Origin of the sequence: Pseudomonas piscis (genome assembly GCF_009380155.1) — a bacterium.
GTDB lineage: Bacteria > Pseudomonadota > Gammaproteobacteria > Pseudomonadales > Pseudomonadaceae > Aquipseudomonas > Aquipseudomonas piscis.
The window spans coordinates 441643-668254 of sequence record NZ_WHUV01000002.1; the positions used below are offsets into that span (position 1 = coordinate 441643).

The following is a 226612-nucleotide window of genomic DNA, read 5'->3' on the forward strand; positions in this document are numbered from 1 at the left end:
AGGGGAATCACCCAGAGCCGCTGCAAGCCCATGACATGGTCGATGCGCAAGCCGCCGGCATGGGCGAAGTTGGCCCGCAGCATCTCGATGAAGGCACGAAAGCCATTGCGTTGCAGGCCTTCGGGGGAGAAGGCCGAGATCCCCCAGCCCTGGCCCTGGCGGTTGAGGATGTCCGGCGGCGCGCCCACGGTCAGCTCGGCCAGCAACTGATCCTGGCGGCTCCAGGCCTGGCTGCCGCCACCGTCGGCGCCCACCGCCAGGTCGGCGATCAGGCCGATGCCCATGCCGCTGCTACGGGCCGCGCTTTGCACGCGCTCCAGGTTGCGTGCGATCAGCCATTGGCAGAACGCATGGAAGTCGATTTCCTCGGCTTGCTCCTCGGCCAGGCGTGCCAGTTCCGGGCTGGCCGGGTCGCGCCAGTACTGCGGCCAATGACGCCAGTCCGGATCTTCGCCACGGGCCACCCGCAAGGCTTGGATCGCTTCGAAGCGACAGTGGTTTTCCAGGGCCTCGCCGGCAGCCTGGCGATAGCTGGCGAAGTCCTGGTGCAGCGGGTGCTCGCCATGGCGGAAGCCCTGGTACAGCTCGCGTAGCACCTGCTGCTTGGCCTGGGCCGCTGCCGGCCAGTCGATCAGCGGTTGTTGCTCCAGCGCCTGCAACTGCGGGCCCAGGCCACAGGCCTCGATGGCGGTACGCCAGGCCCGTTCGCCGAGGATCGCCCCCGGGGCGGCGTACAGGCTGTTGAGGAACAACCGGCTGGAGGGCGAGTAGGGGCTGTAGCGCTGCGGATCGCAGCTGAACATCGCATGCAGCGGGCTGATGGCCAGGGCATCGGCGCCACGTTCGGCGGCCTGGCGGGCCAGCTCCTCCAGGGCCTGGGTATCGCCGAAACCGCCATCGCCGCTGCGGCGCAGGGCGTACAACTGCACCCCCAGGCCCCAGGCCCGCGGTGGTTGGTCGGCCACTGCGTCGGCCACGCTGTAGCAACGTTCGGGGGCCACGGCGAGGATGAAGCGTTCGTCCTCGATATCCACGCTGTGGTAGCCCACGGGCAGTTCCCCGGGCAACCGGCTTTCGTCATCCAGCTGCAATTGCCGGCTGCTGCCGTCTTCCAGCTGCACCCGGCACTGGGTCTGCGCCGGGAAATAACGGGCCAGGTCCAGGCCCTGGCCGACATCGGCAGTCAACAGTGGCGGCAGGTGCCGGCCCTGCTGCCGTTGTTGCAGTTGCTGCAGGCTGCGTTCGATCTCCTGGTCGTTGCCGGCCGGGTGGCCCAATCCGGCCAGCACCGCCCGCAGGACCCGGGGCTCGACCTTCTGCGGCCGGCCGTTGGCGTCGATCCAGTCCACCGCCAGGCCGGCGCGGCTGGCGAGTATTTCCAGTTGCGCATCGCTCATTAACGCTCTCCATCCGGGACTGTCGCAGGCTGCAGTTGCACCAGTGCGCTGAAGGCCGGCAACCAGCCCTGGCGCCAATGCTCCAGGGTACCTGGCGGGTGCTGGAACCATGGCTGGGCATCGGCCCCGGGCTGCAGTTCGACCCGGTGCGCGCTGAGGTTGAGGTCGATGCGCAGCAGGCTGCCATCGCCCAGGCGCCAGCGGGCGGTGAGGGCGCCCTCGGCCAGCACCTCGGCGCCCAGGGCACGGGACCCGGGCAGGCGCGACACCAGCTCGCGGTGGCGGATCCGCAGCAGTTCGCGGTACAGCGCCCGGGTGGCCTCGGCCTGCTCGCCGTCATGGCCCGGACGCGAGGCCTGGAAGGTCGACTGGGCATTGGGATCGGGAATGCGCTGGCGTTCTGAGGCATCGGCGAAGGCGCTGAAGGCGGCGAATTCGTCGCGCCGGCCCTGGCGCACGGCTTCGGCCAGCTCGCCCTGGTGGCTGGTGAAGAACAGGAAAGGCTCCTGCGCCGCCACTTCATCGCCCATGAACAGCAGCGGGATCATCGGTGCCAGCAGCAACAGCACCGTGGCCGCGTGCAAGGCTTGGGGTGGGGCCAGCTGGTTGAGGCGTTCGCCGAACGCGCGGTTGCCGATCTGGTCGTGGTTCTGCAAGAACAGCACGAAGGCACTGGGCGGCAAGTGGGCGCTGGGTTCGCCGCGCCGCCGCCCATGGCGGTCCAGGTGGCCCTGGAAGGCGAAGCCCTGGCCCAGGCAGCGCGCCAGCTGCTGGGTCGGCTGTTCGGCGAAGTCAGCGTAGTAAGCCTCTGTTTCCCCGGTGAGCAACACGTGCAGGGCGTTATGGCCGTCGTCGTTCCACTGGGCATCGAAGCCGTGCTGCAACAGGCTGGCCTGGTTCGCCTCGTTCTCCAGGTTGAGCCAAACCTGGCGGTCGCCAGGAACAGCCTCGCGCACCCGCTGGGCCAGCTCCTTCAGGAAACCCGGATCGTCGATGGCATGCACCGCATCCAGGCGCAGGCCGTCGAAACGGTAGTCCAGCAGCCACATCAAGGCGTTGTCGATGAAGAAGTCGCGCACCGGCCGGCGACGGAAGTCGATGGCGGCACCCCAGGGGGTCTGCCGGTCCTCGCGAAAGAATGCTCTGGCGTAGCGCTGCAAATAGTTGCCGTCGGGGCCGAAGTGGTTGTAGACCACGTCCAGGATCACCGCAAGACCCAGGCCGTGGGCCGCGTCCACCAGGGCCTTGAGTTGCTCGGGCGTGCCATAGGAGGCTTGCGGGGCATAAGGCAAGACGCCGTCGTAGCCCCAGTTGCGTTCACCGGGGAACTGCGCCAGGGGCATCAGTTCGATGGCCGTCACCCCCAGTTCCACCAGCGCCGGCAGCACCTGCTGTACTCCCTGGTAGCCGCCCAGCAAGCCCACGTGCAACTCGTAGATCACCGCTTCGGCCCAGGGCCGTCCGGCCCACTGTGGGTGCTGCCAGGCATAGGCCTGGGGATCGACCACCAGGCTGGGGCCATGCACGCCGCCGTCCTGGGCCCGGGACGCCGGGTCCGGCACTTGCAGTCGGTCGTCGATATTGAACCGGTAGCGGCTGCCCACCGGGCAGCGCACCTGGATCATGAACCAGCCTTCGGGCTGGGGCAGCATGGGCACGGACTGGCCGTTGCCCAGTTCCACGCTGACATGGTGCGCATCCGGGGCCCAGAGCGCGAAGCGGGTCCGTTCGGCGTCGAGCAGCACTGCGCCGTGGCGCAGACTGGATGGCGTGCTTGCGGGCATTGGTCAGGGCTCCCTTACCTGGCGGTGTAGCCCAAGGCCTGGGTCACCAGTTGCTCGTAGAGTTCGGCATAGGGTTCCACCGCCTGGCACCAGTTGAAGGGCGCGGCCATGGCCCGGCAGCGCATGGCATGCAGCAGCGCGGGCCGGGCGAACACCTGGAAGGCGCGCTGCAAGGCGGCCTGGTAGCTGGCCACGCTGGACTCGTCGAACAAGAAGCCGGTGACACCGTCGTCGATGGTGTCCGCCAGGCCGCCGGTGTTGCGCGCCACCGGCAGCGAGCCGAAGCGCTGGGCATACATCTGGCTCAGGCCGCAGGGCTCGTAGCGCGAGGGCATGAGCAGGAAGTCGCTGCCGGCGAACATGCGCCGGGCATCGGTCTCGTTGAAGCCGATGTGCACGCCGACGCGGCCGGGGAAGCGCCGGGCCAGCTCGCGCATGGCTTGTTCTTCCTCCGGTTCGCCGCGGCCGATGATGGCGATCTGGCCGCCCGCGTCGACGATGAACTCGGCCACCGCTTCGGTCAGGTCCAGGCCTTTCTGGTAGACCAGCCGCGATACCACGGCGAACAACGGTCCGGCGCTTGGCTCCAGGCCGAACAGCTGGCGTACGTGGGCGGCGTTGACGGCCTTGCCATCCCAGTCGCCGATGCCGAAGGGGCAGAACAGGTGCGGGTCGGTGGCGGCGTCCCAGCTTTCGTCGATACCGTTGGGAATGCCGCTGAGCAGGCCTTGCTGGGTCTTGCTGGCCAGGAAGCCGTCGAGCCCGCAGCCGAAGTCCGGGGTAGTGATCTCCCGGGCGTAGGTGGCGCTCACCGTGGTGATGTGGCTGGCATAGGCCATGCCCGCCTTGAGGAACGACAGCTTGCCGTAGAACTCCATGCCTTCTTGTTGCAGGGCGTGCTCGGGGATGCCCAGTTCCGGGCAGCAGGCCAGGCTGACCACGCCCTGGTAGGCCAGGTTGTGGATGGTGAACAACGTCGGGGTGCGTTGGCCGCGCCAGTGCATGTAGGCCGGTGCCAGGCCGGCGGGCCAGTCGTGGGCATGCACCAGGTCCGGGCACCAGTGGATCTGCGCCAGGTTGGCGGCGATATCGGCGGCGGCCAGGCCCAGGCGGGCGAAGCGAATATGGTTGTCCGGCCAGTCGCGGCCGTTGTTGGCGCCATAGGGCGTGCCTTCGCGCTCATAGAGCTCGGGGCAGATCAGCACGTAGATCACCAGGCCGTCGGGCATGTCCATGCGACCGATCTTGCAGGCCGGCAGCGCGGCATGGCCGCCCAGTTCGCCGATGACGTGGATTGGGTTCTCGCTGTGCAGGACCTGCGGATAGCCGGGGATCAGCACCCGTACGTCGTGCAGATGGGCCATGGCCCGGGGCAGGGCGGCGGAGACGTCGCCCAGGCCGCCGGTCTTGACCAGGTCGGTGAGCTCCGAGGTGACGAACAGCACCCGCTTGCGGTTGGGGTTCTGGTGGGCCAGCGGCAGTATCGTCTTGCTCCCGGGGAGCGGGACCAGGGAATGGCTGCGTCCACCGGCCTGCTGCGGAATGGGTTCTCCCTGGGTATCCAATACGGCGCTGATCATATGTCTCTCCCGTGTCGTCGATCTGTTTTGGCGTATTGCACGCCGTGCCGGCCGGTTCCTGTGGCCGGGCACGAACGCATCGCACTTCGATCAGCCCGTGCTGCCCGAGTGCTGAAGCAGAATGGATGGAGGAGTCGCTGCAAGGAATGCACCAGCGGCAGCGGCCCTACCTTTACCCTGACCCTGGGCCGGAACGAAAAGTTTCGACTTTTTTCCTGCCGCTGTGACTGCCTGGTCACGATGCGAGAGCCAGTCTAGGACAGAAGCCTTGGCGGTGCCGGACGGGGTTCGCGTTTCGCCGTGGCGCCAGGCAGGACATGGGGTTGCAGCCGACGAAAGGTCGCCCGCGCAGGGTCTGGGGATGCCCGAAATGGGTGCGTCGAGCGCCAGGCGGTCCGTGATGGGGCATTGGGATCTTCGGGGCTGGCCCGGGTCGCGCGATGGCGGCCGCTGCACTCCCTATGCTGCCTGCGGCAGCGGCTACACGAAGCAGTCTGCGACCTCGCAACCTTTAGCCGCTGCTGAGACCGTGAAGCTGCGACAAGGTCCGCAAAGCCTTCGGCGGCCAGCCGGGAATCTACTGTGGAGCCTGGGGATCAGCCGATCCAGCCCAGGGTCAGCCAGGCCAGCACCGCATAACGCGCGCCCTTGGCCAGGCTGACGATCAGCAGGAAGCGCTTGAGCGGCTCGCCCATCACCCCGGCCACCAGGGTCAGTGGGTCGCCGATCAGCGGCAGCCAGCTCAGCAGTAGCGACCAATGCCCGTAGCGCTGGTAATGCACCCGGGCCCGTTGCAGGTGACGCGGGCCGACGGGGAACCAGCGGCGGTCCTTGTAGTGCTCCAGGCGCTGCCCCAGCCACCAGTTGACCAACGAGCCGAGGACATTGCCCAGGGTCGCCACCAGCCACAGGCCCAGCACCGACCATTGGCCGTTGAGCAGCAGGCCTGCCAGCAGCGCTTCGGACTGCAGCGGTAGCAGGGTGGCGGCGCCGAAGGCCGCCAGGAACAAGCCGAAATAGACGCCGATCAACGGGCCGGGTAGTCCGCGACCACCACGTCCCGACCTTCCTTGGTCAGGCCGATGACCTGGTAGGCGTCGGCGCCCATGCCGTCCATTTCCATGCCCGGCGATCCCATGGGCATGCCGGGAGCGGCGATGCCCAGCAGGTCATCGCGCTTGCGCAAGGCCAGGATCTGCTCGGCCGGCACATGACCTTCGACGAACTTGCCGTCGAGCACCGCGGTATGGCAAGAGGCCAGGCGCGGGGCCACGCCCAGGCGCTGCTTGACGCTGCTCATGTCGTTCTCGACATGGTCATGGACCTTGAAACCATTGGCTTGCAAATGCTCGATCCACTTTTTGCAGCAGCCGCAGTTGGCGTCGCGGTGCACATCGATGTCGATGGGGGCGGCGGCCTGGGCCAGGGAAGTGAATAGCAGGGCGGACAGGGCCGCCAGACGCAGGGTGGATTTCATCGGGAGTCTCGTGTGGATCGAAGGTGGCGCCCTGGGGGCTGCGCGAATCGCCGTGCATTTTGCGTTTTTTGCAGCGCCAGGAGCGAGGCTTGTGTATCAAGGTTATACAAGACACAGGCGGGCAATCGGGGTCAGAACCACAGGCGGACACCCAGTACCAGGCGTGCCTCGCTGCGTTTGTCGCCTTCGGCGCGGGCGTAATCGGCACTGCTGCCGTAGCTGCGGTTCCAGGTCACGCCCAGGTAGGGGGCGAACTGGCGATCCAGTTCATAGCGCAGGCGCAGCCCGACTTCGGTTTGCGCCAGGCCCGATCCCAGGCCCCGTTCCGGATCGTTGCGGCCATAGAGGTTGACCTCCATCGTGGGCTGCAGGATCAGGCGGTTGCTCAACAAGATGTCGTAGTCGCCCTTGAGGCGCAGGGCCGTTTGTCCGCCTTCGCCGAGGTAGGCGGTGACCTGGCTTTCGAAGTTGTACAAGGCCATGCCCTGCAGGCCGATGGCGGCCCAGGTCTGGGGCGAGGCGGGTTTGAAATCCTGGCGCACACCGCCGACCAGGTCCCACCAAGGGCCGATGGCATGGCCCCAGAGCGCCTCGAGCTCGATTTTCTCGCTGCGACCGTCGTTGCGTTCGCCTTCGCTGCGCAGCCACAGGCGATCGATATCGCCACCGATCCAGGCATTCATTTCCCAGGCCAGGGTACTGCCGCGGTCGGCATCCTGGTATTCCAGCTGGTTGATCAGCCAGAGCGAATTGATCGCCTGGTCATGGACACCATGGCCTGACACCTCGGGAAAGGCTGCGCGTCGATCGGCTTCGGTAGGCGTCGGGATCGGCGTCCGGCTGCGTTCCCGGGCTGGGGTAGGGGCCAGGTCGTGGGCGCCGTGATCCATGGTGGACATCGCGCCGGGCGCCATGCCGGGCATGCTCCGGTGGTCCATGCCGACAGGGTCGGGCGTGGCATTGGCGGCGCTGGCCACCAGGCCCAGGCCGAGCAGCAAGCCGGGTAACGGCGCAGCAGGCTGGCGCTTCATGACGGACTTCCTTCCTGGTCGATGCGTACTTCGCGGAACATGCCCATCTCCATGTGGTACAGCAGGTGGCAGTGATAGGCCCAGCGGCCCAGGGCATCGGCGGTGACCCGATAACTGCGGCGGGTGCCGGGGGGCATGTCGATGGTGTGCTTGCGCACCTGGAAGCGTCCCTGTTCGTCCTCCAGGTCGCTCCATACGCCGTGCAGGTGGATGGGGTGGGTCATCATGGTGTCGTTGACCAGGACAATCCGCACTCGCTCGCCATAGGCCAGGCGCAAGGGCTGGGCGTCGCTGAACTTGATGCCATCGAAGGACCAGGCGAACTTCTCCATGTGTCCGGTCAGGTGCAACTCGATGGTGCGGCTGGGCTCGCGGCCGTCGGGATCCTCGAAGGTGCTGCGCAAGTCGGCGTAGGTCAGCACCCGTCGGCCGTTGTCGCGCAGGCCGATCCCGGGGTCGGCGAGTTTTGGCGTCGGGTTCATGGTCTGCATGTCCACCAGCGGGTTGCCGCGCTCCGACGCCGGGTGGCGTTGCATCGGCGCCATCTCGCTGGCCTGGCTGTGGTCCATGCCCTGCATGTCGCCATGGTCCATGGCGGCCATCGGCTCGTGTCCCATTCCCGGCATGTCCCCCATGCCCGCGGGTGCCATGGCGCCGTGGCTCATGCCCATGTCGGCCATGCTCAGCAGTGGACGCGGATCCAGGGGCGGTACTACGGCGCCCAGGCCGTGGCTCACCGCCAGGGTGCCACGGGCATAGCCGGTACGATCCATGGACTGGGCGAAGACGGTGTAGGCCGGCTCGCGGCCGGGTTCCACCAGCACGTCGTAGGTCTCGGCCACGGCGATGCGCAATTCGTCGACGCTGACCGGGCGCACCTGTTGGCCATCGGCGGCGACCACCGTCATCTGCAATCCCGGGATGCGCACATCGAAGTAGCTCATGGCCGAGGCGTTGATCAGCCGCAGGCGCAGCCGTTCACCGGGCTTGAACAGCCCGGTCCAGTTGCTGCCCGGGGTCTGGCCGTTGAGCAGGTAGCTGTAGCTGGCGGCGCTGATGTCGGCCAGGTCGGTGGGGCTCATGTTCATTTCGGCCCACATCTTGCGATCAGCCAGGGTCGCGGCCCAGCCATCGCGGCCGACATCGTCGATGAAGTCGCCCACGGTGCGCTTGTGGTAATTGAAGTAGCCGGACTGCTTTTTCAGGATCTGCATCAGGCGCTGTGGTGCAAGGTCGCTCCAGTCGCTGAGCAGCAGCACATGCTCGCGATCGTACTGGAACGACTCCGGCTCCCGGGGATCGATCACCAACGGGCCATAGACCCCGGCCTGCTCCTGCAGTCCGGAATGGCTGTGGTACCAGTAGGTGCCGTGCTGGCGGACCTGGAAGCGGTACTCGTAGACGCTACCCGGGGCGATGCCGGCGAAACTCAGGCCGGGCACGCCGTCCATGTTGGCCGGCAGGAGGATGCCGTGCCAGTGGATCGAGGTGTCTTCCTCCAGGCGGTTGTTCACGCGGATGCTCACTGTATCGCCTTCGCGCCAGCGCAGCAGCGGGCCGGGCACGCCGCCATTGATGGTCATCGCAGTGCGCGGGGTACCGCTGAAGTTCACCGGCGTCTGGCCGATGTGCAGGTCGAACTGTCGACCGCGTATTTCCTGGGGCAGGCCAGGGTTGGCCCGGGGCCAGGCGGGGGAGTGCCAGAGGCCGCTGCCGGCCAGTGCGCCGGCGACGCCCAGGCCTTTGATCAAGCTGCGTCGTGTTGGATTGCCAAGCATGCCGAGTGAGTCCTATCAGTCCTGGGATTCAGGTTCAGGCAGAGACTAATCGGCGCTGGCTGTCAGCCAACTGAGGTTCAGGTTACAGATTTGTCAGCGTGGCTGATGGGGTATCGGGCCCGACCGTCGACGGTATCCGGGCCCAGGCGCTTGATCAGACAGGCGCTGCTTCGAGGAGGCGCTTGAGGTTGTCCAGGGCCTGCTCGCAACAGCGCTCCATGCGCGAGCGCAAGCCGCCGAGATTGAGGTCGGTGGAGTATTGCAGGCTGTGCTTGAGCAGGGTGCCGCCGCCCTGTTTGCGCAACTGGTAGTGGACGATGCCATCCAGGGGCGCAGAGCTGAACACGATCTTGAATTCCCTGGGCAGCACTGCGCACAGGACCCGGCAGCTCAGGTGTACCTGCAAGCCCAGCAGGTTGATGGTTTCGCTGAATCTGTGGCCGGCCGGCAGCGAGCCGCCCAGGCCGGTATCGGCACGCAGGGACCCGGGATGCCATTCGTGCCAGCGGTCAGGTTGGGAAAGGTAGTAGTAGACCGTATCGATGCTGGCGGCGATGTACCGCTGCTGGCTGATGTATTCGCCCGTCAGGTGGGGCTGGCGCTGGCCCATGATGCATGCACCTCCTTGTGGCCGGAGCTGCAAATATAGTCGCACTCCCGCGCTGGGGCGGGAGTGCGCTCGACCATTCAGCGGACTTTGAAGCGGCCCATCAGGGCACTGACCCGCTGGTTGGCCTGGACCAGGCTCTGGGTGTTGTGTTCACTGGCCTGGCCGCTTTGCAGCAGTTCCTCGACCATATGTCGGATGCTCACCATGCTGCGGTTGATTTCCTCGGTGACCGCGCTCTGTTGCTCGGCGGCGGTGGCGATCTGGGTGCTCAGGCTGTTGATCTGGCTGACCGAGCCGGCCATTTCATCCAGGCCCGAGTTGACCCGGGCAGTGGCATCGGCCGCCGACTGGCAGCTGGCCTGGGTGTTTTCCATGGCGCTGACCGAGGAGCTGACCCCCTGGGTCAGGCGAGTGAGCATCTCGTTGATTTCCGAGGTACTGGCCTGGGTACGGGCGGCCAAGGCGCGTACTTCGTCGGCCACCACGGCAAAGCCGCGCCCCTGCTCCCCGGCCCGGGCCGCCTCGATGGCGGCGTTGAGCGCCAGCAGGTTGGTCTGTCCGGCGATGGCGCCGATCACCCCGAGGATCTCGGTGATGCGCTGGGCATCTTGCTGCATGGCCTCGACCTTGTGGGTGGCGCTGGCCACTTCGTCGATCAGGGCGATCACGCTGCCGGACGCTTCGCCCACCACCACCCGCGAACGCTCGGCATGCTCGTTGGCGCGCTGGGTGAATGCCGCGGTTTCGGCGGCATTGGCCGCCACGCTGTCAGCGGTGGAGCTCATCTGGGTGATGGCGGTGACGGTCTGGTCGGTTTCCGAGGCGTGCCGGGCGAGGATCTGTCCGCTTTGCTCGCTGGTGCGTTGCAGTTGTTGCAGGCTGCCGGCCATGGCCTCGGTGGCCTGGGTCACCTCGCCGATCATGTCCTGCAGATAGATGATGAAGCGGTTGACCGAGTGGCCGATGGCCCCCAGCTCATCCTCGGCGCGGATGGTGATGCGCCGGGTCAGGTCGGCGTCGCCGGTGGCCAGGGTGTCGATGTTGGCCTTGAGGGCCTTCATGCGCTGCACCAACTGGCCGATGGCATAGACCTGCAGCAACACCAGCAGGATCACCATGGGCAGTTGCAGCAGGCCCAGGGTGCTCAGCACGTCGTCGCGCTGGGCGGTGATCAGGCGGTTGGGCAGGGCGCTGGCGAGGAACCAGGGGGTGCCCTCGATAGGCTGCATGAAGAAGGTGCTCGGTTCCCCGGCGTTGTCGAACTCCAGGCGCTGCAGGCCGCTGCCGCGATTGCCCAGGGCCTGCTGTACCTGGGCGACGAAGGCCGAACTGCTGGCCAGTTCGGCGATGTTCTTCAGGACGATGGGGCCGTTGATCCGCGAACTGTTGCTGATGATCTTGCCGTCGGCCTCGACGATCAGCATCTGCGCGCCCAGGGCCTTTTCCTGGGCGGCCACCAGGTCATTGAAGAAGCCCAGGGTCACGTCGATGGTGGCCACGCCATAGGGCACGCCGTCGCGGCTGATGGCCATGGCGCAGTTGGTGCGCGGTTCGGCGCTGGCATCGTCCTTGTAGGCGGCGGCCCAGGCGCATTGGCCCGGGGCGGTCCGCATGCCGCCCTTGTACCAGGGCTGGTCGTAGTAGTTGGGCGCTGCGTCGCTGTTCCAGAAGGTATTGACCTTGAGCTGGCCTGAGGCATCGCGGTGCCAGAAAGTGCTGTGCTTGGCGCGCCCGGGAGTGCGCTGGCCGGGCAGGGGCCAGATGCCGCCGCCGAAGACCTTCTGCTCTCCATACTGGTCCACCAGTCCCGGCAGGACCCGGTCGATGCTGTCGCTGTCGAGCAGGGCGACGGTCTGGGTAATGCTGCGTTGCTGGGCCTGGACCTTGTTCAGCTCACCCTGGATGCGTTGCGCCACTTCGGCGATGCGGTCCAGGGCGACCTGTTCTTCGGTCTGGCGCAACTTGGGAGCTACCAGTTGGCCGATACCCAGCACCGTGAGTACCAGCATCACGGCTATGAACAGGACCAGAAAGAGCGTGTAGCGGGCTTGAATCGTGCGCAAAGCGGGCATGGGACCTGTCCTTAACGAGCGTTTCTTATTCTTTGGGAGAGCTGCGCCTTATGCAGGGCATTAAGAACGTATCGGCGCCGGGCGCGCGCTCTTTAGGACGTTCGTCCAGAAAAAACGATTTTGTCTGCAAGGAGTTTGCCGAAGTGCCAGTGACGTCGGCAGCGGTAACCGGCAAGGCCCGCAAAAATGCTCCGAGAGTAGCCTTGAATATTGGCCAGGCCCTTTAAATTAGCGGCTTTCGGCGGATTTGTCGGAAATGTATAAAAAATGTAAATTTCCGAAATAATTCATTGGCGCGAATTGTTTCGGCGTTGATACTTGCCCCATTCAGATGTTTCACCATGGCTTGCGACCTGTTTCAAAGGTCTGCCCGGAGCTTTACGAAGTTTCCATGAAGGCAGGACAGGAGGATCGACAAGCCGGACTACAGGAGTTGCAGTATGGCAATCGGATACGTTGGCGGCTGGAGCAGCAAGGCAGGCCTGTTGCAGGGAGGCGGCGACGTCAAGAAGACCCCGCAGAGCGCCAAGGTGCGCCAGATCCTGACCATGGTGGGGCAGAACGCTACCGTGCTCGACGTGCGCAAGATGGATCAGTTGAAGCTGCACAAGCAGATCAAGGGCTTCGATCCGACGAATGTCACCATCAAGTCCTTGGGCGGCATGAGCACCTTCCTCAAGAACAACGGCTTGATCTCCGATGTCACTGCGCTGAACCTGCTCAATGCCGGTGACAAGTTCGACCGTTTCGGCATTCCGAAGAACCCCGAGGAATCTTTCAACGCCCTGGAATACTTCGCGATGAAGATCGACGATATCCAGAGCAACAACCTCAAGGGCAACAAGTACGCCAACTACCTGATTCCCGAGTACAAGAAGGCCATCTACGTCCTGCAGAGCCTGCAGAACTACGGCAAGGGCAACGGCACCACGGTGCCCAACAAAGACGGCGCCACCTCCGCCAAGGCCTGAGCCGGGCTTCGAAAAAAGGGCCGGGGCGCTTTACCAGCGACCCCGGCCTTGTCGTTTCAGCGATCCAGCAGGGCCAGTACCTCTTCGCTGTAGCGAGTGCCGGCGGTGGCTTGCGGGCTGAAGATGCGGTCCAGCGACGCCAGGTCGTCGGCGCTCAAGCGTATGTCCAGGGCTGCTACGTTCTCCTCCAGATAGCGCCGCTGCTTGGTGCCGGGGATGGGTATCAAGTATTCGCCCTGGGCCAGGACCCAGGCCAGGGCCAGTTGCCCAGCGCTGACCTCCTTCTGTATTGCCAGCTGCTGCACCTGTTCCACCAGGCGCAGGTTGCGCTGGAAGTTCTCTCCCTGGAAACGCGGGTTGAAACGCCGGTAATCATCGGCGGCGAAGTCGTCCGGGCTCTTCAAGGCGCCGGTGAGAAACCCCCGGCCCAGCGGGCTGTAGGGAACGAAAGCGATGCCCAGGCGCTGGCAGATGGCAAGGCAGCCGTTTTCCTCGGGGTCGCGGCTCCACAATGAGTATTCGCTTTGCAGGGCGCTGATGGGGTGGACCTTGTGCGCCCGTTCCAGGGTCGCCGCCGAGGCTTCGCTCAAGCCCAGGTAGCGCACCTTGCCGGCCTTGACCAGTTCGGCCATGGCGCCGACGGTTTCCTCGATCGGCACCTGTGGGTCGACCCGGTGCTGGTAGTAGAGGTCCAGGGTATCCACGCCCAGGCGCCGCAGGCTGCCATCGATGGCGGCGCGCACATACTCCGGACGACCATCGACACCACGGGCCGAGGCATTGGCGGGGTCACGGACAATGCCGAACTTGCTGGCCAGCACCACTTGTTCGCGCTTGCCGCGAATGGCCTGGCCGATCAGTTCTTCATTGCTGTGGGGGCCGTACATGTCGGCGGTGTCCAGCAGGGTCACGCCCAAGTCCAGCGCCCGGTGCAGGGTGGCGATGGATTCCCGGGAATCGCTGCCGGTGGTGTAGAAATCGCTCATGCCCATGCAGCCCAGGCCAATGGCGGAAACCTGCGGGCCGTTGTGGCCCAGTTGTCGAGTGTGCATCGCTGGCTACTCCAGTAGTAGTGGGGAGGCGCTCATTGTGCTACTCGACAAAACAGCGATAAACCGGCTAAAAACGCTATCACTATTAAGATATTCCAAATAATCAAGAGCGCTTTCCATGGACCGTTTCAACGCCATGCGCGTGTTCACCCGGATCGTCGAGCTTGGCGGTTTTGCCCGGGCAGCCGACAGCCTGCAACTGCCCAGGGCCTCGGTGACCATCCTGATCAAGCAGTTGGAGGCGCACCTGGGGGTGCAATTGCTGCATCGCACCACCCGCCAGGTCAGCCCGACCTTGGACGGAGCCGCTTATTACCAGCGTTGCATACGTCTGCTGGCAGATCTGGAGGAGGCCGAGGCGGCCTTTTCCCTGGGGCGGCACAATCCCCGGGGCACCTTGCGCGTCGACATGCCGGCCGGTATCGGCCACCTGATCGTGATGCCGGCGTTGCCGGAGTTCTCTGCGCGCTATCCCTTGCTCGAACTGGAGATCGGTCTCAATGACCGCCCGGTGGACCTGATTCGCGAGGGCGTGGACTGTGCCTTGCGTGGCGGTCCGCTACTGGACGAGAGCCTGGTGGCGCGCCCTCTGGCGCAGCTGGCCCAGGTGACTTGCGCCAGCCCCGGCTATTTGCGCGAGCATGGTGTTCCAACCTCCGTGGCGCAGTTGCAGGGACATCGGATGGTGGAGTACTTCTCTGCAGTTTCCGGCAAGCGCTATGGCCTGGAGTTCCTGGTGGACGGTGAGCTGCATGAGGTCAATTTGCCCAAGCAGGTCTCTGTCAACAGTGCCGATGGCTACCTGGCGGCCTGTGAAGCGGGCTACGGCTTGATCCAGACCCCGTACTACCATGCCGCCCGACAACTGCAGGCCGGTGTCTTGCAAGAGGTGCTGGCGGAACATGCGCCACCGCCCTTGCCGTTGACAGCGTTGTATCCGCCCCAGCGCCACCTTTCGACTCGCATACGGGTGTTCGTCGACTGGCTGGTGGATCTGTTCGCCCGGCAGGACGAACTCATCCGTGGTCGCAATCAAGGCCGGGCCTGGGCAGCAAAACGCCCGCGACAGGGCGGGCGTGGCTAGTGGGCGGTACGTGGTGGCCGGTGGACTGGCCAGATGGCTCGGCGCTGACAGTCGCTTAGCGGTGGTAGTAGTAGCCCGGGCCGCCGTCATGGTAACGGTGATGCCAGCCGTCGTGGGGCATGATGATGCAGCCTGACAGGGTCAGCATGGCCAGCAGGGGAATCAACAGGGTGATTCGACGGAACATTTATCAATCCTCAAGGACTCGGGGAACACGACAGGGCAACTAGGAAGAAAAAACTCCTTTGCGCCTGTAACATGTGACCCCGATTCGCCGCGCACATCCCCGAATCCGGGTATGTGCTTGGCATCGGCCTCGATACACGGCGGATACAATTTCAGCTTCAGGATTCCCGCAATGACTCAATCACAACGTTTGAAATATTCGATTCTGATTTCCCTGGCGGTCCTGGGAATCATGCTTGGCCTTTCCTACCTGCAGAACAGCGGCGTCATCGATGAAAAGACCTTCCAGTACATCGCCATCGCCGTGGCGGTCATCGTCGTGGTGCTCAACGGCGTGATGCGGCGCAAGGTCAAGCCCTGAGCCCGTGGACGGCCTCAGGCCAGGCCGTCCAGTACCGCTGCAGCCTGTTGATGCAGGCTGTAGCTCTTGTCTGCATTGAGGGTGATGACTCCTTCGCTGCACAAGCGCTTCAACACTTCGCGCACGCTGAGGAACGATAACGGGATATCCAGCTCCAGCAGTTGGCTGTGGATGCCCCGTACCCCCAGGGAGCGGTCGCTCTGGGCCGCTACCAGCAAGGCGTCGATGACCTTCAGGCGAATCAGGCTGGTACGCAGGCCGAAGCTCTTGAGCATCTGCTTGATCCGGTCGTTGCTGTTGCGCTCGACTTGCTTGCCGAAGACGCTGGCGCCGGCGTCGAGGGAGGGCGTTCTGTTCACGATATTGCCGTCCGTTGGCAGTTGCTGGTTGTACATGCAGAAACTCCTTAATCAGAGCCTGATCAGGAAAAGAATGATGGGTGCTCTAGTAACTAGACGAACGAGCACGACAAATCATGAGTCTCTGGATGTAGAAAATTTGTCGGTATCAAGTCGCTGACATGTGATGGCCCCAGCTGGCGGGCTCTGCGCCGGTTAATTTTTTTTCATCGATTTCGTCTGTATGGGCAGGCAGGCGCCGGTTCCCTCGTGCGCGGCCGGATACCCAGGCTGGTGATCTTGCCAATTTCATGCAGCTCTCCAGTCCTGGTTCTGTGTTTTCGTATCAGGAGTCGGCGTGATCATTTCCAGGCAGTTATCGAACGTTTGCCTTGCAGCCCTGTTTCTGAGTTTCAGCTGCGGCGCCCAGGCGCTGGCCCAGCCGGAGCAGACCCGTGCCGAAATTCGCCGCACCAGCTTCGGCGTACCGCATATCCGTGCAACCGATGAGCGGGGCCTGGGCTATGGCATCGGTTATGCCTACGCCCAGGACAACCTGTGCCTGCTGGCCAATGAAGTACTGACGGTCAACGGCCAGCGCTCACGCTACTTCGGTCCCGAGGGTCAGACCCTGGAGCAGCGGGACAACCTGGGCAGCGACGTGTTTTTCAGTTGGTTGAACACCCCCCAGGCGGTGGAGGCATTCTGGCAGGCGCAACCGGTGGCGATGCGCGAGCGCATGCAGGGGTATGTCGAGGGCTACAATCGCCAGCTGGCGGAGCGCCAGGCCCAGGGGCTGCCCGAACAATGCAATGGCCAGTGGGTGCGCCCGCTGACCACCGCGGACCTGGTGAAGCTGACCCGGCGCTTGCTGGTCGAAGGTGGCGCCGGCCAGTTCGCCGAAGCCCTGGCTGGCGCTACGCCGCCGGGGAGCGTGGCGCAGGCCGGGTTGTCGGCGCAGGCCTGGCAGCTGGCGGCCGCGCGCCAGCAACGCTTTGCCCTGGACCGGGGCAGCAATGCAGTGGCCATCGGCAGCGAACGTTCGTTCAACGGTCGCGGCATGTTGCTGGCCAACCCGCACTTCCCCTGGATTGGCGGCATGCGCTTCTACCAGATGCACTTGACCATTCCCGGCCAACTGGACGTGATGGGAGCAGCCTTGCCTGGCTTGCCGCTGATCAATATCGGCTTCAACCAGCACCTGGCCTGGACCCACACGGTCGATACCTCCAAGCACTTCACCCTGTATCGCTTGCAGCTGGACCCGAAGGACCCGACCCGCTACCTGCTCGATGGTCGTTCGCTGCCCCTGGAGCGCCAGGTGGTGACGGTGCAGGGCAAGGGCGCGGACGGTCAGTTGCATGAGCACTCGCGCACCTTGTACAGCTCGGTATTCGGCCCGGTGGTGCAGTGGCCGGGCGAGCTGGACTGGGATCGCCAGCATGCCTACAGCCTGCGCGATGCCAACCTGGGCAATACCCGGGTGCTGGCCCAGTGGGCGGCGATGAACCAGGCCACCAGCGTCTCCGGCCTACAGGATAGCGTGCATCACTGGCAGGGCATTCCCTGGGTCAATACCCTGGCGGTGGATGACCAGGGCCGGGCGTTGTACATGAACCAATCGGTGGTGCCCAACGTCACCCAGGCCAAGCTGGCGCAATGCAGCGATCCACGGGCGGGCACCCAGGTCATCGTCCTCGACGGCTCGCGCCAGGCCTGCGCCTGGGACATCGACCCGGCAGCGGCCCAGCCGGGTATCTTCGCCGCCGGCCAATTGCCGCAACTGGCGCGCAACGACTATCTGCAGCACTCCAACGACTCGGCCTGGATGGTCAACCCGGCCAAGCCGCTGGAAGGCTTTTCGCCGGTCATCAGCCAGCAGGATGTGCCTCTGAAAATGCGCGCGCGCTTTGCTCTGGATCGCTTGAGTCGACTGCACCAGGCCCAGCCCAGCGACTTGCAGCATCTGGTCAGCGACGACCAGGTGTACCTGGCAGGCCAAGTGATGCCGGATCTTTTGCAGTTCTGCGCAGGGGAGTTGGGTGCGGATGCCCAGCGCCTGGATGCGCTGTGTCGCAGCTTGAAGACCTGGGATCGCAGCGCGGGCCTGCAGGCCGGCCTGGGATTCGTGCATTTCCAGGACATCATGCAGGCCATGTTGCAGAAGCCTGATGCCTGGCGCGTGGCGTTCGACTCCAAGGACCCGCAGCACACTCCGCGCGGGCTGGCCATTGGTCGCCCGGCGGTGGCCGAGGCGCTACGCCAGGCGATGCTGGCTTCGGCGCAGCAGGTGCAGGAGGCCGGGCTGGCCGAGGATATCCGCTGGGGCGATATCCAGCAGGTCAGCCAGGGTGGCCAGCCGACCCCGGTGCCCGGCGGGCCGGAGAGCCTGGGGATCTACAACGCCATGCAAAGCGTGCCCGGTGAAGCTGGCAAGCGCGAGGTGGTCAGTGGCACCAGTTACTTGAATATCGTCAGTTTCGATGAGCAGGGACCACGGGCCAGGGGATTGCTGGCGTTTTCCCTGTCCAGCGATCCGGCCTCGGCGCATTTTCGCGACCAGACCGAGGCCTTCGCCCGCAATCAGTGGAGTGAACTGCCCTTTACCGAGGCGCAGATCCGCGCCGATGGCCAGTACCAGGTGCAGGTGATCGAGGAGGCGCGCAAGGAGCCGGTGGCCTTGGCCCATCGCTGAGATCAAGCGCGGAAACATTGAAGGCCGCCCCGGCAACGGGGCGGCCTTCAGCTTTTTGGCGGGGACTGCGGCAGCGAGTTGATCACTGGGTTGCCGTCACGGTTGCGGGTCAGGTACACCGGCAGGACCTTGGGCAGCGAGGTCAGCAGGCTCTTGATCTGGCGCGTGTCGTAGATGCCACCGACGCGGATCTGGCCGGTGTGGCTGTCGGCCACCTGCACGGGTATCTCCAGGTAGCGGTTGATCAGCGGCAGGGCTTCGGTGAGGGACAGGTTGTCCAGCACCAGCTTGCCGCTGCGCCAGGCCAGGGAGCTGTCGTTGCTGTAGGTCTGGCTGATCTGCGGCTCGTAGTCGCCACCCTTGTAGCGTGCCTGCATGCCTGGCTCCAGGCGGAAGCCTTCGCCGGGCAGGGCGGTGTTGCTGCTGACCAGGACCGATCCCTGGAGCAGGGTGACCCGCACCTGGTCTTCGTACATCCACACGTTGAACTGAGTGCCCGTGACCTTGACCTGGCCGTTGGCGGCCTTGACCACGAAGGGGTGGCTGCTGTCATGGCTGACCTTGAAGAAGGCCTCGCCCTTTTTCAGGGTCACCCGGCGCTGGTCCTTGTAGTTGCTGTAGACCAGGCTGCTGCCCAGGTTCAGCTCGACCTGGCTGCCATCGGCCAGGGTCACGCTGCGCAGGCTGTCGCCGGCTTCGAAGCGCTCGTAGGACGATGGCAGCCAACCCAGCTCCCAGCCGCTGTAGGCGGCCAGGGGCAGGGCGCATAGAGCAATGGCCGCCGCCGCGCCATAGCGCTGCCAGGTTCGCCGTGGGGCACGCTGGAATGGGACTGGTGCAAGGGTGGTGGGTGGCAACTGGTCGGCCACCTCCCAGATTTCGCGCATGGCTTCGTATTCGAAGGCATGCAAGGGGTCGGCGTCATGCCATTGCTGGAAAGCCAGGCGCTCGGCATCGCTGCAGTCCGGCTCATGCAGGCGCATGCACCATTGGGCGGCAGCTTGGGTGATGGCGTCGTATTCGGCTTCCGAGAGGATCTGTTCGCTCATTGACTCTTCCTGATTTCGCGCATTCTACCCTCCAGGGCGAGCCTTGTAGAACAGTCGTCATGGCGATTGAGCATCAAAGTGAACTTATTTTCATCCATCGCACCCTAAAAACACGTTGTGTATCGAAAGTTTCTACAAATGGAGATGGAACATGCTGAAGCACACTTTTGCCGCACTGTTTGCCTGCGCCACCCTGTTCGGCGCCTCTGCCGCACTGGCCGATCACCCGCAGGCGGGCTGGATCACCATCGAGAAAGCCATTGAAACGGCGAAGACCAAGGCTGGCTACGTGGCTATCTACAAGATCGAGGCGGACAACGACGGTTACTGGGAAGGCGAAGGTCGCAAGTCCGATGGCAGCGTCTACGAGTTCCGCATCGACGGCACCTCCGGCAACATCCTGCGCGACCAGAAAGACTGATGTCCGGCTCGGGAGGCAACCTTGCCTCCCATCCTTCCTTGGCGCTGCTGGTGGGCCCGTGAGGCTGCACACCGAGCCAGTGGCGGATTTCTTGCTACGGCTGCCGGGCCCCGCGCAGCCTGCGGCGTCGACTGCATGTCGTCGATCTCGCGCCGTCCCATATAGCCCGTAGTGATCCGTGCGCGGCTGCCCAAGGCATCCCGATCCGCGGTTGACAGGCCCGGGCGCTGCCGTTGTTTAATCGCCAGGTCATGCGCTGTAGCCCCCTCCAATAACTACACTGGAGCTTCAGATGTCTGCATCGTCCCTGGTTGCCGAACCCCCTCGCGAATACCTGTCCCTGCCAGCCCTGGTGGAGTTGCTGGAGACCATTCTCCTGCGTCATGGATGCAGTGCCGAAGTGGCCCGCAGCTTGGCCGAGAACTGCGCCCAGGCCGAGCGCGATGGGGCCCAGAGCCATGGCGTGTTCCGTATTCCCGGCTACCTCTCGACCCTGGACAGCGGCTGGGTCGATGGCAAGGCCGTGCCGGTGGTGGAAGACGTGGCCCCGGCGTTCGTCCGGGTCGATGCCGCCAACGGTTTCGCCCAACCGGCCCTGGCCGCCGGCCGTGAGTTGCTGGTGCGCAAGGCCCGTCACGCCGGAATCGCGTTGTTGGCGATTCGCAACTCCCATCACTTCGCCGCGCTCTGGCCGGATGTCGAGCCCTTTGCCGAAGAAGGGCTGGTGGCCCTGAGCGTGGTCAACAGCATGACCTGCGTGGTGCCCCATGGCGCCGATCGGCCACTGTTCGGCACCAATCCGATCGCTTTTGCCGCGCCCCAGGCCCAGGGGCATCCCATCGTCTTCGACCTGGCCACCAGTACCATCGCCCACGGCGATGTGCAGATCGCCGCTGCCAAGGGCGAGCGCCTGCCGCCGGGAATCGGTGTCGACAGCCTGGGGCAGCCGACCCAGGATCCCAGGGCGATCCTCGAGGGCGGGGCCCTGTTGCCTTTTGGCGGCCATAAGGGTTCGGCGCTGTCGATGATGGTGGAACTGCTCTGTGCCGGGTTGACCGGTGGCAACTTCTCGTTCGAGTTCGATTGGTCCCGCCACCCGGGAGCCAAGACTCCCCGGACCGGCCAGTTGTTGATCGTCATCGATCCGGGCAAGGGCGCCGGCCAGGGTTTTGCCGAGCGCAGCCAGGAACTGGTGCGGCAGATGCACGCGGTGGGTCTCAAGCGCCTGCCGGGGGATCGTCGTCATTGGCAACGCGAACGGTCCGGGGAAAAGGGTATCGCCATTGCCTGCCAGCAGTTGGAGCAGCTACGGGAGCTGGCGCGCAAGCAGTGAAGCGGGGGGAGGTGTAGGCCAGGCAGCCGGGGCCTGGCCTAGAGGGAGGCTGCGCTCAGGAACGCCGGCCCAGCAACAGGCCGACCACCAGGCCGACGCCGGCGGAGATGGCTACGGTCTGCCATGGATGGCCGCCGATGTATTGCTCGGTGGCGTCGACCACCGGCTTGCTGCGCTCGCGTACATTGCTCACCGAATCCAATGCCTGCTTGAGCTTCTGGCTCACCTGGCGGCGCAGGCTCTCGCCTTCTTCGCCTACCAGGGCGGCGCTGCCCTTGAGCAGTTTTTCCGATTCCTCGATCAGCGCCTGCAGCTCGCTGAATGCCTGGTCCTTGATTTGATCGTTGTCCGCTTGCGCGGCGGTTTTACGAGCCATGAAGTGGTTCCTTGTCGATGTGGCCTAGTGGTGCAGTGTGCCATGGGCGCCCTCGCAGAGCGCCTGTAGTTCTCTGCCGCTCGCGACCTTGAGGCGGTGGCGGGGAGACGGGGCTGGCAAGCAATGGAGTCTGGCGCCGGGGCAAAAGTTGCAGCTGTTTTACCCATCGGCGACCTTCGCGGGTAAAACCGCCAGCCCCTACAGTGTAAGATGTCGCCTATTTTACGCAGCAGGAATTTCCCATGAGCTTCAACCTGGCTAACAAGACCCTGGCCGAGCGCGCCGCCATCGAGGACGAGAAGTCCCGCCTGTTCGAGCTGTGGCAGAGCAACCTGGGCAAGGCCAAGAGCGAGGCCGCACGGCTGTTCGGCGAGCGCAGCAAGCGCAAGGGCAAGTGGGCGGAGTGGGTCCGCGCCGAGCTCGACGGCATGTCGCCGCCGGAGTACTCCAACATGGTGCGCAGTGAAGTCAATCGCCTGATGGCGGCAAGCAAGTAACGGCAAAACTCTCGACGATCGCCTCGCGGACTTTAACCAGCAACGGGTCGATCTGCGGCGCGGTGCGCCAGCCCAGCTCGATGGGATAGCGCGGTAGCGCCAGGGGGCAGGGCAGCAACTGCAGGCCGGTGAACTCGGCGATGCGTCGGGCGGCATGGGCCGGGATGGTGGCCACCGCCTGGCTGCCCTTGAGCAGGAACGGCAACGCGGCAAAATGCGTGGTCGAGGCGCATACCTGGCGGCTCAAGCCCAGGTTCGCCAGCCCCTCGTCGGTGATGCCGATGAACCCTTGCGACGACACCAGCAGGTGTTCGCGTTCGACGAACTCCTGGATATCGATCCGTTGCTGCCCGGGAGCCAGGCTCGCCGGATCTGCCAGGCATAGATAGTCACCTTCCCCCAGTACCTGGCGGCTAAGCATGCGCTGGGCGAACCCGCCGGCGCTGATGGCCAGGTCGACGCTGCGCTGCAATAACGCCTCGGCGACCACCTGGCTGTGGGTCTGGCGAAAGATCAGCCGCAGCTTGGGCGCGCGCCGGGCCACGGCCTCGATCAACTGCCGGCCATAGGCGATCTCGAAGTCGTCGGACAACCCCACGGTGACCGCCCGGCCCTGATAGTCGGCGCTGTCTGGCGCGACCATGGCCAGGCTCTGCCGGCATTTGTTCAAGGCCTCGCTGACCACCGGCTTCAACTGGTTGGCCTTGAGAGTCGGGGCCAGGCCGCGCCCGGTTCGTACGAACAGCTGGTCGCCATACAACTCGCGCAGCCGCCGCAGGGCGGCGCTCATGGCCGACTGGGTAACCCCCAGGCGCAGGGCGGCGCGGCTGGCGCTGGATTCGTCATGCAGCGCTTCGAAGGCCTTGAGCAAGTTGAGATCGACATCGGCGATATTCATATGGTTCATATCATTAAGCATTGAATTGGGGTTTATCGATGATCGGCGGCGGCAGGAGAATGCGCAACACTTGATCGTCGAAGGAGTCATCCCATGCCCAGATCCATAGTCGCTGCCCTGCAAATCGGCGCCTTGCCAGGTGGCAAGGCCGAAACCCTGGAACAGATCCTGTCCTACGAGGACGCCATCATCGACGCCGGTGCCCAACTGGTGGTGATGCCCGAAGCCCTGCTCGGGGGTTATCCCAAGGGCGAGGGCTTCGGCACCCAATTAGGCTACCGCCTGTCCGAGGGGCGAGAGGCCTTTGCCCGCTACTTCGCCAATGCCATCGATGTACCGGGGGTGGAGACCGAGGCCCTGGCCGGTCTCTCGGCCCGCACCGGTGCCAACCTGGTGCTGGGGGTGATCGAGCGCAGCGGTAGCAGCCTGTATTGCACCGCGCTGTACTTCGACCCCCAGCAAGGCTTGGTGGGCAAGCATCGCAAGTTGATGCCCACCGGCACCGAGCGGCTGATCTGGGGCAAGGGCGACGGTTCCACCTTGCCGGTGCTGGACACCCAGGTCGGGCGGGTCGGCGCGGTGATCTGCTGGGAAAACATGATGCCTCTGCTACGTACCGCCATGTATGCCCAGGGCATCGAGGTCTGGTGCGCACCGACGGTGGATGAGCGCGAGATGTGGCAGGTGAGCATGCGTCACGTGGCCCACGAAGGTCGGTGTTTCGTGGTCAGCGCCTGCCAGGTGCAGGCCTCGCCCGAGGAGCTGGGCCTGCAGATCGCCAACTGGCCGGCGCAACGGCCGTTGATCGCCGGCGGCAGCGTCATCGTCGGTCCCATGGGCGATGTGCTGGCCGGCCCGCTGGTGGGGCGTGCCGGGTTGATTTGCGCACAGATCGATACCGACGACCTGGTGAAGGCTCGCTATGACTACGATGTGGTGGGTCATTATGCGCGCCCGGACGTGTTCGAGCTGACAGTGGACCAGCGTCCGCGCCCTGGCGTGCGCTTTACCTGACGGAGGCTTGCGGGCCGAGGCGGCGCCACTCTTCGCGGGTGATTTCCCAGATGTCCAGGGCAAAACGGCCGCTGACGAACTCACCGGCCTCGGAGCGTACCAGGCGCATCCCGCCACGCTCGGAAATCCGTCGCGACCCCTGGTTGGGGGCGGCCTTGGGCACCCGCATCAGCGGCTGTTCCAGGACTTCGAACCAGTAGTGGTCCACCGCTTGGCAGGCCTCGCTCATGTAGCCGTGGCCCTGCCATTGCGGAGCCAGCCAGAAGCCACGGTTGTTATCGGGCTCGCGCATCAGGCTGATGCTGCCGATCATTTGCCCAGGTTCCTCGCGCAGGCGAATGGTCCAGTGCCATTCCTCGCCCCGTGCCGTGGCCGGCAAGGCCATGTCACGGACAAAGCTCAAGGCGCCATCGGCCGGGTAGGGCCAGGGCACGTTGGCATTGAGGTAGCGCACGACTTCCCACTGCGGGAAGAGGTTCTGGATGGCGCCGGCGTCTGCCAGCTCCAGGGGCCGCAGCAGCAAGCGCGGGGTGGTGAGCGGCGGTACGTGGCCGGTCATGGTCATGGCTCCTTGTGGGTTTTGCCGAGCACCAGGTGTTCGCTGAGGAAGTCGACGAAGACTCGCAATTTTGGCAGCAGCTGTCGACTGCCAGGCCAGAGGATCGAGAACTTGCCGCGCTCGCCCTGGTAGTCGTCCAGCACCGATACCAGGCTGCCGTCGGCCAGGGCTCCGGCGACCACGAATTCCGGCACGTAGGCGATGCCCAGGCCCTGGGTCGCGGCATGGATCAACGCTTCGAGGTTGTTGCTGGTCAAGGCCTTGCCCAGCACCAATGGCGGCGCGCCTTCGGGCAAGCGCAGGCGCCAGACCTGCATCTGGGTGCCGGCGGGGAACCTGTAGCGCAGGCAGGCGTGCTGTTCCAGGTCTTGCGGAGCCTGCGGCACGCCGCGTTGGGCGAAGTACTCCGGAGCGCCGACCAGCACGAAACCGAACGGTCCGAGGCTGCGCGAGCGCAATTGCGAATCCGCCAGCTCGCCACTGCGGATCACCGCGTCGAGGCCTTCGGCGATCACGTCGACCATCCGGTCGTTGAAATCCAGGTCCAATTCGATGTCCGGGTAGCGCGCGGAGAACTCCGGGAGGATCGGCAGCAGCATGCGATAACCGATGGCCGGCAGGCTGACCCGCAGCCGCCCACGGGGTTTGTCACTGATCCGCGCGAGCTCGGCTTCGGCTTCCTGTACCTCGTCGACGATGCGTTGGCCGCGCTCATAGAACAGCGTGCCTTCGTCGGTCAGGCTGATCCGCCGGGTGCTGCGGTTCAGCAGGCGCACGCCGAGCCGTTGTTCCAGGCGCGCCAGGGCCTTGCCCACCGCCGAGGCGGAGAGCCCCAGGCGTTCGCCGGCGGCTACCAGGCTGCCGCTCTGCACCACGCAGACAAACACTTGCAAGCCGTTCAGGTTATCCATGGCGACCTCGATTAGAGCCTTTTTGTCCGTAAATACCGGAATACTGCCCTGTTTTTCGCCTATTGCGGCATGCCTACCATGAGTTTTTTGATGACCCTGGTTGCCAGGAGGTAGAGGTGCCCGTGAATCCTGAACTTGAATTGACCCTGGGCTCGCCGGCCCGCAGTGGCGAACGCGCAGCCCAAGGTGTGCTTGCCGCGGTGTGCCTGGCGGCCTTGATGCTGCCCTTGACCTTTGTCGGAGTGGCAGTGGCGACCCCGGCCATCGGCCGTGAGCTGGGTGGCAGCACGCTGGAACTGAGCTGGACCACCAACGCCTTCATGCTCAGCTTTGGCAGCGTGCTGATGGCTGCCGGTACCCTGGCCGACGAATTCGGTCGCAAGCGTCTGTTCAGCCTTGGCGTGGCGTTGTTCGCCCTGACTTCCCTGGCCCTGGTGTTCGCCCCGTCGTTGTTGTGGCTCAACCTGCTGCGCGGCGTGCAGGGGCTGGCCGGCGCAGCAGCCCTGGCCGGCGGTTCGGCGGCCCTGGCCCAGGCGTTCGATGGCCCGGGCCGGACCCGTGCCTTCAGTTTGCTGGGCACTACCTTCGGAGTCGGCCTGGCCTTCGGGCCGATCCTGGCCGGGGTGTTGATCGAGCATGCCGGCTGGCGCGGGATCTTCGTTTCCGGCGCCCTGATTGGGGTCCTGTCCCTGGGTTTTGGCGTGCCGCGAATGGTCGAGTCTCGCGATCCCGAGGCCAGGGGCGTGGATTGGCCCGGCACCTTGAGCTTCACCCTGGCCCTGGTGCTGCTGACCTGGGGCATCCTGCAAGCCCCGCAAAGCGGGTGGGACAGCCCGCTGGTCCTGGCGTTGCTGGCGGGGTCGGGGCTGGCGCTGTGGGTGTTCGTGGCCGTGGAGCGTCGGGCGGCGCGGCCGATGCTCGACTTGTCGCTGTTTCGCTACCCGCGTTTCGTCGGGGTCCAGGTACTGCCCATCGCAACCTGCTACTGCTACGTGGTGCTGCTGATCCTGCTGCCGATCCGCTTTATCGGCGTGGAAGGCTACAGCGAGATCGAGGCTGGGCTGCTGATGATCGCCTTGTCCGCGCCGATGCTGGTGGTGCCCTTCGCCGCGGGCTGGCTGAACCGTTGGTTCAGCGCCGGCAAGCTGGCGAGCCTGGGCCTGGTGGTGGCTGCTGGCGGGCTGTTCTGGCTCAGTTGCGGCAGCGTCGGGCAGCCCCCCCTGGAACGGGCCTGGCCGTTGCTGGTGATCGGTCTGGGCACCGGGCTGCCCTGGGGCCTGATGGATGGGTTGTCGGTGAGCGTGGTACCCAAGGAGCGGGCGGGCATGGCCAGCGGCATCTTCAGCACCACGCGAGTGGCGGGTGAGGGCATTGCCCTGGCCCTGGTGGTGGCTTTGCTGGCCGGCCTGTTGCAGCACGCCCTGGGCCAGGTGCAGGTCCGGGGCGATACCGCGTTGCTGGCGGCTCGGCAACTGGCCGGAGGCGACCTGGCGGCCAGCGCGGCCGCCTTGCCAGAGGTCGCCAGCGAACGCTTGCTGGCCTTGTATACCGGGGCTTTCAGCCAGTTACTGCAGGTGCTGGTGGTGATCACCTTGCTGTCGGCACTGGTGGTGCGAGTGGCGCTGCATGAGCCGCGCCGCACGCCGGGTCAGCGGAACTCGAAGAACTCGTAGTGCAGGTTGGCCTCGGGAATCCGGCATTCGTGCATCAGCTCGCGGACCCTCCCCAACAAGCCCTTGGGCCCGCAGAAACTGACCTGGATCTGCCCCGGATCGGTTTCCGCCGCCGCGCGCTTGAGGGTCTGGGCCAGGGGCTCGACGCCGCCGCTGTTGGCGACGAAACCGACACCGCGGGCCTGGGCCATGCCCTGCAAGGCATCGACACTGGGGAAGGCCCGGGAGGGGTTGTAGCAATACACCAGGGTCGCCCGGTCGAGCTGGCCGGCGGCCTGGTCCTGCAGCCAGGCAATGAACGGCGAGATGCCGACGCCGCCGCCGATCCAGATTTCCCGGGCGGCCTGTAGCGGGCGCTTGAAGCGACCGTAAGGGGCGTAGATATCGGCCAGCATGCCGACCTTGACCTGCTTGTGCAGCCGCTGGGTGTAGTCGCCCAGGGCGCGGATCACGAACTCGATGCGCCCATCATGGGCCTGGGCGCTAGCGATGGTGAACGGGTGGGGTTCGCGCAAGCCCTTTTCCTGCATTGCCAGGAAGGCGAACTGTCCGGCCTTGAAGGGAAAGCCGCGGCCCTGGGGGATCAGCTCCAGATGCAACGAGTTGCGCTCGATGCGCACGGCGGTTACCTGGTATTCGCCGGCCTTGGCCAGGAACGGGTAGAGCAGCAGCTTGTACAGCGCCCCCAGGACGCCGAGCACGCACAGCAGGCCGAGCCAGATGCCTGACGGGTTGTCCAGGGCGATGGGCGACTTGAAGCTCAGCCAGTGCAGGATCACCACCAGGAACAGCGGCCCGGACAGCTTGTGCCACCAGCGCCATTGGCTGTAGGGAATGTTGCGGTTCAAGGCCAGGAGGACGATCAGCCCCAGGGCCACGTAACTCAACTGGCGCACCAGGCGCGTCCAGTATTTGGACAGCTCGAGGATCGGCACGCTGTCCCATTCATCCAGGTTGGCCTTGAACACCAGGTGGTAGCTGGCGAACGCCAGGGCCCAGATGCCCAGCCATTTGTGGGTCTCGTACACGCGGTCCAGGCCGCCGAACAAGCGCTCGGTCCAGCGCCAGCGGCTCGATAGCAGGCAGGACAGGGCCATGTAGGCCAGGGCGGCGCTGCCCAGCACCAGGCTCAGGGTGGCGGACGTCAGCCAGGTCTGGCTGGGGATTTCCATCAGCAGGGTGAAGGTGGTGATCAGCAGGACGCCGACGATCGTATGCCAGGTTCTCAAGGGTGCAGGACTCCGGTGAGCAAATGCCGTCAGGACGAAAGCATCGCCGCGACGGTACGGCGGGTAACGACGATGCAAGGAACGATGTGCTGTGCTGCGACTAAAGTTGAATATGACAGGATTGTTCTCGCAACAGCGTGCGATTCTAGCCTGTGGCGCTGATTTTATGCTGATCTGTATCAGGGGCTTCAGTATTTTAATTGTTGAAAATGATCGACTATCAATCGCATTTTCATTCATTCGCGTAACGGACTGTGCTGCGCGGGCCACAAAGTGCGTCTAGCAGACCTTGGCCCCGCAGCCGTATCGGGGCCCGTGACGACGAGCCAGACCATGCAAGCGCTGTTGAACCAGATTCTCGATGAAGTCCGCCCCCTGATCGGCCAAGGCCGGGTCGCCAGCTACATTCCGGCCCTGGCGGATGTGCCGGCCAACCAACTGGGGATCGCCGTCTATGGCAACGATGGCCAGGTGTTCAGTGCCGGTGACGCCGACACGGCGTTTTCGGTGCAGAGCATTTCCAAGGTCTTCAGCCTGGTGCAGGCCATCGGTCATTCCGGCGAGGCGATCTGGGAGCGGTTGGGGCACGAGCCTTCCGGGCAGCCGTTCAACTCCCTGGTGCAGCTGGAATTCGAGCGTGGCCGCCCGCGCAACCCCTTCATCAACGCTGGCGCCCTGGTGATCTGCGATATCAACCAGTCGCGCTTTGCCGCGCCGGCCTTGTCCATGCGTGATTTCGTCCGGCGCTTGTCCGGCAATCCCCAGGTGCTGGTGGACGGCCGGGTGGCGGAGTCGGAGTACCAGCACCGCGCGCGCAACGCGGCCATGGCCTACCTGATGCAATCCTTCGGCAACTTCCACAACGATGTGGAGGCGGTGCTGCGCAGCTACTTCAGCCATTGCGCCTTGCGCATGAGTTGCGTCGACCTGGCCCGGGCCTTCTGCTTCCTGGCCAACGATGGTTTTTGCAAGCACAGCGGCGAGCAGATCCTGAGTCGCCGGCAGACCCAGCAGGTCAACTCGATCATGGCCACCAGCGGCTTGTACGACGAGGCCGGCAACTTTGCCTATCGGGTCGGCTTGCCGGGCAAGAGCGGGGTGGGTGGCGGGATTGTCGCAGTGGTGCCGGGGCAGTTCACGGTGTGCGTGTGGTCGCCGGAACTCAATGCTGCCGGCAACTCGCTGGTGGGCATGGCCGCCCTGGAATTGCTCAGCCAGCGTATTGGCTGGTCGGTGTTCTAGCTGGGCCTACCAGCTGCCTGCAGGGCTCGCCAGGCTGATCTGCCCGCGCTCGATGAAGCGCTGGGTACCGAACAGCCCGCCGGCCAGCTTGCCGCGCAGCACGTAGGGCAAGTTGTCCAGGCTCTGGGTCTGGCTCAGGCCCAGGGTCTGGCGCAATACCGAGAAGGCCGAGACGCTCACCGGTATCACCAGGATATCCTCGGCGTAGCGGCCGATATGCCCTTGCTGGTCGCTGACCCCGGAGGCCAGTGGCCGGCCGTTGACCTCCAGGTCCAGGGCCACGCCGTTGTAGTCGATGGGGGTCTCGTTGGGGTTCTGCAAGCGCAGCTTGATGGCGAAGCGCATCTCCAGTTCCTGGCTCGGCAGCGGCTCGATGCCGACCACGTTGATCGCCAGCGGATCGCGCTGGGGCAACAGGGCGCAGGCGCCGAGGCTGAGCAGGATCAGGGACAGGGCGATGAGTTTGCGCATGGGCTACCTACTGGCGATGGGAGTGAATGACCACGGCGTCGCTATGGGGCTTGCGCTCGACGCTCTGGTTATTGTCGAGCATGCCACAAGGCCCCTGGGGGCCTTGCTTGACGCACGCAGGATAGACGCCGTTGCGCCTCAGGAGTTCGCCTTGGCGTCCCGATCCGGGTCCTGCATGACCTTGAGGGTCGCGGCTTCAGGGTCGAATTCGTCTTCTTCCAGCTCCAGGAATTCTTCGGGCAGGAAGATATTGAGGAATATCGCGCAGAAGGCGCCGACGGTGATCGGCGATTCGAAGATGTTGTGCAAGGCCTTGGGCAGTTCACGCAGCACTTCGGGCACCGCCGCCACGCCCAGGCCCATGCCTAGGGAAATCGCCACGATCAGCACGTTGCGCCGGTGCAGGCCGGCCTCGGCGAGGATCTTGATCCCGGCCACCGCCACGGTGCCGAACATGATCAGGGTCGCGCCGCCCAGCACTGGCTTGGGCATCAATTGCAGCACCGCGCCGATGACCGGGAACAGCCCCAGCAGCACCAGCAGCCCGGCGATGAAGTAGGCCACGTAGCGACTGGCGACGCCGGTGAGTTGGATCACGCCGTTGTTCTGGGCGAAGGTCACCATCGGCAGGCTGTTGAACACCGCCGCCACCGCCGAGTTGAAACCATCGGCCAGCAGGCCGGACTTGATGCGCTTGATGTACAGCGGGCCCTTGACCGGCTGCTGGGAAATCATCGAGTTGGCCGTGAGGTCGCCGGCGGCTTCCAGTGGCGAGATCAGGAAGATCACTGCCAGGGGGATGAAGGCGATCAGGTCGAAGGAGAAACCGTACTTGAACGGCACCGGAATACTCACCAGGGGCACTTCGGGCATGGCAGCCATGTCCACCCGGCCCAGCATCCAGGCCACCAGGAAGCCCAGGGTCAGGCCGATGACGATGGAGCCCAGGCGCAACATCGGATTGTTGAAGCGGTTCAACACCACGATGGTCAGCAGCACCAGCGCCGCCAGGCCCAGGTTGCTGGCGGCGCCCAGGTCGCTGGCGCCATAGCCGCCGGCCATGTCGGTGACCGCCACCTTGATCAGCGACAGGCCCATCAGGGTGATGATGGTGCCGGTGACCACTGGGGTGATCAGTTTGCGCAGCTTGCCGATGAACTGGCTGAGGAACATCTCGATGAAGGCGGCGACGAAGCAGATGCCGAAGATGGTCGAGAGAATCTCGTTGGTGTCGCCACCCCGGCCCTTGACCATGAAACCGGCGCTGAGCAGCACGCTGATGAACGAGAAACTGGTGCCTTGCACGCACAGCAGGCCCGAACCGATGGGGCCCAGGCGCCGGGCCTGGACGAAGGTGCCCAGGCCCGAGACGAACAGCGCCATGCTGATCAGGTACGGCAATTCGCTTTCAAGGCCCAGCACGCCGCCGAAGATCAGGGTCGGGCTGATGATGCCGACGAAGCTGGCCAGCACGTGCTGCAGGGCGGCGAAGATCGCCGCGCTGAAGTGTGGCCGATCGTTGAGGCCATAGATCAGGTCGGACTTGTAGCGGGGAGGGGAGTGTTCGGATGCGCTCATGAAGGAAGGCCTGCCAGTGGCACGTGGATACAACGGGGGCACGCGCCGGAAAGTGGACGGGACTTGGGCCCAAGAGCTGCCATCAGCAGGCATCCAGGGACCCGGTCGGAAAAAATGGAGGCGCAGGATGCCAGAAAGGGGCGGCTGCCAGAAGGGCAGGCGGGTATAAAAAACCAACTTCCAAGGGATACGAAAGATACTGTTTCTCATTTGCCTTTATGGAATAATCCGCGTCCCCCGATCTACGGACCGCCCCTCGATGCTGCCGATACCCAGCCTGCTGCGCAGCTTTCAAGAGCACTACGACGACCTGCTGAAGTTTCTCACCCGGCGCATGAACGACCGCCAGCGGGCGGCGGATGTGGCCCAGGACACCTACCTTAAACTGCTCAAGGTCGAGCAGCAGGCGCTGGAGGTCCAGAACGACCGCGGCTTCATTTTTCGCGTGGCCGGCAACCTGGCCATCGATACCCTGCGTCGCGAACAACGCCTGGCCGCCAACCTGGTTGAAGCCCCCGAGCATGGCGAGGCGGTGGACCCGGCTCCGGCCCCCGAGGCGGTACTGCTGGCCAAGGAGCGCCTGGAGGTGCTCGACCAGGCCCTGCGCCAGCTGTCCGACAATGCGCGCCAGGCCCTGCTGCTCAATCGCCTGGAGGGCCTGACCCAGGCCCAGATCGCTGTGCGGCTGGGCGTTTCCGAAAGCATGGTGGCAAAATACATCGGCCAGGCCCTGCGCCATTGCCGCGACTGGCTGCAACAGCACCATGAATGATCCCCACCTGCTTGCCGACGCCGCCATGACCGATGCTCCCGAAAACCTCGACGACACCGCCATCGACTGGCTGGTGCTGCTGCACTCCGGCCAGGCCACCGCGGCCCAGCGCATGGCGTTCCAGCAGTGGCGCCAGCGCAGCCCGGCCCACATCCGGGCGGCGGATGAGGCTCAACGGCTGTGGGGTGACCTGGGCCAGACCCAGGCTGCGCAGCAGCACTCGCAGGCTGCTCGCCCGGCAGCCAGGGTCCATCGCTGGTGGCCGGCGCTGGCCGCTTCACTGTTGCTGGCCCTGGGTAGCGTGATTGGCTGGCAGCAATGGCCGGCCTGGACCTCGGACTACCACACCGGCGTGGGCCAGCAACAACACTTGACCCTGGCCGATGGCTCGCGGGTGATCCTCAACAGCGCCAGCGCCTTGTCGGTGGCTTATTCGGCGGACGAGCGGCGGGTGGTCCTGGAGCAGGGCGAGGCGCTGTTCGAACCAGTGGCCGATGGGCAGCGACCGTTCGTGGTCCAGGTTCGTGGCCAGCGTCTGCAGGGTGCGGGTGGAACGTTCAGCGTGCGTCGTGATGGTGACCAGCTGACGGTGGTGGTGCGCGAGGGCCAGGTGCAATTCACCGGCGATCATGCCCCGGTGCTGCTGCAGGCCGACCAGCGTCTGCAGTACCAGGCCGGCCAGCCGCTCCTGGCCCAACAGAAGGTGGACGCCGCCAGCCTGACCGCCTGGCAGCGCGGCAAGCTGATTTTCAACGGCCGGCCGCTGGGCGAGGTGATCGGCGAACTGGAGCGCTACCAGCATGGGCGCATCCTGGTTTCCGACCGGCAATTGGCGGACCTGGCCATCAGCGGCGTGTTCGACCTCAACGATCCCCAGGGTTCGCTGCGCACCTTGCAGCAACGCTATCCCTTGCAGATCACCTACTTGCCATGGCTGGCACTGCTGCACTGAAATTTTTTTGCAGCGGGTGCTGCAAGTTCCTTTCCGGCCAATCGTCGTAGTGAGACTGAGAAGGCAATCATTCTCATTGACGTCATTTCAACGGGTTGGGAAGGAACACGTGAAAGCTATGTTCAAGCTGTCGATACTCGGGCGCGGTCAACACCTGGTGCGCCGCACATTACTGGCCCAGGCCGTACTCGCCGGGGCCCTGGGCCCGCTGCTGGCCCAGGCGCAACAGCCACTGCCCGCCAGCCAGGCTGGTGCAGCCCAGGAGCGCCGTGTGTCTTTGCAGTTGCCGGCCCAGCCCCTGGACCAGGCCCTGACCCGTTTCGCCGACCAGGCCGACCTGCGCTTGCTTTACACCACCAGTGATGTGGCGGGCCTGCAGGCACCGGCCCTCGCCGGTGAAATCACCATCGCCCAGGCCCTGCAAGCCCTGCTGGCCGGCAGTGGCATGAGCTGGTCGTTCAGCGATGGGCGCACGGTCATCCTGCGTCGTGCCGAGCCTGCGGCGAGCAGCCTCAATCTCAAGCCGACCCAGGTCACCGTGGCGTCGCGTACCAGCACCGCGATCAGCGAGATCCCCGGCACCGTCTGGGTGGTGGAACAGAGCCAGTTGCGCGAGCAGTTGGAAACCGGAGTCAGCCTCAAGGAAGCCATCGGCAAGCTGGTGCCGGGCCTGGACCTGGCGCCGGAAGGCCGTACCAACTATGGCCAGAACATGCGTGGGCGCAACGTGCTGGTGATGATCGACGGGGTCAGCCAGAACAGCTCCCGGGGCTTGTCGCGCCAGTTCGACAGCATCTCGCCGTTCAACGTCGAACGTGTGGAAGTGCTGTCCGGGGCCAGCGCGATCTATGGCGGCGGCGCCACCGGCGGCATCATCAATATAGTCACCAAGAAGGGCGAGCCGGGTCCGGCGCGTTTCGAGACCCAGATCGGTGCCAGCAGCGGCTTCAACAACAGCGACGACTTGACCACCCGTATCGCCCAGTCGGTGAGCGGCGGCAACGAAGCCATCAGCGGTCGCCTGGCCGTGGCCGGCGAGCAGAACCAGGCGTTCTACGATGGCGCCGGCAAGCAGATCTTCATCGACAATACCCAGACCGACCTGCAGTACAACCGCACCATCGACCTGATGGGCAGCCTGGCCATGAACTTCAACGAGGAGCAGAGCCTGGGCCTCTTGGCCCAGTATTACGACTCGGGCAACCACGGCAGCACCGGGATCTACTTTCCCAACCTCAAGAACCAGGCCCCCTCGAACCTGGAAGACGCCAAGTTGCGTGGCGGCTACTCCACCGACCTGGAACCGCGCACCCGGCGCCTGTTGCTCAATGCCAACTATCACCACGCCGACGTGCTGGGCCAGGATTTCTACCTGCAGGCCTCGTACCGCAAGGAAAACGACAACTTCTATCCGTTTCCCTACTACAACACCGGCAAGCCGACCGGTTCCAAGGGCGTGTACTTCGCCGCCTCGCAGCAGAACTTCGAGGTCAGCAGCCTCAAGGCGCTGTTGGCCAAGGAGTTCGACACCGTCAAGCTGACCTATGGCGTGGACCTGGATCGCGAGCGCTTCAACGCCGAGCAGAGCACGTTCGATCAGCGGGTGTCGTCAGAGAGTGGTGGCCTGGACCTGGTGACCCAGAGCAAGGCCGCGCGCTATCCCAGCTATCGGGTCGATGGCCTGTCCGCCTATACCCAGCTGGATTGGCACGCCACGGACAACCTGACGGTCTCCGGTGGTTATCGGCGCCAGCAGATGGACGTGGATGTCGGGCGGTTCAAGAACGTGCCGGGGGGCAACAACGATTACCAGGTCAACCTGTTCAACCTGGGCACCATCTATGACTTCAAGGACGGCCATCAGGTCTGGGTCAACTACGGCGAGGGCTTCGATCTGCCGGACCCGGCCAAGTTCTACGGCAAGCCGGGGCTGAGCGTCGACGACAACCCCCTGGCCGGGATCAAGAGTCGCCAGGTGGAAACCGGCTGGCGTTTCTCCGATAGCGATTGGGATGCCCAGGCGGCGCTGTACTACATCTGGTCGGACAAGGTCATCACCACCGACAACGCGACCCTGACCATCGACGTCAAGGACCAGAAGAGCCGCGACTATGGCTTCGAAAGCGCCCTGACCCGGCATTTCGAGAGCGGCTGGGAGGCGGGTGGCACCCTGCACCTGGTGCGTTCCGAGGAGGAGGGCAAGAACGGCGGCTGGATCAAGCGTGATGCGCGCTACGCCTCGCTGTCCAAGTCCACGGCCTTCATCGGTTGGAAGGGCGATAGTCAAAGCGTGCGCCTGCAGGGCAACCATGCCTTCACCCTCAAGGACGATGCCGACCACACCATCGACGGCTACACCACCTTCGACCTGCTGGGCAGCCAGGACACCGGCTTCGGCACCTTCAGCGGGGGTATCCAGAACCTGCTGAACAAGCAGTACAGCACGGTCTGGGGCCAGCGCGCGAAGCTGTTCTATTCGCCGACGTATGGGCCCGAGTACCTCTATGACTACCAGGGTCGCGGCCGCACCTACACCCTGAGCTGGACCATGGCCTATTGATTCACCGCTGAGCCGGTAGCCGTTGCCGAGGTGGCGCAGCGGTCGCAGCAACTCGATCCGCTTGCCTCATCGGTGCCCGTTGCGCGGGCATGCGCAGCCGTCGGCGGCCACACGCAGCTGTTGTAGCCGTTGCCGAACGTGCGAGGCTGCGACCGGCTGCGGAGCACCCGCAGGGTCCGTGTCTGCTGACAGTTTCTGTCAGGAGGCTCTGCTATCCTGCGGCGGATTTTTTCCGGGAGTCCAGCCAAGGTGTCGCGAGCCAGTCGATTACTCACTCTGTTGCAGATGCTGCGGGGCAAAAGCCGTCCGGTCACGGCCGCGACCCTGGCGGCGCAGCTGGAGGTGTCCGAGCGCACCCTGTATCGCGACATCGCCGAGCTCACTGCCCTGGGCGCGCCCATCTACGGTGAGGCCGGGGTCGGTTATGTATTGCGCAGCGGGCTGTTCCTGCCACCGTTGATGCTCAATGCCGACGAGACCGAGGCCGTGGTGCTCGGCCTGCGCTACGTCGACCAGCGCGGCGACGAGGAACTGAGCAAGGCCGCCGCCGATGCCATGGCCAAGATTGCCGCAGTGCTGGCGCCGGCGGCCCAGGACGCCTTGCGCAACCCGACGCTGCTACCGGGGCCGGCCGGTTATGGCTTCCCTGACAATCCGGTGTCGCTGAACGTGTACCGCCAGGCGATCCGGCATCAGGCCAAGCTGCTGATCGACTATGCCGACGTCAACCGCACGCCCAGCCAGCGCCTGATCTGGCCCCTGGCGTTGGGGTTCCTCAACGAGGCGCGAGTGATCGTCGCCTGGTGCGAACTGCGTGGGGACTACCGGACCTTTCGTACGGACCGGGTCGCCGCTGCGCAGGAGCAGAGCGAGGCCTATCCGGGCCGGCGCAGCGACTGGCTACGGACTTGGCGCAAGCGTATGCAGAGCGATGAAGGCCAGCGTTTCACTCCTGACAAGAAATGACGCAAGGGGCTCTTAACATGCCGGCCTCGTCCACATGCAAGGAGCTTGCGCCATGTCAGTCATCAATCGATCCGAGCACCGGCACCATCCTGGAGGCGGGCCGCTGGCCCCGGCGATCGAGGCCTTCTTGGCCGCCACCCACAGCGGTGACCGCTCGCAGATAACCTCGATCTTCGCTCCCCAGGCCCAGGTCTTCGATGAGCGCGAGCACCGGGTCGGGCCGGGCGAGATCGCCCGCTGGATGGCGGACAACCCTGGCCGCCTGCGGGTAATCGGGGTCCAGCAACGTACCGGCAAGATACTGCTGGACAGCCTTCTGTGTGGCGATTTTGCCGGTGGTCCGCGGTCGCTGCGCCATGTCTTTCGCCTGGATGACCAAGGGCGGATCGCCCGGCTGGACATTTCCCGCTGAGACAGCTGGCGTATTTCCCTTGGGCGTCCGGCAGCGGATACGCGAGACGATGGGCGGTGGCATACTGCGGCCTTTTGCCGGGAGGCCGTGGCCCCATGTCGTTCGACTCACCCTTGAGTGCCTACCAACATGCCCTGGAGCAGCAAGGGTTCGTCGCCGATGAGGCCCAGGCCCGAGCGGTGCAGGCCTTGCAGCGCTGCCATGGGGCCTTGCACCAGGGCCGCGGGACGGTCGCCGGCGTCTACCTCTGGGGGGCGGTGGGGCGCGGCAAGACCTGGCTGATGGACCAGTTCTACCAGAGCTTGAAGGTGCCCGCGCGACGCCAGCACTTCCACCACTTCATGGGCTGGGTACACCAGCGCTCCTTCCAGCTGACCGGTATCGCCGATCCGTTGCAGGCCCTGGCCCGAGAGCTCGCGGACGAGGTACGGGTGTTGTGCTTCGACGAATTGTTCGTCAACGACATCGGTGACGCGATCATCCTCGGCCGCCTGTTCCAGGTGATGTTCGAACAGGGCGTGGTGATGGTCTGCACTTCCAACCAGCCGCCCGAGCAACTTTATGCCGATGGGTTCAATCGCGAGCGTTTCCTGCCGGCCATCGATGCCATCAACCGACACATGCAGGTGGTGGCGGTCGACGGTGCCCAGGACCATCGCCTGCATCCGGGTACCGGTACCCAGCGTTACTGGGTGACTGCCGAAGGCCAGGCCAGCGTCCTGGAACCCTTGTTCGAGCGCTTGTGTGCCGGGCAGCCGGCATCCGCGGAGCCGGTGCTGCTGGGCTATCGACCGGTGACGGTGGTCCAGGCTGCCGAGGCGGTGATCTGGTGCCGCTTCGCCGACTTGTGCGAGCAGCCGTTCTCGGCCATGGATTTCATGGCCTTGTGCGACCGCTACCGTGCCATCCTGCTTGGCGAGGTGCCTTGCCTGAGTGCCCGGCAACGCCCGGGGCGCATTGCCCGGGGCACCGAGGATGGTGCCGAGCGGGTGGTGGCGGGAGATCGCGAGTTGCCGCAATTGTCGGTCCACGACGATGCGGTCCGGCGTTTCATCGCCCTGGTGGACGAGTGCTACGACCGCAAGGTGCCGCTGTACCTGGAGGCGCAAGTACCGATGGAGCAGCTGTACACCGAGGGTTACCTGGAGTTCGCCTTCCGCCGGACCTTGAGCCGCCTGCAGGAGATGCAATTGCAGCGTTTCGGCCAGCCCTGAAGGGAAGTTCTTCCGAGTGTGGTTCATCCCGGTCATTGGCTAGGATCTTTCTGCCATAAGTGGGTGAAAAATCTTCGTTTGGTCAAATCCGCCAGCCTACAATCGGAGCTGCCCGAGCCTTGAGCGCTCGTTCCGACACATTGATCGAGGATGAACATGGACGTTGCCGATGTCGTGGTGTTGCAAGCCAGTTACAGCAACCCGGTGCATGCCGAAGCCATAGGCGTGTTGCTCAGTCATTACGCAGCAGACGTCATGGGCGGTGGCCAGAGCCTCTCGGCGGACCAGCTCCAGCGGTTGCCGGAGGAGCTGGCCAAGCGACCCCAGGCGTTCAGCGTGCTGGCCTTCGCTGGCGGACAGCCAGTGGGCCTGGTGAACTGTTTCGAAGGTTTCTCCACCTTTGCCTGCCGGCCCCTGGTGAATGTCCACGATGTGGTGGTGCTCGACGGTTTTCGTGGCCAGGGCCTGAGCAAGCGCCTGTTGCAGAAGGTCGAGGACATCGCTCGCCAGCGCGGCTGCTGCAAGATCACCCTGGAGGTGCTGGAAGGCAATGCCAGGGCCCAGGCGGCGTACCGGGCCTGCGGTTTTGCCGATGCGATGCTCGATCCCGCCCATGGCCGCATGCTGTTCTGGAGCAAGGCCTTGTAATGCCCCGCGCTACCCCCGCGACCCGCCAGCCTGGCACGGATACGCCCTGGAGCATCTTCCTGGTGTTCCTGCGCCTGGGGCTGACGTCCTTCGGCGGGCCGGTGGCGCACCTGGGCTACTTTCGCGAGGAGTTCGTCCAGCGCCGACGCTGGCTGGGGGAGGCGGCCTACGCCGAGCTGGTCGCGCTGTGCCAGTTCTTGCCGGGCCCCGCCAGCAGTCAGGTGGGAGTCGCCCTGGGCTTGTCTCGGGCTGGAGTCCCAGGCGCCCTTGGGGCTTGGGCCGGCTTCACCTTGCCCTCGGCGTTGGTCCTGGCTTTGTTGGCCATGGGGCTTGGGGGCGGGGTTGCTCCCGGTGCCTTGAAGGGCTTGCAACTGGTGGCGGTGGCCGTGGTGGCCCAAGCCCTCTGGAGCATGGCTTGGAGTCTGTGGCGAGGGCCGTTGCGGTTTGCCATCGGGTTGTTGACGGCGCTCTGGGTGCTGCGCTGGCCGGGGCTGGAGACTCAGTTGCTGGCCATGTCGATAGCCGCGCTGGCAGGTAGCCTGTTGATCAACACCGCTGGCGTTCCGCTAGTCGAGGCGCCGATGGCTCCGGTCAGTCGGCGAATGGGGGCCTTGTGCCTGGGCCTGGCATTAGTGTTGCTGCTGCTCCTGCCGGGCATGGCATTGCTCTGGCCGAATCGCCTGCTGCAGCTGTTCGATGCTTTCTACCGGGTCGGCGCCCTGGTGTTCGGCGGTGGCCATGTGGTGCTGCCGCTGCTGCAAGCCCAGGTCGTGGAGCCGGGCTGGATCGGCAACTCACTGTTCCTGGCCGGTTATGCCAGTGCCCAGGCGGTGCCGGGGCCGTTGTTCAGCGTGGCCGCCTTTTTCGGCGCGGCCATCGATGGCTGGAGCGGGGCGCTGGTATGCCTGCTGGCGATCTTCCTCCCGGGTTTGCTGCTGGTGATCGGGGTCGTGCCATTCTGGCAAGCCCTGCGTCATCGCCAGGCGATCCAGGCCGCCCTGGCCGGGATCAACGCCGCGGTGGTGGGTTTGCTGGCGGCGGCCCTGTACCAGCCCTTGTGGACGTCCACGGTCCGCGGACCCCTGGAGTTGCTGGCGGTAGCCTTGGTGTTTCTGCTGTTGCGCAGCGGCCGGGTACCGCCCTGGGCCCTGGTGGTGCTGGGAGCGCTGATCGGCGGCTGGGGGCTGTAGCGTCTAGAGGTCGTGTTGCGCGGGATCGAGCTTGGGAAACACCAGGCGGAACTCGGTCTGGCCATCGATGACGCTGCTGACTTCGGCGTGGCCGTCATGCAGGTTCATGATCGAACGCACGATCGCCAATCCCAGGCCAGTGCCGCCTTCGGCGCGGGTACGGCTGCTGTCGATCCGGTAGAAGCGCTCGAACAGATGTGGCAGGTGACAGGCCGCGATGCCCGGACCGGGGTTGCTCACCGTGAGGCTCACCGCCTGCAACTGTTGTTCGACCCGCAGCTGGATACGGCCCTTGGCCGGGCTGTGGCGAATGGCATTGGACAGCAGGTTGGAAATGGCCCGCTGGATCATCAGCCGATCCCCCAAGACCCAGGCATCGCCGCTCTGTTGCAGTTCCAGTTGCTTGTCCTCGGCGCTCAGGGCGAACAGCTCCATGACTTTGCATGCTTCCACCCGCAGGGAAATCCGCGCGAAGCGAGCCTGGGAAGCCGGTTGGCTGACCTGGGCCAGGAGCAGCATGTCGGCGACCATCCGCGTGACGCGCTCCAGTTCTTCGATGCTGGCCTCCAGCACAGCCTTGTATTCTTCCGGCGGACGCTCTCGGGACAGGGTCACCTGAGCCTTGCCCATCAGGTTGCTGATGGGTGAACGCAGCTCATGGGCCAGGTCATCGGAAAATTGCGACAGGCGCTGCACGCCACCATCCAGGCGCTGCAGCATGACATTGATCCCCTGGCCCAGCTCCGCCAGTTCCCGGGGCAGCCGCTCCAGATTCAGGCGGTGGGTCAGGTCCTGGGTGCTGACCTTGGCCGCCACCCGGCTGAACTGCTGCAGGGGCAGCAGCCCTCGCTGCACCAACCACCAGGCGCCAATGCCGATCAGTCCCAGCAGCAGCGGCAGGGCAATCACCGTGGAGCGCAGGTAGGCACTGAGCAGCGCCTGGTCGTTACTGCGGTCCAGGCTCAGCACGACTCGCACCTGCTCGCCGTTGCGCATGGGCATCGGTTGCGAGGCACTGAGCAACTGGCTGCCGCTGTTGTCGTTCCAGTCCAGGTAGGTGCTGCCTTTGGTTTCCTTGAGGGCGCGGGGTAAAGGTTGCTGACCGCCGCCGACATCCAGCAGCGGTGGCGCCAGCGGATCGCTGGCCAGCACCGACAGGCGCAGGTTGTCGTGGCCCATTACCAGGTCCAGCAGGGAATGGGGGCGGGCCGCCAGGTCGCTGCTCTTGAGGTCGCTGATCAGGCTGTGCTGGATCTGCTCCAGCTTGCTCTGCAGGCTCTTGCGGGCCAGGGTGTCCAGCTCGTGACTCAGGGACAGGTAGGCCAGGGTGGCCAGCAGCAGGACCAGGGCCGCGCCCATCAGGCTGACGGTCAGGCCCAGGCGCATGGACAGGCTGCCGTTGCCGGGCGATGCAGGAGCAGTGGTCATTGGCGCACTTCCAGCACGTAGCCGACACCGCGCAGGGTATGGATCAGCTTGAGTTCGCTGGCATCGTCGATCTTGGCCCGCAAGCGGCTGATGGAAACTTCCACCACGTTGGTATCGCAATCGAAGTTCATATCCCAGACCAGGGAAATGATTTGCGTGCGGGTCAGAACTTCACCGGAGTGCCGCATCAATACATGCAGCAGGGTGAACTCCTTGGTGGTCAGGTCGATACGGCGTTCGCCGCGATATGCCCGATGGCGTCGCGGGTCAAGTTGCAGGTCGGCAACTTGCAAGACTTCTGGCTGAGCCACCGGTTCACTGCGCCGCATCAAGGTACGGACCCGGGCCAGTAATTCGGGAAATTGAAATGGCTTGACCAGATAATCATCGGCGCCAAGATCCAGGCCCCTGACTTTGTCTTCCAGGCGGCCACGGGCGCTCAGCATCATGACTCGCGCCGGATATTGCCGGTGCATATGTTGCAATACTTGCCAACCATCTTTGCCTGGCAGGTTTACATCCAGGATTACCAACTCGTAGGGCTGTTGTTCAATCAGATGCAGGCCATCCACGCCATTGTCGGCGCGGTCAACGATATATCCACTCTCGGTAAGCCCCTGATGCAAGTAGTCGGCGGTTTTCGACTCGTCCTCGATCACCAGAATACGCATGGCCTGTTGTCCTCTTTAAATAACCGGATGTTGTTCAATGGAGCGATGGTGAAGCCTGAAGTAGCTACAGGGTCAATCGATCAAGCCAGCTAATTCAAGGAATTAGCTGGTTGTCGACGGCCGGTAGAACATTCCGCGCAGGCAGCATGGTAGGGCTTGCAGGGCAAGGGGCGATCGAGGTGCTGTTGGCTCGTTTGTTGTTTCAATTCTTTTCTTCGATACGGAAGTCTTTGGGCTCAGGGCAGGGATGTTAAGCGAGTACATTCGGGCGATGTGCCATATGACAGCTTTGTAATGCCTCGGTAATTAGCTTGAAAACATGAATCGCAATTACTGATAAACCAAAAAAAGGCGCCCAGAGGGCGCCGAAATGTCCAGCTCTGGTTGAGGAACATTTATCCAGAGTGGTTGCACAGAGATTGGATCAGGCGCCCGGCTGCTGGCTTACTTGTTTTTCTTGTTTGGCATCCGAGGCGGAATATGACGGTGCAGATTGCTGTTTGTCGCTCTTGGCGGTATTGGCGTTCTGGTTTCCGTGAATCTGTTGCTGATTGACGCGGAAGTTCTCGTAGAACTGTTGTACGCGCTCCGAACCGCCTTCGGCGAAGGCTGCGCTGGAGCCGGCGAGAATCAGGCCGCTGAGTACAAGAGTTGAAAGTTTCATGCTGGTTTTCCTGCTTAAGAGTGTTCGGCTACTTGCTTCGTCCCTGTATGGCAAGTGACGGGAGGAAGTTAAACCGAATTCTATTAAGTGAGGGTTAACGCCAGCCTGAGGCGAAAATTACATTTTCGACATGATGTTGCGACGGCCATCTCTGGCGACTGCGGGAAATGGCAGGCGACCAGGGGAAAGAGGGGGATGCGTGCCCCTAGTAGGTGCAGGCAGGGGCGAAGCAAGAAGCGATGCGCTCCCGGGAGCCGTTGGGGCTCCCGGGCAGGCGATCATTTTTGCACGACGGAGGTTTCCACCGGCGCCTTGGGTTTCATCAGGCTGAAGTCGATCAGCGGCTTGCTCTGGCGCGAATAAGGGTCGCCGATCAGCAGCGGGCGAGGCTTGAAGCTGTCGCTGACCAGGCTGCGGCTGTGATCCAGTTGGTCGAAGCTCAGGCCTGCCAGGTCGGCCCAGGTATGCACCAGTTGCGAGCTCATGAAGGGCCGGCTGAGGTCGGAGGCGAAGTTCCAGTCGTGGCTCTCTCGCCATTTGGGTGAAGCCCAGGCGATGAACGGAATGGTGTACATCGGCGCGGTGGGCTTGCCCTCGTTGCGCCCCAGGGTGTCATGGCCGGCGGAGTCGAAGACATCTTCACCGTGGTCGGACAGGTACAGCAAGAAACCATTGGGGTCGGCCTTGGCGTAGTCCTTGATCAGGCTGGAAACCACGAAATCGTTGTACAGCACGGCGTTGTCGTAGCTGTTGTAGGTGGCCACCTGGTCGTCGTGCACGCCGGCCGGTACTCCCGTTCGGTCGGTGAACTTGTCGAAGCTCGGCGGGTAGCGGTACTGGTAGCTCATATGGGTGCCCAGCAAGTGCACCACGATGAACTTGCGCGGCGCGCTGTCGGCCAGGGCCTTGGAGAAGGGCTCGAGCACGTCGCCATCGTACTGGCGGGCGTTCTGGTTGCGATTGTTGTTCAGGTACACCTGCTCGTCCGCCTGCTCGGAAAAGGTGGTGAGCATGGTGTTGCGCTTGGTCATGGTCTGCTGGTTGGTGATCCAGTAGGTCTTGTAGCCGGCCTGTTTCATCACGCTGACCAGGGACGGGGTCTTGAGGTACAGGTCGGGGTTTTCTTCGTCGGCGAAGGTCAGCACCTGCTGCAGGGCCTCGATGGTATAGGGGCGCGGGGTGATGACGTTGTTGAACACCGCCAGCTGGTCCCTGAGCTTGTCCAGCTCCGGAGTGGTCTGGCGTGGATAGCCGTAGAGGCTCATGCGCTGGCGGTTGGTGGATTCACCGATTACCAGCACCAGGGTCGCTGGCTGGTTGGCCATGCTGTCCTTGAGATTGGTCAGGGGCGGGATCTTGCTGACGCTGTCGAGCATGCCTTGCATACCGTCCAATTGCTCTCGATAGCGGCGGTAGGCGACCACCATCTGCCATGGCACTGCCGGCTCGATGCGGGTCTCGAACTTTTCCAGGCCCTCGGCCAAGGTATCGGTACGCGAGACTTGCTTGACCAGCGGATATCCGACGATGGCCACCAGGATCGCTGTCGCGGCTACCAGGCGCTGGAGGCGGGGCAGGTAAACCGGGCGCAGGCGGGTCCACAGGAAGATGGCGAAAGCTGTGTGGGCCAGGAACGCCAGTAGCATCCACCAGGCAAAATACTGGGTCAGGTATTCGCCGGCTTCCGAGGGGTTGGACTCGAACATGATGAAAATGACGCTCTGGGAGAACTCCTGCTGGTAGACGAAGAAGTAGCCCAGGCTGGCCATGGAGCAGGCCCAGAGCACGATGCCGATCACAGCGGCCAGCAACCGGGTTTGCCTGGGAAATAGCAACATCGGCGCCAGCCAGACGGCACTCATAAGGAAGGCCTGACGGAAACCTGCGAACCCCGAGGTATCGGTCAACTGGATCAGCAGCTGGGTGATGCCCGAGAAATACCAGAAGAACAGGAACAGCCAGAGCAGGCCCATCCAGTCGAAACCTTTCGCAGACGTGTTGCCGCGTTTGAACAATGCCATTCGGCGCTCCCCAGGAAACCGTGATCATCGGGCGCCGGTCCGGCGCCAATGAAGACCGCCTTCTGTAACAAGGCGGCCACAATGGCCGGGAGTATCAATAGGCAAGTGTGAAAAGTTCGTCGGCAGAACGTTGGCATTTCGTGCCTGGGTTCCGGGGCCGGGATGCCCGTCAACAAGGACTGGGGAAGGGGCCGCTGGCAGCGGGCGCAGCGTTGGGCTGCGCTCTAGAGGGGGATTCAGTTCGCCCGGGAAAGAGGCGCGAAGGCTAGCGGTTGCAGGTCCTGGTTCTGTAGCAGCAGGCGCATTTGCGCGAGCTCTTTTTGCAACTGGTCGCGCTCATCTTTGAGCTGCTGCAGTTCGTCACGACGAATGGTGACGTACAAGGTTTGTGCAGGTCGTGCCGGTAGTACTGTGCCCATTGCTTCACCTCGCAAATGGCGGGTCTTGACTATGCTTCGCGATTCCCATTGCTTGCACAAAGCGCTATCACAGGCGGCACGATTGCAGTGGGTCCGCACCGTGCTGTCTCGCCTGACGGGGCAATTTTATTTATTTTTCGGGCCAATGGAACTTTTTTATTTTTGATGGTCACTGTGCCTTCGCGGCGCTGGGCGTCGTAATCCACCCATGTTTTGCGAAACTTCGCTGCAGGTGCTGCTGACTAATCTCCCATGGGCCCCGTTCAGGGGGCGATAGGGCGCTGCAGATCGTGGTCCTGCGACGCCAGGAGGGGCAGCCGGTGACGGAAACTCGTCCGCCTAGGCAAAGATTGCGCTGTCTTGAGGCGCCTTGCCTTGTATAGTTGCGCACCTTGAAGTTTCACCTGGCCCGTTGGGCTATATATTTTTGATCTGGATTTTGGCAGTAGGAGCATCAGCACATGCAACTGGGGATTATCGGACTGGGCCGCATGGGCGGCAATATTGCACGGCGCCTGATGCTCAATGGGCACGAGACCGTAGTCTTTGACCGCAACACCGACTTCGTCAGCACCCTGGCCGCCGAGGGCGCCAAGGGCGTCGCCGACCTGCCGGCCCTGGTGGCTGGCCTGCAACAGCCGCGTGCGGTATGGGTCATGCTGCCCGCCGGCGCGCCCACCGAAGAGACCATCGACACCCTGAGCCAGTTGCTGGAGCCGGGCGACGTGATCATCGATGGCGGTAACACCTACTACAAGGATGACATCCGCCGCGCCCGGGACCTGGCACAGAAGGGCCTCAAGTACATCGATGTCGGCACGTCCGGCGGTGTCTGGGGCCTGGAGCGAGGCTATTGCATGATGATCGGTGGCGACGCCGATGAAGTGCTGCGCCTTGACCCGCTGTTCGCCGCCCTGGCTCCGGGCATGGGGTCGATCCCCCGCACCAAGGACCGTGTCGCCAGCGACGACCGCGCCGAGCGCGGCTATATCCACGCTGGTCCCGCCGGTGCCGGGCACTTCGTCAAGATGATCCACAATGGTATCGAGTACGGCATGATGCAGGCCTTCGCCGAAGGCTTCGACATCCTCAAGACCAAGAGCTCGGAAAGCCTGCCGGAAGACCAGCGCTTTGACCTGAATGTCGCCGATATCGCCGAAGTCTGGCGGCGCGGCAGTGTGGTCTCGTCCTGGTTGCTGGACCTGACCGCCGACGCCCTGGCCAGCGATCCCAAGCTGGACGGTTTCTCCGGTTCGGTGGCCGACAGCGGTGAAGGCCGTTGGACCATCGAGGCGGCCATGGAGCAGGCGGTGCCGGTTCCGGTGCTGTCCAACTCGCTGTTCTCCCGTTATCGCTCGCGTGGCCAGGGTACTTATGGCGACAAGATCCTCTCGGCCATGCGCTTCGGCTTTGGCGGCCATGTGGAGACCGGGAAGAAATGACCGAGCGAAGGAAGTCCAAGGCATTGCCGGCCCCGGCGACCACGCTGTTCCTGTTCGGCGCCCGTGGCGACCTGGTCAAGCGGCTGCTGATGCCGGCGCTTTACAACCTCAGTCGCGATGGTTTGCTGGACGAGGGGCTGCGGATCGTCGGTGTCGATCACAATGCGGTGAGCGACAGTGAGTTCGCCACTTTGCTGGAAGACTTCCTTCGCGACGAAGTACTCAAGAAACAAGGGCAGGGGGCCAGCGTCGATGCCGACGTCTGGGCGCGCCTGACCCGTGGCATCAGCTATGTCCAGGGGGATTTCCTGGACGATGCCACCTATGTCGAGCTGGCGGCGCGAATCGCCGCCAGCGGCACCGGCAACGCAGTGTTCTACCTGGCCACCGCACCGCGCTTCTTCAGTGAGGTGGTGCAGCGCCTGGGCGCCGCGGGGCTGCTGCAAGAGCAGCCTGGGGCGTTTCGCCGAGTGGTGATCGAGAAGCCCTTCGGTTCCGATCTGCAGACCGCGGAGGCCCTTAATGCCTGCCTGCTCAAGGTCATGGGTGAGAAGCAGATCTACCGCATCGACCATTACCTGGGCAAGGAAACCGTACAGAACATCCTGGTCAGCCGTTTCTCCAACAGCCTGTTCGAGGCGTTCTGGAACAATCATTACATCGACCACGTGCAGATCACCGCGGCGGAAACCGTCGGGGTGGAAACCCGTGGCAGCTTTTACGAAAACACCGGCGCCCTGCGGGACATGGTGCCCAACCACCTGTTCCAGCTGCTGGCGATGGTGGCCATGGAGCCGCCGGCGGCCTTCGGTGCCGATGCGGTGCGCGGCGAGAAGGCCAAGGTGGTGGGTGCCATCCGTCCCTGGACGCTGGACGAGGCCCGGGCCAACTCGGTGCGCGGCCAGTACAGCGCCGGCAAGCTGGACGGCAAGAGCCTGGCGGGATACCGCGAGGAAACCAACGTGGCGCCCGGCAGCACCACCGAGACCTATGTCGCGCTCAAGGTGATGATCGACAACTGGCGCTGGGTCGGGGTGCCGTTCTACCTGCGTACCGGCAAGCGCATGAGCGTGCGCGACACCGAGATCGTCATCTGCTTCAAGCCGGCGCCTTATGCGCAGTTTCGCGACACCGAGGTGGAGCGCCTGATGCCGACCTACCTGCGGATCCAGATCCAGCCCGACGAAGGTGTGTGGTTCGACCTGCTGGCGAAGAAACCCGGGCCGACCCTGGACATGGCGCGCATCGAGTCCGGGTTCGCCTACAAGGATTTTTTCGAGATGCAGCCGTCCACCGGCTACGAGACGCTGATCTACGACTGCCTGATCGGCGACCAGACGCTCTTCCAGCGTGCGGACAACATCGAGAATGGCTGGCGTGCGGTACAACCATTCCTCGACGCCTGGAAGCAGGATGCGACCCTGCAACAATATCCGGCCGGCACCGATGGGCCGGATGCGGGTGATCAATTGCTGGTCCGCGATGGCCGGGTCTGGCGTCCCCTGGGATGAGCGGCTCGAACGCCTACCCCGTCGACTTTGTGCTGAGCGACATGGATGGCACGCTGTTGCGTCCGGACCACAGTCTCAGCCCGCGAACCAGTGCCGCCGTGCGTGCCCTGCATGACGCCGGTATCGGTTTCAGCCTGGCCAGCGGGCGTCCGCCACGGGCCATGCGGCAGCAACTCGAAGAACTCGGGGTGGAGCTGCCCAGCGCCGGATTCAACGGCGGCAGCATTGTCCATCCCGATGGACGCTACCTGGCTCGCCACCATGTCCCGGTAGCGGCGGTCGTTGCGGCGCTGCTGCTGTTCGCTCCCTATCCCCAGGTCGAGACCTGGGTCTTCGCCGACAACCAGTGGCTGGTGCGTGATCCTGACGGACCCTTGCTGCCGTTGGAGCAGCAGGCCCTGGGTTATGCGCCGCAGGTGGTGGACAGCTTCGAGGAGTACCTGCATTGCGTCGACAAGGTCGTGGCGGCCAGTAGCGACGCTCGCTTGCTGATGGAGCTGGAGGCGCGCCTGCAACAGCAGACTGCGGGGCAGGCCCAGGTCTCGCGGTCGCAACCGCGGTTCCTGGATGTCACCGCCGTGCAGGCGGACAAGGGCCAGGCCTTGACGACGCTCGCCGAATACCTCGGTGTGCCCCTTGCGCGCACTGCGGCCCTGGGTGATGGCGGCAACGATCCGGCGATGTTCCAACGCGCCGGGTTGTCGATCGCCATGGGCCAGGCCGAAGAGCAGGTCAAGCGCCTGGCCGATGTGGTCACCGGCACCAACCTGGAGGATGGCGCCGCCCAGGCGATCGAGCGCTATATCCTGCTGCGCTGAGCCTGCAACCGCTGCCAGGGGCCCTGGCAGCGTCGTCAATCTCTCTTTATAGCCAGTAGCTGACTGCGTACCAGCCCAGCACGCCCATCACCAGGGTGTAGGGCAGGGCCATCCATACCATGCGGCCATAGGACAGGCGCACCAGCGGCGCGATGGCCGAGGTCAGCAGGAACAGGAACGCCGCCTGGCCGTTGGGCGTGGCGACGCTGGGCAGGTTGGTGCCGGTGTTGATGGCGATGGCCAGGGTCTCGAAGTGTTCGCGACTCATCTGCCCGTTCAGGAAGGCTTGCTTGACCTCGGTGATGTAGATGGTGGCCACGAATACGTTGTCGCTGATGGCCGACAGCAGGCCATTGGCGATGAACAGCATGCCCGGTTGGCGATCCGCCGGCAGCGCCAGCACCCACTGGATCAGCGGCGTGAACAGCTGTTGCTGGTGGATCACCGCCACCACGGCGAAGAACACCACCAGCAGGGCGGTGAAGGGCATGGCATCCTTGAACGCGTTGCCCAGGCGGTGTTCGTCGGTGATACCGGTGAAGGCGGTGATCAGCACGATCACCAACAGGCCGATCAGCCCAACCTCGGCCACATGCAGCGCCAGGCCAACGATCAGTATCAGGGCCGCCAAGCCTTGCACCAGCAGGGCCGCGCGTTGGCGGACCGTGCGTTGGGCATCGTCCTCGGCGGCGTAGTTGGCCAGGATCTGGCGGACATTGTCCGGCAGCAGGGTGCCGTAGCCGAACCAGCGCAGCTTCTCCAGCAGCACGCAAGTCGCCAGCCCCGCCACCAGTACCGGCAGGGATACCGGTGCGACCTGGCGGAAGAAATCAGCGAAATGCCAACCCATCTCATGGCCGATCAGCAGGTTCTGCGGCTCGCCCACCAGGGTGCAGACGCCGCCCAGGGCGGTGCCCACCGCGCCGTGCATCAGCAAGCTGCGCAGGAAGGCGCGAAATTGCTCCAGGTCATCATGGTGCAGCGCCGGCAGTTGCCGGTCGTCACCATAGCCGCTGTCCTGGCGCGGGTCGTTGCCCGATGCCACCCGGTGGTACACCGAATAGAAGCCTACCGCGGCGCTGATGATCACAGCGGTGACGGTCAGGGCATCGAGAAAGGCCGAGAGAAAGGCCGACAAGAAGCAGAACAGCAACCCCAGCAGCGCTTTGGAGCGCACCCCCAGCAGCAGTCTAGAGAACAGGAACAGCAACAACTCCTTCATGAAATAGATGCCGGCGACCATGAACATCAACAGCAGGATCACCGGGAAGTTGTGCACCAGTTCGTCGTACAACGCCTGGGGCGTGGCCATGCCCAGCAACATCGCCTGCACCAGCAGCAGACCGCCGGGCATCAGGGGATAACACTTGAGGGCCATGGCCAGGGTGAAGATGAACTCGATCACCAGGCACCAGCCGGCGGCGGCCGGGCTGACCCAGAAGAACAGCAATGGGTTGAGCAGCAGGAACGCGACGATGCTTGCCTTGTACCAGCGGGGTGAGTGGCCGAGAAAATTGTGGGCGAACGCCTGGGCCATTGAACCGGACATTGGCTGCTCCTTGTAGTGAGAAGCGCGCAACTTGCCGCAAGCGAGAAGAAGAATCAAGAAACGATGAAATCTTTTGCCACAATCTTTGGGGCCTGAGTGCTTGCACCGTCCCCAGGTGAGGTTGGCGGCAAATAACCATTGACCTGCCATTTTCTCCTGTTCTAGGGTCGCGCCAGGCTGTTGCATAACTAATGCGGCAGTGTTTCACAGGTGTTGCAGTTCCATGTCATCACCTCGAAGTTCATCTGCTCGATATTCAAGGGGGCACGGCCAGGTACCGGTATTCGGCCTTGCAGGGAAAGCAGGCAAATAAAGGGAATTACCATGAAGGCAATACGCAAACTTGCAATGAAGCTCTGCGTGGGCGGTGCATTGTTGGCTTCTGTCAGCCTGGCAGGCGCTTCGCAACTGGTTCCGGCACTGGGGTTGGCCAATGAACAATTCGCCAAGTCACCCGGCCCCTACAATGTGGCGACCAACGCGGTCCTGAGTGACTGCCGTGGTTTGCTGGGAGTGCTGGCGAAGATCCTGTTGCTGGACAACAGCCTTCAATGCAACCAGTCATTTCCCTACGGGTTCTCCAATCCCATTTCCACCAGCGTCTATTACCCGGCCAATATAAAGAGCCTGGATAAGTTGCCGGTAGTCAACTTCGTCGGTGGCATTCTTTCCAACCAGGGGCAATACACCGAACTGTTGAGGCTGTGGGCCAGCTACGGTTTCATCGTGGTGGTGTCTTCGGACTTCATCAATACCGCGCCGAGCATGCATGTCCTGGGGGCGGTGGAGTTGAGCAAGCTCAACCAGGACCCGACCTCGCCGCTATTTGGCAAGGTCGACCTGGCGCGGACCATAGTGGCCGGGCATTCGGCAGGTGGTGGGGCGTCGATTCTTTCCTCGAGCCTCATGCCCGACACCTTGAAGGCCATTGACCCGCAACTCCAGTACATAGGTTCGCTGCCGATCGAACCCGGGCCCATCGGCCTGGGCTCTACGGTCCGTACGCCAACGCTGGTGCTCACCGGCGCCGCGGATGTGGTGGTACCGGCCTGGGCCTGGCCGCGGCTGTGGCAGGGCGGTTTGATCAAGGCGGTGCCGGGGTGGAGCGCCACTGCCCATAACGCCACGCACTTCAGTCCGGTGCGAAGTCTCAAGGAAAACGAGTTTGCCGGTATCACCACCGCCTGGATTCTGTACCTGGCCAAGAACGATCCTGCGGCCAAGGAGTACTTCGTCGGCGAGGACTACAAGCTCGCGCGGGATCCGCAGTTCATTCGCCTGGCCTTCAATCCATTACGGGTCCAGCGCAACGAGGTAGCTGACGAGCTGCAGTAGCCTACGCAGCTTGAATATATGAAAGACCCCGGGAGCAAGCATGGGTTGCTCCCGGTTTTCATGGGCTTCGAGCTTGATCAAGGAGTGCCGCTGCTGGCACTTTGCAAGCTCGGGAGTTTTATTCATCAAAGATTCTTCCAAGGCCGTTCATATATAAGCTAGTGGGACTTTAATGCTGGCGCATAAGTCGGCCAATGATTGGAAATTGCACTCACTGCAATGTCAGTGTCACTGCATTGTTATTAGAAATGAATACCTTGCAGGCAGCGTTATATATCGCGTTGCAATCACAAGGACTCATTGACCCATGCCCAATATTTCACGCAGGAAGCTCTTGCAAGCCGCCGCCATCGGCTCGTTCTTTTCATCCTTGCCGCTCTCCATTCGCCAGGCCCTGGCAATACCGGCGAACAACCGCACAGGGACGATCAAGGATGTCGAGCATGTAGTCATCCTGATGCAGGAAAACCGTTCCTTCGACCATTACTTCGGTACTTTCCCCGGCGTACGCGGTTTCAGCGACCGTTTCACCATCCCGTTGTCCGGCCAGCGTGAAGTCTGGGAACAGCAGGGCAAGGGCCGGGTGGTCATGCCCTATCACCTGGACAGTTCCCGAGGCAACGCCCAGCGGGTCAGCGGCACGCCCCATACCTGGAGCGATGCCCACTCGGCCTGGAGCGACGGCCGCATGAATGCCTGGCCGACCTACAAGACCAACACCTCCATGGGCTACTACAGCGAGCAGGAGCTGCCATTCCAGTTCGCCCTGGCCAGTACCTTCACCCTGTGCGATGCCTACCACTGCGCTGTGCATGCCGGCACCAACCCCAACCGACTGTTCCTCTGGACCGGCACCAACGGGCCGACTGGCGGGCAAGTGGCTGCCGTGGTCAATGAGTGGGATGGGCCGGGGCCGGTGAATGTCGGTTACACCTGGAAGACCTACCCCGAACGCCTGGAAGAGCAGGGCGTCAGTTGGAAGGTCTACCAGCATCTGCCGGACAACTTCGGCGACAACCCGTTGGCAGGCTTTCGCCAGTACCGGGCCGCCAGCGTACAGGTGGGCAACCCGGCCCAGCCCCCTAGCGGTTTCAACGCCTTCGTTCCCTATACCGACGCGCTCAATGCTGTGGCACCGCTGTACAAGGGCAATGGCAATACCCTGCCGGCCAGCACTGGCAGCAACCTAGAGGCCATCATCGGCGGCTTTCGCAGCGACGTGCAGGCCGGCAAGTTGCCCCAGGTCAGCTGGATCGTGGCCCCGGCAGCCTATTCCGAGCACCCGGGGCCGTCGAGTCCGGTCCAGGGCGGTTGGTTCACCCAGGAGATCCTGCAGGCCTTGACCAGCAATCCCGAGGTCTGGAGCAAGACCGTGCTGCTGGTGACCTATGACGAAAACGATGGGTTCTTCGATCATGTGCCTTCGCCCTCGGCACCTTCCCAGCGCAAGGACGGCAGTTTCGCCGGCAAGTCGACCCTGGCGTTCGACAGCGAGCTGTTCAAGCATCCGGCTCCGGCAGGTTCGACCCAGCAGCCGCGACCGGACGGTGGGGTCTACGGACCCGGGCCGCGGGTACCGATGCTGGTGCTCTCGCCCTGGAGCCGGGGTGGCTGGGTCAATTCCCAGGTGTTCGACCACACTTCGGTGCTGCAATTTCTGGAAAAACGCTTCGGCGTCCGTGAGCCGAATGTCAGTGCCTGGCGCCGCGCGGTATGCGGCGACTTGACCTCGGCGTTCAACTTCGTCGATCCCAACCACGAGCCGTTGCCTGCGCTGCAAACCACCACTCGGCAGGCTGCCGACAGCCTGCGTCAACGCCAGGAAAAACTGTTGCCGGTGCCGGTACCCTCGACCAGCAAGCAGTTGGTGCCGCAGCAGAAGCGCCTGGCGCGTCCCTCGCGGGCCTTGCCATATCGCTTGCACGTCGATAGCCAGGTCGACCACAAGGCCCGGACTTTGTCCCTGAGTCTGCAGAACACCGGCACCCAGGGGGCCGTCCTGCATGTCTACGACGGCCTGCACCTGGGGGATATTCCCCGCCGCTATACGCTGGAGGCCGGCAAGGCGTTGCAGGACAGCTGGACAGTGGTCGAGCGCTACCAGCTCTGGGTTCTGGGCCCGAACGGTTTCCATCGCAGTTTCCACGGCCAGGTGCAACAGCGTCAGCCGGAACTATTGGTGACATCCAGCCAGCACCAGTTGCAACTGACCTTGAGCAACCCGGGTGGGCAGGCGGCGACGGTCAGCATCGATCGTTGCCCTTACACCCAGCAGGGCCCCTGGACGTTGTCGATCCCGGCGGGGGGCGAGGTACGCCAGGTGTTTCCCTGCGAGTCCAGCGGTGGTTGGTACGACCTGACCTTGCACAGTGACGGCGGCTGGTTGCGCAGGGTTGCCGGGCGCCTGGAAACCGGCGAGCACAGCATCAGCGATCCACTGATGGGACGGCCATGAGCGAGGTCCAGGGAAAAATAACCGGAATGGCTGGAAACAGCAGTTCGTGGAACACCGGAATGGTTTGCACGAGATGCTTGTTAGAACAGCCAGGGCAACTAATGTCGCAACAGGGACAGTTGCCGGGAGGGTCAAGCATAAAGCTTGCTTAGTTGCGGGCTTAAAACAGCGGATCACCCGTTCGGGTGATCCGTTAACAGCATCGCTTACTTGGGCATGGCCCAGGATTGCAGTGCATATCCTTCCTGGCTCAATTCGGCACGCGCCTGGTTGAGCAGGGTTTCCAGCTGGGCTGGATCGGAGTAGGCGCTGCAGGGGATCTGCGCATGGCCGATACGGGTGCTGGTACGGTCGATGACGGTCAGGCTCAACTCGCCGTTACCGTCCTGTGGAGCCCAGGCCACGCATTGGAAAGGCTTGAATGCGCGGTCGGCGATCAAAAGTGCTTCGTTGATACGGAGCGGGGCGTTCATGGGGTCTTCTCTCTATGTGCCCAATCAAATGATGTGCCGTCGGTTGGGCTTACCGTTCGGCTGGTTATTTGTACTGATGCACCGAGGTAGGGGACGGGTCACACTGAAAAACAAGTTTTTACATCTTTCGTGTGCAAGCCCCGGGGCAGAGCCCTTAGTTGCGGGGGTTTTAAAAAATAACTGCGACAATCGGTCGCTCAAGTGGCCATCTCAAGTGGCACTTTAGTTCCTTTGGCAATCAGCGCTATAAGCAATCGATACATCCGTGCGTCAAGTTCTTGCTAATGTTACTGCCAGGTTTGCCAAACCACTGTTTCTAATAACTTTTCCTCACTGTGGCGGCAAGGAACAGTCATGCTCGAAGCTCCTGTGCAGCGTCGCTTGCTGGTGGTCGACCCCTGTGATGATTGCCACCGTTTGTTGCCTGGGTTGCGCACCATCGGCTGGGATGTCGACAGCTGTGACCTGGAGTCAGCCCGTGAGCGCTCCTGCGATGTCGGCCTGCTGCGCCTGCAGCCTTTCCATCTGGAGCGTCCGGAAGCGGTCAAGGACCTGATCAGTCGCAGTGGCACCGAGTGGATTGCGGTGCTGAGCCAAGAGGTCCTGCGCCTGCAAAAGGTCGGGGACTTCGTCTGCGAATGGTTCTTCGATTTCCACACCCTGCCGTTCGATGTGTCCCGGGTCCAGGTGACCCTGGGGCGGGCGTTCGGCATGGCCCGCTTGCGCGGCCAGGGCTCGGTCCACGTGGATCAGCCCGAACACGAGCTGTTGGGTGACAGCCGCACGATTCGCGATCTGCGCAAACTGCTCGGCAAGCTGGCGCCCACTGAATCCCCGGTATTGATCCGCGGGGAGAGCGGTACCGGCAAGGAGTTGGTGGCCCGCACCCTGCATCGCCAGTCCCAGCGCCATGACAAGCCGTTCGTCGCCATCAACTGCGGGGCCATTCCCGAGCACCTGATCCAGTCCGAGCTGTTCGGTCATGAAAAGGGCGCCTTCACCGGAGCCCACCAGCGCAAGGTCGGGCGTATCGAGGCGGCCAATGGCGGCACGTTGTTTCTCGATGAAATCGGTGACCTGCCCTTGGAGCTACAAGCCAACCTGCTGCGTTTTTTGCAGGAAAAACACATCGAACGGGTCGGTGGCAGCCAGCCGATTCCGGTGGATGTGCGAGTTTTGGCCGCTACCCACGTGGACCTCGAGCAGGCCATTACCAGCGGGCGGTTTCGCGAGGACCTGTACTACCGGCTCAATGTACTGCAGGTGATCACCGCACCCTTGCGCGAGCGCCACGGTGACTTGGGCATGCTGGCCAGCCACTTTGCGCATTTCTACAGTCAGGAAACCGGTCGCCGGCCCCGCAGCTTCAGCGAGGACGCCCTGGTGGCCATGGGCAAGCATGACTGGCCGGGCAATGTCCGCGAGTTGGCCAACCGGGTACGGCGTGGCCTGGTACTGGCCGAAGGTCGGCAGATTCAGGCCAGCGACCTGGGGCTGCATGGCTTGCCGGACCAGGATGCGCCCATGGGCACTCTCGAAGACTACAAGCACCGTGCCGAACGCCAGGCTCTGTGCGATGTGCTGAACCGCCACAGTGACAACCTCAGTGTCGCGGCCAGGGTGCTGGGGATCTCGCGCCCGACCTTCTACCGTTTGCTGCACAAGCACCAGATCCGCTAGGGCGGAAAAAACCAAGGCCCGCAGCGATTGGGGAATCGCTGCGGGCCTTGGTCCTTGGAGCGGCTTAGAAGTAGTAGGGGAATTTCAGGCTGAAAGTGAAGTCCGGTGCGTCCTGGGTCATGCCCAGCGATAGGTTGGGCACGATGGTCAGGTGTTCGGTGGCGGCGATGGTCATGCCGACGTTGAAGTATGCGGCGTTGGCGTCGCTGGACTGCACCGATTGCCAGTCCTGGTTCTTGTACTTGATCTTGCTCTTGCGCTGGATCTGGTCGGAAACCGAGAAGGCCATACTCATCTTCTCGTTCAGGGCGAAGGCTACGCCGGCGCCGACCTGGAAACTGTCGCCCAGCTTGACCTTCCCTGGGGACTTCTCGGCAGGGTTGGGGCTGATGTCGCTGAACGAGTCTTCCATGTTGTAGGTGTAGGACAGGCTGCCGAACAGCACCGCGGGGTCGAAGGTCTTGACCAGGGAAATCCCCGGGGTGATGGCCCAGACGCCGTTGCCGGTCGGCAGGCTTTCCGGTACAGACAGGTTGCTGTTGTCCTCTTTTTTAACAAACTTGATGCCGAAAGGGTCCTTGCCGGTAGGGGCCTTGACCCGCAGGCTGACCACGGCATCGGGCAGGCTGTCGGACTCGTCGAGGAATTTATAGGCGACCCCGACGTTGACATCACCCAGGGTCGGATTGCGAGTGACCGTATCTTCCGAGATGCTCTGCCCCGAGCCACCGTTGGCACCGGCAGACGAATAGGTGGATTCACGGTAGATCACCGGGGCGTTGATATCGAATTGCCAGCGATTATCCAGGTTGTAGCGGGCGGTCAGGTCCATGGTCCAGGTATCGGATTTGATCCGGTCCAGGTTGATGCTGCCCAGGAAGATCGAATCCAGGGCCAGGAAGCCATTGAGGGTTAACTGGCGGGTGTCGTAGCGGGCGTAGGTCAAGCCGGTCTCGAAGCTGAACTTGCCGCCGCCGAAGAAGCCGCTGGCCTCGTCGTAGAGGTTGGTCACACTCTGGGCTGGAGTCGAATCATCCTTGAGCGACTGTCCATAACTGGCCCCACCAGCTGCACCTCCAGAGGCCGCTCCGGCCCCCGTGCCAGCGACCTGGGGGTTGCCCTTGAGGTCAGAAGGCGACTTGGCCAGGCGCTTGGGCGGCGGAGCAGCAGGCTGGTCCTCGACCTGCCGGACCCGCTGTTCGAGCACTGCCAGGGCTTTCTGCTGCACTTCATAGCGCTGCTTCAACTCCAGGAGCTCCCGTTTCAGGGTCTCTACGTCCGACTCAGGCGCTGCTTGCAGCGCCATCGGCAAGAGGGTACTCAAACAAACTGCCGCGCGCAGTGAAACCGATCGATACATGAAATAAACCGTCCCTTGTAAACCCCAATGGTCGAGAGCAGCGTAGTTCAGAATTTCAAATTGCGTAGTCCGTTCAGCGTGGTCAGATTGCAGTCCAGCGCGCCGGTGCTGGGACCGTTGTTTTGTAGGACAACATTGAGTTGCGTGAGGTTGTTCACCAGGTTGCTGTTGCCCAGCAGCCGGGTGTTCTGCAGGACGTTACCCTGGGCCACTTGCTGCAGGCTGCTGCCCTGGTTGGCGCCGGCCTGGATGGCCATCTGGATACCACCACCGAGCGCCGTGACGGAAACACTACCAGCGGCGTTGCTGCTGGTAATGGTCTGGCCATTGAGCAGGGCCTGGCCAGGGTTGTTGACCTGGACCGGCGCCTGATTGGCCTCGCTGACGTTGATGCTGACATTGTTGTAGGCGCTGTTGCCGTCGCCTGCGGCGCGGACCACTTGCGTGACTCCCTGGCCCGTACCCAGCCCGGCGCCACCTATCACATTGCCGGTACCCTGGGCTGGCGTGGTGCCGTTGCCAGTCTGGTTGACGGTGGTGACGTAGAACTGTGGCTGGACGGTGGACTGCTGGACCTGCAGGGTGGTGCTGGCGCCGATCAGATCGCCACTGGCGTTGCGCCAGGTACTGCTCATGACGATGCCGAAGCTGATTATGCGCCCGGGCATTACATAACGGCCGCGCAGTTGCGAGAGTTCCTGGTCCTGCACTTCGATGGGCTTGAAACCCGCATGGGCCGGAAGAGCTGCTGCCAGGCAGGCCGCGGCCAGCCAGTGTGAAGTCTTCATCTGCTGCTCCCGGAGCATCCTGCCCCTTTCTAGTTGTCTGGGCTTCTAGAAGAAGTCGCTCTGGATGAAACCGAAATCCATCAACTCCGCATCTTTGACCGGATAGAAGGCATCGAGCTTGTTTTTCGCGGTCAACGGGGCAGGTGGGTCGAGCAAAGCGTTGGTCTTGTCATAACCGGGGCCGATGATGGCGAAGACGATGCCATTCCAGCCCTTCACGAAATCGTCACGGGTGTAGCGCTTGTGGCCCAGGACCGGGTCGCCGATGTACACCCAGTCTTTCTGGGCGCGCTGCAGCACCACGAAGTGCTTGTAGCCGCGGATCTCCATCAGCACGATCACCGGGATGCTCACGGAGTCGAGCTTGTCGGGCGGGATCCGGTAGCCGCGGGCGCGCATGCCGATGCTTTCGGCGTAGCGCTTCATATCGAGCATCGAGAAACCCTGGGTCTGGACCAGCTTCTGGTCCGAAGTCGTCAACATGCCCTTGATCACATGCTCTTCGTCGACATCCAACCAGTAGGCCTGGCGCAGAATGGTCGCGAGGGAGGCTGCGCCGCAGCTGAAATCGGTCTTCTGCTCGACAAGATCGGCGAACTTGCGTTCGCGCACGCTCTGCACTTTCTTGAACAGCAAACCGCCATCGGGGAGTCCGGCAAAGGCCATTTGTGCAGCATGTACCGGGCCACAAAGGCTCAGCGCCAGGATAAGGATTGCAGTACGCATGATCGTTACGCCTGTTGAGACTGTGGAAAAGCCCCGTTTCCGGGGCTTTCGTTACGATCGCGACTACATGCAGGCTTTGCAGCCGGCGGCGATGGACAGCGAGTTGCTTTGTTGGTTGCCCACGCCGGCCGACACGTTGGCACCACCATTGCCCGAGAAGCCGTTCATCGAGCCAGTCATGCTGGCGTTGTTGACCACTGGGTTTTTCCAGCCGTCTTTGGTCAGCACTTGCTGGGTCCAGTAGCCGGCCAGTTCGACAGTGCCTTGTTCTTTGAAGGTGAATTTCTGATCGTCGTTGCCGTGGCCTTTGTTGCCATAGCCATGGCCATTGCCATGATCGTCGTCGCCTTCGATCTTGCCGCTGCCGGTGCCTTTGTAGGTGCCGGAGGCTACGAAGCCGCCACTGAGGGTGTCTTTCTTGTAGGCCTGGACGCCTTTGTTTTCCACGACCAGGTTGGTCGAGGACTGGTTGGCCGAGGTGGCGGCGGTCGCTACGCGGCCTCCGGATACGGCGATCGCCAGGTTGTTTTTCTGTTGGTTGAAGTCGCCGGCGGTGACGTTCATGCCCAGGTTGCCGGAGCCGTTGTTGCCCGAGTTGTTGAGCACGGCATTGTTTTGGGTGGAAGAGTTTTTCACATAGTTGTTGTTGTTCAGCTGGGTGGCGCTGGAGACAGCCACTGCGCTACCGAAGATGAAGCGTTCATCGGCGGTGGCCAGGGCGGCGGCGTTGTCTTGTTGGTTGCCATCGCCGGCGGCGACGTTGGCGCCCATGTTGCCGTTGGAGCCGTTAAGCGAACCTTCGATCTTGGCGTTGTTGTTGGTGCCCTGGTTTTTCACCACGTTGGTATTGCTGTCTTGCACATCGATGACTGCGGCACCGGCCCCGGCGGTGATTTGCAGCAGAGTGTTGAGATCCGGACCTTGGTTGTGGTGGCCATTGTCATGACCATGGTGACCGTTGTTGTTCCCACCTGCCTGGGCAGCCATTGCCATGACGGCGGCCAGTGCGAAAACCAGTGGTTTGAGAGCCATTGTTGGTTTCATGGTGTTTCTCCGGTGCTTATTAGTTGGTTAAGTGTTGGTACTTTCCAATCGCACTACGAAGGGTCAGTCTGCGACCCGGATGCTCAGGGTGTTAGCCATCTGGTTCCCCACCCCGGCACTCTGGTTCACCTGGACGACTCCCCGGCTGCCGGTGAAGGCCTGGTCGCTGGTAACGACCTGGCGGCTGCCTTGATGGGTATCAGGTGCTCCTGAGTTCGGTAACAGCGCGACGTTCTGCTGCGAGAGCGCGCTGTCGTCCATGCCCTGCGGATTGGCGCTGATGCTGATCCGCAGGGCGTTGGCCATCTGGTTGTTGGCGCCGGACGACTGGTTCACGCCCAGTGCGCCGTTGCCGTTGCTGAAGGAGTTGCCGCCGATGGTGCTGCTGGCGTTGACCGAGCGGTCGGCGGGCGTGGTGATCTTCTGGTTCACGTTGGTGCTGGCACTGGCATTGGTGCCAATGGCGATGGCCCGCACGTTGGTCTGCTGTTGCTGGTCGCCGGCGGCCTGGTTGATGTTCAGGTTGCCTTTGTAGCCTGCGCCGGAGTTGCTGATGATGGCGGTGTCCTGGACTTGGCTGGCGTTGTCGGCCATGGCCGAGGTGCAGCCCAGCAGGGCCAGCAGGATCAGTGAAAGCTTCATCTCACCGGCCTCCTATGTTGTTCAGCGGCGCCATGGCAGAGCCCATGGAGCGGTTGATCGAATTGGAGATCGAAGCCCCGGAGCCTCCGCCATGGCCCGCGCCCATGCCAGGCAGGCCGTTGGGGTTGGTGACTATGTTCAGGCCCGACACACCGTTGCCACTGGGCATCACCGCACCGCGCACCAATGCGCCGCTGCTGATGCCGGCGAAATCGTTATCGCTGATTTCACCATTGGTCATGCCGGTGACGACCCCTGAAGGGTTGGCATTGACGGTGGTGGGATTGTTGTCCAGGTTGCGTGCGCGGCCGATTGGCGTTGCGTACATCTGCCGCTCGAGGATGATTTCGCCATTGCCTGCCGCCATGGCGGGAAGGTTGGGCACCGCGCTGATGGCGCAACCGATCAGCAACAGGCGGGTGAAACTTTTATGCAGAGTCCCCACGGCGGCATTCCTTCTTCTCAGTGCTGGCCCTAGTCAGCGTTGAGAGGGATAGAGCAGGAGCCGTGCCGCTTTTTATTTGTTTCGCATAATCAACAACTTGGAGAATTGGCCCAATGCTGGCGCGTGCAGCTGTTTCAAATCTGAGACAGGGTAGGGCCAAGGCCAATGGCCATAACCGGGCCAACGCTCTGGAATGCGGGTTGCCAAGGGGGTGTATCGCGGGCTTAACAGATTTGCCCGGAAGCGGCACCGCCCCCGGAAAATAGTGCTCCGCTCAATGCAGGAGTGTTTCAGAAATGGACACTGACCAGCTCAGACCAGCAATTGTTGCCGGACCAGCTCGAAGGCCTGGTGGTGGCGCATCGACCAATCGCCGCCGATGATCCTGTAGGTTTGCTGGTGTTGCTCCAGCCAGTGCTGCGTGGCCTGGAAGAACGCCTGGCGCTCTTCTAGTTCCGGTTGGCAGCGCAGGCCGTCGGCGCTCCATGGAACCTGCTCTGGTGACAAGAGCAGGTGCAGGTCGTAGTGCCGGGCCAGCAGCTGTTCTTCGAGCCAGGGCGGGCAATCGTCGAACAGTGCTCGGCTCCAGAGGATGTTGCTCAACAGGTGGGTATCGAGGATCAGCAATTCGGGTTGTTGTGCCCGCGCCTGGTCCTCCCAGGCCAGTTGCCCACGGGCGATCCGGGGAATGTCCGCCAGGCAGGTATCACGGCGCTCCTGCTCCATGAAATGGCGCACGTATTCCCCGACTAGCAGGCCGCCGAAATGGGCTTGCAGCTCGGCCGCCAGCCAACTCTTGCCGCTGGATTCCGGGCCGGTCAGAACCAGCACCTTCATGGCTGTAGCGCCGGATCGGCGCGCCAGGTCCGCCAGCCCTGGATGGCCAGCAAGGTGAACAGGGCATATAGCGCGGCTGTGAGATACAGCTGCTTGTAGATGAACAGGCCGACGAAGATCACGTCCACGGCGATCCACAACGGCCAGCACTGCACGCGTTTCTGTGCCATCCACCATTGCGCCACCAGGCTGAAGGCAGTCAGGGCCGCGTCCAGCCAGGGCTGTGCGGCGTCGGTCCAGTGGGCCATGGCCGCCCCCAGCACCAGGCTGCCGACCGCGCCCAGGGCCAGGCCCTGGAGCAGGGCAGGGAACTGTAGCTGGCTGACCGGGCGTCCCTGGTGCTGGTCGCCGCCGCGGGTCCATTGCCACCAGCCATAGAGCTGCAATGCGGCGTAGACCACCTGCAGCAGCATGTCGGAATAGAGCTTGACCTCGAAGAAGATCCAGCTGTAGAGCAGCACCATCACCAGGCCGATGGGCCAGCACCAGGGGTTCTGCCTGACTGTCAGCCAGACGGCGATGACGCCGAGCGCAGCGGCAAACAGTTCAAGCCCGGACATGGTGGTTCCTTGGGAAGTGGAAGAGGGGGCGGATTGTACCCAGACTGGCCACCGGCGTCAGGTGTTGGCCGAATCCACCGGCGGCATGCGCAGCGGTGGATTCGGGTTGCCTGGCGAGTCAGACGCGGAACTGTCGCAAGAGGCCGTTGAGCTGTTCGGAGAGCTCCCTGAGATGCCGGCTGGCGGCGCTGGAGTGCTGGGCCGCCAAGGCCGTTCCCTGGGACAGGCCGGCGGCCTGGCCGACGTTATGGTTGATGTCTTCGACCACATGGGCCTGTTGCAGCGTAGCGCTGGCGATCGAGGCGTTCAGCTCGTTGAGCGTGTGCAGGACCTGGCCGATGGCATTGAGGCTCGAGCCCGCCAGGCCGGCTTGTTCGATGGTCGCCTGGGAGGCTCGGCTGCTATCGCCGATGACCCGAACCGCGGCTTCGGAGTGGCTCTGCAGGCGCTCGATCATGCCCTGGATTTCCGCGGTGGACTGCTGGGTGCGCTGGGCCAGCAGGCGCACCTCGTCGGCTACCACGGCGAAACCGCGGCCTTGCTCGCCGGCGCGGGCGGCCTCGATGGCGGCGTTCAAGGCCAGGAGGTTGGTCTGTTCGGCAATGGAGCGAATCACCTCCAGCACCGTGCCGATCTGGGTACTCTCGGCCGCCAGGGTTCGGATCACTTCCACCGCCTGGTCGATGGTCCCTGACAATTGGTCGATCTGTTGCAGGCTACTGTCGATGTTCACCTGGCCCTGCTGGGCCTGGACCTCGGCTTCACGGACCCCCTCGGCGGCATGCTCGGCACTGCGCGCCACATCCTGGACGCCAGTGGTCACCTGGCTGATGGCGGCCGCCACTTGTTCCATCTGCTGCGATTGCTGCTGGCTGCGCTCCTGGGCTTGCGAGGCATTGCTGCCCAGCTCGCTGGAAGCTTGTTCCAGGGCGGCGGCGCTGGACTGCAACTGAGTCACCACGCCACGCAACTTGGCGGTGAAACCATTGAAATGCCGGGCCAGTTCGGTCACTTCGTCCTGGCCATGGGTGTCGAGGCTGCGGGTCAGGTCGCTTTCGCCGCTGGCGATATTGGCCATGGCATGCACGGTCTCTCGCAATGGGCTGACGATGCTGCGCACGATCAGCACCACCAGGGCGCCCATCAGCAGGGCGATCACCAGGCCCACGTAGGACGCCCGCAGCACCTGGGCCTGGAACTCCTGTTGCAGGTCATCGATGTACACCCCCGAGCCGATGATCCAGCCCCAGGGCTGGAACAGCTGGATGTAGGAGGTCTTCTGTACCGGTTCCTGGGCACCAGGCTTGGGCCAGCGGTAGTCGACCATGCCGGCGCCCTTGGCCTTGGCCAGGGTCACCATCTCGTTGAACACCTCGAAGCCATCCGGATCCTTGATCGAGGCCAGGTTCTGTCCATCGAGCTTGGGATTGGCTGGGTGCATGATCATCACGGGCGTCAGGTCGTTGATCCAGAAGTAGTCGTTCTGGTTGTAGCGCAATCCGCGAATCGTCTGTAGCGCCTGCTGTTGCGCCTGTTGGCGAGTCAGGCTGCCAGCGGCTTCCAGACCCTGGTAGTAATCGAGCACGCCAGCGGCAGTCTGCACCACATGCTGGGTTTTCTGCGCCTTGGCCTGGTACAGGTCGCCATGAATCTGCTGGAGCATCATCACGCCCAAGGCCACCAGGGTCAGTAGCGCCACGACCAGGATCAGCCACAGGCGCTGACTGATTGACATCTTTCGCAAGCTTTTCATCATCCGGTCACTCCAGGTTCTTGTTCTTGTCATGAACGACTAAGAGCATCCAAGCACGCCTGTCCGGGAGCGCCTACCCTACGGAAGTCCAATAACACCACGACGCTTTTTGCGCCTGTCTGCTAGGATTTCGGCGTCTTCGCGCAAAACCTGAACAATTCTGGTTTTTTCACATAATTTTCATGGGCTTGTGTTGATCTTTGACATGTCGGGTTCCCGGCCAATTTCGATGCAGTGAACATTTATAAAGAGGCATGCCACGAGCATCGCTTCATGGGGGATCGATGGACCTTTGGACCGCCTTTCAGGCATTGCTACTCGGGATTGTCGAGGGCTTGACCGAGTTCCTGCCCATCAGCAGCACCGGACACCAGATCATCGTGGCCGACTTGCTCGACTTTGGCGGCGAGCGGGCGATGGCTTTCAATATCATCATCCAGTTGGGGGCGATCCTGGCGGTTGTCTGGGAATTCCGGGGCAAGATCCTGGATGTAGTGATTGGCCTGCCGACCCAGCCCAAGGCTCGGCGCTTCACCGCCAACCTGCTGATTGCCTTCCTGCCGGCGGTGGTGCTGGGGGTGGTTTTCGCCGACCTGATCCACGCCTACCTGTTCAACCCTGTCACCGTGGCCACGGCCCTGGTGGTTGGCGGCATCATCATGCTGTGGGCCGAACGCCGCGAGCATCAGGTGCATGCCAACAACGTTGATGACATCACCTGGAAGGATGCCCTCAAGGTGGGATTCACCCAGTGCCTGGCGATGATCCCGGGAACTTCGCGCTCCGGCTCGACCATCATCGGGGGCTTGCTGTTCGGACTGTCGCGCAAGACCGCCACCGAGTTCTCGTTCTTCCTGGCCATGCCGACCATGGTCGGGGCCGCGGTGTACTCCGGCTACAAATACCGGCATCTGTTCCAGCCCGATGACTTGCCAGTGTTCGCCATCGGTTTCGTCACCGCCTTCATCTTCGCCATGATCGCGGTCAAGGGCCTGTTGAAGTTCATCGCCAACCACAGCTATGACGCCTTCGCCTGGTACCGCATCGCCTTCGGCTTGTTGATCCTGGCGACCTGGCAGTTCGGCTGGATCGACTGGGCGGCGGCCAAGGCGTGAGGGCTTCCCGATCCGAGCAACGCCAGGGCAGCCCCGGACGGATCCAGCATCCCCGAGCCAAGCTGCTGGCGTTCATCCTGCTGTGCGCCTTGCCGTTGTATGGGGCGCTATCGCTATGGTGGCGCGACGGCTCGGTCATTGCACTGGCAGCCTATGGTGCGGTCAGCCTGCTGACGTTCCTGGCGTATTGGCATGACAAACGCCGGGCCCGGGAGCAGGGCCAGCGCACGCCGGAGAACATCCTGCATGCCATGGAGTTGGCCGGTGGCTGGCCTGGGGCGCTGTTGGCCCAGCAATTGCTGCGACACAAGACCCGCAAGCTGTCCTACCAGGCGCTGTTCTGGCTGATCGTCGCCTTGCACCAGGTGTTCTGGATCGACCGGTTGTTCTTGCAGGGCGGCTGGTCGAGGCTGCTCTAGAGCAACAGCCCGACCTGGGTCCGCTTGGGCAACTTGGCCACCACTAGTTGGTGGGAACGTTGCAGCAACTGCTGCAGTTCGGCTGCGGCCAGGGGGTAGGGGGCCTGCATGATGATCCAGTGGGCCCGGGCCAGGTACGGCGCCGGCGCTATGCCTGGGCGATCCACATGGCCCAGGAACAGCTCCGGGTCGACCTTGAAGGCCAGTGAGTCGCCCCGCAGGTTCTGCATGGCGAACATCTTGTTGCCGGCAACGGAGAACACCCGCACGCCGCCCCACTTGTAGTCTTCCCGCGCACCTGGCAGGTCCAGGCAGAAACTCGCCACTTGCTCTTCGGTCATTCGGGTGTTGGCTTTCACAGCGATCGTTCTCCGCATTCTTCGAAGGCTTCATGCAGGTGCTCGATCCAGGCCCGGACGGCCGGCAGCACACCGCGCCGGTGAGGATAGACCGCTTGCAGCCAGCCACCAGGCAGCGACCACTGTGGTAGCAACTGCACCAGTTGACCGCTGGCCAGTTCTTCCTCGCAATACAGCATCGGCAGCACGGTGCAGCCCAGGCCGGCCAAGGCGCAGGCCCGGCGTACGATGAAGTCGTCGATGCCCAGCCGGGCCTCCAGGGCTAGTTCGCAGGTGTTGCCTTGCTGGTCCAGCAGGCGCAGGTGCACCAGGCGATCGGCTTCCAGGGCGCCTAGGATCGGCAGGCGGCGCAGGTCCTCGGGTTGCTCCACCGGGTGTTCGTGCAGGAACGCGGGCGAGGCCACCATCGCCGTCTGCGCCGGACGCAGGCGACGGGTCACCAGCAAGGGGTCCTCATCACCTTGTTCCCGCACCCGCAGGGCCACATCGATGCCTTCGTTGACCAGGTCGACGCGTCGATTGACCAGCAACATCTCCAATTGCACCTGGGGGTACTTTTGCAGGAAGCCGCTCACCAGGGGCGTCAGCAGTTCATGGGCCAGGCCCACGGGGCTAGAGACCCGCAACCGCCCACGAGGTTCGCTGGCCATGCTGGCCACGGCTTCATCGGCCATCTCCGCCTCCAGCAACATCGCCTGGCAATGCCGCAGGTAGCGCTCGCCCACCGTGGTCAGCTTCAGTTGCCGGGTGGTGCGCTGCAGCAAGCGCGCGCCCAGGCGCTCCTCCAGCTCGGCGATCCGCCGCGACAGACGTGACTTGGGAATGCCCAGGAGGCGGCCGGCCGCGGTGAAACCGCCGGCCTCCACCACCTTGGCGAAATAGTAGAGATCGTTGAGGTCTTGCACTGGATTGGCCTTATTGTCCTGCTGGTGGGACTAACTATCGCATTTATGCTGACTAATCATCCATTGGTTTCATGGGTAGGATTGCCAACATTCGATCGCCAAGCGGCGGTCCTCACTTGGAGAATCCAGATGAAACTGTTGCATATCGATTCCAGCATTCTTGGCGATAACTCGGCTTCCCGTCAGCTCAGCCACAGCGTGGTAGAGGCCTGGAAGGCCGCCGAGCCGCAAGCGGTGGTGACCTACCGTGACCTGGCCGCCGATGCCATCAGCCACTTCTCCGCCGCCACCCTGGTGGCCGCCGGCACCGTCGCCGAACTGCGTGATGCGGCCCAGGAGCACGAAGCCCGGCTCAGTGCCCAGACACTGGAAGAGTTCCTGGCTGCCGACACGCTGGTGGTCGCGGCGCCCATGTACAACTTCACCATCCCCAGCCAGCTCAAGGCCTGGTTCGACCGCATCGCCATATCCGGCAAGACCTTCCGTTACACCGAGGCCGGCCCGCAAGGCTTGTGCGGCGACAAGAAGGTGATCGTGGTGTCTACCTCCGGCGGCCTGCATGTCGGCATGCCTACCGGTGTCGGACACGAGGACTACCTGAAGGTGATGTTCGGTTTCATGGGCATTACCGATATCGAGTTCGTCCGTGCCCATGGCCTGGGTTATGGCGAAGAGGTGCGCAGCAAGGCCATGGCCGACGCCCAGACGCATATTCGCGGGCCGCTCTTCGCTGCCGCGTAAGGCTTGTGTAAAGACGCTTTCACGCGCCAGCAGGGCCACTAGACTCTGTATTCTGGTCATCGTTTCAGATGATCAGGGTACGGAGTTTTTTTATTGGTTTTTCCAGGTTTTCTGGCTCGGGTTATGCAGGTTGAAGAGAGCTTCTTCTTTAGCGCGCGGTTCCGATTCCAGGACGAATCCTCTCCAGAGCCTTGGCGGCAAGGGATGGCACGAGCAACCGGCATTCTCGATCCTGCGACGAAGGTGGGTGTGTGATGAGCGGTCGTTGTGCAATGTTACTGATCTGCCTGTTCAGCGGCATGGTTTCGGTGCAGGCGGCTCCCCATCAGCATTGGAGCGTCGGCTTTCATGAGCTGAGCTTTCTCGATCCACTGGACCAGCAGCCAATGCGTGCCATCGCTTTCTACCCGTCCACTGGTATCGAGCACTCCAGCCAGTTGGAGGGTTACCGGATCGGTGCCTCTCGCGATGCCAAGATCGCCATCGGCCGCTTCCCGATGCTGATGCTGTCCCATGGCAACACCGGAACGCCCCTGGCCCTGCACGATCTGGCTACATCCCTGGCGCGCAAGGGGTTCGTGGTGGTGGCGGTGATTCATCCGGGAGACAACTCCAGGGACCACAGCCGCCTGGGTACCCTGAGCAATCTCTATGGTCGGCCGATCCAGATTTCCGAGGCCATCACCGCGACCCTGGCCGATCCGATGCTGGCCCCATTCGTCAATGCCGAGCAGGTAGGGGTGATCGGCTATTCGGCCGGCGGCGAGACGGCGCTGATCCTGTCCGGCGCCACTCCAGACCTGGATCGCCTGCGGCGTTATTGCCAGGAGCGTCCGGATGACCGGGATGCCTGCAATACCCAGGGTGAGCTGATCGTCGATCGCGACGACCTGCAGCCGGTAGCCGATCCCCGGGTTCATGCCTTGCTGTTGATGGCGCCGTTGAGCCTCAAGTTCGGTCGCCAGACCTTGTCCGGGGTGCATGTGCCGGTGCTGCTGTACAGCGGCGACGGCGATCAACTGGTCGCCCTGGACAAGAACGCCGCGGCCCTGGCGCGCAAACTGCCGGTGGCGCCGGACTTCAAGTTGCTGGCCGGGGCCGGGCACTTCGTGTTCATGGCGCCGTGTACCGCCGAGCAGCAGGCGGCCATGCCGTTGCTGTGCACCGACGCCGACGGCGTGGATCGGGTCGACATCCACCGCAACTTGATTTCCGAGGCGGGCAGGTTCTTCGCCCAGACCTTGGGCAAGCCGAACCGGGCTGGCATGCAGACTGCCGACCAGTGATTCAGGCCGCAGCTCGGTGCTTGAGCAGCAGGGTCAGGCCCAGGCCGGTGACGGACAGCAGGGCGGCGCAGAAAAAGATCCATGCATAGCCAAGGTTCAGCGCCACCGCGCCCATCAAGGGCCCGGCGACCGCCAGCGCGAGGTCGAAGAACACCGCGTAGGCGCTCAAGCCGGCGCCCCGGCTGCTGCTGGGTACCTGCTTGATGGCTTCCACTCCCAGGGCCGGATACACCAGCGACAGGCCGAAGCCGGTAAGGCCGGCCCCCACCAGTGCCCAGGCGGGTGAGGGGGCGAGCCAGAGCAGGCCGAGCCCTAAGGTTTCGACGCTCATGCAGGCGATTGCCGAACGAAAGCCGCCAAAGCGGCTGATGCTGGAAATGAACAACAGGCGCGAGCAGATGAAACAGACGCCGAACACCGTCAGGCAGTAGGCCGCGCCATCCCAGCCCAGGCTCAGGTAGAACAGGGTGATGAAGGTGGTCAGGGTGCCATAGCCGATAGAGGCCAGGCTCAGGCTCACGCCGAAGGGCGCGATTCGCCCGAACACCGCCCAGAACGGCAGGCGCTCACCCCGCACCACCGGTACCGATGGTTTGCTGCGGATCAACAACAAGGCCAGCAAGGCCAGGGCTGAAAGCGCCACGCCCAGGCTGGCGAAACCGTATTGCTGGACCATCACTACTCCCAGCGGCGCGCCAATGGCAATGGCACCGTAGGAAGCGATGCCGTTCCAGGAGATCGACCGCGCTGTGTGCTCCGCGCCGACCTGGCCCATGCACCAGCTGATGGTGCCGACCCCGATCAGGCCCTGGGCCACCCCCAGCAGCAGGCGGCCGCCCAATAGCACCGCCAGGCTTAGCCAGGGCAGTTCTTGCAGCCACACTGAAACCAGGGTCAGCACGCCGCTCAGCAAGATGCCCAGCAAACCGTAGACGATCGAGCGCTTGGTGCCGACGGTATCGGACATGCGTCCGGCCATGGGGCGGCTGAGCAGGGTAGCCAGGTACTGGGAGCCGATGGTCAGGCCGGCGATCACGGCACTGAATCCCAACTGTTCGTGGACGTAACCTGGCAGTACGGCAATTGGCAAGCCGATGCAGAGAAAGGCGATGAAGGTATAGAAGACGATGGAAACGATCTGCAGGGTGATCGCCATGGAGCTTTGCGCGGATGTCTGGGGCTCGGGCATGAAGGCTCGTTCGCGGGCGGCGGTTAGAGGGCCGCATCATCGCGTGCCGCGAAATTAAAAGAAAGCAGGCTAACTATTTATTCCCATCCGGTCCTTTCAAGAGGGCAATGAGGTGAACCAAAAAGCCCCGTCACGCTGGACGGGGCCTTGTCTTGCTACTTACCGGTTGCCGCTGTCTTAGAACAGCAGGCCCTGGCTACGCAGGTAGTCGTCGTAGGTGCCACTGAAGTCGGTCACGCCGTTCGGGCTCAGCTCGATGATGCGAGTGGCCAGGGACGATACGAACTCGCGGTCGTGGCTGACGAAGATCAGCGTGCCCGGGTAGTTTTCCAGCGCCAGGTTCAGCGCTTCGATGGATTCCATGTCCAGGTGGTTGGTCGGTTCGTCCATCAGCAGTACGTTGGGCTTCTGGCAGGCCAGCTTGCCGAACAGCATGCGGCCCTGTTCACCACCGGAAAGCACCTTGACCGACTTCTGGATTTCGTCGGAAGAGAACAGCATGCGACCCAGGGCAGCCCGGATGTTCTGCTCGCCGCTGGTCCACTGGCCCATCCATTCGAACAGGGTTTCGTCGGCTTCGAAGTCGTGGGCGTGGTCCTGGGCGTAGTAGCCAGTCTCGGCGCTGTCGGTCCACTTCACGTTGCCCGAATCCGGGGCGAGCTCACCGACCAGAGTACGCAGCAGGGTGGTCTTGCCGATGCCGTTGGGGCCGATGATGGCCACGCGCTCGCCGGCTTCCACGGTGAAGCTGAAGTCCTTGAACAACTGCTTGTCTTCGAAGCCCTTGGATACCTTCTCCAGGGTCACCGCCTGGCGGTGCAGCTTCTTGTTCTGGTCGAAGCGGATGAACGGGCTGACCCGGCTCGACGGCTTGACTTCCTCCAGCTGGATCTTGTCGATCTGCTTGGCGCGGCTGGTGGCCTGCTTGGCCTTGGAGGCGTTGGCCGAGAAGCGGCTGACGAAGGTCTGCAGCTCGGCGATCTGCGCTTTCTTCTTGGCGTTGTCGGACAGCAGGCGCTCGCGAGCCTGGGTCGAGGCGGTCATGTACTCGTCGTAGTTGCCCGGGAACAGGCGCAGCTCGCCGTAGTCCAGGTCGGCCATGTGGGTGCACACGCTGTTCAGGAAGTGCCGGTCGTGGGAAATGATGATCATGGTGCTGTTACGCGCCGTGAGGATGTTTTCCAGCCAGCGGATGGTGTTGATGTCCAGGTGGTTGGTCGGTTCGTCCAGCAGCAGGACTTCCGGATCCGAGAACAGCGCCTGGGCCAGCAATACCCGGAGCTTCCAACCTGGAGCCACTTCCGTCATGGGGCCGAAATGCTGTTCCAGGGGGATACCCAGGCCCAGCAGCAGTTCGCCGGCGCGGGACTCGGCGGTGTAGCCGTCCATCTCGGCGAACTCGGTTTCCAGCTCGGCCACGGCCATGCCGTCTTCTTCGGTCATTTCCGGCAGCGAGTAGATGCGATCGCGCTCGGCCTTGACCCGCCACAACTCCTCGTGGCCCATGATCACGGTGTCGATCACGGTGAATTCTTCATAGGCGAACTGATCCTGGCGCAGCTTGCCCAGGCGTACGTTCGGCTCGAGCATGACCTGGCCACTGGAGGGCTCCAGGTCGCCGCCGAGGATTTTCATGAAGGTCGACTTGCCGCAACCGTTGGCGCCGATCAGGCCGTAGCGATTGCCGTTGTTGAACTTGACCGAGACGTTCTCGAACAGCGGCTTGGCGCCGAACTGCATGGTGATATTGGCGGTGGAGATCAAAGTGCTTACCTATCAGTAACTTATGCAGCTGGATTTTCGCCTGATACCGATTTGATACCAATCTTGAGCTTTCCAGCTCGCTCCAGTCGGAGCTTGAGTTGAGCCAACGGGCATACGTCGACAGCAGCATTTGCACGCTGTGACCCAGCTGTTGGGCGATAAATGCGGGGTTGAGGCCAGACATTGAGCATATTGTCGCATAGGTGTGACGACAGTTGTATGGGGGCCTCCTTTTAATCCCCAGCTCATTCAGCACGGGCACCCACTGTTTATGCAGGTCCGAAGTCTGCTTCACGTAGCCATTCGCGGTACTCGGCGGCGAGGCGTTCCCTCGCTTCGATCTTGTCCTCGGTGCGCTCGATCTCGGTTTCACCCAGGCGCTCGTTGACGTAGTGAATGTCGTCGTACAGCCCCAGGCGAACGTCGGTGGAGAAGCCAAGCTGGCTCAAACATTTGCCGAGCGCATCGGTGAGGGACTTCTTCGGTGCGTCAAAGTCGGTGCTGATTGTTCCGAATTTGTTTTGAGTGATGAAAGGCGTGTGTCCGTAGTGAGTGATCGTCTTGCGCTCACCATCGCTCCCCAGGTACCACAGAGCGACCTTTAAGGTGTGAACCTGGGCAACCATTCCTGACCTGCCTCCGTATCGAGAAAGTCGTCTTCCGGGATGAGCTTGCGTAGAGCTGACATGGTCGTATCCAGAGTGGCGGGATATGTCCATGGAGTCGAGCGCATGGAGTTTCTATACCGCCTGCTCGACAGGCTTGATACCTGGTTTACCGCGAGACTGGTTGGTACGTTCGCCGCGAGCTGGTGGCACCGCGACGACCTGGTAGACCGAAAGGCCTGGGCCATCTTCATTTTCTCGGGTGCTATATGCGCCCATTACCTGACTGGTCTGGTGAGCGCTTATTCGGGAGTGGTCGAGCCACGCAGCGTTGCCAGCATCGGTTTTCTGCTCGGCACCTTCGGCGGCTCGTTGATCGTTGCCATTACTCGGGCAATCAACGCTGCTGACCTTTGGGCGTTCATTCGTTCGAAGTTCGGGGGAGGTGGCACATGATCCTGGAGCACGTTGCAACCTGGTCGGCTGGACTGATTGCGCTATGGGCGACCTGGTGCTGCTTGAGCGGAAAGGTCCGCGACGGGGTGCTGGGGAAGTTGATCTACGCGACTATCGCGCTGAGCGGGTACACGCCTCAGCCGGCCGGGCAATGACACGCTGTTGTACGGGGCCTATACCTCGTTTTCCAAGCAGCCGGCGGTGTCTCGCAACAACCTGCTGACCCGCACCGTCAACCTGGCGTTGCGGTCTGAGCCAACTCGCTACCTGACAACGGTGGTGTAACCCATGGCCAAGTTCTCACTGATCCAGAATCCGACCTTCAAGGCCGACGTGATGGGCCCGCAACTGGGCGGCCAGCCGGTGAAGGTCGGATTCGCATTCAAGTACCTGGACAGGGCTGGCCTGGCCGAGCTCTACGCCGAGTGGGGTGAGCGCCACAAGGCGTTGGTCGTGAAGGCTGATGACATGGACCTGTTGACTTTCACCGCTGCCCAGATCGATCTGCAGGTAGACCAGGTCAAGGCTGTGGTGGCTGACTGGGATTTCAAGGAAGAGTTCAACGACCAGAATATCCGCGTTCTGGTCTCCTCGATTCTCTCGGTGCCCAGCGCTGTGCTGGCGACGTACTCCGAGGCCTTCAATCAAGCCCGCCTGGGAAACTCCTAAGCGCCGCACGCGCCCTCTATCAGCAAGGGCCATCTACGGAAGAGCTCAAGGCCTTTGGCTTCCTGGTGGGTGATCTGACCGGCCAGGACATTGAGGTCTGACCGGGCGTTTGGCCAGCCTTCCTTGTCTTCGAGGCGATGAGCACTCAGTGGCGGGTGGGTGCATGTGGCGCAGCGGGCCTGGACTACGGAGCGCTGCCGAGTGTCATCCGAATGTATGGCGTGCCGGCCAGCTCCCGGCAAAGCATTTTCAGTAACATCCGGCAGATGGAGGCTGAAGCCCTGGCCGTCATGGCTGAACACACAAGTAAAAGCTGATCCCCTGAGGCATTGGTGCCTTCGTCGTGTGATGGTAGAGTCTCGCCAAATCACGATGAGGGATCAGCATGAGAGTTTTGATTGGGGCCCTGGCTATAGCTTTTTTGGCTGGGTGCGCATCACCACCGCCGTTGAACTTTTCCGTTCAGGGGCTGCAAATGTCGACCAATAAGATTGATGCGGACTTGAGGTCCATGTCCGTGTCCTTTGCTAGCCCTAATGAGGCTCGTGGAGAAATCCCTTCAAATGGAGAGGAGGTCCCCAGGCTCTGGGAAAATGCTTTGCGTGAAGGCGTTGATAGAGTCTCGGTTTTCAATGATGACTCCTCCCAAAAGGTGAACATTTTTGTGAAGATCACGGAATTGGATATTGCTGGGGGAGGCGTCACCATGACGTCGAAGGCGAGAGCTACCTACCAGATTGTAAATAGAAAGTCGGGCAAAGTTGTCTATGAGCGAGACGTCGCTAGCATTGGCTCAGTTCCTGGAACGTATGCTTTTTCGGGAGCGACGCGGATTAAAGAGTCAATCAACAGGGCTGTTCAAGAGAACATCCGAGTTTTCTTAGAGGCAATAAGTATTACGAAGATCGATGCTTGAGCGTTGCTGTAGGGGCCTGGCTTGAGATTGGCATGAGACCAGTCTGAGGTTCATGAGTATTTATTACATATTGCGCCTGAACGCTCTCTTGTTAAAAAACCCGCCTTGAGCGGGTTTTTCATTGCCTAAGGAAATGAAACTGAGACTAGGGCATCCCACAGAAAACAGAGACTTCAATGAGTACTATCTTCGCTTCGATTGACATTGAGGTTGAGTCGTCCCGGGTCGTCAAGGCTGCTGATGACCTCGACAAGCTGGTGGATTCGGCGGTCGATGCCGAAAAAGCGATTGATGGCCTCGGCAAGTTCGGTGAAGGCCTGGCCAACACCGGCAAGAGAATCAGCCAAGCGGAGATTGAGGCCGCCCAGGGCATCGACAAGGCCACCAGTGCGAAAGAACGCCAGGTCGATGCTAGCCGGAAGTCCGGGGCAAGTGCTGCCAGCGAAATCGCCATCATCAGCCAGCTCGAAGGCGATTACCGGCAACATCGACTGCATGGAGAAGCTGGTTCAGGCAGAGGGACTGCTTGAGCGTGCCCGCACGGCCTGGTCACCATCGAGCAGCAGGAGGCCTACCAGGAACGTCTCGGCAAATCCTTCGACAAGATCGAGAAGGCCGAGGCGAAGGAGGCTGCGCAGAAGCAGCGCCTAATCGATATCGAGAACCGGCAGATCGAAGCACTCAAGCGCACAGTAATAGCATCGACCCTCTGAATGTGAAGCTGGCCAAGCTGGAGGCGCAGGAGAAGGAAGCGCATGAAGCTTTCCGTCTTGGCGCAATCAACGTGGAACGCTACAGCGAGGCTCTGGCCAAGATCGGTAAGGATCGGGTCGGCATCGCTGCTACAGAGGGCGCGTTCGACAAGCTGAAGCTCGGCACCCGCCAGGCTCAAGAAAACGTCATGCAGTTGAGCAATGCCCTGCAGTCGGGGGATTGGGGGAGCGGCGTTCGTGCTGTTGCCCAGCTTGGCGCCGAAGCTGGTGCCTCGGCTAAGAGTTTAGCCGCGGCCCTGTTGCCGGCAGGCCCGCACAGCCCTGGTGCTTGCCGAGCTGTTCAAGCGCGTTGACGAACGAGCGGGAGATCTGGCAGCAGATGCGGATCAAAGCCGGAGCAGGGGAGTGACGTGCGAGCAGGCATATGACAGTTTGGAAAAATAGGGCACGCTCATTTAGCGGGATGTATCTGGCGTGATTTCTAGAGTCATGTTACTACTTGTTCCTGTTTATGGTCTTTGCGCTGTTGATTGGTATTCGCTGCGAAAGACCATATATGGGTTAGAGGCTATTTGTTAAACTGAACAGATTTTGTAAAGGATTTGTCGTCACGGCTAAAAGTGACCTCTACTTTTTTTCCAGACCTCTCTTCAATCATGATGCCTAGGGTGTTTATGTTTTTTATTCTTTGTCCATCGAATGATTCTAATATGTCTCCAGATAATAAGTCTGCATTGTAGGCAGGGGTGTCGTCAATTACCGTAGTGATTTTTACGCCGAAATTTGACTGCCGTTTTTTACGCTCTTCTTCCGTTAAATCTTTCGTGCGCACTCCAAATGTAGAGGTTTGATTTATATAGTAGACCGCTGCGTAGTTTGCTCGGTGCTCAGTCGTCGGAACGTAATCCGTTGTTGTGCTATAGGTTGTTCCTGTTCCTTGGATGGTTGAGCTTTTTCTGCCTTTGGAATCTGTTATTAACGCAGACTCAAATGTTGTGCTTGAAGTTGGTTTTATAACAGCTGTCGACGTGGTATAGCTACCTGAGTATTCAGGGTCTCTAAGAACTATTAAGTCTGCTTTTACCGCTTTTCCTTGTTCGACCGCAAATTTTTCCGGAACATATGCTGAGCTGTTAAAAGAGGACTTTCCAATGGGCATGTAGCCTTTGCGTGCCCAAGCATCAAGTCTCGCCTGACCATCTTTGGGGGTGACGTGATCTACAAATGGAGTCTCTGGCGGGGGAGTTGCTCGTATTTTAGCTATGATTTCCGGGGTGGTTCCGGATAGGTCAGAATAGTAGGCAGTGTATGGGTTGTTGTTTACGCATCCTGCCAATGCAAAATAGAAAAAAGCGAGAGTAGTAAAACTGATAATGTTTTTTTCATTTCTTCATCCATGTTTTTGTTACGGCTATGCTTTAAAGCGAGTGCAATTTAGCATTATTCAACACCATTGCGTAAGCGGCATTCTGGCGCAAGGAATCGGGTATGAAGGAGAGAGTTTTTGCAGCAGAGCCTATCGATGATCAGTCGTGGCTCATCACATCGCCACCGGCTTTGGTCAACACTTCTATAAGTTCAGCCCCATGATTCCTGTTGTTGCGTAGGTGTGGCGGGTGTCGTACTGCCGGCGTTCATGGATGAGCAGCGCCTTGAGCGCTGATTTGAAGTCGCGGATTGTAACCCTGATCCACAGCCCTCCTTTGTGCTGCTGGAACACTAAAGGGCTTTGCGGATGGGTTGACTTGGAGATCAAGCGCGAAGAGTCACCATTGGCCGGGCTTGGTTGATGGCATTCATCGCGCGGTCGTGGAGTGATACTGTCCGGTGGTGCCTGGTCTTCGTTCGCTCATGTGGCGTTCAGTTCATGATGATCCGGTGAAAGCTCAGCGTGTCCTCGGGGAGGTGCAAGTTGGGATGGTGAGTTGCCGATCTCCCGCCCAGTCGATTGCAATGGCTCTTCCCGCGGAGCATCAGACTCCTGGCGGACCACCGGGGGGGTCACGGTGATGGGGGCATACACTGCGCGCTGTTCCCGAGCCGGGATGATCGCCGTTCTTTCTTCAAGCACGACTTCACCTCGATAGCTATATTTCTCTGCGTTCGACCAAATCGGTTTTTGAGGGTGCGGTACAAATGTGCTCCTGTGCGTGGTTTGCCCTTGCGGGTCTGGCTCGGGCGCAGTTAGTACTCCTCTGACATGGACTTGAAATCTTCCAACGATTCGCTCTCCGTCATTTACTCCCAGCAATGCCTCGTGCGATCTAACTGCGGTCGCCAGTTCGGTCACTGACTTCTGAGCGCGCTCGGCACCGGCTAGCAGACTGGACTAGACCGTATCAGTTCAAAGATAGGCTGGTCTCGGCCCGGCCCGAGAAAAACTCAACATCGTATCCGGTATTAGTTGATCACTACATTACGAGCTGTTTTAACGCAGCATAATCCTCTCATAGGTACCTTTCGTAAAAAGCCCAAGTGCTACAGGCGTTTGGCTATTAGTACAGGCGTACTAATCGATCTTGACCAATCCCGACTCGTATAGTTTTCGCTGGATTACATAAATCGGGAAAGGACCTCCATGGGTTACAAACTTCCACTTCTCTGCCGATGGCTGGCTGCTTTGGCCATGGTCGGCAGTACCTCGGCCATGGCCGAACATGCCTCGGGCGACTACTGGATCATCTACGGTAAAGGGGAGCGCCTGCATAACGAGGTGTACGTCGCTGATGCTGCCGGCATCGTGCAAAAGCCTGGTGGAGTGCAATCGGCGCAGGTCATGCAGTTGTTCGAAGACCCGGCCTTTCCGACCCTCGCTGCCTATGAAGTGCAGGTCAAATGCAAACAGCGCCAGATCCGCTTGGACAGCGCCCGGGCGATACGTCGTTTCGACGGTGCCGTGAAGGATGTGAAGACCAATATCCACGGCTGGGTCGCACCTAAGGACTATTGGTTACAGCGCACCTTTGCCTTTGTCTGTGCCCCCGACAACCGCGCGCACAATCAGATGTTGCCGATTGGCAAGATGCCGGCGGTGAAGATGGTCGCTACCGTCCAGGCCATGTTCATCCAATTGATCGGCGTCCAGGCCAACAGCCAGGCGGTGCAAGAGCTGGACGATATGCTGGGTAACAGCGCCCGATGAGCACACGCTTTCTGTTATGCCTCAGCCTATTGTTGCCAACCCTGGCCGGCTGCATCCCGACGCTGCCGGAGTTGCTCGCCAGCCGTGAATGGCAGGGGCGCGATGCCAAGCAGGCCATCGACTTCTTCGGTCCGCCCTGGCGCATGGAGCCGTTGCCTGGCGGAGGCGGGGTGCAGTTGGGCTGGTATCGCGACACCACCTATGTGCGTCAGGAGGTGGTTGGCAGCAGTGCGCAGATGCAAGGCAATGTAATGGTCCAGACCAACTACTGGGACGATGTGTCTCACCCGGGTGGTTGCACGATCCTGATGACGGTGGACAAGGCGCGGCATATCAGTGACTTCTCCACCAAGGGCCGTTGCAACGGCGTGAACCTGGCGCCGTAGCCGGCCAGGAGAACAGCCGGTGAAGTTGCTGGCGGGCTTGCCCTGCGACTGCACCGACACAGGTCAAGTACAGGCGCCCAGTGCCTCTGGTCTGCACCCAGTAGTATCGTGGGCATGAGCACCCTCGTCGACTTCTACAGTTCAGGTCTTGGGATGCCAAGAGGCCTTGTGCAGGGCTTCTTACTTCTGGCGTCTGGCTTAGGCTGTTCAGGTGCATTGAGGGTCCATGTTGTCTTAGAATGGCTCTTTCCCGCCCTTCAAAGGAATGATTACGTGGTGAGCAACAACGCCATCTGCTGTCCGCAATGCCAAGGCCAAAACGTCCAGCTTCTGTCCGTCATCCATGCTGCCGGCACCTCTCACATACAAGCGACCCATCAAGTGCAATCCCAATCCGGATTCGGCCCCAGCGTGACCGTCGAAACTACAGGTCGGCATCAGACCGACTTGGCTGCCAGCGTCGGCCCACCCCCGGGTAAGCGCCTGCTTGGCCCAGTGATCCTTACAGGGGTTGGCGCCATCATCTTGTATGACGGTCTCAAACTCATGAACACTTTCTGGGGAGTGGATTGGACGAGGTTCTTCATGGGCGTGATATTGATCACGGTCGGCGTGATCGGCTTCGTCCGTCACTGGAAATTCAACGTCGCGCAGTACGACAAATTGGAAGAATGGCGTCGTACCTGGATGTGTCATGCCTGTGGCACTCGATTCCAGCCATAAACAGCGCAAAAGGGCACCTTCGGGTGCCTTTCTTTTTTGTCTTTCTCAACCAGTCCCCGTCAACTCACTGTTAAAGCATGTTTTGCGTTTGCAGTGATTTATTTCCTGTACGTTCGCCGTATTCGCTGGAACTCATTCAAATGCGGCGCCTAAAGAGTGATACCCAGGCACTTGATCGCCACAAGTGCGGGCCACATCAACGAGCGCATGTTGGGCTTACTTACTGAGAGCCGGTGGATCGACACGTTAGCAAAAAGCCAAGTAGCGATAGTTGCACGGGCTTGTTCCGGGGGTATTTGCAGTATCTGTTTTCGTATAGATAGGACGGATGTGCTAGATAGCCCTTTGCCTTATATTCAGGATGTGAAGCTACCGCCTTCAAAGATAACGGCGAAGGACAGGCCTCCATGATCGCTTTCACAAGGCAACTCTTACCTGCCGTATTACTGTGCAATGCCCTCGCTGCTCAGGCGAGCGATGTACAGATGGGGGACTTTTGGGTAGTTCACTACCAGGGAGGCTTGGGCAAGCATCAGGTGTTCATCGCCGACGGTGACCCCAATAATATCTTCAGTCGTCCGGGTGGCCTGAAATCATTGGGCGTCTATCAACTTTACGAAGAGCCTGGCAAGCCCACTTTTACCGCTTGGGATGTGGAAATCGATTGTGCAAAGAACCGTGTGCGCACCACTGGGGCACAGGATTTCCGCAGCGTATTCAATGAGCTTCGCAACGCAAAGTATTCCGACCAATGGCAGAGCAAGCCTGACACCTGGCTGGCGCAAAGCCGTGACTTCCTATGCAAGCCGGCTGAACGCCAAGTCAAGAAGATGGAGCGCCTGGGTGTAATGCCTGCATCGCAAATGAGCAAGGCAGGGCCACAACTGTTCCAGATACTGAACCGCGAAACCGCCAAGGCGGCCATCATGCAGCAGATAGATGAAGGATTCGCACAGATGTCGGCCAAGTAAAGCGGCCTCCAGGGAGAAGACCTTATGAACCGATTGCTCATCTTGGGCCTGTTGGCCACCTTGCTCAGTGGCTGTGCATCACTGGCGGCCAGCAGTGCCTGGAAAGATCGTCCGGTGGGCGAGTTGATCGACTTCTTCGGTGTGCCAAGACGGATCATGGTGGTGCCGGAGGAAGATTTAGTAGTGCTCAGATATGTACGCGACAGTAGTTATGTCACGCGTGAAGCCGCGGGTACTTATACGGGGCCGCAGAACGGGCAACTTGTACATGCAGAGTACTGGGAAGACGTGCAGCACTCAGGCAGTTGCGAGATCGATGTGTTCGTCAATAGAGCTCGACTGGTGCAAAAGGTGCGGACGAAAGGGCGCTGTGCCGCTGTCGAGATGGCACCGCAAACTCGGTCGGTATCAGGCTAGCGAGTGAGCAGCGTCGATCCCATGAAACGAGGTAGCAAGTGCACGGGCACTCTGCAAACAGTCATGGGCGCGTGTTGGTTGCTGTATCTGGCCCCGTAGGCATGTTAGGGCACTCATCTACCCATCGCGTAACCCTCATGTCATTTAGGTGTTCGCCGATAGTGTCGACACGCAGGCACGTGCCTTTCTTTGAGTAGAACAAGATGCAGCGCGAACTATCTAGGGCGCAGGTGTCGACCTCGAAAAACTTGTGTGCAACCAGCTCCCGTTCCACGCCGCTGTATTCATAAGCATCAGAGGTATGCATCAGTGTCGGCTGCCAACCTTGTTTGACCAACTTAGTCCTGGCCACAACAAAAGACTCACCGCTGGCAATGCCGGCCGGCCCATGTTTTTCGTTCATCGGCTGCAAGCCACCGGCAAACGCTACACTGATATCGATGCAATAAAGTGCGACGAGGGCAAGGATCGATGTCTCGATATCTCTAAGGCTAGGTGTCAACTCAGTGAGCTCCATCACTCCAGTATGCTTACGCGACGGGCAACCCTGATCAACGTCGCCTGCCTCTTCGTCCCTGTGATCTGTTCAGCGTGCGTGGTATCGGTGTCCGCTTTCAAGGCGGGCCGAATTGTTTCGTAACGATGGAGCTATGTGAAGAGCTGCAGCTTGATTGTAACCCTGTATCCCTTATTCTGAAGTGGCAGAAGACCTTGAAGCCGCTGGTGCATGAGCGAGCTGGATTGTCAATTTGACCGAACCACTAGTCACGGATGGCTTTTATGCTTACGAACTTGGGAAATCATGACCTCCAAAAAATTGAAGAACTGTTCCTGCTTGCGGTCGACCACAGGGTGTGTTCGCTTTCAGGTAAGTCCGCTAAAGCTCAAATAAAGAATATGACGGCGAGGCTCAAAGGAGCCAACCTTCTAGCAGACGATAGCCTGATCACCTATTTTGAGGATTTGATTACCGATCCGGAAGTTGAAAATCTGGCTCGCCGCAAGTCAGTATGCAGGGTAGTCAATGCAGCCTATGGCATAGGTACGCAACTGGCTGGAAACGGTGCCTCGCTGGAGATGTACTTGGTTTAACCGGAAAACCGACCTTGGAAAAACCCAGCAGTGCGCTGGGTTTTTTTATGTCTGCAAACTGGTTTCCTGACTTTCTAGGGCTGGAAGTTCAAGTGACCTGTTTGGTCAGGATGAACTTCTCGCCTCGGGAAGTGATAGTACGAGTTAGTACGAATGCTATTGGCAACAGATAAGTTTGACTATTGGTACAGGCATCGCAGTTCGATTCTGTCAGCCCAGATCTGCCTGCAGAATTCGGATCTTGTAGGCTTTCAATAATGCCGATCTTCCCTCGGCCACGGCTTCAGCCAACACACACAGATCCAGGTATCGCTCCTCATCGAATGGCAGGCAAAAGGGTGCGATGTTGTCTCGTAGATCGTGCGCAATGCTTTGTGCGACGCCTCCTGCAAGAGCTTCTTCGATGGCGTCGCGGATGTTCATTTTTATTTGAAGCTTATCTGGTCGATTTTCCGACGTTGCCTGGTAGAGGTCGGTTGCCAACTCCAATAGACGCATGCGGTGCTCTTGGTTATTCAAGTTCTGTTCCTTTGTGGGCCATGGGTGGGCTGCTGGCCCCGGGCCGCAGACAGACATCCGAGCCTGCGGATGTCCTGTACCCGGGGCGTTATGAGGCTGTGGCCGTCAGGCTTGCAGCGCGCCGTTGTATACGTCGAAGGACTCGTAAACCACCCAGCCGCCTTCGGTTGCCGGCCCTTCGTTGTCGATCACATAGGAGCCCGCCTTGAAGTAGAAGGGGTACCTATCCCAGGACTTGCCGACTGGCATGTTGGCGCTGAGGGTATCAAGAGCAATGCTCAGTTCGCCCAGGGCATCGACCTCAACGCTGTAGTCGAACGCCTGGCCCAGCGCGACGGGCTTCTTCAACACAGTCCTGGCCAGGCCTCCCGGTGTGCTACGGGTCTCGATCCGCACGACGCCGTTCCACCAGATGACCATCAGGAACGGATTGGGGGCGTTGAGGGCATGGATCTGCCCGACGATGACCTTGCCACTGGATGGAGCGGCTTCCACGCGGACTCGGCCGCTCATGGCATGCCTGGCACTGCCGCGTGGCCAGTTGAACGAGACAGGGGAGTCAGGGAGAGTCTGGCGGCTCTCGGTGCGCGGCGTCTTGGAGGTCCCCGAGGTGCCGCCCTGGACCGAACACCAATAATTGGTGTGGCCGTTCTGGTCGATCCACAAAAGGTCCTGCGGCGGACGCTCTGGATAGAGGTAGAGGGTGCCGTGGGCGATGATGCTGCCGAAGTTGTTCATGCTGTTCCTTATGGTCCTTGGATATGAAACTCGCAGTTCCTTGCAGGTGCTGCGCTGATGTCGAGCAAGGCATTGGCCAGAAATCCGCGAGCTTTGCGGGACTTCGTTCAATGCCTTGTCTCTCGCTCCCTGAAGATGGCCAGGCCGATCCCGGCTAGCCGCTGACGATCCGAAGTGGCACGTCTTGTTAAAGAGCGATGCAGCCTTCGCTGCTGGGCCGACGGTGAGTCGGCATGGATGGAATATAGGTAAGCCTGTATTTATTGTAAATGGGTATTCCTATATTTTATCGTGCAAAGAAACCCGCCTATGGCGGGCTCACAAGAAGCTGGGGGATGGCGTGGGTCAAGCGCCTGGAGGGATTGCAAAACAGCCGGTATCAGCGCGAGTACATCGCCCACCAGAACACATGGCCCAGGATCGAGATTTGCTGTTCCTGGATCTCGGTGAAGTCATAGTCTTCATCAGGGTGTTCTTCCCGGTTGAAGCTACGCAGGCGCAAACCGCCAGGCAGACGGTAGAGCTGTTTTACTCGCAACTGGCCGTTGTGATCGAGGGCATACATCTCGCCGTCCACCACATCCTTCAGCGCACATCTGCCGCTGTTAACGCCCACCGTGGCGCCATCCCGCAATACCGGGATCATGCTGTTCCCACTCACCGATACGCATCTTGCATCGCCGAGTTGCACGCCGTTCTGGCGCAGATCCTTCTTGAAGAAGCGCAGGTGGGCAGTGGTGCTGGCCTCGATCACGAAACGCCCAGAACCGGCAGCCAGTTCCACCTCATGCAGGAACGGGACGTACATCTCATTGTCACCAAGGGGAGTGTCCTCGTCCCAGGTCTCGATAGCGTCCAGTTCGATCTTCGGTGCCTGCATTGCGGGGCTCTGCCGGTCGGCAACCAGCATCTGACCATCACCTTCGGCCAGCCACATGGCGGATACGCCACAGGCAGAGGCGATCTGCGCCACGAAGGCGGTGGCCTTGGATTTTCCTCGCTCCAGATCGGAGATCGAGGTCTGGGTGATACCCGCCCGCACAGCCAGTTCGGTCTGGTTGAGCTGGGCATGGCGGCGGGCGGTCTTGAGGCGGTCTTTGAGTTCCATGGCGGCAGTATTACGGGGTCTCCCATAATGTGGCAAATCGGTTTTCCTATAATTCGATGGACGGCCTCCCATGGACGGAGGCGGGGAGTTAGCGTAGCGCGTCCGAGTATTCGGATCGCCAGAAGGGCCAGGATGCTAGAGTCCTTGCCAAACCGCTCGGCTGCAGGCCCTGCGAGCACGGGAAGAACTTTTATATGGCGAACAACGCTTCACGGTTGGTGTACCGACTACCACGTCCCGATGACGCGGAGCGGCTTTTCAGTATCTACGGCGACCCACGCACCAATCTGTTCAACCCTGCGGGACCAATGGCCGATTTCGCTCAAGCACAGGCGCTGTTAAGCCGCTGGATCGAACATTGGACACGGCACCAGTACGGTACCTGGGCGATCGCCAGCAGTTGCGCGCCGGAGCACATCCTGGGATTTGGCGGGATTGCTACGCACCATTACCTGGCCGAACAGCGTATCAACCTGGGTTATCGCTTCGCGGTCGAAGCCTGGGGCAGGGGCTATGCCACCCAGTTGGGGCGCGATGCGCTGGAGCATGCGTTCGAACAACTGGGCCTGCCGGAAGTCCATGGGCTGGTCAGGCCCGACCATGGAGCGTCGATCCGAGTGCTGGAGAAGATTGGCATGCAGCTCTGCGGTGAACTGGATGATGTGCCGGGCCAGCCCCCAAGCCTGGTATTCAAGGTGCAGCGCATTGCTCCGGCTTGATCCGCGCGAAGAGCCACAGCGCCTCGATGCATCAACTGCCGAGAGTGGGCGATCGGCGGTGTACAGCCGGGCTTTTCGTCAGGAATGGAACTGCTCGAAGGCTTCAGCCTCGATCTCGCCGTTTCCTGAAATGAGGTTGCCGCCTTCTTCTCGCAGTTGGTAGTCATGCTGTTCGCCGCCAATGGCCGCGGCCCCATCGAGGCCCAGCAGCAGGCTGTAGAACACATCGGTCAGCGCCGTATCCATGGCCTCCCACAGCTTTTGCGATTGTCCTTTACTCAGTTCCAGCGCCCTGAACTGTTGGGCGGCGGCTCCTGTCCCATGGCGGAGCTCCTCCTGGACCAGGCGTTTCTCGGCTTTCCAAAGTGCCACGAATTCTTGTGCATCCATGTGCTCATTCCGCTTTGTGGTTCAGCCGTGAAGTATGCCAGTTCTCTTCAGCGTGTTCGGGGTGGATGCTAACGGCCATCAAAGCGCCATTATTTTTCTCGGTGACTACAGTTCCCCAGGGCATCTTGGGTATGCTGCGCGCCCGTTTTCGCTGCTCATGGAGAGCTTATGTTCGCTCGCAATGCCTTCGCCTTGACCCTGATGTCTGCCTGCCTGCTGGTTTCAGGTTGCGCTGTTCCCCCAGCCTCCGTGACTACCGAGCCTGTGTCGCTCGAGCCTCTGGGCCAACCCTTGCCCCAGAATGCTGCCCGGAGTGCCTTGATCGAGCGGATCATTACCAATGACGCGGTCGTCGTATCCGCGGGCAAGCCGGTACTGGCAGCCGACACCAACAACGACGCACGCATCGCCGCCCTGAGGAAAGCGGATTCGGCGCGGCTGCCTGAGGCCTACTGGACGCTCTACAAACAGAACCTGGAAGCCATGCAATACGACCTCAACCATCAACATGACGCGGCCCGGGACCAGTATGTTGCGGCTTACCGCGACGAATTGAACCGTGTCGACGACGGTGTGCTGCAAAAGCTCGCCAGCGGGTCGCAAGCCCTGGACGACAAGAGCCGGCGCCAGTGGGGCGCGCGCATGGCGCAAAGGACTTCGCAGTACATGATCAAGAGCGATGAGTCCTTTCGCGCGGCCACCAAGGCGCACCTGGATCGCATGGCGCTGATGGATCGCCAGTATGATGTCTGCTCGCGCAAGGCCGATTGCTGGGATGCGCCCGCCAAGTAGTGAGCCTGGACTTCAGCAGCGTCCTCAGTAGGGGAGCTATGGCGAGCTGTGCCGTTGGAGTATCAGCCATTCCTGCCTGCTGATGTGGCTGATGTGTTCGTCCCGGTAGTCGTTCATGAACGGATTGAATTTGCCGCTTTCGCTGTGGTGGTGCTTGAAGCCGCACTTGGCCTGGGCCCGGAACGATTGTTCGTTCCCGGCAAAGTAGCCGCACCACAGGGCGCCAAGATCCAGATCGACAAAAGCGTGGCGCATCAGTTCCCGGACCGCTTCCGGAATCAGTCCCAGGCCCCAGAACGGCACGCCGATCCAGTAGGCGATTTCCGCCTCGTTCCCGGCGATCTCGAAATGACTGTCCTGGCCAATGAGCAATCCCACCAGGCCGATGGCCACATCGTCCTGCTTGCACGTTACTGCGTAGACTTCCGGGCGCGAAAACAGCGTTTGGATGATTTCCAAACTCTGCGCTTCGCTTTCATGCACTGGCCAGCCGGCGATCGGGCCCACTCGCGGGTCGCTGGCGTACCGGTAGAGGCTGGACGCGTCGCTGGGTCGCCAGGGCCGCAGGACAAGGCGTTGGGTGTTCAACATGACGTGTTTTCCTGATGTTTGTGGAGCAAAATAACCAGCGCAATTGTGGAAAACCGCCAGGGCAGGGGCAATGTATGGATCGGGGCAAAAAAAGTAATTTTCAAAACAAAGGGCATGCTTGGAGGGCTGGGCAGCAGTGTTGGACCTGACGGAGAGTGGTGCCGAGGATTTCTTCATTGGTTGTTGCCGGTTCGACGGGGACCAGGGGCACCCCCTGGCCTTGGCCTACGTGGTGGTGCTGGTGTGCCAGCAGGGCAGCGCCGAACTGGAGGTGAACTTCCAGCCGTACAAGGTGATGGAAAACGACTTTCTGGTTCTCGCCGAGGATTCGATCGCCTGGTTCAGGCGCAGGTCCGATGACTTTGCCTGTCGTTGCTATCTACTGAACCGTGCCATCGCGGCAGAGGTGGCCGCGGCGCTGCCCAACAGCCTGTTCGCCTTCTTGAATCGTTCGCCGTTGCTGTGCGCCAACCGGCAATTTCAGGCCTTCTTGCAGGCCTGGGAGAACCAGGCGTCGATCATCCAGGAACAGGGCGCGGACTATCGGCGAACGATGCTGGTCAATCATTTCCAGAACCTGTTCTTGTGGTTATGCGCGAGCGTCGACCTGCAGAGCGTGACCAGGAACGACTTCAGCAGGCCGGAAGCGCTCTGCTGGCGATTCTGGGAGCTGATCGCGGTGCACTGTGGGCAGCAACGAGAGGTGGCGTTCTATGCAGACCTGCTGCATGTGACCCCCTATTACCTGGCACAACTGTCGCGCAAGTATTTCAACGATACGCCCAAGACACTGATCGACAGGCAGGTGGTGCTGGAGATCAAGAAGCAGTTGGCCCAACCACGCAAGGCGGTGCAGCGGATCGCCGAAGAGCTGAATTTTGCCGATGCGTCCTATCTCGGCAAATACTTCAAGCGCCACACCGGCCTGGGTTTGAGCCAGTACCGCAGAGGCTGAGCGAGCCTTGGCGGTTGTCTGCGGCAGGCTCATTTGGCATCATGCGGCCCTCATTCCTGGCCTGATCCTCCACCCCTCTCAATTGGGGATCAGGTCGAGGAATGACCTGAACCTGGCGGCTCGGCCAGGGTTTCTTGCATGGAACAGCTGGTTTTGCGATGGATATGCAGCACGAACACCCCTCTCGTGTCGAACGCCCTTCACCAATCAAACGCAGCAAATGGCCATGGCGTGTCCTGTTCTTCGGCACCTGGCTGATTGCCGCTTTTCTCTTCCTGGTCCTGCTGGGCCTGGGTATCGCTGCGGTGGTTGCAGGTTTCGCCCCGGATCTGGACTGGCAGTGGCGCTGCCTGGCCTTTATCGCGGGCGCAGCGATCATCCTGGTGTGCCTGGCGATGCTCAAGGCCGCCTTTCTCGAGCGATCCTCCGCTCCATCATGTAGAGCATGAGCAGGCTATGCATTTGCACCGGCTCTAGAACAAGGCGGCATAGGGGAATAGGGCGTAACGGCCACCCTGTGGGACGTGCGTATCCAGCTGGCCACCGGCAGCAAAATGCGCGGGCACTTCGACACAAGCACCATGGCGGCACTTGTTGGCTGGCGTGAGGGTGGGATCGTCATGACCTATGCCGCAACAGGTTTGCTCATCGAGGCCATTCGAGTGCATCCATGCCTTGGGCTTCTGCATTGCCCAGGCAGGCCTGGGGCTTTCACTAGACGCTCTTGAAGTAACGCGCGGGAGTGGTACCGAACAGCCCCTTGAAGGCCGCGACGAAACTCGAGGATGACTCGTATCCCACTTCCAGGGCGACATTGGTCACGCTTTCGCCATAGGCCAGGTGCTCCATGGCGGTGAGCAGGCGCTGGCGCTGGCGCCAACTGCCGAAGGACATGCCTGCCTCGTGGCTGAACAGCCGTTCGATGGTCCGCGCGCTGGCTCCCACTCGCCTGGCCAGGCTCTCCAGGGGCTCGCGGTTCGCCGGTTCGCTGCGCAATATCCTTGCCAGGCGCACGGCCCTTGGGTCCGTGGGGAAGGGCAGGTCCACCGGGGAGCGGTCCAGGCTCGTGACCTGGTCGATCAGCACGCGGGCCAAGCGAGCTTCGGGTGTATGTTCGGCATAGTTCCAGGGGAACCCTGCACAGGCGGTCATCACCTCACGCATCAGCGGCGTGATGCCCATCACCAGGCAATAGCCCTCCCTGGGCATGTCGTAGGCATCCGGGTCGATGTACAACACTCGGGTGTGGGTGGGGCGCTTGACCAGGGTCGCATGTTCGGTGCCGGAGCTGATCCAGATCGCCCGGGTGGCGGGCAATACCCATTCGCCCAGGTTGGTGGTGACATGGATGACGCCATTGGCGGCGCACATCAATTGGTGGCGCTTGTGCCGGTGCGGTGGCAGGTCCTCCGGGAACCATTGCTCCAGGCGCCCGACTATGGGGGCGTAGGCCTTGTCCGGATCAGGGTCGCGCAGGTCGGTATCGTGGCGGGTTATCGACATAACTTGGCATAGTACAGATAAATCACAGGCCGCGCTCCTTGTAATGTTAATGCATCTCAATATCAAAGATGCATATCGCAATTCCGAGGAACGCTCGTGTCGCAGATCCAAGCACATTCAGCCGCGCAACTGGCCCAAGAGGGCGGGCAAGCTCCTGCCCTGGGCGCTCCCAAGCGCTCCACTCACCTGTCTTTCTTCATGGCCGGGTTCGCATTGTCTTCATGGGCACCCCTGGTGCCTTTCGCCCAGGCGCGCCTTGGCGCAGATCCAGCGACCCTCGGTGCGTTGCTGCTTTGCCTGGGGCTGGGGGCGATCACTGGCATGCCCGGTGCCGGCGCGCTGGCGGGACGCCTGGGGTGCCGGGCGCTGATCCTGGCCGGCGGGATCGGTCTGGTGGTCGCCTTGCCGCTGCTGGCCATCGTTGCTACGCCCATGGCCCTGGGCCTGTGCCTGTTGTTGTTCGGTGCGTCCATCGGGGCTATCGACGTGGTGGCCAACATCCACGGGACCCAGGTGCAGAAGATCGCCAATGTCCCGCTGATGTCGTTGTTCCACGGCCTCTACAGTATTGGCGGCCTGTTGGGGGCCGTGGCGGTGACGGCTGCGATCGCCGCCGGGGCCAGCCCGGCCCTGGCAGCCAGCTTGGCTGCCCTGGTCATCGCCTGTTGCCTGGTCGTGGCTGTTCCGGGCTTCCTGGTCAGTGAGACTGGCGAGAAGGCTCCATTGCTGGTCTTGCCCAAGGGGATAGTGCTGGTACTGGGGCTCCTGGCCATGGTGATCTTCCTGGCCGAGGGCGCCATGCTCGATTGGAGTGCTTTACTGCTGGCCCAGGACAAAGGACTGGATGTCGGGCTCGCCGGCGCCGGTTACTCCTTGTTCGCTTGCGCGATGACCCTGATCCGCCTGGTTGGCGACCGGATCGTCGCTCGCATAGGGGAGCGTTCGATGCTGCTGGCGGGCTTCCTGATCACCGCCGCCGGGCTGGGGCTGGCTGCTTGGGCCAGTAACCTGATGGTGGTATTCGCCTGTATCGCCATCGCCGGGCTCGCGGCAGGAAATGTGGTGCCGGTGCTGTTTTCCCTGGCTGGTCGCCAGCAAGTGATGCCTGCGCCCCATGCGATCGCGGCCGCCAGCATGCTGGGTTATCTCGGGGTCCTGCTGGGCCCGGCCCTGGTAGGTTATGCCGCCCACGCGGTGGGCCTGGTCCGGTCCTTCCATGGCATCTGCATCCTGGTGGTGCTGGCCGCCTGCGCCATTCCCTGGACCATTCGCGGTCAGCGGTGAACCAGTGCCGGCTCTTGGTACTGGAGGCCTGGCAGCGCCTGGATGAAATGCCGCAGATGCTGCGCGGCCTCTGCCGGCGCCGCCTGGAGCAGGCAGTGGGGGCCGTCGATCTCGATCACCTGGGTATCTGGGCGCAGCTGCAGGACCAAGGCTACCGCCGTTGCCGGCACCAGTCGATCCTGGCGGGCGCGCAGGTACATGAGTGGCAACTGCGATGCGGCCAATGCCGCGCTGCAGTCCACATCACGCACGGCCAGCAGGCGTGCCCGCAGCACCGATGACGCTACCTGGGCTATGGCCCCAGCCAGGGCTGTACGCAGTCCCGGGGTGGAAAACCTGCCCAGCAGCAGGGCAGCCATGGGCCACGACGGCAAATGATGCAGGGATACGAGCTTGAGCAGCCCCATCAGGGGACTCAAGGCGGGGCGCGGGTTGCGTACGAAACTGGCGCACAGCACCAATCCCAGCAGGCCAGGTGGCTTGCGTGCGGCAAGGGCCACCGCCACCGGGCCGGAGAAGGACTCTCCCAGGAGCACGAATGGCCGATCCTTGGGCAACTGCTCCCAGACCCGTTCTTGCAGGGCGGGATAATCCAGCGGCAGGTTGGCGGGATAGTCCAGCACCTGCACTGGCACGTCAGGGCCCAGGGTCTTGAGCAGTGGTTCGAACAGGCGGCCGGTGCCGTCCATTCCGGGCAGCAGTACCAGCGTCGGGAAGCGTGTCGGGAGCATGGTTCGGGCGATCCTTGCCAGGTGAGGGCGGTTGGTGGCGCGCAGCATACGCTGTCCCATGCCACGCACACAGCCGTCGCGAGCCGTCAGGACGCAAAGTGGCTGTCCGTTGAGCTACGTCAATACCTGCCGCAATTAAAGCAGCGCGACCACAAAGCCTCCGCAGCTTTTCACAAATTTGGATTAACCCTTGGTTACAAACTGTGGCTAAAATGCCTGCCGACGGCCAGATGCCGAGAGCCGGACTGGTGACGGAGAGTATCGCCAGTCACGCTTTTTCAATTCAGACGCTGCCATTTGCCTCCGGCCCAGCGGGTTTGTGGAGGCGCAGCATGTTCCCTTCTGACGTGTGACGATTTCCGTGAAACTCATCATTGCCGCTGTATACGTTCTATCCATTGCATACGTACACCTGCGGGGGCGAGTGCGCCACAAACTGGGTCGCCAGCTCAGTGACCACTCCACCTTCCTGGCGCCGATCAACTGCTTCCTCTACCTGTTCTCCAAACATCCGAACCGGCCGTACCTGGACCCGGCGGACTTCCCGGAAATGGAAAAGCTCAAGGAGCACTGGGAAGAGATCCGTGCCGAGGGGCAGAACCTGCTGCAGGCCGGCGAGATCAAGCGCTCCGACCAGTACAACGACGTGGGTTTCAACTCGTTCTTCAAGACCGGCTGGAAGCGTTTCTATCTCAAGTGGTACGGCGACAGCCATCCTTCGGCGATGAAGCTGTGCCCGCGGACCACCGAGCTGGTACAGAGCATCGGCTCGATCAAGGCCGCGATGTTCGCCGAGCTGCCCCCAGGCTCGAAGCTGGTTCGCCATCGCGATCCCTATGCCGGTTCCTACCGCTACCACCTGGGGCTGTCCACGCCCAATAGCGAAGGCTGCTACATCGAGGTCGATGGCGAGCGCTACCACTGGCGCGATGGCGAAGCGGTGATGTTCGACGAGACCTATATCCACTATGCGGAAAACACCACCGAGCAAAACCGCATCATCCTGTTCTGCGACGTCGAGCGGCCGATGAAATACCGCTGGGCCGCAGCGTTCAATGGCTGGTTCAGCCGCACCGTGATGTCGGCGGCCGGCTCGCCCAACGATGCAGGCGACAAGACTGGTGGCCTGAACCGGGCCTTCAACCGGCTGTACAAGATCCGCCTGCGGGGCAAAGAACTGAAAAAACGCAATCGCGCGCGCTACTACCTGGAAAAGTGGGCGATCTTCGCCGCGCTGCTGTTGCTGTTCATCTATATCTGATTACCCCGCCACCTGTGAACTCTTCAGTGGCCAGCCTTGCACCGGCCCTGAAGAGTCCCGCCAATCCCGCTGCCCGCATCCTCCCGTGGACACCGGGCGTTACATCTCCCTCAAGATTATTTGATTAACAAAGCCGAACCCCGGGCGTAGCGTGGAATCGAATCCGATACCTTCGCTCCCGAGGAGATCTGTCATGAACAGTCCGGCTCGCGGCCTTGCCGCATTCCTTGTCCTGGCCTGGGCCGCCGGTACCGCCTGGGCCGCCCCGGAGCCATCCGGCCAGGTGGTGGGCACCTGGCACCTGGCGCAAAACCTGCCCAACAGCGGCAATAACGATCCCTACAGCAACCCGATTCGTCGGGCCAATCCCAACAGCATGCAAGGCACCCAGCCCGCCAACCCTCCAGTGCGCGGCCCCGGGACTGTGCCCTCGAGCCCAGCCCCCACCCTGGAGAACGGTGGGATCGGCAACGGCTATCCTCGTGGTGGGGTACAACGGCCCAACCCCGATCCACGCTTGCCGGCCCCCAGCTACGACGCCAACGGCAACCGGCGCTGAAACGCCCACGGCCGTGCCAGGGAGTGCTGTACCAGCGGCCAGCAGGGAAGCCTCTCGATCCATATAAGGAAACCAGTATGTTGCGTAGAAGCCTGTTCACCACCCTGTGCACCAGCGTCCTGCTGGCTAGCGCCACACCGGCCCTGGCCGTCGAGAAGCAGACATTCGCCAGTGAGCTCGGCACCTTGAGCCTGGCCCCGGTGGTGCAAGGCCTGGACCATCCCTGGGCCCTGGCGTTCCTGCCGGATGGCCAGGGCATGCTGGTCACCGAACGGCCGGGCAACCTGCGCCTGGTGAGCCCCGACGGCAAGCTCTCTGCGCCCTTGAGTGGCGTACCGAAGGTGTGGGCCCAAGGCCAGGGCGGCTTGCTGGATGTGGCGTTGTCGCCGGATTTTGCCCAGGACCGCCTGGTCTACCTGTCTTACGCCGAAGGTGGCGGCCAGGGCGACACTGCCGGCACCGCAGTGGGCCGTGGCCGACTGGCCGAGGATGGCAGTGGGCTCAAGGACTTCCAGGTGATCTTCCGCCAGGAACCGAAGCTCTCCACCGGCAACCATTTCGGCTCGCGGCTGGTGTTCGACCGCGACGGCTATCTGTTCATCACCTTGGGAGAGAACAACGTGCGGCCCACCGCCCAGGACCTGGACAAGCTCCAGGGCAAGGTCGTGCGCCTGTACGCCGATGGCCGGGTCCCAGAGGACAATCCCTTCGTTGGCCAGGCCGGTGTGCGTCCGGAAATCTGGAGCTACGGCCAACGCAATCCCCAGGGAGCGGCACTCAACCCCTGGAGCGGGACGCTGTGGGAAGGCGAGCATGGCCCCAAAGGCGGTGACGAGCTGAACATCATTGAGCGGGGCAAGAACTATGGCTGGCCCCTGGCGACCCATGGCATCGACTATTCGGGCCAGCCGATCCCCGAATCTGGCGGGCAGACCGCCCCAGGCACGGTGGCGCCGCAGCATGTCTGGGAAAAGTCGCCAGGCATCAGTGGCTTGGCGTTCTACGCCGCTGATCGCTTCAAGCCCTGGCAACATAGTGCCTTCATTGGTGCCCTGAGCAGCCAGCAACTGATCCGCCTGCAGTTCGATGGCGATCGCGTTGTGCATGAAGAGCGTTTGCTGGGCGAGCTCAAGGCGCGTATCCGCGACGTGCGCCAAGGCCCCGACGGTTATCTGTACGTCCTCACCGACGAAGACCAGGGCGCCCTGTACCGACTCGGCCTGGAGTAAGCCTCAGGCACCTTGCGCGGGCTGACGTGAATAGAGGACCACGGCGGCCCGCAGCTTGCTGCTGCCGAAGCTGCACATCTTGTCGAACTCTCGGTGGCTCACCGGCAGATGCTGGCAATCCATGGCCTGGCGATGCTGGCTATGGTCGACATCGGGGTCGTGCAGGTAGACGAAGTCCTGGTCGCAGTCGGTGACCATCACCCAATGGGGCGCCTTGGAGCGGGTCAGTCGATAGCTGCTGATCAGCACCAATGGCTGGCCGCCGTCGTCCAGCAGGCGCGGCAGCTCCAGCGGTCCGCCGAGCACCTGCTGTACGTCGCTGGCATCCAATGCCTTGCAGAACTCGTCGTGGACCAGGCGCATGACGTCTTTTTTATGCTCGTCGCGTACGCCGTTGAGGAACAGCGGTCCGGCGCTGTTGACCTGCAAGCGTACGCCAAAGCCCCGGCGCCAGGCCGCCAGGGCCAGACCCTGGGGGCTGCAGCCACCGTGGCCGGCGGTCATGAAGACCGTGGTCGCCTCGCGCCAGATCTGCAGTTCCTCCCGGCGCTCCAGCAGTCGGCTCGGTTGCAACGCGGCCATGGCCATCAGCAGGCAGGCCGGGCCGCAGGTGAAGTCGGTGGTCTGCTGGTAGTAGGGCACACGGATACTGCGGGTCTCACGATGCTCGCGGATGCGTTTTTCCAGGCGCAGGGCGTCGGCATGGTCCTCGTAGTAGTCGTGGAGCCTGGCGAAGCGTCGATAGCCGCGGCGCTCGTAGAGGGCGATGGCCGTGGGGTTGTCGCTGCGCACCTCCAGGCGCAGGTAGGCGCAGTCGTGGGCCAGGGCGCAGTCCTCGATGCGTTGCAGCAGGCGCTTGCCCAGGCCCAGCCCCCGGGCATCGGCAGCGATGGCGATGGAGTACAGGCGCGCCAGGGAGGTGCCGCGGTGAAACAGCACCAGGGCGTAACCCAGCAACCGCTCCTGGTGCTGGGCCACCAGCAACTGCCCGTGGGCGCGGCTGATCATCCATTGGAAGCTGCGCGGGGTCAGGCGGTCGCTGGTGAAACATTGCTGTTCCAGCTCCACCAGGGCCGCCAGGTCGTCGGGGGTTGCAGTGCGAAAGACAAGATCCATATGACCGCCGTAAAAGTTGCGTAATGAAACGAGACTTCAAAAAAAGTTCGTGCTTAATAGAAAGGGTCAGGTTTCTTCAGCGAGATCGAACTTTATGTCAGCGGTACAAAATCATTGGCCAGAAGTATCCGGGCAAAGTTTGCCGGCGGCAATCACTTCGACAAGTTATTTGTCGGCAATCGATAAAGTTTCCAGCCAAGTCATTATCATTGTCGAGCGCAAGGAAGACTGGGCCTCGTATTTCCCCAGTGAAGATATCCTCACCGCCCAGGAGTACCTGGAGCACAGCTGCGAAAGCGCCCCGGGCAAGCGGGTCCAGGTCATCAACCTGTGCCGCAGCTACAAGTACCTGGGGCATGGCTACTACTGCTCGCTCCTGGCCGAGGCCCGTGGCCACCGGGTCATCCCCTCGGTTCGGACCATCAGCGAACTGACCCGCAAAGCCCTCTACGGCCTGGCGCTGGACGATCTGGACAAGACCCTGGAAAAGGCCTTGAGCCATCATCTCTACAGCGATACCGAAGGCTTTACCCTGACTCTTTATTTCGGCCGGACCCATATAGAGCCCCTGCAGGAGTTGGCGCGTCAGATATTCGAGTTGTTTCCATGTCCAATCTTGTTAGTTGACTTCAAACGAACTAACAGCTGGCATATCGAGGGTGTGAAGTGCGGCGCCCTGCATAAGTTGCGAGAAGACCAGGAAGATCAGTTCGCCAACTCCCTGGACAGTTTCAGTCGCAAGGTCTGGCGTGTTCCGCGCTCCCGGCGCCTGGCCCGTTATGACCTGGCGATCCTCCATGATCCCCAGGAAGCCTTGCCGCCTTCCAATGCCCGGGCGCTGGAGAATTTCATTCGCGTCGGCAAGGGGCTGGGGATCGATGTGGAGCTGATCGAGAAGAAGGACTACACGCGCCTGGCCGAATACGACGCCTTGTTGATCCGTGAAACCACCAGTGTCGACAACCATACCTACCGCTTCGCCAAGAAGGCCGAGAGCGAGGGGCTGGTGGTGATGGACGATCCGGCTTCGATCCTGCGCTGCACCAACAAGGTCTACCTCAGCGACCTGCTCAAGGGCCATCAACTGGGAATGCCGGCTACCGAGATCCTGTACAAGGAGCGACCGCAGGACTTCGAGCGGGTGGGCGAGCGCCTGGGCTTTCCCCTGGTGCTGAAGATTCCCGACGGGTGTTTCTCCCGGGGGGTGATCAAGGTCGAGAGCCAGCAGGCGCTGCTGGAAGCCACCGCCGAGCTGTTCGAGCATTCGGTCCTGTTGCTGGCCCAGGAGTTCTTCTACACCGAGTACGACTGGCGCATCGGTGTACTCAACCGCAAACCGATCTTCGCCTGCCAGTACTTCATGTCCAAGGGCCATTGGCAGATCTACAACCACAAGGCCAAGGGCAAGGACATCAACGGCGAATGCCGGACCCTGGCGATCCACGAGGCGCCACGGGCCGTGGTGGAGCTGGCGGTCAAGACCGCCAACCTGATTGGCGACGGCCTCTACGGGGTCGACCTCAAGCAGGCCGGCGACAAGGTGGTGGTGATCGAAGTCAACGACAACCCCAATCTCGACGCCGGCATCGAGGATGCCTACCTGCAGGACGACCTGTATTGCCTGGTGCTGGAGGAGTTCGTCCGCCGCCTCGAACTCAAGCGGCGTGGCCAGGCCTGGTGAGGTTGCGATGATCCAGAGCTATCGACTGAGCCATGGTGGCCTGTGCCCGGTGCCAGGCCTCGAGGCCCAGGTCATGTTGTTCAGCGATCCGGACCTGGCCGAGCGCGATCTGCTGCACAGCGCGTTCAAGCTCGATGCCCATGCCTTGGCCTCGGCGCTGGACCCGGACGAAGTCTCGCGCATCGAGTTTCACCCCGACTATCTGTTCCTGATCTGGAAACGCCCGGAGAACTATTCCGGTGCTGGCAGCCTGTCTTTCGAGGTGTCTTCCTGTGGCTTGCTGTTCGCCCCGGAGCGATTGCTGGTGACGACACGCCGTTGCACGGCCTGGGCGCCAGGCACGACCTGCACACGCCCCAGGATGTGCTGCTGGACCTGCTGCTCAACAACATCCATCACTACCTGGGGCACTTGAAGGTGATCAAGGCGGTGGCCCGCGAGCTGCAACAGAAATTCAACCAGACCCTGGAGAATCGCCATCTGTTGCAGATGTTCAACCTCAGCGAAAGCCTGATCCACTACCTCAATGCCCTGCGCAGCAATGGCGCGGTGCTGACCCGCTTGCGCAACCACGCCGCCAAGGAACGCTTCTGCGGCCAGGCCATCGGCCGAATCGACGACCTGATCATCGAGAACGACCAGTGCTACAAACAGGCGGAGATCTATTCCACGGTGTTCGCCGGATTGATGGATGCCCGGGGCAACCTGATGAACAACAGCAGCAACCAGCTGTTGCGCAAGCTGACCCTGATCAACGTGGTGTTCCTGCCGCTGAACCTGATCGCCAGCATCGGCGGCATGTCCGAGTTCAGCATGATGACCGCTGGCACACCCTGGTGGCTGTCCTATTCGCTGCTGTTGCTGGCGATGCTGCTGGCCGCGGTTGGCATGGCCCTGGGGTTGCGGCGACTGGGGGGCCGCCGCGAACGGGCTGGCTGAGGCCTATTGCGGTTGCAGGGTCAGCACTTCGAAGCCGTCTCGGGTCACCGCCACGGTGTGTTCCCATTGGGCGGAGAGGCCGTGGTCGCGGGTGACCACGGTCCAGCCATCCTTGAGACCGCGAACCCGGGCGCTGCCCTGGTTGAGCATCGGCTCGATGGTGAAGGTCATGCCCTCGCGCAGTTCCAGCCCGGTGCCGGCCCGGCCGAAGTGCAAGACCTGCGGTTCCTCATGCATCTGCCGGCCGATGCCGTGGCCGCAATACTCACGGACCACGCTGTAGCCGTTGGCCTGGGCATGACTCTGGATCGCATGGCCGATATCGCCGAGCCGGGCGCCGGGTCGTACCAGGCGGATGGCGTTCCACATGGCCTGGAAGGTGGTATCCACCAGGTGCCGGGCCCGTGGACCGACATTGCCGATCAGGTACATCTTGCTGGAGTCGGCGATGTAGCCGTTCTTCTCCAGGGTGATATCGATGTTGACGATGTCGCCATCCTTGAGCACGGCCTCGGAATGGGGCATGCCATGGCACACCACCTCGTTGATCGAGGTGTTGATGCAGTAGGGATAGTTGTACTGGCCCTTGCTGGCGGGGCGGGCCCTGAGCTCGTGGCGGATGAAGTGCTCCACGGCAGCGTCCAGCTCCAGGGTCGACAGGCCCGGGCCGACGAAACCGTCGAGGTAGGTGAACACCTGTGCCAGCAGGCGCCCGGACTCACGCATCAGTGCCAGTTGATCGGCGGTCTTGATCAGGGCCTGGGTCATGCGCGGCCCCTGAGCAGGTCGGGTTTGTTCAACAAGAGCTTGTTGATCAGGTCGTTGTAGGCCAGGTGCGGATTGAGTTCGGCCAGCAGGCCGATCTTCATCCAGAACTCGGCCTGGGCGTTGATCGAGCGATCCATGGCGGCGCTGGCCACGCGGATCTGTTCGTGCAGGTCATCGGAGATCTTGACGATACCCATGTCGCGGTAGGTTCTCTGTGGGAAATATACGAATCATATATGTTTCGTATATTTCGCCTCAAGTGGCCGGTGCGATTGTTTTGCCGGGTGCTTGCGACAGGGCGATTATTTCGCTAGTTTTCCGTCCATGACTTTTTCCGCCGTTCGTTCCCAGCCAAGCATTATTACCGCCATTACTCATTGGCGGGCTTGCTGACGACTGCACCCAACCCGCCCTGGAGGCGGGTTTTTTCTCTCTGTCTCCCGGGCTTCGCACACAGCCAGGAGATCCATCATGAGCCGCCCCAGCCCAACGCCCACTCCGAGTACCGACATGGCCCTGCTGGAGCGCTATGTGAAGATGATTCTTGCCGCGCCGGTCTATGACCTGGCCATCTGCACGCCATTGCAGGCGGCGCCGGCGCTGTCCCTGCACCTGGGCAACCAGATCCTGCTCAAGCGCGAGGACCTGCAACCGACCTTTTCCTTCAAGATTCGCGGCGCCTACAACCGCCTCGCGCAATTGAGCAGCGAGCAGAAGCAGCGCGGGGTAATCACCGCCTCTGCCGGCAATCATGCCCAGGGTGTGGCCCTGGCGGCGCGGGAGCTGGGGATCCAGGCCACCATCGTCATGCCCGAGACTACCCCAGAGCTCAAGGTCCTGGGGGTGCGCAGCCGTGGCGGTGACGCGCTGCTGCACGGCCCGAGCTTTCCCTTCGCCCTGGCCCATGCCCTGGAGTTGGCCAAGCGCAGCGGGCGCACCTTCGTGCCGCCGTTCGACGATCCCCATGTGATCGCCGGGCAGGGTACGGTGGCCATGGAGATCCTGCGCCAGCAACAGGGGCCGCTGGATGCGATCTTCGTCCCGGTGGGCGGCGGCGGGCTGATCGCCGGGATCGCCGCCTATGTGAAATACCTGCGGCCGGAAATCCGCATCGTCGGCGTCGAGTCCGAGCACTCCAACTGCCTGCAGCAGTCGTTGGCCGCCGGGGAGCGGGTGACCCTGGCCTCGGTCGGTACCTTCGCCGACGGGGTCGCGGTGGCCCAGGTCGGCGAACATGGCTATGAAATCTGTCGGCGGCACGTGGACCAGGTGATCAGCGTCAGCAACGACCAGCTCTGCGCCGCCATCAAGGATATCTACGACGACACACGCTCGATCACCGAGCCTTCAGGAGCCCTGGCAGTGGCCGGGATCAAGCAGTACGTGGCCATGACCGGTGCGCGCGGCCAGACCCTGGTGGCCATCGATTCGGGGGCCAATATCAATTTCGACAGCCTGCGCCACGTGGCCGAGCGGGCCGCCCTGTGCAGCGTGCCGCAGCCGGCCTGAGCCGGGCGCAGCCTGGGTTCAGGACAGCAGGGGGCGCAGGAAGCTGCGCTCGTAGCTGAGGATGAATTTCTTCTCCATTACCGAGGCCACCAGCGCCACGCTTTGCGGATCGCCAAGAGCCTCCTGGCGGTAAGCCTCGTAGTGCGCCAGGGACGGAAAACTGAACAGGCAATAGGCGATGTTGCTGGCGCCCTCGCTGGGCAGGAAGTAGCCATGGTGGCTGCCGCCCAGGCGCTGCACCACGCTGATCCAGGCTTTGGCATAGGCTTCGAACTCGGCCAGTTGATAGGGATCGATCACATATTTGACGTGGCAGGTAATCAAGGCGCCGCTCCTGGTGACGGTTGGGGAAGGGCATCGAGTCGGGCCGAAAAAGCCGTTGCTCAGAGCCAAATCGAATTTAACAGACTCGGCAAAGCCGCATAGTCTGTAGCTTGGCCCCGTCTACAAGGACAATCAGGATCGGGCCTGGAACCCTCGAACACGGACGTCGCCCGCAGGCAGCCTGCCTGCCGATTGGCCGCCTCGAACAACGGAGAGAGTCGCCATGTTTCTATCTGCCCTGGAGCTGCGCAACATCATCGAAAGCAGCTTCCTGCCCAAGCGCTGCCAATGCACCCTGAGCCCCGAGCTGTCGATGACGGTAAAGGTGTTCGGCGAACATGAGCCCGATCGCGTCGACCTGCTGGTCACCGGTATCGACGCCGCGCAGCTCAACGGCTGTCGCGAAATCAACGAGCTGATCGCCGGGCTGCGCCATGACCTGGCCCAAGGTTCCGGGCATGGTGTACCGCTGAGGCGGGCGCATTATTGAGTCCTTCGGGCCGCTCGCTACCGCGCTCGTTCAAGGAAGCCTGCGGGCCTGGACGAACCCCAGGCCCAGCAGCAATTCCGTACCCACCGCCAGGAAGATGCCCGCCCCGGCATTGCCATTGAGCCACTCCAGGGTCCCCAGCCCGGCAAGGGCGAAACAGCCGATCGCCATGCCATTGCCCAGGGCCTGGCGGGCAGGGCTGTGGCCCACGTCGCGAAACTGATGGAAGATCACCGCCAGCGCCAGGAACAGCAGGGCGTTGCGCCGTGCGACGAATCCCGCGACCGGGTTGTAGTCCAGGCCCCAGAGGGTCAGCAGCAGTCCTGGGGCAAGCCCCCAGGCCAGGGCCAGCAACAGGCAGATCAGGGCGGTCAGGCTGCACAGACGACGAAACGACCAGGACATGGCGATTCCTTGCACCAGGAAAAAGGGCGCCAAGGTTAGCCCGCCGCGGAGCCCGGGAAAACCATCCCTTCTGCGCAGGCCATCACCGCTCCTCCTAGAGTTCGCTGTAGGCGACCCGCCGGTATCCGGGCAAGGCCTGGGCCAGCAGTCGCTCCAACGATTGTTGCGCCGGCAGGTAGTCGTCGCCGAAATCGCCATCGGCCAATTGCGTCGGGTGCGCCACCACCTCGATCACCCCCCCGGGGCGCAAGCCTTCCAGCAGGTCCCTGGGGGTGCACACCGAGTCTGCACTGGCGCCGGACAACCAGCGGATGCGCCGGTTCAGGGCGGTCTTGAACAGCCATTTGACCAGCCCGATATTGCTCCCGACATTGCGCGCCAGGCGTACCGGAACCCCTTGCCGGGCGGCGAAACGGGCGACGATCGCCGCCACCGGCCACAGGTTGTGCACGTGCTGGTGGGAGTCGATATGGCTGGGCCGCAGCCCCAGGGCGAGGCAGCGCTCCCACTGCGCTTCAAGCTCTTGCAGCACCGCGGCGGCCACCGGCTGCGGCAGGCGCAGGGCAGAGCGCGGCAGGTTCAGGTCGAACTGGCCCTGGGCGTCGCAGAACAGCGGTTGTCGACGGATCGCCTCGCTCAGGGCCGGGCCGTAGGTCAGGTTGAAGTGCAGGCCGATGCGCCCCAGCAGCTCATGTCGGTGGGCCAGTTGGCAGGCATCTTCGAAGGCCGGCATGTTGGCCATCAAGGTGGCGGAGCTGATCACGCCGCTCTTGAAGGCTCGCAGGGTCAGCTGGTTGTAGTCCGGGTCGAGGCCGAAGTCGTCGGCGTTGACTATCACTCGTGGCGCGTTGGCCTGGGATTCCTTCATGGGCGCACCTTCGCTGTGGCGGCGGCCTGGCGTCGTTCGCGCCAGGCCTTGAGATGAGGTTTGAGTCGTTGCCAGAGGCGTTCGCCCAGGCCCGCCAGCAGGCCCAGGGCACGCCAGCTGTAGAAGCTCCAGCGCTGCTGTTCCACCAGGCCGCTCAGGCGTTCGTGCAACTGGTGGCTGGAGCGGCTGAGACTGACCCGGGAGGCGTCCACCCATTGCCAACCATCCTCCAGGCCCCAGCGGATCCATTCGTCCAGCAGCAAGCGGCCGCTACCCAGGTTGGCGTAGTCGGCCAGGAAGGCGATGTTGTAGTCGTACAGGCGGCCGCGTTCCAGCAGGCCCAGGCGATAGCTGATGCAACGCCCCTGGTGCTCCAGCAGCACGATTCGCACGCAATCCTCGGCGGCCAGCTGGCGCAAGGCGCTGAACATCCATTGCCGGCGTGGCCCACCGGAGAAGATCCCCAGGCCGTCGGTGCCTTTCCAGCTGGCCTGCTCGACCTCGCACAGCCTCTGCAGGATTTCGTCGACCCCCTCGGCCCTGGGCGCCACGCGGATGATCCGTGCATCAATCTGCGCACAGCGCTTCCTGGCCCGGCGCAATTCGTAGCGCAAGGTGCCACTGGCTTCCTCGGCATCGGCGGGCACAACCAGGTGCTCCGGTACCCGGCAAGTCAGCGTTTGCTCGGCGTAGCTGCTGGCCTGGCGCCAGGGTGCCAACAGCTCGTCGGCCGCCACCAGCTCATGCAGTTGCAACAGGTCATGGGGCAGGTGCCGACGGATTTGCCGCAGTACCTCGGGCATGGCGTGCCGGGCGCTGTCGGCCACCAGCAAGGCCAGGCGATCGCTCAGCGGATGTCCAAGGTGGCGCACCACGCGCAGCGGCAGCCCCCCACGGGATTCGCGGCCGGCCACCAATGGCAGGCACAACACCAAGCGTTGCTCCTGCCAACCCAGCAGGACCTGCAACGCCTGGCCCGGGGCCAGGGCCTGGGCCGCACCGCGCAGCCAGCCCAGGCGATTGAACGGCGTGGCCTGCTCGGTGGCGGCGCGCAATTGCTCATAGGCGGCCTCGGGGAACTGCGCCGCCGAGAGGTCGCTGCACCATTGCCAGCGCATGTTCATGGCCGCTCCTGGTCGGTCTTCGTGCCGGCTTGCTGATCCAGCAGGCGCCCGCGTCGCAGCTGGTGCAAGCGGGTCTGGTGATAGGGGCGGCGGCGATGGAAGTGCAGGCACCGCAACAGGCAGTAGATATGCAGGGATTCGCCGACTTCCTGGAAACCCAGGCGCATGTGCATCTTCAGCGCAGGTTCGTTGCGCACGTTGACCAGGGCCCGGGTGCTCTTGAAGCCGCGCTCGCGGTACTCCTCCCAGAGCAGTTTCTGCGCCAGGATCACCACCCCCGAGCCCCGGTAGGGCTGCGCGCATTCACCGGCGAACTGATACAGGCAGCCCGGTGGCACGCGCATCCAGCAGCGGTACAGCTGGTCGTCGTAGTAATCGCGCTCGCTGATCCACACCATCATCATCACGTTGCCCTGGTGATCCAGGTGCGCGCTGCCCCGGCTGCCCTTGTCCAGCAGGCCACGAATGGCCGGTAGCTGGGCCTTGAAGTATTTGTCGAAGGCCGGCAGCAGCTCCCGGGTGATGGGCACCTGGGGCCAGCGTGCGGGGTCGATGGGACAGGGCACCGGCAGGGCCAGGGAGCGCTCCAGGGTCAACAGCTCCCAGTGGTAATAGAAGAACCGTTCGCGCAGCACTCGCAGGCTGCCGCGCAGGCCCTTGCGGCGGATCTTGGCCAACAGGCCGGTCAAGCGACTCATAGGGTTTTCCAGGTCAAGGCAAACAGGGTCTCGCCGGGCAGCTGGAACACCAGCCGATCCGAATCGCACTGCACGCTGGCGGGGCGCGCCTGGCCATCGGCGCTGAGCAAGGTCAGTTGCGGTTCCGGCGGGCAGTGGTGGGTTGGCATGGAGACCTCGATGGTCTGCCGGCGCGCAGTCTTGGCCACGCCCAGCAGGCTATGGCGCGGGCCGTCGCGCAGGGCCAGGGCATCGACCTCGAAGGCCGGGTTGTCCAGGACCTGCACCTGGGGCAGCCAATGCTGCTGGAGGAACTGCTGGGCCAGGGCCACCGGCTTGAGGCGAAAGTGCCGGGCGCCGTGCTGGGCCAGCATGCCCTTGGGATACTCCGGCTCGTCGGCGGCCTGGAACCAGTTGAGCATGTCCAGCAAACCATCCTGGGACGCGTTGAACACCACCGAGGCCCACCACAGGCCGGCGTAATGCGTGTCTTGCTGGTAGGGGCTGAGGTCCGGGCCGCTGGAAATATTGGTCTGGCTCAGCAGCAATGCCTTGCGTGGCCGGCCCTGGTCGTCCAGGCCCACCAGGTCGGCGGCGGCGCGCACGCTGGCGCGGTAGCGGCGGGTGGCCAGCAGGTCGCGCACCATCCATTCGTGCCAGGCCAGGGCGTCGATGTCCGGGCCATGTTCGGCCAGCAGCTTGCGTGCCCAGTCGATCCCCCGGCGCTGGCCGGCGCCGACCCGGAACGGTCCGTCCAGCAGGCGCGAGCTCACCGGCATGGCGATGCGTACCCCGGCGGCCCGGGCCTCGGGATGGGCCTTGGTGCGCTCCAGCATCTGGCTGAAATAGGCAGCGAAGGCGGCGTAGCTCGGATAGTTGAGGTTGGGTTCATCGGCGAACGCCAGGTAATGCAGGCCCTGCTTGCCCAACCGCGTGCTGTCGTCCAGCCAGGCATCGAGGCCGGCCAGGGTTTGCGGGCTGGCTTCCAGTACCGGCCTGCGCCCGGTCCCCGCCAGCAGGGTGATATCGCGGTCCACGCCAAAGGTCTCGCGGTAGAGCCTGCGAAAGGCGATTTCCCGCTCGGGCTCGGCCTTGATCACGTCGACGAAGCTGTAGAAGTTGGCGGCTCGGGGGCCCAGGGCTCGCAGCAGCTCGAAGGTCGACTGCGGCGGTTGCGCGTAGGGCAGGGCCACGCCCAGGTGCGGGCTGGGGCCGGCCAGTTGTGGGTGCAGGTTCAGTTCCACGTGCCCCGGGGTCCATTGCAAGGGGTGCAGTTGGCGCAGGTCCTGGGCGAACAGGTTGGCGGTGCCGTCGAGCCAGAAGCCGACCTTGCCGGAGCCGCCCATGGACAGGCGCCAGACTTCGTCGCGCTCGGCCACCGGCAGTTCGGCCTGGTCGAATTGCGGGTATTGATCGTGGGTCTCGAGCTTGAGCCGGACCTTCGCCCCGTCGCTCAGGCGCACCGCTTGCAACACACTCACGCCACCGTGGTACTTGCCTGCGAGCACCGCTCGTTCACCGGCGGCAACGCGAAAGTACAGCTCGGTGCCGTCGGGTACGTCGGCGCTGAAATGCACCTTGGTGGGTTCGAACTGGGCCTGGGTGGCGCTGTCATGGCCGATCCTGAAGTTGCGGAAGCTGTAGCCGGGCACTTGCAGCCGGTAGTCACCGCTGGCGGCGGGCAGCAGGATGCTGTCCTGGCCGTAGGCCTGGTCGGCCGGGATATCCACTTGTTGGCGCAGTTGGCCATCGGGACCGACCAGGTACAGCTGTTCCTGGTTGGCGTCGCTTTGCCAGGCCGGGCTCCAGCGCAGGTGCAGGGTATCGGTGACGCTGGCCTGCAGGTACAGGCTGCCATCACGGATATCGCCCCATTGCATGGGGGCCGCCTGCAGGGCGGGCGCCGTGAGTAGCAGCAGGACAATCAGGGAACGGGATTTCATCAGGCCTTTTCCTTGGGGCGCAGTAGCTGGCGTACGTAAGTCACGTCCGCAGGCAGCAGAATCAGGGTGCGATACCAGGCCACGCCGCTCAGGCGGCAGTACAGGCCGAGCATCACCAGGCTCACCGCCAGGTAGGCGATGGACGAGGCCAGGCCGGCACCGACGATGCCCAGCCGTGGAATCAGCAGCGCGTTGAGCGCCAGGTTCAACAGGGCGCCGCCGCCCATCAGCAGCGACAGGGCGCCGGGGCGCTGCTTGCCCAGCAGGTCCAGGCGCAAGATGCTGGCGTAGCACAGGCCGAACAGGCCCGGCAGCAATGCCAAGAGGGCGCTGTAGGCCGGGGCATAGGCGGCGCCGAACAAGGTCACGATCAACCATTGGCCGATCAACGCCATGCCCAGGCAGGCCAGCAGCATGACCGTGGCGGTCAGGCGCAGCGCCAGGGCGGTCAGTTGCTCGATGCCGCTGCCTTGTTGCAGCAGGCGTTTCATCAGTGGAGTGGTCACCGCCTCGGGAATGATCAACAGCAGCTCGGCAGCGGCACTGGCCATGGCATACCAGCCCAGGGCTGCCGGATCGAGCAGGGCGCCGATGAACAGGTAGTCCGAGCGCAGCATCAATTGCTGGGCCAGCACCCCGGGGTGACTCTGGGCGCTGTAGCGCAACAGTTCGCGCTGCTGCCCGGTCTGCCAGCGCAGGCGCAAATCGTGCCAGCGCCGCAGCCAGCACCAGCCCACCACGACCACCAGCAGCGTACCGCCCAGCCAGCCGCCCAGCGCCGCGGCCAGCGGTTGCTCGCGCCAGATCCACCACAGGCCGACGAACAGCAGCAGCGGCACCAGGGATTCCAGCAGCCGCAGGGCATTGAAGGCTTCGACCCGGCCGTCGGCGTTGTGCAGGGTCAGCAGTCCGCTCTTGAGCACGGTGAGCGGCACCGCCAGCAACAACAGCCAGGCCAGGTCGCCCAGTTGCAGGCTCAGTTCCCACTGGCTGCCCAGGGTATTGATCAGCGCCAGGCCCGCCAGGGTCAGCAGGCTGGCCAGCAAGCAGCCATAGACCAGTACCTGGGTCAGCAACAGGCCCATGGGCCGCTGGCGTGCCGCCTCGTAGCCCACCGCAGTATTGAGGCCGCCGCTGGTGAGCGCGGCGATCAGGTCCGGCAGGGTGCTGAGCAGGGCGAACAAGCCGCGGTCCGCCGGGCCCAGGAGACGCGCCAGCAGCACATTGCGCAGCAGGCGCAGGCCGATCATCGCCAAGCGGGTGCCCATGCTCAGGGCCAGATGCCAGAGATAGCCGCCGCGCTTCATGCCCGGGCTCCCTGCCACAGGCGCCAGGCCAGGAGCCCGGGGTGGGCGGCGCTGGCATGGCTGACGTCGATGCGCGGCAGGGCCAGCCAGGCGTTGCCACTGGCCTCGATCAGGCCGGACCGGGTGCCCAGGGCATAGCGATAGCCCAGCGCGGATACGGCGGCCCGCACCCGGGGGTCGTGGTCGCCATTGGGGTAGCAATAGACTTGCAGAGGCGCCTGGCAGCGTTTGCGCAGGGTGTCATGGGAGCGTTGCAGGTCGGTGCGCAGGGCCGCGTCTTCAAGCTGGGTGAGGATGCCGTGGCTGGCGCCATGGGGGCCGAAGGACACCAGCCCCGAGCGCTCCAGATGCTTGACCTGGGTCCAGTCCATGGCGTGCGGCGCGGCGTCTGCCGGGCAGGTGTCGGCCAGTTGCTGCAGGGTGGTCGCAGGCAGTCGCTTGAGGCGCTGCAGATAACCGCCGAGCAGGCGGCTGCGGGCATCGCTGTCGCCAGCCTGCAGCAGCTCCAGCGGTGGCGTCAGTTGCAGGGCGCGCAGACGCTCCAGCAATGGCTGGCCAGCTGCGGCGTCGGCCTGTCGCCACAGGGTTTCGCCGATCGACTCCCACCAGAAGCCCTGCGGGCTGCCGATGAAGTCGGTGGACAGGAAAATACTGGCCGGCACCTCGTAACGCTCCAGGACCGGGTAGGCCACCTCGGCGTTGTCGCGCCAACCATCGTCGAAGGTCAGCGCCACACGCGGCCGGTCGCCACCAGGCAATTCCAGCAGTTGTTGCAACGGCACGCAGTCGAAATGCCGGCGCAGCCAGCGCAGCAACTGTTCGAACTGGGCCTGGCCGACGCACAGGGGCGCGCGATGGGGCTTGGCCGCGGCGGTGGAGTCGACCAGTACCCGGTGCAGCATCAGCACCGCCCCGGCCTCGCCCAGGCGCGAACGCCCGGCGCTGTGCAGGTAGGCGCTGCCCAGCAGGCGCTTGAGGGCTAGTTTGAAGGTCATGTCAGCGATTCTGTTGTGGGTTCCACAGGGCATAGCGCTGCCCGCGGAGAAATTGCCAGAGGCCCATGCTCATGCCGGCCAGGGTCACCAGGACGAAACCGGCCAGGCGAAACACCTTGGGCAAGCGTCCGCTGCGGTCCAGAAGACCCAGCACGCCGGCACCGTAGCCCAGCAACTGGGCGATGAGGCACAGGCTGTAGAAGGTCCCGGCATTCCACAGCAGCAAGTTGGCCAGCAGCAGCGGCAGCAACAGGACCGGAGCCAGGCGGCGGATCAGCTTGTGGCTGATCAGGGCGATGGCATAGGCGCCATGGCGCCAGGGATTCATCAGTTGCCGACGCTGGGCCAGGCTCTGCAGGCCGCCCACCGTGACTCGCAGGCGCCGGCGGTATTGCTTGCCGGCCTCGTCCACGCCCTGGTCCAGGACCTGGGCTTCTTCCACATAGACGATGCGCTTGCCCGCCACCGGGGCGCAGGTGCTGATGAAGAAGTCATCGTTGACCTCGGCCGGAATGCTCTGGAACAGCTCCCGGCGCAGGGCCAGCAACGCGCCGTCGGCGGATACCATGCAGCCGGTGCGGTTCTCCGCCTGGCGTACCCAGGCTTCATAGTGGCGGTACAGGCTGTCGCCCAGGCTCAGGTTATGCCCGGGCCGGGGGATGATCATGTGCCCGCCGCACGCACCGACCTGCGGATCGCCCAGGGGCGCCAGGAGCTTGCCCAGGGTATCGGTGGACCATTGGTTGTCGGCGTCGGTGAACACCAGGATGTCGTTGCGGGCCAACTCCACGGCGGCGTTCAGGGCGCCGGCCTTGCCCACCCTGGGCAGGTCCAGGACCACGATCCGCGGGTCGCGCACGGCCAGGGCAATGGCTACGGTACCGTCGCTGGAGCCATCGCTGGCGAGGATGATCTGCAAGTCGGGAGCCGGATAGTCCTGGAGCAGCAGGGTACGCAGCTTGTGCTCGATGTGCGGGCCTTCGTTGTGGGCGGCGATGATCACGCTGACCGACAGTGGCTGGCCGGACAGCTCAGGCCTTGGCCGCACGAAGCGGCTGAGCAGGGCCAGCAGCAGCGGGTAGCCGACCCAGGCGTAGATGGGCAGCAGCAGGCAGAGCCAGAAAAGAATCTTAGCCACGGTCGGGCCTCACGACGCAACGGTTGAACAAACCCTGCACCAGGGCCAGGGCCCCCAGATGCAGGCGAACCCAGTGCAGCAACCAGAGCTGCAGGACGAACAGCGGATCACGCTGGCGCAGGCCCTGGCGCAGGGCCAGAACCAGCGGCGCCAGCGCGCCCACAGCCAGGTACAGCAGGGCGCTGTCGGCCCGGCCCAGGAGCAGGGCGCCCAGCGCCAGCAGGCTGAGCAGCGCGCAAGCCAGGCACAGCAGGGGGAAGCGCAGCAGACGCGGGCTTGCTCCGCCAGCCTTGAGCAATTGCACATGGCTGCCCTGGCGCCAGCGTTCCTTGGCGGCCCATTCGCGCCAGCTGCCCTCGAAGCCCCAATGCAACACCTGGGGCCGAGGCAGGCTCAGTTGCCGGGCGCCGGCGGCGTGCAGGCGCAGGCCGAAGTCCTTGTCCTCACCGGTGCGCAGTTGCTCGTCGAAACCGCCGACGCGCTCGAACCACGCCCGCTCCAGGCACAGGTTGGGGGTGGGCATCCAGTGCAGCAGGCGGGCCTGGGTCCCGGCGGCCAGGCTGCGTCGCTGCCAGGCTCGGGCGAACCACGGCGCGCTGCTGGGGGCGGCGCAATCCAGGGCGAAGACTTCGGCGGTCCGTTGTCCCTGGGCCAGTTGCCAGAGTTGCAGCCAATCCTCGGGCACCTCGATGTCGGCATCGAGGAATGCCAGGCTGTCGCCGCTGGCGACCGCGGCCCCGCGGTTGCGCAGGGCGCCGATGCTCAGACCCGGGCACAGCAGTACCCGGGCGCCCATTTCGCGAGCCTGTTGCGGGCCCTGGTCGATGGAGCCGTTGTCGACCACGATCAGTTCGCAGTCGACACCCGCCACCCGGGCCGCGCGCAGCACGCTGTTCAGGGTCCGGCCGATGTGCCGGGCCTCGTTGTACATGGGCACGATCACGCTGATCCTGTGCATTTTTGCCTCCCTTGGCCAGATTGGGTTGAAGTCGCGCTCGCCTTGCCGGCGAGCTTGGCGAATGCCGCTGCCCGGGGGCCTGCGGCGCTCAGGCCCGCGGTAGCCGCTCATCGGCTGTCCTCGGCTTGACGGCGCAGCACGCTGGACAGGGCGAGGAAGATCCACAGGTACTTGTGGTTCGGTGCACTGAGAAACAGCAGGAACACCGCCAGCGCCAACAGGCTCAGGCCCAGGTGGGTGGCGATGTCGGCCTGTTCCCGGGCGCCCCGGGCGAGGAATGCCTGGCGCGCGCGCTCGAAGTTGCGCAGGCCCATGAGCATCAGCGCGACAAAGCTTAGGCCCGCGGGAATCCCCAGCTCGCTGAACAGTTCCAGGTAGGTGTTGTGCGCCCGGCGATACAGGTCGGGCTCGTTGAGGTTCTCCGAGAAGCCGCTGGCGAAGCCGGTCTGCGCATAGTGCACGGGGAAGGTGCCCAAGCCCGAACCCAGCAGCGGGTTGTCGCGGATCATCTGCCCGCCCACGACCAGGTAGGAGGTGCGCCGGCCCAGGGAGGTGTCCTCGGAATGGGCACCGGACTTGAGCATGCTCAGGGACTTGATCCGCGCCACGTAGTCCGCTGGCAAGGCGGCGATGCCCAGGGGCACGACGATCGCCACGGCGAACATGGCGAACCCCAGGTGCTTGGGGCGCAGGCCCTTGAGCCGGTCGCGGTAGTGCCAGGCACCGATGGCGATGGTGAACAGCACTACCAGCAATCCGGAGCGCGAGTCGGTCTTGGTCATGCCGGCCATCAGGGTCAGGCCGATGGCGATCCAGAACAGCCGTAGCGGCCACCAGGGCGCGCGCAGGGCCAGGAGGATCGCCGGCGGCACGGCCATGGCGATCAGCAGGGCGAAGTAGTTGGCGTCCTGCAGCAGGCCGATGGCCCGACCTCCCACCTGGTACTTGGCCGAGACCAGCGCGATCACGCAAGTGATGGCTACGCTCACCGCCAGCAAGCGGCAGAGCATCAGCAGGTTGGTCTCCCGGGCGATCAGCAAGGTGACGAAGAACAGCACCAGGCCCACCGCCAGCTCTCGCAGGCTGTCCAGGGACACGGCCAGGTTCTCGCTGTACATGAGGCTCAACAGCAGGCACAGCAGGAAGGGGCCCAGGGCTCGCCACAGATTGCTGCCCAGGCGGGTATCGGGAATGTGCCGCAACAGCAACTTGAACAGCATGATCAGGATCAGCGAGGCGCCCAGCAGCTTGGCCCCGGAAAAGGCGCTGTCCTTGAACAGGCCTTCGAACGGCACCAGGGCGCAGATGCCCAGCAGGCCCCAGCCCGGACGCCGATACAGCACGGCCAGGCCCGCGAGGCCGACCACCACCAGGGGGGCCAGGAATGGCCAGGGGCTGGCCAGCAGGGCCAGGGCGGCCAGACCCAGGAACAGGCCGAGAACAGGAGCGGCGATCATGCTGGGTCGGCCTCCCTGGCCAGGCGATACAGCTCGTCCCAGCTACGGGCCAGGGTCGGCAGGTGGTAATGCTCGCGCTGGGTAGCGCGTGCGGCCTCGGCCAGGGTCTGCGCCAGGGCCGGATCGTCCAGCAGCTCGCCGATGCACCGGGCCAGCTCGGCACTGTCCAGGGGGGTGGCCAAGAGGCCGTTGTGCCGGTGCTGCAAGACATCGGGAATACCGCCCACGGCGAACGCCGCGATTGGCGTGCCGGCTTGCATGGCTTCGAGCAGGATCATCGGCGTGCCTTCGGTGCGCGAGCTGATCACCAGGACATTGAGGCGTCGCAGCCAGGGCTGCATGTCTTGCTGGTAACCCGGCAACAGTATGCGCAGCGACAGGCCTTCGGCGTCGATGCGCTGGCGCAGGGCCTGGTTCTGCTCGCCGTCACCTAGCAGTACCGCCTTGAGCTGCGGGCGTTGCCGGCACAGGGCGACCAGGGCGTCGAGGAATAGATCCGGGCCTTTTTCCTCGCTCAGGCGGCCGACGAAACCCACCAGAGGCTCCATTTCGTCCCGGCGCACCTGGGGTTCGCCCGAGGGCGGGCCCTCGTAGTTGGTGGCGCGGGGCGGGAGCGGCTGCGGCAGGCCGTTGGCAATCACTTGCAGCTTGTCTGGTGCCACCCCGGCCGCCAGATGCAGGCGGGCGATGCTCTGGGCGACGCAGGCCACGCGACGTACCTGGCGGCTGCGGCACAGGCGCAGGCTGGTCCAGGTATAGAGCTTCTGCTTCAGGCTCCTGGGCGTGAAGCCATGCTGGGTCAGGACCAATGGCAAGCGCAGGCGCCGGGCACAGATCCAGGCGAACACCTGGGCCTTGAAATTGTGCGCGTTGAGCAGCCCGGGTTGCTGGCGCAGGTGCGCCAGCAAGGCCTTGAGGTCGTGACAGTTGTGGCAGCTCACGCCGGCTTCGGTGAAGCGCTGCAACAGCGCCGGCGGGGCGTCGAGGAACACCACCCGGTGCTGCCCGGGGGTGACCAGGCAGTGATCGAGCAACATGCGTTCGGCACCGTAGAAACCGCCGCTGTGGATCAGGTGCACGATGGGTTGCGCGGCCATGTTCAGGTTGCTCACTGCTTGGCCCAATGCCAGGCCCACCGCCAGGTCCAGCGCGGGTAAGGGTTGACCTGGGGTTGTTCGATCGCGTTGAGCACCATCAGCACCGGCAGGCCGAGGTGGTCGTTGACCTGGGCCGGATGCTTGAAGCGATGGTCGAAGAACTCGTAGACATAACCCAGGGCGATGGCCAGCAGCAGGCCGGTGAGCAGACCCAGGGGAATGATCAGCATCGGTTTGGGAAAGGCCGCTTCGCTAGGCTCGTAGGGCTGGCTGAGCACCCGGGCGTTGGACAGCTCGCCGCTGATCAGGCGTTCGCCGCGGCTTTCCTCATAGCGCTGGGTATAGGTGAAGAACGCCTTGTGCAGGGCGTCGATCTCGGTATCCAGTTGGCGCAGCTTGCTCAGCACCTCCTGCAAGTCACGTACACGAGCCTTGTAGTCGTTGATGCGGGTGGTCTTCTGGGCGATCACCGATTGGGTGATCTGCAACTCGCTGCTGCGTTCGCGAACGCGATTCTCCACCACCTTGAGGAACTGCGCCCGGGCCCGCACGATCTGCTCGCGCTGTTGCTGCATCGGTACGCTGTCGGCGCGGTAGGTATCGGCGGTGACGCCGTACTGGCCCACCAGGTTGGTCAGTTGCTCGCCCAGTTGCTTGATCTCGCGATCCTCGTACGCCACGTTGTCCACGGTGTTGGCGAAGGCGAAGGGGAAGGTGTAGTCGGTCAAGCCGGCCTTGCGCGCGGCGGCGAGGCTCTTCTGCAAGTAGTCGAGACGACGCTGGTTCTCCAGGGCCTGGTCGCGATAGCCGTTGAGCGATTGCTCCTCGGTGTTGATGGCGTTCAGGCGGAAGGTGATTTCCTCCTTGGGGTCGGAGGCATGGGCCGCTTCCAGCAGTGCCTGGCGCTTGCCTTCCAGGTCATCCAGGCGTGACTGGTACTGGGCCTTCTTCTGTTCATAGAAGGCTTCGGGCAGTTCGTTGGATTGCAGGTCCTGGCGGTTCTTCAGGTAGTTGGCCAAGAGGCGTTCGACGAAGCGCGTGCCTTCGGCTGCGGACGGGCTGCTGTAGACGATGGAGATCACGTTGGAGCCGGGCAGGGTGCCGATCTTCAGGTCCTTGACCGCCTGGTTGGTGAAGGCGTCCAGGCTGGTATCGCGCACCGGGTCCACCGCGAGGCCGAAGAAGCCGCGCACCGGGTTGATCACATGGTTGCGCAGTGGATTGATCACGCCATCGCGCAGGGGGTTGAACAGCAATCTGGAGAGCAACCCTTCGTTGCCGCCGAACAGGCCCTCGTCGCGCAACTGGCCGATGGTGTCGCGGATCAGGGTCGGCGAACGCAGGATGTTGCTCTCGGTCTCCATGTCCGCCAGCGATGGCGGGATGAATTTGTCGTTGTCCGGAGTGAGCACGGTGTTGGCATCGGTCTGCGACAGCTTTTTGGACTGCACTATGACTTCCGCGGTGATCTCGAAGCTCTGCTTGAGCACCAGCGGCAAGAGCAGCGCCAGCAGGGCGAAGCCCAGGAATACTCGCTTGATCAGGCGCCGATTGACGAAGAACACGAGGAGGAACTCGTGCAGGTAGTTTTCGATCTTGGTCATCGAGGCGAACTCAGTTGTTATTCGATTCTTTGTTGTCGACGCGGTAGCCGAAGCTGAAGCCGACACCCTGGAACATGATCACGTCGGCCAGTTGCTTGCTCAGTGCGCCGGCCTTGGCCAGGCGGGTCTTGGGCACGTAGAGCATGTCGTCCGGCTGCAGGTAGGCGAATTGCAGCGCCTTGCCGTCCAGCGCGGCGTCGGCGTCGTAGACCCGGGCCTCCACCTGGTTGCCCTTGCGCCGCATGATCACCACCGAGTCGAGGCGTGCGGTGGGGCCTGCGCCCTTGGCCAGGGTCAGGGCCTCGAGCACCGAGATCGGCCGGCGTACCGGGTAGGCGCCCGGCTGGCCGACTTCGCCCATGACGAACACCTCGTTGGCGGCGGTGGTCTTGAGCAGCACGTCGACGCTGACTTGTCCCACCTCCTTGGCGTAGCGCTGGTTGATCAGGCTCTGCAGCTCGCTCAGGCTCTTGCCCTGCAGCGACAGGCTGCCCAGCAGCGGGAAGCTCGCGCGGCCATCGGAGCCGACCACGATCTCGCGGCTCAGGCCGGTGGCCGGGTTGGTCAGGCTGGTACGCAGGTTGTCCAGCTGGGCCATGGCGTGGGAGATCGAGAAAGTGATCTGCGGTTTCTTCAGCACCTTGGCGTACTGTGCTTGCAGGGCCTGGCGGGCCTGCTCGGCGGACAACCCGGCGACCTGGATGTTGCCGATATAGGGCATGTCGATGCTGCCGTCGGGCAGCACCAGCTTGTTGCCCCCCAGTTCCGGGGCGGAAAGGAAGCTGATGTCCACCTGGTCGCCCGGTTGCACCAGGTAGCGCTGCTGGCTGGTGGTACCGATATGGAAGATCACGTCCAGCACGTCCTGGGGCCGCAGCACCTGTTCGATGGGCATGACCTCGGTGAGCTGGGCCTGGTCGGCCGGGGCGCTGAGGATCTGCACCGGCATCTGTTGCGGCTCGCGGTTGACGCAGCCGCCCAGGGCCAGCAACAGCGACAGGCTCAGCAGGGAAAGTCTTGGCTTGTTCATGGTTACACGGTCCTTGTGCCGGTCAGAGGCGGTCGTAAACCCACTTGGGCATGTAGTACTTGCGGGCGTTGAACACGCTGCCGATCAGCTTTGCCTCGGCCTGGATCAAGCGTTGCGCGGCGGCCTGGGCCACTTCCCAGCGGGTTTCCTCGCTGCGCACCACCAGCACCACGCCATCGACCTGGGTGCTCAAGGTGAGGATGTCGCCGCTGCTGTACACCGGGTCGCCATCGACGATCACGAAGCGGTACTGGCCGACCAGGGTGTGCAGGAGCTCGCGCAACTGCTCGGCGGTCAGCCGCTCGCTGTATTGCTGGCGCCGGCCCAGGGGCAGCAGGTCGAAGTCCAGTTCCGCGCTGGACTGGATGCATTCGCCCAGCGCGGGCGGGGTTTCGGCCAGGGCCAGGTCGAGAAAGCCCGGACACTGTTCCAGGCCCAGGCGCCGGGTCAGGCTGTCATCCGAAAGGCTGGTATCGACCAGCAGTACCCGGCCGCGGCTGGTACGCGCCAGTTCGCTGGCCATGCTCAGGCAACTGCTGGTCACGCCGCTGTTGCGGTTGGCCGCGGTGAGCAGGATCACCTGCAGCTCCTGGTCGAGCACGGTCACTGCCAGGTTGCTTTCACTGGGACGCTGGATCTTCAGACTGGCAAGGGTTGCTGCCGCCATTTCAACTTGCTCCGTGGCCATTGAGGACCTTGAAAGGGGTTTTCATCAGGATCTTCAGGTCGAGCCAGGGGCTCTGCTGGAAGATGTAGGTCATGTCGAGGGTTACCCGACCGTCGAAGTCCACGTCGCTGCGCCCGGATACCTGCCACAGGCCGGTGATCCCCGGGTAGATGCTCAAGCGTCCCAGGTGGTGCTCCTTGTAGGTCTGGGCGTGGAACGAGGTGGGGCGCGGGCCGACGATGCGCATCTGGCCGAGCACCACGTTGATCAGGTTCGGCAGTTCGTCGAGGCTGGTACGACGCAGGAAACCGCCGATCCCGGTGATCCGTGGATCGCGGTCGATCTTGAAGTCCACCGAGTCCGGGCCGTGCTTGTTCAAGTGGCGCACCGAGTCCTTGAGAGCCTCGGCGTTGACCACCATGGTGCGGAACTTGTACATGCCGAACCGCCGGCCGCGAAAGCCGGTGCGCAACTGCACGAAGAACACCGGGCCGGGGCTGGTGAACTTGATCAGCAAGGCCACTACCAGCAGCAGCGGCGACAACAGCAGCAGCAACAGCGCGGCCAGCGATGCCGAGGTCAGGCGTTTGGTGCGCGACAGGGTCCAGGGGCGTCCACCTTGGCGGCCGCTGAGCCAGCCATGGTGTTGCAGGTCGATGGCGGCCTGGACCTTGCGCCGGAACGGGTCGTTGCGCCGGTCTATGGGCGAGGGGGCGGCGCTGGCGGGCGACGAGACAGGTCTTTCCATATCCACCGGGAATACTTCCATTGCAAAGGTTCGGAAAAAGCGTGGGAATCGCTGTTCAGTTGCTGCTGCGGTAGTAGCCCAGGTACCACTGGACGAAGCTTCGCAGGCCATCCTCCAGGGGAACCTGGGGGCCGAAGCCGGTGAGGTTCTCCAGGGCGCTGACGTCCGCGTAGGTGTTGAGCACGTCGCCCGGTTGCAGGGGCAGGTATTCCACCTGGGCCGTGCGGCCGAGCAGTTTCTCCAGGGTCGTCACGTATTCCTTGAGCTGTACTGGGCGCTGGCCGCCAATATTGAACAGGCGCCAGGGCGCCATGCTGGTGGACGGGTCCGGCTGCTCGCGGTCCCATAGCGGGTCGCGTGCCGGTGGTTTGCCCAGCAGGCGTACCAGGGACTCGACGATGTCGTCGATATAGGTGAAGTCGCGCTGGTGCATGCCGTAGTTGAACAGCTTCAGCGGGCGACCCTGGCTGATGGCGTCGGCGAACAGGATCGGCGACATGTCCGGCCGGCCCCAGGGGCCATAGACGGTGAAGAAGCGCAGGCCGGTGGCCGGTACACCGAACAGGTGGGCGTAGCTGTGGGCCATCAGCTCATTGGCTTTTTTGCTGGCCGCGTACAACGACAGTGGATGATCGACGTTGTCGCTGACCTTGTAGGGCGTCTGCTGGTTGGCGCCGTACACCGAGCTGGACGAGGCGTAGATCAGGTGCTGCACCGGATAGCGCCGGCACATTTCCAGCAGGTTGAGGAAGCCGCCGAGGTTGCTGTCCAGGTAGGCCTTGGGATTTTCCAGGGAATAACGCACCCCGGCCTGGGCGGCGAGGTTGATCACCACCTGCGGGCGGACTTCGGCGAACAGCCGGTCCAGGCCCGAGCTGTCGGCCAGGTCCAGGCGTTGCAGGGGAAAATGCCCCACCTGGCGTTCCACCCAGCGCACTCGATCGTGCTTGAGCTGGGGGTCGTAGTAGTCGTTGAAATTATCCAGCCCGGTGACCTGGTGCCCATCCTTGAGCAAACGCAGTGCGGTATGGGCGCCGATGAATCCGGCGGCCCCGGTGATCAGGATATTCATGCGCAAAGTGCCCCCGGTACGCGATAGGGCAGGCCGATGCTCAGGTAATGCAGCCCGGCATCCGCTGCCTGTTGCGGGTTGTAGAGGTTGCGCCCATCGACGATCAGGCGGTCCTTGAGGGTCTCGCGCAGCAGTTTGAAGTCCACCACGCGAAAGGCTTTCCACTCGGTACAGATCACCAGCGCATCGGCACCCTGCAGGGTGTCGTCGCGGGTCGCGCACAGCTGCAGGTCATCGCGATAGCCGTACAGGCGCCGGCATTCGGTCATGGCCTCGGGGTCGAAGGCATGGACCTTGGCCCCGGCCTGCCACAGCGCTTCCATCAGGTAGCGGCTGGTGGCTTCGCGCATGTCATCGGTATTGGGCTTGAACGCCAGGCCCCACAAGGCGATGACCTTGCCCTGCAGGTTGTCCCCCAGGTGCGCCTTGAGCTTGCGGAACAGCACATGGCGCTGCTCTTCGTTGACGTCGCGCACGGTCTTGAGCATGTGCGGTTCCAGGCCGTGGCTCTGGGCCGTGTGGATCAAGGCACGCAGGTCCTTGGGAAAGCACGAGCCGCCAAAACCGGCGCCGGGGTAGATGAAGTGGTAGCCAATGCGCGGATCGGCGCCGATGCCCTTGCGCACGGCGTTGATGTCGACCCCGAGACGCTCGGCCAGGTTGGCCATTTCGTTCATGAAGCTGATACGGGTGGCGAGCATCGCGTTGGCCGCGTACTTGACCAGCTCGGCACTGCGGTTGTCCATGAACATCAGGCGATCGTGGTTGTGGTTGAACGGGGCGTACAGCTCGCTCAACTGATGACGCGGCAGTTCGTGGGCGCAACCGATGATGATCCGGTCCGGGCGCATGCAATCGGCTACCGCCGAGCCTTCCTTGAGGAACTCCGGGTTGGACACCACATGCACCTGCAAGTGGGACTTGCCCAGGTCCGCCAGTTGCTCGGCGACGGTTTCGACCACCAGGTCGGCGGTGCCCACCGGGACCGTGGACTTGACCACCAGGGTCTTGTCGCTGGACATCAGGCTGGCAATTTCCCGTGCCACCGCCAGGACGTGGTCCAGGTCGGCGGAGCCATCTTCGTTGGAGGGGGTGCCGACCGCGATGAAGATCACTTGCCCATGGCTCACGGCATCGCCGGGACGGGTGGTGAAATGCAGTCGGCCAGCCTTCTGATTCTCTTCGATCAGGGTCGCGAGACCCGGCTCGTGAATCGGAGGAATGGAACGTTGCAGTTGGGCGATCTTGTGGCTGTCTATATCGACACAGACCACGTTATGCCCGACATCGGCCAGGGCGACGGCTTGTACCAGACCGACGTAGCCAGTACCAAAAACGCTGACTTCCAAGGGAACGACCTCGTCCATGATGAGTGTGTGGCGAGGGGATGCCTCACCTTCTGAAAAAAAGCGTATGGCACATGGCCTTCATCGCGCGCTTTTTTTGACACTACCATATGATCAAGACGTTTAATTGACGTTTTCTGGCGTTGCATAAATGACGCAGCGCTTTATCTAGATTTTAGATAGTAGAAAAATCCTTTTAAAACAATAAGATAAATACATTCATTATGGTCATAATGAAAAGCGTCAAATACTTGTTATTTCTTACAAAAAGGCCAAAAAAACCGACGAACGGTAATTTTTTACCGAACAAAAATGATGCTTTTTTGCCATTAGCTGCTACCGATAGCTTGTCGAGGAGTGTTTTTTGAGCATATGGACAGTTTTTTTGACTCGGCTTTCGCCTGGCAGAAAATGTCGAAAATGATCATGTTTTGCTGAAAGTGCATGGTCCCGCAGCGGCGCCACGGGGGCTGGAAAATAGTCGGAGACAGACTGGAGAGTCAGACTAAAGTCGGGTAGGGGGCTGGCGGGCGATCTGCCATCATTGCCGGTCTTCATTGATTCAATCAATTCAGTCGGCGCTACTTAATTCGCCGAGTGGATTTCCCCTGGGTCTTTCTTTACCTCGCGTCACTGATTTTCTGCTGGAGCCTGTTCATGCGTCCCCCTTTCCCTCTACTCAATCCGTGCCCGCTCCTGGGCCTCGGAGCCGCCTTCCTGTGCTCGGGTTTTACCCTGCAGGCGCAAGCCGCCGGTTTTCTCGAGGACAGTAGCGCCAAGCTCGAATCGCGCACGGTCTACTTCAATCGGGACTTCCGTGATGGCCACACCAAGACCGCGCAGGGCGCATCCAAGCGCGAGGAGTCGGCCCAGGGCTTCATTTTCAACCTGCAATCGGGTTACACCGAAGGCACCGTGGGCTTTGGCCTCGATGCCCTGGGCATGTTGGGTATCAAGCTCGACTCCAGCCCGGATCGCAGCAATAGCGGCCTGCTGCCCTCCAGTGGGCATGATCCACGAGGCTCGGCTGACCAGTACGCCAAGCTTGGCCTGACCGCCAAGGTGCGCATGTCCCAGACCGTGTTCAAATACGGCGCGCAATTGCCGGACCTGCCGCTGCTCAAGTACAACGACGGGCGCCTGCTGCCCACCATGTTCAATGGCGCGGTATTGACCTCCAAGGAGGTCAAGGACCTGACCTTCACCGCAGCCCGCCTGAATCGCTACACCGCCCGGGATTCCACCGATTCCCAGGACATTCGCGTGCATTGCAAGAACAAGCGCTATGCCTGCAACACCACGGCGGATCACTTCGACACCTACGGCCTGGACTACAAGTTCAGCGACCGCCTCAGCGGCCAGTACCATTACGCCGAACTCGAGGAAATCTATCGCCAGCACTTCATCGGCCTGGTGGCCAACCAGCCCCTGGGGCCCGGGGTGCTCAAGGGTGACTTGCGCCTGATCAAGAGTGACGACAGCGGCAGCGCCCGTGCCGGCAGCATCGATCACCGGGCCCTGAGCACCATGCTCAGCTACGGCCTGGGCGGGCATGTGTTCAGTGCGGGTTGGCAGCGCATGTATGGCGATAACTCGATGCCGTACCTGGATGGCAGCAACCCGTACCTGGTGAACTACGTCCAGGTCAACGACTTCGCCGCGATCCAGGAACGCTCCTGGCAATTGCGCTACGACTACGACTTCAAGGCGGTGGGCATCAATGGCCTGAGCTTCCTGACTCGCTATGTCAGCGGCGACAACATCAAGGTCCCGGGCAGCCTGCGTGAAGGTCGTGAATGGGAACGCGACAGCGAGCTCAAGTACGTGGTGCAAAGCGGCACGTTCAAGGACGTCAGCCTGCGCCTGCGCAACGCCACCTATCGCAGCAACTACCAGAAGATCGCCCGCGACATGGATGAAACCCGCCTGATCGTCAGCTACAACTTCTCGATCTTCTGATCCTGTACCGCAGGCTCCGGGAGCCCGCGACTTGTAGCCGCTGTCGAGCCCGTGGCGAGGCTGCGCGAAGGCCCGCAGGGTCTTGCCTCGATCTACTGCGGGCAGGAGCAGCATCTGCCACGCAGCCCGTGGCAGCAGCTACAGGGAGCGGTTCAGGTCAACTGGTGGCGGTACGGCAGGTCCGGCCCGGTACGGGTGCAGGTCAGGGCCGCGGCGTTGACGGCGAAGCGCAGCAGGGCGTCGATCTGCTCGCGCTCCAGCTGCTCAAGACCCAGGGGCGAGTCCAGTCCTTGCTCGGTCAGCCAGGTGATCAACGCTGCCTGGAAGGTATCGCCGGCGCCCACGGTGTCGGCCACCTGCACTTTGGGCGTCGCGACCGACCAGTGGCCATGCCGCTGGCTGAAGACCGTCGCGCCCTGGCTGCCACGGGTCAGGAACACCAGCTTGGCGCTGCCTTGCAGCCAACCGCGGATCAGCACTTCGGGTGCCTGCCCGGGGTACAGCTGCTCGAGGTCTTCGTCGCTGACCTTGATCAGGTCGGCCTGTCCGGCCAGTTCATCGATGCGCTGGCGCCATAGCTGGATGTCCGGTTGCGGGCCAAGCCGCACATTGGGGTCGAGGCTGATCAGGCGCCGGCCCCGCTCGCGCCTTGCCAGTGCCAACAAGGTGTCGGCAATCGGTTGTACCACCAGGGAGTAGGAGCCGATGTGCAACCCGCGCACCTGTTCGTCCAGCTCTGGTAGATGTTCGACCAGGAGCTGGCGATCGGCACATCCTTCGCCGCGAAAGCTGTAGTGGGGAGAGCCGTCGGCGCCCACGGCCACCATGGCCAGGGTGCTGGGGGCGTCGAATTCCTGCAGGTAGCCAGTGTCCACGCCTTCGTCGTCCAGCACCTGTCGCAGGCGTTGACCCAGGTAGTCCCGGGATAACCCCGCCAGCAACGCCACATCGAGGCCCAGGCGGCGCAGGCCCACCGCCACGTTGAATGGCGAGCCACCGGCGATCGCCTGGAAGGCCACCTTGTTGGCCGGGGCTCCGGCCTCGTCCGCGCTGAAGAAGTCGAACAGCGCTTCACCACACACCAGATACATAGTCATTCGCTCTGCAAGGGGTTGCCAGTTGCTGTCCATGGACTTGCGCAGCGGTTGGCGGGCCGCCCGGGCGCCAGGCGCCGGGTGGTGCATGATAGAGCGAGCGTCGTGGGGTTTTCGATCCTTCATTGCCTGTGGATCAGCTATCGGCAGCCAGCACGAGCTTATAGCCCAAGGTCCACTGGCTTTTTGCGCTTCACTGCCTAAGATGGCCGTCCTGGTCCCTTGCGTTGGAAATCTCTGTTCACGATGTCGGAAAAAGACACCATCTCCTTGCAACTGGTGCGCGAAGCGCTGTTGCAAAGCTGCGCTCCGGGCGCCGCCACCGATGAAGTACTGCACAAGGTCGGCATCGATCCGGCCGGCTTGCAACAGGGCACCGGTCGGGTGCCGGCCAGTGCCTATGCGCGGCTCTGGCGCTTGCTGGCCAGGAGGCTGGACGATGAGTTCTTCGGCATGGACCCGCGCAAGCTCAAGTCCGGCAGCCTGGCATTCCTCTGCCGTTCGGCCATGGCCCAGCCGACCCTGGCCCAGGGCCTGGATTCGGTGCTGGGATTCCTGTCGCTGATGCTCGAACACCTGCCGGCGCAATTGGTGCGCCAGCAGAGCCTGGCGGAGATCGTGTTGCTGGAGGAGGTGCCTTCGCGCCGGGCCTTCACCTATTTCACTTACTGGATGATCGTCCATGGGGTGGCTTGCTGGCTGGCCGGACGGCGAATCCCGATCCTGGCCATCGAGCTGCGCTGCCCACAGCCGGACTTTTGCGACGACTATCGGGTGATGTTCTCCGACAACCTGCGCTTCGACCGGCCGCGCACGCGGATGATCATCGCCGCCGATTGCCTGGACCTGCCGATCAAGCGCAGCGACGAAGAGCTCAAGCGCTTCCTCGGCCATGCCCCGGCCAATATCCTGGTCAAGTACCGCGATCCGCAGAGCCTGGCCAGCCGTATCAAGCAACAGCTGCGGCAGTTGCCGGGGGAGCAGTGGCCGGAAGCCGAGAGCCTGGCCCAGAGCCTGTGCATTTCCGCCTCGACCCTGCGCCGGCGCCTGGCCGAGGAGGGGCAGAGCTACCAGGCCCTCAAGGATGGGGTGCGCAAGGAGCTGGCCATCGTCTGGCTGGCCGAGCCGCAGATCAGCTTCGCCGAGATCGCCGAGCGCCTGGGATTTGCCGATACCAGTTCGTTCTACAAGGCGTTTCGCAAGTGGTCCGGCTCCAATCCCGGGCACTATCGCAGCCTGATCCTCAACGTGCCGGCCTGACCCTTGGCCAAACCGGTCACGCAACTTGACAGCTTTGACCATTGTCCGGCCAGGGCCCTGGCGCCAGTATTTCGTTGATTCTGATGAGGTTCCCGCTATCAGGCCGTTGAAAAACTGCCTGCGTTGCCATCGCTGCGTTAAAAACAGGCTCAAAATGCTCATTTACCACGCGTAAACTGCGCTTTTTCGCCTGCTTTGCCTGGCGCTGGCTGCCTCGTCGACGTTTTTCAACGGCCTGCTATAAGAACAACGAGGGCTTCTGGCAATGCGCGATTACCTGTCCGCCACCGCAAACTTCAACTACCAGCACACCGTCGATGCCACCCTGGCCGGGTCACTGCAGGCGCTCAATGCCTGCGTCGAGTGTTGTGACCGGCATGCGTTGCCCGGTCGCATCGCGTTGTTCTGGGAGGGCAAGGACGGCAGCAGCGCCAGCTACACCTTCACCGATCTGCAAGACAAGGCCGGGCGCCTGGCCAACTTCCTCCTGGCCCAGGGCGTAGGCAGGGGCGACAAGGTTGCAGGCCTTTTGCCGCGCAATGTCGAGCTGTTGATCACGGTCCTGGCCACCTGGCGCATTGGCGCGGTGTACCAACCGCTGTTTACCGCCTTCGGGCCCAAGGCCATCGAGCATCGGCTCAGCAGCTCCGAAGCCAAGGTGGTGGTGACTGACGCGGTCAACCGTCCCAAGCTCGCCGAGATCGCCAACTGCCCGACCCTGGTCACCGTGACTGGCGCCAAGGGGCAGGGCATCGTGCGTGGCGACTTCAGTTTCTGGGCCGAGCTGGAGCGATATCCGGCCCGTTGCGAACCGGTGCTGCTCACTGGCGAAGACCCCTTCCTGCTGATGTTCACCTCGGGCACCACCGGACCGTCCAAGGCGCTGCAAGTGCCGCTCAAGGCCATGGTCGCGTTCCAGAGCTATACCCGTGATGCGGTGGACCTGCGACCGGAAGATGCGTTCTGGAACGTCGCCGACCCGGGCTGGGCCTATGGCATCTATTTCGGCATCACCGGTCCGCTGGGCCTGGGTCATCCGATCACCTTCTACGACGGCCCCTTCACCCTCGAAAGTACCTGCCGGGTGATCAACAAGTACGGCATCACCAACCTCACCGGATCCCCCACTGCTTACCGGCTGCTGATCGCCGGTGGTGATCAGTTCGCCCGTTCGATCAAGGGCCGCTTGCGCATTGTCAGCAGTGCCGGCGAGCCGCTGAACCCGGAAGTGATTCGCTGGTTCGCCGAGCACCTTGAGGTGGTGATCCACGACCACTACGGTCAGACCGAACTGGGCATGGTGCTGTGCAACCATCACGCCCTGGAGCATCCAGTGCATGTCGGCGCCGCCGGTTTCGCCTCGCCGGGCCATCGCATCGTGGTACTCGACGAAGAGTACCGCGAGCTGGGGGCCGGTCAGCCGGGGATCCTCGCCATTGACCGCCGGCAGTCGCCGATGTGCTGGTTCGCCGGCTACTCCGGGGCACCGACCAAGGCCTTCGTCGGCGATTACTACCTGAGCGGCGATACCGTCGAGCTGAACCCGAACGGCAGCATCAGCTTCGTCGGGCGCAGCGACGATGTCATTACCACCTCCGGTTACCGAGTCGGCCCGTTCGATGTGGAAAGCGCCCTGGTGGAGCATCCGGCGTTGGTCGAGGCGGCAGTGGTGGGCAAGCCCGATCCTGAGCGCACCGAGGTGATCAAGGCTTTTGTGGTGCTGGGTGAACGTTACCGCGCCACCCCGGAATTGGCCGAGGAGCTGCGCCAGCATGTGCGCAAGCGCCTGGCCGCCCATTCCTATCCGAGGGAAATCGAGTTCGTCAGCGAATTGCCTAAGACCCCCAGCGGCAAATTGCAGCGCTTTATCTTGCGCAACCAGGAAATCGCCAAGGCTCAAGAGGCCGCGGCGGCAACAGTCAACGCGTGAACAGGATTTGAACGATGCAGATTCAGAACAAGGTTTTTCTCGTCAGTGGTGGTGCCTCGGGCCTCGGTGCGGCCAGCGCTGAAATGCTCGTGGCCGCCGGCGCCAGGGTGATGCTGGTGGACCTCAATGCCGAGGCCGTGGCGGCCAAGGCGCAGCAGTTGGGATGCCAGAGCGTGGTCGCCGACATCAGTCAGGAAGCCGCAGCCGAAGCGGCGGTCCAGGCGACGGTTCAGGCCTTCGGCGGGCTCCATGGCCTGGTCAGCTGTGCCGGCATCGTGCGGGGCGAGAAGATCCTCGGCAAGAACGGTCCCCATGCCCTGGCGAGCTTCGCCCAGGTGATCAACGTCAACCTGATCGGCAGTTTCAACCTGATGCGCCTGGCGGCCGCGGCCATCGCCGAAGGCCAGGCCGATGCCGATGGCGAGCGCGGGGTGATCATCAATACCGCTTCCGTCGCTGCCTTCGACGGACAGATCGGCCAGGCAGCCTACGCCGCTTCCAAGGGCGCCGTGGCCAGCCTGACCCTGCCGGCGGCCCGCGAGCTGGCGCGCTTCGGTATCCGGGTGATGACCATTGCCCCGGGCATTTTCGAAACACCGATGATGGCCGGCATGAGCGACGAGGTCCGGGCCTCCCTGGCCGCTGGCGTGCCATTCCCACCGCGCCTGGGCAAACCTGCCGAGTACGCCGCGCTGGTACGGCATATCATTGAAAACAGCATGCTCAACGGCGAGGTGATCCGTCTCGACGGCGCCTTGCGCATGGCCGCCAAGTAAGGAGGACTCATCATGTCCATTGCCCAAGATCCGATTGTCATCGTCAGCGCCGTACGTACCCCCATGGGGGGCTTCCAGGGCGAATTGAAAGGCCTCAGCGCGCCACAGCTGGGTGCCGAGGCCATTCGCGCCGCCGTGCAGCGGGCCGGGGTCGCCGCCGACAGCGTGGAAGAAGTGCTGTTCGGCTGCGTGCTGTCCGCCGGCCTCGGCCAGGCTCCGGCGCGCCAGGCGGCCCTGGGAGCCGGCCTGGACAAAGGCACCCGGTGCACCACCCTGAACAAGATGTGCGGCTCGGGCATGGAGGCCACCATCCTGGCCCACGACATGCTGCTGGCCGGCAGTGCCGAGGTGGTGATCGCCGGCGGCATGGAGAGCATGTCCAACGCCCCGTACCTGCTGGACCGCGCTCGGGCCGGCTACCGCATGGGCCATGGCAAGGTGTTGGACCACATGTTCCTCGATGGCCTGGAAGACGCCTACGACAAGGGCCGGCTGATGGGCACCTTCGCCGAGGACTGCGCCGAGGCCAACGGTTTTACCCGCCAGGTCCAGGACGAGTTCGCCATAGCGTCGCTGACCCGTGCCCAGCAAGCGATCAAGGATGGCCTGTTCAAGGACGAGATCGTTCCCCTGCAAGTGACCATCGGCAAGGAATCCCGGCTGATCAGCGATGACGAGCAGCCGCCCAAGGCCAAGCTGGACAAGATCGCCAGCCTCAAGCCGGCGTTCCGTGAAGGTGGCAGCGTGACGGCCGCCAACTCCAGCTCGATTTCCGACGGCGCCGCGGCGCTGCTGCTGATGCGCCGTTCCGAAGCGCAGAAGCGTGGGCTCAAGCCACTGGCGGTGATCCATGGCCATGCGGCCTTCGCCGATACCCCGGGCCTGTTCCCGGTGGCTCCGGTCGGTGCTATCGAGCGCCTGATGAAGAAGACCGGCTGGTCCCTGGACCAAGTGGATCTGTTCGAGATCAACGAGGCTTTCGCCGTGGTCAGCCTGGTGACCATGAGCAAGCTGGAGATCCCCCATGACAAGGTCAACGTGCACGGCGGTGCCTGCGCCCTGGGCCATCCGATCGGCGCCTCCGGCGCGCGGATCCTGGTGACCCTGCTCTCGGCCCTGCGCCAGAAGGGCCTCAAGCGTGGCGTGGCCGCGATCTGCATCGGCGGTGGCGAAGCCACGGCCATGGCCATCGAATGCCTGTAACGAGGACCTGCCATGTTGCCCAATGACGAACAACAACAGATCAGCGATGCGGCCCGGCTATTCGCCCAGGAGCGTCTCAAGCCTTTTGCCGCTGACTGGGACCGCGAGCATCGCTTTCCCAGGGAAGCCATCGCCGAGATGGCCGAGATGGGCTTCTTCGGCATGCTGGTGCCAGAGCAGTGGGGCGGTTGCGACACCGGTTACCTGGCCTATGCCATGGCCCTGGAGGAAGTCGCCGCCGGCGATGGCGCCTGTTCCACCATCATGAGCGTGCACAACTCGGTGGGTTGCGTGCCGATCCTCAAGTTTGGCAATGATGACCAGAAGGAGCGCTTCCTCAAGCCCCTGGCCAGCGGCAGCATGCTCGGGGCCTTCGCCCTGACCGAACCCCAGGCCGGCTCCGATGCCAGCAGCCTGAAGACCCGGGCCCGCCGCGACGGCGACCACTATGTGCTCAACGGCTGCAAGCAGTTCATCACCTCGGGGCAGAACGCCGGGGTGGTGATCGTCTTCGCGGTCACCGATCCGGCGGCGGGCAAGCGTGGTATCAGCGCGTTCATCGTGCCCACCGACGCGCCGGGCTATAAGGTCGCGCGGATCGAGGACAAGCTCGGCCAGCACGCTTCTGACACCTGCCAGATCCTCTTCGAAGACGTGAAGGTACCGGTGGCCAACCGCCTGGGGGCGGAGGGCGAGGGCTACAAGATCGCCCTGGCCAACCTCGAAGGCGGCCGGGTCGGTATCGCTTCGCAGTCGGTGGGCATGGCCCGCGCCGCGTTCGAGGCGGCGCGCGACTACGCCCGCGAGCGCGAGACCTTCGGCCAGCCGATCATCGAGCACCAGGCCGTGGCTTTCCGCCTGGCGGACATGGCCACCCAGATCGCCGTGGCGCGGCAGATGGTGCATTACGCCGCCGCGCTGCGCGACAGCGGCAAGCCGGCCCTGGTGGAGGCCTCGATGGCCAAGCTGTTCGCCTCGGAGATGGCCGAGAAGGTCTGTTCCGCGGCCTTGCAAACCCTGGGCGGCTATGGCTATTTGAGCGACTTCCCGCTGGAGCGGATCTACCGTGACGTACGGATCTGCCAGATCTATGAAGGCACCAGCGACATTCAGCGCATGGTCATTTCGCGCAATCTCTGACTTTTAGCAGGAGCTGATTCATGAGCTACGAAACCATTCTGTTGGATATCAAGGACCGGGTCGGCCTGATCACCCTCAACCGCCCGCAAGCCTTGAACGCGCTCAACGCACAGATCGTCGGCGAGATCAACCAGGCCCTGGATCGCCTGGAAGCCGACCCGCAAATCGGCTGCATCGTCATCACCGGCTCGAAGAAAGCCTTCGCCGCCGGCGCCGACATCAAGGAAATGGCCGAGCTGACCTATCCGCAGATCTATCTCGACGACCTGTTCAGCGACAGCGATCGAGTGGCCAACCGGCGCAAGCCGATCATCGCCGCGGTCAATGGCTTTGCCTTGGGTGGCGGTTGCGAACTGGCACTGATGTGCGACTTCATCCTGGCCGGCGACAACGCCAAGTTCGGCCAGCCGGAAATAAACCTCGGCGTGCTGCCGGGCATGGGCGGTACCCAGCGCCTGACCCGCGCCGTGGGCAAGGCCAAGGCGATGGAACTGTGCCTGACGGGACGTTTCATCGACGCCGTGGAAGCTGAGCGTTGCGGCATCGTCGCGCGTATCGTGCCGGCCGACGAGTTGGTGGAAGAAGCGCTGAAGGTCGCCGCGCTGATCGCCGGCAAGTCGGTGCCGGTGAGCATGATGATCAAGGAAAGCGTGAACCGCGCTTTCGAGGTCAGCCTGTCCGAAGGTGTGCGCTTCGAGCGCCGGGTGTTCCATGCTGCCTTCGCCACCCAGGACCAGAAGGAAGGCATGGCCGCCTTCATCGCCAAGCGCGAGCCGCAGTTCAAGGACCGCTGAGGCGGTTCGCGACGATAAAAAAATCGCAGCTTTAGCTGCGATTTTTTTGTCTTCAAGAATGCCATCGCGGGCATGGCGTCCCTGCAGGAGCGCCATGCCCGCGAGGTTCTTGATCAATCAGACCAGGTAGTGCTTCAACTCACGGGCGATCAGCATGCGCTGGATCTCGCTGGAGCCTTCGTAGATCTGGGTGATCCTTGCGTCGCGGTAGTAGCGTTCCACCGGGTAGTCCTCCAGGTAGCCATAGCCACCGTGGATCTGCATGGCCGAAGAGCAGACCTTCTCGGCCATCTCCGAGGCGAACAGCTTGGCCTGGGAAGCTTCGGACAGGCAGGGCTGGCCGGCGCTGCGCAGGCGGGCGGCATGCAGGATCAGCAGGCGGGCGGCGTTGATCCGGGTGTGCATGTCCGCCAGCAGGTTGGCGATGCTCTGGTGTTCGATGATCGGCTTGCCGAACTGCACCCGGTCGCGGGCATAAGCCAGGGACGCTTCGAAGGCGGCCCGGGCGATCCCCAGGGCCTGGGCGGCGATGCCGATGCGCCCGCCTTCGAGGTTGGACAGGGCGATGGCCAGGCCCTTGCCGCGTTCGCCCAGCAGGTTGGCGGCCGGCACGCTGCACTGGTTGAGGGTCACGGCGCAGGTGTCGGAGGCGCGGATGCCCATCTTGTGCTCGGTGCGGTCGACGATGAAGCCCGGGGTGTCGGTGGGGACCAGGAATGCCGACAGGCCTTTCTTGCCCAGCTCCGGATCGGTGACGGCGAAGACGATAGCCAGTTGCGCACGCTTGCCGTTGCTGACGAACTGCTTGGCGCCGTTGATCACCCATTGGCCGTCGCGCAGTTCGGCGCGGGTCTTGAGGTTGTGAGCCTCGGAGCCGGCCTGGGGTTCGGTCAGGCAGAAGCAGCCGATGGCCTCGCCACTGGCCAGGCGTGGCAGCCAGGCCTGCTTCTGCTCTTGGCTGCCGTAGTTGAGGATCGGCCCGCAACCCACCGAGTTGTGGATGCTCATCAGCGCGCCGGTGGCGCCGTCGCCAGCGGCGATCTCTTCCACGGCCAGGGCATAGGCCACGTAGTCCAGGTAGCTGCCGCCCCATTGTTCGGGGACCACCATGCCCAGCAGGCCCAGTTCGCCCATCTTGTGGACCAGGGCGTCGTCGATCCAGCCGGCCTTTTCCCAGGCCTGGGCATGGGGCGCGATCTCGCCGCGGGCGAAATCCCGGGCCATGTCGCGGATCATCACTTGTTCTTCGGTCAATTCGATGTCGTGCATGAGTTCAGCTCCCGCTGCCGTCGAAACCGCTGAAGAAGCTCGCTACCCGGTCGGCCTCGAGGGCTGCCAGGGTCGGCGGATTCCAGTGCGGGGTCTTGTCTTTGTCGATGATCAGGGCACGCACGCCCTCCATCAGGTCGCCACGCTCGAACCACTGGCGGTCCAGGTGCAGCTCCAGGGCGAAGCACTGCTCCAGGGCCAGGTGCCGGCCCTGGCGCAGCATCTCCAGGGTCACGGCCATGGCCAGTGGCGAGCGGGTCTCGAGCAGGTCGGCGGTGGCCAGTGCCCATTCGTGGCTATCGGCCACGCTCACGCTGCGCAGTTGCTCGACGATGGCTGGCACGTCGGGCAGGGCGAAGAAATGGTCGATGGCCGGGCGCAGGCTGGCCAGAGGCGCGTCGGGCAGGGCCTGGACGCCGAGCTTGGCCAGTAGCCCCTGCAGGTCCTTGAGCGGCGAATGGCTCCATTGCAGGCGGTCCAGGCGCTGGTCGAGCAGGGCCAGCTTGTCGCTTTCCAGGTGCCAGTCGGCCAGGCCGCAATACAGGGCGTCGGCAGCGCGGATCTGCACGCCGCTGACCCCCAGGTAGGTGCCCAGCTCGCCGGGGATGCGTGAGAGGAAATAACTGCCGCCGACGTCCGGGAAATAACCGATGGCCACTTCCGGCATCGCCAGGCGGCTGCGTTCGGTCACCACCCGCAGATCCGCACCTTGCACCAGGCCCATGCCGCCGCCGAGGACGAAACCGTCCATCAGCGCCAGCACTGGCTTGCGGTAGTGATGGATCGCCAGGTCCAGGGCGTACTCCTCGACGAAGAACTCTTCGTGCAGGGTGCCGCCGCTCTTGTAGCTGTCGTACAGCGAGCGGATATCGCCGCCGGCGCAAAAGGCTTTTTCACCGGCGCCGCGCAGCACCACTGCATGGATTTCCGGAGCCTGGGCCCAGGCATCCAGTTGCCGTTGCAAGGTACGCACCATGGACAGGGTGATGGCGTTGAGACCGGCGGGGCGATTGAGGGTCAGGTGGCCGATGTGGTTGCGCACCTCGACCAGCACCTCGTCCTGAGGCGCATCGAGTTCCCGGGCCGTGTGGGATGAAACCTGAGCAGTCATCACTAACTCCCTGCTTTTATTGTCTTTATATGAGGCTCGCGGACGAGCATCGACGGATCGTATCAGTGCAAATTTGCCTTGTACAACCTGGAAAGCTGCAGGTCGGCTGTGCATTTTTGCATGGTCGGACCACCCCCGCGAACACCAGGTGAAGGCCCCTGGAGCGGGGGCTGCAGCTTTGGCCCGAGCAGTGGGGACAGCGCGTCGAGGCTCGTCGGTCGCGGCGGAAAAAACCATGGATGCTCTTGATCTGGGCCCGGTTTCCAGTGTGCGCCGTCACTATGCTGGTGCGCCATCACTGTCGTGCCTGTTCCATCCCGACCCTGCCGGAGGCCCTTGTCATGATCGTTCGTCCCGCATCCCTGGCCGACCTGCCGGCTCTCTTGCTCCTGGCCCGCAGCGCCGGGGCCGGCCTCACCACCTTGCCCGCCGATGCCGGGCGCCTCGGCCAGCGCCTGGAGTGGGCGCACAGGACCTTCGCCGGGCAGGCCGAACGGGCCGACACCGATTACCTGTTCGTGCTCGAGGACTCCCAGTGCCAGGTGGTGGGCATCTGCGCCCTGGCGGGGGCAGTGGGCATGCGCGAGCCCTGGTACAACTACCGCCTCGGATCGCTGGCCGCCACATCCCGAGCATTGGGGATCAACCGCCAGTTGCCGACGCTGTTCCTGGGCAACGACATGACCGGCCATTCCGAGTTGTGTTCGTTGTTCCTGCACGCGGGGCATCGCAACGGACTGAACGGGCGCTTGCTGTCCAAGGCGCGCTTTTTGTTCCTGGCCGAATACCGCCAGCATTTCGGCGACAAGGTGATCGCCGAGATGCGCGGTTATTGCGACGAGCATGGTGTATCGCCGTTCTGGGAGGCAGTGGGGCGGCATTTCTTCAAGATGGACTTCGCCGCTGCCGACCATCTCACCGGCCTGGGCAACAAGACCTTCATCGCCGAACTGATGCCCAAGTTTCCGCTGCCCACCTGCCTGCTTCCGGAGGCGGCGCGGGCGGTGATCGGCCGGGTGCATCCCAATACCGAGCCGGCGCTGGGCATGCTCAAGGCCGAGGGCTTCGGTTTTCGGGACTACATCGACATCTTCGATGGCGGGCCGCTGATCGAATGCGCCACCGGCGATATCCGCGCGGTGCGCGACAGCCAGGTGCTGCAATTGGGCATTGGCACCCCGGGGGACCAGGCCAAGCCATACCTGATCCATAATCGCCAGTTCGCGGCGTGCCGGATTACCGCCGCGCCAGCGCGGGTTGCCGCGGGCACGCTGATCGTCGAGGCCGCCAGCGCCCATGCCCTGGGGCTAGGCGCCGGGGCCTCGGTGCGGGCGGTCAGCCTGGCGGTGCCGGCACGCCAGCACCAAGCAGCCTAGGGTCCAGCGCCGGGCACTTGAACAGCACGCTCTGGCTGGCCCGCAGGCGTTCTTCGCAGCCTAGGGCCGCCAGTTGCCCGCTGACTGGCGCGAGGTCTCTCTGCCGTCGTACCAGGTAGAACGCCTGGTCGATCGGCAATTCTTCCAGGCTCTCGATCCGCTGGGCTTGCCCGGCGGTGTAGAACTGCGCCGAATACGAGCGTCGGCCCCAGTAGTACAGCGGCGCCGGCTGGCTGGCTTGCAAGCTGTTCCAGGCCTGGGCCATGGCTTGCTGGTTCTGCGGGCGTTGCAGGGCCGCGCCATGGGTCACGGTGAACAGCAGGCCCAGTGGCAGTAGCAGGGCCAATCCCAGCCACCAGGGCGAGACTGTCTTGCCATCGGCATGCCGTGGCGTGGTCAGCGCCAATGCCAGCAGCAGGCACCAGGCGGGCAGGGCGGGCAGGACGTAGGTCCACAGGATATTGCCGGAGAAGGTGAAGAACAGCGGGGTGACCAGGGCCCACAAGCTGATGAAGCTCAGGCGCAGGTCCATGCGGGCGGACTGGCGATAGACCCGGTACAGCAGCGGCAGCAACAGGCTCCAGGGCAGCAGTGCCATCAGCAGTTCCAACCAGATACTGGCGTAGGGCCGCTCATGGGCGCTGCCGTACAGATCGCCAGGCCAGTCGCTGACCACATAGCGTTTCCAGTGCTCGCCCACCAGGAAATAGTCGAGGAACCCGGGCGTGCGCCATTCGGCCCACAGGTACCAGGGAACGGACACCAGCAACATCACCCCCAGGCCGCTGAACCAGGGTAGGTTCAGCAGGGCGCGCCACTGCCGGTTGAACAGGGTCCAGAGCCCGGCCTGGGCTCCCACCAGCACCAATACCAGCGGCCCCTTGGCCAACAGCCCCAGGCCGAGGCCGAAGAACCCGGCCAGGGCCCAGGCCCGTTGGCCATGTACCGTGCCGCGCCAGAAACCGTAGCTGGCCAGGAGGATCGCGAAGCTCAAGGCCGGGTCGGTCAACACCACGCCGGCGGCCAGCAGCCCCAGGCCGGAGCTGGAGAACAGGATGGCGGCCAAGAGGCCGACGCGCTCGTCGTATTCTTCGCGGGCAAAGCGGATCAGCAACAGGCAACTGGCTATATGGAACAGCCAGGCGGGCAGGCGCACAGCCAGCTCGTTGATGCCCAGCCACTGCATGCCCAGGGCCTGGCTCCAGAAGGCCAACGGCGGCTTGCCCCAGAACGGCACGCCGTAGTCGAACATCGGGGTCACCCAATCATCGAGTTCCAGCATCTTGCGCGCCATCTCGGCATAGCGCGCTTCAGAGGTGTCCATCAACGGATACAGGCCCAGGGTCAGCAGGCGCAGGCCGAGGATGGCCAACAACAGCCACCACAGGTGGCGGGTGGAAAGTCTGTTCATCGAAGCACTTCTTGTTCGTCGGCCCGGGTCGTGGAAGGTGCTGGCAATTGGCGGGGGAAGCCGCCGAAGGTGCTGCGCAGGAAGTACAGCGGCCGGCGCTTGACCTCGACCAGCGCGGCGCCGATGTATTCGCCGACCATGGCGATGCCCACCAGTGCCAGGGCCATGGCGCCGAGGATCAGGTGATCGATGCTGAAGGCGTCGGCGAACCACTGGTGCAACAGATAGGAACAGGTCAGCAGCAGGGTGGCCAGGCTGAGCACGCTGAACCAGCGCAGGGGCTTGCGGGAGAAGGCCAGGACTCCCTCCATCGCCAGGTCCACCAGGGCCATGGGGCTCCACTTCGACTCGCCAGCCTTGCGCCGGGCCCTCTGGTAGGGAATCTCCACGGTCTTGAAGCCCAGCCAATTGACCAGGCCCTTCATCAAGGTCGCCCGCTCGGGCATGTTGCGCAGGGCGTTCAACGGCGCGGGACCGATCAGGCGGAAATCGCTGACATCCGGCGGCACCGGGTACTTGTCCACCAGCAGGTTCATCAGTTTGTAGTAGAGCTGGGCGCTCAGGCGCTTGCCGGCGGTATCCTCACGCCGGTCGCTGCGCTGCATGTTGACGATGTCGTGGCCGGCCAGCCAGTGGCGGACCATGGCCGGGATCAGCTCCGGCGGGTCCTGCAGGTCGGCATCGATGAACAGCACCGCATCCCCGGCCGCATAGTCGATGCCGGCGGACATTGCCGATTCCTTGCCGAAGTTGCGGCTCAAGTTCAAACAACGCACCCGGGGCACGCGGCAGAACTGTTCCAGCAGTTCGTAACTTCCGTCATGGCTGCCGTCGTTGACATACAGGACTTCATAGGCCACCGGCAGGGCGCTCAATACCAACATCAAACGATGGTGGAATTCCGGTAATACATGGGCTTCGTTGTAACAGCAGACAATGACACTGATGAGTTGTTGATTGTCTACTTGCACATGGCTAGGCAGTTTCATTTTTAAAAGTCCAGGTCCGGTTGATCCAGTAGCTACCCAAGGTCAGGCAGAAAGTACTCAGTAGTTGCATCGATAACGGCGAGTCCGGTGCCAGGGCCAGCAGGCACAGCATCAGCAAGGCGTTGCCGAGGTTGTAGGCGGCGGCCGTCACGCAGAAGCGCAAGACCTGGTCGCTGCGAGCCTGGTAGTCGCCCCGGGGAAAGGTCCAGCGCTTGTTGCCCTGGTAGCTGAGCCAGGTTCCCAGGCCGGCGCCCAGCAAACTGGCCAACAGCGCCGGCAGGGGACCGAGTAGCAGCAGGAACACCGCGTAATGAGCCGCGGTGGCGATCGCGCCTACCAGCAAGTAACGTGGAAGTTGTTTTAATGGATGTTTGGAAGTTGATTTTTCTGATCGCGACATTGGCGAGTTCCAAGGTTAACAACGGGTTAATTCTTGGGCCGTGCATGTCGATAATCAGTGGGTGTTTTGTGAAAAATTCGTTTGCCAATATGCGCTGAATATTTCACGAAGTAACATTTCGAAGTTGTAATTTATATTGCCGGGTCAATCATTCTGCGGCTTTGCGGGAATAGGAAGTTACTTGGCTTTGATGAAGATATCCTGGCTGTTAGTTTGCGGTCAGTATCGCCAGCGCCGCAGCCGTGGGTGAATCTCCGAACGCTGCTACTGGTTCCCCGCAGGCGGGCCGCTACAATGGCGCTCGACTTTGATGTTCTCGAGGCAGTATGGATATCGACCTGGCCCGCACCTTCCTGGAAATCGTTCGCAGCGGCAGCCTGATCGCCGCGGCCGAGCGCCTGCACCTGACCCAGACCGCCATCAGTGCCCGGGTACAGAACCTGGAGGGGCAGCTCAACTGCAAGCTGCTGGTGCGCAACCGGGCCGGGGCCCGGCCCACGGCCGATGGCGAAGCCTTCATCGCCTATGCCAACCAACTGGTGCAGACCTGGGAAGCGGCCCAGCGCGACCTGCCGCTCTTGGCGGGTTATCGCAATGTGCTGCATGTCGGCGGCGAATTGAGCCTGTGCAATCCGTTGATGCTGCACTGGGTACGGCGCTTGCGCCAGGCTTTGCCCAACCATGCGGTCCGGACCCAGATCGGCGATGGTGCGAGCCTGCAGCGTCAATTGGAGTTGGGGGTGCTGGATGCGGCGCTGGTATTCCAGCCGCTGTACTCGCCAGGCTTGCAGGTTGAGCAACTGCTGGAGGAAAAACTGATCCTGGTGCGCCTGGCCGGACGCCCGGAGCCCTATGTGTATATCGACTGGGGCGAGGATTTCCGGCGCCAGCACGACGCCGCGCTGCCTGAACAGGCCAAGGCCGCAGTGGGTTTCAACCTTGGGCCCTTGGCGCTGCAGTTCATCCTCGATTCCGGCGGCAGTGGCTACTTCCGTACCCGGGTGGTCCAGAGCTACCTGGACAGCGGCGTGCTGGAGCGAGTGGAGAAGGCCCCGGAGTTCAGTTTCCCCACCTACCTGCTATATGCCCGGGAGCGCGATTCGGCTTCCTTGCAGCAAGCCTTCGAGGTCTTGCGCGAAGTGATCGGACAGGACACCGACTGGTCCCAGCGCTGGTCGCCGATCATCTGACGGGCGTTTCGGCCTGGGCCAGCGGCAAGCACCGCCTCAGGGGCGTGGCTCGGGAGCCGAGGCCAGCACCTGGCCGATGCTGCGACGCCGGGCATGGGCCTCGCTGGCGTGAACCAACTGCTCGAGATCCTCGGGCGTGACGTCGAAGAACTCTTCCATTTCCTCCAGGGCCAGCTTCAGGTCGGCGGCGGTGATCGCCAGGCTGTCGGCGGCAGAGGGTGGGGCCAGGACAGCCGGTGGCTCGCTCGGCCCCTTGGGGTAGCGGGTGCGGGTCAGGTTGTTATAGGCCAGGGCGCTGGCCAGCAGGCTGGCGGCGGCGAGCATCACCGGCCCCAGCTCCAGCCAGCCCAGGGCGATGCTGTCCGGGTCAGCCAGCACCAGGGTCAGGGCCACCGCACCAGCGGGCGGATGCAAGCAACGTAGCCAGCACATCAGCACCACTGCCATGCCCGCAGCCAGGCAGGCGCTGCCCAGGCTACGTCCCAGTACTTGTGCCACCAATAGCGCCATCACCGCGGCACACAGGTAGCCGCCAAGGATCGACCAGGGTTGCGCCAGGGCCCCGGAGGACACTGCAAACAGCAGCACCGCCGAGGCACCGAGAGGGCCGATCAGGTGCACGGCCACGGGCATGCCGAACACCTGGGCGCAGAACCAGACACTGAACAGGGTCCCCAGGGCCATGCCGATGGCGGCGCGGCTCCATTCCAGGGGGCGGGTATTGATGGCGGCGGGTTTCCAGCGGGCGAACATCGACAAAAACGATCCATTTCCAGACGGCGGGCAAAAAGAAGGGCTTGTCTGGATCACCAGAAAGCCCTTGAACGTTCCAACATTTGGGGGAGGAACGGGCGCAGTTTGCCGCTGAATGCCCTGGCTGGCAAATTCATAATAATGCTGCTTAAGTGCAGTTTTTTTGCACTGAAATCCCGGCCCCGCCAAGCGGCTGAAGTTGTCTGGTAGCGCATCGGCAAGCGCCAGATGAACCGGTTCAGATCCGCGTCCGGCTTCACGGCAATGGGATTCTGCTGGCAGGTCATGGTGCCTCGCCGGCAACTTATGAGATCCCAGCCAGTCGACGAATATCGCCCCTGATGGAGTTGCAAAAACGTTATAGCAGCTCTTTTAACTACTGAATTAAAAGCGGCGATGTTCTTCGCCTGCGCAATTCGAACTCCCTTCGAACCGGTCGCGATCACGTTATATCGATATTTAATAGCGCTAGTTGCGTAGGCAAATGTTTCATTGTAAGAATTGCCGGGTCATATGGATCGACGCTTCGAGGGCCGGGTAGTACTCAGGCTGGCTACTTTGACTTTCTGCAAGCTATCAGGACGATAACCCATGAATGACGAAGCACTTCTGGATGAAGTAAAAAGCTGGTTTATCAATTGTTTAGGTTGTGCGGCCGGAAGACGAGAGTTCAGCAAGAATCGCTACATGCTGGCTGTCGCCCGCACCACGCAGGATGCCCGGGACATCTTCGATGATTACGTCCGGGCGCTGGAGGCCCGCGAGACCGTGGCCTGCCTGATCATCTGCCCGACCACCAGCCAAGAGCAGAAGTCCTACAGCGTGGCCCAGGAGGTACGGCGCCTGTCGGCACTGTTCAGTCCCCTTGGCGAGTTCTCCGCCGAGGAGTTGGCGACAGGCAAGGCGCTGAACAAGAAGCTCTACCTGACCTGTCCGGTTACCAACGCCAAGATATTGTTCGAAGACTTCGATGCGGTGGCGTTCTGTCCGCAGTCGGATGATATCGACGATGAACTTTACGACCCGTTGATGGCGGCACCCATTCCCGCCGTCAACTTCAACTCGGATGTATATGCCTTCTCGATGTTCTGTCGCGACATGAGCCTGCAGAAGTTTCAGCGAGAAGTCTTCGAGTTGTCGGCGACGCAACGCGGCGAACTCTACAAGATGGTATTGCATGGCTGGCAGAGCATTGCACAAAGGACCCTGGACAATTACATCAAGATGACCGATGTGAGCAAATGCCCGGTCTACCTGCATGACGATAACCAGTACTGGTTCGCCAACCATCAGGACCCGGCCTTTGCCGAATCCGTGAAGGAGCTGTATCGGCATGACATGCCGTTGATCTATGTCCCGAAGATCTTCTGCGAGTGGGAACAGTACTTCAGCGTCGGCCGTATCCCGGACTTCAGTGAAACTGCCACGGCTGGCAGCCAACACCTGGAAGAGTCTGTATCCAGCATTGAGGTGGTGTGATGAGTCAGGACGCTAATTTCTCCGCAAAGTTGGTTTTCATCGGTTTTGGCTCCATCGCCAGGGCCACCCTTGGGTTGTTCATGAAAACCCGCCAGTTCGACCTGGCGCAGGTAGTGGTGATCGCCCCGGATCTCAAGCAGCACCAGCCGTTCGTTGCGCTGGGAGTCGACTTCATCGAGCTGGCACTGACCCCGGACAATCTCCACAGCGTGCTGCGCGATGTAGTGGCGCCGGGAGACTTCATCGTCAACCTGTCGGTCAATGTCAGCAGCGCCGAGCTGATTCGGCTCGCCCATGAACAAGGCGCGCTGTACCTGGATACTTGCATCGAGCCCTGGGAGGGCCTCTACGACTCCCCGAGCCTGACCACCTCGCAGCGCTCCAACTACGCCCTGCGTGATCAGTTGCTGGCCCTGGCAGAGGAACTCGGCCCGGGCCCCACTGCGGTGCTCACCCATGGCGCCAACCCCGGGCTGGTCTCGCACTTCGTCAAGGCGGCGCTGCTGGAGCTGGCCGGGAAACTGGCGGTCGCTGTGCCCAGGGTCGACGGCGAGCCGGCCTGGAACGAATTGGCGATGGCCTTGAACGTCAAGGTGATCCACATCGCCGAGCGCGATACCCAGCGCTCCACGCAAATCAAGTCCGACGGCGAGTTCGTCAATACCTGGTCGGTCGATGGCTTCATCAGCGAGGCCGGCCAACCGGCGGAGCTGGGCTGGGGCTCCCATGAAAGAACCTGGCCGCCGTTCGCCCGGCATCACCAGTTCGGGTCGAACAATGCGATCTACCTCGAACGCCCGGGGGCTTCGGTCCCCGTCAAGACCTGGACGCCCAACGGCGGCCCTTGCACTGGCCTGCTGATCACCCATAACGAAGCCATCTCGATTCCCGACTTCCTGGCGGTCAAGGACAATGAAGTGCTGCTCTACCGTCCCACCGTGCACTACGCCTACCACCCTTGCGACGATGCCTTGCTATCGGTGCATGAGTACATCGGCCGTGGCTGGCGGGCCCAGGACAGCAAGCGGATCATGGCCGACGAAATCGCCTCTGGCGGGGTCGATGCCCTTGGGGTGTTGCTCATGGGGCACGGACTGAACGCCTATTGGTATGGGTCGATCCTGAGCATCGACCAGGCCCGGCAGATCGCCCCCTTCAATACCGCCACCAGCTTGCAGGTCGCGGCGGGAGTGTATTCGGGCATCATCTGGGCGATCGAGAACCCAGCGCGAGGGATAGTCGAACCGGAGCAGATGGACCATCGCCGGGTACTGGAGATCGCCTTGCCGTTTCTTGGGCGACTCGAAGGCATCCAGACCGACTGGACGCCGCTGGATACCACCAACGCCCTGTTCCATAAACCCGAGGGCGATTTCTGTCCCTGGCAGTTCGAGCACTTCACGGCTATCTAGACAAGGTCGGCACCTCCATGGAAAACCCTGGCATCGAGTACACGGATAAGCAGCGTTGGCTGGCCCTGACCAAGATCAACACGCTGTCGGTACTTTCACAGGTCGTGCAAATCGGCACCATCACGCCCTTGCTGTCGCTGTCACTGGAGCAGCAGGGCGTGCAGCCGGCCAAGATCGGGGTGATCGTCAGTGCCTCGTGGATCGCGATCCTGTTGCTGTACAAGATCGTTCCGCGTCTGTTGGGACACCTGGGCCTGGTCAAGGCCAATATCCTCAGCGCGGCGTTGACCATCGCCGCGCTGATCGGCATGACCTTGACCCGCAACCTGGCGCTGATCTTCGCTCTGAACTTTGTCCTGGGAATAGGTTTGATCCTGCGCTGGATCGCCTGCGACACCTGGATCGTCTCGGTGGCGTCGCGTAACGAGCGCGGCCGGGCGATCGGCGTGCATGAAACGCTCATGGGCCTGGGGATCGCGGTAGGTCCGCTGTTGCTGGTGGTGTTCGGCGTCGGCAGCACCGTGCCTTACTACGCCTGCGCGACCATCGTACTGGTCTCGGGCGTGCTGGCCTTGACCTTGAAAGAGCACGATACGCAGCCCCAGACGCCGGCGCACAAGCATCACGCGAAGCTGTTCGGCCTGATCCCCCTGGCCCTGTACGGGGCCTTCATCGCCGGGTTCGCCGAAACCTCCTCGGTGTCGTTCCTGGCCGGCTACAGCCTTTCCACGGGTTATGCCCTGACCGCGGCGACGCTGTTGATCTCGGTGTTCGGTATTGGCGGCACGGTCCTGCAGTTGCCCATTGGCTGGATCGCCGATCGCACCTCCTGCAAGACCGGGCAATTGCTTTGCGGCCTGGTCTTGCTGCTGGGCACGGTGGCGATTCCGTTCAGCCAGCCGTTGCCCTGGCTGGCGACCCTGATCGTCTTCTTCTGGGGGGCGGCGATCGGCGGCATGAATACGCTGGCGGTGATCGAGGCGGGGCACCGGGTTGGCGAGCACCAGGTGTCCACGGCCATGACCGCCATTGCCATGTTCTACACCCTGGGCAGCGTACTGGGGCCGATCATCACCGGTGCCACTGTGTCTTACGTCAGCTCGCACGGACTGATGATTTCGGTTGGCGTGGTGGGGGTGTTTTTCGTGGCGCTATTGGCGCTGCGCCGGACGGCCACGGTGCAACTCGAGGGGCAATAGCCGCTCAAGTGAGCCACGCCTGCTGTTCGGTCAGAGCAGCAGGCGCATGGCGCAGCGGCGTTGCGCTGGCAGCCCGTGCGCTACCTCGTCGGCCAGGACCTGATGCAGGCGTGCTGGCAGCCGGGCCGTTTCCAGGGTGACGAAGCCCAGGCGCTGATAGAAGGGTTCGTTCCACGGCAGCTCGCGGAAGGTACTCAGGGCCAGGGACTCGAGCCCTTGCTGGCGCGCATGCTCGATTGCAGCCTGCAGCAGGGCCTTGCCGATACCCCGGCCCTGGTGGTCGCTGGCTACCGATACTTCCCATATATGCAGTTGCGGGCCGAAGACCTGGGCCGCGAGAAAAGCGCATGGGCCAGCATCGCCGGCGATGGCCACCCAGACCACCTGGGTGCGGATGCGTTGCTCATGGCAAGCGGTATCCGCCACTGGCGCGTCGGCCAGCCAGGCTAGTTGCGGATCGCGGCGAAACAGCACGGCAGCGGAAGTCTCGATGGCGGGGAGGAAGCTGGCATCGGGCACTCGCGCCCGGCGGATTTCAATGGTCATGGGCGCGAGTGTAAGGAGCCGCTGGGGCCTTGTGCAACGGCTTCAGGGCTGTGGCAAGGCGGGGCCGGGCAAGTGCAGGAGCACGAAGTCGTTCTTGTCGAAGCGTGCGCTGAGCACCGGTTTCAGCCCAGCCAGGGAACTACCTTGCAGGTCGGCGAGGTCACCCTGGTCGAGGATGATCCAGGCGGGCCCGGCAATCTGCTCCAGCGCCGTGGGCTGGTCGGTGAAGCGTGGCTGCAGGTCCTGGTCCAGGTTGACCATGAACTTGATCGCCTTGGCGTCCTTGCCCATGCGGTGCAGGACCAGTGGTGCCGGCTGCTCCTCGATCAGGCGCAGCGCCGCCTGACTGAAGTCCCGGGTGTCATAGAGCCGGTGCTGGACGGGTTCGAACACACCGATATAGCAGGCCCAGACCGCCAGCACCGCGCTGTAGGCCAAGCCCACGGCGCGCCACTGGCGCTTGAACAGCAACGCCAGGGACAACAGTTGCAGCAGCCCCAGCACCACCAGCATGGGGGTGAGGTTGGTCAATTGGTCGGGGAATTTGCGCCGCAATACCACCAGGCCCACCATCAGCAGTGCCGGAAATAGCAGCCACAGGCCCTGGATCAATCCGCGCAGCCAAGCCATCAGTCGGCCGCCATGGGCCTGGAACGGATAGCTCGCGATGATGGCCACCATGGGCAGCATCGGCAGCAGGTAGCGTGCCTTCTTCGCCTGGGGAATCGACAGGCCGATCATCACTACCAACGCCGCGGCGGTGCTCCAGCGCAGCAGCCTCAGGGCCGGGCTGGCCGGTTCGCCCGAGCGACCCACCAGCACCGCGACCCAGGCCAGCAGCGCCAGCGGGTAGGCCAGGGCGTAGTTGCCCAGGGAACTGGTGAAGTAATAGAGGACATCACTGGAGCCTTCGCTGCCGTCCATGCGCCCCATGAACTGCATGCGGATCACATCGTCTACGAAACCCTGGCCGCCGCTGAGCTTGGCCAGCCACAGCAGCAGGGCAATGCACAGCACCAGTAATCCAAGGGCGCTGAAGCCAAACCCGAACAGGCGCCGCCACTGGCCTGCCAACAGGTAGTAGCTGCACAGCATTCCAGTGGGGATCACCAGGCCAATGGGTCCGCGAATGGCAAAACCCAGCACCAGCAACAGCAGGATCGAGCCCAGGCGTCGGGGCGCGGCGAAGTGGTCATGGGCGTAACCCAGGTAGAACACCGCCAGGGACACGGCTGCCAGCATCTGGTCCAGGGATACCGCGCGGGTTTCGCTGATGAAGGTATTGCTCAGCAGCAACAGGGCGATGCTGGACAACGCCCAGGTGCGGGAGTAGGGCGCCAGCAGGCGATAGAGCAGGCTGACGGTCAGTGCCGAGGCGATTGCCGTGGGCAACCAGGCGGTGAAACTGGTGACCTGTCCGCCGGGAAGCGAGAACAGCCACACCAGCAGGGTCGAGGCGCTGGTGTAGTCGGCATAGGGCTCGCCATAGGTGGTAGGGAAGAATCCCGGGCCATGGCGCAGCATTTCCTTGGCGAACAGGACGAACCGGGAATCGAAGCCGATCGCCGACTGATGGTCGGCGCCGGTGCAGAACAGCAGCAAAGTCAGCAGCCCCAGCCCCAACGATTGCCAAAATAATGTGTTCGAAGGGGAGCTGGAGTGCGTGCTCATTCAGGCCTCGGTAGACCACTGCTGATGAGGGATCGGCAGGTTGCGCGACTCGCCGCGACCGATCGGGAAGTAAGTGAAGCCGTTGCGGGCCAGGCGCTCGGCGTCGTACAGGTTGCGGCCGTCGAAGATCACCGGGGCCTTGAGACGCTGCTGGATCAGCTCGAAATCCGGTGCCTTGAACTGCTGCCACTCGGTGCAGATGATCAGGGCGTCGGCGCCGTTGAGCACCGACTCCGGGGTGCCCATGAGCATCAGGCGCGATTCATCCAGATACAGGCGCTGGGTTTCCTGCATGGCTTCCGGGTCGAAGGCCCGGACCTCGGCGCCGGCGGCGAACAGCGCATCGAGCAGTACCCGGCTCGGGGCGTCACGCATGTCGTCGGTGTTGGGCTTGAATGCCAGGCCCCACAGGGCGAAGGTCTTGCCTTCCAGGTCGCCCTTGTAGAACGCCTTGATGCGCTCGAACAGCTTGTGCTTCTGCCGCTCGTTGATGGCTTCCACCGCTTGCAGCAGGTCGCTGGAGCAGTGGGCCTGCTCGGCGCTGTGGATCAGGGCGCGCATGTCCTTGGGGAAGCACGAGCCGCCATAGCCGCAGCCAGGGTAGATGAAGTGGTAGCCGATACGAGTGTCGGCGCCGATCCCCAAGCGTACCGACTCGATATCGGCCCCCAGATGCTCGGCCAGCTCGGCGATCTGGTTGATGAAGCTGATCTTGGTCGCCAGCATGCAGTTGGCGGCGTACTTGGTCAGCTCGGCGCTGCGCAGGTCCATGAACATGATGCGGTCGTGGTTGCGGTTGAACGGCGCATACAAGTCGCGCATCACATCGCGCACTTCCTCGCGGGCGCAGCCGATGATGATGCGGTCCGGACGGCGGCAGTCGGCGACCGCCGAGCCTTCCTTGAGGAATTCCGGGTTGGAGACGATATCGAACTGCAGTGGACGGCCGTCCAGGGCATTCTCGATGTGGGCCTTGAGGGTGTCGCCGGTGCCGACTGGTACGGTGGATTTCTCCACCAGGATCAGCGGCTGTTCACGGTGGCGGGCCACGGCATCGCCCACCGACAGCACATAGCGCAGGTCGGCCGAGCCGTCTTCGCTCGAGGGCGTGCCAACGGCAATGAACAGCACCTGGCCGTGTTGTACCGCGAGTTTCTCGTCGTTGGTGAAGTGCAGGCGCTTGGCTTCGAGGTTTTCCTTGACCAGGCTCGCAAGCCCGGGTTCGAAGATGCTCACGTGTCCTTGTTGCAGCTGTTTGACTTTGTGCTCATCGATGTCCATGCAGATGACATCGTGGCCGACTTCAGCCAACACGGCAGCCTGTACGAGGCCGACATAACCACTTCCAAATACACTGATTTTCATGGGGTATTCCTGGGACTTGTCGCGGGTGCAGATCGAGAGTTGATGGTGATGACCCCAAGGATGACCAAGGCCACCCCAAGGGTTTTGGAAAGCGTGAACGGCTCGTTGAACAGCGGCAGGCCGGCGGCTAGCAGGTAGACCAGCGCGTAGCTGATGCTCAACAGCGAATAAGCCCGGCCCAGTGGCAGGTCGCGCAGGGCCAGCAGCCAGCAGAGCATCGACAGGGCGTAGGCGCCGATGGCCGCGATGACCACCGCCAGGGCGGCCAGGTCGACGCTGCCGTTACCCAGGGCGTCCAGCCACTGCTGGGGTGCGGGCAGGCGCGTCATGCTCCAGCGCATGGCCAGTTGTGCGCCGCTGACCAGCACCACGCTGCCCAGCGCGAAGGCGAAGCCCTTGGCCCGGCTCATGCGTGACGCCCCAGCAGCACTACGCCGCCGATCACCAGGGCGACCCCCAGCCAATGCCGGCGGTCGATGGGCTCGTGGAAGACGAAACGGGCAACCAGGGTGACCAGCACGAAATTCAGGCTGAGCATGGGGTAGGCCACGCCCACTTCCATGCGCTGCAAGACCAGCAGCCATACCAACAGGCCCAGGCCGAGGCTGAACAAGGCCAGCCACAACCAGCCCGAACGCAATTTGGCCAGCAGGTCCGAGGGTTGCTCGCGCCAGCTTTCCACGGCGAATTTCTGTGCCACCTGGCCCAGGCAGGTCAGCCCGCAGGCCAGTAGTAGAAGCAACAGGCTCATGGCTGGCTCTGGGGAATGATGAAGATCACGATGTTGCCCTGGGCGTAGCGCTTGGCATCCGGTGGCAGCAGTTGGACTTCATGCTCTTCGTCGCTGCTCTTGACCCGCATGACCACGCCCACTGGGCCTTGCTTGCGGGCCTCGGTTATCCACGGCTGGACCTGGTCCAGATCGACCTTGCGGCGGGCCGAATCAGCGTAGGTCAGGCCGTACTTCAATTCACCTTCGGTGTTGTACAGGGTTACGTCGCTGCGGCGCAGGCGCCAGGCCAGCGCCGATGCCGCGCCAAGATCGTTGCTCAGCAGGCTCTTGGATTCGCTCAGCTCAGCGACGTGATCGATGATGAACTGGTCGGGAATCTTGTTATAGACCACCGAATTGGGCAGGGCGGCCGGGGCCAGGGCCACCAGCAGGAAGCTGCCCAAAGCCGGAGCCGCCCACATGTTCGATGGGCGCATGGCCGCCAGCAGGTTGCTGAAGATCCAACCCAGCAGCAGGACGTACACCAGCACCAGGTGCTGCGGTTCATCTACATACACTGGCTTCTTCAGCTGGAAGTACACCAGTGCCAGGAGTCCCAGCAGGCCCGCCAGCAGATTGAGCAGGCCATTGAGACTGATGAGGCGCGTCTGCTTGTTGCTCAGGCGATCCATCAGGGCATTGCCCATCAACAGCGCCAGAGGCAACAGGCACGGCAGGATATAGGCGGGCAGCTTGCCCTTGCTCAGGCTGAAGAAGGCCAGTGGCAGCGCCAGCCACAACAGCAGGAACCTGCTACTGCCCAGGCGTCGCTGGTGCCAGGCTTGTTTGAATGTAGCTGGCAGCAGCATGACCCACGGCACACTGAAGGCCACCAGCAACGGCAGGTAATACCACCACGGCGAGGCATGCTGGGCGTCTTCACCGGCGAAGCGGCGGATATGCTCGTGCCAGAAGAAGAAACGCCAGTAGTCCGGCTCTTGCGCATGTACCGCCAGGGCCCAGGGCAGGCTGATGACCACCGCGACGAGCACACCGATGCCACCAAGGACCAGCAGCGAGCGCAGGCGCTTCTGCCAGATGGCGTAGGGCAGGGCCACCAACACCGGCAGCAGCCAGGCCAGGAATCCCTTGGTCATGAAGCCCATGCCGCAGGCCAGGCCCAGGACTACCCAGGCCAGCAGCTGTCCGCGGGAAGTCTTGCAGTCGAAAGTGAACCACAATGCCACCAGGCTCAGGTTGACCCAGAAAGTGAACTGCGGATCGAGATTGGCGTAGCCGGCCAGCAGCGCCACTACGGTGAAGCTCATGTACAGCAAGGCGCTGGCCACGGCCTTGCGCGAGTCGTTCCACAAGCGCATGGCCAACAGGTAGGCCAGGACTACGCTCAGGCCGGTGCTCAGGGCCGAGGCCACGCGCACGCCGAACAGGTTGTCACCGAACAGCGCTTGGCCGATGGCCATCAGCCAATAACCGCCCACCGGTTTTTCGAAGTAGCGAATGCCCATGAAATGCGGCGACGCCCATTGCCCGCCATGGAGCATTTCCTGGCTGATCTGCGCGTAGCGCGTTTCATCGGGAATCCACAGGCCATGGGTGGCCATGGGCAGGAGGTAGAACAGGCCGAAAGCGATCAGCAGCAGCGGCAGGGCCCAGCGTCTGGTCATGCTCCTTGTACTCCCAGCCAGCCTTCACGGCCTTCCAGGGCGCCGCGTACCACCTGGCCTGCCGGCAAGCTGGAAATATCCGCCGGGAGCATGTCTCCCAGGGGTTGGAAATGAATGTCGCGCTGCTTGGCGGTGGCCAGCAGCTGACGGAAGTCATTGGCCATCAGAATCCCTTCTACTTCGGCGTGGATGGTGTAGACATTGAGCTTGCCTGGCTTGAACCGGTCGAGGATGAAGGCGTTGAAATCAGCGCTCGACACCACGGGGCCGACGACTTCGTCGAAGGTCGGCAGGTCTACCGGGATTTGTGGCGCGCCCAGGCCGCCGTCCGCCAAGCGTGGCTGGAACAGGCTCTGGCCGCGGCAATCGCTGTTGTAGCGAAAGCCGAATTGTTGCTTGGCTTCGATGACCCGCTCATCGGCACGCCAACCGGCGGATGCCGAGCAGCTCACCGCTTGCCCGAGAATATCGTTGAGGCTGTCGACGCCGCGGCGGATCTGTTCGATCAGCTGGGCCTGGCTCCAGCGCCCGGTATTGGCCTGCCAGCCGTGGTGATCCCAGGCGTGCAGGCCGACTTCATGTCCGGCAGCCAGGGCCTGGCGCATCAAGTGCCCCAGGTCCCGGCCAATGGGTTTACCTGGCCAGGCGGTGCCGGCCAGGAGAATGTCCCAGCCATACAGGCCGGCAGCATTGGACCGCAGCATTTTCCAGAGGAACTGCGGACGGATCAGGCGCCACAGGTGGCGCCCCATGTTGTCCGGCCCGACGCTGAAGAAGAACGTGGCCTTGACCCCGGCCTCATCCAGCGTTTCGAGCAGCCGTGGCACCCCCTCTCGGGTGCCGCGGTAGGTATCGACATCAATGCGCAGACCTGCCTGCATCAGCGTGCTTCTTCTTTGGTGCGATCGGCGATTTCCAGCATGGCTTCGCGCAGGAAGAAGTCCAGGGTGTTACCGATGGTCTGGCTCATCTCCACGGTCGGTTCCCAATCCAGCAGGCGCTTGGCGTTCTCGATGCTTGGCTTGCGGTGTTCCACGTCCTGGTAGCCGGCGCCGTAGAAAGCCTTGCTTTCCACTTCGCGGAAACCGGCGAACGGTGGGAAGTTGCCACGCAGCGGGTGGGCCTCGAACTGACGCAGCAGCTCTTCGCCCAACTGGCGGATGCTGGCTTCGTTGTCCGGGTTGCCGATGTTGATGATCTGGCCGTTGCAGCAGTCGTTCTCGTTGTCGACGATGCGGGCCAGGGCCTCGATGCCGTCAGCGATATCGGTGAAGCAGCGCTTCTGCTCGCCACCGTCGAACAGGCGGATCGGGGTGCCCTCCACCAGGTTGAGGATCAGCTGGGTGATGGCCCGGGAGCTGCCGATACGTGCCGAGTCCAGGCGGTCCAGGCGCGGCCCCATCCAGTTGAACGGACGGAACAGGGTGAAGTTCAGGCCCTTGGCGCCGTAGGCCCAGATCACGCGGTCCAGCAGTTGCTTGGAGACCGAGTAGATCCAGCGCTGCTTGTTGATCGGGCCGACGATCAGGTTGGAGTTGTCTTCGTCGAAGTTCTTGTCCTGGCACATGCCATAGACTTCCGAGGTCGACGGGAAGATCACCCGCTTGTTGTACTTCACGCAGTAGCGGACCAGCTTCAGGTTCTCTTCGAAGTCCAGTTCGAATACCCGCAGTGGGTTACGGGTGTACTCGATCGGGGTAGCGATGGCCACCAGCGGCAGCACCACGTCGCACTTCTTGATGTGGTACTCGATCCATTCGGAGTGAATGCTGATGTCGCCTTCGACGAAGTGGAAGTTCGGGTGGCTGCGCAGGCGCTCGATGGCGTCGCAGCCGATGTCCAGGCCGTAGACTTCGTACTTGTCGTCACGCAGCAGGCGCTCGGACAGGTGGTTACCGATGAAACCGTTGACGCCGAGGATCAGCACCCGGGTGCGACGTGGCTTGCGGCCGGACTCGGCACCGCGCAGCAGGGAACCGTCCACCAGGCCCAGTTCGTTGGCCAGTTGCGGGCCGCTCAGGTACAGGCCGTTGGCGTTGCGCTGGCCGGAGGTGATGACCAGGGAGTCTTCGCCACAGGCGATGCGCAGCGGATCGACGCTGATGACCCGGCCTGGAGCCTGGCCTTCGTTGCCCTTGGCGACTTCGGCGCTCCAGACGATCAGCTTGTGCTCGCCGACGGCGCAGAAGGCGCCAGGGTAGGGCTGGGTCACGGCACGCACCAGGTTGAACAGTTCTTCGGCCGGGCGTTTCCAGTCCAGCTTGCCGTCCGCAGCGGTACGCCGACCAAAGTAGCTGGCCTTGGATTCGTCCTGGGCGGTTTCGCTGATCTTGCCCTGGGCCAGTGCCGGCAGCGTGTCGCGCAGCAGGCTGGCAGCGGCATCACGCAGCTTGTGGTGCAGGCTCAGCGCCGTGTCGCTGCGCTCGATGGCCACGCGTTCCTGGGCGATGATCGCACCGGCATCGGCGCGCTTGACCATACGGTGCAGGGTGACGCCGGTCTCGGTCTCGCCCTTGACCAGGACCCAGTTGGCCGGTGCGCGGCCACGGTAGCGTGGCAGCAGGGAGCCGTGCAGGTTGAACGCGCCCTTGCTGGCGGTGGCCAGCAGCTGCTCGCTCAACAGGTTGCGGTAGTAGAAGGAGAACAGGTAGTCGGGATTGAGCTTGGCGATGCGCTCGATCCACAGCGGGTGGTTGGCATCTTCCGGGGCATGCACGGCGATACCCTTGCGGGCGCACAGTTGCGCGACAGAACCATAGAAGGTGTTTTCCTTCGGGTCATCGGCATGGGTGAATACCGCGGCGATCTCATAACCTGCGTTGAGCAGGGCTTCGATGCCAGCACAGCCAATATCGTGGTAGGCGAAGACGACAGCTTTATTGCTCATTGGGAAACCTGATCAGTATGGGTGGAAGTTAAACCGTCGACAGTCACCGCCGGGGCCGGGACCGCCGGGTGGCTGCGCAAGACTTTTTCGATGAAGAAGCGTGGGCGGGCCCGCACATCGCTGTACATGCGCCCCAGGTATTCACCCAAGAGGCCCATGCCGATGAACTGGCCGCCGGTGAACACGAAGAGCACCGCGAACAGGACGAAGGTGCCGTCGCCGGCCCAGGTGGCGCCGAAGATCAACCGCAGGACGATCAGCATCAGGGCGAACAGTGCGCCCAGGCCGGCCATGCCGAAGCCGATGATGCTCAGCAGGCGCAGGGGCGTGGTGGTCATGCAGGTGATGAGGTCGAACATCAGGTTGACCAGGCGCATCGGGCTGTACTTGGAGTCGCCGTGCTCGCGCTCGGCGTGCTCCACCAGCACCTCGGTGGTATGCCGGGCGAAGCTGTTGGCCAGGATCGGGATGAAGGTGCTGCGCTCGGTGCAGGCCAGCATCGCGTCGATGATGGTCCGGCGATAGGCACGCAGCATGCAGCCGTAGTCGCTCATGGCTACCCCGGTGGAGCGCTGCACTGCCAGGTTGATCAGCTTCGACGGCCAGCGGCGGAAAGCCGAATCCTGGCGGTTGTTGCGCACGGTGCCGACCACGTCGTAGCCCAGTTCGGCCTGGGCCACCAGGCGTGGAATTTCTTCCGGTGGGTTCTGCAGGTCGGCATCGAGGGTGATCACCACATCGCCGCGGCACTGCTCGAAACCGGCCATGATCGCTGCGTGCTGGCCGTAGTTGCGGTTGAGGATCACCGCCACCACCGGGCTGCCTTCGCGTTCGGCGGCGGCTTGCAGGATGTTGGCCGACTCGTCGCGACTGCCATCGTCCACCAGGACGATTTCAAAGTCGTGCTTGAGCAGGCGGCAAGCCGCTTCGGTACGTCGCAACAGCTCGGGAAGGCTCTGTTCTTCGTTGTAGACCGGGATGACGATCGACACGAACTGAATTGGGTAAGGTTTCAAGGGGTCAGTCCAGGAGGTTTTCAATGGCGCCGGCGACCCGCTCGACATCGTCGAGGGTCATGTCCGGAAACAGTGGGATCGAGCACAGCCGCGCGGAGTTCCACTCGGTATGCGGCAGGTGCACATCGGGGAAACGCTGGCGGTAGTAGGTATGCATGTGGGTCGCGATGAAGTGGATGCCGGTACCGATGTTCTGCTCCTGCAGGCCCTTCATGAAGGCTTCGCGGTCCAGTCCGCAACGCTCGGCATCGATGCGCAGGATGAACAGGTGCCAGCTGTGCTGCTGCGGATACTGCGGCAGGTGCAGCGGTTGCACCGGCAGGCCGGCCAGGCGCTCCAGGTAGGCCTTGGCCAGGACTTCGCGACGGGCGTTGATCTGGTCCAGGCGCTGCAGTTGTACCAGGGCGATGGCCGCGTTCATGTCCGCCAGGTTGTACTTGAAGCCGGGCTCGATCACCTGGGCCTGGGGCTTGCGGCCATGGGTCAGGCGGTCGTAGGCATCCACTCCCAGGCCATGGAACTTGAGCATGCGCACCCGGTTGGCCAGGGCCTCGTCATCGCTGACGAACATTGCGCCCTCGGCGCAGGTCATGTTCTTGATCGCATGGAAGGAAAAGATCGCCGTGCCCCGGGCGCCGATCTCGCGGCCGCGGTAGGTGGTACCGGCGGCGTGGGCGGCGTCTTCGATCACCGCGATGCCGTGCTTGTCCGCCAGGGCGTAGAGCGGATCGAGGTCGAAGGCGGCACCCGCGTAATGCACCGGAATGATCGCCTTGGTCCTGGGAGTGATCGCGGCCTCTATGGTCGCTGCGTCGCTCATCAGGGTGTCGGGATCGACGTCGACGAACACCGGGGTCGCCCCCAGCAGGCAGATCATGTTGGCGGTGGAAACCCAGGTCTGGGAGGGGGTGATGACTTCATCGCCGGGGCCGATGCCCAGGGCCAGCAGGGTGATGTGCATGGCGCCGGTGGCCGAGGACAAGGCCACGGCATGGCGGGCACCGACACGTTCGGCGAAGAGCTGTTCGAGTTCCTGGTTTTTCGGGCCGGTGGTGATCCAGCCGGAGCGCAGAACCTGCTCTACAGCGGCCATCTCTTCGTCGCCAATACTCGGACGCGAGAAAGGAAGGAAAGCCTGGTTCATGGTTACCTCGGGTCTACACAATGCGAAAGCTGGGGGTACGAATGTAGCGTGCGAACAACGTTCATGGAGCGCGGGAGGCGGTGGTCATCGGGCACATCCGGTTGATTGGGCCAGCGTGGCGTTCCATGCAGCAAATGAGTAAAGACGATGTTCGTGAAAAGTAAATGTGGATCAAGGCGTTACCCGTGCAAGTTGCGAAACGACTGCACCAGGCCCCTTGTTCGTCGGTGGCTGAGATTAAGCGCAAAAATGTGAAACGAATATGAAAAAGAAGCCAAAACTCCGTTTTTCTGCGAGCTAGACAGCTAGGGTTCAGTTTATTTAAAAAGTGTTGGAGAAATGGCCGTAGACCGCCGGTTTCAGCGGCTTTGCGGTGAAATCCGAAGCGCATGGCGAAGGCTGTTTTGGGACTTCGCGATGGTATCAATCTGGACAACCAGGCAACCTGGCGCCGCCATCAAGCGACTGCCCGGCAACGCGCCCAACGCGCCCTGGTCAAGGCGCCGTGGTGGTGGGCGAGAGTTGTCCGGTCAGGTCCCAGACCTCCAGCATCCTGGCATATTCCAGGGCATGGCCCGGGTCGCCCTGCAGCCAGTCCTTGAAGGCCTGGCGCTCCTGGGCGGTGCAATCGTCCTCGCGCAGGCGCATGCACCAGTGCGCGGCCTGCATCATCACGTATTCGTCTGCTTCACTGGCAGAGTCAGTCATTGCTTCGATCCTTGTTCAGGTGGTGCTCAACGCGTCCTTGCAGGACGACATCCCAGCAGTATCGGATTGAAACTCGCCCGTGGCCAAGATCGGCGTTTGGTTGCGTCCGCGAACCCCGGTACGGAGTACTGCAGGAGGAGGGCAATCTAAGGCAACGAGCGAGAAAAAATCGTCAAGACAGCGACCATGGGAGGCCTTGCCAGTCGATGGGAGCCAACAACTGTGACCTGGGCCACAGCCCGCGGGTTCAGTGCGCTTGAGGCCGCAGGCAGCGGCCAGTGGTTGCTTTATACTGCGCGCGGCAAATACCCATGAAATGGAATCCACCGATCAAGCGAGGGAAGCAACGTGAGCGCCAAGCTGTGCAACAACATCAGTGCCGTCACCTTTGTCAGCAAATACAAGGTGGTGTGCCAGCCAATCGCCGATCAACTGGACCTTCCGGTGGAGAACATCCTCGGTCTGGCGGCCCAGGAGAGCCAGTACGGCACCGGGCGGATCGCCCAGGACCTGAACAACTTCTTTTCCATGCACGCACCGGCCCCGCTGCAGATCGGAGCCGAGGCGCCCCGGGGCAATGCGGCGATCAAGGTGGCCAAGTTCGCCTCGTTCCAGCAGTCGGCCCAGTCCTTCGCGCAAAGCTTCGGCGCCTCGGTACGCGGCAAGCGCGAGCCGATGGAGTTCGCCCAGGCCCTGGTACGCAGCGGCTATAACAGCGGCGATGCGGCCACCGGCGGGCGCAACGGCTTCGCCAAGTACCTGGCGGACATCATCATTGCGGTCAGGGGACGCATGGCATGCTGAACCACAATCTGCCGTCCCGGATGCTCGGCCTGGCCTTGGCTTGCGCTGCCTTCAGCGCCTGTGCCTCGGCTGGTTTGCAGCCCACCGAAGTCCAGCATTCCGGCCTGACCCGCGAGCAGGCGCAGCAGGTGTTGCTGGTGGCCCTCAAGCACCAGGATTACCAGATGGATCGGCCCGGAGTGTTCGTCGATGGCAACCTGCAGGATGAAAGCGGCAAGCCGCCACACCCGGGCTACTTCGACTTCAGCCTGGGCTATGAGGATCCCAAGGCCGGCGCCACCGAATACTGGGGGCTGTTCTCGGTCAGCACGGCCACCGGCGACGTCTGGGAAATCAACAGCTGCAAGCGCCTCGATGGCGGCGAGCTGCGCGCCCTGCAGGGCCAGATCATGGGCCGTACCGGCAAGACCCTGGTGGATGAGGAGCCACAACGCCGGGGCTTGGGTTGCGAGGACGAGAAGTAGTGCGGCAGGCGAGTAGGCTGGACGTCTTGCTCGCCTGGTGTTGCCCCCGCCTGGTGTACCTGGCGGGCTAGTCGATATCCGCTTCGATACGCTGGATCAGGTAGGGATAGAAGGGATTGGAGGTCAGGCGCATCAACTCATCCATGGGCAGGACCAGCACCCCCCGTTCGCCACGGGCGGCCAGGGTTCCCAGGTGCACGCCAAAACTCTCGGTGCTGGTGGGCTGGGTGCCATACAGCGCATCGTCCACGGGGAAGGGCAGCGCCACATGGGATAGCGAGAACACTTCCGGCGGGTAGGCCAGGTCCAGGGGCTGCCGGCTTTCTTGCCGGCTGCCAGCAGCGGTGCTCAACAGCTGCACCGTGCTGTTGCCGGTGCCTTGGTTGCTCAGGATCCGCGTGCTGTAGTTGCGTGGCGGCGGTGGTAGCAGGCTGGCCGCGGAGGTGGCACTGGCCGGATCCAGCAATCCCTCGAAGTCCCGGGCACGGTTGAGGTCCAAGAGCACCAGCTCGCTGCCGTTGGCCGGCAGTTGCCGATACAGCCCGTTGACCAGCGCCGGTGTGCTGACGGTGGAGTCCACCAGGGACTGGAACGCCAGGATTGGCGGCATCTCGGCCAGGCGCGGGTCGTCCGCCAAGGCCTGCAGCTGGCTTTGCAAGGCATCGGTGAGCAGCCAGGACTGGCGGGCACCGTTGACCGGGAACGAGTTGTACTTGAACGGGTTGTATTCCGGACGCAGGTTCAGCCAAGCCGTCTTGCTGAAGGCCGGGAACACCGCCGGCCAGGCAGCCACCCCGGCGAAGCGCGCGGAGGCCGCAACCCCGATCATCGGCGAGACCAGCACCAGGCGCTGGGCCTGGGGCAATTGCGGATCGAGCAGGGCATCCAGGGCGTACTTGACCGCCAGGGCGCCACCGTTGGAGTAACCCACCAGGTGCAGTGGCGCCGGCGCCGGGACTTCAGCCCGGGCGGTGCGCAGGGCCAGGCGCGTGGCGGCCAGCCAGTCTTGCCAGCGGGCATCGGTCAAGCCCGCAGGCACCGTGCCGTGGCCGGGCAGGCGCAGGCCGATGGCCAGGTAGCCGTGCTCGACATAGCGCTGGGCAATGTGCCGCAGGCTGTAGGGCGAGTCGGTAAGGCCATGCACCAGCACCACCACGCCCCGAGGCTGCCCTTGCGGGCGCAACAGGTAGGAACGGTTCCAGTCGGTGGCGAACCCCGGGGGATAGACCCGGCTGTCCTGGCGGTAGCGATTGAACGGTGGCACCCGGGTCGGATCCAGGGCGGCGCTGACTGCGTGCTCGACCTCGGCGAATACCCGGTCCTCGGCCTTGAGCCAGCCGGTCCAATCGCTGCGGTCGAGCTCCTCGGCGTCCAGCTCGTGAGGGACATACAGGTGCCAGGGTTGCAGCGCCGGGCCGCGTTCGCTGTCGTAGATCCGCCAGGCCGAGAGGGTCAGGGCCGCGACCGTGAGCACCAGCGCGCCTTGTTTGAACAGCCAGGCGAGCTTGCTCATGAGTCGGCGCCTGGGGCGCTGATGCGGTATACGCAGCGCCGGTCACCGGTGATCAGGTGTTCCATGCGCTGTACTTCGCCCAATTCGCCGATGGCCGCCTGGAACACCTGCAGTTCGGAGCGGCAGAAACCCTGGCATTGCCGCGCGGCGACACAGATCGGACAGTGGCTTTCGATCAGCAACCAGTCATCGCCTGCGCTTTCCACATGGGCCATATACCCGGCCAGGTCACGGATTTGCGCCAGGGCGCGGACCCGTTCCTCCAGCGTCGACAGCGGTGCACAGGTAGCCAGGTACTCGGCACTGTTGATCCGCTCCATGTCGCTGACGATGCGCTCGACGCCGTCGGCACCGAATACCGCGCGGATCGAGTCGATCAACTGCAAGGTCAGGTTGGCATGGGTATCGGGGAAGCGTGCCTGGGCCTGTTCGGTCAGCACCCATTTCTGCGAGGGACGCCCGGCGCCCTGGGCCGGCATCAGTTGGCCGGTGATGAGCTGGCTATCCACCAGTTTCTGCAACTGTTGGCGGGTGGCCTCCAGCGACACCTCCAGCAGTGGCGCCAGGTCGGCGGTTTTCAAGGGGCCGCGGGTTTTCAGCAGGAACAGGATCCGCTCGGCGGTGGCGCCGGGGCTTTTCTTGTCGGCCGGGGAAGAAATCGAAGACATGCGGGACCATTGGCCAAGGGGCGATCGGGAAAATTCGGTTGCCTGCGCAACGCACGCAACCGGGCAAGCATAACAGGCTATGCGGGCCTGGCCTGGAGATTGTCCGTCGGGGGTTCGATAGGAGCGGGGAGTGGGCGATGCTGAAAAAACCAATTATCAAAGCAATTACTTGTGTAATACAGTGCGCCTTCTCGAACAACCAGACAGGAACAAGCCATGGCATCGACAACGGGCTGGTCGGCATTGCTACTGGGCAAGAATGGGCTGCGCTCCGCAGCCCTGGCCGGGGGCGTCGCGCTGCATGCAATCAACATCTACCTGGTCACCACTTTGCTGCCGTCGGTGGTGCAAGACATCGGCGGCCTGGACTACTACGCCTGGAACACCACGCTGTTCGTGGTCGCCTCGATCATCGGCTCCGTGCTCTCGACCCGGGCCCTGGCAGTACTGGGCCCGAAGCTGGCGTATGCCCTGGCGGGCGGGGTGTTCATGCTGGGCTGCGGTTTGTGTGCGCTGGCGCCGGACATGGCCTGGCTGATTGTCGGGCGCAGTATCCAGGGGCTGGGCGGTGGCCTGCTGTTCGCCTTGCCCTACGCGATGATCCGCCTGGTGTTCGATGAACCGCTATGGCCCCGGGCGATGGCGCTGATCTCGGCCATGTGGGGCATGGCTACGTTGATCGGGCCGGCGGTGGGTGGGGTATTCGCCGAGCAGGGCAGCTGGCGTGCGGCATTCTGGGTGCTATTGCCTTGTACCTTGTTGTTCATGCTGCTGGCCGTCGTCCTGTTACCGGGAAGGAGCCGAGAACCGATGCCACGTACTCCAATCCCCGGACTGCAGCTGGTGCTGCTGACGGTCATGGTCCTGGCGATTTCCGTTGGCAGCGTCAGCGCCTCGGCGCTGTACAACGTCCTGGGGCTGGCCGTGGGCCTGGGCCTGTTGCTGGTGGTGGGGGCCATGGAGAACCGCTCGGCAAAGCGCCTGTTGCCCCGTGGCAGCTTGAAACCCGGCAGCCTGTTGCTGCCGCTGTACCTGTCCATGGCGTTGCTGGTGGTGGGCATGACCAGCGAGGTCTTCGTGCCATTGTTCCTCCAGGTGCTGCATCACCAGACGCCGTTGCTGGCCGGTTACATCGCCGCCTTGATGGCTGCGGGCTGGACCCTGGGAGCGCTGGCCAGCTCCGGGCTGGGGGTGGGCGCTGCGGCCCGGGCGGTGGCCAGCGCGCCGTTGCTGGTAGTGGCCGGGTTGCTCCTGGCCTGCCTGGCCATGCCCGCCGCCAGCAGCCTGGCGAGCCTGGGGGCAATCTGCCTGGCCATGGTGCTGGTGGGGGTTGGTATTGGCCTGGCCTGGCCGCACCTGCTGGCGCGGGTCCTGGAGAGCGCCCCTGCCGACCAGAAGGAGCTGGCCGGGGCTTCGATCACCACCGTGCAACTGGTGGCTACAGCGCTGGGAGCGGCGCTGGCGGGGATGATCGTCAACCTGGCGGGGCTTGGTAGCGGTAATGACCTGGCCGGGGCAGCCCGGGCGGCGAGCTGGTTGTTCGGCTTGTATGCCGGGCTGTCGTTGCTGTTGTTCGTCTCGGTGCGCCAGGTACGCCGCGACCTACCTGTGGTCGCGCAGCTCTAGTCGCGAGGCTATTGCAGATTGTGGCGGGAGCTTCATCGGAGTTTAATCGACGCCTTTTCTTGTGATTGCAGGTTCGCCATGGATGACTCCGCCCGCCATATCGTCGACTTGTACCAGCGCCATGCCACGGCCTGGGATCAGGTTCGCCGCGCCAATACCCGTGGCTTTCAGTCCGAGCTGGCCTGGTTGCAGCGCTTTCGCCAGCTCATGGGCGCTGGGCGGCAGGTGCTGGACCTGGGCTGTGGTGGCGCCGAGCCGTTGGCCAGTTACCTGATCGAGCATGGCTGCGAGCTGACCGGGGTCGACAGCTCCAACGCGTTACTGGAACTGTGCCGGCAACGACATGGCGAGCAACGCTGGATCCACGCGGATATGCGCGACCTGGCCCTGGGGGAGGATTTCGCCGGCATCCTGGCCTGGAACAGCCTGTTCCACCTGGCGCCGGACGATCAGAGAGCGATGTTCGCGGTGTTCGAGCGCCACGCCCGCCCGGGTTGTGCACTGATGTTCACCAGTGGCCCGGCGGCGGGCGAGGCCATTGGTGAATTTGAGGGAGAAGCGCTGTACCACGCCAGCCTCGATCCCGGCGAGTACTGCACGCTGCTCGACACCCATGGCTTCGAGGTGGTCCGGCATGTCAGTGAAGACCCCGACTGCTGCGGGTTCACGGTATGGCTGGCGCGGGGCCTGGATTATTAAGGCTCAGATAATCCCTTGTTGCCGGGCGATGCTGTGTAGGCAGATGCCCAGGGCGCGGCTTTCACAGTCGTCCGGATTGAAGCCGAGGATAAATGCCGGGCGCCGGACCAGGGACTGGATGATCTTGTCGCTTTCGTCCAGGTCGCGCTGGCGCTTGAGCATGTCGCTCACTTCGGGGGTGTACCACTGGTAGCGCTCCTCCAGGTAAAAGAACCGGGAAAATTCATCCCAGGCGCCGTTGCCTGTCACCGCCAGGCTGATCTCTCCGTTGGTAACGCCGTGGATAGCCAGGGCCGAGCCCTTGATACCGAAGCTCATGTCCAGGGCGACGGCGGGGTCGAAGGGGTGGGGAAGATTGGCACCCGGAACTTCATCGCCCTTGATCGACGAGTTGCACTGGTAGCAACTGGGGACCAGGTTGTGCAGCGACACCGCCAGGTAGGGGTAGATGGATTTGGGCAGGAAGTGATCCAGGGGTGGGCGCATCTCCAGCTTCTTGGGCGTGGCTTTGCTCGTGGCCTGGCCGTGGTAGTTCACATGATTCAGGTGGCAATAGGGACAGATGCGCAGCCCGTGGCTGCCCACCAGCTTGTAGGCGTTCCAGCCCTGGCTCTTGTAGATGAACTTGTCGTAGTCGAAAACCTTGTCGAGGGCCTGGAGCAGCTTCTCCATGTGGCTTTGCTTTGTGAAGGATTTTTGCTGACGGGCATGCATGTAGGGAGTCAAGGTCGAGCCGGTGGCGAGGTCGATAGCCTCGATCAGCGCCCGTAGTTCGGCGACGCTGCCGACCAGGACCGTCTTGCGGTTCTTCAGCAACAGCTTGTGCAGCGAGGCGGTGAAGGAAGGGTATCCGGTAAAAGATGCCTTCCATTTCGTCATCTCCTCGTCAAAACGCTGGCCCAGGGTCGCCAGGTGGCTGTTGATCGTGGCGGTGGATACCTCAAGCTTGAGCATTGGCACGGCTCCCCAGGATATCCAGCTGTTGCTGTACATGGCGCCGGAGTTCGTCGTTGGCCAGGGAGTCGGCGATGTGCCGGGCCTGGCCCAGTGCCTGGAGCCCCCGGACTTCGCCGTTGAGCACTGCGGCGAGCCGCTCCAGGCGTTGATGGTTGAACTCGCCGGTGAAATCCTCGACCTCGAATACCTTGCTCAGGGTCTGCTTGGGGGTGTAGCCAAAGGCATTGGTCAGCCGTGCGTTATCCAGGTCGAACAGCCGCCCGGCAGGGGTATCGGCCGCGACGATCAGCGAATGGGTGGAAATCAGCACATGGGTGCGCTTGGCCAACTGGCCAAACTGCCCGATGAACTTCAGCAGGTCGAAGATGTAGATGCGCTGCCACTTGGGGTGCATGAACATCTCGCCTTCGTCGATGCACAGCAACATCGATTGCTCCGGGGAAGCCTGTTCGAACTCTCCAAAGGCCCTGGCTACTGCGCAGTAGAGAGACATCATGCTGGCCTGGCCGGAACTTAACTGGGTGAAGGAGAACTGCAGCATATCCAGGCTGCTCAACTCGCTGTAGACCTGTGAATGTTGACGGATATGGTGGCCAACCTGCTGATCCAGGTAGCCCATCCTCGACTTGCGGCCCCAGGAGTTGAGGTCCGCGAACAGCAATTTGGCCAGGTGCAGAACATCCCTGGCCTTGGCCAATTGCTTAAGCAATGGAGGGTGCTCCGTTAACTGCTCGAGGACAAATTCCGGGTCGCTCAGGGCCTTGCTCAGCCACGGGTGGTGATCCTGGACCAGCTCCTGCAATTCATCGATCAAGTCGTACAGGTTTTGTGCCGTGAGGCTTTCAGCCCCTTCCAGAATCGCGTAGGACCAGATGAATTTCGCTTCACGCGAAGCGTTATGCTCCAACTCCAGCAGGTGTTTCTTCAGCTCGGGATCCAGTGCCTTGTGTGCCGAACTATCGGGACGATAAACCGTCATCAACTCCACCAGCGACATCGTCTTGAGCTTCAGCGTGACCTGGGCTTGGTCGACAAAGGTGACGCGTTCCTTGAGGTGGGGATAGGCCGTGAAGGCCGCCACCAGTTCCGACTCCACATCCTTGCCAAACCTGGGGCTGATATCTTTTACACCCAGACGACGCAGGCGATTGCGCCGCAGCTTTTCAAAGGGCGAGGTGGTGTAGAACAGCGTCGAGAGGTTCGGCAGCGAGGCCTGCTGCCCCTGGTCAATCTCAAGTTCCGAATGCAGTTGAACGTCCTTGAGTGAGCTCCCCCGGGAAAGATGCAGCCCCTGCTCATCCTCCCAGAGCAGGCTGAGCTTCTCCTGCGGCTGCCACTTGGCCAGCGCCCGGCACAGTTCCAGCAACAGGGCGGTCTTGCCGCTGCCGTTCTCTCCATAGAGCGTGGTGAACGACGCCACTTTCAACGGTGACCGGGCTTGGCCAGCGCTCGTTGAGCGGCTGATCGTCAATCTAGGTGAGGCCTGCTCGAGCAAGGCAGAGGGTGGATGAACCACCGCCTCGTAGACATCGGTCAATGGCAGGACGGCGCAAGTTCCGGAGTTACCAACGAAGAACAGCACATGAATGACGGGGCGATTTGACGGCATATTCAATCCTTGGTGGTTATGAGCGCGCCAAGGATCAGCTCCTCGGCACAGCGCTGGCAGCCTTCCTGGATGGCATTGGGCTAGCAGTTCGCGCGGCGCGCGCAGGTTCGCACAAGGGCAGGGCGGGGGGAATAGGTTCAGCGCCGCGGTAGGCGTAGACACAAAAAAGCCGCTGGCCTTGGCGGGACAGCGGCTTGTTTCAAGCAGTGCAGGCTCAGTGCTGCATCTTGCCGTGGTCCATCGAGCCATGATCCATCGAACCATGGCCCATGGCGCCGTGGTCCGGTGCGTTGAGAGCACGAGCCTCGGCGTCGACCTTGATGGTTTCCTTCTCACCCTTGGCGTTTTCCACGGTCAGGGTCAGCGGTACCTTGTCGCCGGCCTTGATCTGGCCTACCAGCTCCATGAGCATCACGTGGTAGCCCTGGGTGTCCAGGCTGACCTTCTGGCCGGCCGGCAAGGCGATAGCCTGCACCTGCTGCATGCTCATCACGTCGTTGTGCATGCTCGATTGATGGATCTGCACGTTCTTGGCCACCGGCGACTGCACTTGCACCAGCTTGCTATCGCTGCTGGCCGTGATGTCCATGAAGGCGCCGCTGGCGTGCTGGCCGGCGACGGTGGCGCGGACCCAGGCGTTGTCGATCTGGGTGGCAGCGCTGGCGGCGTTGGCCAGGCCCAGCAGGGAAGCCAGCAGCAGGGCGGATTTGAAACGCAATGAACGGGGTTGCAGAGTCATTAACAGACCTCCATGACGGTGAGCAGATCTTCTGCGCACTCCTGGGCGTTCAGGGACTGGGACAGGCCCAGGCGCAAGGTGCCGCGGGAGTCGAAGACGAAACTGGTAGCGGTGTGCGAAAGGGTATAGGTGTCGCCGCTGGGGATCTTTTCATAGAACACCCCGAATTCCTTGGCCGTGGCCGCGGTTTCTTCCAGGGTGCCGTACAGCGCCTCGAAGCTCGGATCGAAGGCCTTGACGTAGGCATCCAGCACCGCGGGAGTGTCGCGCTCGGGATCAAGGGTGATGAACACCACCTTGAGGCGATCGCCGTCACGGCCCATCAGCTTCTTGGCTTGCGCCGCGCGGGCCAGGGTCGTGGGGCAGACGGCCGGGCACTGGGTGAAACCGAAGAAGATCATCGGCATCAGGCCACGGTAGCTGGACAGCGATTTGGTTTCGCCCTGGGAATCGGTGAGCTTGAAGGTACGGCCGAGAATCTGATTGCTCAGGTCCTTGCCGTATTTGAAAGACAGCCGGGGACTATTGTCACAACCGGCCAGCAGGCCCAGGCCGAGTACTCCGGCGCTGGTGAGCAGCGTGCGGCGAGTCAGTAGAACACTCATGAAATAACGCCCTTTGAACAGCCAGACAGGCAAAAAACCCGCGCATGGTAACAAACGGACGAAGGACGCGGCGGGCTAATTAGACCAAAGCCTGCGGCCATCGGTCGCACTCCATGGCCGTTGCCGGGCACTCACCCGCGCTTGTCGCCAGGGGGTGGCAACTGGCGCAGCCAGAGGGCGATGTCGTCTACCACGGTGGACATGTGGCTTTGTCCGTGGTGATCGTCGAAGCGATGGCCCAGCCCGGGATAAGACCGAAGATCCACTCCCGGGCGGGCGTCCCTGCGCAGTTGCTCGATCATCGCCATGACCGCCGGCACCGATACCGACTGGTCGACCATGGCCTGGATGACCAGCGCGGGGCTATGGCTGTCTTGCAGCAGGGCCAGTTGATCAAGTCGCAGTACCTCTTGCCACCAGCGGGCACCGTGGCCACTGGCTCGCAGGTCGGCCGGTGGCTGCCCTTGCACCTGTTGGATGAAGGCCTGCAAACCCTGGCGCGCTTCGGCTTTTTCCGCCACCGGCAGATCGCTGCTATCGACGCTGTGCAACAGGTCGTCGGCAAACCACTGGCCACCGCCGTTGAAGGCCACGGTGGCATCGACGACGCCCGGGCGTGCGGCCAGGGCATGGGCGATCACCGCGCCTTCGCTGCCGCCCAGGGCAATAACCGAGGCGTAATGGCGTTGTTGGCGCAGGTGCTGGATCACCGCTTGCAGGTCGTCCGTGCGCTGCGTCGGACTGTCGTGCTCCAGGTAGGCCTGCGGGCAATCCGCGCGTTCTACGTCCTGGCTGTAGGGCAGGGTCGCCTCGAGCCCGTACTTTTCCACGGTCAGTACATCGGCCTCGGGCATCGCCTGGGCCAGGAGGGGGATGCTCTTTATATGGCTCACGCTGTTGCAATCCGAACCCTGGAGGATCACCAGCAGCGAGCTTGACGGCCCGGATGGCTGGCGTTGCTGCAGGTAATAGCTGATTGACGAGCCATCGGGCCGAAGCAGGTGCTGTGGCGCTGGTTCCCCAGCCCTGGCCAGCCCGCCAAGGCCCAGCAGCACGACGAGGATCCAGCGACCTGTGCCGATCAAGACTCCACCGCAGCGATCTGCACCAGCGCCCGTACCGCGGTGCGGGTGGCCTGGGTCAGCGGTTGCGGCAGGCGATCGAGCTCGAACCAGGCGATCTCGCTGTGCTTGTGCGGTTCGAGGTTGCAAGGCGCCATGGCGGGCGCCGAAGCCAGGTACACCGGCGCCACCCAGTGTTCGCCGCGCTGCGGATCGATCTGGTCGACCACGCACAGCAGGCTGACGCCTTGCAGCGTCAGGCCCAGCTCTTCGAGGATCTCCCGGCGCATGGCCTGTTCCACCGGCTCGAGCCAGTCGACCTTGCCTCCCGGCAGCCCCCAGTGTCCGGCCTCGGGGTCTCGCAGGCGCTTGACCAGCAGCAGTCGGCCGTCACGCACGATGGCGGCGCCGCATCCCAGGCGGGGCTCTTGTGGCATGGCGGTTCTCCTTGGATGGATGGCTGGATGGGGCAGGCGCCGGCGGCGTTGAAGGACAATATCGGTTAGCGGTATGACAACCATGCTGGGCTTTGTTGTTCATTTGTAATCGGCTGCGGCCAGACAGCGACGAGTCAGCAGCGCAGCCAGCAAGTGCGCACCAGCATCGCGCCCAGTACCCCCAGGGCCAGCAGGATGAGCATCGCCCCGGTGCAGCGCTCGAGCCAGGGCAGGACCCGGGAGAAGCGCAGGCGGACCCGGCCATTGCCGATGGCCACGGCCACCAGCACATCCCAGGCCAGTACCACGCTGAACATCCACAGGCCGTAGGCCAGCTTCCAGCCGTTGTCGATCCCGGCACCGACCAGCGATGCCAGGCTGGCGTAGAACAGCGCGTTCTTGGGGTTGAGGATGCCTGACAGGAAACCCATGCCCAGCCCGCGCCACCAGCCGGCCCGGTCCTGGCCTTGGGACGTCACCGCGGTCAGCGAGCTGCCGGCGGCATGGCAGATGAACAGCCCGCCCACATACAGCAGGTAGGCACAGCCGGCCATCTGGATCACCAGGAACAGCAGGCCGTCCGGGTGCAATACCGAGACCCCGGCAAATGCCAGCACGATGAATACACCGTTGGCCAGGGCGATTCCCAGGCAGGCCCCGGTGGCCGATCGCCAACCGGTAGCCATGGACATGCGCGCCACCAGGAAGAAATCGGGGCCGGGGGAGAGCAGGGCAAGAAAATGCGCGGCAGCCACCAGCAGGAACTGTTCGAACATGGGCAAGACTTCCACAGAGCAAGAGGGGCAGGAAGTCTGCTTGGCGCCACGGGCCGGGTATTGAAGAAAATTGCGCGGCCTCAGGCCTTGTACAGCCCTGGGGTGACGCCGACATGGGCCTTGAACACCCGCTGGAAGTGCGCCTGGTCGGCGAAACCCAGGCGTTGGGCCAGGGCCGCGGGAGCCTCGCCGGCCTGTAGCGAGGATCGGGCCTGGATGATCCGCTGGTTCAGCTGGAAGGCGTGGGGCGTCATTCCGGTGGCGCTGCGAAAGGCCCGGATCAACTGGTAACGGCTGATGCCGGCCAGTTGCGCCAATTCTGCCAACGGGCTTGTGGCTTGCGGGGCCTGGCGCAAGAAGGCCACGACCCGGCGGACTCCGGCGCTGGCCTGGGCAAGGTCGGCGGTCAGGGTGAGCGTCGGTTGTTCCCCGGTCGAGAAGCCACCGATGAACTCGATCAGCGCTGCTTCCTTGTCCTGCCAGCTGGCGGCGGAAAACAGCAACTCGTTGAGCTGGCAGAAGCCTTGGTAAAGCCGCGGGGTGTCGTTGAGCAGGACCTGGCGCCTGGACCTGGCCGGAGCGCCGGGCTGTTCCTGGCGCAGGGCCTCCACCCAGGCGGCATCCAGGTGCAGCATCTGGTAGCTCCAGGCCGTGCCCGGGTGGGGGTTGCAAGCGTGCACGCAATCGGCCGGAACCCACACCACGCTGCCGGCGCGGATCAGCGTCGGCCCCGCAGAGGCTCCCGTGAAGATGCTTTCGCCACGGTCCACCGCGCCGATGGAGAGCGTCGGATGACTATGGGCCTTGTAGTTGGCGCGGCTGTCACAAGCCCGTCGACTCTCGACGTAGGGCAGCTGTGGATCGCGCCAGAACTGAGTGGTGCAAGACATCATCAACAGGGCCTGGGCAGGGGGCGGGCGATCAAGACTAACGTCGATCGGCGTCCGGCAGAAGCTCGCTCGCCGAGGATCTCGAGGCCCAGGTCAGTGGCCATTGAGCTTCAGGCTATCGAAGAAGTCGCGGATGATCAGTTTCATTTCGCCCGCGGCCTGGGGCTTGTCCCGGGCATCCTTGATGCTGATGGCTGCCTGGGTGAGGAAGCCGTAGACCAGGTTGGTCAGGTTGTTCGGGTCGTAGGGCTTGACCCGTCCGGCGGCATGCAGCTCATGCATCAGCTTGGCGATGTGGTGCAGGGTGTAGCGTGAGTCGATGGCTTTCCAGTCTTCCCAGCCCAGCACGCTGATCACTTCCTGCAACGACAACAACCGCTTGCGGTGACGCATCACGGTATCGATGAACGCCGTGGCCAGCTGTTGGGCCCGCAGCCAGGGATCCTCCGTCGCCGGCAGCTGCTCCAGGGCCTGGGCGATCATGCGCATCTGTTGCTCATAGCACTGGGCGAGCAACTCCTTCTTGTTGGCGAAGTGATGGTAGAACGCCCCCTTGGTCACTCGCGCCTGGCTGGCGATGCTGTCGATGGAGACCCCGGTGTAACCGTGGGCGATGAACTGTTCGCGGGCGCTGTCCAGCAAGGCATCGCGGGTCAGTTCGGAGTTTTCCTGTTGTCGGCTCTTGACATTCATACTCATGCCTTTTTACATACTGTCGGTATGTGATGCTAACACGCGGCGCTCGCAAGTACAGGGCGCTGTTTCATTCAGGTTCGTCCAGGAATGCAGAGGTATCCATGCTGAAGATGAAAACCCGTTGTCAGGCCTGCGCCAGCGCCTTGAGCGATAGCGGCGGGGCGTACATCTGCTCCTATGAATGCACCTTCTGCGAGCCTTGTGCCGTGCGGTTGGCCTATTGCTGCCCGAACTGCGCCGGCAACCTGGTGCAACGGCCCCTGCGCGCACGCAAGCCCGCCCGGGTGCTGGTCGATCGCCTGTTCAAGCGGGGAGTGCGGACATGAGCCGAGAGGTGGAGATTCAATGCGCCGACGGTGTCGTGCTGCCGGGTGATTACCATGATGCGCAGGGGCCGGCGCAGGGAGTGATCCTGGTGTCCGGCGCGTTGGGCGTGCGGCGCGGCTTCTACCGGGCTTTTGCGGACCTGGCCGCCCAGGGTGGCTTCGATGTGCTGCTGTACAGCTATCGCGGGGCACAGGATGAGCTGCCAACGAATGTCCGATGCTCCCTGGCCGACTGGGGCGTACAGGATATCAGCGCCGCCATCGAGTTCTGCCGTGTCGAGCGTCCGGCCTTGCCGCTGTACTTCATCGGCCACAGCATCGGCGCCCAGTTGCTCGGGTTATCTCCTGCGGCGGGGCAGTTGCGTGCAGCAGCCTTTATCTGCGGGTCGTTCCCCTATTGGAAGCGCTGGACGGGTCTCGAACGGCTGCGCATGGGCTTGCTGTTCGGCCTGTTGATTCCGCTGGTTACCAGGATCGGTGCGACGTTTCCGGCGCGGCTGCTGGGCTTGGGCAACCAGAACTTGCCCAGCCGGCTGATGCAGGAGTGGTCACGCTGGGTCCGCGAGCCCGACTACCTGCTGGCCGAGCGCTTCGGCCTGGCCCGGCGGGGCGGTTACGAAATCCTGGCGATCCCGCTGGTCAGCTGGGTGTTCGATGACGACAACTATGTGCCCTGGGCCGCCGCGCAGCGGATGCATGACGCCTATCCAGCGGCCGCGCTGCAAGTCAAGCGCACGCCACGTAGCGCCGGAGCAGTGGGGCACTTCGGTTTCTTCCGCAGTGCGGCCTTGCAGGGCGAACTGCTGCAGCAATTACGGAGTTTCTCCGGCTAGGCAATGCCAGCGGAGGGCTGCGGCAAGTCGATTACCGCCAGCATGTCGTCACCATCCTCGTCCATACCGGTCTCGACGAAACCGAAACTGGAATAGAAGTGACCGGCTATTGGGTTGCGGGGGTGGTAGCAGATCTCGATTTGCGCCAGGCCCTGGATTTGCCGCAGTTCCTCGAGCAGCAAACCCATGGCCTGACGGCCAATGCCGCGGTTCTGATGCTGTTTGTCCACCATGAAGCGCCAGATGGAGACTTTTCCCGGGCTCTCGGCGCTCCACAGGAACAGGCCTACAGGTTCGTCCCGATGGTAGATGGCGCGTGCGCTGCAAGTGGGGTTGTAGCTGGCCTGGACCAGCGACCAGAGGTTGGATGCGACGTAGTCTTCCTGTTTCTCGAACACTTCCAGGTCGCAGATTCGTTCGTAGTTGGATTGATCGACTGCGGTGAGCTTTACCTTGGACACCTTGGATTTCTCTTTGGATGGCGGGGGAGCAACATACCAAAGGTTTAGTTCTGTCGCGCAACTATTGGTGATGAAAAGTGCGGGCTAGAGCGACAACAGTCGAGCGGACAATACGGATAATTAGTACCTTCTGATATATATAATTTCCCTACTCGGTAAATTTTGCCATGCTTGGGCCAGCATACCGTTCATCGAATAATCATGCGTCCATAAGAAAAAAACAGCCATTGCGCATCGGGCTGATCTAAACAAAGATGGGCACTCAACACCCTCGACTAGTACTGAAACGATACATCTTGTTTTGTGAAATTTTCCCTTGACATGCCTGTAATTCCAAGCGGAAGGTATAAGCAAGAGGCTTGGTCCTGGCTCTTTTGTAAATCTCGGTTCTTAGCTTTGCTGAGTATGTAGAGGATAATTAACCATATAGTTAAAATTTCACCAAGGGACTGCATGCGACCTGCCCAAGGGGTTGGTTATTAATGGATAAAGGAAATATCAAGATGAAGCTGTCGACGTTTTCCACTCCTATTAATGAGCGTTATTTTGAAGACTATATCGAAGGCTCGGTATTCGAGTATGGTCCATTGGACGTCGGTGAATTCGAGATCATAGAGTTCGCCAGGCAATTCGATCCGCAAATGATGCATCTCGATCCACAGGCTGCGGCAAGTGGTCCTTTTCAAGGATTGATTGCCAGCGGATGGCATACGCTGGGTCTGATGATGCGCCTGTTCGTTGATAACTACCTGTCCTCCGTAGCAAGTCGTGCCTCCCCTGGGGTCGATGAGATACGCTGGTTCAAGCCTGTCCGTCCTGGTGATCAACTGCGGTTGCGGATTTCGATCTTGGAAACCAGGCGCTCTCGTTCCAAGCCCGATCGGGGCCTGGTCATCTCCCTGCTCGAAGGCATCAATCAAGACGGTGAAGTCGTGGCGAGCGTCAAGCCGATGAACTTCCTGGCTCTACGCGACCCTGTCGCTCAATAGAACTCCTATTTCAGATCCTGTTATTGGGTACAAGGGAGATTATTCCTTGTCGCTGACTCGACATTACTAACCTGAGCATTTCAACTAATGCACTATAGTGAGGTGGGAACATGCCAACCAGAGCAGATATCGATAGTGTCGTGAACCAATCATTGGCCGAGAGCATTGCCAGTCAAAGCAGTGACCTTTCGGTTGATGATATGAGCAAAGTAACTATATATGGAGTGGATGGCCTGTTCGACTCCCTACAGTTGGTGACATTAATGATGCGAATCGAAGAGTTGATCGCCGACAAATATGATTTGTCTGTATCGCTGACGTCGGATCGTGCTATTTCGCGAAAAGTCAGTCCTTTCCAAAATCCATCGACGCTGGTCGAGTTCATCATGGAAGAGATACCCGCTCTAGAAGTTAGCTAGGAAGCCTTCATGCTGATCCTCGTTACGGGAACACGTACCGGACTAGGTCGAATGTTGGTCAAACATCTGATCGGGAAAGGGCATACGGTCATTGGTTGTAGTCGCAGGGAAGGAGCCAAGATGCCTCCCGGCTACACACACTTCAATGTTGACCTGACTGAATCTAGGTCTGTTTCAGCAATGTTCCATGTAATAAGGAAGCGCTATGGCTTTATCGATGCATTGATCAATAACGCGGGTGCATCCGTCATGGAACCATTTCTGCTGAGCGATTTGGACAATACAAAAAAACTCTACGATTTGAATGTGTTTTCAGTGATGCAGTGCTGCCGCGAGGCGGTGAAGTTACTCAAGAACAGTAGTGGTTCGGGGGCAATACTGAATATCTCTTCAGTCGCCACCTTGTTTTCCCTGGAAGGGCAACTCGCCTATGCAACCAGCAAGGCAGCGATAGAGCAGTTCACTCGTTCTCTAAGCCGGGAAATCGCCCCCTTGAATATTCGCGTGAATACCCTGGGATTGCCCCCGCTGCGAACAGCGCTTACCAGGACCCTGGACAAGGACAAGATCGAAGCACTCATTGCCCGCCAGGCCATCAAGCGACCCTGTGAGTTCCAGGATGTGGTCGGGCCAGTGGAGTTCCTTATTTCCGAGGCGTCGGGCTTCGTATCAGGCGAGACGCTCTATCTAGGAGGGGTCAGATGATCAACGCAGGTTGGCTGCGCGGCCTGGAAGCTAGAGGTGTTCGTCGAGCACTGGTTGATGGGGAAGTCGCGCTTTCGTACATGCAGGTAGCGCAGAAGGTCAGGGATCTGGCCACTCACTTCATTCAGTCCGGCATCGCGCCTGGGCACGTGGTGGTACTGCATGGGAATTATTCGGCCAATGGAGTCCTGGCCTTGCTGGCCCTGGCTGCCATCAAGGCCATCGTTGCGCCGGTTACGAACCTGACGTCCTCGGTCGAGGAAACTCTGAAGGTTTCCTGTGATGCAAGTTTCATGATCAGGGCCTTTGAGGATGTGGTCGTCGAGTCTTGCTCCGGCCAGTCCCGGCACCTTTTGTACTCCTCTCTCAAAGCCCGTGGGGCCGCTGGGTTGATCCTGCTTTCCAGCGGCAGTACCGGCAGACCGAAGGCGATTCTGCACGACCTGGACAAACTGATCGCTGAAAAAGACAAAGAGTCCAGGGGGCGGCAGCTTGTGGTCATCCTGTTTCTGATGTTCGACCACATTGGCGGCGTGAATACGTTAATCAACATATTGTTTTCCGGTAATTGTGCGGTCGTGGTCAGGGAGAGAACACCGGATGCCGTGTGCCGGGAGCTGGAGTTGCAGCAGGTGCAGGTCTTGCCTGCCAACCCGACATTCTTGAACTTGCTGCGCCTTGGGGATTTCCACCAACGCTACGACTTGTCGGCATTAAGACTCATTACTTACGGCACGGAAGCCATGCCAGCCCAGCTTCTGGTCTATTTGCGAGAAATATTTCCCCGGGTGCGGCTGCTCCAGACATTCGGCACCTCTGAAACAGGAATAGCCGGGACACAGAGCGCTTCTTCGCAAAGCACGCGTTTCAAGATCGTCGATGAGAGTTTTGAATATCGGATTGTCGCTGGCGAACTCCAGTTGAAGTCACCGAGCCAGTTCCTTGGCTATCTCAATGTCGAAAATACTTCGCTGACAGAAGATGGTTGGTTCCGCACCGGGGACCTGGCCGAGTCGGGCAGCGATGGAGAGATACAGATCCTCGGGCGGATGAACGAGGTGATCAACGTCGGCGGAGAGAAGGTCCTGCCGATTGAGGTCGAGTCCTTGCTTCTTGCATGCCCACTGGTCCAGGACTGCCTCGTATACGGGATCAGCAACGCTATTACCGGCCAGGCGGTAGGGGTGAATGTAAAACCGGCATACCCCATCAGTGCCGAGGGCCTGAGAAAGGCAATCATGGATTTTCTCGCAGGCAAGCTGGAGCGATTCAAGATGCCCGTAAGAGTCAGGATGGTTGATGAAATTGCTGTTTCGGAGAGAGCGAAAAAGAAACGCAACGTCGAGCGTTAATTGCGACTTGAAGGAGAACAGGAATGTTACCAGGCAATGTAGTCATCATTGGTGGTGGACCGGCCGGGTCTGTGGCGGCACTGACTCTGCTTAAGTTGGGACACAAGGTCACGATCTATGAAAAAGAGACTTTTCCCCGGTACAGGATTGGCGAGTCATTTCTTCCTGGGACCATGTCGATATTCAACAGGTTGGGCTTGCAGCCACTCATCGACGAAGCCCGGTTCGTCAAGAAACCCTCCGCGACCTTTCTCTGGGGGCAAAACCAGCCGCCATGGACTTTTTCCTTTTCAACCCCGAAGAGCACCGCTGAATGGGTTTTCGATCATGCCATCCAGGTCAAGCGAGAAGTGTTCGACCATTTACTCCTGAAGGAAGTCATGGCCCGAGGAGGGACGGTCCACGAGGGGGCGGCGGTAACCAATGTCGATTTAAGCGATCCTGAGAGGGTCATTCTGGAAGTGCGCCAGGGCGAAGCATCCTCGACGGTTTCTGGTGACTATCTGATCGATGCTTCAGGTGCCAACAGCATTCTCGCCCGGCAACTGAAAATTCGTCGTTATGACGAGTTCTATCGCAATCTTGCTGTGTGGTCGTATTTTTCCTGCCCGGATCCGTTTCAAGGAGACCTGCGCGGTACGACCTTCTCGATAACTTTCGAAGATGGTTGGGTGTGGATGATTCCGCTCGAGGGGGATATCTACAGCGTTGGTGTGATCGTCGATATCAGCAAGGTAGGAGAGATAAAGGAGGTGGGGCCGGATGAGTTCTACAGACGCACGCTGGCCAAGTGCATTCGCGCCAAGGAGTTGCTGGGTGATTCGGAGCAGATCGAACAGGTCAGGGTCGTTCGTGACTGGTCATACGACACCAGCACCTTTTCCAGCGGGCGTTTCTTTCTTTGCGGTGACGCTGCCTGCTTTACCGATCCGTTGTTTTCGCAGGGCGTGCATCTCGCGTCCCAATCCGCTGTTTGCGCGGCTTCAGCGATTGATTATCTGTCCCGGCATCCAAGCGAAAGCACACAGGTCCATGAGTGGTACAAGAGCACTTATGGCGAAACCTATGAGCAGTACCACGAATTCCTCGCCTCTTTTTACACCTATGCCTCTTTCACCGAGCCCGATTCCGAGTTCTGGAACAAGCGCAGGATAGTGGAAAGCGAGGATGATCGTTTCAATCGCCGTCAATGGTTCGACCAACTCACCGACAAGGCAGGAGGGGAGGAGTGGGCGATCTCGGACTTCAAGGACCGGGCATCTACGATGATCGCCCTTGGACGACACCAGCGCAGTGAGCTCTCCGATGAATTTTCCGATGCGGAGCTGACGCCAATGAGGGTCGGCTGGATTGGCAAGTTGTTGAAGCAGTTGTCCAGCATATCCGAATTCAGCTGGAACGGCGGGACGGTCACCTTACAGGATTACTACAAGGTCAATCCCCTGGACTTCAGGCTTGAACCTAAGGAAGTGCTATCAAACGGCGAGAGGCGCATGACCAAATATGCTGCCAACTCCAAGGTCAGGGAAATATTTTCCGATTTGATCAAGGAGAAGTTCGACTACAAGACCTTGATCAGCCGATTGAATGCAGCTGGTTACTCCGAACATGCCTTGCAGATGGTCATACGCCTTTTCGAGGCAGGCCTGTTGTCCGGGAAGAACATGATGGGAGAAAAAGTGCATATACAAGACCGTCTGAGATTCGATGGCGTAGGCATTGAGTACGAAGTTTGAATCAAACCACCGATCGTCATGTGTTCCCGAGTGCGGTGCCCATGGGGAATGACGACTGATCTGTTTCGGACATTTTCAATATCCCGGAGAACCAGATGAAGCTCGATCAAGAGTTTGAGAAACACTATTCCAGGCCAGACCTTGAACAGAAGATCTTCTCTGCATTGCTTGTCAGTGGGAAAGATCCGCAAAGGCTGAATCTAGAAGACCTGGCGCCGGTGGATGAAATCCACATCGGCGGGCGTCAAGCGACTGCTGACCTGGCCGACAAGTTGGGGCTCCACGAGGATATGAAGGTCCTTGATGTCGGCTGCGGGTTGGGTGGGGCAACACGCTACTTTGCCAGTACCTTCGGTTGTGAAGTCCATGGCATAGACTTGGCTCCCGACTATATTAATGCCGCCTCTACACTGGCTGCCCGTATAGATGGAGGGCTGAAGGTCAGTTATCAGCAGGCTAGCGCCCTGGCGCTGCCCTTTCCCGATGACTTCTGCGATGTGGTGACCATGTTGCACGTGGGGATGAACATCGCTGACAAGCCGCGGCTATTCGAGGAAGTCCGCCGAGTACTGAAACCTGGCGGCAAGCTTGGGATCTACGATGTGATGCGGGTCGGGGAGGGCCAGATGCTCTATCCGGTTCCCTGGGCATCGAATCCTAGTACGGACTTCGTCGCCCCTCTGGCTGAATACCTCATGTATCTGAAGCAGGCGGGGTTCACGGTGATCAGCGAAACGGACCGCTGGGAGTTCGGCGTGGCGTATTTCGATGATTTGAGGAGCCGGAACCTGGAGCAGGGGGTATCGCCACTTGGACTGCATATTTCATTCGGCGCCACTGCCATGCGGCAGATGGTCAATATTTCAACGCTGATAAAAACACGGGTACTCAGTCCCGTTGAACTTGTCTGCAAACTAGTCGAATGAGGCCGGCCATGACTGATCATGGAAACTTGTATTTCGAAGACTTTGCCAAAGGACAGGTCTTCGCGTTGGGCAGTGCGCAGGTGACGGAAACAGGCATCATCGATTTTGGTCGTGAGTTCGATCCACAGGCATTCCATATCGATCCTGTCGCCGCGCTGGATTCACCGATGGGCGGGCTGGTCGCCAGCGGCTTTCATACGCTTGCCCTGAGTTTCCGACTCTTCATCGACTTGGGGTTGCTCAGGGCTTGTAGCGTGGGCGGCGCGAGCTTGAATGATGTGCGCTGGCTGAAAGCGGTGCGTCCAGACGATCTCATCAGTGGAGCGGTAACGGTTCGCGACGTGCGCAATATCCCCTTGCCCGGTAATCGGGGCCTTGCGCAGTTTTCGTTCGAGATCATCAATCAGGCACAGGAGCGTGTCTTGTCCTACCTGGCCACGATTGTACTGAAGGGGCGAGGGTCCTAGCGGTTGGGTCGAACCAGGTAACAGGACAGGCGAGGGCGGGGTTACATCAGGGCCAACTCCATATCCCAGCAGTCCAGGCCGGGCCCATGGCCGTCGGGCGTCACTTTGCGCAGCACGAAACCCAGGCCGGCATAGAAACCCTGGCTGTGCTGGCTGGTGCTGATGCGCACCGCGTGGGCCAGGCCTTGCTCGCGAATGGCTCGTAGCCGGGCTTCGGTCAGCAGGCGTCCAATGCCCTGGCCGTGCAGCGCCTGGTCGACCATGCCCCAGCACAGGCTGGCGGTGCCTGTTTCGGGGCGCAGGGCATGACCACCACAGGCAACGATCCGCCCGTCGCGTTCGATGACCAGCAGGTTGACTGTCGAATGTTCGAGGAAGTGCAGGAAGTCCGGGCGCTCCAGGGGATCGAAGAAGGCCGGGGTATTGCTGTCGAACAGTTGCAGGCAGGCGTCCAGGTCGTGGTTGGTGAAAGGACGTATGCAGGTCATGGCGCTCATGCTCGGCGAAAGATCCCGGATATTCGGGATCTTTCGCCGGTGCGGTCAAGTGCGGTGATCGAAGAAGTGCCCCATCAGCTTCAGCAGCGGCCGTCGACGGTTGGTCCAGGCGAAATCCCACTCGCTAACCTGCGAATCCCCTGGATGATGCTCATGCTCGTGCAGCAGTTTGTGGGCTTCGGCCAGCCGGTACCAAGGCACCGAGGGGAAGGCGTGGTGCACGATGTGCAGGTTGAAGTTGAGGATGATGAACCGCGACCAGAGCGGCAGGTTCTTGCAGTCGTGGGACACGACATCCTGTTCCCAGTACTGCAGGCGGTCGGCGTCCTTGGCTTGCAGCGGCGCCTCGGCGTGGTGCGGCAGGTTCAACAACTCCACCATGAAGAACAGGAACAGCCAGATGATCAGGTAGAACATCACCAGGTCAGCCAGGTGTCCGAAGTACAGCGCGACCCCGGCCACGGCGAGGTAGGCCACCAGGTACAGGCGGGCGAAGCGGATTTCCTTGAGAATCCGCGGCGAGTTGTCGCCCTTGGCCCGGGCGATGAACGGTGCCCGCCAGTTCAGCAGGAAATGGTTGGCCGCGATCATCGGGATCCAGTGCTTCCACATGAACTCCAGGGTTCGTTCCTGTTTCTTGGTCATGACCGAGAACTTCTCGATCATGCCGCGGTTTTCCGGATCGTTGAGGGGGTGGGAAGTCCAGGTGTGGTGGGCCGTGTGGAAGCGACGGCGAACCAGGAAGGGCAAGGCGATCAGCCAGCCGTTGCAGTGTCCGATGAAGTTGTTGACCCGGCGGTTCTCCGAAATTGCGCCGTGCAGGGCCTCATGCAGGATCAGGTAGATCTGCAGGGTGGCGACGCCAGCCAGCACCAGGCCGAGCAACTGCAGCCCGGTGGATGAACTCAGCCAGAGGTTCCAGGCCAGTACCAGGACCAGCATATCGGCGACCCACAACATTACGGTCCAGGGCTCCTTGGCGCCGTCGGGGATCTGTTTACGGACGTTAAGCCATTGTTCTTTTGTCACTTGCTTGACTCTCCAATAATCATCCGAAGGGATGCAGGGCTCGATGGATCAGTTGTCGATGCTCGGAGCGTGGCCGGGCCGGATGCTGCACAGGTTGTCGCCCAGCCTGGCGTAGGCCTGGTCGAAGAAGACGACTTCTTCATCGAAACCATGGCTGCGCGGGGCCTGGTCGAACTTGTGCCACACCAGGTTGATGCAGTCGTAGCGGGCGCCGCCTTGCAGGTGCCAGGCCGGCAAATAGGCGGTCACCGCATAACCCCGCCGCATCAGGCCGCCGAGCAGCTCCAGCTTGTCGGCCAGTACATGAACGCTCACGTACTCGATGTCCTTGTGCGCTTGTACAAGTGCCTCGAGCTCCTGCAGCACCTCGCGCTCCGAGGGATAGTTGCCCGAATGCCCGGACACCATCAGCGCATTGGCCTCATGGTCCTGGGTGTACAGCATCTGGCCGTGGCGCTCGGTCCCCGGGGCACCGCTCAGGTAGGTATTCGGATAGGCGCCCAGTACCGGTTCCATTTGCAACGAGGCGTACAGGTACTGGCTGATGAAATCGCTGCCCGAGGATTTGGCATACCAGGGGGCGATATGGACGAAACCGTCCTGGGCCGGCGGGTGGATGGCGGTCAGGTGATATTCGCGGATGCCGTCGACCTTGTTCGGGCCACCGTCATGGCCCACCAACACTGCCGGCTTGATCTTGCCCATCACCGAATGGATGGCGATGTTGCGGGGGGTGTAGTAGCCCAGCTCCATGGCGTCGGGCCGATGATCTTCCAGGCAGAGCCTGATCAGGTTCGAGATCGCACCGCCGCGGCGCGCATCCGGATGGATCACCCCATGGCCGACTTCCCAGGACTGGTTCCAGGGACGCCGGGTGATGCAGACGCAACCCAGCAGTGCGGACTGGTTTTCGACGACGAACCAGCGCTGTTGATCGGAGTTCATCGCGTTGCGGATATACGCCGGGCTCTGGCACGGATGGGTCGTGTGCCCATAGATGGACTGGAACAGCTCGGCAAGGCCATCGATGTCTTCGAGGGTGCCCGGGCGAAATTCAAATGCATCGGCTTTGGAATCGATGTTCAAGGGCATGGAAACAGGCGTTTCCAGATAGCTTGTCGTGGTCATTGCACACCAGGTGGCTTTGTTCGAGGCACGTGAAAGCGGTGACTGCCTTGGGCATGTCACGGCTCGTGGATAGACGCTTGAAGTGTTGGGCTAACGGCCGCCATCGCGTCGTGAAAGACGCAGGCAAGAGGTGAGGGCGGTCAACGACAGCTCGCTGGGTTGCATATCAACCGCGCTGTACTGGCAATGGGCGTCATCCTTGATGGGGTACATCTGTAGCTCCTGTCCATGATTGGATAGCTGTGCCGGCAACTGGACTCCTTCCAATTCGCCGCGGCTGCACTATAGGTTGCCGAAACGCATCGGCATATGTGACCAGCCGGTCGCTGTCCCGATATTCCCTGTCTTTTTGGTCATTTTTAGTCGCTTCGCTGCAGCATGGAAAAAACTGCAAGTGAATCAAGATGTTGAACTTCAGGGAGGGGAAGGGGGAATGACCCTCGGTAAGGTCGTTGCCAGCCAGGAACCTGCGGTGCGAATTATTCGGACGACAAGAGGCTAAAGGCAGCGTGCGCGGGTAGGGCACGCCTAATAAACAGTTGACTGAGCCGTGAAGTACAAAAGGACGAGAGGAGTAAGTTCAGGAATATATTGACGTTAGATTGATAGCTAATATAGAAGGTTCTGTTAATGCATGAAGTGCAACTTTGAAGGCTTATGTGGCTGCGCTGACTCACCGGAGCTTATAACAGGCTCTGGTGCGTGTTCACGCACCAGAGCGCCCTGATAACTACCACTGGCCGCTTGCAAGGCAGCCGACAATTTCCCAGCCGCTGTATTCCCACCAGGAATATCGTTCATCGGAACAACTCCTGGCCAAACTAGCCAACTTGATTTCGCCAGTTGCTTTTTGGGTTCCAAAAGGAGTTTCGGCAGAAGCTGTCACCTGATGGACGGTCTGGGGAGGCTTGATAGTGGTCGGATGCACAGAAGCGCTTGCGACACTTGCGGTGAAAGCGACGGCCGCTGATATAGCGATAACAGTTATGAGCTTTTTCATGTTCGATTCCTTTCAGTTATCTGACATGAGGCTTATGCATCAGCCTGACCTGCTTTTTATCAATGATCCGAAACAGATCGGGCACTCGCGCAGGGGGCGCCATGGAAGGCTACCACCATGGCGCCTTGCGCACAGTCGCTCAAGGGAGCTATTGACAAGCAGGTAGAAGCCTGCATTTTCCATGGATAGAGTTATCCAAGCTGGGACAATTCATCCAGCTTAGTTTCCCGGTGGCCGAACTTGATAAAGATCGGATCAAAGCTATCCTCACCCAGTAATTTCATAATGCGTGTTAAATATTTGGGCAGGAGCCAAGAACCATGACAGGGAAAGATCTGGTTGATGCAATAACAGGTAACCCATTACTGATGGGCTTGAAGGATTGTCCTGCAGTGCCAGCTCAAATGAGCTGCGCTGTCTACGGAAAGGTGCAAGATGACGTTGGAGATGATGTCATCAAGAATGATTCGAAAATGAAATACCAAATTGAACAGGCACTGCTATTTCGTGGTGATAACTCACAGACAGCTGTTTGGCACTTTCTTGTTACGGGATCAGCAATCCATCACTTTGTCGTTATCCCGTGGTACAAGTCGTCAGTCGGTACAGTGTATACGCTGTTCATGGCCTACGAGAACCAATACTCGGTGGACGCATATGTCAAGCATCTCAGCCCGGCCCCTGGCGCGGACAAGGGATACAAGGAACATTGGACGGCAAATGAACTAAGTACGATACTCTCTGACTTGCTAACTAATAGCAAGGCCTGGGAAGAGTATTTTGGCCATGTTGGAGAAGCCCAGGCAGATGCAATTCACTACTATAAATACAAAATCACAGCATTAAGCACTGCAGTTTCCAATGTGAATCAATTTAAAAAGCTCTGCGGGAAGGCTACTTGACAAAGGCGAGAGCCTGAATACCAAGGAAGGATCTTCAGATGTTGTCGCTCGCATGAGTGATGGGCGCTTTGCTGGCCGGCCATTTATTCTAGGTGATGAAAGACCCAGGCCAATCTCTGCCCGGAGATTGCCTGGGTTACTCCAGGTTGTCATCATGCTCGCCTTTGAATACTCCAAGAGACAAGGAAAGTTGTAATGCCCATTTATCTGGCAGCTGAAAGCGAATTGAAGGTAGGCCAAGCCCTGGTGTTGGAGGCTCCTGCCGAGGAAGGTTCCTTCGTCGTGGTTTTTGAAGATGATGGTGACACCGGTTACTTCTACGCATTGGATACCGCGGCCGAAGGCAACCCGATCCACGATGCGCTGCATATCTACAATGCCGCCGATGTCAGTGACAGCCACAAGCCATCGATGGTGAAAGTCGGCTGGGCCGTCGATCACCGCAAGGCGGTATTGCTGATCAATGATTTTCCTCATGCGGTGTTTGATTTCGATGCCAAGCAAGGATATTGCAGATCGGGGTTCCCACCGCAGGCTGGCAACGGCTGGTCGGAAGGAGGTCACCAGTGGGACGACGCAGCACTTGGTCTGTTTGCTTGATCAAACGCCTGGCATCGCCAGGCGTTTCATATAGAGGCACGGATGGAAGCTGGAAGGTCAGAAGCTGGCTCTGCAAATCTGGCCTGCACTGGCCCTGATGCCCAACATATAAATGCGCATAATGTATATTATGTTAAATTATGTGTATGGTTTGAAGCGCTGATCCTGTCACCAGCCCCCGAAAACCAGACTTTGCCTGAATTGACCATACATCCCTCGAATCAGTCCGTTACGCTCCATCTCTCCTGTACCTCCTCAGCTTCACCAGCCCCGGCATCCCTGCTTGCCCGGTTTGAAAACCATAATCCAGCGGCTAGACACGCCATCCGAAATCCCATCGCCTAGTTCAGCCAAAGCTCTCGATCTACGGTAGAAATTGAAGCTTCACTCAACTGAGCCAACGATTGCCCAAGTTTAGTCTTCTCCTGTCATGCCTGTGCTTTGCACGACGATCGGCACCATCGCGTAAGCCAGCGTTCGAGTCAGCCCCAAGCCTATTCACCATTGATCCCCGCGCCTCAAGCGGTCTAGATCTGATTTCGCATCTGTCAGCATCCTTCGGCGTCTACAATTTATATCCATGCGCTGGCACTCCACGGCCAAGTTCTGGCAGCTATGCAGCTTGGGCCAGGCTGCCAGATTAGAACGCCTACAGGCAGCCGCAGCCGGTGACCTGACCACGTTGAGTTCCTAGTGGCCTCAGGGTGTTTTACAGCCGCCGCCATGATTAAGGCTTTCCTTCAACAGTCGCTCAACCCGCGGCTGAGGAGCTTTGCGCCATGATGAAGTCAGCGCGGACATCGATTAAGAACCCGGCGCGCAAACCACGCCCTAAGCTCGCGCCGAGCCCGCCGTCCGAATCGCTAGCGTCAGGGCCAGGGCCAGCCGAGCCGACGGATTCCTTCGTGCCGTATCCTTTGTTCCCGCCGATTGTGCTCCTAACCGACCATCAAGGCCTGGAACGCCCCATCAATAATGACGTCCGCGCACGGCTCGACACCCTAGACCCCGCACTGGAGGCATTTCAAACGTGGCGCCTCGGGATCAACTTCCTTGCCAAGCAATGCCAACGGCCTGAGTTCAGCCCAAGGCACTACAAGATCGTGTGCCCAGTGCTTGAGACGATGATGCATTGGAGCTGGTCTATTCGGCACAAGCCGTTTCTGGAGTGGCAAGAAACGGATGCCAGGGAGTTCATGCGCTTCGTCATGCGCCTGCCCATCTCATGGATTTCGAAGACTGGCGGGACGCGCTACTTGCTGAAGACCAAGACAGAATTCGCGGTCAAGCCAATTAATAACAAATGGCGGCCGATAGTCAGAAAGCAGCTGGCAGACATCTCCGCCTCAACGTCGACATCCACTCCAGGGACAGGGTCAGATTTCGCACTTGGAACCGTTCAGCACCTAACTATGTTCCTGCGTAGTGGGAGGGAGTTTTTCAACTACCTATATGCACTGCGAACCACAACCCCTATGAATCCCTTCGATGCTCTGAAATCGCGAGATTTCGAGGTTCGCCAGGTGAAAACCCGGACGATTTTCACGCCCGCGCAACTGACAGATTTGATGTCGACGGCTACTTCGTTGGCCCAGAGCGATAACCAATGGGAGTCTTGGCTTCTCGTCGCAGCCATGGCCATCTATTCTGACGTCCCTCTGCGCGCGTTGGGGTCATCATCGGCGCTGAGATTGACCTTCTCAAGCTTCAAAGCCGACGAGGCCGACGATCAAAAGACAGGATCAAGTCAGACTTCACCAGGATGGTTTGAAAGCTCTCACTACCCTCGCCTGCGCTATCCGCTGGCTCCTCCGTTCGCTGCGTATTTCCGGCGTTATGCCAAGTTCAGGCATAGCCAGAATTCCGATGTTTCCCCGCAAAGCCTGCTGCTGCCGTTAATGGATGGTACCGGCGGTTACTCGGGCCACACCCTGGTCGACCTATTCTGCAGGTTCACGACCAGCATTTTGACGCGACTGCAGCAAAGTCCGCTCGCAGGGAGCGCCCCTTGGCGCAGTTGCGATCACTTGCAGCCCGGGGCATCGGTCACGTTCCTTGAGCTGAGGAAGTCAGCCAGGGCGGCTGGCTGGGTGCCGAGCGCGGTGAGTATCGATGAGCCACATCTTGACGAGAGTGTTTGGCCAGATCTTGGAATCTGCAAAAATCTGCCGGCGGGTCAGTGGCTGCATCGGCATGGAGGTGGGCCGTCTCTCTGACTGCGAGCATGCACCACTGGCACAATCCAGACCTAGGAGAACCCAGCTCCGCATGGCTGATGTAATCAAGCCTGACTTCGTCGGGGCCTTGTCCCTGAGGCTTCCATCCTGATGTCTGCGCCAAAATTGCAACCGCCCTCCCCGGCATTAATGGCAGCTTGAGATGCCGCGTCTCGGTGACTGCATCCGACTTAGTAGCTCACGCAGCTTCAGCAAAAAATTACCCGCGCCTCGGTTGCACGCCGAAGCAATCTAGGAAGCCTCACGTTGAGCTCAATGAGATCAGCCTGCTAGGTCGCTCAGGTGGCATCCCTTTCAATACCTCCTTGGCGTGAAGCCATGGATACGCACTGCGCTGTAGTGAGATCCAAAGTCAGAATTGGCGAAGTTTATGGGGCTACTTGGAAGTGCCTCTGAACTGATTTTGAGGGTTTGGCGCAGACTATTGGCAAGGAGCGGCGATTTTATTACATCCCTGTGCGCCATCCATGGCGGTTTTGAGTTGGGCTCGATGTTAGCCAAACCTATTTAGGGTATTTCTTTATTTCACTTGAGAGCCACTGCTCTAGTTTGGCGAGCGTAATTCCGTCCGAGAATGAGCCGCTTTGATTTGACCGTGACAATTCCCAAGAGTGGAGCCGTTTAGCAATCCAATTCATAGCGCGCTCGATTGTAGCGGGAACCCGATGCCCAGGAAGAGTGCGAGCTCCTACCGGATGTTTCAGATTCCTGCCTAATGTCACTTTGAACCATTTTATTTCGCGGGATGCCGGATCAAACCCTAAAGTCATCGTCGGGCAGCCCAGTTTGATAGAGTGGTCATCACTGTACAACATGACGTCCAGTTTAAAGGCATCGACTACGTGTTTGGTATCAGCGATTTTCATAGCCACCTCCAAATAAAATAGTAGATATCGGCTATGGCAGCGTAGAGTTCCATGACACTTTGTCAAAAATGAAGCTGCAACAGGTCTCTGATATTTTACCTTTATCTCTGCTGAGATGTTTCGGAGAGATCAGGCTACGCATAGCTCCCCCTCAGAAAATTAGGAGCGGGTATTTTATATATTGAGACCATTCCTCTAGGCAAAGCCAAAGCCTTTAGCTCGGAGCTTTCAGCCTAGTGCTGCGCAGAGTTTCTCGTTTTACGCTTTTGAGGCGTGCAGTTTTAAGCAGCTATTATGGCTTTTATTGTTACGTCTTCGCATCGCCCGCTAATCGCCAATTTATGTTTAATAAGCCGCAAAATTTGAGTGCGTTTGTCGACGAGCGGTAGCCGGGCTGACTCGCCAATGCGCAGGCTCGAATGGCAAGGCCCTGCAGATGGTGAAGGCGCTATATGAGCGAGATGTGGGTTCAAGGGTGAGGTGTATCCTCGGCACTTCTGCTCAGCCAATCCCCTCAAGCATGCTTGATATGAGACAAATCTTCGCTCCCTAGCATGCCGGTTTCTCTAATTGCGTCACCGCGTGCTCCATAGGCATTATGAATAAAAACAGATTCCCGTGAAGAGTCGTCACGTCTAGAGTCAGTATAACAAAGAGGAAGCAGGAAAGTGTCCGTCATTAATTTAACTGCCCCAGCACCTAGAACCAAAACCAAAAGGTGGTTTAGCAGAAGACGTTTGTCCACCGCTCATAAACAGCTTGTAAGCCTCAGTCAGTTCCAGGCAATAGGTTGGTTTTTCACTTTAGTAGACTCTATGGCTAAAGGCTCGTGCTTAGACCAGTTGAATGCGATGTATGCATTTGACAGAGAAGTCAAACAATTTTCTTTGGGCTATTTTGCTCCAGTACACCTTCTGACGTCCGCGACCTGGGACGATAGAGTTCTTGCGGCTTGGTGTTTGAATGGTTCGGAGCAGAGAGCGCTTGCCAAGAAACTTGTAGCAGACGGAGCATATAACTTCTGGCCGGACACGCGGTTTTGTGATCCTGTTTGGGACGAACACGTACAAGTGAGGCTCGCCGCTATCAATGCCGGCGAGACGGTGAATGCTCAGTTCGATATCGTCGATTTTGTCGGCCAGCCTGCCCGGGATCGTCTCGAGTTTGTTCATTAGCATTAAAGGCACCTGATTCAGCTGCCATGCCATCTCCGCCACCGGAAATGATATTCGCGTGCCGCCGTTCTGAGCGCCCTCCCCGGCGAGCGATAAGACTCAGCCTTCAGCATGGCTGTTCTGAACCAAGGCACATTTAGTCGTGATCTGGGGCCGATTGTCTTCCATCCTCAACATACAACAATGGCCTGGCGCTCCTAGCTTGCGAGGAGCTTGTGCTTGACCGCTAAGCGAATCGCATCGAGTCAGTCCTAGTCGCTGTTCGCAGGCCCATCCTAAGCTTGGCGCTCGTTTTGCGTGCGAATGATGTCTCGCGCAAAGCCCGCGTCAGAGCGGGGATTCATATGCAATTCAACCGGGCCCAGATGCTGCCCACTCGCCTCTTTCTCGCCGAGCTCGTACCATCAGGATCAGGAGCTCGGCGATGCCTGAGCAATGGATTGCTTGCAAGGAGTTGAGATGACCACCCCATCGCGAGATGACATCATCGGGGCCGCGGCAAACGGCGGTCTGCTTGATCTGATTTTCAAGGACAGTTGGCGGTATGACAGTGCGCCCTTTTCCCAAGCCTTGATCGATGCTCATAACGCAAATGAGGTCGATCTTCGCGCCTTGCTGCCTCTGCCTGAATTGTCCTGGGCTGAGGGGAACGACCGGTACCACGCGACTGAAATTCTTCTGCCGGCGTTGGGCTCACTCGCTACGAGCTGTGCGGATTTGCTTGAGCTAATGGCTGGAGCAATCCCTCAAGATGACCCCATGCTCAGCCATTCCTCATACACGGTGATAATGAACTGGTGCCAGGCTTCGCAAGAGCGCCTCGTTGAGTTGCTCCACCTTATCAAAGCGGGCGCCCCGCTTACTCAGCGATTTCATTGCGTCCAAGCATGCATCAGCGCCGGCCTGAACTCCGATGCTGAGTTCTATTTGGGCCAGGCGCTAGAGTTGCTCAACAATGGAGAGGCCACTCAGCGTACCCAGGCTGCCAGAGCTCTCTGTAATTTATCTGCTGAAGTACGAAGCCGTGATGCTGGTTTGGTTGATACCCTCTCCGCTGTAGTCGAGCGGGAGACCGAAACAACAGTGCGGGACGCCCTGCTCACTTTGGCGCTTGCATGGCACAAGGATGCCCCGTCGGAACTTCATCACTCAACGTACGAACTGATCACGCAAGCTGCCAGCCCTGTCACTCTGACGGCGAAACAGACGATAGCTCGTGAGCTGCTGGGCAACTCCAATCCGTACAGTGCCCAAGTCCGTCGCGATCTCCTTGCGCTTGTAGCGTCAGGTCAACCAGAGGATGAAATCATCCAGCTGTTGGATATCGTCTTGGCTGGGATCATCAGGAACGGTGAGGTGTTGGAAGCTCGCCAGGTGATCGAAAAGTTCATCCTCGATGACCCCGGCGTCCCATTCACACGTTTCAGCTCTGTGCTGCATCAACTCGAGAGCGGCGACGGTTCAGTCCTGGACGAGTGGGTGGTGTCTTGGCTTCAGTCAGGGTCAGTGCGCCTCTCCACGGCGCTCAGGCGAGGCCTATTTGCAGCCAGTGAGAGTCGAGTATTCACGTTTGATTTCCGCCAGGCGATGGATGTCGCAGATAGCGATTACTTGTTCATCGCGCGCAAAGCGCTTGGAGTCTTTTTCTCGAAGCCCGTTTACATGGCATCCCTGATAGTCAGCCTGATGCGTAACGCCATGGATGCAACCAAGGTGGCGTTGCAGTCCCTTCTGTTCGATCCCGTTCTGATCAACTATTCAGGCTTGCGATCAGATTATTTGGACGAGATAGCGGCTGATGCCTCCGATCCCGCTTCGCAGGCAGTCGATCAAGTATTGCTGGAGCTACAGAAGTACCTGGATGGCCTCGGAAACGCACACATCCTCGAGTTGCAACCCTCGGAGCGCGAGCGTCAGCTGGAGCATCATCGACGTAATGAAGAAATGCAAAGTCAGATGGTAGAGGCCCGCAAATCTTCATTCATAGCGAGCCTGGGCAGTGAGAAATTACTGCTCTATGGCACTGGCATGGCCAGCTGGATACCGGAATTCCCACCACCGCAGGGTATGGCCGAAGGTGAGACAGGGCCTATGCGCCGCATGGAACAGTCGCTCGCCACTATCCAACACTCCTTCCAGTTAGCGAGGCATTCGGTTCTAGAACCCTCCACGCTGGAGCTCCAGATCCTCAACTTTCTGTACGAGGAGCGATCGCAATGAAACTCGTCTTCCGTGAGTACCTCGCCTCGCTCCGCGAACGCAATGAGCTGGACGTCGTTTTGCCTGATCTCTTAAGCGAGCTCGGCTTCAACGTGATCTCGCGTCCATCGACGGGGCCACGCCAGTTTGGGGTAGACGTTGCCGCTATCAGCCCCGAGGTGGGCGGCGAGCAAAAGCTTTATCTGTTCACAATCAAGCAGGGAGATTTGACCCGGGCCGAGTGGGATGCGGTACCCCAGGGAGTGCGAACCTCAATCAACGACATCATTGACGTCTACATTCCCAAGCGGATTTCTGCACAGTACGAGTCACTGAAGATCGTGATTTGCCTGTGCTTCGGCGGTAGTGTGAAAGAGGCTGTGAGGGACAACCTGACAGGCTTGATCAGCAGGCTTACCGATGAGCGAATTTCTTTTCAGGAGTGGAATGGCGATTACATGGCGGGCTTGCTCGCCGACGGATTGCTCCAGCACCAGCACGTGAGCAAGACTCTTCAGTCTCGGTTTCAGAAGTCCATCGCGATGCTTGATGAGCCTGATGTCTCTGTTCGCCATTTCACCGCATTGATTGAAGGACTCGCGGAGGTGGATAACCTGGACGCCTCCCAGCGGCTCGCCACGCTGCGGCAAATGTATATCTGCCTCTCGGTGCTATTCGTTTGGGCGCGCACGCAGGAGAACCTCGAGGCCCCCTACCGAGCCAGTGAACTGGTCATTCTGCGAGCTTGGGAGCTGGTGAAAGCTGACATTGAGGCTGCGTCGATCGGACATACTCGGATTGGGTTGACCTTCAGCGAGCTACTGGATCTGCACACTAAGATCTGGGCGGAGCTAATGGAGGTTAAGATCTTACCACTGGCAGCCAGGCGCGATGCGCTAGCCAGCTCCGTGAACTCTCACAGCGCGGTGGACATCAACCTTAAGCTGTTTGAGATACTGGGACGTATCGCGGTCAGGGGTCTATGGGTTCTGTGGCCTCATTTGGACGCTGATGGGATACGCGTACTTGGCGCCTCCGAGGTGCCAGAGGAAGCATCCAGACTCGCCCGGCATATTGTCGAGCTCATCAATAACAATCGGGCGTTATTCTCACCTGTTGCCGACGAGCAGGTGATCGAGGTCAGTTGTGCTTTGATGTTCCTGTCGATGATGAGTGACTGGCGCAGCCATGCGCAGGACTACTGCGATGAGCTTTTGACCCACTACGAATTCAATTTCACAAGGCATTATCAATACCCCACTATCCACGGGAGCTATCAGGAACTGATACGTCATCCCGAGGCCAGGACAAAAGAATACCGGGCGCAGCATACGAAGGGCAGCGCTCTGATTCCGATCACACTGCTCTGGGCCACCTTGAATGGCGAAACGGAGGCTAGTGCACAATTCGCTCAATTCATACGAAGCGAGATGAAACATTGCAATCAGCAGCTCTGGATGCCGGGGCCTGAAACTGAGGCCGCCCTGTATCGCAGCAATCCCTCGCACGGCTTAGCGCTGTGTGACATACCCATCACGGCTGACGGCGCTGCAGCTAGGCATATTCTTTTGAAGGAGTGTTCTGAAGAAGGACACTACACCGGCTTGTCTGCTATACGCCTAGACCATTGGCCGGTCTTCGTAATGGCATGCCGTAACAGTCGGCTTCCCCTGCCGCCACAGCTCTGGTTACCACTGGTGATCAGGGAGGATCTTGCCCCACACCGTGTTTCAGATAACTGTCTGTCTCGTATCGCCACCGTACGCGCTCACTCGGCCTACTGGTCTGCGCGCCGGGCCGGCGCAGACCTTAGATCAGGCGGAGATTCTGTGATTAATTTCGTTTCAACCGACTTGGGAAGCTGATTCCGGGGCGTGACCGGGCCAGCCCTGAACGCCGACTCATGCCATGGACGCACCCGAACCGACAGCGGGATCGAGGGCTAGAGGGCGCCCCGCGTGTTACTCACGCAACAAACCCATGCTCCAAGCGATTGATATGCTCGATAACCGTGTCAGTCTCTAGCCTGGTAGTGACCATAGCGGCAGGAGCTTTGCCGCCAAATGCTTTTACCGGACGTGACATCCAGTGCATGGCTGCGTCGATATCGCCGCTATACAAGCGCTTCGCGGCGTCGAGCACCTCCAAATAACGGGCCTGTTGATCGGGGTGCAAAGTGCTCATGAGTACGCTCCTTCTGCGGTCTGATCCTAGACTACACCATCGCCATCCCCTCAATGTCTCCCCCTTATAGGCGCGCCTGGTGGCAGTTTCAGGCGTGCCTGTTACTACGATCCCTCCAGGTGGTTACGTTGGCCTGAGGCCGGCGTCTCAGGAAATGTGTAAATCAGTTTTTTGAAGTGTAAAGCGGGGTGGTTTACACATCAAAAAATTGGTTTACACACCGAGTCGAGGGCGGTTTCAAGCTAGATCTTCATTTCTCTCCCGGATTCCCTCCCCGTCTTCCACTGCGTATCAGCACGCTTTGACTCAAGTCCACAACACCATGCTTTCGTCATTCGCATGCTCGCTGCAATCGCTCAGCAAACAGAGGCAGATAAAGCTCAGACTCGGCTATTTGCCACCAAACCTTGTTCTCATCCTTGTCGGTGAAGGCCAGCAGATCGTGCGCCAGAAAGACCTCAAAGCCGGCCCTCGCGACCTTATCTTCGGCGGTGAACTCGTAAAGCCCTGCTTGGACAAGTAGCTTTTTGACGATCAGCGGCAGCAACCAGGCGGAGAACATGAGGTGGTTATGGCGAGGCCAGATGCTTCCCTTCTCACCATTTGCGGGGCCATGAGCTGCGGCGTTACGAGCGGCACAGAAATCGTGAACCCAGGCGTCGAGCGGGCGATTTACATACTTGTCCCAGTGCTTGCACCACCACTGTTCGTCCAGGCTCCCTTTATGCCAGATGGGCGGGTTCGGTAGCTCGTCGAAGTGTTCGTTGATGGCTCTGCGGAAGGCAGCTTTGTCATGAGGAACGTCAAGCAGCGTGTCTATGGCGACCCGCATCAGGATTAGTTCGGATCGTTCATCTATGGATGACGCATCGGTATTGGCTCTGAGAAAGGAAACGACCGCCTCGTCGATACTTTCCTTAAGTTCCCCAGCAGGTAGCTTGAGTAGTGCCTCAAGCAGTGGGGTGTCGAGCGTAATCCGCGAGCTGTTGTCGACGTGGTACGGCCGAATGAACTTGAGCCCTGCCCTGCCCGCCAGCATGTTTTGTGTTCCACCGTCACGCCGGCGCGTGGTCACACAAGAATGAGCCGGTGACGCGACATCAAACCGCTGCGCAACGACCTGGAGTGTGTCGGCGTTGCAATAGTCGGAAGTTGAGCACAACGACCGACCTACCAGGGCAGAGAATGCGAGATACGAACACTGAACCAGTCGCTGCTGGATCTGGGCATCCGAGGCTTCAAGGCCCGGTGTGTCTTCGTCCCAAATGATGACCGCGGCTTGCTGGATCGGCTGTGAAGGCTGAGAGCCGAAACCTCTGTCGCCGTAGTTGCCTAGTACGCCGTCGAAAGCTTCCTGCGGTATGCCCAGCAACTCACCCGGAAGTCGACCTCGCTCATAAGGGATCAAGCGTAGGTCTGCGATCCGCAGCTCTTTGGCAGCAGATACCCACGGTAGAAAGAACACAACTGCCATAGCCCCTCGCTTCACTTGGTTATAAGAATGAAGAATCTTAGCCCAGTGGTGAGTGATCAAATGCGACTGATTTCTTCCGCAGGGCTGAGTGATTAAACCCATGTCGAAGGCGAAGAACTCTAAAACGAAAAAAGCCCCGAAAGGGGCTTTTGTGTGCGTGCAAAAATCATCCTGATAGTTACACGAGTCCGAGAAGGCACGTCAGAGAGTCAGTACCACACCTATTAGATTGGAGCACTCCCCGGACTTCTATACTGTATGTAAATACAGTATAGAAGTCAACCTCCGTTACAAGCCACGACCGAACCTACTGACGAGGCGGATCAATTCACGTGGCAGCCTCGTTCTGCACGCTCTCCAGCTTTCGCGTGAACATAATGAGGGGAGCGGAACACAACCAGGGCGGTACCTTGAAATACCAGGACGCCAGCTTTACCGCGGGAAACCGTGATACAAGGTCTGCTGCCAACCCTACTAGGATTCGCTAATCATGAAAGAGCTACGGACAGCCGCTGAAGTCCTTGAGCGCCTCAGCCATAACCAGGATGCATTACGCGCCGCCGTCGAAGAGCTAGCCAAATGGGTTGGTGATCGAGGAGCAAGCAGTGTGGTGGGAAATGTGAATGGTGCTCTGACGACTCTCGACGACAACATCGACGCCGTGCGACAAGGCATCGCGGAACTAGTAGCGGCGAGCGTCAAGCAATAGGTGGGCTCAAAATTTGTGTCTCTGCGCCCATGATCGCTACGGCTCGGGTAGTGAGCGGTACCACTCAGCATAGGGCGTGTTAACAGCCTTGTGGCGGTTGTAGTCCGGGCTGCCGTCGCTCCACCATACCGGGCCCCTCTCCCCTAGTGCCCTTTTCGCCTGATCTACTTCTGCTCGAGCTGTGCGCAACTGATCTGCATGATTTGTTGCCTTCGCTACTTTGACGGCTCTCCGCGCCTCCATCAGCATCTGCACCAACTGTTGGCGCTGGTCATCAGATAGCGCGGGATTGCTGCAGCGCCATAACTGACCCTTGACTACGAAGTAGCGACCGTCTGGTGTCGTATGGCGCATCAAGCAGATCTCGTGAGCTGATACTTCAAAGACATCACAGACGGCTCACAAGCTGCACCGGTGAGATACACGGATCGCTACATGGCGTTAATCGTCAATCGATAAAGTGCTTGAAGCCACGTTGACTCAGTGAACAAGACGGGGGTGGTGAGTCATCATCCGTCCTTGGGGGTACATCTGTACTCCATCACTATTCCGGTCACTAAGTCCCGAACAACCTCCACTCGTGACTGGGGTGAGCATGCACGTGGGCGCTTTGTTCGCGATCACGTACCGCGGTGAAGCCAGACCCAGGAACACCTGAGGGATGGACACGGCCTGCAGCACGGCTGTTGTGAACCATGCCCTGACTGCGTCTGGGTCTTGGCCCTCCGGGCTTACATCCTCGTGCTGGCGCACTCCGTTTGGCTCATGGCTTCGATTCATGAGTGCCCGGGCAGACATCATGCGACGTGTTGCGGCGACGCTTGCTCCATGGGCATCATGAAATAAAACAACAACAATAAAGGCAGCACCTATGACCTCCCCGATCGCCACCCTATTCGCCTTCATCCCGCAGCAGACTCTTGCCTCGAAAGCTCCCCAATGTAGCGACAAGCTGGACAGCCAAGTGGTATCGATCTTCCAGGCGATTGGTATTTCCTATTCGATCCTGGACAGGATGATTGCCCACGACGCCGGCTGTGCAAATGCAGCTGCGGAATTCTTCGTTACAACGCTTATGAATGATGGCTGGTCATCGAACACTTCGCACCGGTTGGTGACAGAGACTGACTGGCAGCACCGGATGTATCGAGCATGGAGCGTTTTGAACGCCGAGAACCGCGGGATCGCAACGGCGCTCGACTATGAGGTGTACCAGAACTATTGGCCAAATCTGGAGTTTTGCGCGGATGGGTTTGAAGGGAAGATGGAGCGTTGAATAGCCGGGGCTTGAAGGCGCCGCACGCTGGATCGTTTGCCCAGTCATCTGTCACTGACAAGGCACTTTGAAAAATACGAGCCCCCTACTCTCCTGAGCGCTCAAGCCTCGGTCGAGCAAGCTCATGACCGGGGGCGTGCTCGATCCAGGTGATCCCTCCGGTTCGAAATGATCGGATAGCAGTCACGGAAAGCCTGCACGCACGATCACATTCAATACTAGGCAGGCCACCTGGGAAATTGCACCTGACTTGACCAAGCGTTTTCATCCCACTTGACCACCCGGTTGCATTCGACTTGACCAACCATTTGCATCGGGCTTGACCAGCGCACTGGTACGCCTTGACCGGTTGAATCCACAACCCATAGCTGCCCTTCGCGAAGGCGGCTGTAGGCCAAAGGCATGCGTTCGATTTTTGTAAGGTCAAATCGAGTGCTACTTATCTGAATGAGGGTGCATGCTATCGATTACTCTGGATCAAAGAGTGCCGGGGTGGGGATTTGCCAGGCGGGCTTGTTTTCACCTTGACTGTCGAAAGCTCGACGCGCCTCGCGGAATTCCTCAGCGTTTTCGACCACCCACATCCAAACGGTTGACATCCGAACCAACAGCTCCATACCCAGCGGCGTCAGCTCGTATTCGACGCGCGGTGGAATTTCCCCGAACTCCCGTCGAAGCAGTAATCCATCGCGCTCCATGGCGCGTAGCGTCTTGGTGAGCATTCGCTGGGTCACCCCAGTCATCTGTCTTTTTATCTCGGCGTGACGCATCGCGCCGTACACGCCCAAGGCATGCAGGATGCCCAATGACCATCGGCTACCTGCGTGAGCGAGGACTTCCCGCCTGACGCCATCATCATCTTCTCGGAGCGTTTGACAGATGGCTTCTGCCTGGCTCAGAGCGTCCTGATTGGTCATTTATTCCTCCTCGGTATCACGCGTGTGCCTTCTTACGAGTACTGCCTGATCATGCCAGCATTTGCTCATATTATAGGCATCACGCCTCAGGAGGAATCATGACCGAAGCAACCCCGCTTTCCCCTCAATCCATTCTTGTTCTCGGCGCCGGGGAGCTTGGTCTCCCAGTTTTGCGCAATCTCGTGCGAGTGGCAAAACGCGCCCCCGGTTCCCAAATTAGCGTTCTTCTCCGGGAGTCGACAATCAACACTCAGATATCGGAGAAAAAGGCCGAAATCGATGAGCTTCGCGGGCTGGGCATTCAGATGGTCGCAGCTGACCTGGTGAACGATTCAATTGAACAGCTAGCTGAAGTGTTCGCCCGGTTTGATACCGTCATAGGCTGTGCCGGCATGGTCGCGGGTCGAGAAACCCCCATGAAACTGGCAACAGCAGCACTAAGATCGGGGGTGAAGCGCTACTTCCCGTGGCAATTTGGCGTAGATTTCGAAGTGATCGGTCGGGGCAGCCCCCAAGATCTTTTCGATTCTCAACTCGATGTACGCGAGGCGCTTCGCGCGCAAGACAAAACTGAATGGGTCATTATCTCGACGGGCATGTTCACCAGCTTCCTTTTCGAGCCCGTATTTGAGGTCGTCGACTTCGACAATGACACCGTTAACGCTCTCGGCAGTCTTGAGAACAGCGTGACGCTCACTACACCAGACGACATCGGCGCTCTCACGGCGGAAATCGTCTTCTTCGAGCCTCGCTTCCGCAACGAGATTGTCTATCTCTCAGGCGACACGGTGTCGTATGGACAAGTCGCGAACATCCTCGAAAATGCGCTCGGTCGTCCGTTCAAAACTAACGTGTGGACTGTTCCGTTCCTGATGGATGAGCTGAGGAAAGACCCTACCCATCACATCAGAAAGTACCGTGCTGTATTCGCACAGGGCAGAGGTGTGGCATGGCCTAAATCGGGAACCTTCAACGAACAGCAGTCGATTCCAGTAACCACCGCTGAGCAATGGGCTCGGGCGAACCTTGGGGCAAGTGAGCGCGACGATAGATAGCTGATTTGCCGGCAACCCCCTAGGCTCGTCAGTGGACGCTGATAACAGGTTGAGCGTTTAGAGGACGACAAGCTATCTAGACTTCAGCGTAGAGCCTCAGTGTCCGCAATGGGTCGATTTCTGCCGGTCAAGACGTACCCTTGTGCTGGTCAATGAACTAGCCCACGCAAATGACCAGCTTTGTACAGCTGGAAATCGATGGCAGCTGATAGAAATGGCTGGCCTTAAGACGAAAGCGTTAGATTTCTGTCGCCGATCGCTTGTGAGCTTCTGCTTCGTTATCCCCACACGACCGTAGCTGGAACTCAGGGTCTAAAGGCATAAGCCTCGCAAACGATCCTCGCCCACTCTCCAGACATTTCACTGAACGCCTGGACGAGCGGCTTAGAAATCGTGAACCCAGGCGACGCTGTATGGTGGTTGCTAAGCTGCTACCTACAACGGTCAGGCTAGAGCCATCCGTTCTCAGATGTCATGGATGAAGGCCTGGTGGTCGCGATGATGACGCCGTCCTCTGAGGTCACCGTTGCCAAGTACCCCTCAGATTTCATAGCGTTGACCAACCTCCGGTTTGAATCGGTGTTTCTTACCTTGATCTTCTTGACCTTCGCGCTTACGGTTTTGAAGTCCTCATCGTCGAGCAACCCTAGAGCTGCAGCAACGTCCGGCCACTTCATCCCTGGAAGACATTGTGTCAGCATTTCAGAGCGATGCTCCGGGATGAGGCTTGCGTTGCGAACCAGATGTCGCAGCACAGGCGTCAGCGAATCAGCAAACCTTTCGCCAGCTTGGTTGGCTAGCGCAGATACACGGCCGAGCTCAGGAACCGCTTCGGGTTTGCTTTCAATCGTCTCCAGGCTAAGCCCTGACCACATCTGAATTTTCAGTGTGAGTGGCAACGCTTTGCTTCTGCTCAGCGTGAGCATCGAGTTGAGTTGGAGCGAGCCGATATCGATCTCAGCTTTTGCTAGATCCCACCGTTCAACCAGGTACTGGCCTTCGAGGTGTGGGCAAGTATTCAATACGATGTCCCTGACCTCCGAGCTGTATGGAAGGAATGATGAGGCCACCAGCATGACCCAGCGCCCCGCAGGTAAGACCGCTTTGATCATTGATAGATCTTGGAGCACGACTCCATCGAGCAGTACCTTGAGCACGTCATTACTGATGCTGGGTGAGCTCAGAAGATACTGTTGCAGCGCCCAGTCTGTGCTCGTTGACTGCCACAGCGTTTCCTTGAGAGCCGATGCATTCCGAGCGATGAAGGCGGTGAACACCGTTGTGGGTTCCGATCCGACTTCCTCGCCCGAAACGTGGCGGTCTGGCGCAATGAGCTTCTCAAAAAAGATCCACACAGCGTCGGCCTTGGCCACCAGGCGATCACTTTCAAGTGCCTTTGCCCAAAGATGTCTCGGGGCGTCATTGAGTGTGTGCAGGTCACAGGTCGTTTGATCGAAGAGTCGATTTGTCAGGTCGTCATCTGTATCCAGTTCTGCTAGTAAACTGGCCAAGGAATCGCTTGATTCATCCAGGACAGCGGACTGACCTAGCAATGCGCTACCGAGCTCATCGGCGTGTGATAGCAGATAATCACCGAGCCCATTGATGCCCAAAGCCTGCAGTCTACGCAGAGACACGATGCCCACATCTGCAGGTTCGGATTTGGCGTCTGTGGAATGCTGTCCAGCTTCCGACTTCGCGCAGATCAGCGATAGCATTGGCAGGTTGATCTTGATGCAGCGCCAGTCGATCAGCCTTTCGAGGTCTGCGAGACTCATCATATGGCCCAGTGAGGCAAACTGGACTGGGTAAGCCCTGAGCCACCCCCAAGCTCCCACATTGCTCTCTAATCCTGGCATCAGTCGTGATACATCCTCCAGCCAATCGATCGTAGGAACCAGATCCGTTGAAGCGCCATCGGCAAGGGTCTTGAAGTCGGATTCTGACAGGTTGTCGGCGATGACTTTGACGAGGGACTGACGAGCCTCGCTTCCTTCAAACACCCCGCCAGCGTCCCCCGTGTGCCTGGCGTCGAAAAGGCTCTGAAACAGTTTGGGTTCTAGGCGGTACACGGCGCGGATAAATTCAGCCCCTTCTGTTCGGTTCAAAAGATCGCGTACAGCGACGGCCATTCGTTGGGGGTGTTCGTTTAGGCCGCTCTTGAGTATGTGGCTTAGCTGGGCATCTGCTGAGTTAGTTGCGAACGAGGTTGGTCGGGCGCTGAGACAGGCGATCAAGTCGACGATGATCCCCCTGCCCTCGTCTAGCTCGTCGCTCTTAAGCTTCTCCAGCACTGTACTAGGGCTATCGACAGGCGTGGATACCTCAGGCAGCACGCCACGTCTAAGCGAAAGGATCAGATCTTTGTCACCAGGTGTCAGCGAACCTTGATAGAAATAACCAAGGTAGTCCGTGTAGTCGGCGTCGAGGAAACCATGCAGCATCAGATAGCTCACGACGTCCAAGCCCAGGAGATTGTTCCTTACGACGTTTCCATAACCTTTGCTGACCGCGGTCTTGAACGACATCCTGATGACCTGATCCGATTGCCTCTCCACCGCTGCGATTTCCTCCGCGATGGTGCTAAGTCGCCGGCCAAGCAAAGCATGGCGCTTTTCATAGGATGTAGCGTTGAGTAGCTCATCCTTTGGGACATTCCGAGATGGGTTTCTGATTGACCGACCATAGTCATCCACGACAACCATTGAGAGGGGCCCGGCTTGATTCATTAATACGTCGAACACCTCGTCGGTCACGAACTGCTGAGGCGTGTACCGAGTACCAGCGATTAAGACATGGGTTGCCATGTCGATCTCGGCTAATCGAAGAAGCGCAAACCAAACGTAGGCCCTCAGCTCAGTAACATTGTTGGCCAGTTCGAAGATCCGGTCATCTCGCTCACGCCGCAAGTCATCAAGCCGCTTGGCATTGGCGCTGTTCTCCTGGTTTTTCCAGGCAGCCAGTCCCTTGATGACGCCATAAACCGCCCCTCGGCGTTTGACCAGGTCGGCGTACGCTCCGGGATGCAGATTTCGAACGGCGACAATCGCAAACAGCTTGTCTGGCTCTAGGCGTAGGCCGCTGGCAAGGATATTTGAGAACATATCGAATTCATTGACGATATTTTTCACCAGCCGGAGGTCATCGATGTAGTAGCAGACCGTCTCCACCAATCGACGGTCAAGATGTTCGCCCAAGGGTTTCGATTTGAAGGTTCGATGGTTCAGCAGCTCCATCATCTTTTCTTGGGAGTTTTCCGAGTTGATCACGGGGATCACTGGGATGATGAGGTCAAAAAACTTGGTTTTCTCGCCGACGACGAACATTTCATCGCGCAGCGCGTAGACGAAATAGACGGGGCGTTTCACCTGAGGTGATTGCTTGATAATGAAATTGATTTCTCGCAATCGGGTGAAGACGTCATGGATGCCGAACCGATCGAGATCCTCAATGATCACTACGTCAATGCTGCTGCGTTCAAAGCAGTAAATGATCTCATCGATATTTTTGTGCAGGACGGAGCCATGGTGGGTGGTCTCCAATTTCCCGCCTTTGAGCGTCAACCCATCGATACTGAAAAGCGAACACAACCTCAGACACGTGTGTAGCAGGAATATGCACCCTAACAAGCCGATCCCGACGGCCAGCGGGCTCGGGATCAACAGCAGCCATTCCATGAGCCAAGTCGGTTCGATCTTCGGCAGCTTTTCTGCCACAGGAACGTAAAGTCTCAGCGCTGCCAAAATGAGGGCGCCATAGCAGAGCGTTTTCCACCAGATCTTCAGGCCGGAAGCCTGATCGATCCTCTTAAGGCGGGTCTTGGGAAGCGTCTTTGCTGGGACGGCGTACAGGAGCTGCTGGACGATCGTCTCCTCGATCCGAGCAACGAGATCGGACTCAGCCTTGTTTGCCTCGGATTTAGATTCCGGCCCTGCCTTGGTGGAGGATTCGGAGGGCCGCGGAGAATCCGAGGCCCCGTCGGTATCGCTAACAAGCTCAGACGCCCCGGAGATTTCGTTATCCTTGCCGAAGGTAGCCAACGAAACAAACGCGTAGACAAACTCTGGGTGGCGGTGGACGAAGGTGCGAAGCACGCTGCTCTTCCCTGCCCCGTACTCCCCCGTAATAGCGATGTTCCTGACTTGATCGTTCCTCAGACCGTTCAATAACTCCCGCTCATACCGCTCTATCTTGCCAGGCTCAATGAGCACTGGGGTTAGCGGCTGGAACAGATTTTCATGAGTAGGTGTGGCCAAGAACGCATATGCGGCCTTATAAGCAGCGACGACCGCGCAAGGGTATCGCTTCAGGGCGGCCAGCTTGCGGCGAGTCTCGTTGTTCCAGACGATATAGGCATGTACTGCCCGGTGATAAATGGCGCGCAAGCGAATGAACATCCGTGTCTCCAAGCAGGCTGGCGGCTACCAGGCATTCATCTGCCGAAGACTGAATGATCGATCTTGGGTCTGAGCGGGAAGGTGAACTTCCGGTGAGCCTGATACGAGGATTGGGATGATAGCTCACGGCCATCTTCGCCTGCGAACCCTTTGTTCACCAGGCAAGAGCTAGGCGCTAGTTTACCTCTGCACTATCCGCACGCATGACCAGGCCGGGAAAGGATTAATTAGGCTGAGAAGAACGTTATTTGGGCTGGCCTAGCCGGTGCTGCCGGATCGAGAATCTTGGGAGCTTGGACGTCGTGTGCATATGGAGTGTCGGTGAGCAGCTAGTCGTCAACAGAAGATTCCCATAAGCATGCGCGGTGAATGACTTGTTGCCCGCGCATACCCTCGCCTGCAAAATATCCAAGCTCATGGTGGAAGCTCACGACTGACGTCCCTACATGCGTTTCCTCTGCGGCTTGTATTTGCACCTGGGATAGGTTGAGCAGGATTGGAATTCTCCGTACGGCCCTCGTCGCCATATCAGCTCCCCTACCTTACAGCCTGGACAGACAGGCCCTTTGGCCTTGGCGGGAGCTTGCGCAGCCACCCCGGCAGAGGCCCTATCGGACTTGAGTTCAGAGGACGCCGGCTGTGTTATCGCTCGTCCGTTGTCATCACAGGGGGCTACGAAACCTTCGTCGATCAACTCTTGCAGGAAAGATGAGCGGCGTCCTGCGACTGTGAACATCGCAACGCTGCGCCTTGCCCTCGTCAGTGCGACGTAGAAAAGCCGGCGTTCCTCGCTGGAGGGAAATGTGTCGCCCTGCGGCATAACCAGGGAGAACAGCGGGTCGTCAACTTTAACGTTTGGAAACCCGCGCATGACCATGCCGGGCAGAATCACATAGTCAGCCTCGTCACCCTTTGAGGTGTGCACGGTCTTGAACCTGAATGCCATGCGATCCCCAAACCGTTGCTGCCAATCGTCACTCAGGAATTTGGCGTCCAGCTTGTAGCGCCCCAATACGAAGACGTTCACTTTACCGCCTCGCCCCAAAGGCACTCTCCCCTCGCAGATCTGCTGGTAGAGACGCTCGACATACATATCAACCGCTTGGGCTACTTTGTTTCGGTGTCCGACCTGTATAGCCTGGAAAGCGGGCCCGATGGCCTCCGTCACAGAGTTCACGTTCTTCTGGAACTGCGCAGGGTTCTTCGATACGAATCGGCTTGAGACGTCACAAATGGCCTGCGGGCATCTGAACGTCGTTTCAAGCCGGAGAACCTGGCCATGGCCATACCAGGGTTTAAAACCTGTCATGACGGAAACGTCAGCGCCCGCGAAGCGATTGATCGATTGCCAGTCGTCCCCAACGGCGAACAGAAACCGATTAGGCTGCCGAACGAGAGCCTTGCAAAGTCGGGCTCGTGCTCGCGATGCGTCCTGATACTCATCGGCCATAACCAGGTCGTACGGCGACCGGTGCCCTGCTTCCAAATACCCTGCAGCCTTGTTAATCATGTCTTCGAAGTCGATTCCGTTCTCTGCGGCCAAGGCTCCGTTCCATTTCTTGACTACAGGAATCAACAGGTCAACGAACATCTCGAACCGGTACTTGAAGGCCCCACTGTCCATTTCGGCCAAGCGAGCCATCAAATCCTGTTCCGTGTAGCAGTTGCTTTTGAAGTGGGTGATGAACGTCCGGATCAGCCCGAGCATGTCGGCATGCTTGATGGGTTCCAGACCATTGGAAGGGATCGGTCGATCAGGGTTTGGATCGAGCTCGATGCCCCTGTCGGTGAGCTCTTTTGCAAGGTGGGTGAACGCTTGCCCAGTGCGGACTTGATGCGAAAGCGTTTCGATCAGACGTGTTCCCTTCTGCTTGTGGATCTGGCGCTTCCACGCCACCCCGTCCAAGTATTTCTTGAACTGCTCAGGCGGCTGGCCATCTTCGTCCAGAGCAAAATGCTCATGGTAGAGATTTAGACCTGGGTAGAAGAAATCCGGGAAGTACTGACGATGTTCTGACGTCGCAGTCGGGTGCTCGTACTCACGCTCGTACTGGTAGTCAACACCGTTGTAAAAAAGCCAGTTGGCGATGATGCACTCTTCCTGGCTGGCCACCTCCTCGCCTTTTAGGGTGACCAGTTTTCCCTCGCCGTCCGAGTTTGTCGTATCAAACAGCTTGTCTTTACGCGAAAGAGGCAGGTGCCGGCCAAACACTAAACGGAAAATGTCCCAACGCGTACGGAATGCTGGAGACTTGTCTTTGAGGTCATCAACGATTTCGCCCAGCTTGGCCAACGCGAGATGCTCTTTACGCGCCCAGGCGGGTACATGAGGTGTGCTGCCGGTAGCCGAACCTATGATCTTCAGCCCTAACGAATGGAATGTCATGGCTGCGATCTCGACGCTAGGCTGGCCAAGGCGCTCAAGAGAGGCATTGGCCCGAGCTTGCAGCTCTGCAGCAGCATCCTTGTTGTAAGCCAGCATGACGATCGATGTGGGGCTGACAATCCCCCGGTGCATGGCATAGATAGCCTTGGCGACCATGGTGGAGGTCTTGCCAGAGCCAGCCGATGCGACAACCTGAACCCGATTGTCAAAGCACACCACTGCCGCCGCCTGCTCGTCAGTTAAAGGCTTACTTTCTACCTTGTCGAAAAGCTCCCGGCAGTCACTAAGCTCTCGCTTCGTGTGCAGCTTGTTGCGCTCTTCCCATGTGCTCGCCCAATCGGACATCCACCGTTCGATGTCGAGCTCAGCTTGGGTATACCCATCATTCAGATGAGCCCTCACCTCTGGGGTTTCAAGCAGCTCTTTCAGCGCCGCAACGCTCAACTCCAGGGTTGGTTTGCTACGCATTAATGCTTGCTGGTTTTCATGGGTGAGCCAGCGGTGCTTTTGATCAGCGGTTGCTAGGGTATGATCAACTTCTGCGAGCCACTCGGACAGCTTGGCATAGTAGGAATCGAAGCGTTGGCAGCGGGATCGTTTGAGTAGATCGCCCACCGCACGGTGCAGAGCTGGAGCGCGTAGGTTCGACAGTCCACCAAAGCGCACGCCGGTGCCTGCAGGCCACACCAGTTCCGACCAGAGCATGCGGCTTTTGATTTCAAAGCTTGGGAGCGTTTCAGGCGTTATGTGGTATTGCTCTCCACCGACGGCCACAACAAGACGATCGCTCTCGACGAGAAGACGCCAGTTGGCTGATCTAGTCAGCAAGCGCCCTAGCCTGGATGGCGTCCATTCCAAAAACATACACGATTCCTACAGCCAAATAGGCGCGATTCTATCCCAATCTTCAGAGGTTTCGGACGCGCGCGTTGATAGGGGCAGCTCTCTGGTTTATTACCATCCCAGTCGTATCGCGCTGTCGAATACTGCGACCAATGACTAATCTTCAGACTTGTGATCATGCGCCTGGGGCAGCAGGTCGTCCACGCTGATGAAACACCGGGGCACATGCTAGCGCCGGGCACAAATAAAACCCACCGTTCCTATGTGTGGGCCTACGCCACCAGCCAGTTCTCGGACAGGACAGCAGTGGTTTTTGACTTCAATTCCAGTCGCCGCCGGAGAGCATACTCGCAACTTTCTGCAAGACTGAAGGGACAGGCTGGTCTGCGATGATTTTGGGGGCTACAAGGCCAGCTTCTAACTCGGCGTGTCCGAGCTGGGTTACAGCCTGAAACGCTGGATGGCGCTGTCGCGCTATCTGGATGATGGACTTTTTTCGGCATTCCGAGCAGTGGCTAAGGTGCCACTAAACTACGTCGGAGAGTCGTGCTCGATCAGGCCATGGATGAGGCTGGGATATAACCGACCTCAACGCACAAATTTGGTACTGGTCTTGTCTAAAAATCCGCCCAACGTGCTCGCTACCGTCTGCAGCTCTGCCTCAAGCCCAGGCCCTTTCCCTACAAATGAATCGCTGAAGAGTTTTACCAGAACCTCCAATGTTGAGATGGCTGAAGGGAGCGTGGATGCATACAGCTTGAACGCCGTCGCCGCATCCAGATTGATCGAACCGACTCTCGGAGAAAAAGGTACGGCGTGCTTCTCTACCACACGACCAAAATTCCTATTCGAGCTAGCGATGACAGGGGCGAGCATGACCCACGCGTCCGGCATCATCTTTAGCGATTGCTTGTTAATGACATGATCCGCATCGAGGGTTGAGTCAAAAGTCTTAGGCAGGCGCCACTCTTGCTCCCCTGCATTTTCCCATGTGGTTGCACCAGCCGATGAGGACGCTGCCAGACAGTCTGCGGCCAAGGCTCTGAATTCACTGACTTGCTTGGCTCGGCGCGCTGGGAGCATTTTCTTGCGAATCAGCTCTCGCTCCAAGGACTGGGCTACATCTTCGTAAACTGTCGCGGCAGCGTCCAGCACGCTCGCAAGCCCTCTATCTCGCCGAAGGTAATTCAGCCACCAAACCATAAGCTCCCTGTAAGGTGAAGTAGCCTTAACCCAAAGGAAGGAGGCGCCTACCATCTTTTCCGAGGAGAACGTCTGACTGACTGTGATAATTGCATCAGTTGTAATGGGCCAGATCGTTAAGCATTCAGTTCCCGCCCAATCATAAAGCTCATTTTCAGAGCTGAAAGCTCCGGGTAGCGCGCTAAAGGAATCACCATGCTCCACAACTGTCTTTACTGAGGTTTGGAAGTTTAAATAGCAGTAGACATGATGATCCCACCTTGCTTCGGTTGCTAAGGCCGCATGTTCCATGTGCTCAACCAAGGTTTGGGTCAGTGAGGATGCCATGAAGATTATTACCTGATCTGCTTTGAGTAGTGGTTCGAAAAACTTGAATAGATCGCATCAGCTTGACTGTGCGCCGAGAGATATTGCGCACATCGAATCTGGAGCGAGAATTGTGACAGATGGCCTTCTGGTGGAGGCTTGATGGTTAGACGATGTGGGCGGACGCGACCAGCCCATTGCAAGGTCAAAGCTTCTTCAGGCCACAAACCCATACTCCAGGCGCCTGATCAACTCGATGACCGCATCCGTTTCCACCCTGGTTGCGACCATGGCAGCAGGAGCGTCGCCGCCAAACGTTTTCAGTGGACGTGACATCAAGTGCATGGCGGCATCAAGATCCCCGTCGAACAGACTCTTTGCTGCGTTGAGCACCTCCGAATAGCGGGTGTGTTGATCAGGGGGCCAATTGCTCATGTGTCCGTTTTCCTTCGGTCACTGTGGCTCAGGTTAGCATTTACTAGCCCGCGACGGGCCCCGCCGGGCAAGCTATTGTTGGGATCCCGGCTTCAAACCTTAACCTTCAGGCGTGCCTAGTACCCCGGTGAAATCAATGCGCTAAGGCATCAATTTATATAAAACCACAGTTCCTTGAGCGAAGCCGTCTCGCTACTATATGGCATACTGCCAGTTGTGCCCGATGCACCTGCCGCTTGAAGGGATTCTCTATGATAAAAAGGTTCCGGCTTGAGCAAAAAGGCCGCTACGAAAAGCTGGTAATTGCTCGGCGTCTATCCGATATGCTGGACAAGTACCTGGACGGGCGTCCTGCCCCTATGTTCATAGGTGCCGAACAGGGTGGAATCCCTCAGTGGGACGACGTAGTCGTTCAGCATACCGAGGAGCATTGGGAACACCTACAAATCAAGCGGCAGACCACTTGCTTCAGCGACAAACACGTCGACAAAGAAGCCTTCCTGCAGTCCCGCGAAAAAAAGGCAAAGGGCGATAAGGCTGGTGAAGGCTCCAAGCCGTCTGATCCAGTCGATGATGCCGATGTGGCAGTCGATACCGACGCAGCCAAGGATCCTGCTGACGACCAATTCGATTCGGAGCTCGAAAAAGTAATGAAGAGCTTGGCGTCCTGGCAGGCACCAGCGAGCGGCGCAAAACCTTCGAAACGTACCTTCACGCTGCACCTCCCCGGCCTTGACGTAGCGATCAAAGGGCATAGCAAGGCACATATCACTACCATTAATCATCTGCGTGAGTTTTGGGACTCATGCAACAAGGACGGGCTTAGCGTCGGTGATTTATCCCAGCGTGATGACAATCCAACCCAGAGGGTCTACACATGGCTTACGACCTGGTGCGGATTCAGGGACTGGTCGCACGTCGTTGAAAAAATGCAGATGCTCAGCATCGAATCTCTGGGGGATGAGACCGAGCTGGAAACGGCCGCGCTTGCTTCTCTTGACAGACATTTTCTAAATTCGCGCACGACCCTAAGCCTTCTTATCGACTACATCTCTGATAACACCACTGACACCAACGTAATCAGCTGCTACTCAGCTGCAAAGCAGCTACAGAACATGCTCCGTCCCAGTTTTCAAACCTGGACTCAATACCTACTTAACCCTCTAGGTCAAGATTGGACAGTCACGGGCACGCACGACCTCGACGGCCCTGACACAGGAGGCTCTGTAAATCCTGCCAGCCAGGTAGTGAGTCATCATTGGAAGGAGGGTGCATTCAACAGGCAGCTTCGGCTACACGCCGGGTACCGCTCTCCCTCCCCCGGGGTCACCGCCCTACCCTCCGCCATTCTCCGGTTGGCTCTGCACCTAAAAGCCGGGAGCCACGGCCTACTGCTCGGCGAGCCCGTATGGCGTCAAGGCGTAGATCAAGAGCTAGGCAGCACCCTCGGAATCGGGGAGGCTGACCTTGATGACCTCCCGTGGATCCAGAATACTGAGTCACTGTCCTGCGGGCTTGGTCGCCCAATTACATCGCAGCTAGACAATCGCCGAGAGTCAGCTGCGCTCCATGACGCGATGAACGAAGTGGTATGGCAGCAGTTGCAGAACCGGGTCGAGCAAAAAATGGCCAAGATCACTGACCTGGATTTACTCACTGCCATGGAAGCCATGTGGCGGGAGTGGAAGCCTGAGCTATCAGCAGACCAAACGGCTCGGCAATCCCTTTTCGAACAGTTGATGTATCCACAAACAGAGGGGTTGGATGCGAAGCATGCATTGCGCATCGGCCCTCGTACGCTGGAGCTCCTTGAAGTCGCAATCCTGATGCTGATGTTGACATGCGTGGGGCTTGGTGGCGCTGATGCGCACTGGCGCGCAATTCCACCAATAGGAGACATTCTTAGCATCGCTTTGCGCCATTGGTCTGGCGGCGCTACAGACCGTGGTGGCCCGAGACTAATAAGTGAGGACAGCTTGCGGGTGGTGCTAGGTCAGTCGCCGGCCCCTGTGGTCGTTCTGTCAGGAGTGGAGGCCTCTGCCACATGTTTACGTGATTCAGGAATGGCTGACGATAGAGCAGCGGAACATAGCATGGCCGCCGAGCGCCAGCCCCGCCTGTTGATTACGCGTTTCCAGGTCTACAGCCAACTGCAAAGAGGCACGCTGACGTCGTTGCAAGAATATTTCAAAAAACAATGGAATGAATGGCTTATTGAGCGCGACGCGGCCATTAACGCTTGTGGAAAGGGGCAGTGATCATGATGACGCTTGAAGATTTGACGACGGCGATAAGCCAGCGCGCTGAGAACCGATACCAAGTGCAGGCTGCTGAAGCAATCGAGCTGCCGGATGTAGACCATCCTTCGACCATTTTACGGCTCAAACGCCAACGCAATACGAATGCAGGTTGGCGCACTGTATTGTTGATTGAGGTGCCGTCAAGCTCTCTGCAAGCGGCCTATCAATGGTCTGCTGATATCCGGGATGTTTTACCGGAGCCTGAAACATCCGATCTTTATATGTTCATGTTGATTGGCGACATTTCTGATAACGAGGCGGCTCGTATCGAGACCGATGACCGTTTTTGTCGCAAGGTAGTGGCGCGTCAGTTGGAGGACGCCCTGGATTTCCTTGATCGCACCTTCCTGGCTGCGCTAGATCCTCCTGGTAACGTAGAAACCTTGAGTGATCCTCTAATTTCAGCATTTAAGGCGATGGTCAAATCTCACCCTTGGACAGGTCGGCACATGGCTGTTTGGAAGACAGAGCTACTGTCTACAGCCAACGGAGGAGATGTGGTGCAAATCTTGAGTGATTCGGTGATCAGCAGCGAGAACCAGCAATGAGCAAGCTTGAATCCATCACCCTAACGAATCTTCGCAAATTTGGTTCCAACGTCACCATCGAACTGAGTCCTGGAGCGACCATTTTGCTCGCTCCCAATGGCACCGGGAAAACTACCGTATTCGAAGCTATAGAATTGGGGCTGACCGGTAACATCTCTCGACTGGGAGAAAATATTCTCCATGCCGTTCGTGATAACGAATCGTGTGCCGATGTGAGCTTGAATTTCGCTGGGCTGACGGTGAGTTCTCGCATTAATGAGTCGGGTCAGGTCAGCCAAGATGGTGATCTCAGCGCGCTATTTCCAAACATTCCGCCGACCGATATCCCTTTTCTCCTCCGACTTACTCACCTGCTAGACCAGCGAGAAAACGGTTGGATTGTGCAGGCCGAAGAGAAGGAAGCAGGCTCGCAGCTGGCTCGCCTGCCACTCGGTCGGGACGGGGCACTAGCTCGCACCTCGCTTCCGGCGGTGCGACGGTCGCTGACAGAGCAGAAAAACCGTGAAGAGGATAACCTGCGGCTGTTTGAACAAAAGCTGATCGAGTGGAATGGAGTTATCCAGGAGCGTGATGTCGCCACCGTTGGTGCAGTGGGCGCCTTACGACCTCGCGATGACCTGGCTAGAGCCATTTCTCAAGTGGCGGAAAAGACTGAAAGTCATGATCAGCTCCCTTCAGGTTTACTCGTCCTGCCGGCGAATCAGGATAATCTGACAGTCGCTCACTCTGCGCTCATCGAGGTTCTGCGTCAAAAGGTAGAGCGTACGCAAGGACAAATCGCCGGCTTAGCAGAGACTGGTAACCTGGTCGAAAGCTTTGGCTTGATGCAGGCTCGCTTGGCAGCACTCAATGAAGAGCTCAAATCCTCCGATCTGACCTTGGAGGCACACTCTAAAGTTCGCTCTGATAATGCCACTCTTCTCCAAGAGCATCAGGCTGGCATGCTGGTTACGCAACAGGAGCGAATCAAAATTGACCAAGCTCTGGAGGGCCTGGTCAATGAAGCAAGCGCACGCCAACAGGTACAGCATCGCAATGGAGCGTTGACCCAGGCCGGTACTGCCGTAACTGCGGCGGAACAGCAATGTCGGACATTGCGCGAACGCCACGAAAGCAACCAAATGGTTCGCAACCAACATAGCCAATTCGATAACCAGCTTGTATCGCTCGATCAGGCAGAACTACGCCTCCGTGACGGTGAACGACTGGTTGTCCAGTGGGAGCTGTCGGAACAGCGTTTGAGGGCAAATCGCAACGAGGCAGACCAACTGGAAGAAGACTTGGAGCGTCTGCGGGCGGAGTTGGCTGAGCAACGTGCTGCGCTGGAAGGGTTCAAGGTAGTCGAGATGACCGCCAGGGCGGAGTATCAAGCCTTGAGTTCTTCTGCCGACACGATTCGTCAGGCAGTGGCCTCGATTGCCCAGCATCTGCCTCCCGACCTAGAAGATTGTCCGCTTTGCTTGGAACATCATGGGGCCGTGAAGCTGCAAGATCAGGTTGCCAAGGCGTTGAAGGCTATCGATCCTAGTCTGAAGGTCGCAGAACAGAAGTTACGGGCCGCCGCGCAGGATGTAAATTCCAACGAATCCGTAGTAACAACTGCGCTTGAGGCATTTCAGGCCTGTCAAACTGCACTTGCCCACTTGGGAGAAAGCCGCCAAGAGTTTGAGAGGGAAATTCAAGCGTTCCGTATTGATCCAATTCTGGCCAGCGATTCGGTTCCCTTGGCCAAAGAGTCTCTGAGGGTGCAGTTGGAAGGTGTTTCTGCGAGTCGACTTAGCCTCCTAGAGCGCCGCGCTGACCTTGCGCTTTTGATCCCGCAAGAGGAATTTGACCAGGCTCGCGCCGAATTCGAAGGTTCAGTCCATGCGCTTGATGAGGCACGCATCGAGTATAGCGACGCTTTGACCCGACGCGATCAGGCAGTCTCCACGCTTTCCAATTTGACAGCAGGTGCTCCTCTCGCTCGTACGCTAGAGGAACTCACCATTGAAAAGAACCAGCTAGATCTCCGTGTTAGCGATCTCAACGGCAAAGTGGGCACACTTCAATCAATACTCGACACCCAGCAAAGCCAGTTGATTGAATTAAGTAGCGTAGTTCGACTGAATGAGGAAGCCATACGGCAAGTCCAGAGTCAGATCACGTCCGTGCGCGCCAGCTGGCATGCGCTGGCACTTGAAGGCGATCCTCTGGTTGAGGCCGCTCAAGCTAGGGGGGACAGATTACGATCCGCAATGAGTGAGCTTTACGGTCACATCGCCGAGCTGGAAATCGTCGGTGTTGAAATAGCATCATGGGCCAAATTAAATGACTCGCAGATGGCGCAGCGTTTTATCGATGGCCTACGCCTGGATCGCACGGAGGAGGCATACGAGGCCTATCTCAAAGGGGCTATCGAAAACGCTCGGGGAGCCTTCAACCGGTTGTCCAAGCTCGCAGATGCCATGGATACCCTTGATGGGTCTCTGAAAAAAGAGATCGCCAATGTGCAAAAACATGTCAGGAAAGTCGAACCAAGATGGCGGGCCCTGCTAAAGCGTGTCGTTCGTGAGTCCAGATTCCATGACGCGAGCCTGAAATTCGTCAACACCTATAACCGAGATCGAGCTGGCGTATCGGTGCCATTGGGTAAGATCTCGGCGCCAGTACCCAACATTGCAAGCGAAGCTCAGCTTACTGATCTCCAGCTGACGTTCCTGCTCTCAATGGCCATGAGTCACCAATGGTCGCCATGGAAAGCACTATTGCTCGATGACCCTACACAGCACCACGATTTGGTGCATGCGTCCGCAGTCTTTGACCTATTGCGTGATTATATTGTTGACCACGGTTTCCAAGTCGTCATTGCGACCCACGACGCTTTGCAAGCTCGGTACTTCCTGCGCAAGCTTCAGAACGACGGGATCGAAGCAAAGATATGGTCGCTTGTGCCTACGGACAACGGCGTGATTGCTGAGGAGGGACAGCGCAGGCAGTCAGTGGGTGTGGCTCCACTTACTGCGGGTTAGCTTGCGCCAGCTGGTCTAAACCAGGTCGAGAAATTTGGCCTGGTTGCGGACTAACCACGAGAGCGTCATTGATTGCGTTTATCGTTGGTAAAGCCCACTGCCCAGCCAGTCGGAAAAGACATTGTCGCCCCGCTCCGGTCACATGCGAGTGGACGGCTATTGCATGGATAGCTAGTAACTCACCTTCTCGCCGCCTGCCGTTCGAGTCTACGTTTGTTTTTTTGCAACGATGAGGTACTCGAAGTAGTAAATGGACTTGATGAGGTGATGCAGATAATGCATCTCTCGGAATAGCACCAAGATCATCCGCATAAAGGCTAAGAAGGAGAGCTCGACGCCCTCCTCACGCTTTAGTCCTTCTTTATTGGGGTAGCACGTGATGATTTGGGTGGTTTCGTCATATTCGAATGAGTAATGGGCGATTGCATTACGTACGCCGGCGTTCAATACGCTTGAATCGATCTTGTACCAGCAGTCGTCCAGGTACTTGAGCTTGTCTGAGAGGTTTTTGTCAGTGAATTTGGCAAGACTAGAGAGGGCGCCCCCGTCCTTCGCCAAAAACGCATTATGGCCACCTCGGTGCATCAGGTTATTGATACCGGCGACCAGTGAAAGCTGTCGACCAAACACCTCTGCCAGATCCTTATAGATGTCCTTACAGTTTTCAAAACCCAGACGTGAGATCTTTGCCGAGGTCTTAAGATGTTCCTGGCCCGTGCAAAAATCCAGAAAAATGGCTGGACGGATGTATAGCTCAAGCTCGAAGATTTTGCCGTACAGACCCAAGCAATCTTTTTGCAGGTTGTACAGGAACCTCGAGTCGCAAATTTCGCGGTGAAAACTTGTGTAAGCGGCCCAATCCTTCTGAGCAAGCCCCATGATGATCTCGGGATAGCCCCGCACGATTTGGAGCACCGTATCGTCCTCCAGAAAAGCTGCCGTTACCGTGGATAACACTTTGTAGAGGAGTACGTTCAGGTCTTCCGGCCTGAGAGACGGACTGTGTTCTCCTCCGAGGAACTCGGATGCCCTGCGACGGAACAAGTCCTTGTTGGCCCGCGGATACAGTTTCAGCAGCTGTTTCACCTCCTCGAAGCGCTTGCCATAGTGATTGAGGACATCCAGACGGTCTCTAAATAGCGCGCCTGCATGAGCACCGCTTGTCATGAGTTTGTCCCGATCCACCATTCCCATGGCTGTCATGAATGGCGTGTTGCCTGCCACATATTCTTTGCTCCAGACTGGAAAATCCAAATGCAAATCCTGAAAGAGGTAGCCGCCTGCAAAGGCTTTCTCGCGATCCAGCGGCCCTTCTGTAGCATTAGTCAGCTCAATTGGATGACCTCCTCCCAAGACAATGCTGATGTCACTGCTACAGCTTGGGCAGAGAAACGAAAGTGGTTGCACGTCTCGGTTCGACATACCTATGCGACAGTGAACTTCTACTCCACAGGTGGCACACAGAAGTAGCATATTGTGGTTCATTCGTTGTCCGTTCCTTGGTGGGAGGGTCATAAAGTGAGCCGCGAACGGTAGCCGTTTTCGGGCTGTCCCTCCAGCGGATAGCATCCGTGGTCAGTAGCCATTGAGGTGGAGCGAACCGCGACGCTTTACGCCACGAGGTTCCTCTTTCTGAGCGGATATCCGGGTTACCTGAGGTCGACGTAATAGAGCGACGTTGTGACGAGCGTTCTGAGTAGGGCAATCGAGGCGACACGTGCCCTTCCCCACCATGACGAAGCCTTGACCGTATACCGATTTCAGCGGCACCGTCCGCTCCAGCTACTTAGGCATCATCGAGGCTTCGAAGGCGCATGGTCTCTTTTCCCTTCTCCATTTTGTCTACCAGTTGTAGTGGAAGTGTTCGCTGATGCTTCGCTGCTATCGTTGCCTGGCATCGAATCCATTCGTCCTCCTCGCGCTGGCGGTATTTGCCGTGCCGGGATGGTATGCAACCGTTCTCCACAGTTTAGCGCTTGGCGTCGTTGCTCTATCGGCCTAAAGCTCCAGCTTGAATCGGCACATTGAAGGCATTTGACCCAGCGCCTATACTCGATGCACTACATACAGGAGTGTCAAATGTCTAGGCTCGCAGAATTCCGTGCCCTTGAGCAACAATTAGCTGCTCAGCTCGCCGAACTTGAGTCCCTCAAAAACGATGATGGCTTGAAGCGCGAAATCGAGTTTGAAAAAAAGCTCCGCGACCTTCTTTCTGAGTACGGATACAGCTTGCGTAATATTGTGGCCATCCTTGACCCACAATCTGCTACTAGACGCGCACCAGCCGTAGTCGCTGAAAAAAGTAGTCGCAAGCCCCGCCAGACTAAGGTTTACAAGAATCCCCATTCAGGTGAGCTCGTGGAAACGAAAGGAGGCAACCACAAAACCCTGAAGGAGTGGAAAAGCCAGTACGGTGCTGACGAAGTCGAAAGCTGGTTAGATAAGTAAATCTTTAGGGACAAAATAAGGGGCCTCGTGAGACCCCTTTTTTATTTACTCCAAAGCAGTGGATGCCTCTCTAGACGACCCTACAACCCCTGCATACTGCGCGTTCAAGATCACGACGTCAGATTACCGACCCAAACCCAAGAGCGTAGATCGCTGGATGGAGAAACGCAGCCCGCATGGTGGGTTCGTTTCCCACGTGACAAGGCATCTGGCTGGTCGACTACCGCATTCGTAGAGCGTGGAGTGGTGTACGTTATGGCTAGTAGCCGCAATTCGGGAGGCACTGACCTTTTCTTGGGTCGCGGATGGAGAGTGAACGCAGTGCGACAGCACAGTGGCCCTCTTTGAGTGAGAGGGCGACCCAGCGACATTATCGTTGAGCCCACCTACCCTCCGCCAGTTATGCCCTACTCGTCCCTCAACCACACTGCGTCCAGATCGACGTCGTCACCAGCGAAATGGCCTGGGACAGCGACTGGCTGCGCTGCTCCTGGCTCGCCGTCATCCTCATCTTCGCCCTGGTCGGTGGAGTCAAAGTACTCTTCATCCATATCATCGAAGTCAAAGTCATTTTCGATTTCATCGTCGGAGTCGAAATCGATGTCCATAGGCGCTGACTGCTTAAGCTGGAAGATGGGGGGAAGCTGAGCCGCCTCACTATAAAAGCCTACGCCAGCCTCCAGGAGCGCGGCGAAGCAAGCATCTCCCTGGATGAAGTCAAGGTTCTCGTTGGCAAGCCAGCGACGACGCCCCCCTTCATAAGCCAACATCCAATTGTTGCCCACAAGCGCCTGACGCGTCGCCAAAGGCCCAAGGTCGGTAAGGTTGAGATCACCGTTCACAAAGCCTGAATGTTTGAGATCCAAAGCTATAAGTGAGCAAACCGAGCTCTCCATGTGCAGCACTTGCTGCACCAACGCGGCGTCTAGGTGAATCTCAAGCTCCTTACATAGCCATAACAACCAGGCCGTTTCACTGTGATGGTTCGCGGCCGATGCTGAGCCCAGGAGGTTGTTGCAAAAGTCGCCCAATGCCTCCCTGTTCAATTGATACTGGTGGCGATGGTAGGTCACAAGGATCTGGGTGATCACCTGGAGCGTGTTGGGAAATCCATAACCGCATTTGAGAAGGTATGCTTCCGCGATGGGCCAATTGGATTTTTTGATGATGGTGGACGAAAGCTGCTTCAGGCCATATTTCACCAAGCTTTCATCCTTGAACCGCGCCTCCAGCGAGAACAGCACTTCAAAATAGTGGTGAATGTCGTCTTTTTGCTGGCGCCGCTTTGCTGAGACTCTTAGCTTCTTGAGGGTGTATTTCCAAGACTCCTGAACGAGCTCGCGTACCTCGACAATCTTAGTTTTCGATGCATTGATCTGCAGCTCAAACGCGCTTACGCACTTGATGATGACAGCCAGCGCGCGTTCGGCCTCTTCTCGCGTGTTGAAGAAAAAGGTGAAGTCATCAACATAGCGGAAACCTTTGGGCCAACCATCCAGGGCAATTCGAATGGAGTCGTCAATCGCGACGCCGATCATCTCTGCAATGATGTGCGAAGTATCCGGGCCAATGGGCAACCCTATGGTCTGTCCATCCTGCGTGCCCATGCAGCGTTGGTCTAGGATGTTGCCAAAAAAATCGGGGACTCTGTCCCGTCTCGCCTTGGCTACAGCTTTTGAATGCAACGCCCACGGGATGGTATGAGTGTAGATGGTGGGAAAATAGCTCGAAATATCGGTGACCAGCGCGTAGCGCGCGCCTGCCGAGCGGCGCACACGCTCCTCGTACAAGTCGGTGAATTTCGTCAGTTCAATCGCTCTCAGCGATCCTCCTTCTCCAGGGATGCTTCGAGAGATCTCGCTCTTGTTGAAATGTTCTTGGATTTGGGGCCAGTACTGGCAGATGTCTTTGGCCAGGCCATAAAAATTGACGGGATTGGGTATTGAGGTAGTCCGTCTGCTATATGACGACCTCGCCACCGAAAATCGTTCGGACTGGGAGAGTATGCGCCTTCTCCCGTCCAGGGCTTCATCCCAGTTCGCTTCGACTGCCCCTATGTGTTCTGCCAATTGCTTGGTGCTGAATCCAACCGGGAGTTGGATAGGAAAATACCCTCTGGAAAGCAAGTCCTGAAGTTGCATGGCTGTCCCTGGCGCTCGGGTAGTGAGTGAAAGCCCTAGTAGTGCTGACACATCTACGATCATGATTTGATAGCTATATGCCACGAAAATCTGACCAAGGCTACTCGCTGCAATGCCTTACCTTCGTGCGTCCTGCCATTTATCGGAACACGGCTCTACGTAAACGAAGGCGAAACAATGCAGCAAGCAGGTCGTATGGGCATTCCACCGGAGCGCCGGCGCCAGCGAGCACAGCGCGATCCACCGGTTGGCTTGCGATAATTGATATATTGAACCAGCCTGCTTGATCCGGTGGTAAGACTTGCAGAGCACGATGCTCCGCAGAGACATGCTTCCAATATAGGGGGGGCTTATGGACTCAGTGGATAGCGACGCCCAGCGCTTGCTCGGGCTGATCGTGAGGGCAGCGCAGCTTGATGCCCGCGAGTGTGCCGAACGGCACGACCTCTTGCGCCAAGCCAGCGCCCTACTTTGGTGGCTGGAGCCTGGTTCCCCTCCCCGCACGATCGCAAATCTGCTCTCCTGCCTCAGCCTGCCGCTTGAGCAATGGCTGGACAGTCGTCTTAGGCAAGGCTACGAGGGCGCTCTGCAGTTTGCTGATGAACCCACTATGCTGTGCAGCGCGATCGCGCTGGAGACAAACCCTCGCTTGGGCTGGGAGCGTGTCCAGCAAATCGTGAAAAAAGTTCGCGACCTCTGCCGGACGCGACCCCATGGCGATGATGAATACCGACTGTTCCGGATGTTTTTGATCGAGCATGGAGTCGTAGACGCTGACAGTAGCCTGGACTTCTTGATTCCGCTTCAAGTCAGCTTCAACTCGCTGTACGAGCCGATTCCTCAGCATCTAATCCGCTCGGGTTATATCTACCTATGTCCGGGTTGTGGGTGGCCGATGGAGATTCACCACCGGGCAGTGTCCTGCGGCGCGCAGTGGTGTGAACAAACCGTCGGGATTTTCCAGTGGATGGGTGACGAGCTGGTGAGTGTCAGAACCTCTAAGCTCATCCACCCCGTCACTGCTAAGAACAAGTACCGGCTAGTCCCCGCATTATGGGCATTTACCTTGATTCCGGGACTGCTGGAGATGCGCCTGCGCGATGGTATTGCTCGGCTAGGGATTACTGCAGAGCTGTGGCCTGACGTCGACCAGGCTGACCTGAGCTTCACGGCCAATGATCGAACCTATTCGCTGGATGCCAAGGTTTGGAATTCGCCTCGAAATCTGGGACTTCACCTGGTTGATACCCCATCCACTGGGGCTATCTACATCATTCCGGACTACCAACGGCAGCACGTCGATTCGTTAAGTGAGCAGTGCAGCCCTAAGCAGATCAAGTCTGAATCTCAGTGCCTGCGGTGGGTGAAAGAGCTATGTCAACGTTAACTGAAAATGCAACCGCCCTAGCGCTTGGGCTGGCCATCAAGCACATCAGCAAGGAGCCGACCCTCGCTGACGCTGAAGTCTTTCTGGTAGGACGCCCTCATCTGTGGATCGGCTGGGAAAGCGCTTCTGAGGTGGCGCGCGAGCAAATAATTACGCTCATCAAGTACCGCCCTGTCGACCTGAACCAGACCGGGCGATTTCTTGATGTGGCGCGGAGGATTATTTTCGGTGCTGGTTCGCCGTTTCGGGCAGCGGGTGCTGATCTCTTAGTTAGCCAAGAAGCCCCGCCCCCCCTGACCGAAACCGACGTTTACTGCTTCCAGGAAGGCTTTGACCTGGACGGCCTAATCGAGGAGAAACTCTGCGCTATCAAGGTGGAGCCAACTGCCGCGTCATCTACGAAATGGCCCGTGGACGGACAGATTATTCTTCGAGAAACGCAGTCCGATGGGTATCGCACGTTTGTCATTCCCGAAGCCCAGCGCTCTCGACTGGCGCTAAATGACACCCCTCTTCCCCTGGTTGAAGCCGCGGACGTGCCGAAGTTTGCTTGGGAGAAGGCTTCGCTGCATGAGTTGGCCAGCGCGCTCGATCAAGCGGGACGTGACCCCATCAACCATCTGCATCAGAGCCATCGAAGCTCCTTGAACTCAATCGTACGAAATGAAGGGCGCGTAGAGGCAAATGCGGGAAATTTCTATCGGGTCAATGCGCCGACAGGAACAGGGAAAACTGTTGTCATGGGGTTGATGGGCATCCACTCCGCCTTGCAAGGGCATCGGGTCGTTATTGCGGTTCCCAACCTGACTGACGTGCGCAATATGGTTGAGGCCCTGAAACGTTCGGTGCGTGTCGTAGCTCCCCACCTGAAGATTGCCCCGCTGCACTCCCAGCGTCGGATTGCCAAAGCGGGAGATTTTTACCTGGCGCGTGGCCGAGAGGATCACCCCTACGACTACCGATGCCTACTCGATGCCTGCGCAACAGACGAGAGCGTGAGCCCACGGGATGAAGAGCCCTGCTTTAATCTGCAGATCCCGGGTGAGCGCCGAGGGCGTGAGACGTACAAGCGTATTCATAGCTGTCCGTTTTTGAACCAGTGTGGCAAGCGCACGTTGCTCGAACAGGCTTTGGCAGCGGACATCGTCGTCGTTAATCACCATGCTCTGATTTCCGGTACCACCCGTATCGCTCTCGGAGGTGGCGGTGGAGAGTCAAGAAGCCTCTTGGAGCTGCTTCTCAGGACGGCCTCACTGTTCATGGTCGATGAGATCGATGGGCTTCTACTGAGCGCCATCGACACGAGCGTGTTTGAGCTGCCGTTGAGCAACCACATCGAGCACAGCAGCCTGGCCGAGCTGCACATGGAGATCTTCGGGCGAGACAGCATTCCAGATGTCGATGCCCCGACCCTGTATCGTGCGCAGCGGGGCTGCAACGCGGTAATCCTCCATACGACACGGCTGCTCCAGTTGGCGTTGAAACACCTGAAATGGCCAGATCGCGAAACCGTGTGGGAGCGAGCGGAAGATCAGATGATCGCGGATTACCTGGGCGTCGACCCTTCGGTGCTCGATGGTGTCTGCGGCTACGGCGATCAGAGCATTCCTCCCCACCTGGCGCCGCTGCAGGAACTTCTGCAAGCCTTCTCACACAATGACGCGTTGCCGAGCCCAATGGAGGTGATCGTCAACATTGGGGATCTGCTTCGCAACTTGGCGGCACGTAAACAGCTGGGGAGGAAGCTGAACGACGATAAACTCGAAAAGCTCAAGTCGTCATTGGTTATCAGGACGGGTTTGCACTTTATTGAGACCAGCCTTCGTACCCTCTATTCAGATGTCCCCATGCTCGCGCGTGCGAAGGTGGCCGCGGCGTTGAGGGTGCAGCAGGATCTTTCGGGCTCGGCGCCCTTCAGCCCGACGCCACTTGGGCCGCTGCAACGCGTTGTCTACGGTTTCAAGCGTAAGTTGGAGGGGCGGGACACCTGGTCGCTTCAGGTCGTGGCTATGTCCGGGGATCCGCATCGGACACTTCAGTATCTGCCGAACCTGACGTCCAAGATCCACGCAGGTGTGAATCGCACGTTCATTGGCTTCAGTGCCACCGCGTTCTTCCCTGGCGCCAGCTGCTTCGATTTGAACGCGAAGACGCTAATCGACGTGCCGGACGCCAAGGGGAATATCCGTTTTGAAAATGTGAATGTCTCCGTGCATGTGTCAGGCTCCCCGCTGGATTCTCGCCTGCTCAACGTAAGGGATCTGGGCTATGAGCTCTGGCCGTGGCTCACCAGCCACTTGGCGGCCCTGGAGCAAGACGCCAACACCTGCCATAGAGCACGATTGCTATTAGTCACAGGGAGTGACGCCGAGGCAGAACAGCTCGCATCAACCCTCCATGAAATTTCTGCAGGGCAGCGCAAGGTCGCATGGATTAGGGGCGGCAAGAAAGCCGATCGACAGGAGCGCTTACCGCTCGCGAACCGGCTCACCTACGACGATCTCGTCGAATTCGCCGACGGCCCCAATGCAGATGTGCAACTCATGGTCAGCTCGATCTATCCGATGGCGCGGGGTCACAACATCGTGACCGCCGACGGCAAGTCGGCATTGGGGGGCGTGGTGGTTTGTGTGCGACCGTTGCCTTCCTCAGACCAGCCCGGCAACAACCTAGCGCACCTTTGCTACAGCGTTGGCGAAGGTGTGATGGCGTCAGCCAATCCAGGCCTTGCGCTGCTGGCAGAGCGTGCCATGGCAAACCGCATTCTCAACGGTATCCGGCTGGCACCGCCCTACTTTTACAGCCAACCCAAAGCTATCCGGTTCTTCACCATCATGAACGTCCTGGTCACGCTTACCCAGCTGGTTGGGCGAGCCAGGCGTGGAGGCACTCCCGTTACCTGCTACCTGGCCGACGCGGCGTTCTTCGACAGTCGCTACACTTGGGCGATGCTGTTGGAACGCACCATTTATAAGCTCAAGCAGGATGGCCACTGGAGTGAATTTTCCACGCACCACGCGGGGCTGGTGGAAGCTATGACGCTGTACATCGAGACGTCGGGCCCGCAATCGCCTGCAGGCCCCCAAGAGACTGAGGGGCTACCTGATGACGATTTCCCTGAGGACTAACCTATTCCGGTTTGACCCGGACGAGCTTCCTCCCATCACGCAGTACCATGCTTCGCGGGAATTCGTGAATGCGTGGGCGCTACTCACCGACCACTTCGGCAAGCCATATCTGCCCACCGATTCACTTGAAGAGATCCTCAGCTACTTGTCAGGCGGCCCGGTCTGGGTCAACGCGCAACTGCTCAAAAGCAATGACGCGCCAGCCATCGCGTCCCTGAAGGCGCTCGACTCCGGCAAACTGAACCGGGCAATCAACGTATGGGCTCAGCACATCCTGCGCAACGCACCGCCTGGCCAACAGGATTTCGTTCATGCGCTGGTACCCGATCACGCCATGCCGCTTCGTGCGTCCGACATCATGCGCGACCCACGACAGTCGAACTTGGCCTACAAAGTCGTCCCCTGGATGATTGCCCATCAGTTATCGACCAAGCCGATGGACTCTTCTGTCCCGTTGAACCTCACGGTCTGCAGCGACGGTTCATTGGTCGCCTGGGATAGCCCGTTGCTCTACGCCCGAGGCGATCGCAAGGCCGTGGCCATGCACTCGATTTCGACGAACCTCTTGTTGTTGCACAAGGTGCCGAGTCAGTACGCATCCGTGACGGTTCATTTGAGCCACATTCTGCCTGAGTGGCGCCATACCACACACTCGACTTGGCTCAAGACTGACCACGGGATTTCCAAGTTTCAGATCCACACGATACGTATTGGCGAGGGTCAATATCAGACGGTCTACTCAAGCCCCGCCGCGGAACTCATCCAGCACATGGGGGAAGGTAGCCTGCCGGCATTGGGTGGCAATGAAGTCTCTCTAGCGGGGCCCCTCAGACCTATTCACACCCACACGCCGATTGGCTCACCCATTGGCAGTGGCGTCGGAACGGTTATCCTCGACCAAGCAAGCTTCCATGTCCAGAAAACTGTAGCCTCCGCCAAGCCCATGCTGACCCGCTATGTCGGTCGGCTCATCGCCCTGCGAGACAGCGACTCCCATGCTCCAACTCGGCCTATCCGCATCGCGGTGGTAACTGCGCATACAGACATCATGATGCGCATTAACACGGCGTACACCAATTTGGAAGCAGTCTCCCACGTATTCAGGGACAAGCCTAAGCCTCAAGTCCTGCTCCAGCAGATCCAGTGCAAAGACGCGCAGCGCGTACTGACCACCAAGACGAGTTCAGCCGACATCCAAAGCTGGTTTACCCATGAATTGCTGCCGCGGCTGAGCACCTGGGCGCCGGATGCTGCGATCATCGAGACCACTCCCGATGTGGCCACGAAGGACGATAGCGATCCGAAGCATGTCCTGCGAGCGCTCTGCGCTAAACATGGCATCTCCACGCAGTTCATCTTCCACCTCCCGCCGCAAGCGGAAGGGGCTGTCACCTCCAGAGGTATGGCCGCTGGGCTCAAAAGCCGATTGCGTAAAGCCAAGGCGAACGCTGAGGAGTCCGACGAGCCAGAAGATTACCCAGGCATCAACAGCGTGATCGATGCCATCCGCGGTACCGGCTATGTGCCGATCCCCCTGGAGCGCACAGCAGGCATCCCGGCCGAAACGACCGTGGTTTCGATCTATGTCGATTACCTCAGCAAGCTGAGTGTGTACTTGCCCGTCATCACACGCGCTGTGGTCAACACGCGCGAGATGCAGGTCTACGTGGATGGGGCCGGCGGTCAACCGGGCCAGTGGAGAAGTTACAGCGAAGGCCTCTGCGCCATTCATGCGAGCCCGAAACTGCTGGATGGAGAGGCAGCGAAGCTGCTGATCAGACAGGCACTCCTGGCGCCTACCACGGTGGCCGACAGCCCGCTGATTGTCTATATCAACGCCAGCGCCAAGCGCCTGTATCCTGGCATGAATGATGGCGCGGGCCATGGCTTGCCACCCGTGCCAAAGAACGCCTGGTTGATCCGCACGCGGTCTGATCATCAAACGGCTCAGATGACCGGTGTCCATTCCCTTTCGCCTCTGGTGCCCATGTTCATAGGCAATCGCATTGGTGTACACCAAGCTGAGCACCAAGAACGGGTGTATTACTTCACGTCCTATTCCAAGACCTTTAACAAAGTGCGCTCTCACCGCAAGCACACCCGCTACGACGTCACGCAGTCACAGCTCAAGGATTCGTGGCTGCAGCTCGGGGTGACCGAGTTTGTGATGATCCAGGAAGGCGATTTTGCAAACAAAGATCAGCTGGCGCTGCAGGCCGGATACTGGTGCAAGAATGCGCCGTTGTGGGACGGGTTCCTGCGGCTTCCCTCCCCGCTTCATGCAGCTCGGCAGATCGCGGAGGATCATCCGGTCGCCGAAAAACTAAGGAAAGGCCGGTTTTGAAGGCGCCGCTTTGATTGACTGTGTTGAGACTTGGTCTTAGCTATCTTGGCTAACCAAAACGCCCTCGTCGTCAAACTCCTCCGACCGCACGCTCGGCAAGTCCTCTAAGCCCATGCGAACTACCAGCTACCTTGGCCAACCTACACTTTCATCGGCGTTGCGTGCCGACTCGCAGCGACATCCCCAACGAAACTACGTGAGAATATTTTTTCAAAATTGGGGATGGTTGTTTGTATTCAAAGCATAAGCGCAGCCAAAGGCTGCGAAGAAGACGATTTCCCCTCAGCCCCTGCGGGGCAATGCAGATGCGAGCCTGGCAACAGAGACCAAATCTGGAAACCGTCAAAAGCAAAAACCGAACCGGCAAAACCGTGTGTGAACCTTGCAGATCACCTGCGACTGCACACCACTCGCTTTTTTCTTGTCCTCAAATATAGAACTCCGTCTCGCGAAAAAAATTTCAAGGGTGCATGCAGGAAAATACTTTAAATACAGAGAAAGTCACTGATTATATGAGGTTAATCAGTGAAAACAACTAGATCACGGTGAGCGATGGGCACGGGCAGTCCGCGCCGGGAAAGCTGCAGGCCTATCCCGATGCTGGCCTGAAAAGGTTCTTCGTTAAGACCGGCGTGAAGGTCTGTGTGGTACTGTCAGATGCTCTACGTCGGGTATTTCCGCTGAAAATGGTTTGCGGGCCTTTCTCGCCTGACATTGGCCAGGAGCATCTATGTCGCTGAAAGCAGCTTTCGCCACTGTACTTAAAACCATGCGCATTAGCCGCGGGTTGACGCATAAGGATATGGCCTTAGCGAGCAGCCGTGGCTACATGCTGAAGCTGGAACACGGCCGATCAAGCCCTACGGTAGAGAAGCTGACTGCGATAGGTGAAGCGATGGGGCTCAGCCCTTTGACGCTTTTCACACTGACGTTGAGCGTAGAGAGCGGCCAACCTATTGATACCCTGGTACAGCGGCTGAAAGCTGACGTTGCAGATCTGGAGACCAATGGCGCGCTCAGCGGCCTGGTAGCCTCATCAGCGACGCCTATCTGCATAACAAAGCCCTCATCGGCACGCCGGCGCAAGGCTATTTACCCGTCATCTCAAGCTGAACTGTGCTTTGCCGAGTAGCAGAGGTTGAGATCGCCGAGCGTCAGAGTCCAAGGTCAATCGAAAACAGGATATCCCTAAGCTCAACTGGGACGGCCTTCTCTTCTACAAGGCGTTTTAGCACCTGATAAATTACATGTGACCGTAACTGTTCCCGGACAGGGACGTAGCTGCTGTCGGTGCGCGGCAAATCCGCGCTAGGCAGGACGCGCTCAAGCACTGCAAACGCTACGGCGCCAACGTCTTGCTTGTAGATGCGAGTCAAACTGTCCAGGCCCGGTTTACGGCGGTAGCTGGCGACTGCATCGCCACTATCGCCATGAGAGAATCACGATAGTGCTCAGCGGCGCACAACCACGCCTGCGCTTCCTGCTCAACCTTCAATGCCCTGTCCCCCTCGCTTCCAATCGGCGCGCAATATTCGACCAAAGCGTGCTTGGGCGCCAGAGGTCGGGTGCAGTTCAACCATCTAGGGATTTTCGAACATGCACATTCAACTTGATCTGAACCGTAACGACCGCGACGCACTGCTACGACACTGCCAAGAGTTTGTTCCTGAAAGCGGAGATGCCCGTGAAGACGCCCGCCTGGCTGAAGCTTTGGAGGCGCTAATCGCTGCGTTGGAAGAGGCTATTTGAAGTGCAGGAGAGATGTTGTCGAAAGCTGCCTCAATAGACCAGTTGAGGCGCCTGAGGTGCAAAGGAGTACATGTGTACTCTTGGGTTTGCTCACCCATCGCGAGACGCTACCAAGATTATGGTCTCACTGAGAATCAGGCGTATGAAGAGCAGCGCCACGATCCATTCACCTCCGCAACACAGCCCTGACAAGCCTTGTAAGCAGATGGCTTTGTTGGGGATCCGTTTAAGTAATCTCGCCCCAGCACTCCCTTCGTCTGTTCCGCTTGGCCCGCCTCGTGAAATCCGTAAGAATGTCATCTGGCCATTACCAACTGTACGGAATACTCATATGCCACGGAAGCGCAAAGGGAGCGGCGGCGGGCCGATCGCTCTGTACGTCTTGTTATTCGTTGTTGCCCTTTTGGCGCAAGTTCCAAAGCAAGCGTGGATCACCCTTGGAGTTATCTTGGGCGTAAGTGCGTTGGTATGGGCCGTCAGACGCGCCACCCAGGCAAAGCGTTCCGCGCCTGAAGATGACATTGTTGCGGAGATCGCCGCTGAATCTCGACAGGCAACCTCCCCCAGTCTCACCGTCCAGTTTGGCAGCAGTACCCGCGAGCGAGACTTCCATACTGTCCAAGTCGGTTCGTCCAGCGATAGTCAGAACTACGCCATCCCGAAGCCAAGTGCAAAGGCCATGGGCGTTCGCTGGCTTGCAGAAGGTGAGTCCATCACCGTGGCCGGATTGGCTATCCCGGGTGAAATGCTCTACATCACCGAGCGGGCAACCCAGTTCGGTCAGACTGAACCGTCCCTGATTGATGCAACGCTTCGAGTCGCACGCTCACCCATGAGCCTTACAGAGCGGCAGATGCCCTATTGGCCAAGTTACCGAAGCATCACGCCTGAGGCGCGGCGAGCGTATCTGCAATGGTTGGCAGGAGGTCGCCGCCAGCCTGCGGATGCGGGATACGTATTCCTGTTTTTTTACGGGCTTGAACGCCGCGCGCTGATCGATGCACCGAGCGATCCTCAGGCGAAGGCAGAGATCCCTGCCATCAAGGCCGAGGTCGAACGCTTGCTTGGTCTCTACGGGGACAACCATTCTTTCCGCGGCTACGCTACCCGCTTTCTCGCCCATATCGACGCGGGTTCTGTTCAACCTCAAAGCTATATGAGTGAACCCACCGCCAGTGCCGCAGATGGGTACGAGCTGCCCATGTCACTGAGAGTCGCGCTCGGTCAGATGGCCGTGGATAAATACCCTCTCAATCCGAGCTGGGCATTGGCCTGGGCGCTCGCAGAGCCCAACATTTCCAGGCGTACACCTGTGACCCGTTGTCCTGAGCAATTCGCAGCACTCTTCAAAAACGAATTCGCAAAACGTTATCCCAACGGCATTGTGCTGCCTCAGAACAAGACCAAGCTGAAGATTGCCTATCGCCCTGCTTCTTCCGGATTGAACATCCCGGCAGCAGCCGTGGGCGACCTCCCCGATGTCGCCGCAACCTCAGGAACGCGTAACAAGCTGCAGGTTATAGTGGAGGATTGCACCACCGTTCTAGACGCTTACAGTCGGTATCTGGGGCGTAACCCAGACGCTGGAGATAGCCTGGAAGCCATACTGCAGTTGCCAACAGAGCTCTGGCCTGCTGAAGCGAAAGCAGAGCTCGAACAGTTGGAACAACGCGTCGGCGGCGAAACCATCTGCATGAGTTTCGCTGAACTGGCAGGCCGTTTCAAATCCGCCGGCGCGCTTTCCCGCGACAAAGTCGTGGCACTCGCCCGGGCTTTGGAAAGCAAGCGGATCGGATTAGAGCCCGATGTGCTTTCTGGCAGCCGTACGCCCAAGGCAGAAGACACTATCGCGTTGTTCGCAGCGGACTCTGATGAAGGCACTCTTCGTTCGACCGATGCTTACAGCGCTGCAGCAGTGACTTTAGACCTGGCCAGTGCAGTGGCTGCGGCAGACGGTGACACCTCGCTAGAAGAGGTGAGTCTACTGTC

Annotated in this window: 210 protein-coding genes and 7 pseudogenes (2 of these 217 running past the window's edge); 98 read left to right on the forward strand and 119 right to left on the reverse strand. The window is 61.0% G+C overall.

Features of this window, described 5'->3' with window-relative positions; genetic code table 11:
• The 9 genes from malQ to GDH07_RS12065 all read right to left on the reverse strand — a co-directional run.
• Window positions 1-1397 carry the 5' portion of a 4-alpha-glucanotransferase gene (malQ, locus tag GDH07_RS12025; RefSeq protein WP_152897662.1) on the reverse strand. The gene continues 685 nt to the left of window position 1, outside the view, so only the first 1397 of its 2082 coding nucleotides appear in the window; it begins with the start codon at window positions 1395-1397; its stop codon lies beyond the left edge, outside the window.
• Entirely contained in the window at window positions 1397-3181 is a 1785-nt protein-coding gene (gene treZ, locus GDH07_RS12030) for a malto-oligosyltrehalose trehalohydrolase (protein WP_152897663.1), read from the reverse strand. Before treZ ends, malQ begins: the two co-directional genes overlap by 1 nt.
• A gap of 14 nt (window positions 3182-3195) precedes the next feature.
• Window positions 3196-4761, reverse strand: coding sequence for a glycogen synthase GlgA (gene glgA / locus GDH07_RS12035; protein WP_152897664.1), 1566 nt, complete (start codon window positions 4759-4761; stop codon window positions 3196-3198).
• Window positions 4762-5357: 596 nt separating this feature from the next.
• Window positions 5358-5792 (reverse strand): YqaA family protein, encoded by a 435-nt coding sequence (locus tag GDH07_RS12040; RefSeq protein ID WP_053130345.1) that lies wholly within the window; start codon window positions 5790-5792, stop codon window positions 5358-5360.
• Window positions 5789-6238 carry a DUF411 domain-containing protein gene (locus GDH07_RS12045; RefSeq protein ID WP_152897665.1) on the reverse strand — a complete coding sequence of 150 codons (450 nt, stop codon included), beginning with the start codon at window positions 6236-6238 and terminating at the stop codon, window positions 5789-5791. The genes GDH07_RS12040 and GDH07_RS12045 overlap by 4 nt, the downstream gene beginning before the upstream one ends.
• 131 nt (window positions 6239-6369) lie before the next feature.
• Window positions 6370-7269: a copper resistance protein B gene (locus GDH07_RS12050; RefSeq protein WP_152897666.1), complete on the reverse strand. Its 900-nt coding sequence runs from the start codon at window positions 7267-7269 to the stop codon at window positions 6370-6372.
• Window positions 7266-9047 carry a copper resistance system multicopper oxidase gene (locus GDH07_RS12055; protein ID WP_152897667.1) on the reverse strand — a complete coding sequence of 594 codons (1782 nt, stop codon included), beginning with the start codon at window positions 9045-9047 and terminating at the stop codon, window positions 7266-7268. Before GDH07_RS12055 ends, GDH07_RS12050 begins: the two co-directional genes overlap by 4 nt.
• A gap of 154 nt (window positions 9048-9201) precedes the next feature.
• On the reverse strand, window positions 9202-9657 hold the full coding sequence (locus GDH07_RS12060; protein ID WP_152897668.1) for an SRPBCC family protein: 456 nt from the start codon (window positions 9655-9657) through the stop codon (window positions 9202-9204).
• Between the two features lie 77 nt (window positions 9658-9734).
• Window positions 9735-11729 (reverse strand): methyl-accepting chemotaxis protein, encoded by a 1995-nt coding sequence (locus GDH07_RS12065; RefSeq protein ID WP_152897669.1) that lies wholly within the window; start codon window positions 11727-11729, stop codon window positions 9735-9737.
• Between the two features lie 440 nt (window positions 11730-12169).
• Here GDH07_RS12065 and GDH07_RS12070 point away from each other — a divergent pair, with 440 nt between their 5' ends.
• Window positions 12170-12700, forward strand: a complete 531-nt coding sequence (locus tag GDH07_RS12070; protein ID WP_152897670.1) for a hypothetical protein — start codon at window positions 12170-12172, stop codon at window positions 12698-12700.
• Between the two features lie 56 nt (window positions 12701-12756).
• On the opposite strand, the gene GDH07_RS12075 is transcribed toward GDH07_RS12070, so the two are convergent.
• Window positions 12757-13752 carry an aldo/keto reductase gene (locus GDH07_RS12075; protein ID WP_152897671.1) on the reverse strand — a complete coding sequence of 332 codons (996 nt, stop codon included), beginning with the start codon at window positions 13750-13752 and terminating at the stop codon, window positions 12757-12759.
• A gap of 118 nt (window positions 13753-13870) precedes the next feature.
• Between GDH07_RS12075 and GDH07_RS12080 the strand changes: the two genes are divergently transcribed.
• The gene (locus GDH07_RS12080; protein WP_152897672.1) at window positions 13871-14836 is read left to right on the forward strand and encodes a LysR family transcriptional regulator; all 966 of its coding nucleotides are present in this window, start codon (window positions 13871-13873) and stop codon (window positions 14834-14836) included.
• Window positions 14837-14891: 55 nt separating this feature from the next.
• Here the strand turns inward: GDH07_RS12080 and GDH07_RS32690 are convergent, their stop codons facing one another.
• Complete coding sequence (locus tag GDH07_RS32690) at window positions 14892-15023, reverse strand: hypothetical protein (protein WP_260498072.1); 132 nt, start codon at window positions 15021-15023, stop codon at window positions 14892-14894.
• Between the two features lie 171 nt (window positions 15024-15194).
• Here GDH07_RS32690 and GDH07_RS12085 point away from each other — a divergent pair, with 171 nt between their 5' ends.
• Window positions 15195-15383: a hypothetical protein gene (locus tag GDH07_RS12085; protein ID WP_022644278.1), complete on the forward strand. Its 189-nt coding sequence runs from the start codon at window positions 15195-15197 to the stop codon at window positions 15381-15383.
• Window positions 15384-15397: 14 nt separating this feature from the next.
• Here GDH07_RS12085 and GDH07_RS12090 read toward each other — a convergent pair whose 3' ends face one another.
• On the reverse strand, window positions 15398-15778 hold the full coding sequence (locus GDH07_RS12090) for a fe2+ zn2+ uptake regulation protein (protein ID WP_022644279.1): 381 nt from the start codon (window positions 15776-15778) through the stop codon (window positions 15398-15400).
• 301 nt (window positions 15779-16079) lie between these two features.
• Here GDH07_RS12090 and pvdQ point away from each other — a divergent pair, with 301 nt between their 5' ends.
• Entirely contained in the window at window positions 16080-18416 is a 2337-nt protein-coding gene (gene pvdQ / locus GDH07_RS12095; RefSeq protein ID WP_343038220.1) for a bifunctional acylase PvdQ, read from the forward strand.
• A gap of 47 nt (window positions 18417-18463) precedes the next feature.
• Here the strand turns inward: pvdQ and GDH07_RS12100 are convergent, their stop codons facing one another.
• Entirely contained in the window at window positions 18464-19465 is a 1002-nt protein-coding gene (locus tag GDH07_RS12100) for a FecR family protein (protein ID WP_152897673.1), read from the reverse strand.
• A gap of 151 nt (window positions 19466-19616) precedes the next feature.
• On the opposite strand from GDH07_RS12100, the gene GDH07_RS12105 reads away from it, so the two are divergent.
• Window positions 19617-19886 carry a PepSY domain-containing protein gene (locus GDH07_RS12105; protein ID WP_022644282.1) on the forward strand — a complete coding sequence of 90 codons (270 nt, stop codon included), beginning with the start codon at window positions 19617-19619 and terminating at the stop codon, window positions 19884-19886.
• A 292-nt stretch (window positions 19887-20178) separates the two neighbouring features.
• Complete coding sequence (locus tag GDH07_RS12110; protein WP_152897674.1) at window positions 20179-21219, forward strand: Ldh family oxidoreductase; 1041 nt, start codon at window positions 20179-20181, stop codon at window positions 21217-21219.
• Window positions 21220-21274: 55 nt separating this feature from the next.
• Here the strand turns inward: GDH07_RS12110 and GDH07_RS12115 are convergent, their stop codons facing one another.
• On the reverse strand, window positions 21275-21595 hold the full coding sequence (locus tag GDH07_RS12115) for an ElaB/YgaM/YqjD family protein (protein ID WP_022644284.1): 321 nt from the start codon (window positions 21593-21595) through the stop codon (window positions 21275-21277).
• A gap of 242 nt (window positions 21596-21837) precedes the next feature.
• Between GDH07_RS12115 and GDH07_RS12120 the strand changes: the two genes are divergently transcribed.
• Window positions 21838-22092: a hypothetical protein gene (locus GDH07_RS12120; RefSeq protein WP_022644285.1), complete on the forward strand. Its 255-nt coding sequence runs from the start codon at window positions 21838-21840 to the stop codon at window positions 22090-22092.
• Here GDH07_RS12120 and GDH07_RS12125 read toward each other — a convergent pair.
• Window positions 22064-22999 carry a LysR family transcriptional regulator gene (locus GDH07_RS12125; protein ID WP_031321655.1) on the reverse strand — a complete coding sequence of 312 codons (936 nt, stop codon included), beginning with the start codon at window positions 22997-22999 and terminating at the stop codon, window positions 22064-22066. The two genes, GDH07_RS12120 and GDH07_RS12125, sit on opposite strands and share 29 nt — an antisense overlap.
• A gap of 84 nt (window positions 23000-23083) precedes the next feature.
• On the opposite strand from GDH07_RS12125, the gene GDH07_RS12130 reads away from it, so the two are divergent.
• Entirely contained in the window at window positions 23084-24004 is a 921-nt protein-coding gene (locus GDH07_RS12130; RefSeq protein WP_152897675.1) for a carbon-nitrogen hydrolase family protein, read from the forward strand.
• Here the strand turns inward: GDH07_RS12130 and GDH07_RS12135 are convergent.
• Both GDH07_RS12135 and GDH07_RS12140 read right to left on the reverse strand, forming a co-directional pair.
• Complete coding sequence (locus GDH07_RS12135) at window positions 23997-24563, reverse strand: GNAT family N-acetyltransferase (RefSeq protein WP_053130312.1); 567 nt, start codon at window positions 24561-24563, stop codon at window positions 23997-23999. The two genes, GDH07_RS12130 and GDH07_RS12135, sit on opposite strands and share 8 nt — an antisense overlap.
• 2 nt (window positions 24564-24565) lie before the next feature.
• Window positions 24566-25474 (reverse strand): LysR family transcriptional regulator, encoded by a 909-nt coding sequence (locus GDH07_RS12140; RefSeq protein WP_022644289.1) that lies wholly within the window; start codon window positions 25472-25474, stop codon window positions 24566-24568.
• Between the two features lie 122 nt (window positions 25475-25596).
• On the opposite strand from GDH07_RS12140, the gene GDH07_RS12145 reads away from it, so the two are divergent.
• Complete coding sequence (locus GDH07_RS12145) at window positions 25597-27147, forward strand: MFS transporter (RefSeq protein WP_343038221.1); 1551 nt, start codon at window positions 25597-25599, stop codon at window positions 27145-27147.
• On the opposite strand, the gene GDH07_RS12150 is transcribed toward GDH07_RS12145, so the two are convergent.
• Window positions 27123-28376 carry a ferredoxin reductase family protein gene (locus tag GDH07_RS12150; RefSeq protein WP_152897677.1) on the reverse strand — a complete coding sequence of 418 codons (1254 nt, stop codon included), beginning with the start codon at window positions 28374-28376 and terminating at the stop codon, window positions 27123-27125. The two genes, GDH07_RS12145 and GDH07_RS12150, sit on opposite strands and share 25 nt — an antisense overlap.
• A gap of 333 nt (window positions 28377-28709) precedes the next feature.
• On the opposite strand from GDH07_RS12150, the gene glsB reads away from it, so the two are divergent.
• Window positions 28710-29618, forward strand: coding sequence for a glutaminase B (gene glsB / locus GDH07_RS12155; protein WP_053130303.1), 909 nt, complete (start codon window positions 28710-28712; stop codon window positions 29616-29618).
• A 6-nt stretch (window positions 29619-29624) separates the two neighbouring features.
• On the opposite strand, the gene GDH07_RS12160 is transcribed toward glsB, so the two are convergent.
• Entirely contained in the window at window positions 29625-30089 is a 465-nt protein-coding gene (locus GDH07_RS12160) for an LEA/WHy family protein (protein WP_022644294.1), read from the reverse strand.
• A 138-nt stretch (window positions 30090-30227) separates the two neighbouring features.
• The gene (locus tag GDH07_RS12165) at window positions 30228-31667 is read right to left on the reverse strand and encodes a nucleobase:cation symporter-2 family protein (RefSeq protein WP_022644295.1); all 1440 of its coding nucleotides are present in this window, start codon (window positions 31665-31667) and stop codon (window positions 30228-30230) included.
• A 259-nt stretch (window positions 31668-31926) separates the two neighbouring features.
• On the opposite strand from GDH07_RS12165, the pseudogene GDH07_RS12170 reads away from it, so the two are divergent.
• The 8 genes and pseudogenes from GDH07_RS12170 to chrA form a co-directional block, all read left to right on the forward strand.
• A pseudogene (locus GDH07_RS12170) lies at window positions 31927-32427 on the forward strand (RNA polymerase sigma factor); the annotation flags it as partial.
• Window positions 32428-32431: 4 nt separating this feature from the next.
• Window positions 32432-33391 carry a FecR family protein gene (locus GDH07_RS12175; protein WP_022644297.1) on the forward strand — a complete coding sequence of 320 codons (960 nt, stop codon included), beginning with the start codon at window positions 32432-32434 and terminating at the stop codon, window positions 33389-33391.
• A 118-nt stretch (window positions 33392-33509) separates the two neighbouring features.
• Entirely contained in the window at window positions 33510-35951 is a 2442-nt protein-coding gene (locus tag GDH07_RS12180; protein WP_152898273.1) for a TonB-dependent receptor, read from the forward strand.
• Window positions 35952-36200: 249 nt separating this feature from the next.
• Window positions 36201-36917, forward strand: a complete 717-nt coding sequence (locus GDH07_RS12185; protein WP_031321659.1) for a helix-turn-helix transcriptional regulator — start codon at window positions 36201-36203, stop codon at window positions 36915-36917.
• Between the two features lie 52 nt (window positions 36918-36969).
• Window positions 36970-37329, forward strand: a complete 360-nt coding sequence (locus tag GDH07_RS12190) for a hypothetical protein (protein WP_022644300.1) — start codon at window positions 36970-36972, stop codon at window positions 37327-37329.
• A 95-nt stretch (window positions 37330-37424) separates the two neighbouring features.
• Window positions 37425-38543, forward strand: a complete 1119-nt coding sequence (zapE, locus tag GDH07_RS12195; RefSeq protein WP_152897680.1) for a cell division protein ZapE — start codon at window positions 37425-37427, stop codon at window positions 38541-38543.
• 156 nt (window positions 38544-38699) lie between these two features.
• The gene (locus GDH07_RS12200) at window positions 38700-39191 is read left to right on the forward strand and encodes a GNAT family N-acetyltransferase (protein WP_152897681.1); all 492 of its coding nucleotides are present in this window, start codon (window positions 38700-38702) and stop codon (window positions 39189-39191) included.
• Entirely contained in the window at window positions 39191-40381 is a 1191-nt protein-coding gene (chrA, locus tag GDH07_RS12205) for a chromate efflux transporter (RefSeq protein ID WP_152897682.1), read from the forward strand. The genes GDH07_RS12200 and chrA overlap by 1 nt, the downstream gene beginning before the upstream one ends.
• Before the next feature lie 3 nt (window positions 40382-40384).
• Here the strand turns inward: chrA and GDH07_RS12210 are convergent, their stop codons facing one another.
• From GDH07_RS12210 to GDH07_RS12230, 5 genes are all read right to left on the reverse strand, one after another.
• The gene (locus GDH07_RS12210; RefSeq protein WP_152897683.1) at window positions 40385-41809 is read right to left on the reverse strand and encodes a heavy metal sensor histidine kinase; all 1425 of its coding nucleotides are present in this window, start codon (window positions 41807-41809) and stop codon (window positions 40385-40387) included.
• Window positions 41806-42480, reverse strand: a complete 675-nt coding sequence (locus tag GDH07_RS12215) for a heavy metal response regulator transcription factor (protein WP_022644306.1) — start codon at window positions 42478-42480, stop codon at window positions 41806-41808. The genes GDH07_RS12210 and GDH07_RS12215 overlap by 4 nt, the downstream gene beginning before the upstream one ends.
• Before the next feature lie 424 nt (window positions 42481-42904).
• Window positions 42905-43144, reverse strand: a complete 240-nt coding sequence (locus tag GDH07_RS12220; protein ID WP_022638901.1) for a DUF2790 domain-containing protein — start codon at window positions 43142-43144, stop codon at window positions 42905-42907.
• 278 nt (window positions 43145-43422) lie between these two features.
• Window positions 43423-45165, reverse strand: coding sequence for a phosphoethanolamine transferase CptA (locus GDH07_RS12225; protein ID WP_152897684.1), 1743 nt, complete (start codon window positions 45163-45165; stop codon window positions 43423-43425).
• Window positions 45166-45401: 236 nt separating this feature from the next.
• A complete protein-coding gene (locus GDH07_RS12230) occupies window positions 45402-45584 on the reverse strand; it encodes a DUF6026 family protein (RefSeq protein WP_152897685.1) in 183 nt (60 codons plus the stop codon).
• Window positions 45585-46045: 461 nt separating this feature from the next.
• On the opposite strand from GDH07_RS12230, the gene gnd reads away from it, so the two are divergent.
• From gnd to GDH07_RS12245, 3 genes are read left to right on the forward strand one after another with little or no spacing between them, the layout of a single operon-like run.
• Complete coding sequence (gnd, locus tag GDH07_RS12235; RefSeq protein WP_152897686.1) at window positions 46046-47026, forward strand: phosphogluconate dehydrogenase (NAD(+)-dependent, decarboxylating); 981 nt, start codon at window positions 46046-46048, stop codon at window positions 47024-47026.
• The gene (gene zwf, locus GDH07_RS12240; RefSeq protein ID WP_152897687.1) at window positions 47023-48537 is read left to right on the forward strand and encodes a glucose-6-phosphate dehydrogenase; all 1515 of its coding nucleotides are present in this window, start codon (window positions 47023-47025) and stop codon (window positions 48535-48537) included. The genes gnd and zwf overlap by 4 nt, the downstream gene beginning before the upstream one ends.
• Window positions 48534-49355: a Cof-type HAD-IIB family hydrolase gene (locus GDH07_RS12245; RefSeq protein WP_152897688.1), complete on the forward strand. Its 822-nt coding sequence runs from the start codon at window positions 48534-48536 to the stop codon at window positions 49353-49355. Before zwf ends, GDH07_RS12245 begins: the two co-directional genes overlap by 4 nt.
• Before the next feature lie 46 nt (window positions 49356-49401).
• Here the strand turns inward: GDH07_RS12245 and nhaB are convergent, their stop codons facing one another.
• Complete coding sequence (gene nhaB / locus GDH07_RS12250; protein WP_152897689.1) at window positions 49402-50904, reverse strand: sodium/proton antiporter NhaB; 1503 nt, start codon at window positions 50902-50904, stop codon at window positions 49402-49404.
• A 324-nt stretch (window positions 50905-51228) separates the two neighbouring features.
• On the opposite strand from nhaB, the gene GDH07_RS12255 reads away from it, so the two are divergent.
• Window positions 51229-52239 (forward strand): poly(ethylene terephthalate) hydrolase family protein, encoded by a 1011-nt coding sequence (locus GDH07_RS12255; RefSeq protein ID WP_085597547.1) that lies wholly within the window; start codon window positions 51229-51231, stop codon window positions 52237-52239.
• Between the two features lie 307 nt (window positions 52240-52546).
• Window positions 52547-54694 carry a phosphocholine-specific phospholipase C gene (locus GDH07_RS12260; protein ID WP_152897690.1) on the forward strand — a complete coding sequence of 716 codons (2148 nt, stop codon included), beginning with the start codon at window positions 52547-52549 and terminating at the stop codon, window positions 54692-54694.
• Window positions 54695-54900: 206 nt separating this feature from the next.
• Here GDH07_RS12260 and GDH07_RS12265 read toward each other — a convergent pair whose 3' ends face one another.
• Window positions 54901-55167, reverse strand: a complete 267-nt coding sequence (locus GDH07_RS12265; protein WP_022638890.1) for a hypothetical protein — start codon at window positions 55165-55167, stop codon at window positions 54901-54903.
• 354 nt (window positions 55168-55521) lie between these two features.
• Between GDH07_RS12265 and GDH07_RS12270 the strand changes: the two genes are divergently transcribed.
• Window positions 55522-56847 (forward strand): sigma-54 dependent transcriptional regulator, encoded by a 1326-nt coding sequence (locus GDH07_RS12270; RefSeq protein WP_152897691.1) that lies wholly within the window; start codon window positions 55522-55524, stop codon window positions 56845-56847.
• A 64-nt stretch (window positions 56848-56911) separates the two neighbouring features.
• Here the strand turns inward: GDH07_RS12270 and GDH07_RS12275 are convergent, their stop codons facing one another.
• The 9 genes from GDH07_RS12275 to GDH07_RS12315 all read right to left on the reverse strand — a co-directional run bounded on the left by GDH07_RS12275 (window position 56912) and on the right by GDH07_RS12315 (window position 65002).
• Window positions 56912-58207 carry a hypothetical protein gene (locus tag GDH07_RS12275; RefSeq protein ID WP_152897692.1) on the reverse strand — a complete coding sequence of 432 codons (1296 nt, stop codon included), beginning with the start codon at window positions 58205-58207 and terminating at the stop codon, window positions 56912-56914.
• Window positions 58208-58254: 47 nt separating this feature from the next.
• Window positions 58255-58995: a hypothetical protein gene (locus tag GDH07_RS12280; RefSeq protein WP_152897693.1), complete on the reverse strand. Its 741-nt coding sequence runs from the start codon at window positions 58993-58995 to the stop codon at window positions 58255-58257.
• Window positions 58996-59040: 45 nt separating this feature from the next.
• Complete coding sequence (locus GDH07_RS12285) at window positions 59041-59721, reverse strand: C39 family peptidase (protein ID WP_152897694.1); 681 nt, start codon at window positions 59719-59721, stop codon at window positions 59041-59043.
• Window positions 59722-59784: 63 nt separating this feature from the next.
• Entirely contained in the window at window positions 59785-60765 is a 981-nt protein-coding gene (locus tag GDH07_RS12290) for a heme utilization protein (RefSeq protein WP_152897695.1), read from the reverse strand.
• A gap of 63 nt (window positions 60766-60828) precedes the next feature.
• Window positions 60829-61407 carry an adhesin gene (locus GDH07_RS12295; RefSeq protein ID WP_152897696.1) on the reverse strand — a complete coding sequence of 193 codons (579 nt, stop codon included), beginning with the start codon at window positions 61405-61407 and terminating at the stop codon, window positions 60829-60831.
• Window position 61408: 1 nt separating this feature from the next.
• Window positions 61409-61852, reverse strand: a complete 444-nt coding sequence (locus tag GDH07_RS12300; protein WP_343038222.1) for a hypothetical protein — start codon at window positions 61850-61852, stop codon at window positions 61409-61411.
• Between the two features lie 312 nt (window positions 61853-62164).
• Window positions 62165-62689, reverse strand: coding sequence for an AAA family ATPase (locus tag GDH07_RS12305; RefSeq protein WP_022638882.1), 525 nt, complete (start codon window positions 62687-62689; stop codon window positions 62165-62167).
• Window positions 62686-63249, reverse strand: coding sequence for a nicotinamide riboside transporter PnuC (pnuC, locus tag GDH07_RS12310; protein ID WP_053130262.1), 564 nt, complete (start codon window positions 63247-63249; stop codon window positions 62686-62688). Before pnuC ends, GDH07_RS12305 begins: the two co-directional genes overlap by 4 nt.
• A 118-nt stretch (window positions 63250-63367) precedes the next feature.
• Complete coding sequence (locus GDH07_RS12315) at window positions 63368-65002, reverse strand: methyl-accepting chemotaxis protein (RefSeq protein ID WP_152897698.1); 1635 nt, start codon at window positions 65000-65002, stop codon at window positions 63368-63370.
• A 284-nt stretch (window positions 65003-65286) separates the two neighbouring features.
• Between GDH07_RS12315 and GDH07_RS12320 the strand changes: the two genes are divergently transcribed.
• Together GDH07_RS12320 and GDH07_RS12325 are read left to right on the forward strand one after the other, a co-directional pair.
• Entirely contained in the window at window positions 65287-66117 is an 831-nt protein-coding gene (locus GDH07_RS12320) for an undecaprenyl-diphosphate phosphatase (RefSeq protein ID WP_152897699.1), read from the forward strand.
• Window positions 66114-66536: a DUF1294 domain-containing protein gene (locus tag GDH07_RS12325; RefSeq protein WP_343038223.1), complete on the forward strand. Its 423-nt coding sequence runs from the start codon at window positions 66114-66116 to the stop codon at window positions 66534-66536. Before GDH07_RS12320 ends, GDH07_RS12325 begins: the two co-directional genes overlap by 4 nt.
• Here the strand turns inward: GDH07_RS12325 and GDH07_RS12330 are convergent.
• Together GDH07_RS12330 and GDH07_RS12335 are read right to left on the reverse strand one after the other, a co-directional pair.
• Entirely contained in the window at window positions 66533-66877 is a 345-nt protein-coding gene (locus GDH07_RS12330; protein ID WP_152898274.1) for an MmcQ/YjbR family DNA-binding protein, read from the reverse strand. The two genes, GDH07_RS12325 and GDH07_RS12330, sit on opposite strands and share 4 nt — an antisense overlap.
• Before the next feature lie 14 nt (window positions 66878-66891).
• Window positions 66892-67800, reverse strand: coding sequence for a LysR substrate-binding domain-containing protein (locus GDH07_RS12335; protein WP_343038224.1), 909 nt, complete (start codon window positions 67798-67800; stop codon window positions 66892-66894).
• A 129-nt stretch (window positions 67801-67929) separates the two neighbouring features.
• On the opposite strand from GDH07_RS12335, the gene GDH07_RS12340 reads away from it, so the two are divergent.
• Entirely contained in the window at window positions 67930-68541 is a 612-nt protein-coding gene (locus tag GDH07_RS12340) for an FMN-dependent NADH-azoreductase (RefSeq protein ID WP_152897701.1), read from the forward strand.
• A 254-nt stretch (window positions 68542-68795) separates the two neighbouring features.
• The gene (locus tag GDH07_RS12345) at window positions 68796-69827 is read left to right on the forward strand and encodes an alpha/beta hydrolase family protein (RefSeq protein WP_152897702.1); all 1032 of its coding nucleotides are present in this window, start codon (window positions 68796-68798) and stop codon (window positions 69825-69827) included.
• Between the two features lies 1 nt (window position 69828).
• Here GDH07_RS12345 and GDH07_RS12350 read toward each other — a convergent pair whose 3' ends face one another.
• The 3 genes from GDH07_RS12350 to GDH07_RS12365 form a co-directional block, all read right to left on the reverse strand.
• Window positions 69829-71016 carry an MFS transporter gene (locus GDH07_RS12350; RefSeq protein ID WP_152897703.1) on the reverse strand — a complete coding sequence of 396 codons (1188 nt, stop codon included), beginning with the start codon at window positions 71014-71016 and terminating at the stop codon, window positions 69829-69831.
• Window positions 71017-71193: 177 nt separating this feature from the next.
• On the reverse strand, window positions 71194-72780 hold the full coding sequence (locus GDH07_RS12355; RefSeq protein WP_053130242.1) for an ABC-F family ATPase: 1587 nt from the start codon (window positions 72778-72780) through the stop codon (window positions 71194-71196).
• Window positions 72781-73049: 269 nt separating this feature from the next.
• Window positions 73050-73406, reverse strand: a complete 357-nt coding sequence (locus GDH07_RS12365) for a hypothetical protein (RefSeq protein WP_246195944.1) — start codon at window positions 73404-73406, stop codon at window positions 73050-73052.
• Window positions 73407-73511: 105 nt separating this feature from the next.
• Here GDH07_RS12365 and GDH07_RS12370 point away from each other — a divergent pair, with 105 nt between their 5' ends.
• From GDH07_RS12370 to GDH07_RS12400, 7 genes and pseudogenes are all read left to right on the forward strand, one after another.
• The gene (locus GDH07_RS12370) at window positions 73512-73841 is read left to right on the forward strand and encodes an MFS transporter (RefSeq protein WP_152897704.1); all 330 of its coding nucleotides are present in this window, start codon (window positions 73512-73514) and stop codon (window positions 73839-73841) included.
• A 132-nt stretch (window positions 73842-73973) separates the two neighbouring features.
• A pseudogene (locus tag GDH07_RS12375) lies at window positions 73974-74126 on the forward strand (phage tail tube protein); the annotation flags it as partial.
• Window positions 74127-74129: 3 nt separating this feature from the next.
• On the forward strand, window positions 74130-74510 hold the full coding sequence (locus tag GDH07_RS12380) for a phage tail assembly chaperone (protein WP_152897705.1): 381 nt from the start codon (window positions 74130-74132) through the stop codon (window positions 74508-74510).
• Between the two features lie 113 nt (window positions 74511-74623).
• Window positions 74624-74827 (forward strand): annotated as a pseudogene (locus GDH07_RS12385) (DUF1799 domain-containing protein); the annotation flags it as partial.
• A gap of 68 nt (window positions 74828-74895) precedes the next feature.
• The gene (locus tag GDH07_RS12390) at window positions 74896-75426 is read left to right on the forward strand and encodes a UDP-N-acetylglucosamine acyltransferase (RefSeq protein ID WP_152897706.1); all 531 of its coding nucleotides are present in this window, start codon (window positions 74896-74898) and stop codon (window positions 75424-75426) included.
• Between the two features lie 176 nt (window positions 75427-75602).
• Window positions 75603-76450: pseudogene (locus tag GDH07_RS12395) on the forward strand (phage tail tape measure protein); the annotation flags it as partial.
• 13 nt (window positions 76451-76463) lie between these two features.
• Complete coding sequence (locus GDH07_RS12400; RefSeq protein WP_425502108.1) at window positions 76464-76583, forward strand: DUF2514 family protein; 120 nt, start codon at window positions 76464-76466, stop codon at window positions 76581-76583.
• 124 nt (window positions 76584-76707) lie between these two features.
• Here GDH07_RS12400 and GDH07_RS12405 read toward each other — a convergent pair whose 3' ends face one another.
• Complete coding sequence (locus tag GDH07_RS12405) at window positions 76708-77298, reverse strand: PDZ domain-containing protein (RefSeq protein WP_152897707.1); 591 nt, start codon at window positions 77296-77298, stop codon at window positions 76708-76710.
• A 1419-nt stretch (window positions 77299-78717) separates the two neighbouring features.
• On the opposite strand from GDH07_RS12405, the gene GDH07_RS12410 reads away from it, so the two are divergent.
• The 5 genes from GDH07_RS12410 (at window position 78718) to GDH07_RS12430 (ending at window position 81778) form a co-directional block, all read left to right on the forward strand.
• On the forward strand, window positions 78718-79281 hold the full coding sequence (locus GDH07_RS12410; RefSeq protein ID WP_152897708.1) for a hypothetical protein: 564 nt from the start codon (window positions 78718-78720) through the stop codon (window positions 79279-79281).
• Complete coding sequence (locus GDH07_RS12415; protein WP_152897709.1) at window positions 79278-79667, forward strand: hypothetical protein; 390 nt, start codon at window positions 79278-79280, stop codon at window positions 79665-79667. Before GDH07_RS12410 ends, GDH07_RS12415 begins: the two co-directional genes overlap by 4 nt.
• Window positions 79668-79781: 114 nt before the next feature.
• On the forward strand, window positions 79782-80390 hold the full coding sequence (locus GDH07_RS12420) for a hypothetical protein (RefSeq protein ID WP_152897710.1): 609 nt from the start codon (window positions 79782-79784) through the stop codon (window positions 80388-80390).
• Window positions 80391-80797: 407 nt separating this feature from the next.
• On the forward strand, window positions 80798-81361 hold the full coding sequence (locus GDH07_RS12425; protein ID WP_152897711.1) for a hypothetical protein: 564 nt from the start codon (window positions 80798-80800) through the stop codon (window positions 81359-81361).
• 24 nt (window positions 81362-81385) lie between these two features.
• The gene (locus GDH07_RS12430; protein ID WP_053130233.1) at window positions 81386-81778 is read left to right on the forward strand and encodes a hypothetical protein; all 393 of its coding nucleotides are present in this window, start codon (window positions 81386-81388) and stop codon (window positions 81776-81778) included.
• A gap of 61 nt (window positions 81779-81839) precedes the next feature.
• On the opposite strand, the gene GDH07_RS12435 is transcribed toward GDH07_RS12430, so the two are convergent.
• Window positions 81840-82295: a hypothetical protein gene (locus tag GDH07_RS12435; RefSeq protein WP_246195946.1), complete on the reverse strand. Its 456-nt coding sequence runs from the start codon at window positions 82293-82295 to the stop codon at window positions 81840-81842.
• 263 nt (window positions 82296-82558) lie between these two features.
• On the opposite strand from GDH07_RS12435, the gene GDH07_RS12440 reads away from it, so the two are divergent.
• A complete protein-coding gene (locus tag GDH07_RS12440) occupies window positions 82559-82870 on the forward strand; it encodes a hypothetical protein (RefSeq protein WP_152897712.1) in 312 nt (103 codons plus the stop codon).
• A 210-nt stretch (window positions 82871-83080) separates the two neighbouring features.
• On the opposite strand, the gene GDH07_RS12445 is transcribed toward GDH07_RS12440, so the two are convergent.
• From GDH07_RS12445 to GDH07_RS12455, 3 genes are all read right to left on the reverse strand, one after another.
• Entirely contained in the window at window positions 83081-83389 is a 309-nt protein-coding gene (locus GDH07_RS12445) for a hypothetical protein (RefSeq protein WP_152897713.1), read from the reverse strand.
• 105 nt (window positions 83390-83494) lie between these two features.
• Window positions 83495-84127: a polysaccharide lyase family 7 protein gene (locus GDH07_RS12450; protein WP_152897714.1), complete on the reverse strand. Its 633-nt coding sequence runs from the start codon at window positions 84125-84127 to the stop codon at window positions 83495-83497.
• Window positions 84128-84506: 379 nt separating this feature from the next.
• Entirely contained in the window at window positions 84507-85235 is a 729-nt protein-coding gene (locus tag GDH07_RS12455) for an XRE family transcriptional regulator (protein WP_152897715.1), read from the reverse strand.
• Between the two features lie 194 nt (window positions 85236-85429).
• Here GDH07_RS12455 and GDH07_RS12460 point away from each other — a divergent pair, with 194 nt between their 5' ends.
• Window positions 85430-85954, forward strand: coding sequence for a GNAT family N-acetyltransferase (locus GDH07_RS12460; protein WP_152897716.1), 525 nt, complete (start codon window positions 85430-85432; stop codon window positions 85952-85954).
• A 78-nt stretch (window positions 85955-86032) separates the two neighbouring features.
• Here the strand turns inward: GDH07_RS12460 and GDH07_RS12465 are convergent, their stop codons facing one another.
• Window positions 86033-86344: a hypothetical protein gene (locus tag GDH07_RS12465; protein ID WP_152897717.1), complete on the reverse strand. Its 312-nt coding sequence runs from the start codon at window positions 86342-86344 to the stop codon at window positions 86033-86035.
• A gap of 318 nt (window positions 86345-86662) precedes the next feature.
• Between GDH07_RS12465 and GDH07_RS12470 the strand changes: the two genes are divergently transcribed.
• A complete protein-coding gene (locus GDH07_RS12470; RefSeq protein ID WP_246195947.1) occupies window positions 86663-87136 on the forward strand; it encodes a hypothetical protein in 474 nt (157 codons plus the stop codon).
• 36 nt (window positions 87137-87172) lie between these two features.
• On the opposite strand, the gene GDH07_RS12475 is transcribed toward GDH07_RS12470, so the two are convergent.
• Complete coding sequence (locus GDH07_RS12475; protein WP_152897719.1) at window positions 87173-87727, reverse strand: GNAT family N-acetyltransferase; 555 nt, start codon at window positions 87725-87727, stop codon at window positions 87173-87175.
• Window positions 87728-87956: 229 nt separating this feature from the next.
• On the opposite strand from GDH07_RS12475, the gene GDH07_RS12480 reads away from it, so the two are divergent.
• Complete coding sequence (locus GDH07_RS12480; RefSeq protein ID WP_218584733.1) at window positions 87957-88682, forward strand: helix-turn-helix domain-containing protein; 726 nt, start codon at window positions 87957-87959, stop codon at window positions 88680-88682.
• Between the two features lie 158 nt (window positions 88683-88840).
• Window positions 88841-89131, forward strand: coding sequence for a hypothetical protein (locus tag GDH07_RS12485; protein ID WP_152897720.1), 291 nt, complete (start codon window positions 88841-88843; stop codon window positions 89129-89131).
• 24 nt (window positions 89132-89155) lie between these two features.
• Here the strand turns inward: GDH07_RS12485 and GDH07_RS32755 are convergent, their stop codons facing one another.
• Together GDH07_RS32755 and GDH07_RS12495 are read right to left on the reverse strand one after the other, a co-directional pair.
• On the reverse strand, window positions 89156-89497 hold the full coding sequence (locus GDH07_RS32755) for a GyrI-like domain-containing protein (RefSeq protein WP_343038226.1): 342 nt from the start codon (window positions 89495-89497) through the stop codon (window positions 89156-89158).
• Complete coding sequence (locus GDH07_RS12495; RefSeq protein WP_178124046.1) at window positions 89397-90185, reverse strand: helix-turn-helix domain-containing protein; 789 nt, start codon at window positions 90183-90185, stop codon at window positions 89397-89399. Before GDH07_RS12495 ends, GDH07_RS32755 begins: the two co-directional genes overlap by 101 nt.
• A 96-nt stretch (window positions 90186-90281) precedes the next feature.
• Here GDH07_RS12495 and GDH07_RS32760 point away from each other — a divergent pair, with 96 nt between their 5' ends.
• On the forward strand, window positions 90282-91469 hold the full coding sequence (locus GDH07_RS32760) for an MFS transporter (protein ID WP_152897723.1): 1188 nt from the start codon (window positions 90282-90284) through the stop codon (window positions 91467-91469).
• Here GDH07_RS32760 and GDH07_RS12505 read toward each other — a convergent pair.
• The gene (locus GDH07_RS12505) at window positions 91460-92200 is read right to left on the reverse strand and encodes an alpha/beta fold hydrolase (protein ID WP_152897724.1); all 741 of its coding nucleotides are present in this window, start codon (window positions 92198-92200) and stop codon (window positions 91460-91462) included. The two genes, GDH07_RS32760 and GDH07_RS12505, sit on opposite strands and share 10 nt — an antisense overlap.
• 361 nt (window positions 92201-92561) lie before the next feature.
• Here GDH07_RS12505 and lpxO point away from each other — a divergent pair, with 361 nt between their 5' ends.
• The 3 genes from lpxO (at window position 92562) to GDH07_RS12520 (ending at window position 95249) form a co-directional block, all read left to right on the forward strand.
• The gene (gene lpxO, locus GDH07_RS12510; RefSeq protein WP_031319899.1) at window positions 92562-93461 is read left to right on the forward strand and encodes a lipid A hydroxylase LpxO; all 900 of its coding nucleotides are present in this window, start codon (window positions 92562-92564) and stop codon (window positions 93459-93461) included.
• Window positions 93462-93654: 193 nt separating this feature from the next.
• Complete coding sequence (locus GDH07_RS12515; protein ID WP_053130209.1) at window positions 93655-94020, forward strand: hypothetical protein; 366 nt, start codon at window positions 93655-93657, stop codon at window positions 94018-94020.
• A gap of 77 nt (window positions 94021-94097) precedes the next feature.
• Window positions 94098-95249, forward strand: coding sequence for a PQQ-dependent sugar dehydrogenase (locus tag GDH07_RS12520; protein WP_053130207.1), 1152 nt, complete (start codon window positions 94098-94100; stop codon window positions 95247-95249).
• A gap of 3 nt (window positions 95250-95252) precedes the next feature.
• Here GDH07_RS12520 and rimI read toward each other — a convergent pair whose 3' ends face one another.
• Window positions 95253-96365, reverse strand: coding sequence for a ribosomal protein S18-alanine N-acetyltransferase (gene rimI / locus GDH07_RS12525; RefSeq protein ID WP_152897725.1), 1113 nt, complete (start codon window positions 96363-96365; stop codon window positions 95253-95255).
• Between the two features lie 94 nt (window positions 96366-96459).
• Here rimI and GDH07_RS12530 point away from each other — a divergent pair, with 94 nt between their 5' ends.
• Together GDH07_RS12530 and GDH07_RS12535 are read left to right on the forward strand one after the other, a co-directional pair.
• Window positions 96460-98046 (forward strand): RimK family protein, encoded by a 1587-nt coding sequence (locus GDH07_RS12530; RefSeq protein WP_031319898.1) that lies wholly within the window; start codon window positions 96460-96462, stop codon window positions 98044-98046.
• A gap of 7 nt (window positions 98047-98053) precedes the next feature.
• Window positions 98054-98985, forward strand: a pseudogene (locus GDH07_RS12535) (magnesium transporter CorA family protein).
• A 3-nt stretch (window positions 98986-98988) separates the two neighbouring features.
• Here the strand turns inward: GDH07_RS12535 and map are convergent.
• Window positions 98989-99753, reverse strand: a complete 765-nt coding sequence (map, locus tag GDH07_RS12540; protein ID WP_085597583.1) for a type I methionyl aminopeptidase — start codon at window positions 99751-99753, stop codon at window positions 98989-98991.
• On the reverse strand, window positions 99750-99950 hold the full coding sequence (locus tag GDH07_RS12545; RefSeq protein ID WP_022638858.1) for a ParD-like family protein: 201 nt from the start codon (window positions 99948-99950) through the stop codon (window positions 99750-99752). The genes map and GDH07_RS12545 overlap by 4 nt, the downstream gene beginning before the upstream one ends.
• 313 nt (window positions 99951-100263) lie before the next feature.
• Here GDH07_RS12545 and ilvA point away from each other — a divergent pair.
• Window positions 100264-101238, forward strand: a pseudogene (gene ilvA / locus GDH07_RS12550) (threonine ammonia-lyase, biosynthetic); the annotation flags it as partial.
• 42 nt (window positions 101239-101280) lie between these two features.
• On the opposite strand, the gene GDH07_RS12555 reads toward ilvA, so the two are convergent.
• Window positions 101281-101586 (reverse strand): NIPSNAP family protein, encoded by a 306-nt coding sequence (locus tag GDH07_RS12555; RefSeq protein WP_152897727.1) that lies wholly within the window; start codon window positions 101584-101586, stop codon window positions 101281-101283.
• 223 nt (window positions 101587-101809) lie between these two features.
• Between GDH07_RS12555 and GDH07_RS12560 the strand changes: the two genes are divergently transcribed.
• The gene (locus GDH07_RS12560) at window positions 101810-102076 is read left to right on the forward strand and encodes a DUF1652 domain-containing protein (RefSeq protein WP_085597587.1); all 267 of its coding nucleotides are present in this window, start codon (window positions 101810-101812) and stop codon (window positions 102074-102076) included.
• A gap of 30 nt (window positions 102077-102106) precedes the next feature.
• Here GDH07_RS12560 and GDH07_RS12565 read toward each other — a convergent pair whose 3' ends face one another.
• The 17 genes from GDH07_RS12565 to GDH07_RS12645 form a co-directional block, all read right to left on the reverse strand.
• A complete protein-coding gene (locus tag GDH07_RS12565) occupies window positions 102107-102481 on the reverse strand; it encodes a hypothetical protein (RefSeq protein ID WP_152897728.1) in 375 nt (124 codons plus the stop codon).
• A gap of 94 nt (window positions 102482-102575) precedes the next feature.
• Window positions 102576-103349, reverse strand: coding sequence for a carbohydrate deacetylase (locus tag GDH07_RS12570; RefSeq protein WP_152897729.1), 774 nt, complete (start codon window positions 103347-103349; stop codon window positions 102576-102578).
• Complete coding sequence (locus GDH07_RS12575) at window positions 103346-104473, reverse strand: GNAT family N-acetyltransferase (protein ID WP_152897730.1); 1128 nt, start codon at window positions 104471-104473, stop codon at window positions 103346-103348. Before GDH07_RS12575 ends, GDH07_RS12570 begins: the two co-directional genes overlap by 4 nt.
• The gene (locus GDH07_RS12580) at window positions 104470-105171 is read right to left on the reverse strand and encodes an N-acetyltransferase (RefSeq protein ID WP_022638851.1); all 702 of its coding nucleotides are present in this window, start codon (window positions 105169-105171) and stop codon (window positions 104470-104472) included. Before GDH07_RS12580 ends, GDH07_RS12575 begins: the two co-directional genes overlap by 4 nt.
• A complete protein-coding gene (locus tag GDH07_RS12585) occupies window positions 105168-107093 on the reverse strand; it encodes a hypothetical protein (protein WP_152897731.1) in 1926 nt (641 codons plus the stop codon). The genes GDH07_RS12580 and GDH07_RS12585 overlap by 4 nt, the downstream gene beginning before the upstream one ends.
• Window positions 107093-108400 (reverse strand): oligosaccharide flippase family protein, encoded by a 1308-nt coding sequence (locus GDH07_RS12590; RefSeq protein WP_152897732.1) that lies wholly within the window; start codon window positions 108398-108400, stop codon window positions 107093-107095. The genes GDH07_RS12585 and GDH07_RS12590 overlap by 1 nt, the downstream gene beginning before the upstream one ends.
• Window positions 108397-109395: a polysaccharide deacetylase family protein gene (locus GDH07_RS12595; RefSeq protein WP_152897733.1), complete on the reverse strand. Its 999-nt coding sequence runs from the start codon at window positions 109393-109395 to the stop codon at window positions 108397-108399. Before GDH07_RS12595 ends, GDH07_RS12590 begins: the two co-directional genes overlap by 4 nt.
• Before the next feature lies 1 nt (window position 109396).
• Window positions 109397-110533: a glycosyltransferase family 2 protein gene (locus GDH07_RS12600; RefSeq protein ID WP_343038227.1), complete on the reverse strand. Its 1137-nt coding sequence runs from the start codon at window positions 110531-110533 to the stop codon at window positions 109397-109399.
• Window positions 110526-111491 carry a glycosyltransferase family 2 protein gene (locus GDH07_RS12605; protein WP_152897734.1) on the reverse strand — a complete coding sequence of 322 codons (966 nt, stop codon included), beginning with the start codon at window positions 111489-111491 and terminating at the stop codon, window positions 110526-110528. Before GDH07_RS12605 ends, GDH07_RS12600 begins: the two co-directional genes overlap by 8 nt.
• A gap of 107 nt (window positions 111492-111598) precedes the next feature.
• Window positions 111599-112948: an O-antigen ligase family protein gene (locus tag GDH07_RS12610; protein ID WP_022644542.1), complete on the reverse strand. Its 1350-nt coding sequence runs from the start codon at window positions 112946-112948 to the stop codon at window positions 111599-111601.
• Window positions 112945-114045 (reverse strand): glycosyltransferase family 4 protein, encoded by a 1101-nt coding sequence (locus tag GDH07_RS12615; protein WP_178124078.1) that lies wholly within the window; start codon window positions 114043-114045, stop codon window positions 112945-112947. The genes GDH07_RS12610 and GDH07_RS12615 overlap by 4 nt, the downstream gene beginning before the upstream one ends.
• 11 nt (window positions 114046-114056) lie before the next feature.
• Window positions 114057-115649 (reverse strand): GumC family protein, encoded by a 1593-nt coding sequence (locus GDH07_RS12620; RefSeq protein ID WP_152897735.1) that lies wholly within the window; start codon window positions 115647-115649, stop codon window positions 114057-114059.
• 10 nt (window positions 115650-115659) lie between these two features.
• A complete protein-coding gene (locus GDH07_RS12625) occupies window positions 115660-116679 on the reverse strand; it encodes a polysaccharide biosynthesis/export family protein (RefSeq protein WP_022644538.1) in 1020 nt (339 codons plus the stop codon).
• 22 nt (window positions 116680-116701) lie between these two features.
• Entirely contained in the window at window positions 116702-117346 is a 645-nt protein-coding gene (locus GDH07_RS12630; protein ID WP_152897736.1) for a CpsD/CapB family tyrosine-protein kinase, read from the reverse strand.
• Between the two features lies 1 nt (window position 117347).
• Entirely contained in the window at window positions 117348-118094 is a 747-nt protein-coding gene (locus tag GDH07_RS12635; protein WP_152898280.1) for a sugar transferase, read from the reverse strand.
• A gap of 55 nt (window positions 118095-118149) precedes the next feature.
• The gene (locus tag GDH07_RS12640; protein ID WP_022644535.1) at window positions 118150-119166 is read right to left on the reverse strand and encodes an NAD-dependent epimerase; all 1017 of its coding nucleotides are present in this window, start codon (window positions 119164-119166) and stop codon (window positions 118150-118152) included.
• A complete protein-coding gene (locus GDH07_RS12645) occupies window positions 119163-120515 on the reverse strand; it encodes a UDP-glucose dehydrogenase family protein (RefSeq protein ID WP_031321722.1) in 1353 nt (450 codons plus the stop codon). Before GDH07_RS12645 ends, GDH07_RS12640 begins: the two co-directional genes overlap by 4 nt.
• Window positions 120516-121169: 654 nt before the next feature.
• Between GDH07_RS12645 and GDH07_RS12650 the strand changes: the two genes are divergently transcribed.
• A complete protein-coding gene (locus tag GDH07_RS12650) occupies window positions 121170-122471 on the forward strand; it encodes an OprD family porin (RefSeq protein WP_152897737.1) in 1302 nt (433 codons plus the stop codon).
• A 152-nt stretch (window positions 122472-122623) separates the two neighbouring features.
• Here the strand turns inward: GDH07_RS12650 and GDH07_RS12655 are convergent, their stop codons facing one another.
• Window positions 122624-123562 carry a carbohydrate kinase family protein gene (locus tag GDH07_RS12655; protein ID WP_152898281.1) on the reverse strand — a complete coding sequence of 313 codons (939 nt, stop codon included), beginning with the start codon at window positions 123560-123562 and terminating at the stop codon, window positions 122624-122626.
• A 249-nt stretch (window positions 123563-123811) separates the two neighbouring features.
• Here GDH07_RS12655 and GDH07_RS12660 point away from each other — a divergent pair, with 249 nt between their 5' ends.
• From GDH07_RS12660 to GDH07_RS12685, 6 genes are all read left to right on the forward strand, one after another.
• Entirely contained in the window at window positions 123812-124825 is a 1014-nt protein-coding gene (locus GDH07_RS12660) for an AraC family transcriptional regulator (RefSeq protein WP_053130170.1), read from the forward strand.
• Between the two features lie 265 nt (window positions 124826-125090).
• Window positions 125091-126755, forward strand: a complete 1665-nt coding sequence (locus tag GDH07_RS12665) for an AMP-binding protein (RefSeq protein WP_152897738.1) — start codon at window positions 125091-125093, stop codon at window positions 126753-126755.
• A 14-nt stretch (window positions 126756-126769) separates the two neighbouring features.
• Complete coding sequence (locus tag GDH07_RS12670) at window positions 126770-127531, forward strand: SDR family NAD(P)-dependent oxidoreductase (protein WP_152897739.1); 762 nt, start codon at window positions 126770-126772, stop codon at window positions 127529-127531.
• A gap of 12 nt (window positions 127532-127543) precedes the next feature.
• Complete coding sequence (locus GDH07_RS12675; protein ID WP_022644529.1) at window positions 127544-128734, forward strand: acetyl-CoA C-acyltransferase; 1191 nt, start codon at window positions 127544-127546, stop codon at window positions 128732-128734.
• A 12-nt stretch (window positions 128735-128746) separates the two neighbouring features.
• Complete coding sequence (locus GDH07_RS12680; protein ID WP_085597605.1) at window positions 128747-129874, forward strand: acyl-CoA dehydrogenase; 1128 nt, start codon at window positions 128747-128749, stop codon at window positions 129872-129874.
• 20 nt (window positions 129875-129894) lie between these two features.
• On the forward strand, window positions 129895-130668 hold the full coding sequence (locus GDH07_RS12685) for an enoyl-CoA hydratase (RefSeq protein WP_022644527.1): 774 nt from the start codon (window positions 129895-129897) through the stop codon (window positions 130666-130668).
• Window positions 130669-130785: 117 nt separating this feature from the next.
• Here the strand turns inward: GDH07_RS12685 and GDH07_RS12690 are convergent, their stop codons facing one another.
• Together GDH07_RS12690 and GDH07_RS12695 are read right to left on the reverse strand one after the other, a co-directional pair.
• Window positions 130786-131937: an acyl-CoA dehydrogenase family protein gene (locus GDH07_RS12690; RefSeq protein WP_152897740.1), complete on the reverse strand. Its 1152-nt coding sequence runs from the start codon at window positions 131935-131937 to the stop codon at window positions 130786-130788.
• Between the two features lie 4 nt (window positions 131938-131941).
• Window positions 131942-133048: an enoyl-CoA hydratase/isomerase family protein gene (locus GDH07_RS12695; RefSeq protein WP_152897741.1), complete on the reverse strand. Its 1107-nt coding sequence runs from the start codon at window positions 133046-133048 to the stop codon at window positions 131942-131944.
• Window positions 133049-133389: 341 nt separating this feature from the next.
• Between GDH07_RS12695 and astA the strand changes: the two genes are divergently transcribed.
• Entirely contained in the window at window positions 133390-134424 is a 1035-nt protein-coding gene (astA, locus tag GDH07_RS12700; RefSeq protein WP_152897742.1) for an arginine N-succinyltransferase, read from the forward strand.
• Here astA and GDH07_RS12705 read toward each other — a convergent pair.
• Genes GDH07_RS12705 through GDH07_RS12715 form a run of 3 tightly spaced genes read right to left on the reverse strand, consistent with a single transcriptional unit; the run spans window position 134384 to window position 137167 of the window.
• Window positions 134384-135835 carry a phospholipid carrier-dependent glycosyltransferase gene (locus GDH07_RS12705; RefSeq protein ID WP_152897743.1) on the reverse strand — a complete coding sequence of 484 codons (1452 nt, stop codon included), beginning with the start codon at window positions 135833-135835 and terminating at the stop codon, window positions 134384-134386. The two genes, astA and GDH07_RS12705, sit on opposite strands and share 41 nt — an antisense overlap.
• A complete protein-coding gene (locus GDH07_RS12710) occupies window positions 135832-136824 on the reverse strand; it encodes a glycosyltransferase family 2 protein (RefSeq protein ID WP_053130153.1) in 993 nt (330 codons plus the stop codon). The genes GDH07_RS12705 and GDH07_RS12710 overlap by 4 nt, the downstream gene beginning before the upstream one ends.
• The gene (locus GDH07_RS12715; protein ID WP_178124047.1) at window positions 136811-137167 is read right to left on the reverse strand and encodes a GtrA family protein; all 357 of its coding nucleotides are present in this window, start codon (window positions 137165-137167) and stop codon (window positions 136811-136813) included. Before GDH07_RS12715 ends, GDH07_RS12710 begins: the two co-directional genes overlap by 14 nt.
• 383 nt (window positions 137168-137550) lie before the next feature.
• On the opposite strand from GDH07_RS12715, the gene GDH07_RS12720 reads away from it, so the two are divergent.
• Window positions 137551-138414 (forward strand): LysR family transcriptional regulator, encoded by an 864-nt coding sequence (locus GDH07_RS12720; protein ID WP_053130147.1) that lies wholly within the window; start codon window positions 137551-137553, stop codon window positions 138412-138414.
• A 36-nt stretch (window positions 138415-138450) separates the two neighbouring features.
• Here the strand turns inward: GDH07_RS12720 and GDH07_RS12725 are convergent, their stop codons facing one another.
• Both GDH07_RS12725 and GDH07_RS12730 read right to left on the reverse strand, forming a co-directional pair.
• Window positions 138451-139167, reverse strand: a complete 717-nt coding sequence (locus GDH07_RS12725) for an HPP family protein (protein ID WP_152898282.1) — start codon at window positions 139165-139167, stop codon at window positions 138451-138453.
• Between the two features lie 53 nt (window positions 139168-139220).
• Complete coding sequence (locus tag GDH07_RS12730; protein WP_152897745.1) at window positions 139221-139613, reverse strand: hypothetical protein; 393 nt, start codon at window positions 139611-139613, stop codon at window positions 139221-139223.
• A 241-nt stretch (window positions 139614-139854) separates the two neighbouring features.
• On the opposite strand from GDH07_RS12730, the gene GDH07_RS12735 reads away from it, so the two are divergent.
• The 3 genes from GDH07_RS12735 to GDH07_RS12745 are packed head-to-tail and all read left to right on the forward strand — an operon-like array spanning window position 139855 to window position 143257.
• Window positions 139855-140646, forward strand: coding sequence for a hypothetical protein (locus GDH07_RS12735; protein WP_152897746.1), 792 nt, complete (start codon window positions 139855-139857; stop codon window positions 140644-140646).
• Window positions 140646-142058, forward strand: a complete 1413-nt coding sequence (locus GDH07_RS12740) for a saccharopine dehydrogenase C-terminal domain-containing protein (RefSeq protein ID WP_152897747.1) — start codon at window positions 140646-140648, stop codon at window positions 142056-142058. The genes GDH07_RS12735 and GDH07_RS12740 overlap by 1 nt, the downstream gene beginning before the upstream one ends.
• Window positions 142059-142075: 17 nt before the next feature.
• Window positions 142076-143257 (forward strand): MFS transporter, encoded by a 1182-nt coding sequence (locus GDH07_RS12745; protein ID WP_152897748.1) that lies wholly within the window; start codon window positions 142076-142078, stop codon window positions 143255-143257.
• A gap of 30 nt (window positions 143258-143287) precedes the next feature.
• Here GDH07_RS12745 and GDH07_RS12750 read toward each other — a convergent pair whose 3' ends face one another.
• From GDH07_RS12750 to GDH07_RS12800, 11 genes are all read right to left on the reverse strand, one after another.
• The gene (locus GDH07_RS12750) at window positions 143288-143803 is read right to left on the reverse strand and encodes a GNAT family N-acetyltransferase (RefSeq protein ID WP_152897749.1); all 516 of its coding nucleotides are present in this window, start codon (window positions 143801-143803) and stop codon (window positions 143288-143290) included.
• A gap of 42 nt (window positions 143804-143845) precedes the next feature.
• Window positions 143846-145474 carry an ArnT family glycosyltransferase gene (locus tag GDH07_RS12755; RefSeq protein WP_152897750.1) on the reverse strand — a complete coding sequence of 543 codons (1629 nt, stop codon included), beginning with the start codon at window positions 145472-145474 and terminating at the stop codon, window positions 143846-143848.
• Window positions 145475-146839: a UDP-glucose dehydrogenase family protein gene (locus GDH07_RS12760; protein ID WP_152897751.1), complete on the reverse strand. Its 1365-nt coding sequence runs from the start codon at window positions 146837-146839 to the stop codon at window positions 145475-145477.
• A complete protein-coding gene (gene arnF / locus GDH07_RS12765) occupies window positions 146836-147249 on the reverse strand; it encodes a 4-amino-4-deoxy-L-arabinose-phosphoundecaprenol flippase subunit ArnF (protein ID WP_022644516.1) in 414 nt (137 codons plus the stop codon). The genes GDH07_RS12760 and arnF overlap by 4 nt, the downstream gene beginning before the upstream one ends.
• Window positions 147246-147590 carry a 4-amino-4-deoxy-L-arabinose-phosphoundecaprenol flippase subunit ArnE gene (gene arnE, locus GDH07_RS12770; protein WP_152897752.1) on the reverse strand — a complete coding sequence of 115 codons (345 nt, stop codon included), beginning with the start codon at window positions 147588-147590 and terminating at the stop codon, window positions 147246-147248. Before arnE ends, arnF begins: the two co-directional genes overlap by 4 nt.
• The gene (gene arnT / locus GDH07_RS12775) at window positions 147587-149236 is read right to left on the reverse strand and encodes a lipid IV(A) 4-amino-4-deoxy-L-arabinosyltransferase (protein ID WP_152897753.1); all 1650 of its coding nucleotides are present in this window, start codon (window positions 149234-149236) and stop codon (window positions 147587-147589) included. The genes arnE and arnT overlap by 4 nt, the downstream gene beginning before the upstream one ends.
• Window positions 149233-150117: a 4-deoxy-4-formamido-L-arabinose-phosphoundecaprenol deformylase gene (gene arnD / locus GDH07_RS12780; protein ID WP_085597618.1), complete on the reverse strand. Its 885-nt coding sequence runs from the start codon at window positions 150115-150117 to the stop codon at window positions 149233-149235. Before arnD ends, arnT begins: the two co-directional genes overlap by 4 nt.
• Window positions 150117-152123 carry a bifunctional UDP-4-amino-4-deoxy-L-arabinose formyltransferase/UDP-glucuronic acid oxidase ArnA gene (gene arnA, locus GDH07_RS12785; protein WP_022644512.1) on the reverse strand — a complete coding sequence of 669 codons (2007 nt, stop codon included), beginning with the start codon at window positions 152121-152123 and terminating at the stop codon, window positions 150117-150119. The genes arnD and arnA overlap by 1 nt, the downstream gene beginning before the upstream one ends.
• A complete protein-coding gene (arnC, locus tag GDH07_RS12790) occupies window positions 152120-153139 on the reverse strand; it encodes an undecaprenyl-phosphate 4-deoxy-4-formamido-L-arabinose transferase (RefSeq protein ID WP_022644511.1) in 1020 nt (339 codons plus the stop codon). Before arnC ends, arnA begins: the two co-directional genes overlap by 4 nt.
• 4 nt (window positions 153140-153143) lie before the next feature.
• Window positions 153144-154283, reverse strand: a complete 1140-nt coding sequence (gene arnB, locus GDH07_RS12795) for a UDP-4-amino-4-deoxy-L-arabinose aminotransferase (protein ID WP_152897754.1) — start codon at window positions 154281-154283, stop codon at window positions 153144-153146.
• 495 nt (window positions 154284-154778) lie between these two features.
• Complete coding sequence (locus GDH07_RS12800) at window positions 154779-154991, reverse strand: FecR/PupR family sigma factor regulator (protein WP_022644509.1); 213 nt, start codon at window positions 154989-154991, stop codon at window positions 154779-154781.
• A gap of 348 nt (window positions 154992-155339) precedes the next feature.
• Between GDH07_RS12800 and GDH07_RS12805 the strand changes: the two genes are divergently transcribed.
• Together GDH07_RS12805 and GDH07_RS12810 are read left to right on the forward strand one after the other, a co-directional pair.
• Entirely contained in the window at window positions 155340-155795 is a 456-nt protein-coding gene (locus tag GDH07_RS12805; protein ID WP_343038228.1) for a glucosaminidase domain-containing protein, read from the forward strand.
• Window positions 155789-156259 (forward strand): hypothetical protein, encoded by a 471-nt coding sequence (locus GDH07_RS12810; protein ID WP_152897755.1) that lies wholly within the window; start codon window positions 155789-155791, stop codon window positions 156257-156259. The genes GDH07_RS12805 and GDH07_RS12810 overlap by 7 nt, the downstream gene beginning before the upstream one ends.
• A 67-nt stretch (window positions 156260-156326) precedes the next feature.
• Here the strand turns inward: GDH07_RS12810 and GDH07_RS12815 are convergent, their stop codons facing one another.
• Together GDH07_RS12815 and GDH07_RS12820 are read right to left on the reverse strand one after the other, a co-directional pair.
• The gene (locus GDH07_RS12815; protein WP_152897756.1) at window positions 156327-157772 is read right to left on the reverse strand and encodes an alpha/beta hydrolase; all 1446 of its coding nucleotides are present in this window, start codon (window positions 157770-157772) and stop codon (window positions 156327-156329) included.
• Window positions 157769-158440: a helix-turn-helix transcriptional regulator gene (locus tag GDH07_RS12820; RefSeq protein WP_152897757.1), complete on the reverse strand. Its 672-nt coding sequence runs from the start codon at window positions 158438-158440 to the stop codon at window positions 157769-157771. The genes GDH07_RS12815 and GDH07_RS12820 overlap by 4 nt, the downstream gene beginning before the upstream one ends.
• Before the next feature lie 216 nt (window positions 158441-158656).
• Between GDH07_RS12820 and GDH07_RS12825 the strand changes: the two genes are divergently transcribed.
• Both GDH07_RS12825 and GDH07_RS12830 read left to right on the forward strand, forming a co-directional pair.
• Window positions 158657-160066, forward strand: coding sequence for an MFS transporter (locus GDH07_RS12825; protein ID WP_152897758.1), 1410 nt, complete (start codon window positions 158657-158659; stop codon window positions 160064-160066).
• Between the two features lie 78 nt (window positions 160067-160144).
• The gene (locus tag GDH07_RS12830; protein WP_022644502.1) at window positions 160145-160765 is read left to right on the forward strand and encodes a class I SAM-dependent methyltransferase; all 621 of its coding nucleotides are present in this window, start codon (window positions 160145-160147) and stop codon (window positions 160763-160765) included.
• A gap of 3 nt (window positions 160766-160768) precedes the next feature.
• On the opposite strand, the gene GDH07_RS12835 is transcribed toward GDH07_RS12830, so the two are convergent.
• The 9 genes from GDH07_RS12835 to GDH07_RS12875 form a co-directional block, all read right to left on the reverse strand.
• Window positions 160769-161719, reverse strand: a complete 951-nt coding sequence (locus tag GDH07_RS12835; RefSeq protein WP_152897759.1) for a hypothetical protein — start codon at window positions 161717-161719, stop codon at window positions 160769-160771.
• On the reverse strand, window positions 161706-163580 hold the full coding sequence (locus GDH07_RS12840; protein ID WP_178124048.1) for an ATP-binding protein: 1875 nt from the start codon (window positions 163578-163580) through the stop codon (window positions 161706-161708). The genes GDH07_RS12835 and GDH07_RS12840 overlap by 14 nt, the downstream gene beginning before the upstream one ends.
• Window positions 163546-164070 (reverse strand): copper chaperone PCu(A)C, encoded by a 525-nt coding sequence (locus GDH07_RS12845; protein WP_022644498.1) that lies wholly within the window; start codon window positions 164068-164070, stop codon window positions 163546-163548. The genes GDH07_RS12840 and GDH07_RS12845 overlap by 35 nt, the downstream gene beginning before the upstream one ends.
• Window positions 164070-164675 carry an SCO family protein gene (locus GDH07_RS12850; RefSeq protein WP_031321714.1) on the reverse strand — a complete coding sequence of 202 codons (606 nt, stop codon included), beginning with the start codon at window positions 164673-164675 and terminating at the stop codon, window positions 164070-164072. Before GDH07_RS12850 ends, GDH07_RS12845 begins: the two co-directional genes overlap by 1 nt.
• Window positions 164676-164806: 131 nt before the next feature.
• Window positions 164807-165730: a prolyl oligopeptidase family serine peptidase gene (locus GDH07_RS12855; protein ID WP_152897761.1), complete on the reverse strand. Its 924-nt coding sequence runs from the start codon at window positions 165728-165730 to the stop codon at window positions 164807-164809.
• A 26-nt stretch (window positions 165731-165756) separates the two neighbouring features.
• Entirely contained in the window at window positions 165757-166173 is a 417-nt protein-coding gene (locus GDH07_RS12860; protein WP_085597632.1) for an NUDIX hydrolase, read from the reverse strand.
• A 134-nt stretch (window positions 166174-166307) separates the two neighbouring features.
• On the reverse strand, window positions 166308-166949 hold the full coding sequence (locus GDH07_RS12865; RefSeq protein WP_152897762.1) for a LysE family translocator: 642 nt from the start codon (window positions 166947-166949) through the stop codon (window positions 166308-166310).
• Window positions 166950-167029: 80 nt separating this feature from the next.
• On the reverse strand, window positions 167030-167839 hold the full coding sequence (locus GDH07_RS12870) for a helix-turn-helix transcriptional regulator (RefSeq protein ID WP_152897763.1): 810 nt from the start codon (window positions 167837-167839) through the stop codon (window positions 167030-167032).
• 93 nt (window positions 167840-167932) lie between these two features.
• Window positions 167933-168538 carry a TetR/AcrR family transcriptional regulator gene (locus GDH07_RS12875; RefSeq protein WP_178124049.1) on the reverse strand — a complete coding sequence of 202 codons (606 nt, stop codon included), beginning with the start codon at window positions 168536-168538 and terminating at the stop codon, window positions 167933-167935.
• Between the two features lie 98 nt (window positions 168539-168636).
• Here GDH07_RS12875 and GDH07_RS12880 point away from each other — a divergent pair, with 98 nt between their 5' ends.
• Entirely contained in the window at window positions 168637-168861 is a 225-nt protein-coding gene (locus GDH07_RS12880; protein ID WP_022644491.1) for a DUF1272 domain-containing protein, read from the forward strand.
• Entirely contained in the window at window positions 168858-169694 is an 837-nt protein-coding gene (locus tag GDH07_RS12885; protein WP_152897764.1) for an alpha/beta hydrolase family protein, read from the forward strand. Before GDH07_RS12880 ends, GDH07_RS12885 begins: the two co-directional genes overlap by 4 nt.
• Here GDH07_RS12885 and GDH07_RS12890 read toward each other — a convergent pair.
• Window positions 169691-170155: a GNAT family N-acetyltransferase gene (locus GDH07_RS12890; protein ID WP_022644489.1), complete on the reverse strand. Its 465-nt coding sequence runs from the start codon at window positions 170153-170155 to the stop codon at window positions 169691-169693. The genes GDH07_RS12885 and GDH07_RS12890 overlap by 4 nt on opposite strands.
• Window positions 170156-170658: 503 nt before the next feature.
• On the opposite strand from GDH07_RS12890, the gene GDH07_RS12895 reads away from it, so the two are divergent.
• The 7 genes from GDH07_RS12895 (at window position 170659) to GDH07_RS12925 (ending at window position 176749) form a co-directional block, all read left to right on the forward strand.
• Window positions 170659-171144 (forward strand): MaoC family dehydratase, encoded by a 486-nt coding sequence (locus GDH07_RS12895; protein WP_152897765.1) that lies wholly within the window; start codon window positions 170659-170661, stop codon window positions 171142-171144.
• A gap of 110 nt (window positions 171145-171254) precedes the next feature.
• Window positions 171255-171563, forward strand: a complete 309-nt coding sequence (locus tag GDH07_RS12900; protein WP_152897766.1) for a hypothetical protein — start codon at window positions 171255-171257, stop codon at window positions 171561-171563.
• Between the two features lie 9 nt (window positions 171564-171572).
• Entirely contained in the window at window positions 171573-172268 is a 696-nt protein-coding gene (locus GDH07_RS12905; protein ID WP_152897767.1) for an SDR family NAD(P)-dependent oxidoreductase, read from the forward strand.
• Window positions 172265-173620, forward strand: a complete 1356-nt coding sequence (locus tag GDH07_RS12910; protein WP_152897768.1) for an ANL family adenylate-forming protein — start codon at window positions 172265-172267, stop codon at window positions 173618-173620. Before GDH07_RS12905 ends, GDH07_RS12910 begins: the two co-directional genes overlap by 4 nt.
• Window positions 173621-173643: 23 nt before the next feature.
• A complete protein-coding gene (cmlS, locus tag GDH07_RS12915) occupies window positions 173644-175356 on the forward strand; it encodes a chloramphenicol-biosynthetic FADH2-dependent halogenase CmlS (protein ID WP_152897769.1) in 1713 nt (570 codons plus the stop codon).
• 95 nt (window positions 175357-175451) lie between these two features.
• Window positions 175452-176282, forward strand: a complete 831-nt coding sequence (locus GDH07_RS12920) for a class I SAM-dependent methyltransferase (protein WP_053130083.1) — start codon at window positions 175452-175454, stop codon at window positions 176280-176282.
• Between the two features lie 8 nt (window positions 176283-176290).
• Window positions 176291-176749 (forward strand): MaoC/PaaZ C-terminal domain-containing protein, encoded by a 459-nt coding sequence (locus GDH07_RS12925; RefSeq protein ID WP_152897770.1) that lies wholly within the window; start codon window positions 176291-176293, stop codon window positions 176747-176749.
• A gap of 41 nt (window positions 176750-176790) precedes the next feature.
• Here GDH07_RS12925 and GDH07_RS12930 read toward each other — a convergent pair whose 3' ends face one another.
• The 5 genes from GDH07_RS12930 to GDH07_RS12945 all read right to left on the reverse strand — a co-directional run bounded on the left by GDH07_RS12930 (window position 176791) and on the right by GDH07_RS12945 (window position 180403).
• A complete protein-coding gene (locus GDH07_RS12930; RefSeq protein ID WP_152897771.1) occupies window positions 176791-177237 on the reverse strand; it encodes a GNAT family N-acetyltransferase in 447 nt (148 codons plus the stop codon).
• A gap of 54 nt (window positions 177238-177291) precedes the next feature.
• Window positions 177292-178275: a fatty acid desaturase family protein gene (locus GDH07_RS12935; protein ID WP_085597644.1), complete on the reverse strand. Its 984-nt coding sequence runs from the start codon at window positions 178273-178275 to the stop codon at window positions 177292-177294.
• 48 nt (window positions 178276-178323) lie between these two features.
• Entirely contained in the window at window positions 178324-179367 is a 1044-nt protein-coding gene (locus GDH07_RS12940; protein WP_246195948.1) for a GNAT family N-acetyltransferase, read from the reverse strand.
• Window positions 179368-179493: 126 nt separating this feature from the next.
• Window positions 179494-179616 carry a hypothetical protein gene (locus GDH07_RS32695; protein WP_256578597.1) on the reverse strand — a complete coding sequence of 41 codons (123 nt, stop codon included), beginning with the start codon at window positions 179614-179616 and terminating at the stop codon, window positions 179494-179496.
• A gap of 517 nt (window positions 179617-180133) precedes the next feature.
• The gene (locus GDH07_RS12945; RefSeq protein WP_152897773.1) at window positions 180134-180403 is read right to left on the reverse strand and encodes a hypothetical protein; all 270 of its coding nucleotides are present in this window, start codon (window positions 180401-180403) and stop codon (window positions 180134-180136) included.
• A 320-nt stretch (window positions 180404-180723) separates the two neighbouring features.
• Between GDH07_RS12945 and GDH07_RS12950 the strand changes: the two genes are divergently transcribed.
• The 3 genes from GDH07_RS12950 to GDH07_RS12960 all read left to right on the forward strand — a co-directional run bounded on the left by GDH07_RS12950 (window position 180724) and on the right by GDH07_RS12960 (window position 184121).
• A complete protein-coding gene (locus GDH07_RS12950) occupies window positions 180724-181305 on the forward strand; it encodes a hypothetical protein (protein WP_152897774.1) in 582 nt (193 codons plus the stop codon).
• Between the two features lie 195 nt (window positions 181306-181500).
• Window positions 181501-181905, forward strand: a complete 405-nt coding sequence (locus GDH07_RS12955; protein WP_152897775.1) for a DUF2251 domain-containing protein — start codon at window positions 181501-181503, stop codon at window positions 181903-181905.
• A 905-nt stretch (window positions 181906-182810) separates the two neighbouring features.
• Window positions 182811-184121, forward strand: a complete 1311-nt coding sequence (locus tag GDH07_RS12960; protein ID WP_152897776.1) for a hypothetical protein — start codon at window positions 182811-182813, stop codon at window positions 184119-184121.
• A 524-nt stretch (window positions 184122-184645) separates the two neighbouring features.
• On the opposite strand, the gene GDH07_RS12965 is transcribed toward GDH07_RS12960, so the two are convergent.
• Window positions 184646-185008, reverse strand: a complete 363-nt coding sequence (locus tag GDH07_RS12965; protein ID WP_152897777.1) for a PIN domain-containing protein — start codon at window positions 185006-185008, stop codon at window positions 184646-184648.
• 668 nt (window positions 185009-185676) lie between these two features.
• Between GDH07_RS12965 and GDH07_RS12970 the strand changes: the two genes are divergently transcribed.
• From GDH07_RS12970 to GDH07_RS12980, 3 genes are all read left to right on the forward strand, one after another.
• Window positions 185677-186183, forward strand: a complete 507-nt coding sequence (locus tag GDH07_RS12970; RefSeq protein WP_152897778.1) for a hypothetical protein — start codon at window positions 185677-185679, stop codon at window positions 186181-186183.
• Window positions 186184-186642: 459 nt separating this feature from the next.
• Window positions 186643-188403 carry a hypothetical protein gene (locus GDH07_RS12975; protein WP_152897779.1) on the forward strand — a complete coding sequence of 587 codons (1761 nt, stop codon included), beginning with the start codon at window positions 186643-186645 and terminating at the stop codon, window positions 188401-188403.
• Window positions 188400-190247: a chemotaxis protein gene (locus GDH07_RS12980; RefSeq protein ID WP_178124050.1), complete on the forward strand. Its 1848-nt coding sequence runs from the start codon at window positions 188400-188402 to the stop codon at window positions 190245-190247. Before GDH07_RS12975 ends, GDH07_RS12980 begins: the two co-directional genes overlap by 4 nt.
• Before the next feature lie 100 nt (window positions 190248-190347).
• On the opposite strand, the gene GDH07_RS12985 is transcribed toward GDH07_RS12980, so the two are convergent.
• Complete coding sequence (locus GDH07_RS12985) at window positions 190348-190566, reverse strand: antitoxin Xre/MbcA/ParS toxin-binding domain-containing protein (protein WP_152897780.1); 219 nt, start codon at window positions 190564-190566, stop codon at window positions 190348-190350.
• A 331-nt stretch (window positions 190567-190897) separates the two neighbouring features.
• On the reverse strand, window positions 190898-192040 hold the full coding sequence (locus GDH07_RS12990; protein WP_152897781.1) for a hypothetical protein: 1143 nt from the start codon (window positions 192038-192040) through the stop codon (window positions 190898-190900).
• 490 nt (window positions 192041-192530) lie between these two features.
• Here GDH07_RS12990 and GDH07_RS12995 point away from each other — a divergent pair, with 490 nt between their 5' ends.
• Complete coding sequence (locus GDH07_RS12995; RefSeq protein ID WP_123728177.1) at window positions 192531-192749, forward strand: hypothetical protein; 219 nt, start codon at window positions 192531-192533, stop codon at window positions 192747-192749.
• A gap of 36 nt (window positions 192750-192785) precedes the next feature.
• Here the strand turns inward: GDH07_RS12995 and GDH07_RS32520 are convergent, their stop codons facing one another.
• Window positions 192786-193103 carry a hypothetical protein gene (locus tag GDH07_RS32520; protein WP_152897782.1) on the reverse strand — a complete coding sequence of 106 codons (318 nt, stop codon included), beginning with the start codon at window positions 193101-193103 and terminating at the stop codon, window positions 192786-192788.
• Window positions 193104-193620: 517 nt separating this feature from the next.
• On the opposite strand from GDH07_RS32520, the gene GDH07_RS13005 reads away from it, so the two are divergent.
• Window positions 193621-194025: a hypothetical protein gene (locus GDH07_RS13005; RefSeq protein ID WP_152897783.1), complete on the forward strand. Its 405-nt coding sequence runs from the start codon at window positions 193621-193623 to the stop codon at window positions 194023-194025.
• Window positions 194026-194492: 467 nt separating this feature from the next.
• Here GDH07_RS13005 and GDH07_RS13010 read toward each other — a convergent pair whose 3' ends face one another.
• Window positions 194493-194942 (reverse strand): winged helix-turn-helix transcriptional regulator, encoded by a 450-nt coding sequence (locus GDH07_RS13010; protein WP_152897784.1) that lies wholly within the window; start codon window positions 194940-194942, stop codon window positions 194493-194495.
• A 98-nt stretch (window positions 194943-195040) separates the two neighbouring features.
• On the opposite strand from GDH07_RS13010, the gene GDH07_RS13015 reads away from it, so the two are divergent.
• Window positions 195041-195997, forward strand: coding sequence for an aromatic alcohol reductase (locus GDH07_RS13015; RefSeq protein ID WP_152897785.1), 957 nt, complete (start codon window positions 195041-195043; stop codon window positions 195995-195997).
• 449 nt (window positions 195998-196446) lie between these two features.
• On the opposite strand, the gene GDH07_RS13020 is transcribed toward GDH07_RS13015, so the two are convergent.
• Window positions 196447-200394 carry a YobI family P-loop NTPase gene (locus tag GDH07_RS13020; RefSeq protein WP_152897786.1) on the reverse strand — a complete coding sequence of 1316 codons (3948 nt, stop codon included), beginning with the start codon at window positions 200392-200394 and terminating at the stop codon, window positions 196447-196449.
• 442 nt (window positions 200395-200836) lie between these two features.
• Window positions 200837-203644 carry a UvrD-helicase domain-containing protein gene (locus tag GDH07_RS13025; protein ID WP_218584734.1) on the reverse strand — a complete coding sequence of 936 codons (2808 nt, stop codon included), beginning with the start codon at window positions 203642-203644 and terminating at the stop codon, window positions 200837-200839.
• Between the two features lie 162 nt (window positions 203645-203806).
• Between GDH07_RS13025 and GDH07_RS13030 the strand changes: the two are divergent.
• A pseudogene (locus GDH07_RS13030) lies at window positions 203807-203990 on the forward strand (IS66 family transposase); the annotation flags it as partial.
• Window positions 203991-204211: 221 nt separating this feature from the next.
• Here the strand turns inward: GDH07_RS13030 and GDH07_RS13035 are convergent.
• Window positions 204212-205153 (reverse strand): hypothetical protein, encoded by a 942-nt coding sequence (locus GDH07_RS13035; protein WP_152897787.1) that lies wholly within the window; start codon window positions 205151-205153, stop codon window positions 204212-204214.
• A 195-nt stretch (window positions 205154-205348) separates the two neighbouring features.
• On the reverse strand, window positions 205349-205567 hold the full coding sequence (locus tag GDH07_RS13040) for an MbcA/ParS/Xre antitoxin family protein (protein WP_152897788.1): 219 nt from the start codon (window positions 205565-205567) through the stop codon (window positions 205349-205351).
• 251 nt (window positions 205568-205818) lie between these two features.
• Between GDH07_RS13040 and GDH07_RS13045 the strand changes: the two genes are divergently transcribed.
• The 3 genes from GDH07_RS13045 to GDH07_RS13055 are packed head-to-tail and all read left to right on the forward strand — an operon-like array spanning window position 205819 to window position 211426.
• Window positions 205819-207825, forward strand: a complete 2007-nt coding sequence (locus GDH07_RS13045; RefSeq protein WP_152897789.1) for an ABC-three component system protein — start codon at window positions 205819-205821, stop codon at window positions 207823-207825.
• Window positions 207826-207827: 2 nt separating this feature from the next.
• Window positions 207828-208415, forward strand: coding sequence for an ABC-three component system middle component 1 (locus GDH07_RS13050; RefSeq protein ID WP_152897790.1), 588 nt, complete (start codon window positions 207828-207830; stop codon window positions 208413-208415).
• Window positions 208412-211426, forward strand: a complete 3015-nt coding sequence (locus GDH07_RS13055) for an AAA family ATPase (protein WP_152897791.1) — start codon at window positions 208412-208414, stop codon at window positions 211424-211426. The genes GDH07_RS13050 and GDH07_RS13055 overlap by 4 nt, the downstream gene beginning before the upstream one ends.
• A 207-nt stretch (window positions 211427-211633) precedes the next feature.
• On the opposite strand, the gene GDH07_RS13060 is transcribed toward GDH07_RS13055, so the two are convergent.
• Entirely contained in the window at window positions 211634-212911 is a 1278-nt protein-coding gene (locus tag GDH07_RS13060; protein ID WP_152897792.1) for a hypothetical protein, read from the reverse strand.
• A 594-nt stretch (window positions 212912-213505) separates the two neighbouring features.
• Here GDH07_RS13060 and GDH07_RS13065 point away from each other — a divergent pair.
• On the forward strand, window positions 213506-213874 hold the full coding sequence (locus GDH07_RS13065) for a histone-like nucleoid-structuring protein, MvaT/MvaU family (RefSeq protein ID WP_152897793.1): 369 nt from the start codon (window positions 213506-213508) through the stop codon (window positions 213872-213874).
• A gap of 407 nt (window positions 213875-214281) precedes the next feature.
• On the opposite strand, the gene GDH07_RS13070 is transcribed toward GDH07_RS13065, so the two are convergent.
• A complete protein-coding gene (locus GDH07_RS13070) occupies window positions 214282-216015 on the reverse strand; it encodes an RNA-directed DNA polymerase (protein ID WP_178118197.1) in 1734 nt (577 codons plus the stop codon).
• A 352-nt stretch (window positions 216016-216367) separates the two neighbouring features.
• On the opposite strand from GDH07_RS13070, the gene GDH07_RS13075 reads away from it, so the two are divergent.
• The 6 genes from GDH07_RS13075 to GDH07_RS13095 all read left to right on the forward strand — a co-directional run.
• A complete protein-coding gene (locus GDH07_RS13075; protein ID WP_152897795.1) occupies window positions 216368-217402 on the forward strand; it encodes a restriction endonuclease-related protein in 1035 nt (344 codons plus the stop codon).
• Window positions 217390-220530, forward strand: a complete 3141-nt coding sequence (locus GDH07_RS13080) for a hypothetical protein (RefSeq protein ID WP_152897796.1) — start codon at window positions 217390-217392, stop codon at window positions 220528-220530. Before GDH07_RS13075 ends, GDH07_RS13080 begins: the two co-directional genes overlap by 13 nt.
• Complete coding sequence (locus GDH07_RS32290) at window positions 220508-222874, forward strand: RNaseH domain-containing protein (RefSeq protein ID WP_178124051.1); 2367 nt, start codon at window positions 220508-220510, stop codon at window positions 222872-222874. The genes GDH07_RS13080 and GDH07_RS32290 overlap by 23 nt, the downstream gene beginning before the upstream one ends.
• Window positions 222875-223604: 730 nt before the next feature.
• Window positions 223605-224006 (forward strand): helix-turn-helix domain-containing protein, encoded by a 402-nt coding sequence (locus GDH07_RS13090; protein ID WP_152897797.1) that lies wholly within the window; start codon window positions 223605-223607, stop codon window positions 224004-224006.
• A gap of 464 nt (window positions 224007-224470) precedes the next feature.
• Window positions 224471-224623 carry a hypothetical protein gene (locus tag GDH07_RS32295; RefSeq protein WP_178118195.1) on the forward strand — a complete coding sequence of 51 codons (153 nt, stop codon included), beginning with the start codon at window positions 224471-224473 and terminating at the stop codon, window positions 224621-224623.
• Between the two features lie 331 nt (window positions 224624-224954).
• On the forward strand, window positions 224955-226612 hold the 5' portion of the coding sequence (locus GDH07_RS13095; RefSeq protein ID WP_152897798.1) for a tellurite resistance TerB family protein. It continues 763 nt past the right edge of the window; the window shows 1658 of its 2421 coding nt (coding positions 1-1658); the start codon lies at window positions 224955-224957; its stop codon lies beyond the right edge, outside the window.

Bases quoted from the DNA above. Each gene is read 5' to 3' on its own strand.
- GDH07_RS12995 (WP_123728177.1), top strand. From the start codon at position 192,531: ATGAAAGAGCTACGGACAGCCGCTGAAGTCCTTGAGCGCCTCAGCCAT.
- GDH07_RS12190 (WP_022644300.1), top strand. From the start codon at position 36,970: ATGTCAGTCATCAATCGATCCGAGCACCGGCACCATCCTGGAGGCGGG.
- GDH07_RS13050 (WP_152897790.1), top strand. From the start codon at position 207,828: ATGATGACGCTTGAAGATTTGACGACGGCGATAAGCCAGCGCGCTGAG.
- GDH07_RS12350 (WP_152897703.1), bottom strand. From the start codon at position 71,016: ATGCCCGAGCCCCAGACATCCGCGCAAAGCTCCATGGCGATCACCCTG.
- GDH07_RS12690 (WP_152897740.1), bottom strand. From the start codon at position 131,937: ATGCACGACATCGAATTGACCGAAGAACAAGTGATGATCCGCGACATG.
- GDH07_RS12225 (WP_152897684.1), bottom strand. From the start codon at position 45,165: ATGGCATTGTTCAAACGCGGCAACACGTCTGCGAAAGGTTTCGACTGG.
- GDH07_RS12125 (WP_031321655.1), bottom strand. From the start codon at position 22,999: ATGAACCATATGAATATCGCCGATGTCGATCTCAACTTGCTCAAGGCC.
- GDH07_RS12405 (WP_152897707.1), bottom strand. From the start codon at position 77,298: ATGCCCATTGGAAAGTCCTCTTTTAACAGCTCAGCATATGTTCCGGAA.
- GDH07_RS12650 (WP_152897737.1), top strand. From the start codon at position 121,170: ATGCGTCCCCCTTTCCCTCTACTCAATCCGTGCCCGCTCCTGGGCCTC.
- GDH07_RS12075 (WP_152897671.1), bottom strand. From the start codon at position 13,752: ATGCACACTCGACAACTGGGCCACAACGGCCCGCAGGTTTCCGCCATT.
- GDH07_RS32295 (WP_178118195.1), top strand. From the start codon at position 224,471: ATGCACATTCAACTTGATCTGAACCGTAACGACCGCGACGCACTGCTA.
- GDH07_RS12165 (WP_022644295.1), bottom strand. From the start codon at position 31,667: ATGAGCGCATCCGAACACTCCCCTCCCCGCTACAAGTCCGACCTGATC.
- GDH07_RS12330 (WP_152898274.1), bottom strand. From the start codon at position 66,877: ATGACCGAAGAGCAAGTGGCGAGTTTCTGCCTGGACCTGCCAGGTGCG.
- GDH07_RS13005 (WP_152897783.1), top strand. From the start codon at position 193,621: ATGACCTCCCCGATCGCCACCCTATTCGCCTTCATCCCGCAGCAGACT.
- GDH07_RS12985 (WP_152897780.1), bottom strand. From the start codon at position 190,566: ATGAGCACTTTGCACCCCGATCAACAGGCCCGTTATTTGGAGGTGCTC.
- GDH07_RS12495 (WP_178124046.1), bottom strand. From the start codon at position 90,185: ATGTCGATAACCCGCCACGATACCGACCTGCGCGACCCTGATCCGGAC.
- GDH07_RS12990 (WP_152897781.1), bottom strand. From the start codon at position 192,040: ATGGCAGTTGTGTTCTTTCTACCGTGGGTATCTGCTGCCAAAGAGCTG.
- GDH07_RS13090 (WP_152897797.1), top strand. From the start codon at position 223,605: ATGTCGCTGAAAGCAGCTTTCGCCACTGTACTTAAAACCATGCGCATT.
- GDH07_RS12390 (WP_152897706.1), top strand. From the start codon at position 74,896: ATGAGAGTTTTGATTGGGGCCCTGGCTATAGCTTTTTTGGCTGGGTGC.
- GDH07_RS12615 (WP_178124078.1), bottom strand. From the start codon at position 114,045: ATGGCCGCGCAACCCATCGTGCACCTGATCCACAGCGGCGGTTTCTAC.
- GDH07_RS12870 (WP_152897763.1), bottom strand. From the start codon at position 167,839: ATGTCTTGCACCACTCAGTTCTGGCGCGATCCACAGCTGCCCTACGTC.
- GDH07_RS12865 (WP_152897762.1), bottom strand. From the start codon at position 166,949: ATGTTCGAACAGTTCCTGCTGGTGGCTGCCGCGCATTTTCTTGCCCTG.
- GDH07_RS12705 (WP_152897743.1), bottom strand. From the start codon at position 135,835: ATGAACAGACTTTCCACCCGCCACCTGTGGTGGCTGTTGTTGGCCATC.
- GDH07_RS12830 (WP_022644502.1), top strand. From the start codon at position 160,145: ATGGATGACTCCGCCCGCCATATCGTCGACTTGTACCAGCGCCATGCC.
- GDH07_RS12655 (WP_152898281.1), bottom strand. From the start codon at position 123,562: ATGTATCTGGTGTGTGGTGAAGCGCTGTTCGACTTCTTCAGCGCGGAC.
- GDH07_RS12590 (WP_152897732.1), bottom strand. From the start codon at position 108,400: ATGAAGCGCGGCGGCTATCTCTGGCATCTGGCCCTGAGCATGGGCACC.
- cmlS (WP_152897769.1), top strand. From the start codon at position 173,644: ATGTTACCAGGCAATGTAGTCATCATTGGTGGTGGACCGGCCGGGTCT.
- GDH07_RS13060 (WP_152897792.1), bottom strand. From the start codon at position 212,911: ATGAACCACAATATGCTACTTCTGTGTGCCACCTGTGGAGTAGAAGTT.
- GDH07_RS12055 (WP_152897667.1), bottom strand. From the start codon at position 9,047: ATGCTTGGCAATCCAACACGACGCAGCTTGATCAAAGGCCTGGGCGTC.
- GDH07_RS12365 (WP_246195944.1), bottom strand. From the start codon at position 73,406: ATGGTTGCCCAGGTTCACACCTTAAAGGTCGCTCTGTGGTACCTGGGG.
- GDH07_RS13015 (WP_152897785.1), top strand. From the start codon at position 195,041: ATGACCGAAGCAACCCCGCTTTCCCCTCAATCCATTCTTGTTCTCGGC.
- GDH07_RS32695 (WP_256578597.1), bottom strand. From the start codon at position 179,616: ATGTACCCCATCAAGGATGACGCCCATTGCCAGTACAGCGCGGTTGAT.
- GDH07_RS12735 (WP_152897746.1), top strand. From the start codon at position 139,855: ATGCTGGCTGTCGCCCGCACCACGCAGGATGCCCGGGACATCTTCGAT.
- GDH07_RS12900 (WP_152897766.1), top strand. From the start codon at position 171,255: ATGCCAACCAGAGCAGATATCGATAGTGTCGTGAACCAATCATTGGCC.
- GDH07_RS12440 (WP_152897712.1), top strand. From the start codon at position 82,559: ATGCTTACGAACTTGGGAAATCATGACCTCCAAAAAATTGAAGAACTG.
- GDH07_RS12640 (WP_022644535.1), bottom strand. From the start codon at position 119,166: ATGAATATCCTGATCACCGGGGCCGCCGGATTCATCGGCGCCCATACC.
- GDH07_RS32690 (WP_260498072.1), bottom strand. From the start codon at position 15,023: ATGTTCCGTCGAATCACCCTGTTGATTCCCCTGCTGGCCATGCTGACC.
- chrA (WP_152897682.1), top strand. From the start codon at position 39,191: ATGCCCCGCGCTACCCCCGCGACCCGCCAGCCTGGCACGGATACGCCC.
- gnd (WP_152897686.1), top strand. From the start codon at position 46,046: ATGCAACTGGGGATTATCGGACTGGGCCGCATGGGCGGCAATATTGCA.
- glsB (WP_053130303.1), top strand. From the start codon at position 28,710: ATGCAAGCGCTGTTGAACCAGATTCTCGATGAAGTCCGCCCCCTGATC.
- GDH07_RS12680 (WP_085597605.1), top strand. From the start codon at position 128,747: ATGTTGCCCAATGACGAACAACAACAGATCAGCGATGCGGCCCGGCTA.
- GDH07_RS12180 (WP_152898273.1), top strand. From the start codon at position 33,510: ATGTTCAAGCTGTCGATACTCGGGCGCGGTCAACACCTGGTGCGCCGC.
- GDH07_RS12515 (WP_053130209.1), top strand. From the start codon at position 93,655: ATGAACAGTCCGGCTCGCGGCCTTGCCGCATTCCTTGTCCTGGCCTGG.
- arnA (WP_022644512.1), bottom strand. From the start codon at position 152,123: ATGAGCAATAAAGCTGTCGTCTTCGCCTACCACGATATTGGCTGTGCT.
- GDH07_RS13010 (WP_152897784.1), bottom strand. From the start codon at position 194,942: ATGACCAATCAGGACGCTCTGAGCCAGGCAGAAGCCATCTGTCAAACG.
- GDH07_RS12980 (WP_178124050.1), top strand. From the start codon at position 188,400: ATGAAACTCGTCTTCCGTGAGTACCTCGCCTCGCTCCGCGAACGCAAT.
- GDH07_RS13075 (WP_152897795.1), top strand. From the start codon at position 216,368: ATGGACTCAGTGGATAGCGACGCCCAGCGCTTGCTCGGGCTGATCGTG.
- GDH07_RS12465 (WP_152897717.1), bottom strand. From the start codon at position 86,344: ATGGATGCACAAGAATTCGTGGCACTTTGGAAAGCCGAGAAACGCCTG.
- GDH07_RS12720 (WP_053130147.1), top strand. From the start codon at position 137,551: ATGGATATCGACCTGGCCCGCACCTTCCTGGAAATCGTTCGCAGCGGC.
- GDH07_RS12850 (WP_031321714.1), bottom strand. From the start codon at position 164,675: ATGAGTGTTCTACTGACTCGCCGCACGCTGCTCACCAGCGCCGGAGTA.
- arnT (WP_152897753.1), bottom strand. From the start codon at position 149,236: ATGACCAGACGCTGGGCCCTGCCGCTGCTGCTGATCGCTTTCGGCCTG.
- GDH07_RS12485 (WP_152897720.1), top strand. From the start codon at position 88,841: ATGGATATGCAGCACGAACACCCCTCTCGTGTCGAACGCCCTTCACCA.
- GDH07_RS13035 (WP_152897787.1), bottom strand. From the start codon at position 205,153: ATGGCATCCTCACTGACCCAAACCTTGGTTGAGCACATGGAACATGCG.
- GDH07_RS13025 (WP_218584734.1), bottom strand. From the start codon at position 203,644: ATGTTTTTGGAATGGACGCCATCCAGGCTAGGGCGCTTGCTGACTAGA.
- GDH07_RS12265 (WP_022638890.1), bottom strand. From the start codon at position 55,167: ATGAACGCCCCGCTCCGTATCAACGAAGCACTTTTGATCGCCGACCGC.
- GDH07_RS12810 (WP_152897755.1), top strand. From the start codon at position 155,789: ATGCTGAACCACAATCTGCCGTCCCGGATGCTCGGCCTGGCCTTGGCT.
- GDH07_RS12245 (WP_152897688.1), top strand. From the start codon at position 48,534: ATGAGCGGCTCGAACGCCTACCCCGTCGACTTTGTGCTGAGCGACATG.
- GDH07_RS12875 (WP_178124049.1), bottom strand. From the start codon at position 168,538: ATGAGTATGAATGTCAAGAGCCGACAACAGGAAAACTCCGAACTGACC.
- GDH07_RS12580 (WP_022638851.1), bottom strand. From the start codon at position 105,171: ATGAGTCGCTTGACCGGCCTGTTGGCCAAGATCCGCCGCAAGGGCCTG.
- GDH07_RS12215 (WP_022644306.1), bottom strand. From the start codon at position 42,480: ATGCGTATTCTGGTGATCGAGGACGAGTCGAAAACCGCCGACTACTTG.
- GDH07_RS12120 (WP_022644285.1), top strand. From the start codon at position 21,838: ATGAGCTTCAACCTGGCTAACAAGACCCTGGCCGAGCGCGCCGCCATC.
- GDH07_RS12895 (WP_152897765.1), top strand. From the start codon at position 170,659: ATGAAGCTGTCGACGTTTTCCACTCCTATTAATGAGCGTTATTTTGAA.
- GDH07_RS12835 (WP_152897759.1), bottom strand. From the start codon at position 161,719: ATGCTCAAGCTTGAGGTATCCACCGCCACGATCAACAGCCACCTGGCG.
- GDH07_RS12955 (WP_152897775.1), top strand. From the start codon at position 181,501: ATGCCCATTTATCTGGCAGCTGAAAGCGAATTGAAGGTAGGCCAAGCC.
- GDH07_RS12315 (WP_152897698.1), bottom strand. From the start codon at position 65,002: ATGAAAAGCTTGCGAAAGATGTCAATCAGTCAGCGCCTGTGGCTGATC.
- GDH07_RS12290 (WP_152897695.1), bottom strand. From the start codon at position 60,765: ATGAAACCAACAATGGCTCTCAAACCACTGGTTTTCGCACTGGCCGCC.
- GDH07_RS12750 (WP_152897749.1), bottom strand. From the start codon at position 143,803: ATGACCATTGAAATCCGCCGGGCGCGAGTGCCCGATGCCAGCTTCCTC.
- GDH07_RS12930 (WP_152897771.1), bottom strand. From the start codon at position 177,237: ATGACCTGCATACGTCCTTTCACCAACCACGACCTGGACGCCTGCCTG.
- GDH07_RS12840 (WP_178124048.1), bottom strand. From the start codon at position 163,580: ATGGCTCGATGGACCACGGCAAGATGCAGCACTGAGCCTGCACTGCTT.
- GDH07_RS12695 (WP_152897741.1), bottom strand. From the start codon at position 133,048: ATGACTGCTCAGGTTTCATCCCACACGGCCCGGGAACTCGATGCGCCT.
- GDH07_RS12740 (WP_152897747.1), top strand. From the start codon at position 140,646: ATGAGTCAGGACGCTAATTTCTCCGCAAAGTTGGTTTTCATCGGTTTT.
- GDH07_RS12685 (WP_022644527.1), top strand. From the start codon at position 129,895: ATGAGCTACGAAACCATTCTGTTGGATATCAAGGACCGGGTCGGCCTG.
- GDH07_RS12800 (WP_022644509.1), bottom strand. From the start codon at position 154,991: ATGACTGACTCTGCCAGTGAAGCAGACGAATACGTGATGATGCAGGCC.
- GDH07_RS12305 (WP_022638882.1), bottom strand. From the start codon at position 62,689: ATGAAGGTGCTGGTTCTGACCGGCCCGGAATCCAGCGGCAAGAGTTGG.
- GDH07_RS12115 (WP_022644284.1), bottom strand. From the start codon at position 21,595: ATGGCTCGTAAAACCGCCGCGCAAGCGGACAACGATCAAATCAAGGAC.
- GDH07_RS12160 (WP_022644294.1), bottom strand. From the start codon at position 30,089: ATGCGCAAACTCATCGCCCTGTCCCTGATCCTGCTCAGCCTCGGCGCC.
- GDH07_RS12965 (WP_152897777.1), bottom strand. From the start codon at position 185,008: ATGAAAATCGCTGATACCAAACACGTAGTCGATGCCTTTAAACTGGAC.
- GDH07_RS32520 (WP_152897782.1), bottom strand. From the start codon at position 193,103: ATGCGCCATACGACACCAGACGGTCGCTACTTCGTAGTCAAGGGTCAG.
- GDH07_RS12270 (WP_152897691.1), top strand. From the start codon at position 55,522: ATGCTCGAAGCTCCTGTGCAGCGTCGCTTGCTGGTGGTCGACCCCTGT.
- GDH07_RS12090 (WP_022644279.1), bottom strand. From the start codon at position 15,778: ATGTACAACCAGCAACTGCCAACGGACGGCAATATCGTGAACAGAACG.
- GDH07_RS12070 (WP_152897670.1), top strand. From the start codon at position 12,170: ATGGCAATCGGATACGTTGGCGGCTGGAGCAGCAAGGCAGGCCTGTTG.
- GDH07_RS12975 (WP_152897779.1), top strand. From the start codon at position 186,643: ATGACCACCCCATCGCGAGATGACATCATCGGGGCCGCGGCAAACGGC.
- arnF (WP_022644516.1), bottom strand. From the start codon at position 147,249: ATGAGCCGGGCCAAGGGCTTCGCCTTCGCGCTGGGCAGCGTGGTGCTG.
- GDH07_RS12280 (WP_152897693.1), bottom strand. From the start codon at position 58,995: ATGAAGACTTCACACTGGCTGGCCGCGGCCTGCCTGGCAGCAGCTCTT.
- GDH07_RS12345 (WP_152897702.1), top strand. From the start codon at position 68,796: ATGAGCGGTCGTTGTGCAATGTTACTGATCTGCCTGTTCAGCGGCATG.
- GDH07_RS12105 (WP_022644282.1), top strand. From the start codon at position 19,617: ATGCTGAAGCACACTTTTGCCGCACTGTTTGCCTGCGCCACCCTGTTC.
- GDH07_RS12625 (WP_022644538.1), bottom strand. From the start codon at position 116,679: ATGAACAAGCCAAGACTTTCCCTGCTGAGCCTGTCGCTGTTGCTGGCC.
- GDH07_RS12825 (WP_152897758.1), top strand. From the start codon at position 158,657: ATGGCATCGACAACGGGCTGGTCGGCATTGCTACTGGGCAAGAATGGG.
- GDH07_RS13040 (WP_152897788.1), bottom strand. From the start codon at position 205,567: ATGAGCAATTGGCCCCCTGATCAACACACCCGCTATTCGGAGGTGCTC.
- glgA (WP_152897664.1), bottom strand. From the start codon at position 4,761: ATGATCAGCGCCGTATTGGATACCCAGGGAGAACCCATTCCGCAGCAG.
- GDH07_RS12665 (WP_152897738.1), top strand. From the start codon at position 125,091: ATGCGCGATTACCTGTCCGCCACCGCAAACTTCAACTACCAGCACACC.
- GDH07_RS12925 (WP_152897770.1), top strand. From the start codon at position 176,291: ATGACTGATCATGGAAACTTGTATTTCGAAGACTTTGCCAAAGGACAG.
- GDH07_RS13045 (WP_152897789.1), top strand. From the start codon at position 205,819: ATGATAAAAAGGTTCCGGCTTGAGCAAAAAGGCCGCTACGAAAAGCTG.
- astA (WP_152897742.1), top strand. From the start codon at position 133,390: ATGATCGTTCGTCCCGCATCCCTGGCCGACCTGCCGGCTCTCTTGCTC.
- GDH07_RS12230 (WP_152897685.1), bottom strand. From the start codon at position 45,584: ATGGGCACAGTACTACCGGCACGACCTGCACAAACCTTGTACGTCACC.
- GDH07_RS12220 (WP_022638901.1), bottom strand. From the start codon at position 43,144: ATGAAACTTTCAACTCTTGTACTCAGCGGCCTGATTCTCGCCGGCTCC.
- GDH07_RS12410 (WP_152897708.1), top strand. From the start codon at position 78,718: ATGGGTTACAAACTTCCACTTCTCTGCCGATGGCTGGCTGCTTTGGCC.
- zwf (WP_152897687.1), top strand. From the start codon at position 47,023: ATGACCGAGCGAAGGAAGTCCAAGGCATTGCCGGCCCCGGCGACCACG.
- GDH07_RS12085 (WP_022644278.1), top strand. From the start codon at position 15,195: ATGACTCAATCACAACGTTTGAAATATTCGATTCTGATTTCCCTGGCG.
- GDH07_RS12435 (WP_246195946.1), bottom strand. From the start codon at position 82,295: ATGGAGCTCACTGAGTTGACACCTAGCCTTAGAGATATCGAGACATCG.
- GDH07_RS12910 (WP_152897768.1), top strand. From the start codon at position 172,265: ATGATCAACGCAGGTTGGCTGCGCGGCCTGGAAGCTAGAGGTGTTCGT.
- GDH07_RS12545 (WP_022638858.1), bottom strand. From the start codon at position 99,950: ATGGGTATCGTCAAGATCTCCGATGACCTGCACGAACAGATCCGCGTG.
- GDH07_RS12605 (WP_152897734.1), bottom strand. From the start codon at position 111,491: ATGCACAGGATCAGCGTGATCGTGCCCATGTACAACGAGGCCCGGCAC.
- GDH07_RS12130 (WP_152897675.1), top strand. From the start codon at position 23,084: ATGCCCAGATCCATAGTCGCTGCCCTGCAAATCGGCGCCTTGCCAGGT.
- GDH07_RS12755 (WP_152897750.1), bottom strand. From the start codon at position 145,474: ATGAGCACGCACTCCAGCTCCCCTTCGAACACATTATTTTGGCAATCG.
- pnuC (WP_053130262.1), bottom strand. From the start codon at position 63,249: ATGTCCGGGCTTGAACTGTTTGCCGCTGCGCTCGGCGTCATCGCCGTC.
- GDH07_RS12745 (WP_152897748.1), top strand. From the start codon at position 142,076: ATGGAAAACCCTGGCATCGAGTACACGGATAAGCAGCGTTGGCTGGCC.
- GDH07_RS12430 (WP_053130233.1), top strand. From the start codon at position 81,386: ATGAACCGATTGCTCATCTTGGGCCTGTTGGCCACCTTGCTCAGTGGC.
- GDH07_RS12885 (WP_152897764.1), top strand. From the start codon at position 168,858: ATGAGCCGAGAGGTGGAGATTCAATGCGCCGACGGTGTCGTGCTGCCG.
- GDH07_RS12425 (WP_152897711.1), top strand. From the start codon at position 80,798: ATGATCGCTTTCACAAGGCAACTCTTACCTGCCGTATTACTGTGCAAT.
- GDH07_RS12575 (WP_152897730.1), bottom strand. From the start codon at position 104,473: ATGAACATGCGCTGGCAATGGTGCAGCGACCTCTCGGCGGCGCAGTTC.
- GDH07_RS12260 (WP_152897690.1), top strand. From the start codon at position 52,547: ATGCCCAATATTTCACGCAGGAAGCTCTTGCAAGCCGCCGCCATCGGC.
- GDH07_RS12595 (WP_152897733.1), bottom strand. From the start codon at position 109,395: ATGACCTTCAAACTAGCCCTCAAGCGCCTGCTGGGCAGCGCCTACCTG.
- GDH07_RS32755 (WP_343038226.1), bottom strand. From the start codon at position 89,497: ATGTCGCCCTGGAAGTGGGATACGAGTCATCCTCGAGTTTCGTCGCGG.
- GDH07_RS12110 (WP_152897674.1), top strand. From the start codon at position 20,179: ATGTCTGCATCGTCCCTGGTTGCCGAACCCCCTCGCGAATACCTGTCC.
- GDH07_RS12940 (WP_246195948.1), bottom strand. From the start codon at position 179,367: ATGCCCTTGAACATCGATTCCAAAGCCGATGCATTTGAATTTCGCCCG.
- GDH07_RS12505 (WP_152897724.1), bottom strand. From the start codon at position 92,200: ATGCTCCCGACACGCTTCCCGACGCTGGTACTGCTGCCCGGAATGGAC.
- GDH07_RS12760 (WP_152897751.1), bottom strand. From the start codon at position 146,839: ATGAAAATCAGTGTATTTGGAAGTGGTTATGTCGGCCTCGTACAGGCT.
- map (WP_085597583.1), bottom strand. From the start codon at position 99,753: ATGACCCAGGCCCTGATCAAGACCGCCGATCAACTGGCACTGATGCGT.
- GDH07_RS12570 (WP_152897729.1), bottom strand. From the start codon at position 103,349: ATGAAGGAATCCCAGGCCAACGCGCCACGAGTGATAGTCAACGCCGAC.
- GDH07_RS12520 (WP_053130207.1), top strand. From the start codon at position 94,098: ATGTTGCGTAGAAGCCTGTTCACCACCCTGTGCACCAGCGTCCTGCTG.
- GDH07_RS12340 (WP_152897701.1), top strand. From the start codon at position 67,930: ATGAAACTGTTGCATATCGATTCCAGCATTCTTGGCGATAACTCGGCT.
- GDH07_RS12320 (WP_152897699.1), top strand. From the start codon at position 65,287: ATGGACCTTTGGACCGCCTTTCAGGCATTGCTACTCGGGATTGTCGAG.
- arnE (WP_152897752.1), bottom strand. From the start codon at position 147,590: ATGAGCCTGTTGCTTCTACTACTGGCCTGCGGGCTGACCTGCCTGGGC.
- GDH07_RS12285 (WP_152897694.1), bottom strand. From the start codon at position 59,721: ATGCGTACTGCAATCCTTATCCTGGCGCTGAGCCTTTGTGGCCCGGTA.
- GDH07_RS12200 (WP_152897681.1), top strand. From the start codon at position 38,700: ATGGACGTTGCCGATGTCGTGGTGTTGCAAGCCAGTTACAGCAACCCG.
- GDH07_RS12275 (WP_152897692.1), bottom strand. From the start codon at position 58,207: ATGTATCGATCGGTTTCACTGCGCGCGGCAGTTTGTTTGAGTACCCTC.
- GDH07_RS12175 (WP_022644297.1), top strand. From the start codon at position 32,432: ATGAATGATCCCCACCTGCTTGCCGACGCCGCCATGACCGATGCTCCC.
- treZ (WP_152897663.1), bottom strand. From the start codon at position 3,181: ATGCCCGCAAGCACGCCATCCAGTCTGCGCCACGGCGCAGTGCTGCTC.
- GDH07_RS12845 (WP_022644498.1), bottom strand. From the start codon at position 164,070: ATGACTCTGCAACCCCGTTCATTGCGTTTCAAATCCGCCCTGCTGCTG.
- GDH07_RS12045 (WP_152897665.1), bottom strand. From the start codon at position 6,238: ATGAAATCCACCCTGCGTCTGGCGGCCCTGTCCGCCCTGCTATTCACT.
- GDH07_RS32290 (WP_178124051.1), top strand. From the start codon at position 220,508: ATGACGATTTCCCTGAGGACTAACCTATTCCGGTTTGACCCGGACGAG.
- GDH07_RS12565 (WP_152897728.1), bottom strand. From the start codon at position 102,481: ATGTCCTGGTCGTTTCGTCGTCTGTGCAGCCTGACCGCCCTGATCTGC.
- GDH07_RS12905 (WP_152897767.1), top strand. From the start codon at position 171,573: ATGCTGATCCTCGTTACGGGAACACGTACCGGACTAGGTCGAATGTTG.
- GDH07_RS12295 (WP_152897696.1), bottom strand. From the start codon at position 61,407: ATGAAGCTTTCACTGATCCTGCTGGCCCTGCTGGGCTGCACCTCGGCC.
- GDH07_RS12210 (WP_152897683.1), bottom strand. From the start codon at position 41,809: ATGACCACTGCTCCTGCATCGCCCGGCAACGGCAGCCTGTCCATGCGC.
- GDH07_RS12945 (WP_152897773.1), bottom strand. From the start codon at position 180,403: ATGAAAAAGCTCATAACTGTTATCGCTATATCAGCGGCCGTCGCTTTC.
- GDH07_RS12370 (WP_152897704.1), top strand. From the start codon at position 73,512: ATGGAGTTTCTATACCGCCTGCTCGACAGGCTTGATACCTGGTTTACC.
- GDH07_RS12065 (WP_152897669.1), bottom strand. From the start codon at position 11,729: ATGCCCGCTTTGCGCACGATTCAAGCCCGCTACACGCTCTTTCTGGTC.
- GDH07_RS12815 (WP_152897756.1), bottom strand. From the start codon at position 157,772: ATGAGCAAGCTCGCCTGGCTGTTCAAACAAGGCGCGCTGGTGCTCACG.
- GDH07_RS12140 (WP_022644289.1), bottom strand. From the start codon at position 25,474: ATGGATAACCTGAACGGCTTGCAAGTGTTTGTCTGCGTGGTGCAGAGC.
- GDH07_RS12080 (WP_152897672.1), top strand. From the start codon at position 13,871: ATGGACCGTTTCAACGCCATGCGCGTGTTCACCCGGATCGTCGAGCTT.
- GDH07_RS12100 (WP_152897673.1), bottom strand. From the start codon at position 19,465: ATGAGCGAACAGATCCTCTCGGAAGCCGAATACGACGCCATCACCCAA.
- GDH07_RS13055 (WP_152897791.1), top strand. From the start codon at position 208,412: ATGAGCAAGCTTGAATCCATCACCCTAACGAATCTTCGCAAATTTGGT.
- GDH07_RS12630 (WP_152897736.1), bottom strand. From the start codon at position 117,346: ATGGCGGCAGCAACCCTTGCCAGTCTGAAGATCCAGCGTCCCAGTGAA.
- GDH07_RS12060 (WP_152897668.1), bottom strand. From the start codon at position 9,657: ATGGGCCAGCGCCAGCCCCACCTGACGGGCGAATACATCAGCCAGCAG.
- GDH07_RS12710 (WP_053130153.1), bottom strand. From the start codon at position 136,824: ATGAAACTGCCTAGCCATGTGCAAGTAGACAATCAACAACTCATCAGT.
- GDH07_RS12670 (WP_152897739.1), top strand. From the start codon at position 126,770: ATGCAGATTCAGAACAAGGTTTTTCTCGTCAGTGGTGGTGCCTCGGGC.
- GDH07_RS13065 (WP_152897793.1), top strand. From the start codon at position 213,506: ATGTCTAGGCTCGCAGAATTCCGTGCCCTTGAGCAACAATTAGCTGCT.
- GDH07_RS12920 (WP_053130083.1), top strand. From the start codon at position 175,452: ATGAAGCTCGATCAAGAGTTTGAGAAACACTATTCCAGGCCAGACCTT.
- GDH07_RS12255 (WP_085597547.1), top strand. From the start codon at position 51,229: ATGAAGGCAATACGCAAACTTGCAATGAAGCTCTGCGTGGGCGGTGCA.
- GDH07_RS12415 (WP_152897709.1), top strand. From the start codon at position 79,278: ATGAGCACACGCTTTCTGTTATGCCTCAGCCTATTGTTGCCAACCCTG.
- GDH07_RS13070 (WP_178118197.1), bottom strand. From the start codon at position 216,015: ATGCAACTTCAGGACTTGCTTTCCAGAGGGTATTTTCCTATCCAACTC.
- GDH07_RS12660 (WP_053130170.1), top strand. From the start codon at position 123,812: ATGTCGGAAAAAGACACCATCTCCTTGCAACTGGTGCGCGAAGCGCTG.
- GDH07_RS12950 (WP_152897774.1), top strand. From the start codon at position 180,724: ATGACAGGGAAAGATCTGGTTGATGCAATAACAGGTAACCCATTACTG.
- GDH07_RS12475 (WP_152897719.1), bottom strand. From the start codon at position 87,727: ATGTTGAACACCCAACGCCTTGTCCTGCGGCCCTGGCGACCCAGCGAC.
- GDH07_RS12050 (WP_152897666.1), bottom strand. From the start codon at position 7,269: ATGAAGCGCCAGCCTGCTGCGCCGTTACCCGGCTTGCTGCTCGGCCTG.
- GDH07_RS12635 (WP_152898280.1), bottom strand. From the start codon at position 118,094: ATGGAAAGACCTGTCTCGTCGCCCGCCAGCGCCGCCCCCTCGCCCATA.
- GDH07_RS13080 (WP_152897796.1), top strand. From the start codon at position 217,390: ATGTCAACGTTAACTGAAAATGCAACCGCCCTAGCGCTTGGGCTGGCC.
- GDH07_RS13020 (WP_152897786.1), bottom strand. From the start codon at position 200,394: ATGTTCATTCGCTTGCGCGCCATTTATCACCGGGCAGTACATGCCTAT.
- GDH07_RS12135 (WP_053130312.1), bottom strand. From the start codon at position 24,563: ATGACCGGCCACGTACCGCCGCTCACCACCCCGCGCTTGCTGCTGCGG.
- GDH07_RS12675 (WP_022644529.1), top strand. From the start codon at position 127,544: ATGTCCATTGCCCAAGATCCGATTGTCATCGTCAGCGCCGTACGTACC.
- zapE (WP_152897680.1), top strand. From the start codon at position 37,425: ATGTCGTTCGACTCACCCTTGAGTGCCTACCAACATGCCCTGGAGCAG.
- arnD (WP_085597618.1), bottom strand. From the start codon at position 150,117: ATGCAGGCAGGTCTGCGCATTGATGTCGATACCTACCGCGGCACCCGA.
- GDH07_RS12560 (WP_085597587.1), top strand. From the start codon at position 101,810: ATGTTTCTATCTGCCCTGGAGCTGCGCAACATCATCGAAAGCAGCTTC.
- arnB (WP_152897754.1), bottom strand. From the start codon at position 154,283: ATGAACCAGGCTTTCCTTCCTTTCTCGCGTCCGAGTATTGGCGACGAA.
- rimI (WP_152897725.1), bottom strand. From the start codon at position 96,365: ATGGATCTTGTCTTTCGCACTGCAACCCCCGACGACCTGGCGGCCCTG.
- GDH07_RS12455 (WP_152897715.1), bottom strand. From the start codon at position 85,235: ATGGAACTCAAAGACCGCCTCAAGACCGCCCGCCGCCATGCCCAGCTC.
- GDH07_RS12460 (WP_152897716.1), top strand. From the start codon at position 85,430: ATGGCGAACAACGCTTCACGGTTGGTGTACCGACTACCACGTCCCGAT.
- GDH07_RS12620 (WP_152897735.1), bottom strand. From the start codon at position 115,649: ATGACCAAGATCGAAAACTACCTGCACGAGTTCCTCCTCGTGTTCTTC.
- GDH07_RS12820 (WP_152897757.1), bottom strand. From the start codon at position 158,440: ATGTCTTCGATTTCTTCCCCGGCCGACAAGAAAAGCCCCGGCGCCACC.
- GDH07_RS12420 (WP_152897710.1), top strand. From the start codon at position 79,782: ATGAGCACCCTCGTCGACTTCTACAGTTCAGGTCTTGGGATGCCAAGA.
- GDH07_RS12860 (WP_085597632.1), bottom strand. From the start codon at position 166,173: ATGCCACAAGAGCCCCGCCTGGGATGCGGCGCCGCCATCGTGCGTGAC.
- GDH07_RS12530 (WP_031319898.1), top strand. From the start codon at position 96,460: ATGTCAGCGGTACAAAATCATTGGCCAGAAGTATCCGGGCAAAGTTTG.
- GDH07_RS12450 (WP_152897714.1), bottom strand. From the start codon at position 84,127: ATGAACAACTTCGGCAGCATCATCGCCCACGGCACCCTCTACCTCTAT.
- GDH07_RS12610 (WP_022644542.1), bottom strand. From the start codon at position 112,948: ATGATCGCCGCTCCTGTTCTCGGCCTGTTCCTGGGTCTGGCCGCCCTG.
- GDH07_RS12880 (WP_022644491.1), top strand. From the start codon at position 168,637: ATGCTGAAGATGAAAACCCGTTGTCAGGCCTGCGCCAGCGCCTTGAGC.
- GDH07_RS12725 (WP_152898282.1), bottom strand. From the start codon at position 139,167: ATGTTCGCCCGCTGGAAACCCGCCGCCATCAATACCCGCCCCCTGGAA.
- GDH07_RS12585 (WP_152897731.1), bottom strand. From the start codon at position 107,093: ATGAAATCCCGTTCCCTGATTGTCCTGCTGCTACTCACGGCGCCCGCC.
- nhaB (WP_152897689.1), bottom strand. From the start codon at position 50,904: ATGTCCGGTTCAATGGCCCAGGCGTTCGCCCACAATTTTCTCGGCCAC.
- GDH07_RS12380 (WP_152897705.1), top strand. From the start codon at position 74,130: ATGGCCAAGTTCTCACTGATCCAGAATCCGACCTTCAAGGCCGACGTG.